The following is a 230,686-nucleotide window of genomic DNA, read 5'->3' on the forward strand; positions in this document are numbered from 1 at the left end:
TTTCGAGGTGTCCCAACTCTTCTGTTGCGATGTCCATCAGCATATCATATTTGTCAGGGTGAGGATTATGGCAACTGAAAGCTTGTACGAAATATTGCAAAGCCGATTTCAATTCTCCGTTTGCGCCGCCGAAAGCCTCAAGGAGGACACGTGCGAAACGTGGATCCGGAGCGGAAACGCGTGCGTTGTATTGCAAATCTTTTACATGATAAAACATAACTCGAAAGTTTTAATTATACATTTAATGAGGCACATTCAATTACTTTTTTGCATTATCGGCAAAATTGTGCACTTTGTTTTTCACATCATCGGCTTTTTCTGCGATGTTAAAAGTTTCCTTGGCGACCTTGTCGGCCACTTTTGTTCCGGCTTCCGCAACCTTGTCTTTTGCGGAATCAATCATGTCTTCTGCTTTACCACCCATCCGATGAAGGACATGGCATGCTTTTTCTTTTAACATTTTGCCTTTAGAAGAACAGCTAAAACGGTAAGCTACTACACCGATGATTGAGCCTAAACCCAGGCCCAGCCAAAATTTTGAACAACTTGTTTCCATAAATTCAATAGTTTTAAAAGATGAATAAATAATTGATTATATATCTGTTTTATGTGGACTTTTGAATAATGAAACGATCCACAATAACAAGATAGCTCCAGCAACAGAGGTGATCAAACTGCCCAAGATGCCCGCCGTAGCAATGCCTAACAGGCCGAAGACCCAACCTCCTAACAGGCCGCCAGCTATGCCGACCAGTAAATTGATGAGGATACCGAACCCTCCTCCACGCATGACCTTACCAGCAATAAAACCGGCTAAGATTCCGATAATAATATACCATATAAAATACATATGACTAAGTTTTATGCATTAATATAAAAGAATAATCATGTGAAATATAGGTGTTGGTACCATACCCGATTCACATTAAATAAACAGCCATAAAAAGATTTTTGTTTGTTGTAAAGAGAGAATATTAACATCTATTTTTGTAGGAATATACTAAGTGTGTCTAAATGTTATATTTGCATATGATTAAGGTTTTATTTTTATGTAAACTATTTTTATATACGTGTTGTTTACTTTAAAAATAAGATTCTGTAAACAACTATTTTAAATAACTATGAATTGGGAAGAAACTCTGAAAAATGAATTGATGAATTCTGTCCAAATGGATTACGAACATCTTTACCGTATTTGTTACGATGCATATAAAGAGGGATGCGGATATGAAAAGTCGTTGGCTGTTGAAGCATACAGGCTTAGATGTTCCTATTTGTTCGGAAACAGATGTATGATGGCCTCTGACACGATCCCCCGACATATAAAAGTTTGTGATGGAAATTGCAGTTATCTGCATAAATATGAATTCGAATTGTATAAGTTGGAAGATTGATTTAGATCAACAGATAAAAGATTGTTTTATGCTAGTAAATACGAAGCGGATATGGTTGGTTTTGCAATTTGGTTTATAGGCTTGGTCTTGGCTTTGAAACCCGCATTTAGAATTTGGAATCTTGATGCCCCTAAAAAAAGGAAGTTGATCGTTGGTGTATTGATTATCCTCACCAGTTGGATAGGATTACTTTTTTATGATTTCTACGGGAGGAGAAGATTTCCGGTGTGGTTAAACCAATAATTAGAGAGAGGCTGTCCCTGCGTCGAATGCAGGGACAAGGCTGTTTTCTTTTACAAAATTTAGCATATCCGTCCGAAACCGAATACATCTTTTCGCTCATCTTCTTTTCCTTGTAAGAGGTTGCTTATAATCTGTGCTCCGATCATGCTGAACGTGATTCCGTTGCCCCCGTACCCAAGATCAAAGAATATGCGTTCCGTTCCTGGCCATGTTCCGATGAAGGGGAGTCCGTCTTTTGTCGTACTGAAGGTTCCGCACCAGGTCATTTCTGCCTTGAAAGGGACGGAGGGCAGTAAGGTATGGAATTTCTTTTCAAGTTTTTCCGTCTTTTCCCGGAGCAGTTCATCCCTTGCTTCAGGGTTATTGAAATCTTCGTCTTCTCCTCCGATGATGATTCGGTTACCACTGGTCCTAACATAGATATAAGGTTCTGCCGTTTCCCAGATGAGACTGTGTTCGGGCCATAGATCCTTATTGTCAATAGGGTGGGATATAAGTGCGTAAGTCGAGGTCAGTTTCATTACTTTCTCAGGTAAGAACTGCCCGGCTTCGAATCCAGCGGCGACAATTACATATTTACATCGGATGGTCCGGTCATCCTTTGTTTTGAGCCGGCAACCTTGAGGCGTTTCTTCACAAGATGTGATTTTTGTATGGGTGAATATTTGTAAATGATCTTTTTTTATATGATACCGGAAGAGTAGGGTTGCCGCCTTGTAGGCATCGAGCTGTGCGGACTGACGATTTAGTAACGCTCCGGCGTATGTTCTCATTTTGTATCGCTTATGAAGCTCTCCCTTGTTTAACAATTCTACTGGAAGCTCATAGCGTTTGCGTATTTCATATTCACGTTCGATGAGTTTTACTCCTTTTTCGTCGCTGGCATAGAAAATACTCGGTAACCGCTCAAAGTCTGCATCGATATCCGTCTCTTTCAAAACGGCTTCGATGTCTGAGATGGATTGCAGGCAAGACCGGTAGGCAGTTACTGCATTTTTTTCACCAATTTGTTCAGCCATTCGGCAAAGCGGAACGTCAATTTCATATTGCAAGAGTGCCGTGCTGGCCGCGGAACTGCCCGTGGCGATACTCCGTTTATCCACAACGCAACATTCCAGTCCCGTCCGGCACAATTCGTGAGCCATAAGGGCGCCGGTTATACCGGAACCGATGATTACTATATCTGTTTCCAGATCCTTTTTCAGCGGATTGTAGTAATCGAACAGTGGATTTTTGATTATCCAGTATGGTAATCCTGAATGTAAGTCCATAGCTATATTTTCTTTATTTTTGAATCTTTTCTATTTCATGTTTGACTTTCTCTGCTTCCTTCCGGGTCTCTTTTTTTGTGTCGTCCCAAGTCTTGTCTAATTTGTCAGCTTCATCTTCCACTCTTTCAATGGCATTGTCCAATGCTTTGTTGAGATCGACTTTCTTTTGGCTTTTGTTACCGCATGAGAAAGAAACGACTCCCATTGTGCAAACCAAAATCAATAAAAATGTATGTCTTATCTTATTTTTTGATTTGCGTGCGAGAAGATACAAAACGATTCCGGCCAATGTGACGACACCTTGCAATAATTTACTTTTTCCCATGTTGCTTCCTAAATTAAGGAAGGAGCTTTTTGCTTTTTTACTTTTTGTTTCCATACGATTTTGAATTTAATGAGTAAATGAACCCGTAACGGGCTACTGTTTTTATAAGAAATAGAAGTTCGATACTTTTTTGTTGGTGTACTTAAGATTTTTGAAGAATATTTTGGAGAACTATTTCAGACTTTGGTAAAAAGATAAAAAAAAAGAATAATCATCTTCTTTCTATCTCGTTGCCGATTGTTTATATATTTTGTATGTGTCTTATGGAATGAGGTCGTTTTACGAGTTTGTCAAAATGCCACTACTAACCCGTCGGAATGAACAGACATTTGGATATTCTTGTTATAATCTAAATAAAATGATCTTGGTATGAGAAAGATATCGATATTTATATTTTGTTTGTTTATTTATTCCCATTTATCAATAGGACAAGAGGAACAGCAATATGCAGGGACGGCTATGCCGTATCCTTCTCTGGAAAATTCATCTTATTTAGTTCAGGATGGCATGGTTCCTTTTTATATTAACCATCTCGGAAGACACGGTGCACGATTTCCGACTTCAGGGAAAGCGTTGGATAAAGTGATAACAAGGCTGTCATTAGCAGGAAAACATAAAATGTTGACAAAAGAAGGTTGGGATCTACTTTTATTTATGCAAGAGGTATCTGAGCAGTTTAAGGGCAAATGGGGTGAATTATCATCTTTGGGCAAAAAAGAACAAGAGGGTATTGCTTGGCGTATGTCAAAAAATTATCCTTGTTTATTTGCTGATTCGGCAGAGGTGGAGGCGATAGCCACTTATGTGCCTCGTTGTATAAATAGTATGGACGCGTTTCTCTCTTGTTTGCTGAGAGAAAATCCGTCATTGAAGATAAAGCGAAACAAGGGAAGAGAATATGATGATATTCTTCGTTTTTTCGATCTGAATGAATCTTATGTCAATTATAAGAAGAAAGGGGATTGGATTGCTGTTTATGAGAAATTTTCTCAAATCAAGATACCCACTTCCACTGTTATGAAACGACTTTTCCTCAGAAGCGGAACGGAGAAAGAAGATAGGGATTTTGTGATGGATTTATTTTCAATTATTGCGATATTACCTGATACTGGACTTTCTCTGAATGAGATCTGTTCTTTTACTTCGAATGAATGGAGCCGCTATTGGCAGACTCAAAACTTGCGACAGTACATGAGCAAGAGTTCCGCTCCGATTGGTCGAATGTTGCCGGTAGCGATTGCGTGGCCTTTGCTTTCTGAATTTATCCGTACTGCTGATGAGGTGATAAATGCAAAGTCGGATAACCATGCAAATTTTCGTTTTGCTCATGCAGAAACAATCATACCTTTTGTGGCGTTGATGGGTATACGAAATGCTGACGTACGTGTTGCAGATCCTGATTCTGTATCTGTGTATTGGAAGGATTACGAGATTGCTCCGATGGCGGCTAATATACAGTGGATTTTTTGTCATGATGAAAAGGGAGAAATATGGGTGAAATTTCTGCTAAACGAGAAAGAGGTGTCCCTTCCATTGACAACACCTCGCTATCCTTATTATTTATGGAGTGAAGTCGAAATTTTTTTTAATCAGCGAATCCGGATGGCTAAAGAAGAGCTTTTATCGGGCTCTTAGAGTAAATCTATGATTTTGGGTGTATTCTCTATGTCTGATATCATTCGAGAAAAATTAAAAATTGTTTTTTTTGTTCTTTAGGGCTTGTATTTCGGATGATTTTGTATTTTTGCACGCCAAAGGGTGATATGTAATTATGCAAGTGTTTGGGAGGTATATACAATTATATCTAATATTATTTTTCATATTCTTAACAGGGGCTCTTCAGGCAGTTCCCAAGTATTATTTTAAACAAATTTCATTAGAGGAAGGCTTATCACAATCTTCAGTAAAATGTGTATTGGTAGATGATAGAGGCGTTTTATGGATTGGGACTCGGTTTGGTTTGAACCGTTTCGACAGGGAAAAAATCACGGTTTTCCAAGAAGATAAAGATAATCCGTATTCTCTTCCTTATAATGATGTCGTTTTCTTGGAAGAAGATGCGGCTCGGAATATTTGGGTAGGGACTAGTCGTGGACTGGCAATTTTCGACCGTAATACCCGTAAATTTGCTTGTCTGGAGTTGGACGGAGAACCGGTAGTAGCGACTTGCTGTCTCCTTATGTCGGAAGGAGTCTATTTTTTTGGTATGAAAGGTGTGTATTATTATTCTTATGAGGAAAAGAAAATTGGCAAGTGCGAGTTGAAGAATACCATGCCTATCTCTGTGCCCAACCGTGCTTATTGGTATGATGAAAAAGAAGGAAAGATTATTCTATCTTTTCGCGGAAACGGCATTTGGTGGTATTACCCGAAGACGGGGACTATGGAGCGAGTGTCGTTTACTCAGGAAAAGAATATACCTGCCCTGTTTCTGGATTCACATGGAAGGACTTGGGTGTCAGTCTATAATAAAGGTGTTTATTGCTACGACCGCGAAGGACGGTTGGTCGAGCATCTGGAAACACCGGAGCGCTTGACGCACAATGTCGTGCAGGATATGCGGGAAAAAGATGGTGAACTTTGGTTGGCGACCGACGGAGGAGGCATTAATATTTATAACTATGCCACCAAATCCGTGAAAGGGATCGTGCACCTTCCGGGCGATCGTCATTCTCTTCCGGTGAACTCTTTTGCCAGCCTGTATATCGACGATGAAGGGAATATCTGGGCCGGTAGTATTTTAGGTGGTTTGATTGGTATTAAGCCTGTCTACATGACTACTTATCGGGATGCTCCCCCTGGAGCTACTTACGGTTTGAGTTTCCAATCAGTTGCGTCTATGTATGAAGATCGTGACGGTAAAATATGGATGGGTACAGATGGTGGCGGAATGAATTTGTTTGATCCGGAAAAAGAGACATTTCAAGAGTATCGACAGACAGAAGGGATGAAGATTGTCTCCATTATGCCTTATAATGATTCGGAGTTGTTGTTGTCTTTGTTTGGAGTCGGACTTTGTCGTTTTAACAAGAATACAGGTGAATGCAGGGAGTTCCCTTTGAATTGGGGAGACGTCCGGAACGATCTTTTTCTGTGTGGAAATGCGATTCGCCTGTATCGTGTGGATGATGATCGTTTTTGTCTTTTGACCGATAATTATTTGTTTGTGTATGACCATCGGAAATGTCAATTTGAACCTTTGCATGAAAACATGTTGCCGAATTTTCAGGCTCCTCGTTTCGTCGTGGGCGACTCGTGCTATATCGGTACATCTGCCGGACTTTACGTTCTGGATTTTCCGAGCGAAGAGTTACGTCCGGTTTTTTTGCCCGGTGAGGAGATCGGCACGATAACGTCAATAAAGCAAGGTAAGGACAAACGTTTCTGGCTGGGCACGACTTCCGGTTTATATGCCTATGATCGTACTCTGCAAAAAATGGATACGATTGATACAAAGCGTTTTGTCGGAGTTATGTCTCTTGCTTTCGATAACAGTGAGCAATTGTGGATTAGTACGCATGAAGGATTGTATGCATATGTCCCTCAAGAGAAGCGTATCGTCGTTTTCGGAGAGTCTGATGGAGTTTTTACACACGAATTTTTGCCACAGCCTGCTTTGAAATCTGTCTTCGGTGATATTTATATGGCTGGAGTAGAGGGAGTGGTGCGAATACGGCAGGATCAGAAATTTCAAGAAGAAGAGGATTTTTCTGTCAGCCTGATCAATTTGGCTCTAGATGGCTCTTTTATCCATCTGGATGGTCTATTTGGCGAGCAGGCCGTTTCCGTTCCTTGGGATTATTCTTCTTTGGGATTGAGTGTCATTGTTAAAGAGAAGGATTTGATGCGGAAAAAATTGTTTCGTTTTTACATCAAAGGAGACCGTGAGGATTTGCTGGAGACGTCCAGTCATGCCTTTAATTTTCCGGCTCTTTCTCCCGGTAACTACGAATTATGGGTTTCATATAGCAAACGAAATGGTGATTGGAGTGCACCTTTGAAATTGCTGACAGTTGATGTAATCCCTCCTTTATGGCAACGTGCCTGGTTTTGGATAGTTTTGTTTTTGATGGTGATGACGATGGCCTCATGGATAATCCGATCGATTATGAAGCGTAAAGAGCAGGAACTCGCTTGGGAAATGAAAGAGCATGAACGTAAATTTTATGAAGAGAAGGTTCGTTTTATGGTCAATATCAGTCATGAACTTCGTACGCCGTTGACTTTGATATACGCTCCGCTCAAACGTTTGTTGAAATCCGGAAAAGTGATGGATAATGATGTTTCCAGGCAATTGGATGGTTTGTTGTTGCAGACTTGTCGGATACGTGAAATTGTTGATATGGTGTTAGATGCACAAAAATCAGATACGAATGGCGATGTTATGGATGTCCGTTTTTATAATGTTGCTGATTGGATACGAACGGTAACGCATGATTTTGCACAAGAATTTGAGGCTCGTAATATTCGGTTGGAATACAAGTTGGATACTTCGGTGGAGAAGATTCCTTTCGATGCCGCCAAATGCCGTGTCGTGTTGTCCAATTTGTTGATAAATGCGATGAAGTTCAGTGAGACGGATACTTCGCTGGTCATTAGTACGGAACGTATGGAAACGAGCCTGCGCATTTCTCTTGCTGACCAAGGGATTGGGCTGGCTCATGTGGATATGGATCGTCTTTTCTCTCGTTTTTACCAGGGTGACCATAACCGTAAAGGAAGCGGGATCGGTTTGGCTTACGCTCGTAAACTGGTGGAACTGCATGGAGGAAGCATCGGTGCTTACAGTAATGAAGACAGAGGTGCGACTTTTTATTTTGATTTGCCGTTAGTGCAGGCGTCTGTATCTGAAGAACCGGACAGTGTCGTTTGTTCGGAAATGGAGGATGCTGATGTTAAGGATGCGAATCTCCAGGCTTTGCAAGCCGGTTTCTCGTTTGCGAAATACACTGCGTTGGTGGTCGAAGATGAACCGGAGCTGCGTGACTATTTGTTTAATATCTTGCAGGCGGAGTTCAAGGATGTCTATGCGGCCGGTGACGGTGAGGAGGCATGGGAGTTTTTGGGGCAATCTCAGCCGAATATCATAGTCAGTGATGTCATGATGCCCCGGATGGACGGTTACGAGTTATGCCGTCGGGTTAAAAATGATTTGAAAGTCAGTCATATTCCAGTTATATTGTTGACAGCCAAAGCTGATCCTGCCAGTTCAGTCGAGGGGTATAAGTCGGGTGCTGACATCTATTTGGCAAAGCCATTTGATGTGGATTCTTTGATGGTAATTTTGCGGAATGTGTTGAGACAGCGTGACCAGCTTCGGGCACGTTATCGGGAATCCGGTTGCTTGTTCTCACCCAAAGAGGATGCGACCAGTAATGCGGATGAACAATTCATGCAGAAATTGAATCTGTTGATTCATGAAAATCTGGCTAATCCGGATCTGAACGTTGCCTTTATCGCTTCCGGAATGGCGATGAGCCGTACGACACTTTATAGCAAATTCAGCCATTTGTCGGATATTTCCATCGGCGATTATGTGATCAAGTTCCGTATGGTTGAAGCTGCTCGTTTGCTTTCATCCCATAAGGATATGAGCATTCAGGATGTGGCGGATCGTACCGGTTTTTCCAGCGCCCGTTATTTTAGTACTGCCTTTAAACAAAACTATGGGATGACTCCGACTGAATATCGTCGTAAAAATTAGGTGGCTGTCGTGAGATAATAAAAGTTGTGTTGAAAGTTTCTGTCGCTTATGATTTTTAGCAAATTTTGATATGATCGTCTTAAATTACCCTTGAAAAGATAAAAAAAATAGATTTATCTCAGTATTTTTCCCGAGTTGTTCGTTTAGCATTAGTAAAAGGAAAAAAATGGATTTTGATTATAGACTTTTAGCGAAATACTTGATCGATACACTTTCTCCAGAAGAGATGGTAAAAGTGCAAGAGTGGCGTGCTTTGTCAATTGATAATGAAGATGTTTTTTCAAAATTGGTGGAGCTTCGCATTTCGGGGAAGTTTACTCAATATAATACGTCTGAGCATATTGAAAAGGCATTGGAAAAGTTGAATGCCAAAATCAATAGTAGAAGACGTTTTCAAATATTTCGCTCCGTGATGAGATATGCTGCCGTAATTTTGCTTTTGGTTTCTTTTTCTTATGTGGGATGGGATTATCTGAGACCTGATAATTATGTGACGATTACGGTGAAACAAGGGGAGGATGTGAAAAAAATCATGCTTGCGGATGGATCGGCCGTTTGGCTAAAGGCGGGTTCTTCATTGAAGATTCCTGAGGCTTTTGCCGAAAATAGCCGTAAACTCTCCTTGCAAGGAGAAGCATTCTTTGACGTTGCAAAGAATGCTTCTCCTTGCAAGGAGAAGCATTCTTTGACGTTGCAAAGAATGCTCAATCTCCATTATATGTTTCAACGAATTATGTGAATATTAAGGTTCTCGGAACCGCTTTCAATGTAAAAACAGACGAGAAACACCAAAACGTAGAAACCGTTTTAGCAAGAGGTAAAGTTGCTTTATTCGATAAGCAATGGAAAGCTGTTTTGGATATGTCACCGGGAGAAAAGGTGACGTATAACAATCATAAAAACGAATATACCACAGAAGTCGTGGATGTGAATATATGTACGGCGTGGCGCCTGAATCAGTTTGTCTTCGAAAATGTCACGCTTAGGGAAATAGTCAATCAACTCTCCGTAAAATTTAATGTAAACATAAATCTGGAATCATCGAAGCTTGCCCAGCGCAAGTTCCGATGTGTGATCAATGAGGATGAAAGTTTGCCTGACATCCTGAAACACCTGAAGTTTTTAGCTCCTATCCAATACTGGATAGAGGGGAGAGAAATCTTTATATATGAATAATAAAAAATGAATGCCTATGGAGTAAAGAGAAAAAAGAGAGAGGAAATGTATTTACAAAGAATACAAAAAGAGAAGTTCTAACTGAAATTAATACTAATTTATAAATCACATATTATGAAGAGCAAAGCATATATTGCGACATTAGTTTTATTACTTGGTGTTGTTCCACCATCATTGGCTGTAAGCTCCCCCCAAACTTATGTAAATTTGGAACTGTCATTAAATAAAACGACAGTTGGTGTTTTAGTCGAACATATCAGTAAACAGACCGGATATGAATTTTCTTATGATGAATCTTTATTGAATAAGGAAATTAGGAATATATCGGTTAACATGAAAAACGAATCTATAAGTAATGTTTTAAACAGGGTTTTTAATAATACTGACATTAGTTATAAGATTATAGACAATCGTATCTTTTTGAAAGATAATTCAACATTAAAAGGTGTAAAAGTTGTGAATAATGTTTTAGCAGTCTCACAACAGAATAAAAAAGTATCAGGAACAATAATTGATGAATCTGGTATTCCTGTAATCGGTGCTAATATTGTAGTGAAAGGTACTACTAATGGAACGGTTACCGATGCGGATGGTAAATTTACACTTGACAATATTCAGGAAGGTGCAATATTAGTCGTTTCTTACATTGGTTATTTGGATCAGGAAATCCCGGTTTCTGGAAAGAGTGTATTGAATATCAATTTGAAAGAAGATACACAAAAACTGGATGAAGTTGTAGTTGTAGGATATGGCGTGCAGAAAAAAGCAAATCTGACAGGTTCTGTTTCCACTGTAAAATATAGCCAGGAACTTGAAAATAGGCCTATTACTGATCCTTCTCAGGCTTTATCCGGAAAAGTTACCGGTGTTTGGGTTAGCCAGAATTCAGGTGCTCCCGGTTCTGATGGTGCGACAATCAGAGTTCGTGGATATGGTACGTTGAATAACACAGACCCGCTGGTTCTTATCGACGGAGTGGAAGGACGAATGGCTGAACTGGCTCCTAATGATATCGCTTCCATTACAGTCCTGAAAGATGCAGCATCTGCCGCTATTTATGGTTCGCGTGCAGCGAATGGTGTTGTCTTGATTGAGACAAAGAAAGGTTCGGGTGATAAGGTCTCTGTTAATTATACCGGCTATTTCGGTATGCAACAATTAGGACGGAGATATAATATCATTACGGATAGTCCTGAGTATATGGAGCTTTGGAACTCTGCTTTTACAAATAGTGGTAGCAATCCTTTGTTTCCGGATGATGTAATTCAGGCTTTCCGGAATGGAAATGATCCTTATAAATATCCGAGTACGAATTATTTTGATGAAGTATTTCATAACTCGTTTACTACTCAGCATAATTTATCTGCAACGATAGGTGGGAAAAAATCAAATAGCTATATATCATTGGGCTATTTGAAGAATAACGGTATAGTGAAGAATACGGATTCGGAACGTTATAGCTTAACCGTAAATACGGAGGCGAAGGTGAGTAACTGGTTGCGTTTAGGTGCAAGAGCACGTTTAATGCGAAAAGTGACCAATCAACCTTATGATGGGATTGGACGTGTTATCTATATGATGGCGAATGGACATCCGTTTTCTACGCCTTATCTCCAGGATGGAAAAACATTTGGCGGAACTCAAGCTTTATACCTTTCAGGTGATAAAGCCGGACAGCCGATTGTAGATACCCGTAACCCTTTCCCAGATTTATATAATGGACAGAATCAATCTATCAATGATTTTATGAAAGGAAATGTATATGCAACGATTGATTTTATGGAAGGCTTAAGTCTGACTGCACAATATAGCGGTCAATACAACAATAATAATCAGGATAAATATAACCAGCTTCATTATTGTTATACCGACTTGGATGGCTCTAATAAAAGTAAACCGTTGGATTTTCCTTCTACATTGAATGTTTACCGTAAAGTATCGGATGAGTTCTATTCTACATTTTTTGCCAATATTAATTTTAATAGAACTTTTGGCGAGATACATGATGTTTCGGCTTTACTTGGGTACCAGCAGGAAGCACTAACCAAGCGAGTGACCGAAGCATCCAAAACGGATCCTTCTAAGGGGGATTTGCATCAGGTAAGTTCCGGTACAAAGAATCCGACTGCAATAGGTAATAAATACCAATGGCGTATGCTTTCTTATTTTGGACGTATAAATTATGCCTTAATGGGAAAATATCTTGCAGAAGTCAATTTGAGAGCAGATGCTTCCTCCCGTTTTGCAAAAGGAAATCGTTGGGGATATTTCCCTTCTTTTTCTGCCGGATGGCGTTTGGGGGAAGAAGAGTTTATTAAAAAGCTGGAGGTTTTTGATAATTTGAAAATTCGTGCTTCATGGGGAAAATTGGGAAACCAGAATATCGGTGATGCCAGTAATAGTGACTATTTCCCATATTTGACAGTGTTGACACAAGATTATGCAAATAGCTATAATTTCAACAATACACTGGCTCCTGGAGCAGCTGTTACTGGATTAGTTGATCCAATGATCACTTGGGAAACAACAACTACTACAGATATCGGTCTTGACTTAGGCTTTTTGAAAAACAGATTGAATATAGAAGCTGATTATTTTGTAAGGAAAACATCTGATATTATTGTACAACTTCCTATTCCGACTGTATTGGGTGGCTTGACTGCTCCTTTTGAAAATGTGGGAGAAATGAAAAATAAGGGTTTGGAGATAAATGTTAACTGGCAGGATCGTATCGCTGCTTCGGATTTCAACTATAGCATTGGTGCTAATTTAACATATGTAGATAATGAAGTTACCAAATTCAGAGGAGGAAAGTCTCCTGATCAACTTTATCTGATCCGTGAAGGATATTCTTATAAAACATTGTACGGTTTCATTCAGGAAGGTGTTTACCAGACGAATGAAGAAGCACAGAAACATATGTATGACAATGGATATGTGCCGACCGCTGGTGATTTGAAATATAAGGATGTAAATGGTGACGGTAAATTAGATTACAAGGATAAGCAGGAAATTGGTAATACGATACCTAAATTTACGTATGGTCTTAATGGAAGTCTGTCTTGGAAGAACTTTGATTTGAATTTCCAGTTCGCAGGCGTAGCAGGTGTTCATGGTTATTTCAAAAACGCATGGACGGAACCACTTGGCATTTCAGGAGGTACGATTACGGAAAGATGGCGTAATGCTTGGACGAAAGATAATCCATCAAATGAACTGCCACTTATAAAAGTGAATGATACATGGAACCGTCAGGAATCTTCTTTTTGGACTTGTAATATGTCATGGTTTAAATTGAAAAATGTTCAGTTGGGCTATACTTTACCTACGGTTTTGGCGAATAAGATGTTTTTGCAAAAATGTTATGTATATGTAAATGCAACAGACGTATTCACGATTGTAAGTGATAAATATGAAGGATTTGATCCGGAGAGAGACACATTTGCTGACGGATATGGACATTATCCGATACCTCGTGTTTTTTCGATAGGCTTAAATCTCTCTTTTTAATGTTGAACGATTCTAATATATAGAAATATGAAAAAAATAGTAACAATAATATTATCTGTCGCAACATTAGGCTTTAGCAGTTGTGAGAGTTATTTGGATATCCTTCCGGATGATAAGATTACAAGTGAAACATTCTGGACAACTCCTGAAGATGCGACTTTAGCTTTGAATGGTGTTTATAATGTCTTGAGGAATGATTATGTATATGGATACGGCGGAGGTGAAGATGCCTGTACCCCTAATGCTTATCAGTGGGCTCATTGGGAAGGACAACATATGCAAGTAGGTGACGGTTCTATTTTCTCCGGTTCCGGTGCAATTGTTTCCGAACGTTGGAAATACTGTTATCGTGGAATTTATCGTGCAAACTATTTTCTTGAAAATATCAATAAGGTAGAAGGATTAGATGAAGCTGAAAAAGAAGTCATGCTGGGTGAGATCTATTTCTTGCGAGGTGTTTTTTATAATTTGTTAGTCAGGTCGTACGGTGGAGTTCCACTTGTTACGCAAACGCTTACTTCAGAAGAAGGACGTAATGTATTACGGGCTTCTATTGAGGAAATTTGGGCTCAGGTACATGCTGATTTTGACGAAGCGATCAAACGGCTTCCGAAAGATGCCGCTGTAAATGGACATGCCACATTAGGGGCAGCATTGGGTATGAAGATGAAATCATATTTGTATACCTCTCAGTGGGATAAAGTTTTGGAGTATTGTGATAAAATTGATGCTCTTGGAAAATACAAATTATTCCCCTCTTATTATGGACTATTTCAGTATGAAAATGAAGGAAATGATGAGACATTGTTTGCTCTTTGCTTTATGGATGGCGCTTTCTCTCAGGGTAATTCATTTGATCGGCATTGGCAACCCCAGAATTTAAAATATGGAATGGATGGTTCTAATTCTGTTGCTCCGACTCAATTGTTAGTTGATGAATACGAAACGTTAGATGGTTCACCTGTGGATTCGGCTGATCCTTATAAAAACCGGGATCCTCGTTTGGATTTTACGATTTTGCGTCCGGGGGCCTATTTCCAAGGTCAATTATATCCAGTTGAAATAAAGAATCATACAGGGCAAAAAGTTGGTTTTGGTATACGTAAATACACGATTGAAACAATGCAAGTGGTTGCAAACCAGTCTCCTCTTGATTTTATGATCCTCCGTTATGGAGATGTCTTGTTATGTAAAGCAGAGGCTTTGATTGAAACTAATACGGATATAGACGGCGCCATTGATTTGATTAACCGTATTCGTTCAGAACGGGATGATGTGAAAATGCCTTTGATCAAAAAAGGAATAGGGCAGGTGGAAGCTCGTAAGGCTTTGCGCCATGAACGTCGTATAGAGTTGGCTCTGGAAGGACAATTTTGGGATGATATAAAACGTTGGAATGCTGGTCCTGAGTTTTATCCGTGTGATGTAATTGGTGGTATGGGAGAGTTGATACAGGTTAAGTTTCCGAATGGATATGATCTAAATAAAAATAACTTGTTGCCTATTCCTGATAGTGAAATATCATTGAATCCGAAATTAGAACAGAATCCAGGATATTGATCATGTCGGATTTGAATCTCGAACAAAATAATAATTGGGGAGGTACTTTTAACCCTACAATGGAATAAATTATTACTTTTGTTAGATTAAAATAAAGAGGGAGACCAAAAAGACTTACAACCCTTTGGTTGTCCCTCTTTTTTATTCTCATTGTTTATTAACTTAATCTATATCAGGAGATGAAAACTAAATTTTCTTTATTGATTTTTGCTTTGTTATTTATTTGCTCAGGAATAATGGCTCAGGATAAGATAACGATTGGCGTTATCCAGTATGACATGAGTAATATAGATAAAAGCTTTAAAGATCTTCATGATCAGGGATTCGGCTCTTGTGAGCTTAATTATCAGAAAAAAGCGTTTACAAAAGATTTTGCGGAAAAAGTAAAGGCTGCATCAAAGAAACATGATATCAAGGTGACGACGGTGGTCGGTGTTCCGGGAAGTAAGAGCCAGTGGAATTTCCGCCAGGGACCGGCAACGATCGGTCTGGTTCCGGAAGAAGAACGCGCAGAAAAAATTAAAGAATATCATGAAATGATTGATTTCTGCCAAATGGCGGAAGTTCCCGCTATGCACTCCCATTTCGGTTTTATTCCGGAAGATCCCTCTTCCGAACAGTACAAGGGTTTTATTAAAGTTATGCAGGATTTGGCGAATTATGCCAAGCAACGTGGCGTAATGATCTATTTCGAAACCGGACAGGAAACCCCGACGACTTTGATCCGTGCCATTAAAGATATAGCAACCGGCAATGTGTTTATCAATTGCGATCTGGCTAATCTATTAATGTACGGGAAAGCCAATTCTCTGGATGCCGTGAAGCAATTCGGGAGCCTGATCAAAGAATTTCATGCCAAGGATGGTAAATATCCGGATCCGAACAACCCGTATGAATTAGGAGCTGAAGTGCCTATCCCGACCGGAGAGGTGAATTTCCCGGCTGTCATAGCCGAATTGAAGAAGCAAGGATTTCAAGGAGCATTGACTATTGAGTGCGAATTGAACGGTGCAAGACATGATTATGTTATAAAAACACGTCAATATCTGCAAGAATTATTAGAAAAATAGTATATTTGTCAGATATTGCTTATATTTTAAAATAATTAGTTGCTAATCTATATAAATTATTATTTTTACTATGAGAACAAGCAGAAGAGGTTTTCTGAAAACCCTTGGAGGGGTTGCGCTCTTTTCGATTGTGCCGCGTCACGTATTGGGAAACGGGTATATCGCTCCGAGTGATCAATTGACTAAAGGTATTATTGGTACCGGAGGTATGGGAAGAGGTCATGTTAACTATGCCGGTACACGTTTGGTTGCCGTTTGTGACGTCGATAAAAATCACCTTGAACTGGGAAAGAAACTGGTGAAGGAAAAAATAGCCGCTTATCATGATTTCCGCGATTTGATTCTGGACCCGAATGTCGATATCGTACATATTGCCACTCCGCCTCACTGGCACGGTATCATGTCGGTCGAAGCTGCCAAAGCCGGAAAAGACATCTGGTGCGAAAAACCGATGACACGTACGATCGGAGAAGGAAAGCGTGTGATGGAGGCTGTTCAGCAATACGGACGTATGTTCCGCCTGAATACTTGGTTCCGTTTTACAGACCAGTTCTACGGACTGGGTACTCCTGTCAAACCGTTGAAGAAGCTCGTGCAAAGCGGATTATTAGGATGGCCGTTGAAAGTGACGATCAGTGCACATACCGGTTTTAACTGGAAGTTTTTCTGGGTAGGAAAAGAATATCTCGAACCACAATCGGTTCCGGCAGAGCTGGACTACAATATGTGGCTCGGCCCGGCTCCTTATAAGCCTTATAACCCGCATCGCGTACACCAGACTTTCCGTGGATATTGGGATTATGACGGCGGTGGGCTCGGAGATATGGGACAGCACTACATCGATCCCGTACAATATATATTAGGCAAAGACGATACCAGCCCCGTTAAAGTGGAGGTAGATGCCCCGCAACAGCATCCGGACGCTGTCGGAACTTGGCGTTCCATCACTTATACCTATGATGATGGTTGCCAGATTGTCCTTTGGGGTGGTGATTTCGGCGATCCGAATACGCCGTATATTGCCGGGCCGAAAGGTAATGTATATAAGAATTTTGTATGCGATATTCCTGATTGGGAGAAGAAGCTTGCCGACTTCCCCGAACCCGAACCACAGGTTACAGACTTTATTGAATGTGTGAAAACACGTCAGCCGTTTGCCTTGAACGAACGGAATGGTTTCCGTTCGGCGACTATTGTCAATATGGGAGCAACCGCTCTGCGTTTGAACCGGACACTGAATTTCGATCCTGTAAAACTTGAATTTATTGACGACGAGGCTGCAAATCGTTTGCTGGACCAGCCGATGAGAGCACCCTGGAATATTTAATTCATTCAAAATTTGAAACATAATGAGAAAAGCATATATATCAATAGCTGCCTTACTGTTATGCGGAAGCATGCTGATGGCGCAGACTCCGGCCAACCGTACGGCCAAAACGACCGCTGCCGATGTGTTGGCTCAGATGCCTGCGGCGAAACAAGCGGCATACAATAAACTGATTGGTGATTTGAGTTCTACCGGCGAAGAAGGGGTTCTGATGCTGGTAAACATGATAAATGCACCCGGCAAAGGCAGTAACTCGAATGTAGACTATGCCTTGAGCGGCCTGACGCATTACGTTATGGCGAAAGGAGAGGAAAATGCCCGGTTAGTGACGGCAAATGCTTACCTGAAAGCACTCGAAATGGTGAACGAGCGCGAAACAAAAGCTTTTATTATCCGCCAACTTCAGATCTTGGGAAAAGACGAATGTATAGATACACTGGCTTCTTATCTGAATGACGAGTCATTGAGCGGTCCCGCTGCCCGTGCTCTGGCTGCTAACGGTAGCGAAAAGGCAGGACAGGCATTGGTCGCAGCCTTGAAGAGCCGCTCCGGTTCCCCGAAAACACAGAAAGATGTGATCCGTGCGATTGCCGATGCCAAGGTGAAAGAGGCCGAAACGATTTTGTTGGCATTGGAGGGAGCATCCGATCCGAATATGCAGAAAGAGATTCTGTTTGCGTTGAGTTGTGTAGGAGGTCCTAACTCATTGCCGGTTTTGGCAAAAGCTGCCGAGAATGCCGGTTATACAATGGAAGTGACCAGCGCCAACGAAGCCTATATCGCTTTGCTGAAACGATTGGTAGAGACTGACCGGAATGCGGTTATGAAAGCTGCTAAGAAATTGCAGAAAGAAGCGGCCAAAGCCGGACAGGAACAGACACGTGAAGCTGCTTTGCAGATACTTTTATCAGCCGAGGAACCTGCTAAAGTTTCCAAGATGGTCATCGCTGCAATGAAGGATCCGAGCAAGAATTACCGGAACGCAGCTTTGAATTACGCATCTTGCTATGCAGATAAGGAGTTGTATATCGAACTTATGAAAATGGTTCCTAAGGCAAAGCCGGAACTGAAAATAGATATTCTGAACTGGATCGGACGTGAGGCCAAGAAGCCTTCCAAGCATGACGTTATCCGGAATCTGGAAATACGTTTCGATCTTCCTGCCAAGCAAATCCTGTTGGAACAGCTCAATGATGCAGACTTTGACGTGAAGCAGGCTGCTACCTGGACATTGGTAAAGATAGGCGATAAGTCTTATATCCCTTCGTTGGCCGAATTGCTGAAGAACGAAGACAAGCAAGTTGTCTTGTTGGGACAGGATGCTTTGACCGCTTTCCCCGGAGATATCGACGGAGCAGTGGCGAAAGCCGTCTCTTCCGCTACCAATGCAGGTAAAATAGCTGGACTCGAATTGCTGGCTATGCGTAAAGCTACTGCCAATATCAATACCGTATTGGATCAGATACAAACAGGTTCTCCTGAAGTGAAAGCTGCGGCTTATGTAGCCTTGAAAGATGTGGTAGGAGAACGCGATATAACCAATATGTGCGGTATGTTGGAAACAGCCGATGCATTGGCTGTTCCTCCTATGCAACGGGCTGTTATTTCCGCTTTGTCTTCTCTTCCGGCTGTCGATCAGGTCGAAACAGTGACACGCCGTATGTTGCAGGCAGGTAATAAGGACTATTTGTATTATCTGGTCTTGTCTTCTACCGCCCAACCGGAAGCACTGGCAACAATTGTGAAAGGCTTCCGTTCCAATACGGGTATTAAACGGGATGCTGCATTCGAGGCTTTGTTGAACTGGAAGGGTATTGAAGTAGCGGACGAATTATATACGATCTGTAAGGAAAATCCATCCTCCAATTATTTTGGTCCGGCTCTCACTACTTATGTGAAATTGGTTTCCAATCCTGCATTTACGGGAGAAAACCGTTTGTTAAGCCTGCGTAAGGCAATGGAAATTGCTAAAACGGATGCACAAAAGATCGCAATCCTCCAACAGATTGAAAATACCGGAACATACCTGGGCATGTTGTATGCCGGTGAATTCTTGGATCAGAAGCCCGTACAACAGGCTGCCGCCAATGCGGTTATGAATATTGCTTTGGGAAATAAGGAATATACAGGTGCAAATGTCCGTGCTCTGCTGAACAAGGTGATGGATGTGCTTGATAATCCGGATGCCGGCTATCAAAAGGAAGCGATCAAGAAACATCTGGCCGAAATGCCGCAGGGTGAAGGATTCGTTTCATTGTTCAACGGCAAGGACCTGACCGGCTGGAAAGGCTTGGTGCAGAATCCGATTGCCCGGGCAAAAATGAAACCGGCGCAGTTAGCCAAAGAGCAGGCGAAGGCTGATGAAGTCATGCGTAAAGGTTGGAGCGTCGAAGACGGTATGCTGGTGTTCAATGGTAAGGGTGATAACCTGTGTACGGAAAAACAATATGGCGACTTTGAGATGTACGTGGACTGGATGCTCGATCCGGCCGGCCCTGAAGCGGATGCCGGTATTTATCTGCGTGGCACGCCCCAGGTGCAGATTTGGGATACTTCGCGTGTAAACGTAGGGGCACAGGTCGGTTCCGGTGGATTGTACAACAACCAGGTGAACCAGAGCAAGCCGTCTAAAGTCGCTGATAATAAACTGGGCGAATGGAACAGCTTCTATATCAAAATGGTCGGTGACCGTGTGACTGTATTGTTGAACGGAGAAAAGGTCGTAGACGATGTGATCATGGAAAACTATTGGGATCGTAAACTTCCGGTTTCCCCGATCGAACAAATCGAACTCCAGGCTCATGGAAGCAAGGTGTATTATCGCAATATTTACGTGAAAGAACTGGAACGTAAGGAACCGTTCAAACTTTCGGCCGAAGAAGAGAAAGAAGGCTTTAAGGTTTTGTTCGACGGCACGAACATGCACGAATGGACGGGCAATACGGTGGACTATACGATGGAAGACGGCTGCATCTCCATGATTCCGAGCAAAAGCTACGGCGGTAACTTATATACGAAAAACGAATATGGTAATTTCGTGTACCGTTTCGAGTTCCAATTGACTCCGGGTGCCAATAACGGTGTCGGTATCCGTACTCCGATGGAAGGGGATGCTGCTTATGCCGGCATGGAAATCCAGATTCTGGATTGCGAACATCCGATTTACAAGGATATCACTCCTTTGCAGCATCATGGTTCCGTTTATGGAATTATCCCGGCTAAGGCAGATCACCATAGTGCGTTCAAACCTGCTGGCGAATGGAATTATGAAGAAATTGTAGCCGATGGAGATAATATCAAGGTGACGGTCAATGGTGTGGTTATCATGGAAGGTAATATTCGCGAAGCGACAAAGAACGGGACTGCCGACCACAAAGAACATCCGGGACTTTTCAATAAGAAAGGACATATCGGTTTCTTAGGTCATGGCTCTCCGGTCAAATTCCGCAATATTCGCATTAAAGAGTTGAAATAACACTTTTATATGTGTTTGTTAAGTTGCAGTATGAGCGTGCATTAGCTCGTACTGCAACTTTTTTTTCTACATTTTGGATCCCCAAAAACCTTGAATATTAAGATAAATAAAATTTGTTGATCTGATTTATTATAGCGACTTTTGTGTGATAGTAACAAATGGGTAATAGCAAAAGAGTTTTTCATGGAAACAGACCAGTATCAGACATTATTAGATTGTGCCCAGGTTGGATGGTGGGAGACAGATTTCGAAGCGGGATGTTATATCTGTTCGGACTTCCTGATCAGCCTGTTGGAATTGAAAGGACCAAAAGTGCCCATAAGCGATTTTCTTACTTTGATTCGCGAAGATTACCGGAGCCGGATTGCCAATGAATTCTCCTTTTTTAAAGAAATAGGTATTTACGAACAAATTTTTCCGATAAAGACATGTTATGGATATAGATTTGTCCGTACCAAGATATACAAACGGGATATGGATGCCGAAGGCAAAATAAAGGCTTTCGGTATTTTGCAATTGATCCCTTTTAGTGAAGAAGACGCAGATAAGCCAGTTGAAAACAGTCAGGTGGACGGGCTTTTGCGGCATTTAGGAAGTCTTTCACGAGCCTTGCATTCCTTTATTCAGACAAATGATCTGCACCGGTCGATCCATCTGGCACTTACTGAAATCCTGTTTTCGATCTATACAAAAGGACGTGCGTATATCATGGAGTACGGGGATGGGGATACTTTGAGTTGTACCCATGAAGTTTGTAGCAAAGGCGTTTCTCCTGTCCGTGATACTTTGCAGAACATACCTCTTTCTACATTGCCCTGGTCTACCAAGAAAATACAAAAGCTTTATCCGGTTCTGGTCAATAACCTGGATGAGTTGCCTTTGGAGGCGGAAGAGGAAAAACGTTATCTGGAAATGAGAGGCGTCCGTTCCCTGATCCTGATCCCTTTGATAATTAAAGGTGCATCCTGGGGCTATTTGGGTATCGATATTGTGGACAACAACCGTATGTGGAGTCTGGAAGATTATCAATGGCTCTCTTCAATTACCAATATTATCAGTATCATAACGAAGATGGCTCGTACAAATGAGGCTCTGGATCATAGTGAAAAGTTGCTTCGGAATATCTATACGAATATCCCGGTAGGTATTGAACTGTATGATAAGAATGGCTATCTGGTGGATATGAATAATATGGATGTTGAAATATTTGGCCTCTCCTCGAAGGAATCCGTGTTAGGCATCAATATTTATGAAAATCCGATAATTCCCGAAGAAGTCAGAGAGAAGTTGAGAAACCGAGAACCTGTCTCTTTCCGGTTGAGTTATTCGTTTAATAAAATCAAGGATGAAGATTATTATTCGACAGCCAAAAGCGGATCTATTGATATTTTTACAAAGGTTAGCATGCTTTACGATGCGAATGGGAATCTGATCAATTATATGTTTATCAACCTTGATAATACCGACAAGACAGTTGCTTATAACCGTATCGAAGAGTTTGAGCATTTTTTCAGGTTGGTCAGTCGTTTCGCCAAAGTGGGATATGCCAAGTTCGATTTGTTAAGTTGTGAAGGCTATGCAATTGATCAATGGTATCAGAATTTGGGAGAAATAGAGGGAACGCCTTTACCGCAAGTGGTTGGTATTTACAATAATATTCATCCGGAAGACCGGGAAGTGATGTTCGACTTCTTTGAGCGGGTAAAACAAGGTAAAGCCTCCAGCATCCGGCAGGAATTGAGGATCAAGGATGGAGATGGATGGCGATGGACTCGTGTGAATGTAATGCGGAATACGCAATCGACCGATCCGGACAGACTCGAAATGATCTGTGTGAATTATGATATAACCGAACTGAAGGAAACACAGAAGCAACGTGAAAAGGCCGAAGAACTCGACCGTTTGAAATCTGCATTTCTTGCTAATATGAGCCATGAAATCCGGACACCGCTAAATGCAATCGTCGGTTTCTCGACTTTGCTGGTCGATACGGACGATCCGGAAGAGAAGATGCAGTTTGTCGAGATTATCCAGAAAAATAATGAGTTGTTGTTGCAATTGATTTCCGATGTGCTGGATCTTGCTAAAATAGAATCCGGTATTATGGAATTGAAACTTGTCGATCTTGATCTGCGCGAGTTATGTAAGGAACTGGTTGTTTCAATGCGAATCAAAGTACCGGCCGAAGTCGCGCTTTGTATGGCTCCTGATCTGCCTTCTTATATTATGCGTTGTGATAAAGTGCGGTTGACACAGGTCATATCCAACTTTATCAATAACGCGATCAAGCATACCAGTAAGGGAACGATTGTTCTTGATTACGAAGTGCACCGAAATGAAGTCGAATTTTCAGTGACAGATACCGGAGACGGGATGTCGCCGGAAGTGGAGCAACATGTGTTCGACCGTTTCTATAAAGGGAATAGTTTCAAGCAGGGGACAGGCCTGGGACTCTCGATCTGCAAGAGCATAATTGAACAGGTTGGCGGAAAAATCGGAGTAAAGTCCGAAGAAGGGAAGGGATCCCGTTTCTGGTTTACTTTACCCCGTTAAATTTATACCTTATTCTTTTTCTCCGTAAGACAAATCGCCGGCATCACCTAAACCGGGGACGATGTAAGAATGGTCGTCCAGTTCGTCGTCGACAGCCGCTACCCATACGGTAGTGATATCGTCCGGCATTTTACGTTGGATATATTCGATTGCCTGTTTGCTCGCAATGATGGAAGCAACATGGATGTGTGCCGGATGACCTTTGGTGCGCAATGCTTCGTAGGCCAGTTCCATAGAACTGCCGGTAGCCAGCATGGGGTCTGTTATAATCAATGTTTTATCCGTTAATCGGGGAGAAGCGATATATTCGATATGGATATCGAAGTTCAGGCGGTCCTTATATTTTCTGTAAGCAGATACGAACGCATTTTCAGCATTGTCCAGATAGCTGAGAAAGCCCTGGTGGTAGGGGAGTCCGGCACGCAGGATCGTACTGATGACGATCTGGTCGTCGGGAGTATTCATCGGTGCTATCCCTAAGGGAGATTGAATGTCTTTTGTACTGTAGGTAAAATCCTTGCTGATCTCGTAAGCCATTATTTCACCGATCCGTTCGATGTTACGGCGGAAGCGCATACTGTCTTTTTGTATATTGACGTCGCGCAATTCTGCTACAAACCGGTTTAACACTGAGTTTGATTCTCCAAGATTAACTATCTTCATGATTAAATTGTCATTTTCTGGCGTCGAAATTACTCATAATTTGTACAGGTCGCAAAAAAGAAGGCAACCTTTTTTAGATTGCCTCCCTTTGTCAGGTTAAAAAGTATTACTTCTTTTCTCCGGGTTTGTTAATTGCATCGAGCAAATATTTACCCGGTTTAAATTTTACAGTTGTTCTGGCCGGGATCATAACCGGTGTTCCAGTCTTTGGGTTACGGGCTAAACGCTCAGTTTGCGGACGCGGTATCAATGTACCGAAACCGATTAATACGATCTCCTCATTGTGAGACATAGCTTCTGTTACGATGTCAACATAAGCATCCAACATTTTCTTCGCTTTTTGTTTCTGTAATCCCGATCTCTGGGCCAGGGCCTCAATCAATTCTGCTTTGTTCATGAATGTTTCTATTTAATTAATGATATTCAAGACAAATGTACGCATTTCATTGATATGTTGTATATCTTTTTGCATATAAAGAAATCAGCGTTCATTTCTTATTTAACAACGCGTATATGCATTTGTTACGATTTGCGAAACAAAAAATGTTAAATAGCCTCTGGTCACGTTACTTTGAAAGGCTTTTTTATATACCTGCTGATTGATTTGATATTTATCGTTACTTTTGTCCTGCAAAATAAAACTTACGTAAAATGAGAATAGAAGAGAATTATTCGCTGGAGAAACATAATACTTTTCACCTTCCGGTGAAGACCCGTTGGTTTATGGAATATATGAATGAAGAAGAGTTGGGACGGATCTTCCGGGATGAATATTTTCAGGAATGTTTGTCGTTGCATATCGGAAGCGGCAGTAACCTGCTGTTCATAAATGATTTTAACGGGATTATCCTGCATTCGCAGATTAAAGGTATTTCTGTTGTGGAAGAGACGGACGATTCCGTCCTGCTTCGTATCGGGGCTGCCGAGAAATGGGACGACGTGGTCGCTTATGCCGTGTCCAACGGTTGGGGCGGAATAGAAAACCTGTCCGATATTCCGGGCGAAGCCGGAGCTGCCGCTATCCAGAATATCGGAGCGTACGGTGCGGAAATCAAGGATGTGATCGAGACGGTGGAGACGTATAACCAGCTTTCGTTCGAGAAACGTACGTTTACAAATGAAGAATGCCTCTATGGTTACCGGAATAGCTTCTTCAAAGATGAGCATAACGATCCGCATATTGTTACTTATATAAATATACGTTTGAGCAAAAAGCCTCGGTTTTCCGTAAATTATGGTAATCTGAAGGATGAACTTGCCAAATATCCAGGGTTGACGTTGCAAGCCGTGCGGGATGCCGTGATCTCGATCCGTCGCCAGAAATTGCCTGATCCCGACGAATTGGGAAATGCCGGCAGTTTCTTTATAAATCCGGTGATTCCGGCCGTCCATTACGAGAAGCTGAAAAAGCAATATCCGGATATGCCGTCCTATCCGGCAGGAGAGGGAAAGGTGAAGGTGCCGGCCGGCTGGTTGATCGAACAATGTGGTTTTAAAGGTAAATCGCATGGCTCGGTCGGAGTATATGAAAAGCAGGCATTGGTATTGGTTAATTTAGGAGAAGCCAGAGGACATGAGATCGCATTAGTTGCCGAAAGTATTCGTACGGCTGTTCATGACCGGTTCGGCATCGAGATTATGCCCGAGGTAAAATATGTAGGATAGATGGAAATTACGTTTTTAGGAACGGGGACTTCTACCGGAGTTCCCGAAATAGGTTGTCAGTGTGAAGTATGTACCAGTCCGGACAAGCGGGATTGGCGTCTGCGTACGTCCGTATTGGTGGAGACGGATGGTAAACGGATTTTGCTGGATTGCGGACCAGATTTCCGTTGGCAGGTAATCCGCAACAAGACTTATCACCTGGATGCTGTCCTGATCTCGCACGAACATTATGATCATGTCGGCGGACTGGATGACCTTCGCCCCTTTTGCCGGGAAAAGGGGGTGGACGTGTATGCGGAGGACAATGTGGCAGAAGCTATCGAGACGCGCATTCCGTATGTATTTCGCGCCCATAAATATCCCGGAGTTCCGAATCTGGAACTTCACCGGATCGAAAACGAGCCTTTTGTGGTTGCCGGAATCCCGGTTACGCCGGTCCGGGTGATGCATGGCAAACTGCCGATCTTAGGCTACCGTATCGGAAATATGGCTTACCTGACAGATGTGAAATATCTCCCGGAAGAAGAGTATGCCAAGCTGGAAGGCCTGGATGTACTGATCCTGACCGCCCTTCGCCGGGGTTCTCACCCTACGCACGAATCGCTGGAGGAGGCTCTTGCGAATGTCGGGCGGATAAAACCGAAGGAGACGTACCTGATCCACATGAGCCACCGTATCGGATTGCACGCGGAGGTAGAGAAGGAGTTGCCGCCTCATGTCCATCTGGCTTACGACGGGTTGCACGTCTCCTGTTCCTGAGAGGGATGAAAGACACATCTCTTCAATAAAAGTTTTTGAAAAATAATCCTTCATTCCTTCATCTGAGGCATTACTATCTTGTAAGTAAGAACTTTAAAGGTAAAGTATTTATGATTGTTATTGTTTGATAGTTGTGAAACGCTTGTTCGTTAAATGTCGGACAAGCGTTTTACAGTTGTCAAACAAGCGTTCGACAGCTGGCAGGAGAAAAAGAAGCAGGTAGCTTTATGCTAAGAGCTTGGCTATTTGATTTTAATAGTTGCTGATAGATGAATGAATCACATCATTTCCTTCATCTGTAATAACGTGAATACGACATATTTAAGTGTACAGATGAAGGAATGAAGGATTATTTTTCAAAAACTTTTGTTGAGGGAAGAGATCTCTCCTGCAATTAATTCATACCCTTTGTCGTTCGGATGGAGGCCGTCACCGATAAACAGGCTTTCGTTTATTTTGCCGTCCTGCTGTAATAGGGCGGTTCCCGGATTCGCAAATTCATAGCCTTCCGTTTCCACCATCTCCTTAATATCGAAGTTGATGTTCCTTACCCATTGCTCCTGATTACGGCGGGGGAGGATGCCGATCACTTTGACAGATGCTTTCGGTTGGCGCTGATGGATGGCAGAAAGGAGGAAGCGGAGGCCTTCGACGATCTCTTTGTCACTGTTCAGGCCGCAGTTGTTCGTGCCGATCATCAATACGACTTTTCCGGCCTCATAACCATCCAGTTCACCGTGGTATACACGCCAAAGCACATTTTCGATACGGTCCCATCCGCAGCCTAAGTTCTGGAAACCGGCAGGACGCATGACCTTTTCCCAGGTCTCCCGTCCGTTTTTGTTGCGGTGTTCCGGTTCGCCGCCCCAATAATGGGTGATCGAGTTTCCTAAAATGACCGCTTTTGGCGGATGGTTGGCAATATGTTCCAAAAAGGCGCGGTGGCGGGCACGCCATTCATACATGCCGGGTTCGCGGCGTTGCGTGACTGGGCGTGTGGTAGCAATTGTGCCGGCCGGGATGTGCAGGATTTCGCGTACTTTCTTTTCTACGGCAACTGCTTGGTGTTGCATCCCGAAGTCGGACGGATGGACGTAATCGACCCAACTGTCCGAAGGCATATCCAGTTCTTCGTAGGATAAGTAATATACATCTTTGACCCCTTCGGATTGAAGCTGCTCGTATGCTTTGCGGGAGGCACGGTTCGTTTTGGCGAATAGTTTGTATTGCAGGGTATCGGTCTGCTGGTTGCTATATCCGTCATGCTCGACCAAGAGGATAGGGGCGGAGCGTTTTTCCCGTAATTGCTTGACGGCGGCAATGGCGAGTTCGGTGACGTGGGCTTCGTCTTCATGGATCAGGTTCGGCATACAGTCCAGTATATACAGCCGTGCATCCGTCTCGCCGATGAATTGCAGCACCTCTTTCGCCAGTTTGCCGTTGCCTGAGAAGCCGAGGTTTATGAGCGGATAGTCCAGCGAACGTTGGAGGATCGTTCCCCACGCCATTGCCGGACGGGACGCACAGGCTCCTTGTGCTATCGAAGTTCCGTACAGGACAATCGGCTTTTCTGGGGAAACCGGGATAAATTCCAGTTCCGCATCTTCGGGCGTACCGATCTCCAGCCATTCCACTCCGTTATACAAAGGCAGATAAAGCCGGTATTCGAAGCCTTGTTTGTGATAGCGGTCTTTACCTATATTATTATATGTATAGGTGATCGTATCCTTGAAAGAATAATTGCCGAAACAAAAACGCCATTCCCCGTCGCTGTTAATGCTGTAGAGGTCGACTCCCGACACTCCGGTCGAAGGCATGTGCGGCATATTCAGGCCGCCGGTAACGGCATAGCGGACTTTGATCCGAGGAGCATCACTGTAGAAATAAATGGCGAGTCCGGCCGAATGCCTTGACAGGTTCCATACCGGTTCGCTCACCACGCCTTTAGCCCGTCCGGGCAAGCGCGTGTAAGAATCCCCGATCTCTTTTGTGAATCCCTGATTCTGGATAACCGGAAAACCGGCCTTCATCGGGTTGTGCCATTTCCATTGGGCAGCGGCCGGAAGGAAAAACAGGCAGCAAAACAATAAACAAATAAGCTTTTTCATGGTTGTTATCTCCTTAATAACCGTATTATGATACAATATCAACAAAGATAAGACAATTTTGCAAAAGTATTTCCTGATTATTCCTGTATATTTGCCGCCGGTTAATTAAATTTGAAAGCCATGAAAATAAAAGCTCTTATTGCGCTCTTCCTGATGGGGAGTATGTCGCTGATGGCACAGAAAAGCTATCAGTTGCAATCGCCGGACAAAAAACTACAAGCTATTGTTACGGTTGGTGATGATATTCGTTTTTCATTTACACACGACGGGACAGAAGTCCTGGCCGCCTCTCCGATCTCCATGACGCTGCAGAATGGAGTCGTTTTAGGTGCCCATCCTAAAGTATCGAAAGTGCTGAAAGCGGCAGTCGATAAGGTGATCCCTTCTCCTTTCTATAAAAAGACGGAAGTGCAGGATGTCTATAATGAAATGACATTGTCGTTCCGGGGTAACTACGGTCTTGTTTTCCGTATGTATAATGACGGTTTGGCCTATCGTTTCACGACGAAGATGAAGGATGATATTATTGTGGTGGGTGAAGAAGCCGACTATAATTTCTCTTCCGACCATACGGCTTTTGCGCCTTATGTGAACAGCAAGAAGACTACTTTCGAAGAACAATTCATGAACTCCTTCGAGCAGCCTTATGTACACGAACCGATCACGAAGCTGAACAGCGAACGCCTGATGATCCTGCCGTTCTTAGTAGAACTGGACGGTGGCAAGAAACTCTGTATCACCGAGGCCGACCTGGAAGATTATCCCGGTATGTTCCTGAATAACTCGACTGACAAACCGGCACTGAAACCGGTGTTCGCTCCTTATCCGAAAGTGAAAAAGCAAGGCGGACACAATAATCTGCAGATGTTGGTGGAAGAACGTGAAGATTATATCGCCAGGACAAGCGGCACGCGTGCTTTCCCGTGGCGTGTGTTTGTCGTTTCTGAGGACGATAAGCAGTTGGCCGATTGCGATATGGTTTATCGGTTGGCTTCTCCCTGCCGCTTGCAGGATGTTTCCTGGGTGAAACCGGGCAAGGTTGCATGGGACTGGTGGAACGATTGGAATATTTACGATGTGGATTTCCGCGCCGGTATCAACAATGAAACCTATAAATATTATATCGACTTTGCCGCTGAACATGGCATTGAATATGTAATCCTGGATGAAGGCTGGTCTGTCAACATGGCTGCCGACCTGATGCAGGTTATTCCGGAGATCAATATCCCGGAACTGGTGAACTATGGTAAATCCAAGAATGTAGGCATTATTCTTTGGGCCGGTTATCACGCATTTGACCGTGATCTGGAAAAAGTGGTGAAACATTATTCCGATATGGGCGTGAAGGGATTCAAGGTTGACTTTATGGATCGCGACGACCAGGAGATCATCGACTTCCTCTACAGAGGTGCCGAAACTTGTGCCAAATATAAGATGATGGTGGATTATCACGGTATCTGTAAACCGACTGGTTTGCAACGTACATATCCGAACGTGATCAACTACGAAGGCGTTCATGGCTTGGAGAATATGAAATGGGCTGCCAATACATACGATATGCCGCTTTACGACGTGACGATTCCTTTTGTCCGTATGGTTGCCGGTCCGATGGACTATACACAAGGTGCCATGCGCAATGCGATCCGTAAGAATTATGCTCCTGTCTATACCGAACCGATGAGCCAGGGAACGCGTTGCCACCAGTTGGCTACTTATGTGATCTTTGAATCTCCGCTGAATATGTTGTGCGACAATCCTTCCAACTACAACCGGGAACCCGAATGTACGGAATTTATCGCCGATATCCCGACTGTATGGGAAAAGACGGTTGCGCTGGATGGTAAAGTCGGTGAATATGTCGCTCTTGCCCGCCTTCATGGTGATAACTGGTATGTCGGTGCTCTGACAAACTGGGATGCACGCGAGATAGAACTCGACTTGTCTTTCTTAGGTGACGGCAATTATAAGCTGGAATTGTTCAAAGACGGTATCAATGCCGATCGTGCCGCCTGCGATTATAAAAAGGAAATTATACCGGTTCCCGCCGATCGCAAGATAAAGGTAAAGATGGCTCCCGGCGGTGGTTGGGTTGCTAAGATTTATAAATAAAACGTATTTCCCGTGTAATTATAGAATACACGGTCCCCGAATGTCTGCCGGAACAATGCGTATTTGTCTATACCCGTACAATGACAAATACCGATCTGTTCCGGCAGATTATTTTTCAGGTAATCTGCTATGATGCTGTATTTCTCGTCTTTGGCATTGTGGATATGAAAGCCTCCGGCCAATAGTTTGAGTGCGTATCCGGGAAAACTGTTTTGTACAGTCCTGAGAATATTGGTGATTCCCCGGTGGGAGCACGCGCTTAATACGGAATACACATTTTCCGCTACCAGTGCGATAGCCAGTTCGTCATTGAAAATATCGGGAACAACTCCTTCATGTGTTTGCGTAAAGAACCGTTCGAAGTGAGTATCTTCCGGATTCATAACCGGAAGGTCCGGAAAAAGGAACAGCCCGGGAATGAGTTCCGTCTGTCCGGTGATAAAATGGAAGCGGGATAAGTCCAACAGGTTGGAGTCGATGGCTCCGTTCTCCCGTTTATCTTTAAACTTCCGGTAAAGGGTCTCCTGTTTGCAAATAACCGGAGCTTTCTTGTTGGCAGAAAGGAAATGCCGCAATCCCCCTGTATGATCGCTATGCCCATGCGACAGGATAAGGAAATCCACCTCCGCAATATTGATATTCAAAAGTGCCGCATTACGGATAAACAGATCCGACTGCCCCGTATCGAACAATATTTTATACCCGCCGCTTTCAATAAGCAACGACAACCCATGCTCCGCTTGTAACTCTCGCCCGTAAACCGCATTCTCTACGAGTGTCGTGACCTTGTAATGCATAATATTATCTTTTTAATTCCCAATTACGGAACAAAAATAAAAAATCCTCTTAACAAAAACGTTTACGGAATTATTAACTTTGCTATCTCAATTACCCGAAATCGTAACACCTTCGTTTACTACAAGGGCAGTTTCCTGCAAGGTAAGCGTATTACCTTCTCTACGGTTGCTCTATTTCTTCTTCCAATCCTTCTACCACAGAAGATGTAAGTACTTAAAAAAACAGAAGGATTAGAAATTTCTTTCTAATCCTTTCTTGCTTTTGGAGGTTCCTGGCGGATTCGAACCGCCGTACACGGTTTTGCAGACCGCTGACTAAGCCACTCATCCAAGGAACCGATATGAAATAATAAAAAGTAATTTTCAATTCTCAACTTTGAATTTTCAATTACTAAGAGGTTCCTGGCGGATTCGAACCGCCGTACACGGTTTTGCAGACCGCTGACTAAGCCACTCATCCAAGGAACCAATACATTTTCAAAACAACCATTCCGGTTTTGCGAGTGCAAAGAAAGATAATATATTTGGATTATGCAAATCTTTTTCTCCCTTTTTGTTTTCGGGGAGGTTTGGAGAAGTAAGGAAAAAGAAGTTACTTTGTCATCTGTTAGCATAAACAATAAGATAATGACATATATTGAAACTGAAATTCCCGGTGTGTGGATCATTGAACCGAAAGTATTTAAAGATGCACGCGGTTATTTTATGGAGGCTTGGAAGAAGGCGGAGTTTGAAGAGCATATTGGCAAAGTAGAGTTTGTGCAGGATAATGAGTCTTGCTCCTCGAAAGGCGTGTTGAGAGGATTGCATTACCAGTTGGCGCCTTATTCGCAGTCTAAGTTGGTGCGTGTTATAAAAGGATGCGTGCTGGATGTAGCCGTCGATCTGCGTAAAGGTTCCCCGACATTCGGGAAGTATGTAGCAGTAGAGTTATCGGGAGAGAACAAACGCCAGTTTTTTATCCCGCAGGGATTTGCCCACGGTTTCCACGTATTGAGCGAGGAGGCTGTCTTTACCTATAAGGTCGATAATCCTTATACGCCTACCCATGAGCGCGGGTTACGTTTTGACGATCCTGCGGTCGGTGTGGATTGGAAGATCACAGACCCGGCCATCCTCAATCTGTCGGACAAGGACAAGAATGCCCCCCTGTTGCAGGATGCCGAGATTAACTTCAATATATGATTCGTCCATTATTAATCATTCATTACTAATTATCCATTTATGAAAACTTACTTGGTTACCGGAGCTGCCGGTTTTATCGGTGCGAACTTCATCAAATATATGTTGGCAAAGTATCCCGAAATAAAGATTGTAGTTCTGGACCTGCTGACCTACGCAGGTAATCTCGGAACGATTGCCGAAGATATCGACGGGGAACGTTGCGAGTTTGTAAAAGGCGATATCTGTGACCGTGCATTGACGGACGAGTTGTTTGCCAAATACCGGTTCGACTATGTCGTGAATTTTGCAGCGGAAAGTCATGTAGACCGTAGTATCGAAAATCCACAGCTTTTCCTGGTTACGAATATATTGGGTACGCAAAACCTGCTTGACTCCGCCCGTAAAGCCTGGGTGACAGGCAAAGCCGCAACCGGTTATCCCGAATGGCGCGAAGGTGTCCGCTTCCACCAGGTATCTACCGACGAAGTGTATGGCAGCCTGGGAGCTGAAGGTTATTTCCATGAAACGACTCCGTTGGACCCGCGCAGTCCGTATAGTGCATCCAAAACAAGTGCCGACCTGTTTGTACAGGCTTACTCCGAAACTTATAAGATGCCGGTCAGTATCACCCGCTGTTCCAACAACTACGGTCCGTATCATTTCCCGGAAAAACTGATTCCTCTGATTATTAAAAATATTCTCGAAGGAAAATCGCTCCCGGTTTATGGTGACGGAACGAACGTGCGCGACTGGTTGTACGTGGAAGACCATTGCAAGGCTATCGACCTTGTGATCCATAAGGGACGGGCAGGAGAGGTCTACAACGTAGGCGGCCATAACGAGAAGCAGAATATCGAGATCGTGAAGTTGACAATCAGCACCATCCGCCGATTGATGACGGAGCAACCCGAATACCGCCGGATTCTGAAGAAAAAGGAGACCGGTGCAGACGGGCAGATTTCTATAGACTGGATCGATGACAGCTTGATTACTTTTGTAAAAGATCGTTTGGGCCATGACCAGCGTTATGCCATCGACCCGACAAAGATCACCAACGAACTGGGCTGGACACCCGAAACCTCTTTCGAGGTCGGTATCGTCAAAACGATCCGCTGGTATCTGGACAATCAGAAATGGGTGGAAGATATCACCGGTGGCGACTATATGAAATATTACGAACAGATGTATGGGAACCGTTAAGGTTCCCTTTCTTTTTCTGTTTTAGCCAAAGCTAAGTTTTTCCCTAACTCCGGTGCCGCTTCTTCGAGTTGTTTGCGCACCGCATCGCGGATATCTTTCCGTATATTCTTGCGCGTACTGTCCAGTTCCGCCTGTTTGGCCGGCTTGAATATATCCTTGTATTTACACTTCGTGATCTTATACTTAAAATCATCCAGGTTGCCGGTAATGTCGATTCCTAATTTGAAAGGAACGGGCGATTTGAGTACCGATAGATGGTAATTGAATGTCATATCCAGATTATGCGTCCCACCGACAGCCACTTTGTAGCGGTCCATCTCCACTAAGAATGGGAAGACTTCGATCTTATTGTCTTTGATGGCAAGGTCCACTGAAATGCTGTCTATCACATTCCGTTTTTTATTCTTGAACATCAGTGTTTTGGATATTTCGGTAAATGTTTCACCATCCAGCAGTACCATATTATCCCCGTGTAAATAGCAGGACGAGTTAATGGAGGGCATAATGAGAGACATGGTCGAATCTATCTTGCAAGTCGCCGTGACCTGGCAGTCCAAAACACCTTCGAACGAACGGAGCATCGGGACTAATGTGTCGATAGAAGGGAAGAGGGCGATCAGTTTCTCCACCTTCACATCTTCCATCTCGAGGTCTAAACCGGCAGTCGCTTCCTGTTCGTTTTTGGCACGGTAGACCATTGTCAGATTCCCATTTCCCATATTGGATTGTATGTTGAGTTTGCTCAGGTTGATACTTTGGTCGCGCAGGACAATCTCGCCGGCTACGTTCTCTAATTCCAGATCCTTGAAATCGATACGTTTCGCATTCGTATGGAGAGCCATATCGAGAAAGGCGGGAAGAACGAATAATTGGCTGGTCGTGTCGATCTTGGTTTCCGAAATGCTATCTTGCAGTGATTTGGTATCGAGTTGTGCGATATTCTCATCGCTGATCGTTAGCTGTTCCGAGCTTTCCGCATATTGCATACCGTTATTGATCGCCTGAATCAACTCGTTGCAATCGATATAGTCCGAACTCAGATTGAAATCCCCTTTCAACTTTCCTCCACGGAGCATTGCCCTCCGGATTTGGCTGATCTCGCCGTTGAGGGTGAAATTGCTTTTTCCGAGATGCAGGCGGGCGTCTGTCAGTGTAATGTCGTTTGTATTGAACTTCATCGTCGTCTGGTCCATCCATATAGGAAGCGGGAACATACGGCTGAAGCCCCGCATCTTTTTGAAAGATATGCTGCCCCTTGCTTCCCACTTGCGGAGGAATTGGCCTTCGGTTTCGGTGCTGTCGCTGGCGGCGTTTTTTTCGGTCGCATTCTTTCTTCTTTCGGCCAGCCGTGCGCGTTGTTCGTCGGTCAGCGTACGGCGTTGCCGGTTTGCCATCTGCTGGCGCCGTGCGTCCCGGTAGGGGAGGGCTTCGATCGTAAACGAACTTTCCGTCAGGGTGGCTCCTGTCCGCAGAGGTATGCTGATGTATCTCAACGTATCGATCGAAATCACGGCTGCGGCTGTCGGGACCTGTTTGTCGGATGCAGACGGTTTGATACCGCCTTTCAGTTCGGAACGTCCGGCCACGATCCAGACCGAATCGGCCGTGCGGGTTCGCAAATGGCCGAAAGCCAGTCGTCCTGTCATCGGTATGACAGCAGTCGTGTCGATGACAGGCGAGGTCTGTGCGAGCATCTCCAACTTGCTTATATTCGTGCTGATTTCATCTTTATATTTGATGTTCAGGCTGTCTATTCCCATCGTCATCCGCATTAGGTTCTGCGATTCGAGGTAGGCGCTTTTCTGATGTGTCGTGTCGATGGCCAGGTGGGCGCCGGAAATGAAAAGATCTATGCCGAGCGGCTGGCTGAATGCTTTCAGTTTGTCGATGCTTAGTTTTCCGGAGCTGTGTGTTTTGCCGAAACGGCTCTCGACAAGGTCATTCACGGTAAAGGTTGCCGACAGGTCGGCATCCATCACCCCTTCCACCAGCAAAGTGTCCGGATTAAGAAATTCCTCTCCCAACCGGGTGAAGTCCACCTGCCCTTTTATCCCGGCCTGGATCGCCGGATTCTTAAACAGGTTGGTCACTTTGGCCTGCATATCCAGCGAGGTGTTAAGGCCTTTCATCGTGAGCTGTTCGAGCGAAACGAAAGAAGAATCGGGGAAAGGTCCGTTCAGATGGATATCCAGGTCCATTTCCAATGTGTCGATGCCTTGTTTGACATCCTTGATATGATAGGAGCCGTTTTCTATCTTGCAACACAGGTTTACGTTCGGTATGATACTGTCCCCTAAGAAGCCGTGAATGCTTCCCTCCATAATGATCGCCCCTTCCGCCAGCGTTTTATCACGATTCTGGAAATAAGCGTCTGGGATGAATTTCAGCAGATCGTTCATATCCGATATTTTCAATCCCATATCCATATCGGTCCGGGTACGCTGGTCTTCCGGGAAGTGGCGTATGGCCCCGTCGGCGGTAAAAGGCAGATTGTTCACCATCAGTTCCGCATCTTTCAGGGTGATCGAGTTATAGTGTTCGGCGAGCACCAACCGGCTTTTGAGACGGAGAGAGAGGTCGTTCTTTAATGTATAAGCCGGATTGCTGAACAGAATGGAAGAACAGCCTGTTTCAAAATCAAGCGTATTCGTACCTCCTGCCAATGAACCGTCGAGGCGAACGAAGAAGCCGTTGATTTCGGTAAAAAGGTTCGTCTGGCGGTCGTCATACGTGAAACGTCCTCCGTGAATGCGAACCTTTTGCAGGTCGATAGGAGGCAACGGTTTTGTGGCCGTATCTGTTTCCGTCGAATCCGTTTCGTTCTTGTAAATATCCCAGTTCGCACGTCCGTTTTTGTTGACGAATCCGTAGAAGCGTGGGTTTTCGATGGAAAAATCCTTGATGGTGATCTTGCCGCCGAATAGGTAATCGAGCGGTTGCAAAGACACGGTTGCCCGGCTGAAAGCAAGCAGTGAATCGGAAGGGATCGCGAGTTCTTCGTCATGGGTGGTCGAATCTTCGGCAGCGTGTGAGATCAGGTGCCCGTTTGTCAGTTTTACGCCTAAATAGGGATAGGTTTCGAAATAAGTCAGTTCCACCCGTTCGCAATCCAAATGCGCATCGATAAATTTATTTGTCTGTTCGATGACCAGCGGTGTCAGTTTCTCCGGTGGCAATACTCCCCAGTTCAGAATACTGAACCCGATAGCCGGAAGTATGAATATCAGGGTTACTGCTGCCAGGACGGTGATCGTCAGTATTTTCTTTTTTCTTTTCATGTTTATCCTATGTATGCTTCTATGAAGATTTATCTTTTACAAAAGTATAAAAAAAGCCGTGGATGCCGGAGGTGACCTGTTACCTTTTTTGAATAATCCGTAATAGAACTTATTTTGTTTTGTCGTTTGAAAAGTTATTCGTTGTTTTGCGAACAACAAACAAGGTGAGATATTTGAAATGAAAGAAAAACAATATACGGCAGAACAGGAGCAGATGTCCCGTTTCGCTAAAGCGATGGGCCATCCGGCTCGGATGGCTATTCTTACTTTTTTAGCGAAGCAAGACAGTTGTTTCTTTGGGGATATTCATGAAGAACTACCCATCGCAAAAGCGACTGTGTCCCAGCATCTGAAAGAATTGAAAGATGCTGGTTTAATTCAGGGAGAGATTGAGACACCAAAAGTACGGTATTGTATCAATCGCGAAAATTGGGCGCGTGCTCGCAATCTATTTACGGCCTTTTGGGATAATTGTAAATGTGCGGATACATCGTGCTGTGGATAACAGCACTTTTTTTTGAATTTAATGTTCGTAATTCTACGAATATAAATATGGGATATTGAACAATAATACAAATAGAATTGAAATGAGCGAAAATCAAAATTTAAAAGAGTTGGTCAAACAACGGTATAATGAGCTTGCGTTAAATGCAGAAGCATTAAAAGGTTGTTGTTGTGGTGTAAACCCCAAGGGTTCCTCCAAGCGGGTTTTTACCATTATGAGTGAAGATTATAAAAATCTGGAAGGATATGAACCGGATGCGGATTTGGGTGTCGGGTGTGGTTTACCTACTCAATATGCTAAAATCAAAGAGGGGGATACGGTTGTTGATTTAGGATCCGGAGCGGGAAATGATTGTTTTATTGCCCGTGCGGAAGTTGGTGAAAATGGTAGCGTCATCGGTATTGATTTTTCTCCCCGGATGATAGCGAGAGCACGTGCTAATGCACGTAAGCGAGGATATGCGAATATCCGGTTCATCGAAGGAGATATTGAAAGTATGCCTCTGGAAAATGACGTTGCAGATGTAGTAGTCAGTAACTGTGTATTAAATTTACTTCCTAAAAAAGATATTATTTTTAAAGAGATCTATCGTGTATTGAAACAGGGTGGACATTTTTGCATATCCGATGTTGTCCTTGAAGGTGTTTTTCCAAAAGAGTTTACTGATAATGCAGCCATGTATGCCGGATGTATTGCCAGTGCTATCCAGAAAGAAGATTACCTTTCAGAAATAAAAAAGGCAGGTTTTAATAACATATGTATTGAAAGAACCAAGACAGTTGTTATTCCGGATGAAGTTTTACACGAACACTTGGATGAAAATACCATCCGAAAATATAAATCGGGAAATGTAGGAATTTATTCGATAACAGTAACGGGGCGAAAACTATAAATTGGAACTGCAAGGTGTTGCCCGGTGAGTACCCTTATTGTCAAAAATAACCTGAAATTGCAAAATCCGGCTTTTAATAAACGGCTTTTGGAGTCTTGTTTTAGGATTAAAAAGCGGTTTGGGAAAGGTCGTTTATGTGAAGTGCGCAGTTTTTTCCAATGAAGACGGTCGTCATCGCCATGACGACCGTTTTCGTATAGGAGGAGGTCGGCACCTCGTTTCCACGACGACCGTCCTCATGGCAATGAAGACGGTCGTCGTGGAAACGGGATGCCGGAATCTCTGAAAATACCCACAAATTCTTTTCCATATTCCCTTACTCTCCCCTTTTGCTTTCCTGAATATTCGATTCTCCGGGAGTTTAGCTTTACCGGAATGGCAGGAATACCGGTAAAAGGATTGACAAACGGCAGGCTTTTTTCATAATCCAGGCAGACTGTTTATGTATGTGTCACGAGAAACGCTGTTTAGGTATATAAAAGTCAATCTGAAACCGTATGGTTTTTCACTTAAAATAGAAAAAATGGGGGATATTGTAAAATTCATTACTATGAAATAATAATCAGCTTTATTTGGATTTGTGACCAAACAATACGGAAATGCAGTTTAGGGCAAGTATCATTTTATTATCTTTATTGTAGTAAAACTATACACTTTGTAATGTTAAAAAATATTACCCTTAAGTGTAATTCCAAAAACATGGTATGGTAATCCGATTTTGATGGGGTAGTAGTGACATTTTGATAATTTTAAATTCGTATTCCTTTTTCATGTCGGTAACAATTTTGTATCTTTGTAATTGTCGTGAAACATTCTTAAACTATACAGTAGTAATATGGAAGATATAATAAAACGGCTGATTGGCGAGGTTTGCACAATTGGATTTCATGGAAAAGAGAGGAAGTGGATTACGGAAGATATATAATGAAACGGCAAAACTTCCGGGGTTTACTGAAGCTAAGGGCCAAGATTCCGTTTGCAAGCTACTTCCTTTTATACTGAGTTGCTGAATGATAATTATAGGAATCAAACGAATGACCCTGTAAATGACCTTGTAAATGACCCTGTAAAATCATTTACTTTACTGCAAAAGGATTTGATCTCATTGTTAAAAGAAACCCCGGCTATAACTCGGCCTGAATTATGTGAACGTTTAAACGTAAGTTTGGAAACAATCAGAAGGGCTATAGCTCAATTAAAAGAGCTAAACATTATAGAACGAATAGGTTCAGACAAGGCAGGATACTGGAAAGTAAAATCGGGAATGGACAAATAAATAAAAAAAAGATGATGAAACTGAAATTCAAGGTACAACAATATCAAACGGATGCTGTCAAAAATGTAGTGAAGGTATTATTGAAAAACATTCATCAGGTTCAGACTGAAAATAATATTCGTTTATCGAATGATGTGGTAGATAAGCTTGGGCATTGTCAGCTTGTAGCTTGTGCAGAAAAGCTTTTCGAGCAGTTGAGTACTTACGAAGTTAAGTATGGCAAGATTGACAGTTATGATACGTTAATGAGTTTGGTAAAGTAAAAAGTAATATATGTATGGATTTCCGTCTGAAAGTATTTCATAGCGTAGCCACGAATCTAAGCTTTACGAAAGCTTCAAAAGAGTTGTTTATCAGCCAGCCGGCTATCAGTAAACATATTCACGAATTGGAGGTGCAATATAAAACACCGCTGTTCGACCGGGTGGGGAGCCGCATCGGGTTGACCCATGCGGGCGAGTTGTTGCTGTCGCATACGAAACAGCTGTTGGCTGCATACCGTCAAATGGATTTCGAGATGAACCTGTTGACGGACAATTTTGCCGGAGAGTTGCGGTTGGGGGCAAGTACGACGATCTCACAATATGTGTTGCCTCCTGTCCTTGCCTCTTTTATCAAGAAGTTTCCGGAGATAAAGGTCTCTTTGCTGAATGGGAACAGCCGCGATATCGAACAGGCGTTGCGGGAAGGAAAGATCACCCTCGGACTGGTCGAAGGAACGGCGCACCAGAGTACGCTTCATTATACGCCTTTTATGAAAGACGAACTGGTCGTCGTGGCGCATACGGGCAGTTTGCTGGCCGCGTATGACGAGATTACGATCGAACAACTCTGTACGTTGCCTCTTGTCCTGCGCGAAAACGGTTCGGGTACGCTCGATGTGGTGGAAGCTGCCCTGGCGGAACATCAGGTTAAACTTTCGCAACTGAATGTTGTGCTGCAAATGGGGAGTACGGAAAGCATAAAGCTGTTTTTGGAGAACTCCGAGGCGTTGGGAATTGTTTCTATCCGTGCCGTTACCCGTGAATTGATGTCCGGCAGGCTGAAGGTGATCGAAGTGGATGGGTTTCACGCCGAACGGATGTTTACCTTTGCCGAACCGCAGGGACAGAACGGGGGAGTGGAAGAGAGCTTCATCCGATATGCTTGCCAGAACTGGCGATAACCTGATGTTATACCCTATAAAAACATATTAGGAAAGGATAGAGGAAAAAAGCCTTACTTTTGCCACGGTTTTAAAAAGTGATGGATTTTAAACTTAATTGAATATGTTTAGCGAAAAAAGGAGTAACGTACTTCATGGCATTCTGTTGATCGCCCTTTTCTCTTGTTCTGCTTTTTACATTGCGGAGTTTCCCTTTGTTAAAAATCTTTCTTTCAGCCCGCTGATCGTCGGTATCTTGCTGGGTATGGTGTATGCGAATAGCTTGCGCAACCATCTGCCCGAGACATGGGTGCCCGGTATTTTGTTTTGTACGAAACAGGTGTTGCGTGCGGGTATCGTGTTGTATGGTTTCAGGCTGACATTCCAGAGCGTGGTTGAGATCGGGCTTCCGGCCATCCTGATCGATGTGATCATTGTGACGGCTACCATATTCATAGGTTTGTTTGTAGGACGTTTGCTGAAAATGGATAAAGACCTCGCTTTGCTGACGTCGACCGGTAGCGCGATCTGTGGGGCGGCTGCCGTATTGGGAGCCGAGCCGGTCGTGAAAAGCGAGCCGCATAAGACAGCGGTGGCCGTTTCGACGGTCGTTATTTTCGGGACTTTGTCGATGTTTATCTATCCGGCGATGTACCGCGCGGGCATATTGGATCTGACACCTGAGCAGATGGGGCTTTATACAGGATCGACTTTGCATGAGGTGGCGCATGTAGTGGGAGCCGGTAATGCTATGGGGAAAGAAATCTCGGATACGGCTATTATCGTGAAAATGATTCGTGTCATGATGCTGGCTCCCGTATTGGTTATTATGAGTTTTGCTTTGGCGCGTACAGCCGTGAAAGCCGTATCCGATGGTGTTAAAGGTACGGCTGCCGCTACCACAAAACGGGGCAAGATCACGATCCCCTGGTTCGCTTTCGGCTTCTTGGCTGTGATCGGTTTTAACTCCTTTGATTTGCTGCCTCATGCGGTTGTGGATGGAATCAATCAGATAGATACGTTTATGTTGACGATGGCAATGACGGCTTTGGGTACGGAAACCAGTATCGAGAAGTTTAAAAAAGCCGGAGCGAAGCCTTTTATATTGGCGGCGGTATTGTATATCTGGTTATTAGGCGGGGGCTATTTGTTGGCGAAGTATTTGGTTTAACATAAATTGCTTGATACAGTGGTGAAGGAGTGTCTTATAAATTATTACCTTTGTGCCCAAAACAAGAAAGATAGAGAAAAGTGGCTTCAAAGATAACAAAAGGTATTATAATTTCGTTCTGGGTACTGTTTGCCATAGCAGTAGGTGCTGTAGTTTTATTGTTTTCAGCAATAGCCAAAGGCTCGATAGGCTATATGCCGCCGGTTGAACAGCTTGAAAATCCGATTGACAAATATGCTTCACAGGTGATATCAGCAGATGGAAAGACACTTGCCACCTACGCCCATAGCCAGGATAATCGTATTTTTGTCAACTATAACGACCTCTCGCCGGATTTGGTGAAGGCATTGATTGCAACCGAGGATGTCCGTTTTGCGGAGCATAGCGGTATCGATGCGCAAGGTTTGTTCCGGGCGGTTGTGAAACGTGGAATCCTGATGCAGAAAAGTGGTGGCGGCGGTAGTACCATTACGCAGCAGCTGGCTAAACAGCTTTTTTCACCGAATGCGGACAATGTGATGGAGCGTCTGTTCCAGAAGCCGATCGAATGGGTGATTGCCGTTCAGTTGGAACGCTTCTATACGAAGGAAGAGATCATCAATATGTATCTGAACAAGTTCGACTTCCTTTATAATGCTGTAGGTATTCAATCGGCTGCCCGCGTTTATTTCGGGAAAACGCCCAAGACATTGAAGATCGAGGAAGCGGCAACATTGGTCGGGATGTGTAAGAATCCTTCTTATTTTAATCCTGTGCGTCATAATGAACGGACACGCGGACGCCGGAACACGGTTTTGGAGCAGATGCAGAAAGCCGGCTATATTACGCCCGCCGAATGCGATTCTCTGAAAAAGTTGCCTCTTACCGTGCATTTCAACCGTATGGACCATAAAGACGGTCTGGCCCCTTATTTCCGTGAGTTCCTGCGCCTGACATTGACGGCGAAGAAGCCGGAACGCAAAAATTACCGGGGATGGCAGATGCAACAGTTTAAAGAAGATTCGCTTGCCTGGGAAACAAACCCGATGTACGGCTGGTGTAATAAGAATAAGAAGCCTGACGGTGAGTTTTATAACTTGTACACGGACGGGTTGAAAATTTATACAACGATCGATTCCCGTATGCAGAAATATGCCGAAGATGCTGTCCGTGAACATATCGGGGAGTATTTGCAGCCTGCTTTCTTCAAAGAGAAGAAGGGAAAGAGCTATGCACCGTTCTCACGTGATTTGCGCCAGGGTGAAGTAGATACGATTTTCATGCGTGCGATGCATCAGACAGACCGTTATCGTGCGATGAAAAAAGGGGGAGCAAGTGAAAAAGAGATCAAGGCGGCTTTTAACGAGCCTGTCGAAATGCGTGTATTCAGTTGGAACGGAGCGATCGATACGATCATGTCGCCGATGGATTCGATCCGTTATCATAAGAGTTTCCTGCGTACCGGATTTATGTCGATGGACCCGCGTACCGGCCATGTAAAGGCTTATGTGGGAGGTATCGATTATAATGATTTTCAGTATGACATGGTCAATGGCGGACGTCGCCAGATCGGTTCTACTATCAAGCCGTTCCTTTATTCGTTGGCAATGATCGAGGGTATCAGCCCTTGCGACGAGATGTTGCATGTGCAACAACGGTTGACCGACGAGAATGGCCGGCTTTGGGAACCTCGCAATGCGAATAAGAAGCTTGTTGGCGAGATGGTTTCCGTCCAGTGGGGGTTGCAGAATTCGGACAACTGGGTGACTGCCTGGTTGATGAGCCAGTTGTCTCCGTATACCTTCGTCCGCCTGTTGCATTCGTTTGGTTTGAAGAACGAGATGGATCCGGTGATTTCGATTTGCCTGGGTACTCCGGATGTGTCGGTGGGCGAAATGGTAAGCGGTTATACGACTTTTGCCAATAAGGGGATCCGTGTCGAACCGTTGTATGTGACCCGCATAGAAGATATGTCCGGAAATACGATTGCCAACTTCAACCCGCAGATGAGTGAGGTGCTGACGGAAGATGCTTCCTATAAAATGCTCCATATGCTGAAAAATGTAATAGACGGCGGTACCGGTAGCCGTGTCCGCTTCCGCTATGGCATCAAAGCGCCGATGGGTGGAAAGACCGGAACGACACAGAATAACTCCGATGGCTGGTTTATGGGCTTTACGCCGAGTTTGGTATCCGGTGTCTGGGTTGGAGGTGAAGACCGCTCCATTCACTTCGACCGGATGTCGGAAGGGCAAGGCGCCAGCATGGCTTTGCCGATTTATGGGCTTTATATGCAGAAAGTCTATGCCGACAAAACATTAGGCTATTCGCAGGAAGAAGATTTCGAGATCCCCGAACAATATCAAAATCCGTGTAAGATGACCACCGAAGAGGAACGGAAGCAAACACCGACAGACGTGGGTGGCATCGATAAGATGTTTGAATAAAAGACAGATTTGTTTTTGAGTGCAACTAAAGTGCATAGTTATGAAATTCATCTTTCATAACTATGCATTTCTTTTTTCATCCCCATGCGTTTCTTTTTCATGACGGTGGAACCATAATTGGAATTTATTTGTTAGATTTGTAAGTGTTAACTTTTAATGACGCGGGATATGAAACGGGAATCTATTATTTCTCAATTGTATGACAAAGACAAGATCTTTGATTTTGTCGTGATTGGCGGCGGTGCTACCGGTCTGGGTGTAGCACTCGATGCTGCGACCCGCGGGTACAGTGTGGCTTTGTTTGAACGCTCGGACTTTACGAAGGGAACTTCCAGCCGGAGTACGAAACTGGTGCATGGTGGTGTCCGCTATCTGGCACAAGGCGATATCGCTTTGGTTCGTGAAGCGCTTCGTGAACGGGGGTTGCTCCGGCATAATGCGCCACATTTGGTGAAAGACCAACTTTTCCTAATCCCTTGCTACCGTTGGTGGGAGGGGCCTTTTTACACAATCGGATTGGTTCTTTATGACCTGATGGCGCGTGGCCTCAGTTTGGGAAGGTCTGTCTGTATCGGTCCTAAACGGGCGATCCGGACAATACCGATGCTTCGCCGGGAAGGAATGACGGCAGGTGTGCTTTACCATGACGGACAGTTTGACGATTCGCGCCTGGCCATTAACCTCGTCCGTACGGCGGTCGATGCCGGTGCATGTGTCTTGAATTATATGAATGTAATCTCTTTACTGAAAGAAGAAGGCAAGATATCCGGCGTGCAGGTTCGTGACGAAGAAACGGGTGCGGTCTGTTCCATACAGGCCCGTTCCGTGATTAACGCGACAGGTGTTTTTGCCGATGATATCCTGCAAATGGACAAGCCGGGTAATCGTCCGACCGTGCGTCCCAGCCAGGGAGTGCATTTGATTCTGGATGCTTCTTTCCTGAAAAGCGATTGTGCGGTGATGATCCCGAAGACATCCGATGGTCGCGTACTCTTTGCCGTCCCCTGGCATAATAAAGTGGTGGTCGGTACGACCGATACATTGATGGAAAGTGCCGACACAGAACCGGTTGCTCTCGAACGGGAAATACGATTTATACTCGATACCGCCGGAAAGTATCTGACACGGGCTCCCGAGCGGAGCGATGTCCTCTCTGTATTTGCGGGCCTCCGTCCGCTTGCCGCTCCCCGCAATGAAGGTAAGAAAACAAAGGAGATATCCCGGAGCCACAAACTGATTCGGGAGAAATCCGGTTTGATAACGATTATCGGAGGGAAATGGACAACATACAGGAAGATGGCACAGGACACATTGGACTATGCGATCCGTTATATGCATATCCCGACACGGGAGTGCGTGACGGAGCATTACCCTGTTCATGGTTCCCGTCCGAATCCTGATTTTTCCGATCCGTTGTATGTCTACGGAACGGATGCGGATGAGATACGGGCTTTGACGGTTTCTTTACCGGAGATGTCCGAAAGGCTGCATCCCCAATATGCTTTTACTAAAGGAGAGGTTACCTGGATCGTCCGGAACGAAATGGCACGGACGCTGGAGGATGTTTTGGCGCGCCGGTTGCGTATACTTTTTATGGATGCGCGTGCTGCCGTGCAAATGGCTCCGGCCGTAGTCGCTATCCTGGCAAAGGAACGGGGAAAGGATGGAGCGTGGCAGGCTGCCCAGCTAAATGACTTCAACCGGGTAGCTTCTAATTATATGTTGAATTGATAACCTAATGAAACGAAAGATATGAATTTCAGAAATAAATATGTGCTGGCTATCGACCAGGGTACGACATCTTCGAGAGCCATCCTTTTCAGCCATCAGGGGAATATCATTACACTGGCGCAGAAAACATTCCAGCAGTATTTTCCTAAACCCGGCTGGGTGGAACATGATCCGAACGAGATTTGGTATACACAGTCGTCTGCCATCAAGGAAGCTATGGCTAAAGCGGATGTGACGGATGCGCATATCGCCTGTATCGGTATTGCCAACCAGCGCGAAACGACGATTATATGGGACCGGGAAACCGGCTTTCCGGTCTATAACGCCATTGTCTGGCAGGACAGACGGACGGCAAACTATTGCGAAGAACTGAAAGCAAAAGGATATGCCTCTCTGATCCAACAAAAAACAGGGTTGGTGATCGATGCATATTTTTCAGCCACGAAGATCCGTTGGATTCTGGATCATGTGAAGGGTGTCCGGGACCGCGCCGAACGGGGAGAACTTTGTTTCGGCACGGTTGATTCCTGGCTGGTCTGGAAACTGACTCGCGGGACGGAATTTATTACGGATATTACAAATGCTTCCCGTACGATGCTGTTCAATATCCATACGCAGGAATGGGATAAGGAACTGCTCGATCTTTTTCAGATCCCAGCATCCATGATGCCGGAAGTGAAAAGCAGTAGCGAGGTGTATTGCGAAACCTCTTCTCCCATATTTAAGACCGGCATCCCTGTTTCGGGAATGGCGGGTGACCAGCAAGCCGCCCTGTTCGGACAACTGTGTACGGATATCGGCATGATCAAAACGACCTACGGGACGGGTTGCTTCATGATCCTGAATACCGGGAGCAAACCCGTTTTGTCTCAAAATAACCTGTTGACGACGATTGCCTGGAAGTTGGACGGGAAAGTAACGTATGCGCTGGAAGGCAGTGTCTTTGTCGGTGGAGCGGTCGTTCAATGGTTGCGTGATGAGTTAGGGCTGATAAAGAGTGCAGCTATCACGGAACAGTTGGCCAATTCCGTGCCGGATAATGGCGGTGTCTATTTTGTCCCGGCATTGACCGGGTTGGGAGCCCCCTACTGGGACCAGTATGCCCGTGGCGCCATTATTGGGATCACACGCGGAACGAGTGCCGCCCATTTGACCCGTGCCGCCCTGGAAGGCATTTGTTACCAGGTCTATGATGTCTTGATGGCAATGGAAAACGATATACATGCCAAGCCGAAGGAAATCCGTGTGGATGGCGGGGCGATTGCCAATAATTTCCTGATGCAGTTCCAGGCGGATATCTGCCGTTGTCCGGTAGTCCGTCCGCGTGTCCTCGAAACAACGGCTTTGGGTGCCGCCTATTTGGCGGGGCTGGCGATCGGTTACTGGAAAGATGTGGACGAACTGAAAGACCAGTGGTCCTTGGATAATATCTTTAGTGCCGAAATGCATGAAGAGACGGCCGAGGCCTTGCTAACCGAATGGCATAAAGCGGTCGGAAGAAGTTTGAACTGGGCGGCGGAATAATCAACAATCATAAATCTAATATCATGACTCCATTTGTAGCGGAATTTTTAGGAACCATGCTTCTGATCCTGATGGGAGGAGGCGTTGTGGCAAATGTATGCCTGAGTAAGACAAAAGGGCATGGTGCCGGCTGGATGGCTATTACGACAGCCTGGGCTTTGGGCGTGTTTATCGGAGTGGTGGTGGCCGGACCGTATAGCGGGGCGCATCTGAATCCGGCTGTTTCTATCGGGTTGGCCATCGGGGGTACTTTTCCTTGGTGCGACGTCTGTCAATATATCATTGCTCAAATGTTAGGAGCTGCTTTAGGAGCGCTTTTAGTGTGGCTTGTTTATAAAGACCATTTTGAGGCGACGGATGATCCGGACACGATGTTGGGCGTGTTTTGTACCAGCCCGGCAATAAAGAGTCCGGTTATTAATTTCCTGACGGAGGCGATCGGTACGTTTGCTTTGATGTTTGTCGTGTTCTATATCACCGGAGGCGAGCTTTCTTTGAAAGACAGCAACAGCACGTTACCGATCGGGTTGGGCTCCGTAGGGGCATTGCCGGTGGCGTTTACGGTCTGGGTGATCGGGTTGTCGCTGGGTGGTCCGACAGGCTATGCGATTAATCCGGCGCGTGACCTGGCTCCCCGTTGCATACACGCGCTTTTGCCGATAAAAGGAAAAGGCGGGAGCCAGTGGGGATATGCCTGGATTCCGGTCTTAGGGCCGATAGCCGGGGCAGCCGTAGCCGCTATGTTGTATTATATTCTATAATTATATACCATGAATTTACGAAATAAAGTCTCTGTTCTTCTATTCTCTTTTGTAACGATTCCATTGTTTGCACAAACACCGCAACAGGAATTGGAACGGCTTCAACAAAATTATATCCGCTCTTTTATATCGAATGACGACCGGACGGCCTCGTTGGTGGAACTCTTGTCCGGCATACAGCCCGAGACGGAGATTTCCGACCAGGTCGTTGTGGAACTTCACCAGCGTTATCCTTTCAACGTGGAAAAGATAACGGGATATATGGAGACGATTCGGGAAGACGGTTCCTGGCCGGATATTAACTATAACGACCGGAAACGTTCGGGCTGGTCTGACAAGGAACATGCCGACCGTGTGTTGGAACTTGCCAAATTGTACAGGGCCGAAGAGGGTGATTGCCATTGGGGACCGAAGCTCGAATCCGTCATTCACCAGGCGTTGGGCTACTGGTTCAGGGAGAAACCGGTCTGTAAGAACTGGTGGTATAACCAAATCGGTATTCCCAAGACATTGGGCCCTGCTTTCCTCCTGATGAAAGAACAATTGAACCCAGAGGAAAAGGAGGCGGCCATCGAAGTGATGGAAAATGCCAAGTTCGGCATGACGGGGCAAAATAAGGTCTGGCTTGCCGGGAATGTGTTGATACGCGGACTGTTGCAGGACGACTTCGGATTGGTAAAAGCCGCTCGTGACACCATTGTCTCCGAGATTACGACCGGGATGCAGGAGGGGATCAAAAGCGACTGGAGTTTTCACCAGCACGGCCCTCAGCAGCAATTCGGCAACTACGGATTGGCTTTCCTGACGGAGATGAGTTCCTATTCCGGTCTGTTTGCGGGAACCGTTTTTGCACTGAACAAAGAGCAACAGAGCATTTTGAACTCTTTCCTTCTGAACGGCTACCGCTGGATTGTCTGGAAAGGATATATGGATGTCAATGCACTCGACCGGCAATTGTTTCATAGCGGACAGATCCATAAGGCGTTCAGTCTGGCTTTTGCCACGAATGCTCTGATGATGGGCAGCTCTGAAGAAGATATCCGGCAGATGAATGAATTCCTGCAAGATAACTATGCACCCGGAAGAAAAGGAAGCGCTTTCATCGGGCATAAACATTTCTGGGACTCCGACCAGACTGTCCATCGCTCTTCCTCCTGGATGGCCTCGGTCAAGATGGCTTCCGACCGGGTGATCGGCACGGAACTGGTGAACGAAGATAACCTGAAAGGTTTTTATATGGGCGACGGCGCTCTTTACACCTACTGTCGTGGTGACGAGTATCTGAATATTTTCCCCTTCTGGGACTGGCGGAAGATTCCGGGCATTACCGCTTATGAGAGCGAAGCGCCCGTACCCGCCCCGAAGCATTACGGGGCGCATGTGCGGAATAAGACTTCCTTTGTCGGAGGTGTGACGGATGGCAAGACCGGGATGACGGCAATGGTCCTGGACCGGGATGGCCTTCAAGCGCATAAGTCCTGGGTTTTTACCCGTGATTATGTCCTTTGCCTGGGGGCCGGGATTCATTCGGACAGCACGTTGGCGGTTACGACTTCCATCGACCAGCGGGTGAAACAGGGCGATTTGCTCCGTTATGCCGGCGGTAACTGGTTGCCGGTACAGGGAAACTATGTTTCTTCTCCGGAAAAACTACGTTTCTTTCATGACAACACAGGGTATATCCTGTTGCAACCCTCCGTATGTGTGGCTATTTCGGAAAAGCGCTCAGGGCGCTGGTGTGATTTTATGGGATCGTATGCTCCGAAAACGGTGGAAGGCGAGATTGTCGGCCTCTATCTCGATCATGGGAAAGAGGATAACGCCGGTTACCAATATCTGGTTTTGCCTGCTTCTACCGCCGAAAAAACAGCTGCTTTCACGACGCAGGAGATCCAAGTGATCCGTAATGACAAACCGGTCCAGGCCGTTGCCGTCGGCGACTGTTTTTATGTGACGGCTTATGAGCCGCAGGTGCTGGACCTGCAAAAAGATTTACAGGTCGACATACAGACTCCGGGCATTTATATGTTCCGTCCGCATAATGGCAATTGGTTGATTGAAGCTGCCGATCCGACCCATAAACAGCATTTCCTGTCGCTTAAAATGAACGGGCAGGATGTAAAGATCGTCTTTCCTCCCTGTCATGAACCGGGAAAAAGCATTTCCGTCCAACCGTTTATCAGTGCCCCTTTTGCCAACGGTATCAAAGTGGATGGTAAACGTGACGATTGGAAAACCGCTCCGGCTGTAACAGGCCTGATCGCCCCCTGGGACGGGGCGGAGAAAGACAAGATCGCTTTTTACGCCTGCCATGATCAAAAGAACCTCTATTTTCTGTATGAGGTGTCCGATACTACTTTGGTCTATAATGACGAAAAGACGGAGGCCTCTGTCGGTAATGGCGACCGGATCGAATTTTTTATGAGCAAGGACCCGGAGATGAAGACGTATTATTGTGCAGAGATCGATCCGCAGGGAAAAGTGATGGATTATGAAGCGCATAACTACCGTAAGTTTGATTTTAACTGGAACTTCAAGGATCTGAAGCTCGCAACCTCTGTCGGCAAAGATTCCTACCGCGTGGAAGGTTCCATCTCGTTGAAGTCCTTAAAAGAATTAGGTTTGATCTCTCCGGAAGGCAAAATCCGTATGGGTGTTTACCGGGCCGATTATTTCGATGATGCCGGTGACCGTGTGATCTGGTCGTCCTGGATCGTCCCTGATGCTGCCGAACCGGACTTCCATATCCCGTCTTCTTTGGGAATATTGAAACTGGAGAATTTCGTACCTTTGTCACAACTAAAATAAAAGAGATATGAATAGAACACTGATAAAAAACGCCACTGTCATCAACGAAGGCCGTATCTTCAACGGTTCGGTGCTGATCGAGGATGATAAGATAGCCGCGGTATATGAAGGGACAATTCCTGCTTCTGCCGGTGATGCAACCGTGATCGAAGCCACAGGGAAGTATCTGCTTCCGGGCGCTATCGACGACCAGGTGCATTTTCGTGAACCGGGCTTGACGCATAAGGGCGATATCGCCAGCGAAAGCCGTGCCGCCGTAGCCGGCGGAGTGACCACTTTTATGGATATGCCGAATACAAAACCCCAGACAACGACTATTTCCGACCTGGAGTGGAAACTGCAGCGGGGAGCCGAAACATCGGTTGCCAACTATTCCTTCTTTTTCGGTGGAACGAACGACAATATGGATGAAATCCGTAAATTGGACCGTAGCCGTGTGCCGGGGTTGAAGCTCTTCCTCGGTTCTTCTACCGGTAATATGCTGGTCGATAAGAAGGAAAGCCTGGAACGTATTTTCGGCGAGGCTGGTATGCTTATCGCCATCCATGCTGAAAAGGAGGAAGTCATCAAACGAAACATCGCCCATTATACGGGCCTGTACGGTGAAGATCTGGACATCTCCTTCCATAGCAAAATCCGTAGTGAGGAAGCCTGTTATGCCTCTTCGTCCGAAGCAGCCGAACTGGCTACACGCCTTGACTCCCGCCTGCACATCCTGCATCTTTCGACGGCAAAAGAGCTTTCTTTGTTAAGCAACAAGATCCCGCTCAGTGAAAAGAAGATCACGGGTGAAGTATGCGTGCATCATCTCTGGTTCCACGATGGCGACTATGAACAGTTTGGAAACCGTATCAAATGGAACCCGTCTATCAAGACGCTGGCAGACCGTACGGCGCTACGCGAAGCCGTTAACAACAATACGATCGATATCGTGGCAACCGACCATGCTCCGCATCTCCTTTCCGAGAAGGAGGGTAGCTGCCTGAAAGCCGCTTCCGGAGGCCCGCTGATCCAGCACTCGCTCATCGTCATGTTGGAGTTGGCGATGGAAGGCCGTTTCACCTACGAGAAGGTGGTGGAAAAGATGGCGCACATGCCGTCAGAGCTTTTCCGTGTGGATCGCCGCGGATACATCCGGCCGGGCTATTATGCCGACCTTGTCCTGGTCGACCCGAAAGAAACCTGGACGGTGGCAAAAGACAATATACTGTATAAATGCGGATGGTCCCCCTTCGAAGGCTACACATTCCATCATGCCGTCTGGAAAACATTCGTCAACGGGCAGTTGGCCTACGACAATGGCCGGGTGAATGATGAGGTTCGCGGGATGGAAGTCAGGTATAGTTGAAAGTTGAAAATTGAAAGTTGAAAGTTAATTTTACGCCCTCATAACTTTCACCTTTCACCTTTCACCTTTCACCTGATATCAATAAGTTTGTGCGTTTGTAAGCTGAGGCGCCATTGGGGGTGGTGGAGGATATACTCTACCACCTCTTTTGTATTCCGGCAGGAGCAGGGTTGGAGGAAATGCCAGGTTGCTTTCAAACCGGCGTATTCCGTCAGGTCCTGCCCTGTATAGACCACTTTGACTTCATCTATATGTGCCAGCCTCAAAGGAACTCCTTTCGGGGAACAGGTCACCCAGTCGATACCTTCCGGCAGCGGGTTTGTTCCGTTAGTTTCGATACAGATATATTTCCCTGCCCCGTGTAGCAGATCGATAAAAGCCCGGTCGATCCAGAGCGAAGGTTCGCCCCCTGTCAGGATCACGACATTTGAAGGAAAAGCCGAAATAGCCCGTAAAATCTCTTCATCCGACATCAAGATTCCTTCCTCATGCCGGGTATCGCAAAAGCTGCATTTCAGGTTGCATCCGGAGAAGCGGACGAAGACGGCCGGCGTTCCCGTATGGAAGCCTTCGCCTTGAAGGCTGTAGAATATCTCGTTAATCTTTCTCATAGATCGCCGTGTTTCCTTCTGATTCCTGAACTTCTACTTTATAGCAGGTGGGGAGCTGGTCGCATATCCACCGGGCGATATTCTCGGCCGTCGGGTTAAAAGGGAGCACCTCGTTGAGGTTCCGGTGATCGAGCTGGTCTTTCACAACCTGTTTGATATGGCTGAAGTCGATCACCATACCATCTGCGTTTAATACTTTGGAGCGGCAATACACAGTGATAATCCAGTTGTGACCATGCAGATATTCACATTTGCTCGGATAGGAGAGCGACAGACTATGAGCTGCCGAAATCTCCATACGTTTGATAACGGTATACATACGATAAAACTGTTTTAGAATGTTATGTCTGCACCTAATGTCACCTCGGTACGGGGTGCAAATTTACTGAAAAAATCGGCTCCCGAAACAGAACTTAATGTGTTGAAATATTAAAAATATCTGTAGCTGTTTGTATGTATTTAAAACAACAAGCAAGGTGTGATCTATCGTAAAAACGAGCCTTTTTGTTGCAAAATAAAAATATTGTGCATTAATTTGCTTCATAATCAAAGGTGTGAGGCGGTTTTGATGTCTCTGAACCGATATTCCGGCATCAGTCCTATATTGTTAAAAAATAGAAGAAGCTGCAAATAAGTTTCGATAATCTTAAAAATGTGTTTTATAATATCTTTTTTTATTTGTTCAGTAATTTAAAATGCCTCATCTTTGCATGCAGATAACCTAAACAATCTTTTTGCCTTAAAGACTAATACCTATTAAAACCTATAAAGAGGACCTTTGAGAAAAGGTCCTCTTTATGATTTTTAGGAGGTTACTCTTCAGTCTCTTCTATTTTTGATGATATTTTCCCGATCGCTTCGTTGAGTTTTTCTTCCGGAGGGATAACGTTGAAGTTGCCCCAGAACTTTTCGTCGTAAGTAAATCGGGTTTCCGCAAAGACCGTTCGTGTCGATAGCGCTTCGCTACGGGTAAAACGGCTCACCTGGTTCGTATCTATTTTACAGGTAACCATTTCGAACCAGGTATGCAGCGGGAAAGTTCCGAACAATTGTTTCCTTTTCTTTATTTTGAAAAAGAGGTCGCCCCGGACATGGTTGATGTAATACTGGCCGTTGTAAGGTTTGTAGGTCACGGTATAAATCACTTTCTGGGGAGTGATCTTCAGGTTGCGGCTTTTTTTCTCCACCAGCATTCCCGTAGCCTGTTTAATATATTTCGGGTTGATTTCGAAGCGGGCGCGGAGCAAAGCGTTGTTTTCCGTATCGATATACAGTTCCCCCCGGTAAAGGGCGGAGTGGATGGTCTCTTTTTGTTCGAAATAGATCACATGGACTAACCGGTCGTCGATAACGGCGATGTCGGTGGAAGCGTATATATAAGGTTCTATCTTTTCATCCGTCAGGAGAAAGTCAGGCAATTCCTTTATCAAGTCTAAGCTCAGGCTGGCGCTGATTCCTGACTTCATCCGGGCGATGATCGTGTCTTTCTCCTGCTGGCTGATGATCCGGCGCATCTTGAGCAGTTTGACCTGATCCGGTACCGGATTGTGTTTGTAGGCGGATTTGTAAACTTTGAACACCGCCTCTGTCAGCCCTACGAATTTGTTTTTCCGTTCGATCCCTTCCCGGTAGAAAGTAGTCAGGTAGGCAGGCGATTGCGGGTAGTTCTTCCGGATATTTTCCTTCATGTCGCGAAGCAGGCGGAGCGGGTTGACAATGCGCACTACGACTTCCTGGATCGGGATCACTTTGGCGTCGAGCGCAATCACCGTGTTTTGTTCCGCAAGGAGGGAGGCCTCTATTTTGCAGGGTTCGTAGCCTAAGTGGGAGAAGTAGAGCGTGGACTGGCGGAGCGAATCGGGAAGCGTCAGCCGGAACTCCCCGTTTGCATTGGTGATGCTGCCGATAGAAGTATTAAGGACGCCTATGGTACCCGCTTCGATCGGTTCATTCGTCTGCTTATCCTGCAAGACCCCTTTGACAATGAAATTGCTGTTTCCCTCTTTCGAGGGGATGGTATCGGGTATTGCAGCCTGTCTGGCGGGTTGTGGTCCGGAGATCAGGATATGATCGCCTATGACCCGCAAGTTCAACTCTTTGTTTCCTACAATCTGATAGATTGCTTGCCGGATGGTATAGTCGCCTTTCGGGATACGTACCATCTTTTCATTATCGATCAGCTTGCTGTCGTAGATAAAAAGAAAGCCGGTTTGTTCCGATACTTTGTCAAGCAGGCGGTAAACGGTATTCTTTTCTTTGGATAAATGAATCATGCGAGCCAGTACGTCATCGCCTTCCTCTGCGCGTAGCAGACCTGTCGGAAGCAAAAGCATCCAAAGGCACAGGAATAGGAGGCGGTAGGTAGAGGACATCGTGATGTAATTGAAAATGGAAATTATTGTTTGGACAAGAGGATCGTATTGTCTTGCCGTGTCTTTTTCAGGTCGAGGGCAAGGCAGATCAGTTCAGCCATCGCTTCGGGCGTATCGTTGGAGAAGGTGACGGTAAGCGTCCGGTTCCATAGCTCCGGTGTCGTTTCCAACCGGATATCCGGATTTTGCAAATTGATCACCCGCAGGATATCGCCTAACTTTTCGTCCTTGAACCGGATTCGATCGGTATAGCGGTCGAACAGGGCCGGGTCGGGCGTCGCGCTCAATTGCAGTTTCCGGGAGAGGAGCGTAACGGTTTCCCCCGCTTTTACGTGGATGTCTTGTCCGTTTTTCTTCAACGTCACTTTTACTTCTCCCCGTTGTACGGACAGTTCAAAAGGAGAGCTACCGGTACTTTTTACATTGAAAGCCGTCCCTAACACTTCGATACGCGTATCTTCGGTTTCAATCACGAACGGACGCGCGCGGTTACCGGCTATATCGAACAAGGCATTGCCCTGTAAGCTCACTTCCCGCCGGTCGGAAGAAAAATGTTCGGGAAATTTCAGGGAGGTATTTCCTGCCAGGTAGACCACGGAACCATCCTCGAGGGTGGTTACTAATGTTGTTGCCGTCTCACTGTTCTGCCGGGTGAGCAGATTCCGGTCCGCATCCTGTCCGGTCCTGTTCAGGTAGACGACAGACACAAGCAGGCAGAGAAGGGCGACGGCAGCAGCGGTCATGCCTCCTTTCCATGCAAGGCTTCTGAATGTCGAAGCCTGCCTGCCCGAAAGCAAGCCTTCTTCATCCAGACGTTGATACAGCGTATTCCACGCCCGGTCTGTTTTTCTTTTATTTCTTTCTGTTTCAATCATATTTTATATAAATCTCTAATTCGTCTCGTAATGTTCGGAGTGCTTTCGTCATTTCGGCCTCGACTGTTTTGACCGACAGGGAGAGGATGGAAGCGATCTCCGCATATTTCTTTCCTTCAAAGCGATGCATCCGGAATATGCGGAGACGGCGTTCGGGGAGCTTTTTGAGGGTCCGGTTTATCAGGGCTTCCAGTTCTTTGTATTCGATCTGGTTCTGCGGATCGTCCCGTGTGTCGTCTTTGTCGGGGCGGGAGAGGACGGCTTCCCGGTAGCGGTTGCGTACGTCCTGATGTTCCCAGTATTGGAGGGATTGGTTACGTACGGCCCCATATAAATAGCTTTTTATCGTATGGAACAACTGTAACCGTTCCCTCTCTTTCCAAAAAACATAGAATAATTCCTGTACGATCTCTTCCGCAATATCCATTCTTCCGGTTATGCTGGCTGCATACATACAAAGAGGCATATAATACAGGCGGAAAACTTGTTCAAAAGCCTTGACGTCTCCATCTTTGATCTTTGTAAGTATAAGCAGGTCTTTCATGTTTAATAATTATTCAATGTGCCAATATGCCAATTGGGAAATGTTGCTAATTTATACATTAATCTGTTCATTGGCAAATTGGCACATTATTTATGTTGCTTCTTCAGTTTGCTGACAGCGTGCTCCAATGATTCCGTCGGTTCGATGATGTTGTAGGAACCCCAGAAATCTTCGTCGGCAAAGTTGGAAACCTTGTCCGATAAGGACTGGTTTTGCTTAAATGCCATCTTGTAGGGGATAGTGTTTGCACTGCTTTCCTTACCGTCTGTTACGACCATTTCCGAAAGAATGGTGTAATTGGTAGAGAACAACTTGCGTTTCCAGTCGCATTTGAAGCGGACACCGTTGCGGATGTAACTCAGATAAGTCAGCCCGTCACGATCCTTGTAGTTGACTAAGAACGACACTTCGACCGGTTTGAATCGCAATCCGAACGGTTTTTTCCGTAGGATCGCCTGCGTGGCTTTGTTGCGGTCGTTCATGTCGAGGAAGAACTCGGCGCGGGTGAAAGAGAGCCGTTCCTTGTCGATATACAGTTTTCCGTAATAAAGCGCATACGGCAGTATGGCTTGCGGTTCGAAATTGATAACATATTGCGGCCGGTCGTTGATCGTTGTCGATTCTTCCATCCGGAATTTATAGTAAGGCAGGCTTTCCAAGTCGAGCAGGACATCCGGGTTCTTTACCACATCCACATAGACAGACAGGTTCGGACCTCCCAGCAATTTAACGGCCAACGTGTCGCTCGCTTTCTGGCTGAGCAGCTTGCGCCCTTTGAATATCTGTACGCGATCGCGGTCTACCCCCTCATTGTAAGGAGTTTTATAAATATCGATCACCGCTTCCGAGATGTTGATATACCGACGTCCTTTCTGGGCCGTTTCGCGGTAGAACCCGGTCAGGAGGCTATGCTTCGAATTGTAGTTGGCCGGGATTTTTTTTATCGCTTCTTCCACCAAGTAACGCGGATCGCGGGCGTGGATAATGACTTCCTCGAGCATATTCGTGTAAGGGGTCAGCCATACGGTCTGTTCTTCCACATCCTTGCCGTTGAGTTCTATTTTGCTGTTGAAATATCCGAGGTGTGAAATCTCCACTTCCTTGGCATGGATGGAATCCTTTACCTTGAATGAAAACTCACCGTCGGCGTTCGTGACCGTGCCGGTCGTACTTCCCGGAATAGAAATATTGACATATTCCAGGCTCTTTTTGCTCTTTTTATCTTTTACCACACCACTGACCGTGATGTAGCTCCCTTCGTCTGCCGAATCCGTTTGTGCCTGCAAAGGAGTGAATCCCGCCAGCAACAGTGTAATGAGCAAATATCCCCATAGTTGTTTATGCATCGCTTTCATATCTCATATAGTTTAATAAGTTAATACTCTTGTTTGTACTATTAAGATGCTTCAGCCGGGAAATACCCTATGCTTTCGCCCCGGATTTTTTTATTATAATGGACATAGTTTGAAAAATTGACTATTTTTGCGCAGGTTATACGAAGAAGAGACGATGACAGAGCAGGAGATAAGAAAATATTTGAGGCAGATCGAAGAAGAGAGTTCCCAGACTGCTCTGCGTAGTTTTTATAATCTTTGCTTCGACCGCTTCTTCCGTATTGCTTACTACTACCTGCATACGGAAGAATGGGCGCAGGAGGTCGTTCTCGATGTGTTCCTGAAAGTATGGGAACGCCGCGAGTCCTTGCATCATATCGCCAACCTGGAAGATTATTTCTTTATCACGATAAAAAATGCCTCCCTCAACTATCTCGAAAAAGAACAAAGGCGGAAAGACGTGGCTGCAGACGCTTTTGACGGTACGGCCGTTTCCGGTGAATCGCCCGAAGACATTCTGGTGAGCGAGGAACTTTTCGCCCACTATGTCAAAGCTCTCGACCGCCTGCCGGAGCGATGCCGGGAAATATTTATCCGTGTACGTGAGGAAAAACAGTCCTATGCCGAGGTTGCGAAAGACTTGGGTATAAGCGTCAATACGGTCGATGTGCAGTTGCAGAAAGCGACCGGGCGGATGCGGGATATGTTGGCGCGTTATATAAGCGGAACCGAAAATTGAATATCTTTGTATACGATTGAAAAGGTAATGACATGAAAGATCTGGATAAATTCATCGCGCAACAGCGTCTTCTCTATCCGGTGTCGGACGAATCGATGCGGCTGCTGACGGAAGGGATGGAGGAAGTGTTTGCTCCGAAAGGCAGTTTTCCGGTGTATGAAGGAGATCGCGATCCGTATGTCTGGTTCGTTAAAGAAGGATTGGCCCGTTCGTTCGTAGAGCGGGATATGCGCGATGTCACCTTGTGGTTCGTGTCGTCCGGCGAAATCGTGAACATGTCTTACCGTGAGATCGCCGCCTATAATCTGGAAATGGTGGAAGATACCGTCTTGCTGCGCATTCCGGCACGGCGGCTCGAAGAGCTTTGTGAGCAGACGCTCGACCTGGCAAACTGGATGCGCAAGTTGTTGGATTATTACCTACGCGAGTATGAGAATTACTTTATCAATGACAGTTGGAGCGACGCACGTGAGCAATACGAGACCTTGTTGCGTACGCGTCCGGACCTTTTCCAACGGGTCCCCTTAAAGCATATCGCTTCATTCCTGCAAATAACCCCGCAGTCGCTCAGCCGGATACGCGCCTCTGTGAAATAGGATTCCGATTTACCTTATAAATTACCATATCATGAACAAACTTAAATTAATTACCGTGATGCTTGCCGTAGCCGCATTTGTGCAAACCGGCGATGCCTGCACGGTCGTCATTGCCGGTAAGAAAGCGACGGCTGACGGAAGTGTGTTGAACTCCCATACCGATTGCGGCTCCGATTGCCGTATACAGGTTGTCCCCGGACAGAAATATCCTAAGGGAACGATGGCGCCCGTCTATTATGGCATCCTGACACGCAACCGCCCGGAGAAGGGAGAGGGAGAGATACTGGGCTATATTCCGCAGGCGGAGGAAACCTATACCTATTTTCATTCCGCCTATTCCCATATTAACGAATACCAGCTTTGCATCGGGGAAAGCACCATGAGCCAGCGTCCCGAACTGCAGGTCGACAAGGGGCAAGGCAAACAGATCATGACTGTGGAACAAGCCGCCGTTTTTGCCCTTCAGCGTTGTAAAACGGCAGAGGAGGCGCTGACATTGATCACCTCCCTGATGGAAAAATACGGCTTCCTGCCCTCTTGCGGGCCTGAATCGGAATGCCTGACGCTCGCCGATCCGGATAAAGTCTGGGTTCTCGAACTTTTCAGCGTAGGAAAAGACTGGACCCCCGAAAGTGGCAAGCCCGGCGTTATCTGGGCGGCACAGCGGTTGCCGGACGACCAGGTGGCTATCATTCCGAACTGGAGTATTATAAAGGAAATCGATCTTGGCAAACCGGATCAGTTCAGGGCTTCGTCCAACTATATGCAGGAAGCAATCGACCGGGGTTGGTACGATCCTTCCGGCAAACATCCGTTTGTATGGCAGGAAGTATATGCCCCGACACCGCGCGAGTGGTCGACGAACCGTTTCTGGCTGTTCAATGAGACGTTTGCTCCCGGGACGACCGGCATTCCCCGCCATACGACCGATCCGTTCAAGAACCTCGACCAATATACGCAGTATGTCGAACCGCTCGCCGCCTATCCGTTCTCGATCGTCCCGGCAAAAAAGCTGACGGTACAGGATATCATGGCTTTCCAGCGTTCCACATTCGAAGGGACGATCTATGATAAAGAAAATGATGCCGCCTGGTATTATGTCGGTCCTGACGGGAAGGCGGTGAAGAGCAAGCTGGCAACCCCGTTTCCTACCCGCGAAATGCAGAAACAGATGAAGACAACCCGTCGCCGTGCGGTAGCCCGTATGGATGGCGAATATGGAATGGTGGCCCAGTTGCGTGGATGGCTTCCGCGTGAGATAGGGGGCGTCTATTGGGTGTTTGTCGATAATGCTTATACATCTCCTTACTTCCCGGTTTTTACCGGCACGACCGCTATTCCGGAAGTCTATCGTACCTACGATCCGAATACCTACAGCGACCAGTCCGCCCGTTGGGCTGTCGACTTTGTCGATAATATGCTTTATCTGAACTGGCAGGACGGAAAGAAAGATTTGCTGGCTGCCCGTGCCCCGATGGAAGAGTCGTTCTTCGCACGCAATGCTGCGATCGAACAGGAATATATGGCTTTGCAGAAGAAGAATCCCAAAAAGGCGGCCGCTTTATTGAACAGCTATGCACAGGAATGTGCCGACAGGATCATGCAGACATACCGGGAGCTCCGGAACCTGCTGCTGGTGAAATATACGAATAACAAATAACTCCTCCGGGTACATCTATCCGGACCGAAGTTCTTGTAGTTATTGTAATCTATGTTCCCAACCAAATAAACGGAAAGATTTTAAAACAAATTAAGAATATTGCAAAAATCTAAGCCGTTTGGTCGAAAGTTTGGTTCCTGACCAATGCACAGATTCGATGTATCAGTTTGTTTCTAATATTGTTTATAACTAAATTATGATGCTTCCCCTCTTCTCTTTTGCGCCTGTAATATTCTCTTAATATTGGATCATGTATGGCAGCGGTTCGTGCCGCTTGGGTGAGTAGCGTGTTTAGTTTTTTATTGGCAAATCCACTTGTCTTGGCATTGCTTTTGACACTGGAGCCGGAGGTTCGTTGGAACGGTACCACTCCCGCATAGCAGGCCAGCTTGCGCGGATCGTCAAAACAGGTGAAGTTTTCGGTATAAACGATCAAAGCAAGGGCGTTGACAAAAGCCACGCCTTTGATGGATGTAATACGCTCATAATTGTTTTTGATCTCCTCTTCACTGTTGATCAGATCCATTATTTCCTTTTCCACATCTTTTATTTCACGGTTCAAGTTATCCACTTGTGTCAGGCTATGTTGATATATGTAATCTGTTGCGTGATTCCCTTTTAGGACCGAATGGAGTTCTTTGGCATGTACCAATGCTTCATTTTTCATTTTCACCAATAAATCACGGAATGTGAAAAATGAGTGCAGCGCCCGGATGGTTTCCGTATTGGGGGTATAGACCTTGGCCATATCCTCGAAACGGCAAGCGTATTGTGCGATCAGCAATGAATCCAATTTATCGTTTTTCCCGCGTTGCATGCCGCTGCTGTGTTTGATCCTGTAAGGATGTTCCAGCCACAGTGTATAACCCTCGTGCGCGAGAGTGTTACTCAAACAAACGCTGTAAAGTCCCGTGTTCTCACCGCAAAAGAGCATCTGATCTTTGCCTGTCTGCGGATAGCTATCACAAAGCCATGCCAACAGACTCTCATGTCCGGCAACATCATTACTGAACTCACGGTGGACACCTGAAGATATGTTTTCTTTCTCTATCACACTTACATCTACTTTTTTCTTGGAGAAATCAATCCCGATAAATAATTTATTCATACCTTTATATTGTTTTTGGATTAACCGAAAGCAGGAATGGGCTACTACTCTAAATGATATCCTATTATATATCAATAATCTATTTAGTCTTTGCCTGCTTGACTAACGGAAGTCTGTTACAATAACTAGTCTTTAAAGACTATCGTTTTCCATTAGTGTACTTCCGTTAGTCGGTTAATTTAGTTTCTTCATACAACAAAGATATAAATTAACCTCAGCTTCTTGCTTTACGCAAACTTAGAGTACGGTTTTCCAAAATACCCGTTGGTCTAAATCGAAACAGTAGTGCATAAAATTTGGTTTTCTACCCCATCTATTTCAAATTACTATTGCGGGTAATATTTTTTAAGAAACCCGCAATAGTATAAAATGCTGGATGATAGACAAATATAAATATCGCTCTTTTAGGGGAGGTTGTTGTATGATTTAACATTTCAAAAAGCCCGATTCGCCTTTTGGCAGGAGCGGGCTATCCTGTTCCCGCGCTTGACGCGGGATCGCAAAGAAACAGGCCTTATCCTCATGAATTATCGGGTGAACCCATTCCTTTCTGTATCCTGTGCAGCGTTTCTTTCTCCCAAAGCATCTTATCTATAAATAGGGATTATCGGACAATGGAGCTGTCCGGATGGTTAAAGTATATATAAATGCTTGGAAGCTATTTGGAAACAGCTATATTTGTGGATAAAATGGATAGTCTTTATTGAAGGGGCAAAAAGTGTAATTAAACCAACCCCTGTGTGTTTAGTCTAAAAGAGTAGAAATATTATAAAGTAGAGGAGAAACGAATATGAAACCCATGAAATTAACATCTTTGATGGTGATGCTTCTGGTAGGCTTCAGTGCCGCAGCCCAGGAGGAATTCTTTGATGATGTGTATTTCTCTTCCAGCAAAAAAGATAAAAAAGAAAAAACAGAAGAGAAGGTTATACAGCCTAAAGAGAATGCAGAACGTACGACAATGGCGTCTTCTTACAGTACCAGCAAAAGAAAAAGCGCTGTGTCTGATGAAGAACGTGATATTGACGAGTATAACCGCCGCTATACGTCGGTCGATGTGGAAGAACCGTATGATGAAGATTCAGACGGTGAAGTCCTGGCAGAATATAACGACGATATGGATAATGAAAAAGCGGTTGCTTCCGATTCTAAAAAAGAACGCCGTTCGGATACGGAATATACCGAGCGTATCATCCGTTACCATTCGCCGAGTAAAATTACCATTGCCGGAGCAGATCAGGTCGACTTGTATCTGAGCGATGGATATTATGGCTATGGTTACGATACGGATTATTCCGATGGCAACACTAATGTAAGTGTCAATGTGAACATCGGCAATGGTTGGGGTGGTTACTATGATCCGTGGTACAGCGGCTGGTATGGCGGCTGGTACGGCGGTTGGTATGATCCTTGGATCTACAGCCCGGCCCGCTATTGGGGCTACGGCCCGTCCTTCGGCTTCGGCTGGGGTTGGGGTGGCTTCTACGCCGGCTACTGGGGCCCGTCCTGGGGCTGGGGACCCGGTTATTGGGGCGGTGGCTACTGGGGCGGCTCTTGGGGGCATCATCACCATCATTATGTTTCACCGTATAGACATAATTACGTAGGATCGCGAACTTCCGTGGGGCGTCGTTCGTATGCAAGTGCAAACGGAAATAGAGTTTCACGTGCTTCGGCCGGTAGTCGGACTTCTGTGAGCCGTGGAAGTGCAACCTCTTTGCGAAATAGTAGCAGTACGGGACGTGTTCGTTCGTCGGAAGGAATTCGGAGTCGTACAAGTTCCGGTGTAAATGGTCGTACAAATACGGGGGTAAGAAGTCGTACAAGTTTAGGAACTTCCGCACGCACATCTTCTACAACACGTTCGTCGGCTGTGACAGGAGGACGTACACGGATTTCTCGTGAAAGTGCCGTTGGTTCGGATGTTTCCCGTTCTTCGAATCGCCAATATACGGCACCGGCAAGAAGTAGTAGTTCTTCCCGTTCTTATAATAATTATAGTGGAAGTTCTCAACGCAGTAGTAGCTCTTTTTCTCCTTCAAGAAGTAGTAGCGGCAGCCGGAGTTCATTTGGAACATCTTCATTAGGAGGCTCCCGTTCATCAGGAGGTAGTGGCGGCGGAGGAAGCCGTTCCAGTGGTGGTGGACGCAGCAGATAGAAATAATTTTTGAGAGAGTCATATAATTAAGGACACGCGAGTCGTGTCCTTGCTTTATTAAGATATTAGAAATAAGAGAGACAATGAAGAAGGTGATTTGTTTATGTGCATCAGCATTACTTTTGGGTAGTGGCTCTATATTCGCACAAGGTGAAATGGATGCTTATAAGTTCTCACAATATGATTTGAACGGAACGGCTCGTTATTTGTCTATGGGTGGAGCTTTTGGGGCATTGGGTGGTGATATCTCGGCTATGAGAACCAATCCTGCTGGTTTGGCCATATATAGAAGTTCCGAAATCGTAACGACGGTTAGTTTATCTTCTATCCAAACAAAAACGGATTGGTTGGGGGTCGGAATGGATGATAAGAAAACCCGATTTAATTTTGATAATATAGCTTATGTAGGTTATTTCCCAACTGGAAATGATGAAGGTGTGATCGGATGGAACGTCGGTTTTTCTTATAACCGTGTGAAAAATTTTAATCGTCAATACAGAATGGGCCGGGGAGCCGGAGGTTATTCTATTTCTGATTATTTGGCTGGTTATGCAAATCTGGGAATTGATCCTACAACCGAAAAAGGACTGACCGGTAATGATCTTTGGTCGACAGATTCATATAATCCGTATCTATCTCAAGATTGGTTGCCTACTTTGGCTTATAATGGAGGTTTGATTGATACAGATAATAAGAGCCAACCGGGAACTTTCCATTCTACTTTTGGTTATTGGGATGAAAACGAATGGCAACCTTTAGAGGTGCAATCTGCTGATATGTTCGTCTCTGAGAAGGGTGCTATAGATAAATATGATTTTTCGTTTGCTACGAATATTTCAAACCGTTTCTTTATCGGTGCTACTGTATCTGTGACAGATATCGATTATAGCGCAACTTCTCTTTATGATGAGGATTTTGGATATTTCAATGCGGAAGCAGAAAAAGATAAATTCAGAGATCAGCTTTATTGGAATAATTATTCTTCATTAAATGGAACAGGCTATTCATTTAATTTAGGTCTGATCGCTCGACCGACCGACTTTTTACGTTTGGGAGTTGCCTATAATTCTCCTACCTGGTATAAGATGACGAATTACTACAGTGCAGAGGCTCGCGCTTATGTATATGATTATTATACAGGAGGTATACAGAATCCGATAGATCCGAGCAATCCGGATATGTCTCGGAATGCTGAAACACCAACGGATTTTTATACTGAATATCGTCTTCGTACACCAGATAAATGGATATTCAGTGCTGCTGCCATTTTAGGACAAAACGCTCTTATTAGTGTTGATTACGAATTGACGAATTATAAATCGATGCGTTTGCAGGATCGGGACGGATATGATCAGGAAGGAGATAATAATGTTATTAAAGAGGACTTTCGTTCCAGTGGCATGTTGAAAGTCGGAGCAGAATATAAGGTTACTCCTCAATTTGCAATTCGTGTGGGAGGCGCTTGGCAAAATAGCCCAGTTCAGGAACACATGAAATATAGTGAAACAGGAACTATTGTGGAAGTACGCCCTGCGGGAACACGTACTGCTTATACGGTAGACCATCATGTAAACTATTATACAGTTGGCCTGGGATATCGCTTTACTCCTAATTTTTATGTGGATTTAGCTTGTGTATATCGGATGCAGAAAGAAGAAGTTTATCCATTCCCGCATCTTATTGATGGCGATGGAAATGTTCTGGTTGAATCCGTTCCCGCAACATTAAAAACAAACACAACGAAGGTGGCTCTCACGTTAGGCTACAAATTCTAAAAATCATAGTTTGTTCTTAAAAGCCCCCTGTTCGTACATAAAACGTACGGTCAGGGGGCTTTTTTGTTCAAAAATAAAGGAAATGTTTGCCTGTTTAAAATACTTTTCGTTCTTTTGTCTTTGTAAATATAAATAATATTATTGTCTAACAATTTTAAACATCGTTGCCTATAGCATAAACATTACTCAAGAAAAAACTAAAAATATAGAAGTAATGAAGACTTTAAGAATGATGACTGACGAAGAGTTGGTCGTTCTTTATGCAGAAGGTAATAATGCTGCTTTCGATGTATTATTGAATCGTTATAAAAGTAGCATACACTCCTACATTTACTTTATAGTTCGTAACAAAGATCTCACAGAGGATATCTTTCAGGAGACTTTTGTCAAGGTGATTATGACTATTAAACAAGGCCGTTATACCGAAAACGGTAAGTTTAAAGCATGGATTACCCGCATTGCCCATAACCTGATTATCGATAACTTCCGTCAGGAACGTAGTGAAAATACGGTTTCCAACGATGAGGTGGAAGTGGATCTTTTCAATAATATCAAACTTTGCGACGGTACGATCGAGGATAATATCGTACGCCGTCAGGTATTGTCTGATGTGAAAAAACTGGTGAAACATCTTCCGGACAGCCAGCGCGAAGTATTGGAAATGCGTTATTATCAAGATCTCAGCTTTAAAGAAATTGCCGATATTACCGGTGTGAGCATCAATACGGCTCTGGGACGTATGCGCTACGCGATCCTGAATATGCGCCGCATGGCCGAAGAAAACAGTATCGAGCTGTCGATGGCTTGATAATAAAAATTGAAGATTGAAAATTTATTTTCTTGTCATACAATAAGGAGATAGCCTGCCCGTTTTATTATCAAACAAGAAAAAAAACGAGTTGCCTATGAAGAGACTTTCTACTCAATGTATGAATGAAATAGAAAATAAAACAAACAGAAACCGGAAAGAAAGGAAAACAACGCCGCGTCGGCAAACACTTGATTTCCTTACTCAATTTGCGAGGGTTTATCATTCAGAACCCGCTTTACGCACGGAACTCTGTAGTTTAGTAATGAACTGACATCGTCTTGCAGAAAAGCAAAAAGAGTATGAAACATAAAATAGCTCCTTCTCTGTTAGCTGCTGATTTTCTGAACCTGCAGCGGGAAGTGGAAATGATAAACGAGAGTGATGCCGATTGGTTGCATCTGGACATAATGGACGGTGTGTTCGTCCCTAATATATCGTTTGGTTTTCCGGTTCTGGAAGCGTTGAAACCGATCTGCAGGAAACCGATGGATGTACATCTGATGATCGTGGAGCCGCAAAAGTTCATTCCGGAAGTGGCGGCTACGGGCGCTTATATGATGAATGTGCATTATGAGGCTTGTACGCATCTGCACCGTACGGTGGCAGCGATCAAAGAGGCGGGGATGAAAGCGGCTGTTACATTGAATCCGCATACGCCGATTTCTCTGTTGGAAGATATTTTGCAGGACTTGGATATGGTATTGCTCATGTCGGTAAATCCGGGTTATGGAGGGCAAAAGTTTATTGAACATTCGATAGATAAAACAGCTCGTCTGAAAGATATGATTCTGGCAAAAGGGTTGAATACCTTGATCGAAGTCGATGGAGGTGTCAATATGCAGACGGCGAAACCTTTGCTTGAGGTGGGTGCGGACGTGCTGGTCGCCGGTAGTTTTGTCTTCCGTTCCCCTGATCCGTTGAAGACGATCCGGGAACTGAAAGAATTATAATGTCGACTCGTAGGGGCGGGGGTCTACTCCGCCTAATCACAAATCGTACCTTTATTGGATGCGATGGGCAGAGCAGAGCCCTGCCCCTACGGAATGACGTCCTTTTTTCAATACCGATCAAGCCTTAAACCAACCATTTCAAAACCTTACATTATGATAAAAGAATTACAGATCCGTCCCTTTGCCCGTCCGTTGCTTGTCTGGATTGCGGGGATTATGCTACAGACCGTTTTTTCGTGTTGTACTTATTCCTGGGTATTACTATTGCTCCCTGTTATTATCCTTACCATAGCCGGTTTTGCCTTGAGAGGGCAGGAGCATTTTTGTTATGAAACCCGTTGGCTGTGGGGAGCGGTTTTTTTCTCCCTATTGCTTTCCTTTTCGATACAAAAGACTGCTTATTCGCAGTTTGAATCGTCACCGGAACATCCGGTTTCCCGTCTTTCCTGTTGGGCACGGGAAGAACAGCAGCGATTATTGGAACCGATTGCAAAACTGAATCTGACCGATGAGGAAAAATCCGTATTGGCCACTATTACCGTCGGTTACAGGCAAGCTATGAACCGGGAGGTGAGAGACCGTTTTTCGGCTACAGGAGTGGCTCATATTCTGGCCGTAAGTGGCTTTCATGTGGCAATCGTCTGTGGCTTTTTATCTTTTCTTCTGTCATTCCTCCCCCGGAACGGGCTTGGCAAGTGGCTTCGATATCTGTTGACGATTGTATTGTTGTGGACTTTCGTTGCGGTGACAGGGTTTGCCGCTTCGGCTGTCCGGGCTGGTTTGATGTTGACTTTGTTTCTGACCGGGCTTTTATTGGGAAAGTTGACGGAACGTTATAACATCCTGGCGGCTTCGGCTTTCTGCATGTTGGTTTATGAACCGCTTTATCTGTTCGACATCGGTTTTCAATTAAGTTATTTGGCTGTGTTTTCCATTTTGTATTTTCAGCCCCGGATGCAACGTTTGATAGAAATCCGTAATCCGTTCCTGCTGACTCCGTGGAGATGGATCACCGTAACAGTGTCGGTTCAGATAGGTACGACGTTTCTTTGCCTCTATTATTTCGGGCGGTTTTCAACAGTCTTTTTGTTGACGAACCTGCCGCTAACCCTGTTGGCGACGCTGTTGGTCCCGGTATGCCTGGTCTGGATGTTGCTGCCGGCAGGATTTCCGGGCGCTGAGTGGTTGCAGGTTGTTGTGGAATGGCTTGCGCGTCGTATGCTCTGGATCGTAGACTCTTTTAGCCGGGTGCCGGGAGCGGTTTTTTCTTTCCGGTTCGATTTTCTTACGATGCTGGTGGCGTATGGTATGCTTCTGTTTACCTTATTGTATGGTCGTACCGGTCGTTCGCGCTATCTGTTTGTCGCTTTGTCTTTGTTGTTAATTATACTTCTTGTCCGGCTGATTGGGAATTTAAAGCTGTGCGGAATCTAAAAAAAGTAGTACCTTTGTCACTGAAAATAAGAGAATATATGATTACGAAAATCATTCACGAAGAGAAAATTCAGAAAGCCAAGAAGTACGTCGAGAAAGGCGAAAGTTTTGTAATAGTGACACATGTTACCCCGGATGGGGATGCTATAGGTTCCGCTTTGGGACTGTACCATTTTTTGACAGCCTATGGAAAAGATAATGTGGCAGTAGTGGTCCCCAACGATTTTCCTAAATTCTATAAATGGATGCCGGGTAACAAGGAAATTGTCATTCACGAGAAATATCCTGATTTTGCCGAACAGTTGATCCGGGATGCGGATGTTATCTTCTGCCTGGATTTCAATGAGCCTAAGCGTATAGAGAAACTGGCTCCGGCTGTTGTGGCGGCAGAAGGGCGTAGGGTTATGATCGACCATCATCTGAATCCGGCCGATTTTTGCCGGGTTACGATGTCGTATCCGGAAATGTCGTCTACGAGCGAGATGGTTTTCCGCTTTATCTGCCGTATGGGGATGTTCGACCTGATCAATAAAGATTGCGCCGCTTGCATCTATACGGGTATGATGACAGATACCGGTTCGTTTACCTACAATTCGAATAAGCCGGAGATATATACGATCATAAGCGAACTGATCAAAAAAGGCATCGATAAAGATTTGATCTACCGGAAGGTGAACCAGGTTTATTCGGAAAGCCGTCTGCGCATGATGGGATATGTCCTGTATGAAAAGATGAAGATTTATCCGGAACAGCATGCTGCACTGATCACGCTTTCGCTCGAAGAAATGAATCGTTTCCGTTATGTGACTGGCGACACGGAAGGGTTTGTCAATCTGCCGTTGAGTATCGAGAATGTGACTTTCAGTGTCTTTATCCGTGAAGATAAGGATTATGTGAAGATCTCGCTCCGCTCCGTCGGAGACTTCCCCTGCAACCGGTTTGCAAGCCAGTATTTCAATGGCGGCGGACATAAAAATGCTTCGGGTGGAGAATTTTATGGCTCATTAGCCGAGGCTGTTGCTGTGTTTGAGAAGGGTTTAAAGGAATTTAATCCTAATAAAACAGAAGATTTAAATAAACATGCCTGAGATATGGCAGAGATTATATACATTTGCCATTCATTTACAATTAATACGTAACAGATGAAGAGAGGTTTTTATATCCTGTTGATTATGTGCACTGCCATAATGGTGGTGTCGTGTGACAAGACAAAGTCATACACCGATATGTTGAAGGCCCAGAGAAGAGCGATCGAGCGTTTGCAGGTTGATAGTGGATTTGTCTTTTTAGATGAATTTCCTAAGGACAGTATTTTTAAGGAAAATGAATTTGTAGAGTTGGATAATGGTGTTTATCTGAATATCGTCAATAAAGGAAACAGTGAGCGTGCGGTGTTGGGTCAAACGGCGATCCGTTCCCGTTTTATCGCTCTGATGTTTATGGGAAATAGTAGTATACCGACCGGTACTACCGTCGACCTGCTCGGTCCTAATTCAAACGGTACGCATCCGGTAGAGTTCAGATATGGTTATTATACTTCTTTGAATCCTGATTACTCTTACACATGGGATATGTTTATTTGTGAAGGTTTAGGTGCCGGACTTCCTTACGTGGGAGACAGCTCGGTTGTCAAACTGATCGTTCCGTTCAAACTGATGAGTAGTGATTTCCAAAGCTCGGGAACACCTGTGTTTTTTGAGAAAGTGAAGTATACTTTTATAAAATAAATCTAACTAAATGACACTGATTAAATCTATTTCTGGTATCCGTGGTACAATAGGCGGGAACCCGGAGGACGGGCTCAATCCGTTGGCTATTGTTAAGTTTGTGGCTGCTTATGCTACATTCATTAAGAAAAACACGAAGGTGACAACAAACAAGATCGTGGTAGGTCGTGATGCACGTATCTCCGGTCCGATGGTTAAACAAGTCGTTCTCGGTACGCTTACCGGAATGGGCTTTGATGTGGTAGACATCGATCTGGCTACTACTCCGACCACCGAGTTGGCTGTTGCCTGGGAAGAAGCTTGTGGTGGTATCATTTTGACTGCCAGCCATAATCCGAAACAATGGAATGCTCTGAAGTTGCTGAATGAACGGGGTGAATTCCTGAACGCTGCCGAAGGTGCCGAGGTGCTTAAGATAGCTGCTGAAGAAAGTTTCGTATTTGCCGATGTCGACAATTTAGGTAAAGTGTACGTAAACAATACGTACAACCAAAAGCATATCGAAAGTGTGTTGAAACTGGATTTGGTTGATGTCGAAGCGATCAAGGCTGCTAATTTCCGTGTCGCTATCGACTGTGTGAACTCGGTAGGCGGTGTCGTTATTCCCGAATTGCTTTCCGCTTTGGGTGTAAAGGAAATTTTCAAGCTGCATTGTGCTCCTCACGGTAACTTTGCCCACAATCCGGAACCGATCCCTGAGAACCTGACGGAAATCTCCGACCTGATGAAACATGCCAAAGCCGATGTCGGTTTTGTTGTGGACCCGGACGTAGACCGTTTGGCTATTATCTGCGAAGACGGGGAGATGTTTGGTGAAGAATATACATTGGTGGCTGTCAGCGACTACATTTTGAGCCATACACCGGGTAATACGGTTAGTAATCTGAGTTCGAGCCGTGCCCTGCGTGATGTTACCCGTGCTCATGGTTGCGAATATAATGCAGCAGCGGTAGGTGAAGTGAATGTAGTTACGAAGATGAAAGCTACTAACGCTATCATCGGTGGTGAAGGCAATGGCGGTGTGATCTATCCGGCCAGCCATTACGGTCGTGATGCTTTGGTAGGTATTGCCCTGTTCCTGACTCATCTGGCAAAGAAACAGATGAAGACAAGCGAACTGCGTGCTTCTTATCCTCCGTACTTCATCTCCAAGAAGAAAGTGGAATTGACTCCGGATATCGATGTGGATGCTATTCTGGCAAAAGTAAAAGAGAAATTCGCCCAGTACGATATCACCGATATCGACGGTGTGAAGATCGACTTCCCTGAAAAATGGGTCCATCTGCGTAAGAGTAATACGGAACCGATTATCCGTATTTATTCCGAAGCCCACACGATGCAGGAAGCTGAAGAAATTGGCGACGAGCTGATCCAGATCATTCGTGATATGTGCAAATAATCTTTCATCGAGATAAAAAAGAAAAGAGGCTATGCTTATTGCATAACCTCTTTTTTGGTTTCAAGACCTAAGTTCCCCCCATTAATGATGGAACAACCGTACGCCTGTGAATGCCATTGCGATGCCGTATTTGTCACACGTGTCGATTACATGGTCGTCACGGACGGAGCCGCCTGCCTGTGCTATATAGTCTACGCCGCTCTTATGTGCCCGTTCGATATTGTCGCCGAAGGGGAAGAAGGCGTCAGAGCCCAATGAAACGCCTTTCAGCGTGTCTAACCAGGCACGTTTTTCTTCGCGTGTCAGGACTTCCGGTTTTTCAGTGAAGAACTGCTGCCAGATACCGTCGGCCAAAACGTCTTCGTGGTCGTCGCTGATGTACACGTCGATCGTGTTGTCGCGGTCTGCACGGCGGATCTTCTCGATCCAGGGCAGGTTCATTACTTTCGGATGCTGGCGCAGATACCAGATATCCGCTTTATTGCCTGCCAGGCGGGTGCAATGGATACGGCTTTGCTGTCCGGCGCCGATACCGATAGCCTGTCCGTTCTTGACGTAGCAGACTGAGTTACTCTGCGTATATTTCAGCGTGATAAGGGCGATGATCAGGTCGCGCTTCGCTTCGTCCGGGAAGTTTTTGTTCTGGGTCGGGATATTGGTCAGCAGGCTTTCGTCTAACTTGATCTCGTTACGTCCTTGCTCGAATGTGATGCCGAAAACATCTTTGTGCTCGATGGGGGCAGGGCGGTAGGCCGGATCGATCTTGATGACATTGTAAGTGCCTTTCCGTTTATTCTTCAGTATTTCAAGTGCCTCCGGCGTATAGTCGGGAGCAATGACACCGTCGGAAACTTCGCGGTTGATGAGGCGTGCAGTCGCTTCGTCACAAATGTCGCTGAGTGCGATGAAGTCGCCGTAAGACGACATACGGTCGGCACCGCGGGCGCGGGCATAGGCGGTTGCAAGCGGAGTCAGCGGAAGGTCGTCCACAAAATAGATCTTCTTCAGCGTCTCGCTCATCTCGACTCCCACTGCGGCTCCTGCCGGGCTTACATGCTTGAAGGAAGCGGCGGCAGGCAGTCCGGTTGCTTCTTTCAGTTCTTTTACTAATTGCCAACTGTTGAAGGCATCCAGGAAGTTGATATATCCGGGACGTCCGTTCAAGACTTCTATGGGCAATTCCCCTTGCTGCATGAAAATGCGCGACGGCTTCTGGTTGGGGTTGCAGCCGTACTTGAGTTCTAATTCTTTTGCCATTGCTTTATGCTTTAGTGTTTTTGCAGTTTACATGAATAACCGTTTATATTCCCCTTCGAAGTTGGGAGTGAAAACGCCTTTTCCTATGTTTTCGAGGATTTCGGCCGGAGACCAGAAACGCCCGCCGTCCAGTTCGGAAGGGTCGGGGATAACCGGACCGTCGTAGGTGGTTCGGTAGGTGTTGACCAACTCTTTCTCGATAGCCGATTCGAATATATAGCGGGTGATGAATTGCGGGACGAAACCGGTTATCCCTAATTCTTCCCGCACTTCCCGGCGGAGGGCTTCTTCGACTGTCTCGCCATAGTCGATATGGCCACCTACAGACGTATCCCATTTACCGGGTTGGATATCTTTGTTCATCGAACGTTTTTGCAGATAGAGATCGCCCGCCTCATTGAAAATATGCAGGTGCACTACCGGATGTAGTATCTTCGATCCGCTATGGCACTCTTTACGGGTTGCCTTCCCTATTGTCTCTCCCTCCTCATTAACCAAAGGAAACCATTCTTCTTTCATGGATCAATAATTAATTAATAAACAAATATAGGTAAACTTTTAAGATTCATCTTAAATTTGTAATCTATTTAATTATTACTTTTGTCAGATACATAATAAAGAGGAAATGACTATGACGAAATCAACGATGGCTATGGAAGCTGAAAAAGCGGAATTGGCGAGAATCATATTGGCTCTCGATGATATGGAATTAGTAAAGAAAGTGAAAGCTTCCATCAAACGTATTACCACTTCAAAAGAAGATACTTTCTTTACCAATCCGGCGAATCTTGCCCATTTCCAGAAATCTGTGAAGCAGAGGGAGAATGGAGAAGTTGTGGAATTGACACCTGAACTTCAGAAAGAATTACTTGGTTTATGAAATATAAACTAATCATTACCGAGGAAGCAAAAATCGATATTGCCTCCTTTTTACGCTCCGGCGATAAAGCGGGGCCAAGAAGGTGGGCGCTTTATTAGATGAACTGCGTGAACATCCTTATACGGTACAGGTAAACCGGAAGTTCTGCGGGGAAACTGGTCCGGTTATTGGTCTCGTCGCATCAATAAAAAAGACCGATTGATTTATGCGGTCGAGGATGACAAAGTGATTGTAACCGTGGTACAAGCAAAAGACCATTATAATGACAGATGAAGATGCCCTTACTGTTTGCCGATAACCTTTATCAATTCCTCATCCGATAAACCTTCGCCATAAGTGGCATAGTCCATACGGAAAGTGCAGCCGTTTTTATATTCGGAGCAGCCGTAAGCCGTTTTACCACGCAGGATGCTGCCTTTCTTACAGATCGGGCATACCGGCTTTGCGGGAGCGGTTGTTTCTTCCGGCTGACCGGCCGCCTTTTCCTTTTTGGCACGCGGCTTGCGCGGCTTCTTTTCTTTCGTTTCTTTTTCGGCTTGGGGCTTTTCAGGATCGGCCTTCTCGATCGTGATGGTGCGTCCGGTCTGGTCGGAGAGGACGTTGATCACTACCTGGTGGACCATCTGCTTAAGCTCTTCGAGGAAAGTACGGGCTTCGTAAGTGCCCCGTTCGATCTGGCGGAGTTTCTTTTCCCAAAGACCGGTCAGTTCGGCGCTTTTCAACAGTTCTTCCTGTATCGTGCCGATCAATTCCGCACCGGTAGCCGTAGGAAACAGGTTCTTGCGTTCCTTGCGGATGTAATTGCGTTTGAACAAAGTCTCGATAATGGCGGCGCGGGTGGAAGGACGGCCAATACCGTTTTCTTTCAGGGCATCTCGCAACTCGTCATTGTCCACGAGCTTACCGGCCGTTTCCATAGCGCGTAGCAACGTTGCTTCCGTATAAGGCTTGGGCGGCTGTGTCCATTTCTCACCTAATGTAGGTTTGTGGGGGCCGCTTTCCCCTTTGACGAAATCCGGCAATACACCTTCTTCGTCGGACGGTTCGGCATCCGGATCCTTCTGCTCGGCACCGAAGACGACGCGCCATCCCGGTTTCAGTATCTGCTTGCCCGTTACTTTAAAATCCACTTTGCCGACCTTCCCCAGGACCGTGGTCGTCGAGATCTCGCAGTCCGGATAGAAAGCTGCGATGAAACGGCGGGCAACCAGGTCGTACACCTTCCGTTCGTTGTCCGTCAGGTTACGTGCCGGTACGCCGGTCGGGATGATGGCATGGTGGTCTGTCACCTTCGAGTTGTCGAATACGCGTTTGTCTTTTCGTATCTTGGCTTTCAATAGCGAAGCCGTCAGGTCGGCATAATCGACTAAGCCGCTAAGTGTATTAGGCACTTTCGGATAAATATCTTCGCTCAGGAAAGTGGTATCGACACGCGGATAGGTTGTCACTTTCTTTTCGTATAGCGACTGGATCAGCTTCAATGTCTCGTCTGCCGTAAAGGCGAATTTCTTATTGCATTCCACCTGCAACGAAGTCAGGTCGAAGAGGCGGGGAGCATATTCTTTGCCTTTCTTTTCGGATATATCGGTGACGGTGAAGTCCTCTTGCCGGACTATTTCTAGAAAGGCTTCCCCTTCTTCCTTCTTCGTGAATTTGCCTTTGGCGGCCGAGAAAGTCGTATTCCGGTAGATTGTTTTCAGCTCCCAATAGGGTTCCGGCTTGAAGTTGTCTATTTCATTCTGCCGGTTGACGATCAGTGCCAGGGTAGGCGTTTGTACGCGCCCGATGGAGAGCACTTGCCGGTTTTGTCCGTAACGGAGCGTGTAGAGGCGCGTCGCGTTCATCCCTAACAGCCAGTCACCGATGGCACGGGAAAGGCCGGCTTCATACAACTTGGTGAAATCGGACTGTTCCTTCAGGTGCTGGAAACCTTCGCGGATCGCCTCTTCCGTCAATGAAGATATCCACAGGCGGTAGACCGGACATTTGCAGCCTGCTTTCTGCATCACCCAACGCTGGATCAGTTCTCCTTCCTGACCGGCATCCCCGCAGTTGATGACCATTTCGGCGTTCTGCATCAACTCTTCGATTGTTTTGAATTGCTGCTCGTATGTCGGGTTGCTGATCAGCTTGATGCCGAAGCGGGGCGGGATCATCGGGAGGGAAGCTAAGCTCCATCGTTTCCAGTTGTCCGAATAATCGTTGGGTTCTTTAAGAGTGCACAGATGTCCGAAAGTCCAGGTTACCTGATACCCGTTTCCTTCAATATATCCGTTCATCTTCTTGGTCGCCCCGAGAACTTCTGCAATTTCGCGCGCTACACTGGGCTTTTCAGCTATACATACCTTCATCTGTAAAACACTCTTTTTTGAAATAAGCATACAAAAATACGTTTTCCCGGTGACTTTCCGAAATCAAACGTGTGATTTTGGCTTATCTTCCTTATCTTTGGCCCCGTGTCCGGCCTGCCGGACTGGTATAACCTGCAATATAAATATCATGAATAAATTAATTTTATTGTCAACCTTAGGCAGTTTGCCCTTTGCCATGCAAGCGGCCGATTATACGAATTTTATCATTATCAATCTGGATGATGTCGGTTATGGCGACTTCTCTTTCAACGGAGCATACGGCTATACGACACCCAATATCGACCAGATGGCGGCCGAGGGCGTACGCTTCACCCACTTTCTCGCCGGGCATCCGATCAGCGGCGCTTCGCGTGCCGGATTGCTGACCGGATGCTATCCGAACCGCATAGGCTTTGCCGGAGCTCCCGGGCCGGATTCCGACTACGGCATCCATCCGGAGGAGATGACGATGGGAGAGTTGCTGAAACAGAAAGACTACAGCACTGCGATATTCGGAAAGTGGCATTTGGGCAGCCAGAAGCAATTCCTTCCTCTGCAAAACGGTTTCGACGAATATTACGGTTTGCCCTATTCCAACGATATGTGGCCTTACCACCCGCAGCAGGGCGAAGTGTTCAATTTCCCCGATCTGCCGACCTACGACGGGAATGAGGTGGCCGGCTACAATACGGACCAGTCCCGTTTCACGACCGACTATACGGCGCGTTCCGTCAACTTCATCAAAAAGAATAGCAACAAACCGTTTTTCCTTTATCTGGCCCATTCCATGCCGCATGTGCCGCTGGCTGTTTCCGACAAGTTCAAAGGGAAAAGCGAGCAGGGTTTGTATGGAGACGTCTTGATGGAAATAGACTGGAGCGTGGGAGAGGTGCTGAAAACGTTGCGCGAATTGGGATTGGAAGAAAATACATTGGTGGTATTGACCTCCGATAACGGCCCGTGGGCAAATTATGGGAACCATGCCGGTTCTGCCGGCGGTTTGCGCGAAGCGAAAGCAACCACGTTCGATGGCGGTAACCGTATCCCCTGTGTGATGTACTGGAAAGGAAAGACACAGCCGGGCACGACTTGCAACAAGTTAGCTTCCAACATCGACCTGTTCCCGACTTTGGCAGAGATAAGCGGGGCTCCGTTGCCGCAGCGCAAGATCGACGGCGTGAGTCTTCTGCCTTTGATCCGGGGGGATAAAGATGCCAACCCGCGCGAGTCGTTTGTCTACTATTACAATAAGAATGACCTGGAAGCCGTAACGGATGGAAAGTTCAAACTGGTGTTCCCGCATAAATATGTGACCTACGGCGCTTTTGTCCCCGGCAACGACGGACAGCCCGGACAGTTGACCAACCTGCAACTTTATAAAGCGGAGATGTACGACTTGCGCCGTGATCCGGGAGAACGCTACGATGTTATCTCCCAATATCCGGAGGAAGCGGCGAAGTTGATGAAGATCGCCGACCGGATGCGTGAAGAACTTGGCGATAACCTTACCCGTATGAAAGGAAAAGAACGCCGGGAACCTGGGATGGTTTCCCGCTGATAGTGAGGCGGATCATACTATGAACTGATCCGCGGCATACCATCTATTAACCGGCTCACACCCGTGAGCCGTATGAATCACACTTGTGAGCCGTACGTTTCACGGCTGTGAGCCGATCGAATCACATCCGTGATCCGGTTAATGTGCCGGATGGTTTGTCTTAGTTCTTCGGGACTTATTCAATATTCTTCCTGATCTTTGTCAGGTATTCTTTCATTCCTTCCGAATCTTTGTTTTTAATGATTCCCTGTAAGATGTCCAATTCTTCCTGGATGCGTGCGATCTGGTGAGGCGTGCGCGGGTTGAAAAGGATCTCCGTCAGCAGGTAATCGTCTTCGGAAAGCAGGCCGCGGGCGATCTTCATGTGACGTTTGAAGGTCGTACCCGGAGCATCCTGGTGCTTCATCGTGGCGGCGAATACCATTGTGGATGCGAACGGGATACCGAGCGAGTAGGCCACGACCTTATCATGTTCCTCGAAAGTATATTCACAGATATGCAGGCGCAGGCTGGAATAGATATCTTTAAAGAATATTTTCCCCAAATGATCTCCTTCGGAAATAATGATCGTATTTTCTTTTTCCAGTTGTCCGAGGTTGGCGAACGTCGGGCCGAACATCGGGTGGGTGGAAACATACGGGAAACCGCATGTCTCGTAAAATTCTTTCAGATATGTTTTGACTGATGCGATATCCGAGATGATGCAGTATGGTTGCAGGTAAGGCATGACGCTTTTAAACGCTTCAATCGTATAACTCAATGTCACACAGTTGATGACCAGTTCCGGCTTGAACTCGGCTACCTCTTCTGGCTTCTGCAGGCGAAGGGCGTTATAGATGAAACGCATCCGCTTCGGATCGCTTTCCAGCACAGCCACTTCATGTTCAAAACTAAGCAAATCGGTGAAGAAAGATCCCATCTTCCCTGCACCCAATATCAGTATTTTCATTTTCTTATTGTTCGTTCATTATGATCATCTGCTGGCGGACAGACTCTTCATGGATTTCTTTCAGCATTTCTTTTACAAAGTCCGTGTTCAGTTCCATCTGTTCGCCCATATTGGAACGCTTTTCCAGGATTTCGCTGTAGCGCGGTGATTGCAGGATCGGCATATTGTGCTCTTTCTTATACACACCGATTTCGCGGGAGATGCGCATACGTTTGGCCAGCAGTTCCAGCAACTGCTCGTCGATACCGTCGATCTGGCGGCGGAGTTCGGACAGGTTTTCGGTTGTCTGGTTAGAATCGCGGATCACCAATAAGTTCAGTACGTAATCCAATACATCCGGTGTAATCTGCTGGGAAGCATCACTCCAGGCACAATCCGGGTTGCAGTGCGATTCGATGATCAAACCGTCGAAGCTCAGGTCCATTGCCTGCTGGCAGAGCGGAGCGACCAGTTCGCGTTTGCCTCCGATATGGCTCGGATCGCAGAAGATCGGCAGGTTCGGCATACGGCGGCGCAGTTCGATAGGGATATGCCAGAGCGGGAGGTTACGGTACATCTTTTTATCGTATGAGCTGAAACCGCGGTGGATAGCACCGAGGCGACGAATGCCGGCTCCGTAGAGACGTTGGAAAGCGCCGATCCACAATTCCAAATCCGGATTAACCGGGTTCTTGATCAGAACAGGGACATCCACACCTTTCAGTGCATCTGCAATTTCCTGTACGGCGAACGGGTTGACCGTTGTACGGGCGCCGATCCACAATATGTCGATCCCTGCTTTCAATGCTTCGAACACATGGTCTTTCGTTGCCACTTCGGTAGCCACATACATGCCTGTTTCCTTTTTTACCCGCTTCAACCATTGCAGGCCTTCCACACCGATTCCTTCGAATCCACCCGGTTTGGTACGAGGTTTCCAGATTCCTGCGCGGAACAGCTTGATGCCTTTGTCGGCAATCCCTTTGGCTGTTTCCATAACTTGTTCTTCTGTCTCTGCGCTACACGGACCGGCGATTACGACAGGGCGCTGCGGGTCTATACCGGGTAACATGATTGATTCTAATTCCATTTCCATGACTGTATGATGATTTATGATTTATGATTTATGATTTGATGGCGATACATAAATCTTTTTTATTCTCTTTAATGCTTCTTCCAATGTCTCTTTTTTACAACAGAGCGAGATACGGATGTAACGTTCGCCCTGGCTGCCGAAGATGAATCCCGGTGTCAGGAAGACGTTGGCATCATACAGGACTCTGTCGGCTATCGCTTCGCTGCCTTTTGCCTCGGCGGGGATTTTTCCCCAGAGGAACATGCCTACCTGCTTTTCGTCATACTCGCATCCCAACGTGTGCATGATCTGTCCGGCGAGATCGCGGCGGCTGCGATAGACGCGGTTCATATTGTCGTACCATTCCTTCGGGGCGCTCAGGGCTTCGACAGCTGCGTGTTGCATCGGCTTGAACTGTCCGGAGTCGATATTGCTTTTCACTTTCAGAACCCACTGTACGAACTGGGCGTTGGAGGCGAGCATCGCCATACGCCAACCCGGCATATTGTGTGCCTTGCTCATGGAGTTCATTTCGATGCAGATGTCTTTGGCTCCCGGTACGGACAGGATGCTCAACGGATGCTCGTTCAGGATGAAGCTGTAAGGATTGTCGTTGCAGATGATAATCCCGTGCTTCTTTCCGAAAGCAACCAGCTTTTCGTATAGTTCCATGCTGGCGTTTGCCCCTGTCGGCATATTCGGGTAGTTGGTCCACATCAGCTTGACGTTCGAGAGGTCCATCTTTTCCAGCTCTTCGAAGTCCGGCTGCCAGCCCAGTTCCTCTTTCAGCTCATAAGAGATCAGATTGGCTTCAACTAATTTGCTTACCGAACTGTAGGTCGGATAACCCGGATTGGGAACCAGCACGCCGTCGCCCGGATTCAGGAATGCCAGCGAGATGTGCAGGATTCCCTCTTTGGAACCGATCAGCGGCTGGATTTCCGTTTTCGGATCGAGGTCTACGTCATACCATTTCTTATACCAACCGGCAAAGCCTTTACGCAGTTCGGGAATGCCTACATACGGCTGATAACCGTGTTCGTTCGGCTGACGGGCATGTTCGCACAAGGTCTCGATAGTCCGTTCCGAAGGAGGGAGGTCGGGACTGCCTACGCCGAGGTTGATCACGTTTTTGCCTGCGGCATTCATTTCGGCTACTTCTTTCAGTTTCCTGGAAAAGTAGTATTCCTGTACGCTACCTACACGGTTAGCGGGTGTAATCGTTTTACACACTTTGTTTTCCTTCTGCATATTCGCCAAGTATTTTTAAGTCTTTTGTCAACGGTCTGATAGCATCCAATGCCTGTTTGTAGCGCAGGTAATCCGTAAATGTCAGATTGATATAGAACAGATATTCCCATTCGCGGCCAATGATCGGCAAGGATTGTATTTTGGAAAGATTCATGTCGTAGAAAGAGAGGACGGAGAGAACTTTGGAGAGGCTGCCGGCTGTGTGGGGGAGGGCGAAAACGACTGACGCTTTGTTTTTGTCTTCACCTTTGAGCATCTCGTCTGCCGTCCAGCGGTCGGCTATTGCCAGGAAGCGGGTGAAGTTGCGTTTGTTTGTCTCGATCCCTTCGGCAAGGACTTCCATGTTGTAGATCTGGGCGGCCAGTTTCCCGCAGATGGCGGCATGTCCTTTCAGTTGGTTTTCCGAAATCCACCGGGCGCTCATGGCGGTGTCTTCCTTCTCGACTACTTTCGCATTGGGCAGCGTATCGAGGAAATCGGTACATTGCATCAAGGCGATCGGGTGGGAGTTGACCTCTTTGACATCGTGGATGTCGGTTCCCGGAAGTGCAACCAGCGAGTGGGAGATACGCAGTTTGTATTCACCGATAATCTGTAAACCGCTTTCACGGATCAGCTCGTGGTTCTGCAGCAAGCTGCCTGCAATCGTGTTCTCGATCGCCATCATTCCCAGAATGGAAGGATCTTTCTTGATGGTCGCAATGACATCTCTGAATGTGTTGCAACCGATAATTTCAATTTCTTCACCTTCGAAATAATTACGGGCGGCTATATCGTGGTACGAACCGGCTATTCCCTGGATTGCTACTTTCTTTTTCATCTTCTCTTTATCTATTAATTTTCAATTTTCAATTGTCAGTAACAAAAAAAAGTCCCACCGAACCGGCAGGACTTCATATTTTGTTATTGATATATACATTCATTCATCAACGCTCTACATACAAACTCCTGCCTTCACTCTGCTAAAGTAAAAGTAATAAAAGTAATATGTAAAGCTAAATCGATTCATTTTGTCTCTTTGTTTTTAAATACGCAGCAAAAGTAACGCTTTTTTGGAAACTACAAGCATAAAGTAATAATTTTTTTTGCGAGCTTGAAAATATTTAGGGTAAATCCTATATGGGTACGTTACTTCAATCGGTATATGATCTGCTCCTTCATAATTATATTACCTCTATTTATTGCATTACAAATAGGAAAGTTTTATCTTCGTGGCGTTGTTAACAAACCAATGTAGGAAATGAAGAAGTGTTTTTTTCTCTTGTTGACCTTATTGTGTATTAGCTATTCTACCATGGCGGCGCCGGGTTTCCGTATAAAAGGAAAAATAGTCGATGCCAATAATAACCAACCGATTGATTTTGCCGATGTACTCCTTTTTCGTGAAGGAGACGTTAATCCTGTGTTTCATGCTTTGCCCGATCCCGACGGTACGTTTCGTATTGCCGGTGTGAAGGACGGTAAGTATAACCTTTTGGTGCGCCTGGTCGGTTATGATCTGTATAACCGTCCCGGTATTGTGCTGGATGCTGCTTCAAAGGCAATGGACTTGGGAACGATCGCCATGAAGCCGTTGGAAGTGGGGCTGGCTGAAGTAGAAGTGGTGGCACAGAAAAAACAAGTGATTTATAAATTGGATAAGAAGGTGATCGAAGCCTCCTCGAACCTGCTTGCCGGAGGCGGCTCGGCTGTCGATATCCTCGAGAACACGCCATCTATACGCGTGGATGCGGAAGGGGAGGTAAGTTTCCGCGGCAGCACCGGTTTCACGGTCTATGTGGACGGCAAACCGAGTGTGTTCAGCGGTACGCAGGCTTTGGAGCAGATCCCGGCCGGACATATCGCGAATATCGAAATTATCACGACCCCATCGGCCCGTCACGATACGGGAGGCGATGTGGGAATCATCAATATTGTAACGAAGAAACACGCCCAACATGGTTTTAGCGGCATGGTGAACCTGACGGGAAGCACGGTCCTGTCTCGCGGCGTGGATTTCCTGTTGTCGCAACAGAACAAGGCGTCGCGCTGGTATCTGGGCGGTGTGTGGAGCGACCGCCTGCGCAAGAGTGACTTCGATCAGGAGAAGACGACTATAATTTCGGACACGGCAACGACCTCCCATTCCAACGGACCGCGTAAGAGCAACAACTTAAACTACTCGATGAAGGCGGGCTGGATGTACACATTGCCTCATACCACCTTGAATGCCGACTTCGAAGGAGGGTATGGCGGACGTACGCGCAACGGCGACCTGGATTATAAGGAAAGGCGTCTGGCTGGCGTGATTACCTTCGGCGAAGGCGATTATTACAGCCGTGACGATTACGACCTGCATGAAACCTATTTCCAGGGAACGATCGGCTTCGATCATAAATTCGACGATGAGGGACATCAATTGACGGGAAGTTTCTACCTGAAATACGGAGGCAATGCGATGGAATATTTCCAGAGCGACCTCTTCAATAAGAACAACGAGCGGGAAAAGGGACACCGCGCCTGGGAAGATGAGCATCGCTGGACGGTACGGGGCAACCTGGACTATGTTTATCCTTACAGCAAGACGGGACGGATCGAAGGCGGCTACCAATATTTCTCTTACCTGGAAGATGGCGACTACACGATGCACTTTTGGGATCCGGTGAAGAAGGAATTTTACAACCGGGACGATATCTATAACACATTCTATTTTCAGCATGGCATCAATTCAGTCTATGCAATTGTAGCGGATAGCTATAAGTCGTTCGATTTCCAGGCGGGTGTGCGTGGCGAGCATACCCATCGTGTCCTGCGGAGCTCTATCCCGGGCAAGGACCGTACCTACAATAAGTTCGAGTTCTTCCCTTCCCTCCACCTGGGTTATACGTTCCCGAAGGAACATAAGTTGCTTGTTTCCTACTCGCGCCGTATCACCCGTCCGGAACTTTTCTTCATGGAGCCGTATATTACCTACCGCGATTTTTATTCGGCCGAGATCGGTAATCCGGATATCCGATCGGAGTATATCAACTCTTTCGAACTGAATTATAAGAAGAATATCGGTGAGCATACGGTTTCTGCCACGGTATTCCACCGGAGCCGGAAAGATAAGATCGAACGCCTGCGCGTACCCTACGAAGCCGGTGTGACACTGGACTCGATGGCGAATGTCGGGCACGATTACTCGACTGGTATCGAACTGAGCGGACAGGTGCAGCTAACCCGTTGGTGGAACGTGAACCTGAACGGAAGTCTGTACCATTATAAGGTTAAGAACCAGTATAAGACTGGTGGCGAGAATGAGAAGAGTACGAACTACGATATCATGTGGAACAACTCTTTCGATGTCTTCAAATATACTCGCATCCAGGTAGACGGCAACTTCGTCGGCCCGTCTGTCACGACCCAGGGGCGTACGGATGCTTTCTGGTATGTGAACCTCGCCGTTCGCCAGCAGTTGATGAACCGTAAACTGGCGGCAACGCTTTCATTTCGGGATGTCTTCAATTCAGCCCGTTATGTAAGCAAGATCACTACTTCAAACCTGCAATCCATCACGCGGATCCGCCCCAGCTATCCGCTGATTACGCTCACGCTCAGCTATACGTTCAATAACTTCAAAGCCAAGAGCTCCCAGAAGAGGGAGGATCATGACTTGTTTGAAGGAACGAACCATTGAGGACTTGAAAATTGAGAATTAAAAATTGAAAATTAGGAAGAGGAAAATTTTTAATTTTTAATTCTCAATTTTCAATTTATTCATTACGTTTGTAGAATATTTAACGGAATATGGAAGAGCGGGAACTGATATTATTATTGAAACAGAGCAGCAAAGATGCATTTACGGCTCTGTATAAGCAATACTGGAAACAGGTCTATAATTTCAGCCGCCTTTATCTGACCAATCCCGATGCTGCCGAGGAAGTGGTGCAGGAAGTCTTTATCAAGATATGGGAAACACGTGAATTCCTCCGTGAAGACGACTATTTCAAAGGCTTGTTGTTTATTATCACCCGGAATCTGATCTTCAATAGGCATCGTAAAAACGTGAATGAGGATTTCTACAAAGTGACGGTCCTTGCCGCATTGGAAGAACCGTATGATGTGGAAGAAGAGATAGACGCCCACAACCTCCAGGAATACATAGACCGTCTGATCGACGAATTGCCTCCTCGCCGCCGCGAGATTTTTAACCTGAGCCGTAAAGAACAAAAGAGCTACAAAGAAATAGCCCTCCTGTTGAACATCTCTGAAAAAACAGTCGAGAATCAAATCAGCGAAGCCCTCAAGTATCTGAAGAAGAATATCACATTGCTTCTTCTCTTTATTTAATGCATCTTGTTTTCCTATCTTATTGTCATTTATCTAAAAAAGTGATTGGTTCAAATCGAAACTACTACCGCATCTAATTCGATTTTCTACCCCATCTAATTCAAATTACCCGCAAGGGTAATATTTTTTAACAAACTGGTATCTTTTGTATTTTGCTAAAAATCAAATTATTATTGGAAATCTTCATTTATGAGGGGATATTGTCATATTTTTTAGGAAATTTGTAAGGTTAAGTACTAAAATAATCTGTTTTTTCAGGATCGGATAGGGGGTAGGAGCCACTTGTGTGTATTTATATATGTAAAGCGATTAAAATGGAATACGAAGACAAAAAATATATATTAAAGAAACTGATGCAGGATGCGCTGACCGAAGAGGAGCGCATAGCCTTGCAATCATCCCGCCGGGTGACAAAAGAGATGGAGCGGCAGTGGGACGATGCTCCGGATGCAGTGGGAAACGACCGGCCGGACGAACCGTCCATTTGGCGGAATATTTGCAGGGGGGCTTGGCAGTATGGAGAAGGCAAAAAGGTTGTGTTTTATAAGGTATATAGTATGGTTGCCTCCATCCTGCTGGTATTGGGTGTGGCCGGAACCGCTTACTTCGCATTACAGGACCGGGCGAATGTTCCGATGTATGTCGTAAGTTCCGGCATCCAAAATATGGAATCCGTCTCTTTGCCGGACGGAACGAAAGTGCAGATGGGGCCGGGCAGCCGCCTGACCTATCCTGCCACTTTCTCCGGCAAGACGCGTGAAATAACGTTGGACGGGCAAGCTTTTTTCGATGTGGCGAAGAATCGCGAAAAACCTTTTATCGTCCACACGGAGGATATGAGCGTGGAGGCGTTGGGGACGGCATTCGAACTGTTCAGCTACGATATGGAGAATAAGATAGAAGCGATTCTTCTGAATGGAAAGATAAAGGTGAGTGTGGCGAATAAGGAAACAAACAAAATGGCAGAGTACCTCGTCTCTCCTGATGAAAAAATCTTGATGGACCGGCAAACCGGTAAGATCGTCAAACAGATTGTGGATGCCGACAAATATACCGCCTGGCGCAAACAAAAAATGTTGAGTTTCGAAAACGAAAAACTTTCCATGATCATCCCGCGTCTCGAACAATGGTACGGCAGAAAGGTAATGTGCCAGAAGGACCTGGCGGATAAATACCGGTTTACTTTTAAGGTGAGGGATGAGTCGCTGGAAAAGATACTGATGTTGATTCAACTATCTTCTCCCTTAAAATATAAAGAGGTGGAAGACGGCAATTACAGCTTGACCCGTTAGTTGTAATCTTGAAATAATCTTTTCATAAATTATTTGTAATAGGAATAGGGGGAAAGGATTATTCGTGTGTATTTATATATAAAGAGATTAATTTTGAAATAATAGTATAATATTAAAATAGTAATTATTAAAATTCAAAGAATGCCTATGAGGAAGGAGATTTGTTAACCTAAAAAAATTGGAAGATGTCGGCAAACACCTTCCAATTCGAGATTTCGACGATATGTTCATCCCTAAATGTTCAAACCACGGAGGAACATACTAATATTCATCAAAAACATTACAAAGTTATGAAAAAAAGTAATGAACGGGCACTTTGTGTCCCATTATTAAAAAAAACTAAGCGTATCATGAAACTCACGACCTTATTTTCTTTAGGAGTCGCTTGCTGTATCTCTGCTTCAACTTACGCGCAGGGATATAAATTATCCATGAATAAGCAGAATAGCAGTATCATTGAGATTTTAAAGGACATTGAGAAGAATAGTGAATTTACATTTTTTTTCAATGACAACAGAGTGAATGTGAATAAGAAGGCAAGCATCAATGTAAAAGATGCGACTTTGGATGAAGCGCTAACTCAAGTACTGCAAAATACCGGTTACAATTATCAGATTATAGATCGGCAGGTATTGATAAAGATAGCTCCGTCCTCTGTTTCTTCTGTGCCGGGTGTACAACAGAATCAGAAAGCGATCACTGGCGTTATCAAAGACGTGAATGGCGAGCCGATTATCGGGGCGAACGTCGTTGAAAAAGGTACGACGAACGGTACTGTAACCGATATCGAAGGGAGGTTCTCCCTTAATGTTGCACCAGGTGCAACATTGGTTGTCTCTTATATTGGATATACCACGAGCGAGATTATTATTGGCAGTAAGACAGATCTGGCAATCAGCCTGAAAGAAGATTCAGAAATGCTGGACGAAGTAGTTGTTGTCGGATATGGTACCATGAAGAAAAAAGATTTAACTGGTGCTGTTGCTGCTATTAAAGGCGATGACTTGGCAGCCCGTAAAACGACTCAGTTGTCCACTGCCTTGCAAGGCGCTGCTTCTGGTGTTTTGGTAACTCGCGATAACAGTGCTCCCGGAGCAACAGCTTCCATTAAGATTCGTGGTGTGACGACTATCGGTGAATCCAGTCCGCTGGTGATTGTGGATGGTGTGCCGGGTGATATCAATCAGGTAAATCCGGAAGATGTCGAAAGCATGTCTGTCTTGAAAGATGCTGCATCTGCCTCTATCTATGGTTCCCGTGCTGCTGCAGGTGTTATTGTGATTACAACAAAACGCGCTAAAGAGAACGATCTTTCTCTGAACTATAATTTTGAATATGGTTGGGAGATGCCAACCGAATTACCCGAGTATGTAGGTGCGCAGCGTTATTTGGAAATGATAAATGAAACCCGTTACAATGATAATAATGCAGGAGGTTGGTATCAGGCATATTCTGAAGATCAGGTAAATAATTGGCAGAAATATCATGAAACGAATCCGGATGCTTATCCTATGGTTGACTGGCAAGATGCGATTTTGAAAAGTTCTGCTCCCCGTCAAACACATTCGATCAATATAGCCGGAGGTAGCAAAGCTGTTAAAACAAAGGCTTCATTCCGATATGACAAGACTGACGGTCTCTATGAGAACAGAGGTTATGAACGCTATATGATCCGTATCAATAATGACTTTAAGATAAATAAGTGGATTGAGGCTCATTTGGATGTAAACTATAAGCGTTCAAAATCAGAAGAACCGCATACGAATCCGATGGAGTTGAATTATCGTGCTACTGCTCCTGTTTATGCTATCCGTTGGAGTAATGGTTTGTGGGGGGATGTGAAAGATGGTGAGAACCCTTTGGCCATGATAATGGATGGTGGTTTGAAAACAAGCTGGTATAATCGTTTAGGTGGTAAAGCCGCTATCGATATATCTCCGATTGAAGGTCTGAAAATATCAGGAGTAATTGCTCCTACATATAATTTTGACAAAGTCAAGAGTTTCGTAAAACAGGTACCTTATACGTATGCAAACGATCCGACCACAGTGAAGGGTTATATGGCTAAATACAGAACAACGAAACTGACTGAAAACAGGAATGACAGTTATGATGTGACAACTCAGTTCTTTGCAAACTATAATAAATCATTCGGTCAGCATGATCTTTCTGCTATGATCGGTTATGAAGATTATTATGCTTTTTGGGAAAATTTAAATGCTTCCCGTGACCAGTATGAATTGACAAATTTCCCGTATTTGGACATCGGTCCTGAGTCTTTAAGAGATAATGGTGGAAATGCGGAAGAATATGCATATCGCTCATTCTTCGGTCGTATTGCTTATAGTTATGCTAATCGTTATTTATTGCAGGTGAACTTCCGTCGTGACGGCTCTTCTCGTTTTGCCCCGGATAGCCGGTGGGCTAACTTCCCTTCATTCTCTGCAGGTTGGGTTGTTAGTGAAGAAAAGTTTATGAAGAACTTAAACTGGAATTGGCTGTCGTTTTTGAAGCTGAGAGGTTCTTGGGGTACGTTGGGTAATGAACGAATCACGATGAAAAAGGATAATAAAGATGTTCAAAACTACTATCCGTATCAATCTGCTTTGAATTTCGGTTCCGGATTATTCTATAATGGAAATACAGTCAGTTCTTTATTGACAGCAGCTCAGCAATATTATGCAGTTCGTAATATTTCTTGGGAAACAACGGAAACGTGGGATATTGGTTTAGATGCTAATTTCCTGGATGGACGCTTACATTTTTCTGGAGACTTCTATAAAAAGAAAACAAAAGACATGTTGCTTGCTTTGGAAATTCCGAAATTTATCGGGTATGATAATCCGAGTGTAAATACCGGTAACATGCATACAACAGGTTATGATCTGGAAATCGGATGGCGTGACCAGGTTGGAGATTTCGGATATTCTGTCTCTGCTAATTTGTCCGACTTTGTTTCAAAGATGGGAAATCTTGGCGGAACAGAGTTTTTGGGAGATAAGGTGAAAATGGAAGGTAGCCAATTTGATGAATGGTATGGCTATATTAGTGACGGACTGTTTCTGACACAGGACGATGTGGAGAACTCTCCGAAATTGAATAATAATGTAACAGTTGGTGATGTTAAATATAAAGATATATCTGGTCCGGACGGTGTACCTGATGGAAAGATTTCTTCAGAGTATGATCGTGTACAGTTAGGCGGTTCATTACCTCGTTATATGTTCGGTGTTAATTTCTCTGCTTCTTATAAAGGCTTTGATCTTGCCATGATGTTCCAGGGAGTTGGTAGCCAGAATGCCCGTATCGGAAGGAATATGGTTGAAGGATTGAAGAACAACTGGTGTGGTTTTCCCGGTATTCTGGAAGGTAATTACTGGAGTGTAAACAATAGTGATGGTGAAAATGCGAATGCGCTGTATCCCCGGTTGACTCGTAATAATGTAGATTCCAACATGGCAATGTCTGACTATTGGATGTTTAACGGGAGATATCTGAGAATGAAAAACCTGACATTGGGTTATACGCTTCCTTCTGTATTGACTAAGAAAATAAGTATGGAATCTGTCAGATTCTATGTTTCCGGTAATGATTTGTTCTGTATAAGTAAATTTCCCCATGGTTGGGATCCGGAAGTTAGTTCTACAGGCTACCCTATTACTATGTCGGTATTGTTAGGTGTATCGGTTAACTTTTAAATAATGAAAGAACATGAAACGAAATAATATAATAGTTTGCTTGCTCAGTGGAGTAACATTGTTTACTGCTTGCCATGATTTGGATCTGAATCCGTTGTCTTATGGTTCGACAGAAACCTGGTATTCGAATGAAACTGAAATAGAAATGGCCGTTAATGAATTGTATAGAGATACATTCTGGCCGTTGGATGAAGAGGGAAATACAGACTGGTCTGATGATAATATTTATCGTGAGAATTTGACTCCTTTTCAAAGTTCTACTTTGAATGGTCAGACTGATAAAGTTACGGACTTATGGTCAAAGCAATATAAGGTTGTTTCACGTGCCAATGGTATCATTTTGAAGGCGAACCGTGCTATAGAAGCCGGTGCTGCAGAATCAAAAATTAATGGTTATGTTGCTGAAGCGCATTTTCACAGAGCATGTGCTTATGCTAAATTATCTTCAAAATTTGGTGACGTTCCTTTGGTGGAAGATGATATTGACATCGATAAAGGTATGTCCATGGGACGTACGGATGTAGCAACTGTGAAACAGTTCGTCTATGACGAATTTGATGCAGCGGCAAATGCTTTGCCCACTACATATTCCGGCGTCCAGAGAGCAACGAAAGGAGCGGCTTTGGCAATGAAGGCCCGTTATGCACTTTATATGGGTGATTACGACGTTGTGGTTTCTGCAACTAAAGCCGTTATGGATTTAGGAATCTATTCTTTACATAAAAACTATGGCGATTTGTTCTTAACGGGTACAAAGAATGCGGAAGAATCGATTTTCTTGATTCCACGATCAATTGAATTTAACGTAGTTGTGGATGTACACGGTTGGTTGCCGAGAAATCATGGCGGATATGCTGTTCCGAATCCAACTTGGGATCTGTTTGCTTCATACACATGTACGGACGGTTTACCTATTGACGAATCTCCTTTATTCGATTCACATGATCCGTTTAAAAATCGTGATCCGCGTTTAAGTATGACTATTGTTCCGTTTGGTGAAAACTTTATGGGAATCGAATTTAATCCGCATCCGGAAGCTTTGGAGGTTATGAACTATAAAACAGGGCAGATGATCAAGAACAATGATTCCCGTGCCGTTGCCCAATACGCTTCTTATAATGGATTGGTTTGGAAGAAAGGCATGGATGAAACATGTTTGGAAAATGCCAATAAGATTGATCCGGATAAAATTATTATGCGTTACGCAGACGTTCTGTTAATGTATGCAGAAGCGAAAATCGAATTGAATCAGATCGATCAGTCTGTTTTGGATGCAATGAACGAAGTTCGTGCAAGGGCTTATGGAGTCGATAAATCGGCAGTGGATCAGTATCCGGCATTTACATCTGCAGATCAGAAAACCTTAAGAAGCCAATTGCGTATGGAAAGACGTATGGAGTTTGCCAAAGAGGGGCTTCGCTATATGGATTTGATACGTTGGAGATTGATGGATAAGGTGATGAGTAAGAAGGTTTATATGATGCTTTATCCCGCTTCATTGCTGATAGAAAAGGTTGTGAGCCAAGGTGATTGGTTCTGGCCTTTTGCTCCTGAAATCGATGAAAACGGTTTGGCCGATTTCTCTAAGCTGGAAACTGCGGGTAAAGTCGCTGTTATAGCGCAGAAGAAATGGGATGATCGGCAATATCTGTGGCCGATACCTACCACTGAAATTCTGATTAATCCGAATATGAAGCAAAATCCTGATTATTAATTAATCACTAATTAAAAAGATAAAGGCATTTTATTATTCATAAAAGGAAAATAAAATGCCTTTTCTTTCTATAAATAATAAACAAGATTAGACGATGAGCAATAGAAGAGATTTTGTTAAAAAAGCAGGTATGATGGCTATGGCGGCAGCTATGCCAGATATGGTCGGTTCTGCACCATTGGCTTCCCGCGAGAAGAGTCTGACATTGAAACGTTCTAAAATAATGGTGGACGATCAGTGGGATGTAATCATAGTGGGAGGCGGTCCGGCCGGATGTACGGCTGCTATTGCTGCGGCTCGCGAGGGAGCAAAGACTTTATTGATAGAAGCAATGGGGCAATTGGGAGGAATGGGAACGGCAGGAATGGTTCCTGCATGGTGCCCGTTTTCCGATGGTGAAAAGATCATATACAGGGGATTGGCAGAACAGATTTTTAGAGAATCAAAGAAGGGTGTACCTCATGAACCTGAGAATAAACTGGATTGGGTGAGTATCAATCCTGAATATCTGATGTCTATTTATGATCGGAAGGTAACGGATGCCGGAGCCAAAGTGCTGTTCTTTTCCCGTTTAGCGGCGGTCGAAATGTCATCGGATGATACGATCGATGCCATCATAGTATCGAATAAGGCAGGTTTGGTGGCTTTTAAAGGTAAAGTTTACATAGATGCGACAGGAGATGGTGACCTGGCTGCCTGGGCAGGAGCATCTTTCAAGCGCGGATATGACGAAAAAGGATCTGTACAGATGTCCAGTTTATGCTTTTCTTTTGCTAACATCGATTCGTATGATTATATAAACGGTCCTACCTTGTATGTTTGGAAAGATGAAAAGACGCCGCTCTATAAAGCGGTCCGGTCGGGAAAATATCCATTGGTAGATACCCATTTCTGTAATAATCTGGCAGGTCCGGATGTTATTCAGTGCAATGCTGGACACATGACTGTCGACACGACAGATCCGTGGGCAATCTCTGATGCCATGATATTAGGCCGGCAGAAAGCTGTTCAGTATTTGGAAGCCATGAAAGATGTCCGTCCGTCTACCTTTTCCAATGCTTTTGTAGTGAAAACGGCTTCACTGCTCGGAGTTAGAGACAGTCGCCGGATAGAGGGCGATTATATTTTTACGGTTGAAGATTGGAGACAGAGAAAATCATTTGAAGATGAGATCGGACGGAATTGTTATTATATAGATGTCCATAGTGGCAAACACAAGCCTGAACATTACAAGAAAGGTGAATCTCATGGTATTCCGTATCGTTGCCTAACTCCAAAGGGAATAAAGAATCTTTTGACAGCCGGTCGTTGTATATCGACAGATGAACAGGCTTTTGGTAGTACCCGTGTGATGCCATGTTGTTTAGTGACGGGGGAAGCGGCAGGAATGGCTGCCAAGCATGCAATTGAGCAGACTAAAAATGATGTTCATAAGATAGATACTTCTTTCCTAAGGAAAAGGCTAAAAGAGGAAGGACAACTGATTTTATAGCATAGGATTGTTTTTTCATAACATTATAAATGTCGGTTTTATGAAGCAATGGTGGATTATTATATTACTTATCATATCTTTCCCTCTGAAAGCGGATAATATATTTATTGAAGCGGAAAGTTTTGATAATAGAGGGGGATGGGTATTGGATAACCAGTCTATGGGACAAATGGGATCTCCTTATTTGTTGGCACATGGATTAGGGGTACCGGTTGAAAATGCTTCGACAATGATCCGGGTTCAAAATGAGGGAAAATACCGTATTTGGGTTAGGACCAGGGATTGGGTGAAGCAATGGAATCAGGCAGGCTCTCCAGGACGTTTCGAGTTGTTACTGAATGGAAAAGCGTTGGAAGTGACGTTCGGAACGGAGAAAGCGGAGTGGCATTGGCAAGATGGTGGAATAATTAGGTTGAAAACTGGTGAGAACCGGATTGTACTACGGGATTTGACAGGTTTCGATGGTCGGTGCGATGCTATTTTCTTTACCTCAGCATTAGAGATGCTTCCTCCTGGTGGAAAAGAAGAATTGGCTGCTTTTCGACGGAAAATGTTGGGGCTACCTGTAAATCCGGAAGATGCAGGAGAGTATGATTTGGTTGTTGTCGGTGGAGGTGTTGCAGGATGTTGTGCTGCTGTCAGTGCAGCTCGTCTTGGATGTAAAGTCGCTTTAATTCAGAATCGTCCGGTTCTGGGGGGAAATAATAGTTCGGAAGTTCGTGTTGGGCTTTCCGGATTGATCGCTCAGCAACCTTATCCGAATTTGGGAAATCTTGTGGATGAACTCGGTCCCGTCGGACATTGGAATAATTGGGAAGCCAAACGGGATTCGTCGTCAGTCAGGAGCCAACAGATTATGAAAATCTTACGGCAATATCCTGAAAAGAAAATCCATAATGCAGGGCCGGCTTCTAATTATGAGGATGACAAGAAACTTGCGTTGTTGAAGAACCAGGAAAATTTGAACTTATTTCTAAATATACAGGTCGTTGATGTTAAAAAAGATGGAAATAAGATTGTTTCAGTTATCGGGAAAAATATAATATCGGGAAAAGAATATATATTTAAAGCCCGATTATTTTCTGATTGTACCGGAGATGGAGAGGTCGGATTTCTTGCCGGAGCGGATTATCGTATGGGAAGGGAAAGTAAAGAAGAGACTGGTGAGCCAAGAGCCCCTTTAACAGCCGACCAACTGGTAATGGGGACTTCTGTACAATGGTATGCTGATGACACACGTGATGTTTCTGTTTTTCCGGATTGTCCCTGGGCCATACGGTTTGATGAGACGACTTGTATTCCAATAACACGTGGAGACTGGGATTGGGAAGCCGGTTTGAATAATAATCAGATAACCGAAATAGAATATATTCGGGATCATGCTCTTCGTGCTGTTTTCGGTAATTGGGATTTCTTGAAGAACAAAAGTAAAAAGAAAGAACAGTTTGCCAGGAAGAAATTGGCTTGGGTCGCTTATATAGGAGGAAAACGTGAATCTCGTCGTTTGATGGGAGATCTTGTTTTACGTGAGCAGGATATATTGGATGATATTCAGTATGAAGATGCGGCGTTCACTACGACTTGGGGAGTTGATCTTCATTATCCCAAACCGATACCGGGAATGAAAGAGGAACCGTTTCTTTCTTATTGCGATGTGCAGGATATAAAGCCGTATGCAGTCCCATACCGTTGCCTGTATTCACGGAATATCGGGAATTTATTTATGGCAGGTCGGGATATAAGTGTGACTCATGTCGCATTGGGAACTGTGCGGGTGATGAGAACCGGAGGTATGATGGGGGAAGTGGTAGGAATGGCTGCTTCTTTATGTAAGAAATATCGTACGGATCCCAGAGGTGTGTATGAAAAATATTTATCGGATTTGAAAACTTTGATGAAGCAAGGTATTGGCAAATCGGGTTTTCCGGAAGCAGGAAGTGTTGACTAATGTAAATATATTTATCATGAAAACGTTTATAACATTATTACTATTATTGAGTTTAGGATCGGTAAAAGCGGCAGACCTCTTCGTCGAAGCCGAAAGTTTTAGTAACAAAGGAGGTTGGAAGGTTGATCAGCAGTTTATGGATTTGATGGGGTCTCCTTACCTTTTGGCGCACGGGATGGGTGTACCCGTCGATGATGCATCTACGGAAGTAACGTTTCCGGAAAAAGGAGAATATTATGTATATGTCCGTACGTATAACTGGACTTCTCCTTGGAAAAAAGGGGAGGGACCTGGAAAATTCAGCTTGTCTGTCGGAGGAAAGAAGATGACTTCTCCATTGGGAGCGGAGGGTTCTGCCTGGATGTGGCAGATAGCTGGAAAAGTGTCTGTCAAGAATCTGAAAACTGTAATCAAGCTGCATGATTTGACGGGATTTGACGGTCGTTGTGATGCGATCTACTTTACCACGGAAGCAGGAAAGATGCCGCCATCGGATATCAAGGAATTGGAAGCTTTTCGCCGTAAAGCATTGGGGCTTCCGGATGAAGCTCCGGTTGAGGGAAAGTATGATTTGGTTGTAGTTGGAGCCGGTATAGCAGGGATGAGTGCCGCAGTATCGGCCGGCCGTCTGGGTTGTAAGGTGGCTTTGATCAATGACCGTCCTGTGGTAGGTGGAAATAACAGTTCGGAGATACGTGTTCATTTAGGAGGTCGTATCGAAGAAGGAACTTATAAGGAACTTGGCGGTCTGCAGAAAGAATTTGGTCCGGAAAAGGGAGGAAATGCCCAACCGGCAGAATATTATGAAGATCAGAAGAAAATGGATTGGTTGGCAGGTGAGAAAAATGTATCCCTTTTCCTGAACTATCGCGCGATAGGAGTGACAAAGGAAGGCGATAAGATCACATCGGTTGTTGTCAAACATATCGAGAGCGGTAAAGAATTAAAATTCGAGGCACCTCTGTTTTCTGATTGTACGGGAGACGGGACGATCGGTTACCTGGCGGGGGCTGATTACCGTATGGGGCGTGAAGGTCGTGACGAGTATGGTGAGAGCATCGCTCCGGAGAAAGCAGATAAGTTGACAATGGGCTCTTCCGTACAGTGGTACTCTGTGGATAACAAGAAATCGAGTCCTTTCCCGGAGTTCAGTTATGGAGTGGAGTTCAACGACAAGAATTGTGAGAAGGTGATGATGGGAGAGTGGACCTGGGAAACCGGAATGAACTTCGACCAGATCAAGGACTTCGAACGTATCCGTGATTATGGAATGCTGGTTGTCTATTCAAACTGGAGTTATCTGAAAAACCGTATGAAGGAGAATGACCAGTATAAGAACCGAAAATTAGGTTGGGTCGCTTATGTCGCTGGCAAGCGTGAATCGCGTCGCTTGATGGGTGATTATATCTTGAAAGAGGATGATATCACCAAAAACGTAGCTCATGAAGATGCCTCTTTCGCCACGACATGGAGTATCGATTTGCATTGGCAGGACCCCAAAAACAGTGAGCATTTTCCCGGCAACGAGTTTAAGGCCGTGACGAAGCATATCCTGATCCATCCGTATGCCGTGCCGTATCGTTGTTTGTATTCGCGTAACGTGGACAATTTGTTTATGGCCGGGCGCAACATCAGTGTCACCCATGTTGCACTGGGAACTGTCCGTGTGATGCGCACGACAGGTATGATGGGAGAAGTGGTTGGTATGGCTGCCTCCTTGTGTAAGAAATATGGTGTGACACCTCGAGGCGTTTACCGTTCTCATCTGGATGATCTGAAGACGTTGATGGAGGAAGGTGTGAACAAGAAAGGATTGCCGAACAACCAGCGTTATAATGAAGGCGGTATGTTGAAAGACAAACCGGTTGTCCAATAATCAGAAAAGTATTCCATCGCTATGTATTTTCAGATGCATGGCGATGGATTTTTTATACATGCCCATAAAATTTTGCAAGCCTAAAAATCATGAAACATAGATTTCTTTATTTATATCTGTTATTCTTTTCTTTGTTGTGCAGAGACGCACGACCGTGCGTCTCTACTGCTATCGGACAGGAGAAAAAACAGGAACGGTTTACCCTGATGGGATTAGGAGATTCCATTACGGAAGGGGCGGATTTCTTCACTTGCTATTTGTATCCGCTTTGGGAGAAATTGTTTACAGCCGGGTATCAATTTGATTTTATCGGTCCCCGTGAGAGCAAATGCCGGATCGGGACGCTTAATCATTGTGGTTTCAGTGGCAAGAATGTGGAATTTTTGGAGTCAAAGATCGACAGTCTCTATCGTATTTATCCGGCAGATATTGTTTTGCTTCATGCCGGTCACAACCATTTTGTTGAAGAAAAACCGGTTCCCGGAATGATTGCTTCCTATAAGTCGATTATTCACAAAATACAGGAGATCAACCCGAATGTACGTATTTTGATCGCCCAGGTAATTCCCAGCGGTAAACTGCCCAAGTATTCGTACATCTCGGAATTGAATGAGAAGATTGCGGAAATGGTTGCCGGATTAGACTCTGGACATGTTTTTCTTGTAAATCAGGCTCAGGATTTTGATTGGCAGAAATATACGGTACATGATAAAGTACATCCGAATAAAGCCGGAGCGGAAAAGATGGCGTCTATCTGGTTCGAAGCCTTGAAGAAAGTCTTGGCTTCGCCGGAAACGGCGTTCTCTCCTGAAATAGTCCCGTATAAGACATTGGTAAAAGGAGATTCTCTGACTCTCCATATCTTTAAGCCCCGGAATGTGAAGACAGGGGAGAAAAGGCCGGCCATCGTGTATTTTTTCGGAGGAGGCTGGAAGTTAGGTACCCCGATTCAGTTTTATCGTGAATGTGCTTATTACGCCTCTAAGGGAATGGTTGCCGTATCGGTTGATTACCGGATAGAATATCTGCACCACTCGACACCGTTCGAGAGTTTCGATGATGCTAAAGATGCGATGCGTTGGTTGCGCCACCATAGTTCGGCGTATCAGATCGATCCGGATAAAATTGCCGTGGCGGGCGGTTCTGCCGGAGGTCATTTGGCTGCTGCACTCGGGACTGTCGGGAGCGACGAGCCGGCTTCGGCAGATTACAAGCCGAACCTTTCCATTTTATATTATCCGGTTGTAGATATGGTTTCTCGCGGTTATGGTTTTCCAGAAATAACAAAGGATTTTGAAGAAATCTCACCGATCCATCACATAACGGCAGGTACTCCTTCCAGTCTTATACTGCTTGGAACAAAAGACCCTATCGTACCGGTCAAAGTAGTTGAGTCGTATAGGGACAATCTTTTGCAAAAGGAGGTAGATTGCGAACTTCATCTTTTTGAAGGAGCTGGACATCCGATCTTTTTATACAGGAAGCCTCTCACGGAAAATTACTATAGGGTCCGGGAACTGACGGATGCTTTTTTGAAAAAGAATGGTTTTTTGCTATTGAAACAGGAATAATAGAACCGGAAGATAATCTTTCAGTTCTTTTTTCAAGATATCGAGCGCTTTATTCCGGTAGCGCTCGACTGTACGGACGGAAACACCCATTATTTCCGCTATTTCGTCCATACTTTTTTGTTCCATCCGGCTCATCTCGAAAGCCATTCTATATTCCGGCGGCAGTTTGGTTAAGGTTTGTTCTAATAGTGTTTCAAGTTCGTTTAACATAAACAGATCTTCTTCTCCATTGGAATAAACCGGAGGATTATCAATAATCTTATTCTGGTAATCCTGTATGTAGCCTTGCTTTCTCAGATAGTTCAGGCTTAAATTTTTTACGCAGGTAACCAGATAATTTCGGGCGGAAATATTAGTTGCTATAGACTTTCTCTTTTCCCAAATATTGAAAAAAACATCCTGCACAATATCTTCCCGTATAGCACGATCTTCGATATAACGTTTGGCAAACAGACAAAGAGCTGCATAGTAGTGTTCAAACAAAGAACGATATGCAACTTCGTCATCGTTTACGGATATACTCCATAAGAGATGATCTACATCGGGAATATTGGTGCTTTTCATTTTAGTAAGAAGTATTCTATTTCTTCCTGTGTAGACAAAAGTAGCGAAATATAAGAAATGTAAAAATATTTTTTCAATAAAAAGACAAAAAGTGTGTCGGGTTTGTCTGATTCGTGTGTCTATTAGTAAAAGAAGATAGAAAATGAAAGAACATACAGATAATATAGAAAACGCAATTCGTGTAGCTAAGGCTATCGAAAATGATATTCGTGAATATAAATCTTTCGATGTACAAGCGGCATATCAGAAAAACAGGAAAAGGCTGGATGTTGAACGGAGAAAACATTCTTTTACTTTCTATATATTGCGGATTGCAGCCATTTTGTTGTTGCCCTTGACTGTCTCGACAGGAGTTTTGTCTTATTTATACATCCGGCAGTCGAATCAAATCGAAACAGTTTCTTATTTGGAAGCTTCGTCTGCTCCGGGCATTGTTACACAAGTTTTGTTGCCTGACAGTTCAAGGGTTTGGTTGAATGCAGGAAGTACACTCCGCTATCCTGCCCGTTTTACGGAAAAGGAAAGAAATGTCCGGCTGAGCGGTGAAGGGTATTTTGAAGTACAGTCTGATAAGGAACATCCTTTTTATGTCTCATTAGATAATGGAATAAAGGTCAAAGCACATGGAACTAAATTTAACATAAATGCTTATGAAGAAGATAAGATTATGGAAACGACTTTGGAGAACGGGCTGGTAGATATTTTGGCAGGTTCCAACACCATACCGTTAAAACCGAACGAACAAGTTTGTTATGAAAAGGACAATAAGCGTTTCACCGTCAGTTCCGTCAATATAGATGAAAAAACAGCATGGAGGGATGGTAAACTGATTTTCCGTAATGCCACGCTTGAAGAGGTTCTTAAAAAATTATCCAGAAAGTATAACATCGATATCAATTTGCACAGGGAAAGCCAGAAAGACTATAAGTTCAGAGCTACTTTTTCTTCGGAAAATATCATACAAATATTAGATTACCTGCGAATGGCAGCTCCTATAACTTGGTCTTTTGCAGATACGAAACAACAGCAAGACTATACTTATCCGCGCCAACGGATAGATGTTTGGCTGAAATAGTAATGAACATGTCGAATTTAAAAAGAAAGGAGAAATAATTATGATATAAATCTTAGATCGATATTAAATAAAAAGCAAGGCAAGTATAAGCGCCAACTCATACCTGCCTTAAAAAAATAACTAATCAAGTACGACGCCAATCGTACTCAAGTTTTAAATCCAAATACAAAGTTATGAATTTTTCAAGATCAGTAAGGGAAAATACCCCATATTATTTACTTAAATTGATGCATATTATGAGAATAAGCTTATTTTTACTATTCATCGTGATTGCTCAGCTGCGTGCAGAAAGTTTGTATTCGCAAAATACAGCCATTAATTTATCGCTCCGAAACGTAACAGTCGAGCAAGTGTTGGATCAGATCGAGAGGGATACGGATTTTTCATTTTTGTTTACAGACAAATCTGTCGATACGGATAGAAAAGTTAATATGAATATTCGTTCGAAAAGTATTAGCGAGACATTAAATGTATTATTCAATGGGACGGATGTAAACTACCGTATTGTAGACCGGCAAGTTATTTTATCAAATAAGAAATCTCATTCTGACAGTGTAAATCAGTCTAAACAGTTGACCGGTATAATAAAAGACGCCAATGGTGAAACTGTGATTGGTGCTAATATTGTGGAAAAAGGTACGACTAATGGTACGATATCTGATGTCGATGGAAAGTTTTCGCTCAATGTAGCACCGGGTGCTACATTGGTAATAACCTATATAGGTTATATATCGCAGGAAATAAAGGTTGATGGCCGAAATTCTTTTTCTATTGTTCTGAAAGAGGATTCGGAAATGCTCGATGAAGTCGTTGTTGTCGGTTATGGAACCATGAAGAAAAAAGATTTGACAGGAGCGGTTGCCGCAGTTAAAGGCGATGCTTTGGCTTCCCGTAAGACAACCCAATTATCAACGGCTTTGCAAGGTGCTGTTGCCGGAGTGACGGTGACGCGTGACAATAGCGCTCCGGGTGCGGCTGCAGGTAGCATCAAAGTACGTGGTGTCACGACTATCGGTGACACAAGTCCATTGGTTATTATAGATGGTGTACCGGGAAGTATCAATGATGTGAACCCGAATGATGTGGAAAGCATGTCTGTATTGAAGGATGCCGCTTCTTCTTCCATTTATGGTTCGCGTGCTGCTGCCGGTGTTATCCTCATTACGACGAAGCGTGCAAAGGATAAGGACCTTTCGATCAATTATAATTTTGAATATGGTTTGGAAATTCCGACTAAACAACCGAAATATGTAGGCGTTAAGCGTTTTTTGGAAACGACCAACGAGTTGCGTTACAATGATAATAAATCGGGAGGATGGAACCAGGCCTATTCAGAGGATGATGTCAACAATTGGGAAAAATATAATCAGACGGATCCTGATAAATATCCGATGACGGATTGGGTTGGAATGATTTTAAAGGGATCGGCCCCCCGGCAGACACATACGATTAGTGTGGCTGGTGGTTCAAAAGCTGTTAAGTCGAATGCTTCGTTCGTATACGACAAGGTAGACGGGTTGTATGCAGATCGTTACTATGAACGGTTTATGATACGTGCAAACAATGATTTTACGGTGAATAAGTATTTGGGAGCAACTTTAGATTTCAACTATAAGCGGACGAAAAATCATCAGCCCTATTATTCCCCGTTTTCGAATATGCGTTTGGCTCCGATGATCTATCCGGCTGTTTGGGCAAACGGAGAATATGCCAGTGGTAAAAACGGTAATAACCCTTATGCTCTTACGAATTCCGGTGGTACTAAAGACGAATGGTATAATAAGGTCGGTGGCCGTGCAGCAATAAACATTACACCTCTTGAGGGATTGAAGATTTCCGGAGTAATAGCTCCCAACTATACTTTTACAAAAAATAAGGACTTTCGCGAAGCTGTCTCTTATTCATTGGAAGATGACCCGAATACAATAGGTGGCTATATGGAAGGTTATAATACGACAAAATTATCTGAAAAAAGAAACGATAGTTATGACGTAACGATCCAGGGAATTGCAAATTATATGAAGACATTCGGCAAACACGATTTAAATGTGATGGCCGGTTATGAAACGTATCGTTATTTTGGTGAAAATCTGGGAGCTTCCCGTGATCAATATGAACTTAATAATTTCCCTTATTTGGATATCGGTCCTTTGGATCTCCGGGATAATAGCGGAAGTGCCGTGCAGTTGGCTTATCAATCCTGGTTTGGTCGTGTCGCTTATAATTATGATAATCGATATCTGTTACAGGCGAATGTGCGTTATGATGGATCTTCCCGTTTCCATACGGATTATCGTTGGGGTGTTTTTCCTTCTTTTTCTGCCGGTTGGGTGATGAGTGAAGAGGCATTTATGAAAAATGCGGATATAGACTGGTTGTCTTTCTTGAAATTGAGAGCCTCTTATGGTACCTTGGGTAATGAGAGAATCACGGATAAAGACGGTTATGCGTTGTATTATCCCTATCAGGCATTTATCAATTTTAGTGATGTATTGTTTTATCAGAATGGTACGATAGTACCCGAATTATCAGCTGCACAGTGGGCATATGCAGTAGAAAATATCTCTTGGGAGACGACAAGTTCTGTCGATGTCGGGTTGGACGCTACATTCTTTAATAATCGTTTGCGTTTTACTGCCGATTATTATAACAAGCAGACTAAGGACATGTTGTTGGCTTTGGAGATTCCAGATTATGTAGGATTTGACAATCCTCAGCGGAATACGGGTAAAATGTATACTAATGGATATGACCTTGAACTTGCCTGGAATGATCAGATCGGTGATTTGACGTATGGCATTTCTGCCAATTTCTCTGATTTTGTTTCTAAAATGGGAGACTTAGGAGGTACTGAATTTTTAGGAGATCAAGTTAAAATGGAAGGCAGTGAATTTAATGAATGGTATGGTTATTTGAGTGATGGCTTGATATTGACGGAAGAAGATCTGAATGGTCCTAAATTAAATAATAACGTACAACTTGGAGATGTGAAATACAAAGATATTTCCGGACCGGATGGTGTTCCGGATGGTAAGATTTCACCGGAATATGACCGTGTACTGTTGGGTGGCTCTCTTCCGAGATTCCAATATGGAGGGGCATTGAATTTAAGTTATAAAGGGTTTGATTTTTCTTTGGCATTTCAAGGTGTTGGACGGCGCAATGCACGTTTGTCTTCAGCAATGGTACAGCCGTTGCAGTCTAATTGGGGAAACACACCTGCTATCATTGACGGTAATTATTGGAGCGAAAAGAATACGGAAGCTCAGAATGCACAAGCGTTTTATCCCCGTTTGACGTATGCTAATGCAAGCAACAATTATGCAATGTCAGATTACTGGATGTTTAAAGGCCGTTATTTCCGTTTGAAGAATCTCACATTCGGATATACATTACCGGCTGCATGGACTGAAAAAGTAACGATCAAACAGGCGCGTATTTATATTGCAGCCAATGATCTGTTCTGCATCAGTAGATATCCGAGTGGTTGGGACCCGGAAATGGGAAGTTCTTCTTATCCGATCACAACATCTTTGTTGTTTGGTTTGTCTGTTAAATTTTAAAAGAGTGAAAAGATGAAACGTACATTAATTATATTATTAGGATGCTGTTTAGGATTGAGTTCATGTTATGAATTGGATTTAAATCCACTGTCACAGGCATCCAGTGAGAACTGGTACTCCAGTGAAACGGAAATAGAAATGTCTGTCAAAGACTTTTACCGGGATGATTTCTGGCCTTTGGATAATGAAGATAAGACTGATAATTTTATTTACAGAGAGACTCCGTCTGAAATCATAAAAGGAACCTTTAACGGACAAAGTAGTGATGTGACGACTTTGTGGGCTAATCAGTACAAATCCATAGCTCGGGCAAATACGATTCTGGCTAATATGGATAAGGCTGCAAGTATGGGCATATCAGAGGTTAAATTGAAGCAGTACGAAGGAGAAGCTTTGTTTCAACGAGCCTCTTGTTATGCTCGGTTGGTCACTTATTTCGGAGATGTCGTTTATGTAACAGAGGTGGTTGATATAGAAGAAGCTTTTACGCTTGGACGAACTCCGAAGTCAGAAATTGTACCGAAGATATATGAGGATTATGATAAAGCAATAGAAAACTTGCCCGAACAATATTCCGGTCTGTCTTCACAACGTGCTACAAAAGGGGCGGCTTTAGCCTTGAAAGCTCGTTTTGCTTTGTATATGGGAGATTGGGAAATTGTCGCTGATGCAACTAAAAAATGTATGGATTTAGGTATTTATAAATTGCATAAGGATTATGCAGACCTTTTCCTAAGTACGACAAAAAATTCAGAAGAATCGATTTTTCTCTTGCCCCGCTCCATTGAATATAAAGTTACGTTAGGAAACTGGACGGTTATGAATGAAATATCAAGAAATTCTGGTGGTTGGGGTGCATTTGCTCCTTCTTGGGATTTACTTGCTGCGTATACCTGTACCGATGGCTTGCCGATTGATGAATCACCTTTGTTTGATCCTCATGATCCGTTCAAAAATCGTGATCCTCGCTGTATGGCAACCATAGTGGAGTTTGGTACCCGGCATCTTGGCTTTGAATATAATCCGCATCCGGATGCTGTACAAGTAATGAATTATAACACAGGAAAGATGCAAAAAAACAATGATGCTCGTGTCAATGCCCAATTTGCTTCCTTCAACGGCTTGTTGTGGAAAAAGGGGATTGATGAAACGTGGTTGGAAAATGGAAAGGATGTGGATCCTGATAAAATTATTATCCGGTATGCAGATGTCCTGTTGATGTATGCCGAAGCAAAAATAGAATTAGGGCAGATCGATCAGTCTGTTTTGGATGCAATAAATCAAGTTCGTGCAAGAGCCTATGGCGCAGATTATACCAATACAGGAGCTTATCCGGCAGTAACAACTACCGATCCACAAAAATTGCGTACGATCTTGCGTACGGAACGGCGGGTTGAGTTTGCCAAAGAAGGATTACGTTATATGGACTTGATCAGATGGAAATTGGCAAGCAAAGCGTTGACTCGTCCGAATTATGGAATGTTGTATCCGGTTGATCTGTTAAGAGAAAAAGTGGTAGATAAAGAGCTATGGTTCTGGCCGGGTATTCCGCAAATAGATGAAGACGGTATTCCTGATTTTTCAGTTATGGAAAAGGCCGGCTTGATAGCCCCGATGTCGCAGCGTATGTGGAACGACCGGCAGTATTTATGGCCGATTCCGACCAAAGAAGTTTTGATTAACGAAAATCTGAAACAAAATCCAGGATATTAATAGTTTGTATATAATTATTAAGGCTCCTTTTGATCTTTGTTTAAACGAGTAGGAGGGAGCCTTTATTCTAACGTTATATTAGTAGAAAAAAATGAAAGTGAAAATAAAAAGTTCTGTAGCTGTGGCGGCTGCATTATCCGTGATGAGTTGTACTGCTCAAAAAGATGTGAAAAAGACACCGGATTCCATATCCGGTATTTATCCTCGTTTGGCTTATTATAATAATGAAGGCGAATGCGGGACGGGAGCAGTTGTGCCTTGGGCGGATCGTTTATGGGTGATTACTTATGGGCCTCATTTGCCGAATGGCTCTTCTGATAAATTATATGAAGTGACATCTGATTATCAACAGATCGTACGTAAGGAAAGTATCGGTGGAACACCGGCAAACCGTATGATTCATAAAGAAAGCAATCAGCTTTTTATAGGCCCGTATGCAATAGACATGACAGGGAAAGTACGTGTGATGCCTTATACAACGATGCCAGGACGGCATACTGGCAATGCACGCCATTTGACAGATCCTGCGAATAAAATTTATTACGGGACAATGGAAGAGGGCTTTTACGAAGTGGATGTGAACACACTTGAAGTAAAAGAGTTGTATCAGGATGGAAATAATAAAAAACAGAAAAAAAATGATACGGATGCCGGACCAATCAATGCGTTGTTGCCCGGTGTGCATGGTAAAGGCTTGTATTCTGGGCAGGGCGTGATGCTTTTTACGAATAATGGTGAAGGGACACAGGAAGCTTTGAAGAAATTTGATGTAGAAGCTGGTGTTCTAGCCGAATGGAATGGTAAAGAGTGGAAGGTGGTTCGCCGGAATCAGTTTGTCGAGGTGACAGGTCCGGGTGGAATTTATGGGAATGCCAATCCGGGAACAGATCCGTTGTGGGCGACCGGATGGGACCATAAGTCAGTCTTACTGGGTGTCCGTGATGCCCAAAAAGGATGGACTTTCTACCGGTTGCCCAAAGCCAGTCACAGTTATGACGGAGCACATGGGTGGAATACGGAATGGCCACGCATTCGGAATGTCGGGACAGAGTCTCAGCCTGATTATCTGATGACGATGCATGGAATGTTCTGGCATTTCCCAGGAATGTTTACGGCTGATAATTCAGCGGGTATTCGTCCGCGCTCTGCTTATTTGAAGGTGATTGGTGATTTTACACGTTGGAATGATCAGTTGGTTTTCGGTTGTGATGATTCGGCTCAAAAAGAATTCTTGAACAAGCGAAAAGCAAAAGGAAGTATAGAGGGACCTGGTCAATCGAACTCGAACCTGTGGTTTACCTCTTTGACAAGACCGGATGAATTGGGACCGGCAACGGCTGAAGGTGCTGTTTGGGCAAAGGAAAGCGTGAAGGCAGGTGAAGTCTCAGAACCGTTCCTTTTTAGTGGTTGGACACATCGTTTCGGTTGGGTCAAGAATGAAGGAAAACAACCGGTGATCTTTACTTTTGAAATAGATGAAGCTGGCAAGAATGAATGGAAGACCTTGAAGAGTGTAACAGTAAATGCAGGGAAGTCGGTCTCTATTCCTTTTAGTTCTACTGAAAAAGGAGAATGGATTCGTGTAAAAACGGATAAAAATACATTGGCAACGGTTAGTTTCAATTATACATCTTCGGATCCCCGTTCAACTTCTTCAGATCCGATCTATAAGGGGTTGACTACAGTTGATAAGACAACAACGACCGGAGGTTTATTGTACGGATTGGGTGAAAATCGTCGTGCTTTAGGCTTGTTGGCAAATGTATCGGTGAATGGAAAGATTTCGGAAACCGGTTATTATGAAATGGGGGATAAATTGGAACTGGTTCGTAAAGATGATGCTAAGACAGCCGATTTGATCCGTAGTAAATTTGCGATTCCACAACAAGTAATATCGATAGAAGAAAGTTCTGTTCTGGTGGTAGATGATTTAGGCCGTCGTTGGCGATTGCCTTTAGGGAACAAAACGTATAAAAAACTGACGGAACAGGGGATGCTCCGTATTTGCCGTGAGGTGGCAACCGAACGCGACTTGTTCTCTTGCATGGGGACTTTCTACGAGCTTCCGGCTGAAAATGCGGATGGATATGCAAAGATTCGTCCTGTATCGACACACAATTATCGCATTAATGATTATGCATCTTATCGTGGTATGCTTGTCTTAACGGGTGTGACTCCCGAAGATGGAAAAGAAAATCCGCATGTTGTCATTTCCGATGATGGAAAAGCTGCTGTTTGGGTGGGTGTCATAGATGATTTGTGGACGTTGGGTAAACCGGTCGGCCAGGGTGGTCCATGGAAAAATACGGATGTAAAAGCTAATGTCGCATCTGATCCTTATCTGATTGCTTTTTACGATAAAAAGGAACTTTGTTTATCACACCGGTCTGATAAAAACGTAGTGATAACTGTTGAGGTTGACCCGACGGGAAATGGGGATTGGATGGAGTATGCCTCTTATACGGTTAAGCCGGGAGAAAAGCTAGTACAGCAACTTCCCGAATCATTCCAAGCAAGATGGGTTCGTTTCATATCGGATACAGACACGGAGGCAACAACTTGGTTAGAGTATAAATAAAGGAGAAAAAATGAAGAAAACATTGATATTATTGATTACTTTTTGTTTTTCTTGTTTTGTTTATGCTCAGGAACAAACATGGAGAACAATGCCTTATTTCTTGAAAGGGTATGAAGTACAGTATGAAAAATCTCCCAAAGAAGCTGCTTTAGCGTGGTTTAAAGATGCTCGATTCGGCCTTTTTATTCATTGGGGACCTGCTTCCCAATACGGAAGAGGTGAATGGGTCATGTATAATGAACAAATACCGGTTAAGGAATATGAGCAAAAGGCACGAGAATTTAAAGGTGAAAAATTTAATGCGCAGGATTATGTCGATTTAGCTTTAAAAGCAAAGATGAAGTATATTACTTTCGTGGCGAAGCATCATGATGGTTACACATTGTGGGATACTAAAGCGACGGATTATAATAGCGTGGATTATCCTGCTCAGCGTGACTTTGTAAAAGAACTGACCGTTGCTTGCCGGGAAGCAGGATTAGGGCTGTTTATCTATTATTCTGTGGGTATAGATTGGCATCATCCCTATTTTCTGCCTAATACGATGTATGATCCGGCTCGTCCCCATTATAAAGAGATGCCAGAGTCTTATAAATATCGTAATGTAGAGGATTTTAAACATTATCTGAATTTTGCAAAAACACAGATAATGGAATTGTGTACTCAATATGGGCCAATCGCCGGTGTGTGGTTTGATACGGTGGGAGGAATATATCAATATTCTGAACTTTTTAATATTCAGGAAATATATGATATAATTCATCAGATTCAGCCTCATGCATTAGTGGTGTTTAAAACAGGTGCAAATGGTAATGAGGACTTTATAACCGGAGAGAGAGAAATGGGATCATTGGCTCCTGTTTTTAAAAGTGTCGGATTACCTAAAAAGGTACAAGATGCCGCCGATTTTTCTTGGGAGAGTAATAAAGAAAAGCCGGCAGAGTTAAACATTCCGATCCAGACTTTAGGATGGGCATACCATAACTCCCCGCGACAACGGCAGAAATCGGCTGAAGAGGTTATGGAGCTATTGAGGTATTGTGCAAATATGAATGCTAATTTATTGTTGAATATTGGTCCTCGTCCGGATGGAACTATTCTGGAAGAGAATATTCAGACATTGGAAAAGGTAGGTAGGCAATTAGAGATGGATGGTTTTCCAAAATTGAATACGAAATCATATATGGATTATCGTATGAAAGCGAAACAAAAGGTTCAGATAGAAAAAGAAAATCAGACTGCTAATTGATTCACTTGAATAGATATCAAAAAAAGTTTATAGGAATAAAAAATTCTATAAACTTTTTTTGATATCTTTCCATTTGATATAGTTATAGATTATTATCTTTGGTCAGTGGATAAATGTATCCGTCGATGATGTTTACAGTTCATTTGCCGTATACAGGTTCCTGCCTGCATTGTCAAAATTAGATGTAGCTGGATTTGAAGCCCGAAAAGTGGTGAAGCCTGGAAATATTCCGACAATGTGCTATTTGTTAAAAATATGCGATAATTAGATTTTAGAGATGTTAATGGTTAACTAATCTTTTGTTGTGATCTCCGGTTAGGGGTTATTTGTTAATGAAACCTTCGTTGTAATGCTCCGACAAGGCGTTCAGCAAACAAAACAGACCCGTGGAAAGCCGGTACGGCATTTTCTTTGATTTATATAAGAATGACTGTGCTCTTATTTGGATAATTTGTATCTTTAAGCATTATTTAAATAAGAGTATCATGGAAAACACAACGAAAAGCTTCTTTTTACATGAGGCGTTACAAGCAGATATGATGACGGAGGTCGATTTTGATAAGACGACTCATTTTATATTCCATACTTGTGGCATAGATAAATCATGTTTCAGCAGTAAAAGTAATTCATACTACCCGGCTTCCAATCTTTTGTTGAAAGAGACGGTTCTTCTTTATAAAAATAGGGATTTGCAATGGGTAGAAGTTTTAGCTCGCTTTGAGGAAAAACAGGCGAAATGCTTGATTGAAGACGGGCAGAATCCGGAAAATGCTTTTTTAAAGGCATTCAAAATTTGTAGATGGATGAGCGAAGAGTCCGATTATCTGCAAGTGACTTATATGGATCAGGCAGAAGAAAAAAGGAATGAATTGTTTTTATGGATGGATGATTTATTGTGTCAACAGGAAATGAGCCGGATTGCCAGTCAAGGGAAAACAGAGGCTTTTCTTGAGAGCATGTTAAACAGGCTTCGGGTGAGTGGCCATCTTTGGCATGAAGAAGATATTTGCAGGAAGGTATTATGCCTTTTGAGTTTTGACCCCGAGCTTTTCGATCGCCGTTTATCTTTGGTCATAGATACGGTTTGTGCGTTGACTAAATATGAGTTGATAAAAGAATGTGAAAAAGCAGACTTGCAGGAATTGCTGATGGAGAGGTGCGCTGTTTATGAAAAACAGGTTGAAGAGTTATGGTTTGCAAATGACTGGCATAAAATCCATCCGATACTGGTCAAAGCGATTCAAATGGATACATTGGCATATCTTTTGCTTCTCGATTCGGAAGATTCGGAAAGCGATATTCCGGTAATTTCTGCTCGTATCTGTCGTTATCTATCCCGTATACCATCTCCCTACAGCTCTCTGTTGAAGAATAAATCCTATACGTTGCTTACAGGAGAGATCACCTTGGAGGAACGGATCGATTGGGAATATTTGTCTGATTTCGATGAGAATAAGTTCTTGGAGCGGATTGTCCTTTACTGCCATAACGATGAAATGTGTGTAGATACGGAACCGGAAAATAGATGGAAACAATATAGTAATACGACAAATACGCTGACGCTCGATAATGAAGGTTTTACACTAAGTCCGCTTTTTCCCTCCGTCCATTCCTGGCGTGGCCGGAAAGACAAGGCTTCTATTTTGAATAACCGCTTGTTTGTGGCATCTTTTAGCAAACTTCCTTGTGCTTTTGATTCCTGTAAAAGCATTAAAGATTTTCGTTTGTACTGGAAACAGTTGGAAGAGGATTTTCCGATGTCGGTTTCGACGGATCGCATACCGGTTGCCGTAAAAGAGGTCTCTTTTGTGGAAGAGGAAGAGAGTGTTGTCCCTGCACGGAAAGCCTCTTGCTTAGAGCCTGAAATGCGGGTAACGGTTCGTGTGCTGTATGTAGACAGGGATACCCAATGTCTGCAAACAGAGATTATAGATGAAGAATTTCGTGGAAAGAAAGCATGTCTGCCTTTTTCTTATATCAATTCTTGTTATTATATGATTCCGGGATTTGCGGATTTGTATACGGTAAATGAAATATTCCGTGCTAAAGTCAAACAAACGGATTATGGAGAGATAAAATTGTCGTTGTTGCAGGATTACAATGAGTTTATTTACCCGGAATGTGTCCGTCAGAAGTTTTTGCTTGCTCGTGTCATCGATGTTTCGGACGGGATGGTCCGGTGGTTGTTGTCTACGGGGGCGACTGCTTCAATCAAACAGTCTGTCCATAATAAATATGCCATTGGCGATTATTATAAAATCGGGTATGCCGGGCTGGATCCCGGAAAATTAAAAAATCAGATAAAGATCCAATCACGTGTGAGTGCTGTAGACGAAGACACTTTCAACCGGGAAATTCTCGATAATTACCATGACTTTTTTTCATTTTTGACAAAAGAAGTACAGAGAAGGTATGATGTCGAAGCCCAGAAGGCCAATAATAATCCTTTTGTTATTGCTCTGAAGAATCTTTCTTTTAACGATGTTGCCACTGAAGTAGCCAATGAGGCAAAAGAACCGGAAGAGAAAACCGACCCAATATCGGTCATGGAGGTGAAAGAGGCTGATGATTTCTCTATTAACTCCAAACTGGTACGGGAACTTATTTATTGTATAGACTCATTGGTCTGGGAAGTCGAAGATGTTAGCGAACAATTCAATGCTTATAATATGTTGTGGCTGCTCTGCCGGTTTGCCGGAGATCAGTCTTTGGCGGAGTATTATCGATTGTGTGCCGATTATATATATAATGTAGACAACCTTGCGACGTGTCCTTTCCAGTGTCGTTTTTCCAGGGAAAATATTGTGAAGTTTGATGAACTTTTCTTACGGATGAACAAGCTGGGAATCCAGAAATATGGGCATACTTTCGTCTTCTGCCAGTCCGTTATCGGCATATTGGATGCTTTGTTGCTTTCGGATCCCTTGTCTGTGTTGCGTTCCTATATGGAAGATCCGAATCCTATCGTGTCGGAGTTGGCACGTTATTTCAGTATTACGATTTTCCTGAAAGAGAGCGATGTCGTCTTGCAGGAATTGGCTTATCGGAGTATAAACCATCTGTTGGGCTTTAATGATCATGAAAAGAGAAAAAAATCTTATGTTCCTGTTTGTTTCGGCCACGAAGGTGTGGAAAAGGAATTTAAGACATCTGCTTTTATACATGCCGATAAAAATGCGATGGAGGAGCAATCGGTTGTTTTGGCCCGTGTCATAGCCTCGTTCATGAATACGGATGGTGGAACCCTTTATATCGGCGTGGATGACGGCGGTTACTTGGTCGGATTGACCCAGGAACTGAAGTATTGCCATTATGATAGCGATGTGTATCTACGTACGGTCAACCGGCAAGTGATCCGGTTGTTGGGGGAGAAAGATGATTGGAACCGCTATCAGGAATATGTCCGTTGTCGTTTGTATGAATATGAAGACGGTCGACAAGTGTTGGCTTTCAGGGTTCCTCCTATTAATGAGGTCGTAAAGGTCAAAGGGGCTGTCTATACGCGTTCGGCAAGTTCGAACATGTTGAAACCAGTGCAGAACGTCAGCGATTTTATCCGGAATCGACGGGAGATGAAACTTGATTCGACTCCTTTGAAGCCTGAATTTCCGACTTTTTTCAGCCAAGAGCGTAACGAATATATATTTCCGAAGGCACAGGTTGTGGAACCTGGTGTTCAGCAGAAGCCGGAAACGGATATGCCCGGATTGGAAACTGTCCCGGAAACGCTTGCTTTGGCCGAGCTGGTTCCCGATAAAAAGCCGAGTCAGAGCGGTAAGTTCCACTGGAACATCCAAACTTCTGTAATGAGATGTAATCCTTTGCAAAAGAAGGCGGAACAAGGCTATACGCCTAAGCATGTCTTTTATTCGTTGTTTGCCGATGGAAAGATAGCCTGCTCTTTAAGCCCGAAGATCGGTGTTTGGGGGAGGGAAAAAGGGAAAGTGCTGTTCTCTTGTAATCCGGATGATAAGGAAGAAATATTGGTATCGGTCTGGTTGACCGGTGAGGTCGGAATTTCCAATTTGAAGAAAATGTCGCAGTATAATACCCCGTTGTCATTTGTTGATACGCTCGATCCTTTGTTTTTTATTGCTCCGGCACGTAGAAACGATTATTTGTTGTTGATCTCCGAGAAGGACGGCGAGAAGCGTTATCGTGTGATACTTGTGGATGAATTAGGCAAGTCGATGGGTGTGCAACCCAAAAATACGCTTATACTGGAACCGGATAAAGGAACGTTTATCTTTGCGGAAATCCTTACATCCGAACATATCGGATTACTTAACGAAGAGAAAACACGGTTGGATGATTTTGACCAATATAATGGAGGTCGGTATTGGGAACACTCCCAACATCGGCCGAATGTCGGTGTCATCTGCAAGTTGTGTAATCTCCCGTTTTGAAAACGGGCGGAGAGGTATAGGAGGCTAAAGCTTCCTGTACTGCAACCCCAGAAACACTCCTCCCGGCAGCAATATGATCCCGGCTGAAACCAGCAGAGCAACCTGGAGCGAATACATGTCATTCAGCCAACCGATAAAGGGGGCGATAGCGGCGAACATCAGGCGGATTATGAAATTACGGATGGAGAGTACTGTCGCCCTCATGTCGGAAAAAGTCATTTGATTGATATATCCTTTTAGGATAGGAGTGGCAAACCCCCGGAAGATGTAAAAGACAAGCAGGATGGCAAGCCCGGCGTATGTCAGGTTGAAAGCGAGCGCGACATATCCGCCGACGATTACCACAAGGATCAGGATTCCCATCTTGCGCGGTCCGAAGTAACTGTCTACGCGGTCAGACCAGAGAGCAGCGAAACCGACCGTCAGGTTCAGTACCGTCCAGATGATGCCATACCAAGATACGGGAGTTTCCAAGTACATTAAAACCGGCTGTACGAACCAGGCCATCGTGAGGGTTGCCGCCCCGATGATCCCCGAAAACATGATGTTGTAGCAAAGCTTTTTGTTCGTCACCAGCGAATATTTGATGATCCGGACAATTTCGTCCACCGGATTCTGTATTTTGTTGGAACGGTTGACCTCCTTAAGCGCGAATGCCGCCGGAATGCCTGTAAATGCAATCACAGCTTGCGCATAAAAAGGAAGACGAAGGGAATAAGCCGCCAATAAACCGCCAAAGATACCCGCCAGCGCTTCGGCGAAATTGCCGATCATCGTGATCCGCCCCTCATATCGTAAGTATAAATTTTCTTTTTTGTATTGGGAGGTCGTGTCGTATAATAAAGCGGAATCCGCTCCGTTCACCAGCGTTTGTCCTGTGCCTAACAAGATTTCAGCGAAAAGGAAAGCCGTGAATGTCGAGGTGAACGAATAGCACAGATATCCGAAGAAGAAAAGGATACACCCCAATATCAGACATTTGCGCCGTCCCCAAACATCTGCCAGATAACCCGAAGGAATCTCCAAAGCAACGGCAGCAACCGAATAGACACTCTTCAGGATAAACACGTCCTGCAATCCTAACCCGTGTTTTTCGTAAAAAAGCACGATGATAGGCATAACCAGCGTGAACCATTTGGACAGTTTGATCAGATAAAGAGCAAGTATATTCCGTTTCATGCCTGCAAAAGTACAAAATAAATGAAATGGCTTTTCCCATCCGTATACTCTTATTGTAAAATACGGCTTATTTAACAATTGTCGGATTTGATGATGAAAAAGTTCGGGTATCTCTTTTTTGAAGGCAAAACGGACCATTTTTCATATTTCTGCCGGTTTTCCGCGATGATGACCGTCTTTATCGCCATGAAGATTGACTTCGTCGCCATGAAGACGGTCGTCATTACCCATGGTCCCGGCAGCTCACGGCAACGAAGACGGTCGTCATTGGAATTTTCTGCGCACCTCACGGAAACAAGACGGCAAAAAGGTTTTGTCGTAAACGAAACACGCCTTGACATTGTCCGGAAATATTCGATTCTCCGAGACTTGAGCTTTATCATATTTTCCTGTTTTTCCCGATTAGGCTGACAAAACAGAGTTGATAACCGGATAAGCTGCCGGTCTCATATCTGCTGTTGTCAAATAAAAATCATTTGGCCTGACAAAGTGTAAAATAAAAATGAACAGAATTTTCAGATGAAATAGAAAAAGGGAGAAAAAGGGGTTATTGTCATTTTTTTATTAATGAAGCTAATCGGATAGATTCATTTTATATCAGATATGGACTATCTTTTTAGCAGGTAATGGTCGCAGCCAGGAGAGCTTTCCGGATAGTGTTTTCACTGTCTAATATTTATACACCACTGTCAAATAATTGGACATTCCGGTCATAGATTCTAATGTATATGTCGCTGATTATTATGTAATTATGTTATTTGGCATACTTTTTGAATAAATTCTATTATAATTAAGTATAGTCAAATCAAAAAAACTACAGATATGAAAAACTTGGAGATCGCTGTCCGCTCGCTTTTTAGAAAAGGAAGACACAATGGAATTAAGATTTTATCTTTGGGAGTCGGACTTGCTATGGGGTTGGTGCTGATTGCCAAGGTATGTTTTCAATTGTCTTATGATGACTTTTATCCGGATGGAGACCGTATTTATCAGATACGGGAAAATATGACATTGGGTGAAAAGAAGTTGGAAGATGGAGACCATGTCAGTGGAGGTATAGCGCCGGGAATGAAAGCAGAGGTTCCGGGAGTTGTTGCTGCTACTCGCGGTCAGCAATTGGGGGGATGTGTATTTTTTACGTCGGACAAGAATCGGTATGAAGGCGACTTTATTATGGCGGACGAATGCTTTTTTGATGTTTTGCCGCGTAAGGTGTTGGTTGGAAATGTCAAAGAAATACTTTCGAGACCTTCATACGCGCTTGTCTCCGAAAGTATGGCTGAGAAGATTGGTCAGGGAAAGGATGTTGTCGGGATGACATTCGAAATTATTAATTACCCAGGGAAGAAAATCAATATCGGAGGTGTATTTGAAGATGTTCCTGAAAATTCACACCTGAGATATGATGTGATGCTTTCGCTTTGCTCCAATAAAGAAGTAAGGGGCTGGAGCAATGAAGAGGGGTGGTTTGGTGCTGATAGCTATAAGGCTTATGTTAAAGTGCAACCCGGATTGGAGCAAGCCAACCTTGAAGCTGAAATGGCAAAAATGCTGGACAGGCATGTCCCTTCTGAAAAATTGGAGGAAATGGGTCTTGAATATAGTTTGACGCTGAAACCCTTAAAAGAAGTTTATGCTACTTCTTCTGCGGTAAAAGGAATGGCTGTGATGCTGTTGTTGATCGCGTTTGCCATACTGTTTGCCGCTTTGATGAATTATATACTGTTGGTGATTTCATCGTTGGTGACACGTTCGAAAGATGTTGCTGTTCATAAATGCTACGGCGCGTCCACTTGGAATATTTCGGATATGATATTCTCTGAAGCGTTTTTGAATCTTATGGTATCCCTGATTGTTTCCGCCCTTTTGATCCTTTCTTTTCGCGGGATGGTCGAAGAACTGTTAGGGGCGTCATTGGGAGGATTATTTACGGTTCAAACCGTTTTACTTTTGGCGGGTGTTTGTGTCTTGGTATTTTTGTTTGCAGGCTTGCTCCCTTCCCAGCTTTTTTCGCGAATACCGGTTGCTGCCGCTTTCCGTTCTTACAGGGAATCGCGACGGATTTGGAAAAAAGTGTTATTGTTCATCCAGTTTATTGCAGTCGGCTTTTTGGTAACCTTGTTACTGATTATCGGTTTGCAGTATCATCGGATGGTAACGGATGATCCGGGTTATTCGTATGACCGGGTTCTCTATTCAAGCATTCCGGGCGTGAACAGTACTGCAATACAGACGGTGATGGATGAATTGGCTAAATTGCCGGAAGTGAAGTCCGTCGCAGCTTCTGACAGGTTACCGATCGAGTCTGGTAACGGCAATATGATTTTTCGTCAAGGAGGGGATGATGCCATCTTGCATATTTCGGATATGGGATATGTAAATGCCGATTATATTCCTTTAATGGACATTAAAGTTATTGAAGGAAAAGCTTTCGACCGCTCGTATTCGGATTCGTCACGTGTGGCTATGGTTAGCCGGACAACGGCGGAAAAACTCGCGCTCATATTGGATTGGAAAGAGGGGGTTGTCGGGAAAAAGATATACCTGAGCGGACATGGGATGCCGAACGATTTCGAGATTCTTGGGGTGTATGATGATGTTCGTGTCGGTGCTATCAGTTCGGAAATTATGTCTCCGACAGTCCTGTTTTATTCAAGTCAACCGGGGCGCATGGTTTCTGTCAAATTGCATAAAGAACTGACAGTCGAAAATATGAAACTTGTCGAGCAGACCATAAAAAATCTTTTTCCCGATAAAGACATAACCATAGCGTCCTATGATGTAAGCATAAAGAATTTGTATTCCGATTCCCGTCTGTTCCGTAATTCCATCATGTTGGGAGGTATTGTAACATTCCTGATCACCCTGATCGGATTGATCGGTTATATTTCGGATGAGACGAATCGCCGCAGCAAAGAGATAGCGATCCGGAAGATAAACGGGGCGACAGTCGGTAATATATTGGTGATTATCTCGAAAGATGTGCTCTATATGGCTGTTCCGGCTGTGATATTCGGGGTGATCGGTTCGTATATAATGGGAGAAAACTGGTTGCAGCAGTTCTCCGAAAAGATACCGTTGAGCGTGTTTATCTTTGTTGGCAGTGCATTGGCGATCTGGCTGTTGGTGTTGGCAACGGTCGTACTGCGCACTTGGGAGATTGCCAATGATAATCCGGTGAAAAGCCTGAAATCCGAATAAATCCTAAGTGTCTAATTATTGTACACCACTGTCAAATAATTGGACACTTTCAAAAAATGATCGTGGTTTTATTTGTCTGTATTTTAGCTCGTTATTCCTTTTGGCACGCTTTTTGGTTTTTTAATAGGCAGAATATAATAAATACAAGATATGAAAAACTTGAACATCGCATTACGTTCTCTTTTTAAGAAAGGCAGAAGTAACGGGATAAAGATATTATCCCTGGGAGTCGGACTGGCAATGGGGCTTGTCCTTATATCAAAAGTTTGTTTTGAACGTTCGTTTGATACATTTTATCCGGACAGCGACCGTATTTACCGCTTACATGAGAATATCATCCGGAATAATGAGTATAAGTCTTATGGACAGGTGAGTGGAGGAGTGGCTACAGGTATGCAGGTCGAGATACCGGAAGTAGAAAAAGCAACCCGTCTGACCTATATTGGCGGAGATAAGGAATTGTTCAAAACGGAAGATGGGAGCCGCTATTCCGCCCGCTATGTGATGATGGCCGACACGAATGTGTTCGACCTGTTGCCGCGTCCTATCCTGATCGGTAACCCGAAACAGGTGTTGGCACGTCCGGGTTATGTGATGGTTTCCAGCCGTATCGCCAATCTGCTGGGAGGAGTTGAAAATGCTATGGACCGGAAATTTGAATTCGAATCCAGCCCGGGACAGACTTATACGATCGGTGGCGTGTTTGAAGACGTACCGGAAAATTCCCACCTGCGTTTCGAGATTCTGGTCTCGCTCGAAGGGATGAATAAATGGAGCCGTGAAAACTGGTTGGGTAATGACCGCTATCTGGGATATGTGAAACTCTATCCGGGTGTAGATCCCGAAAGCCTGACCACGGCGATACGGGAGATGCAGGGGCGCCATTGCGATCTTGAGGAACTGCAGAAATCGGGTGTCGATCTGACTTACAGCCTCGTCCCCTTAATGGATATGCACAGTAACGACAAAGAAGTGAAGAGCATGAATTCCCTGTTGATATTCTTAGCTTTCGTACTGATTTTTACGGCTGCGATGAATTATGTGCTGATCGTGATTTCCACGCTGATCAACCGGACCAAGGAGGTGGCTGTCCATAAATGTTACGGAGCTTCCGATAAGAACCTGTTCGGCATGATTATGTCGGAGACCTGTTTGCACATGCTGATCTCGCTGCTGCTTGCCGCTTTCCTGATTATTTTGTTCCGTACGAAAACGGAAGAGCTGTTGGGCGCCACATTGGGGGCTTTGTTCTCGGCACAGACTGTTATGATTTTAGTTGCAGTTTGTATCGTGATCTTCTTCATTACGGGTTTGATACCGACCTATATGTTCCTGCGCATTCCGGTAGCCGCCGCATTCCGTAACTTTAAAGAGTCACGCAGGTACTGGAAACTTTGTTTGTTGTTCATACAGTTTTTGGCGACTGCCTATCTGGTGGCATTGTTGTCGGTGATCAATAAGCAATATGACTATATGGTGAATGTCGATCCCGGATATGCCTACGAAAAGTTGGCTTATAGCCCGACACAGGGAGTGGAAGAATCCGTTCGGAATACGGCAATCGAGGAATTGCGCAAGATACCCGAAGTAGATAAGGTTTCGGCTTGTTATGATTTACCGATTTGGGGAATGTCGGGTAATAATGTTTCGCTTCCCGGAGATGATCGCGAGCTGTTTAATATAGCCGACATGTACTGGGTGAAAGATGATTTTTTCTCTTTGATGGAGATTCCGATTATTGAAGGAGAAGTGTTCCGTTCGGACGGATCGGCTTCGAATAAAGTGATGGTCAGCCGCTCTTTCGTGAAGAAAATGGAACAGTTGGTTGGCTGGACAGGCAGTGCGATCGGTAAGAACGTTATTATTACGGAACATTCCAATAATGGCGAACCGTTTACGATCTGCGGCATATATGAAGATATTTGCCTCGGAAGTACCGGTAATCCGGATGTCCGTCCGACCGCCCTGTTCTATGATAAATATGCCCCGACGATCCTGATCAAGTTCCACGAGATGTCGCCGGAGAATATGAAGAAAGCTCAAAAGGTATTGGAAGAGGTGATACCTGACCGGAACATAACAGTGACGGCTTATTATATGGATATGATAGACCTGTATAAGGATTCCCGTACGTTTCGCGATTCGGTTATGATCGGGGGTATCGTGACGTTGATCATCGCTTTGATCGGCTTGTTGGGATATACCAGCGACGAAACGAACCGCCGCGGACGCGAAATCGCTATCCGTAAGGTGAACGGAGCGACAGCTTGGAGTATCTTGAAGATGATTTCCAAAGACATCTCCTATATTGCGATTCCGGCCATTGTGATCGGTATGACGGTCGCTTATTATTCCGGTACGGGATGGTTGGAGAAATTTTCGGAAAAGGCGCCTATCGGATTTTTGATATTCCTGGCCGGAGCAATGATAGTCTATATTTTGATCGTTGCTTGTGTCCTGTACCGCGCATGGGCAGTGTCGAATTCTAACCCTGTCGATAGCCTAAAGTCGGAATAACACAAAGGGAAGATGTTATGATTGCCGGGTTAGGGTGTCTTTTATATAGATAATATATTCAGTTATGAAACAACTATTTTATACCATCAGCTATCTGAAAAATGCGTGGGGAAATAATCTGATCAAGGTTTTCACCCTTACGTTAGGACTGGCGATCGGTTTGATCCTGTTTGCTCGTATTTCGTTCGATTTGAGTTATGATAAGTTCCTGCCGGATGCGGAGAATATTTACCAGGTGCAAATGATCTATACGACCGGAGTAGGGACCGAGACGTCCCATTCGACCGAGCAATGCTATTCCTTCCAGCCGATAGCCCCGACCATGCCGCTCGAAATACCGGGCGTAGTGGCTGGGACCAGTACCACGGGAAATGGAGAGCGGGTAATCTTTGAAGGTGAAAACCGCTATACGGTCAAGGCGATCCTTGCCGATACGATGTTCTTCAAAACCCTTCCGTTTAAAATCCTTTCCGGTGATGACATGGGGTTGAAGACAGGGGGGAATGTATTCCTTTCCGAGTCTCTTTCACGCCGTATCTTTAAGGGGGAAGACCCGATAGGAAAAGTGCTGTTCAACGATAAAAAACAAAAATCTGCCTTGACGGTGGTCGGGACGTTCGAGGATGTACCTGAAAATTCGCATCTCGATTTCGATATCATTTATTCGATTGCCAATAACAGCCGTAATAGCTGGAATGGGGGAGACGGCTATGTCGGGTATGTCCGCCTGCAAGCGAATGCCGACCTGAAAGAGATCAACGAAAAGGCGCTTCCAGCCATGTTAGAACGTCACATGGATCGCGAGTCTATGAAGAAGGACGGGTATATGTTCGATTGTTATCTGAAACCTGTCACGACGCTGCATACGGATAATAAGGAAACGAAACTGACGTTGCTCGTACTTTCTATTTTGGCCACTTTGATCTTAGTGTCCGTTTCGTTGAATTATGTGATGATGTCCATTTCTTCCCTGGCCATCCGTGCCCGTACAATGGCGATATATAAAAGTAACGGAGCCAGTTCCGGCAATATCTTCATGATGAATTTGTCCGAAACGGTAATACTGATCCTGATTTCGCTGGTTTGTACGGTTTTGTTGATATTGGCCGGAGAGGATTGGATTACGGAGCTGACGGGAGTGACGCTCGGCTCGCTTTTTGCCGGACGACAGTTGTTCGTTTCACTGGGACTGGTTCTGCTGGTTGTGTTGCTTTCGGGGGGTGTGCCAGCCCGTATTTTCTCTGCTATCCCTGTGACGCAGGCGTTCCGTTTCTATAACTATAGCAAACGTGGCTGGAAGCAGGGTTTGCTGGGTGTCCAGATAGCGTGTGCCGCTTTCATGTTGATGTTCTTGGGGGTTATCCTGATGCAGTATAACCGGATTTTGGATAAGGACATGGGCTACCAGCCAGACAATTTAGCGTTTTGCCAACTCGACAGCATCCCGAATGCCCGGCAGGAAATGGTAAGGACAGAGTTGATGCGTTCTCCGGAGGTCGAGAATATAACGTTTTCCGGACAGTTGGTTTGCAACTTTTTCAGCGGCACGCATTTTATCGATCCGGAGACGCAGGAGACGCTGACGACTTTGCGTTTTGAGTTCGCCGACTCTTGCTATGTCAATACGTTAGGCTTGAATATCGTGCAAGGCGGGAATATCCCGACGCGTCTTGGAGGAGATCTGTTTCCGGCCTTAGTCAATAAACGTTTCTTGGAAGTCCTGCGCTGGGAAGGTAATCCGGTCGGCAGGATTTATAAATGCAAAGGACTGTTTGATGTCGTGATCTCGGGTGTACTCGACGATTTTATCGTCGGCTCAATCTTTACCCCTCAGACACCGGTCGTGATCGTCGGGCTTGGTGGCTGGAACAGTTTTTATATGAGCATACGGCTTCAGCAGATGTCGCCCGAATCTTTCACAAGGCTTGAAAACCGTCTGCGCGAGTTGCTGCCGGATCAGGATATCGTGTTGACTACTTATCGTGACAAACTTCATGAATCGTATCGCGACACCGAGCGTTTCCGTAATTCGGTGGTTGTGGCGGCTGTTTTCATGTTGTTGATTACGCTGATGGGGCTTGTCGGCTATGTATCGGACGAGATACGCAGGCGCAGCAAGGAGATCGCGATCCGCAAGGTGAACGGGGCGACGGCGACCGATGTGCTGAAGTTGTTGTTGCGTAATATTATCATCATCGGTCTGCCGGCTGTCATGATCGGTTTGGCCGGCACGTATCTGGCAGGGGATAAGTGGTTGGAGAATTTCCCTGAAAAGATTTCGCTTAACGTCTTCATCTTTGTCCTGGGCGGTTTGGCGTTGCTGGCTGTGATCGGCTTCTGCGTCGTGCTTCGTTCCTGGTATGTGGCGAACGAGAATCCGGTGAAAAGTATAAAATCGGAATAATCCGGGATATCGTTTTCCCGGCAGGTAAATCAAAATACCCGGTAAGTAAATCGAAATACCTGCCGGGTATTTTTTTAATAAATCATGTTACGTTTGTTTGTGTGGCGTGTCTTTTTAATAGAATGGAACAAGAACAGTTTAAAATAGAAGTCGTACCGCTCAGGGGGAAGTTGTCGGGATGTGCCCGCCGCTTGCTGAATGACCCGCAGGATGTGGAGGATGTCGTACAGGAGGTTTTCCTGAAGATGTGGTATATCCGTGAAGAGCTGGACCGCTATGAGAGCGTGGAGGCGCTTGCCGTGCAGATCACAAAGCATCTTTGCCTGAACCGCCTCCGGGCGTTCCGGTACAGGCAGGAGAAATTGTCCGACTCGGCCGTTATCACTGCAGACGATAATCCGTATGTTGCTTTGGAGCAGAAGGACAGTGTCAGCCAGGTCATGCACATCATGGAATTGCTGCCCGGATTGCAGCAAACGATCCTCCGGATGAAGCATGTCGACGGCTTCGAGGTGAAGGAGATCGCCGAGCTGACAGGCAGCAGCCCGGAAGCCGTCCGGGTAAACCTCTCGCGAGCCCGTAAAAAAGTCAAGGAACTATTCTTAAAAATGTAGCAGGATGAAATCAGACGAATATATCTATATAGAAAATCTGTTGGAGCGTTTCTTCGAAGGGGAGACATCCAATGCCGAGGAGCAGGAGCTTTACGCTTTCTTTGCCCGCCCGGACTTGCCGGAGCATCTGAGGGGGTATAAACCGGTGTTCGGTTATTTTGAGACCGGGATCGCCCGTGAGGTGGAAACGAAGAAGGAGGTTACTATGCCGGTCCGCAAAGTCCCTTTCTTCAAAAGGTGGTTATGGATAGGGGCTGCCGTGGCCGCTTCGTTGTTGTTGTTCTTGTTCTTGAACAAAGAGGATGGCGGCAAGGAAAATGAATTCAACCCGTATGCCGGCAGCTACATCATACGAAACGGGGTGAAGACGGAGATACCCGAAGAAGTGGCGCGGGAGTTGGATAAGGTGATCCGGGAAACCGAAAAGAAACAGTACGAAAAAGAACGGCTTGCCCTGCGCTCTTTGCGGCAGTACGAGAAAACGATGCATAATATCCGAACGAAAGAAAACGAAGTCGAACGGTTCGAATTGGATATTGAGATGATGGAGAGGAGGTATAAGGAGAGATGATTCATAAATCATTTAATAATATAAGGTATGAAAACAAGAAATCTTATTTTGACAGTTACCCTGCTGATGGCGGGGAGCTGGGCGAGCAATTTGATGGCGCAGACGAATTTGAATGCATTGATGAAAAAATGCGAGTCGATGGAAAAGGTAAATGTCGATGTGATCTACGACAAGGACCGGAAAACGAAGAAACCGGTAAAAGAGGTGATTACGGTCACATTTTCGAGAAAGGATAATCCGAAATTACTGGATGAGTTTCTCGATGCCTTTAGGAAGGACAAAGAAGCCGCCTATAAAGTAATGGAGTCGAAAATCGACGGTAAAGTTATGCCGTCTTTCTACCGTTTTGCAGTCGGGACTTCGGATCTCTCTTTTTCATTGGAAGATCTGAACAAAAAGTTTAAAGGAAACGAGTACATGCTTCGGAACGGAGAAATACGAGTCACGAAGATCGAACGTTTCGACTTCAAAGAGGAGAGCGAATGGGGATAAATCTCTCCCCGGTTTCTTCCGGTAAGTGTCTAATATCTTTACACCACTGTCCAAAAATTAGACACTCCCGGAAAATACTGAAATCATTATGATGCTGTAAATAAATAATTTATGTACTTTGGCACGCTGTTTGCCTGTAATTAGGCAAGAAGAAGTAATAACAATAAAAATAGATACAGTCATGATTAAAATTGAAGGATTAAGTAAGTTTTTCCGTACCGAAGAAGTGGAAACGATCGCATTGAACGGCGTGTCGATGGAAGTTAAGGATGGTGAGTTTGTCGCAATCATGGGCCCTTCCGGTTGTGGAAAGTCCACCTTGCTGAATATCTTAGGTTTGTTAGACAATCCGACATCGGGCGACTATTACCTGGCAGACAAGGAAGTCGGCCACCTGAAAGAAAAAGAACGTACGCAGGTACGTAAAGGAAATATCGGTTTCGTGTTCCAGAGCTTCAACCTGATCGACGAACTGAATGTATTTGAAAACGTGGAGTTGCCGCTTACCTATCTGAAGGTGAAGGCAAGCGAGCGCAAGCAGATGGTCAACGACATTCTGAAACGCATGAACATCAGCCACCGCGCCAGCCACTTCCCGCAGCAGCTCTCCGGAGGCCAGCAACAGCGTGTTGCCATCGCCCGTGCCGTCGTTTCGAACCCGAAGATCATCCTCGCCGATGAGCCGACCGGTAACTTAGACTCCAAGAACGGCGCCGAAGTGATGCAACTTCTGACCGAATTGAACAAAGAAGGAACCACTATTGTTATGGTAACTCACTCCAAACACGACGCGAGCTTTGCCCACCGTGTGATTAACCTGTTCGACGGTAGCATCGTATCGTCTGTAAGCGAATTCATTTAATTTTTTTGTAAGTAACACATAGACACATTCAAATTGTTTTTTGCAGATATATCCGGCTTGTGAAAGTCGGATATATCGCTTAATTAAGAGTAACATTATGAGCAATCTATTAGATATAAAATCTTTTCTGAAATTCCTGAGCCGGAACAAGGGGTACACGGCGATAGACGTCTTCGGGCTGTCTGTTTCACTGATGTTCGTGATCCTGATTGCGGTATATGTGGAACGGGAATTGAATATCGACAAGCAGCAGGCGAATTACGATCGGATCGTCACCGTTGGCAATGAATCCTTTTTGGAATCGGCCGTCCCGGTTTCCTATTGGTTGGAAGAACGTTATCCGGAGATCGAAAAAGTCTGCCCGGTCATTCTGGATCAGGGAAAGGGTAAACAGATTTTTTATGGCGATAAGAAGTTGACAGCCGATCTTGCCTATGTGGATTCAACGTTTTTCGACCTTTTTTCGTTCAAGGTGCTTGATGGTGACCGTGACCGGCTTTTGGAAGATCCATACAGCGCGGTTGTTTCGGAAAGCTTTGCCCGGAAGGTATTCGGTAATGATAATCCGATCGGGAAGAGTTTGCGCATCAGCGACTCGACTAATGTCATGATAATCGGTGTCATGGAAGACATCAACCGTTCGGTGATTCCGAATACGGACCTGTTGGTGCGTATCGAGAGGGTGACGGAATTCAACCAGTCATTGTCGAAGACGAATCCGGGTAATGCCGGTTCGTGTGTCTCGTTTCTGTTGCTGAAGCCGGGAATGGACTTGCAGGGACGGGCGGATGAGATACTGAGCTTTTTCAAAGAGCGGTATTGGCTTTACAAGATGGATTTCATGAAGGAGGTGCGCATTGTTCCCCTTTCGGAGATCTATTTCGGAAATACGGAGACGCATAATTTGAACCAAGGCGACAAGCGCTTTTCATTGGTCCTGATGTCCGTCGGTATTCTGATCCTGATTTTTGCGATCATCAACTATATCAACCTGACGGTGGCACAGGCCGGCCAGCGGGCGAAAGAGATGGCGACACGCCGCCTTTTAGGTTCTTCGCGTGTGGAACTGTTCTTGCGGTTGATGCTGGAGGCTACTTTCCTGACAGTCGTTTCGTTTGTTATCGGACTGATGTTCGCCAAGGCGGCGCTGCCGTATGCCAATGATTTGTTGCAGGTGCGCTTGACGTTCGATGTGCTGGCGACACCGCTTTGGATAGGGGCGATCGTTGCGTTTATCGTGCTGACGGGAGCCTTGTCGGGACTCCTTCCGGCCTTGATGATTTCGTCGGCCAAGCCGATCGACGTGGTGCGCGGGACATTCCGCCGGCAGACGAAGATGGTGTTCAGCAAGGTCTTTATCACGTTTCAGAATGTGATTACGATCGCCATGATCGCTGCCTCACTGACGATGTATCTCCAGATCGACCATCTGATCCATGCTCCGTTGGGCTATAATACGACGAACATCATCGAATCGGATAACGTTTTCCGTTCGAAGAGCGAGATGGAGCGGGCGGAAGATATGTTGCGCCAGCTGCCGATGGTCAAGGTCGTCGGTCACAGCAACGGGACGCCTTCGAGCGGGACGAATAATATGAGCGGAACCTATGAAGGCAAATCGCTCAGCTTCCAGCAAGTGCAGGTCGACAGTGCGGCTTTCCACATCTTCGGTTTCGAAATCAAGTCGGACAACCGGATGGCTAACGCCGATGGAGGCTGGTATTTGAACGAGCTGGCTTTTAAACAGATGGAATTGCCGGAAGATGCCCCTTCTTTCAGAATGGAAGAAAATGCGACCCCGATCTTAGGGGTGATCCGTGATTTCCAGTTGAGGGACATCACGCAGGAAAATTCACCGGTGATGTTCCGTTTCCGGAATACGGAATCCGGCTGGTGGCCGTGGGACTATGTGGTCGAGGTACAGGGTGATCCTGTCGAGGCATATGAGTCCGTGCGCAAAGTCTTCGAGGAGGTGTCGGGTATTCCTTTCGAGGGGCAGTTTATTGACCAGGGCATCCAGGAGCATTTCGAGTCGCAGATCCGTCTGGCCAAGATCGTGGTGATCTTCGCCTGCATCGCGATCCTGATCTCGTTGTTGGGTTTGCTGGCGATGTCGACCTATTTCATCCTGCAACGTTCGCAGGAGGTGGCGATCCGCAAGGTGTTCGGTTCGGACAACCGGGGGATCTTAGTCCGCCTGGTCGGTACGTTCCTGATGTATGTCGGGGTAGCGTTCGTGATTGCAACGCCGCTGAGCTGGTATTTCATGGATAAATGGCTCTCGGACTATTCGTATCGGATCGCGCTCACGCCGTTGATCTTTATCGCCGCCGGGTTGTTCTGCCTCCTGATCTCCTTCTTGGCGGTATTTTTCCAAAGCTGGAATGCGGCGAATGCGAATCCGGTGGAGAGCGTGAAGAATAATTGAAAAAGAAAAATGATGAAAACACTTTTGCGTAATTTTTTGAGCGTCCTCAGGCGTTTCCAGATGGCAGTCGGCTTGAATGTCATAGGTTTGTCCGTTGCTTTTACGGCATTTTTGGTCATCATGATGCAGGTTAGTCATGACCATAGTTTCGACCGTTGCCACCCGAAGGCGGGACGGATCTTCTTAGCCGAACTCTGCGACAGCGTGATGGCGAACGGCCGCGTGATCTACCCTGGGGCTTTCTCCGACGTGCTGATCGCCTCCTCTCCCCATATCGAGGCCGGGACGATGATCACCCCGTATGACAAACGGAACTACCTCTCGGTTGGCGAAGGAAGCGACGCAGAAGGTTTTCGCGAGAAGGTGACGACCTGCCACCCTGTTATCGTGGATATGTTCGGGTTCTCTTTTGTCGAGGGGGACAAAGATTGCCTCACCGATCCCGAAAAGGCGATTATTCCGGAAAGCATGGCGCGCCGGATGTTCGGCGACGAACCGGCTGTAGGACGGCAGATTCATTTCAAGGAGGACGTATGGACGAAAGCCGGCCGCGACCTGACAGTGGGTGGCGTCTACCGTGATTTTCCGGATAATACGCAGTTGGGCAATACGATCTACTCCACGATAGATGCCTCTTTCCGGAAACCTACTGAGTGGGGCGGGTCGAACTGGCTCTGCTACCTGCTCCTCGACAGCCCCGAATCCGCCCAGGCGGTGGAGGACAATTTCAATCGGACGTTCGATTTCTCGCAAATCTGGGGATGTGAAAATCTCCATCTCCGGTTACTTCCGCTTGAAGAACTTCATTATATGAATATGCAGGACATATGGGGAAGCAGCCCTATTAGGACGCAAAGCCCCGAAACGGTGCGCCTGCTCTTTCTTATTGCCTGGCTGATCCTGTTGATTGCGGCGGTCAATTATATGAATTTCAGTACCGCGCTCACCCCGATGCGCATCCGGAGCATCAATACGCAGAAGGTGCTGGGGAGCCCGGTCGGTACGCTCCGCCTGTCGTTGTTGGTAGAGGCGGCGGCGATTTGCCTGATGGCATATCTACTGGCGCTCGTCTGGGTCTATTTGTTGGACAGGGGACAATACTTGTCGTTTGTGGAGGCGGATATCCGTTTGCTGCCGAACCTTTCCATTGTGCTGGGGACGGGGGCGATCGCCTTTTTGGTGGGTGTCCTGGCGGGTGTCTATCCGGCTTATTATATCACCTCTTTCCCGCCGGCATTAGTGCTGAAAGGGAGTTTCGGGCTATCGCAGAACGGACGCAGGTTGCGCACGGCGTTGATCGGTTTCCAGTATATCGTCTCCGTCGCTCTGATTGTCGGGGCATGTATCATTCAGTTACAGAACTATTTCATGCGCCATTATGCGCTCGGCTTCGACCAGGATCAGATTTTGATTACCGAGCTCAGCCGGGATTTATGCATCAAGCATAAGGACGCTTTTACCGGTCAGTTGATGAAATATCCTGATATAGAAGGAGTCGCTTTCTCTGCCCAGAAGGTCGGGGGCGAGGATGCGTATTCCACTTACGAGTTTACACATAAGGAAGAAGCTTTTCCCGGTTTCTTTTTAAGTGTCTCCCCTTCGTTTCTGGATGTGATGGGGATCGAGGTGACCGACGGCAACCGTTTTTCGCCGTCGGACGACAAGGATGGTAATTTTCATTTTATATTCAACGAGACGGCCCGCCGGGCAAACGGGCTTGAAGTCGGGGAGATGGTCGACATGGGGTGGGGACCGGGACGAATCACCGGTTTTATAGGCGATGTGGCGCTGACTTCACTCCGGGAGGAGGAACAGAACATCGCCTTCTGCGTCTCGCCCGACAATAAATTCCAGTGGTTGAGCTATGCCTATATTCGTCTCAGGGCGGGGGCGGATGTGACCAAGGCGGTCGATCGTCTTCGCGAGGTGGTGGCGGGGTTGGATGCTTCCTATCCGTTGGAAGTCGAGTTTTACGACTCGCTTTATAACCGGCTTTACCACCGCGAGGAGTTTGTGAAGAAGATGGTGACGGGGGCGAGCTTGCTGGCGATCCTAATCTCGGTCGTCGGTGTCTTCGGCTTGGTGATCTTCGAGACGGAATACCGCCGCCGGGAGATCGGTATCCGCAAAGTCTACGGGGCGACGGTGACGGATATCCTGCTGATGTTTAATCGCAAATATCTTACTATCGTCGTGGTCTGTTTTATCCTTGCCACGCCTGTCGCTTACCTGTCCGCCGCCGGCTGGCTCGAAAACTTTGCCTATCGTACGCCTGTCTACTGGTGGGTGTTCGCCCTGGCTTTCGGCATCATCTTCCTCGTCACCTTCCTGACTGTCTCCTTCCAGAACTGGCGGACGGCGAATGAGAATCCGGTGGATAGCGTGAAGGAATAGTTACTTTTGGCTTGATCCAAAAGTAACGAATCAAATTTTCTTCTTTATTGTAAAGAAGAACGTCATCCCTTTCCCCAGCCCGCTCTTGGCGGAGATCTGCCCCTTGTGGAAGTTTACGCCGTTCTTGACGATGGAAAGTCCCAGGCCGGTTCCGCCCACCTTTCGGCTGCGGCCCTTGTCGACGCGGTAGAAACGTTCGAAAATACGGTTCACGTGTTCTTCCGAGACACCTACACCATTGTCCGAGAAGCTGAAGTAGTAGAACTTCGGGTCCTCCTTGTAGCAATTCACCGTGATACGGATGCCTTCGCCCGCATACGCGATCGCATTGTCGTAGAGGTTGCGGAAGATCGAGTAGAGCAGCGAATAGTTGCCATAGACCGACGGGTCGCCCGGAAGGATCACCTCTGTCGTGATCTTCTTCTCCTCCATCTCCTTCGAGCATTCCTTCTCGATCTCGCCGACTAATTTCCGGATGTTCACTTCCGACAGTTCGAACATTTCAGAAGCCTCGTCCAAGCGGTTCAATACCGAAATGTCGCGCAGCAGCCCCGTGAGCCGCGTGCTCTGCGAGTAGCAACGTTCGAGGAAGAACTGGCGTTTGTCGTCCGGCAATTCCGGGTTGCTGATGATCGTTTCGAGGTAACCTTGGATGCTGCTGACAGGCGTTTTCAGCTCGTGCGCCACGTTCTGTGTCAGCTGTCGTTTCATCCGGCTCTCTTCCTCCTGGCGGGATATGTCGTTGATGGAAATCTCGTAGCTGTTGTCGAGGAACAGGATGCATTCGATCAGGAAAATCTTTCCGTTCTTGTCCACCGTGACCGATTCGCGCAGTACTTTGCGCTTACGGCTCGTGTTCGGGATGTTTTTGGAGAGGAACATATGGATCGGTTCCAGCTCCGGGATGTCGATCACATCCTCCGACTGCCGTATCTGCATGTCTGAGATCAGGTTCGAGAACTGCACGTAGAGGATGTTGGACAATATTTCCCTCCCTTCCGACGTGAACATGGCGAAGCCCTCCTTCGCATACTGGAAATGCTTGATCAGCTTCTCGCGTTCCATCGAAAGTTCGTCCTTGGCCTTCTGCTGGCGGTGGTAAAGCCCGACGATGTTCTTCGAAATATCCCCCAACTCGTCGTTCGGAAAGACATATTCGCTCTCCGGTATGCGGTCTTTCTCCACATTCAGGGCGAAGTCGCGCAGTTTCGAGATCGTCCGCCCGATACTGAACGTGAAACGGGAGAGGACGAAGAAGAATATCAGCGTCATCAACGCCATGAAGTAGATGAAGTCTTTGTCGATCGTCAGCACGCGCTGCGTGTAGGGGTCCCAGGGGAGGGCGGAGCGGTAGATATACCCGCCGATGTTTGTCGCCGTATAGAAATACCGTTTCCCGGTCGAGTTGGACTGGCGGATCGCGAATCCCTCGTTGTAAAGGCGTGCCTTGCGCACCTCGCTACGGTCGTTATGGTTGTTGAACTCCTCGGTGCCGCTGTTGTCGAACAGCACTTTCCCCGCTGGGTCGATGATCGTGACGCGAAGGTCCTTTTGAGGGATGTCGCCGATGAACTGGTGGACCACTTTGTTGATATCTCCGGCCTGCTGCGTGCGGCGGAACAGTTGGTAGTTGTAATTCCCCAACACGTTGTTCAACTTCTCCTGGGCAAATTCCCGCTCCCGTTGGTATTGGAACAGCAAAAAGCAGACCGTGAACCCCAGGAACATGGCGAATATCGACCAGAAGAGCCGTTGGCTGAACGGTATCCGGCTATTTGTCGTTGATTCTATCTTGACCATAATCTTGGCATATAAAAAAACAGGTGATCGGTCATTTATTTTTCAATTTTTAATTTTCAAAGCAATAACCGAACCCGAGGCGCGTCACGATGTTCTTGCCGTACGGCCCGATCTTCTTGCGCAGGCGGGTGATGTTGACGTCGATGGTGCGGTCGAGCACATAAACTTCGTCTTTCCATATTCTGGAAAGGATTTCTTCGCGCGAGAATACGTTCCCTTTGTTTTCCAAGAGGAGTTTCAATATCTCGAATTCCTTTTTGGTGAGCGGGACTTCCTGCCCGTCGACGTAGGCTTTGATACGCTTCAGGTCGAGCGAAAGGGTTTCGTATTTGAGGCATTCGTTTTCCTGCACTTTCTCCTTGTCCGACGTGCGGCGCAGGACGGCCTTCACGCGTGCCACCACCTGGCGGATGGAGAAAGGTTTGGAGATATAATCGTCCGCTCCGAGGTTGAAGCCTGTCAGCATATCGTTTTCGGTGTCTTTGGCAGTCAGGAAGATGATGGGGATATCGGCCGTTTTTTCGTCTTTCCTGAGGATATTAGCCATCTTGAATCCGGATATTTCACCCATCATTACATCCAGCAACAGCAGTTGGTAGGAGGCAATGTCCGTCTTTAGTGCTTCTTCGGCACTGAAAGCCGTGTCGACTTCATACCCTTCTATCTCAAGATTGAACTTGAGGATCTCGCATAAATCCTCTTCATCGTCCACAACCAGAATCTTCGGCATATCCATAATTTTGTTTCTTATTTATTACAAATACAATTTATTTCTGCAAAGGACGCAGTTCGGTATTTCGATGGAATGAAATACATATTACATTCTTATTACAAATACATCAGATCGCCACATCCTGCCAGTGCCCGCCGACCAGTTCGCGGGTGGATTTGAAGCCTGCCTTTTTGAGCAGCTCGAATGCTTCCGCACGTCCGTCGTTTACTAAGTCGGGATAGTGGCAGTCGGAATTGACCATTACCGGAATATCCAGTTCGCAAAGCCTGTGCAGGTAATCCATGTGCGGATAAGTTTCTTGTTTCTTCATGAGGTTTTTCGTGTTGACTTCGACCATCAGGCCTTTTTCGGCGATCAGGTGCAGGCAGTCGTTGAGCGGCTTTTGATACCAGTCCGCCTGCAGGTCGAAGCCTTCGCACTTATGGCCGTTCATGTAGATCTTGTCCATGTGGCCGACGATGTCGATCCCGCCGGCTTCGATCATTTGCAGCGTGGAGCTGAAATAGTGGGTGACCAGCTTGCGGATATCCCCGTCGTAATAGGTGTCGACAGATTTCTGATATTCCCGGAAGGAACCGTCGATGCACACCATATTCCCCTCCGCAAGCGGCCATGCGACCGGCAGGAAGTGGATGGAACCGATGCGGTAATCGAGCGGCAGGTTACGGAAGTAGGGGATGGACGCGTTATAACTCCCGTCTAAGAAATCGATTTCCAGTCCGACATATATCTCCAACCGGTCGCTGTATTTCTTTTTTAGCCGTTCTATCTCCATCAGGTATTCGGGCATATCATCTTTCGACATATTCCAGAATGTCTCGAACGGCAGTGGCGAATGGGAAGAGAAACCGTAAGCACGGAATCCATGTGAAACAGCGAATTTAACGAAATCTTCGGGTGTGCTTCGTCCGTCACAAAATGTACAATGACTATGATAGTTACTGAGTTGCATAAAATTTTACTTGTGATAGGGCAAAGATAATTCTTTTATTCTGACGAATAGCTCATTTAAATAAAAAAGGCGAAGACCGTTTTCAGTCTTCGCCTCTTGTATTTGTTTTAAGAATAAACTTATTTGATTACGTTCAGTTCTTTTCCGACCTTGATAAATGCAGCGATTGCTTTATCCAGATGTTCTTTTTCGTGGCCTGCGGACAACTGTACGCGGATACGGGCCTGGTCTTTCGGTACTACCGGATAATAGAAGCCGGTTACATAGATGCCTTCTTCCTGCATCTTGGCAGCGAAATCCTGTGACAGTTTAGCGTCATACAGCATAACGGCACAGATGGCGGACTGAGTCGGTTTGATGTCGAAACCGGCAGCCAGCATCTTTTCGCGGAAGTAGCTGACGTTGTTCATCAGTTTCGTGTGCAGAGCATCGCTTTCTTTCAGCATCTTGAACATCTCCAGGCTGGCGCCTACGATAGCAGGAGCGACAGAGTTGGAGAACAGATAAGGGCGGGAGCGCTGACGCAGCATATCGATGATCTCTTTCTTTCCGGTCGTGAAGCCACCCATAGCGCCACCAAATGCTTTACCTAACGTACCAGTGAAGATATCGACTCTTCCGTATACATTATATTGTTCAGCCACACCGTGTCCTGTCGGACCAACGACACCGGCAGAGTGGGATTCGTCGACCATTACCAAAGCATCGTATTTTTCTGCCAGTTCGCAGATCTTGTCCATCGGAGCCACATTTCCGTCCATAGAGAACACACCGTCTGTTGCAATGATGCGGTGACGTTGTGCCTGGGCTTCCTGCAGGCAACGTTCCAGGTCGGCCATGTCGGCATTGGCATAACGATAGCGTTTTGCCTTGCAAAGGCGTACACCGTCGATGATGGATGCATGGTTCAATGCGTCGGAGATGATTGCGTCCTCTTCAGTGAACAACGGTTCGAACAAACCGCCGTTGGCATCGAAACAGGCAGCATACAGAATCGTATCTTCTGTTTTGAAGTAGTCGGAGATAGCGGCTTCCAGTTGTTTGTGCAGGTCCTGTGTCCCGCAGATGAAACGGACGGACGACATACCGTAACCGTGCGTGTCCATGGCTTCCTTGGCAGCCTTGATCAGACGTTGGTTGTCAGACAGGCCCAGGTAGTTGTTTGCACAGAAGTTCAAAACGTCGCTTCCTGCGTTTACTTGAATGTCGGCTCTTTGAGGAGTGGTGATGATACGCTCGTTCTTATACAATCCGGCAGCTTTGATGTTTGCCAGTTCCTGAGTAAGGAAATCTTTCAGTTTACCGTACATAACTTTGTTTTTTGTTAGTATTTTTAATTAAGTTGACTATTATATCTCTTTTATCGCAGACAAGTGGCAAAATCTTATTTTTTAAACCAGTTTATTATTGTCTCTGATTTGTCTGCCGATGCGGCAAAGGTCATATTTTTTTTGAATATATAGGCTAAAAAAATACAAGAAATTCATACCGGAATGTTTTTATTCTCTATACCTTTGCCGCAGAAAAAACTTAAAAGAACATCAAACGCAATGAAGAATGTATTAGTAATTGGTTCTACCGGTCAGATTGGATCAGAGTTAACCATGAAGTTGAGAGGTATCTATGGTGGAAACATTGTAGCAGGTTACATCCCCGGACAGGAGCCTAAAGGCGAATTGTTGGAGTCTGGACCTTCTGCGATTGTCGACATTACAAACGAACAGCAGATTGCTGAGACCGTGTCCAAATATAAGGTAGATACGATTTATAACCTGGCAGCATTGCTGTCGGCCGTTGCAGAAGCAAAACCGCAGCTTGCCTGGAAAATCGGTATGGGCGGTTTGTTCAATGTATTGGAAGTCGCACGTGAAATGCATTGTGCAGTATTTACTCCGAGTTCAATCGGCGTATTCGGCAATAACACGCCGAAGGACAAGACTCCGCAGGATACGATCCGTAATCCGCGTACCATGTACGGTGTTACAAAAGTTTCCGGCGAGTTGTTGAGTGACTATTACAACATCCGTTTCGGTGTCGACACGCGTTCCGTACGTTTTCCGGGACTTATCTCCTATGTGACACCTCCGGGTGGTGGTACGACCGACTATGCTGTCGATATCTATTACTCGGCTGCCAAAGGTGAGAAGTTCGTATGTCCGATCAAGCAGGGTACATTCATGGATATGATGTATATGCCGGACGGTCTGCGTGCTGCTATTGAAATTATGGAAGCCGATTCTACAAAGTTCGTTCATCGTAACTCTTTCAACATCGCTTCTATGAGTTTCGATCCTGAAATTATCTACAGCAACATCAAGAAGTACGTTCCTGACTTCCAGATGGAATATGATGTAGATCCGTTGCGTCAGGCTATCGCAGAATCATGGCCAAACTCCTTAGACGATACATGTGCCCGTCAGGAATGGGGCTGGAAACCGGAATATGACTTGGATTCCATGACTAAGGATATGCTGGCAAAATTGAAAGAGCGTTTCAACAAATAAGAATTTTCCGGTCATTAAGTGATCCAAATAAAAAAGGCGGCTGTCCCCAAAAGGACGGTCGCTTTTTTTGTTTGGATCGTTTTTATTCAATGATTGTAAATTACTCCAACGGCAATGTGACAATTGTTTTTGCAGGGAGGAATTGAGTTAAAAGTGTATCAAAAATCATGTTGTAGAACATAAGATAGTTAAATCAGGTTAAGGAAAAGCATTTTTTAGTGGTATTATTATGCTGCATAACATAAACTCTCTATATTTGCACTGTGTTTTTCATGGTATTAGATTTAAGGTTAACAATGAAGATTGGCTGTCTGTGAAGATGGCCTTTTTTATTTTATGTCGGTTATGATTCTTTCCGGTTGATTCTAAAACACGCCTTGTCTTTTTTCAATCCCTTATTGTAATATCTTTTAGAAAGCCATTGGTCCAAATCGAAACTACTACCGCATCTATTTTAGTTTTCTACCCCGTTTAAATCAAATTACATGCAAGGGTAATATTTTTTAACAAACAGCTGTTTCTGCATACTTTTGTAGATCAGGTTTTTATGTGATATATGGCTTTTAAGGGGGATATTGTCGTTTTTTTGGGCTGAGAATAGGTGTGGTTGGTGGTGAAATGGGTTCCAGTTTGCTGTAAATAGTGTTGATTAATTATGTTACGTAGCATGTTTTTGTTAAATAGATTTAAACAAATGAGATTTACAACTAAAAGTGTATGCTACATAACATAAAAGGCCTATATTTGCATTGTGTTTTTCATGGTATTAGATTTAAGGTTAACAATGAAGATTGGCTGTCCGTGATGGATAGCCTTTTTTTGTTTTTATCCGAATAGCCCGTTCTTTTTGGTATTCTTGATTATATTTGTATCTCTTAAAAAGGATTCATTGTAACTAAAATATCATCGTATGGAAATGTACAAAGCAAATGATAACCGGTATGCCGATATGGTTTACAGGCGTTGCGGGCGGAGCGGATTGCTGTTACCGGCCATTTCTCTGGGATTGTGGCATAACTTTGGCAGTGTGGATGTGTTCAGTAACTTTATCCAGATAGCGTATGCCGCTTTCGACAATGGGATTACGCATTTTGATCTTGCCAATAATTACGGCCCTGTTTACGGGTCTGCGGAGGAAAACTTCGGTCGTATCCTGAAGAAAGGCCTGGGGCAGTACCGGGATGAGCTTGTTATTTCCACGAAAGCCGGATATGATATGTGGCCCGGTCCGTATGGCAACTGGGGAAGTCGCAAGTATCTGATGGCAAGCCTGGATCAGAGCCTGAAACGGATGGGTCTGGAATATGTGGATATTTTTTATTCGCATCGTCCGGATCCGCAGACGCCGGTCGAGGAAACGATGGGGGCGTTGGCCGATATCGTTCGGCAGGGAAAAGCCTTGTATGTCGGAATCTCGAACTATAATGCCGGACAGACGGAAAAGGCGCTTGCCGTTTTGAAGGAATATCACGTACCTTGTCTGATCCATCAGGCACGCTACTCGATGTTGGATCGCTGGACCGAGCCTGATCTGTTGCCTCTATTGAAGCAGGAAGGAGTGGGAATGATCGCTTTCTCGCCGTTGGCACAGGGTCTGTTGACGGACAAATACTTGAATGGCATCCCTGAAAATTCACGTGCTGCCAAATCTACGGGCCACCTGCAACGTGAACAGGTGACTGAAGAAAAAATAAATAAAATCCGCCAACTGAATGATCTCGCAAAGCAACGTGGCCAAACGCTTGCAGAAATGGCACTTGCCTGGCTGCTGAAAGACGACCGGGTAACGAGTGTCCTGGTGGGCGCCAGTTCGGTCGCACAGCTGATGGATAACCTGAAGGCGTTGCAAAACACTGCTTTTTCAGAGGAAGAAATACAGGAAATAGAGAGTATATTACAGTAAAATAGTAATTTAAATCATCATTTACCAATTCGAACAATTAATGAAACCATTCTTATATCAGGTCGCATCCCTGTTTTATTCTGAATACGGGGCGGAAGTCAGCCGTCTGGCCTTTGTTTTCCCGAACCGACGTACGGGGCTGTTCTTTCAGAAATATTTGTCGGAAGTATCGGAGAAGCCGCTTTTCTCTCCGACGATCTTGACGATCAACGACCTGTTTGTGCAGTTGAGCGGAAAACAGACGGCAGACCGGATCAGCATGTTGTTTAAGTTGTATGATATCTATCTGAAGCATAGCGGTTCTTCCGAAACATTCGACGAGTTCCTCTATTGGGGGGAAATGCTGCTGAATGACTTCGACGATATCGATAAATACATGGCTGACGCCCGCATGCTCTTTACAAATGTGACAGACCTTCGTGAGATTGAGAATGATTTCAGTTTTCTGAGTCCCGAACAGATTGCGGCTATCCGGACCTTCTGGTCTTCTTTCTATCCGAAAGGAGATACTCCTAACCAGGAACAGTTCCTCGCAGTCTGGCAAATCCTGTACGCTTTATATACCGATTTGAGGGAAGCGCTTGCTGCTGAAGGCAAGGGATATGAAGGCATGATTTTCCGCGAAGTGGTCGAGCAGATGGAGAAAAACGAATGTTGCGACCTTCCCTATGCGAAAGTTGTGTTTGTCGGTCTGAACGCCCTTTCGGTGGCTGAAGAACGTTTCCTGTCCGAGTTGCAGAAACGGAAAATTGCCGATTTTTACTGGGATTATGCTTCTCCGAAAGTGACGGACCCGGACAACAAAGCCTCTTACTTCGTGGAGCGCAATTTACGGCGGTTCCCCTCGCAGTTAGTAGTTGAAAGTGGAGAGTTGAAAGTTGAAAGTATAAATAGTGACGCGAAGCCACTTTCAACTTTCAACTCTCAACTTTCAACTCCCAAGATCGAGGTGATCGGCATCCCATCCGGTATTGGGCAGGCCAAACAGGTGCACAGTATTTTGAGCGAGCTTTGCAAAGAAGATGAGATGAGTGCGGAAGAAGCCTTGCGGACGGCTGTGATCCTGCCGGACGAGCACCTGTTGATTCCGGTCCTGAATGCCATCCCCGAACAGATCCGGCGGATCAATGTGACGATGGGATATCCGTTGGCCGGTACACCGGTTGCATCTTTGATGGAATATATTTTGGCTTTGCAAAAGAATATCCGTTATGTGGACCGGCGGCCGGTGTTCTATTTCCGGGATGTCTTGCCGATCTTGAACCATCGGTATATCTCGGCTACCTCCCCGGAGGTGGTTTCCAGTCTGGTAAAAGATATTTCGGAAAACAACAAGATTTATATCTCGTATGACGATCTGGATAAGACGCCTTTGTTGTCCATCCTCTTCACTCCGGTGACTGCGGTGGAAACTTTTTCCGATTACTTGATCAACGTGTTGCAGGAGTTGAATAAAGCAGTTGAAAGTGGAGAGTTGAAAGTTGAAAATGTAAATAGTGACGCGAAGCCACTTTCAACTATTAACGATATTGAGCAGGAGTTCATCTTCCATTACTTTACCACCGTCAACCGGATGAAAGAAGTTATGCGGGAGGCGAATGTAGAAATGAAAATCGACACCTATTTCCGCTTGCTGAAACGTGTGACGGACACGATTACGATCCCTTTCCACGGCGAGCCCCTTTCCGGTTTGCAGATCATGGGGGTTTTGGAAACCCGTGCGCTCGACTTCGACCGGCTGATTATCCTTTCCATGAATGAAGGGATTTTCCCGTTGAAGAAAGCGGCTAATTCATTTATTCCCTATAACCTCCGCCGAGGGTTCGGTTTGCCGACCTACGAGCATCAGGACAGTGTTTGGGCATATCATTTCTACCGTCTGATCTATCGTGCCAGCCATGTCAGCCTGCTTTACGATACGCGGAGCAACGGGTTGCAGACGGGCGAGGTGAGCCGGTTTGTGCATCAGTTGCATTATCATTATGAGGAACCGATACAGAATAAGGTGGTCGTTTACAACGTATCTTCTTCCAAAACCCCTGCCTTGCAGGTGGCTAAGACGGATGAAGTTATGAACCGCCTGGCGGCTTTCCGTAAGGGCGGGGCGCGGGCGATATCGGCGAGTGCGGTCAATACTTATCTGGATTGTCCGCTGAAATTCTATTTCTCCGTCGTAGAGGGTATACGGGAAGAAGAGGAGGTGAGCGAGACGATCGAAAGCAATGTTTTCGGAAGCATCCTGCATAAGGTGATGGAGGAACTGTATCAGCCTTTCTGCGGAAAGATGGTGACGGCCGATTTGCTGAAAGCGATCCGCAAAGATACGCCTATGTTGACAGGAGCGGTTGCCCGTGCCTTTGCTGAAATTTTCTTTAAGACGGATATCGTCCGCCCGCTCACCGGACAGAACTTCCTGATCGGCGAGATGATCCGCAAATATGTGGAGAAAGTGCTGGAGCGGGACGGCAAACTGACGCCTTTCCGCTATATCGAATCGGAAAAGAAGATGAACCGCCTCTTCCCGCTGGCGGATAAGAGCGAGATCCAGTTGAAAGGATTCATCGACCGTGTTGACGAGGTGCGCGATGCCGTCCGCATCATCGACTACAAGAGTGGGAACGGGACGGCGCAGTTTACCTCTGTCGAAGCTCTTTTCGACAAAGAGGATACGGATCGTTCCAAAGCGGTTATGCAGGTTTTTATGTATGCATGGATGTACGAAGGTGCCTCTTTCGGGAAAACCATTCAGCCGGGTATCTATTATATGCGGACCCTCTTTTCTTCCTCTTTCGACCCTGGAATCTACCGACGTATAGACCGGTTCAAAACAGAGCAGGTTCTGGACTTCGCTAATTACCATACGGATTTTGAAAATGGCTTGCGAAATTGCTTAGATGAAATCTTCGGCACTGAAACCCCATTCGTGCAAACCCCGAACGGCAAAGCTTGTGCATATTGTCCGTTTAAAGATATTTGCGGAAAATAGGGGATGTCGGTGAAACCGCTTCAATAGTTGAAACCGGCCGTCCCGAGCCGGGAGGACCACTTTTGAAATGGAAAGTGCTTCTCCCGATTCGGGACGGCTTTTTTACAATGTTTCCTGTTTCAGTTGTTCGACGAAACGGTCGATCCGCTGTAATTCTTTCGGGATATCGATTCCCTGCGGGCAGTGCGGGTTGCATTGGTTGCAATTAGTACAATGATCTGCCTGGCGGAGCTTCGGGACGCTGTGGTCATACCCGACTAAGTAAGCACGGCGGGCTTCGCGGTAGTTTTCATCCTGTCCACTCTGAGGAACATTCCCCTCGTTCACACATTTATTATAATGAAGCAGAATCCCCGGAATATCGATCCCGTAAGGACAAGGCATACAATACTTGCAGTCGTTGCACGGAATGGTCGGGTATTGCATCATCAGGTCGGCGGTGTCGAACAAGAAACGGTTTTCCTCTTCCGTTAACGGCTGCAACGGGCAGTAGGAGCGGAGGTTATCTTGCAGGTGCTCCATGTAGGTCATGCCACTCAGCACGGTGAGCACGCCGGGAAACGAACCGGCAAACCGGAAAGCCCAGGAGGCGACGCTCCGCCCCGGCTCGCGTTGTTTCAGTCGGGCGACGATATGGTCGTGCACGTTCGAAAGCCGGCCTCCGAGCAGCGGTTCCATGATGACGGCGGGAATCCCCCGTTTCTGCAATTCCCCGTACAGATATTCCGCATCGGTGTTTCGCGGGTTGATCTCTTTGGCGTGTTTCCAGTCCAAGTAATTCAGCTGGATCTGGACGAAATCCCACTGGTATTCGTCGTGCTTCGAAAGCAAATAGTCGAACACCTCTATATCTCCGTGATAGGAAAAACCTAAGTTCCGGATGCGTCCCGCCTTGCGTTCTTCGAGTAGGAAGTCGAGTATGCCGTTCTTGACATACCGGTTTTCGTAGGCTTCCATACCCCCCATGCCGATCCCGTGGAGCAGCATGTAATCGAGGTAATCGACTTGCAGCTCCTTGAGTGAATTGCGGTACATCGTGATGGAGGCCTCGCGGCTCCATGTGTCGGGAGAGAAGTTCGAAAGCTTGGTCGCGATATAATATTTGTCACGCGGATAGCGGCTGAGGGCGATCCCCATAGCATGTTCCGAACGTCCTTTGCAATAGGCTGGCGATGTGTCGAAGTAGTTCACACCGTGTTCGATGGCATAGTCGGTCAGCCGGTTGACCATTTCCTGGTCGATCTCGTCGTCGCTGTCTCTTGCACTGCTTTTGGCAATGGTCGGTAGGCGCATACATCCGTAGCCGAGGATGGAAACCTTGTCTTTTGTAGACGGTGCCGTGCGGTACGTCATCTGATCTGTAGGAATAGGATTGGAGCCGCCTGTCCCGGCAGCCTGATTGTTGTTCGAGCTGCACCCGGAGAGCAATGGGGCGGTCGTGGCCGTACTGATCCCTACAATCTTCAGGAAGTCTCGACGGTTTATCGCTTGATGATTGTCTTTTTTCATATATGATGATTCTTTTATTTTTTGATTAAATATTCCGGTGTCGTTCGTGTCCTTCCACATAAATGGCGCTGAACGGACGGGACGGGCACAGGTTTTCGCAGGCTCCACAGCCGATGCATTTTTCCTCGTTTACGACCGGCAGTTGAGGAGAGTCCGGGTCGTTCGGGTCTTTTGCCACCATTAGGATCGCTTGGGTCGGGCAGTGGCGGGCACAGTTGCCGCAAGTGACGCCATCCCGGTTGACGATGCAATTTTCCTGGATCAGTACGGCATGCCCGATCTGGATAGCCGTTTTGTCCGCTTTCGTGATCGGACGGATCGCTCCGGTCGGGCAAACTTCCGAACATTTGACACATTCGGGACGGCAATATCCCCGTTCGTACGACACCTCTGGCTGCATAAATGTGTGAAGGTCTCCCGAAGGACGGAGTACATGGTTCGTACAGACCGACACACAAAGCTGGCACGCGGTGCAATGCTGGGAGAAGTTGGCTGCGCTCAGTGAGCCAGGAGGTGTGACCGGGGTTGCGCGGTCCGGAATCTTTTTATCTTCGATGACGGCCAATCCGCCGTCGACCTTCTTGTCCGGGAGTTGTACTTTTTCCTGGGCTTTCAGTGCTGCAGAAGTGGCAAGTAATGCCGACACGGTAAAGAAATTTCGGCGACCGGGCTTGTCTGTGGCCGGCTGGCCAGCCTGTATTTCCGTTTTGTTTGTCTTTCTGCGTGTATATCGGATGGCTCCCTGCCGGCATTTGTCGATGCAGTCCATGCAGGCGACGCAACGGCTGTAGTCGATTTCATGTGCCTTTGGATTGATACAGGCCGCTTTGCAATTACGGGCGCACAAGCCGCAGCCGTTGCATTTGGACATGTCGATAACCGGTTTGAAAATAGAAAAACGGGAAATCAATCCCAAAACCGTACCTACCGGGCAGATCGTGTTGCAATAGGTCCGTCCGTTCCGCCAGGCAAGTATGATTAATGTAATAAAGGTCACTGTGGCGATGATGAAAGTAGGGAGGCTCCGCAACCAGACTTCCGTCTCGTAGAAAGCATAGCTGTCCGCCCGTTCCGCCAAGTAGGCCAAGAGGTTGTTCCCCCACCCCCAGAGGGGTGCGAATAAGTTGGAGGCGATGCGCCCGTAGGCGCTGTAAGGTGCTACCAACGCCGCCCATGCTCCCAGCCCGCTGATCATAGCAAGGATGAATATCACCAAAACCCCGTATCTTAGCCAGGATAGGGCGGGGGAATACTGGAAACGATTTTTCTTCCGTTTCCCCGCCAGCCATGAAACGATATCCTGAAATACGCCGAGAGGACAGATCACGGAGCAGTAAACCCGCCCGAAAATCCAGGTCAATGCAATAAGAAACAGCACCACGCCGAGGTTAAGTGCCAGCACCGCCGGTAGAAACTGTATTTTCGCCAGCCACCCGAACCATGTGTGCAGTGTCCCCGTGAAATCGAGGAACAGCAAGGTGATGAGCGTAAAACAGATAAGTGCAGTTGTAAGTCTGATCGTTCGCAACATAATAAACTCTTTTTAGATAGTCTGTTATTTTTATGTTGCAAAAATAATGAAAGGAAATGGTTTACAGCTTACACGGATTACGGATTAATGTACCAATATTACGGTTTTGTCAACTTCTGCAGAAAGTCTGGCTGACAAACCTCAGAACTTCAGGCAAAGCTGTCCGCCAATAGGTCCAGCTATGGCCGCCGTCGCGCACGCGGAATTCGTGCTTGATTCCTTTCTGCCTCATAATTTGGTGCACCTGCATATTTCCGTCCAATAAGCCGTCGTCGTCACCGCAATCAATGTAATAACGGATTTTAGGCAGGTCGTTCTGATCCCAGTCGGAAAGGATCTTTATTACATTGTTCTGTTGCCAATGTTCGTCTTCCGGACCGAACAGGCGGTTGAATAAATCTTTGTGCGATCTGTTTTTTCTTGCTTCCATGACTGTGTCGTCGAAAACGGCGGCACTCAATGGGGCGCATGCGCAGAACATCTCCGGATGATGCAAACTGTACAGGAACGAGCCGTATCCACCCATCGACAACCCGGCAACCGCCCGGCTTTCTTTATTACTGCGAATCCGGTATGTTTTTTCCATATAGGGGATGAGCTCTTCGAAAAACATGTCTTCGTAAGGTGCTTTTCCGTCGTACTGGTTGATATACCAAGTGTCCCATGCGTCCGGCATGACGATGATCATCGGCACGGCTTCCTCGTTTGCGATGGCACGGTCAGCAATCGTTTTCATTTGCCCCATCTGTATCCAGTTGGTTTCATTGTCCGTATAGCCATGCAACAGGTAGAGGACCGGGTAATTCCTTTTCGAGGTGTTGTAGTCGGAAGGCAGATAGATCGAGTAGGAGACTTTCCTGCCTAATTTGTTACTTTCGAAAGATAGCGATTCGAAAACTGTACTTTGTGAATATCCTGCCATATTGAATAGAAAGCACAGGATAAGATAAAGGTAGAATTTGCTTTTCATATACTATTAATATAATAATTAGATTTGTTTGTCAGGACAAAGTAGAAATAAGAGGAGTGGAGGCTGTGTCAAAATTCACTATCTTGCCATCCCGGCTTGATCCGCCATGGCAAAACGGGATTTTGACACACCCGCCTTTTTCCCTTCATTTGTGGATTAATCCGCCGTTGGATAGGGAAATCCGGTCAATCCTTTGTACATGAACTGATAGGTCGGGACTTCGACACCTAATTCCTGGGCGGTTCGTATGACATAGCCGGTCAGTGTTTCCACTTCCGTGCGGTTGCCTTTTTGGAAATCGCTGTGCATGGAGGTGGTGGAGTTGTTCGGCATGATCTTCTGCGCGTCGATGGCGGAGAATACTTGGTCGTCCGGCAGGGGAATGCCTTTGGCTACCGCAACGCTCTTGAGCTCATAACCTAATGTGATGAACAGGTCTATATGGTTGTTTATCACTTCGCTGATCGTCTCATTGAAATAGGAGGTGATGGTGGCAGCTGTAGAGATCATAAAGAATTTTTTCCAAATCTCCAGATCGATATCATCCGGGATTGTGGTGAGGATACGGGCGTTCGCCAATATGTCTTGCAATTCTTTCTGCCGTTTCTTGTCTCCCTGTTTGCTACCGAAGAACATCCGGTCTTTTATGGTGAACTTTTCCACTCTTCCCGGTCTGACCAAGCGGGAGCCGATGTAGACACATCCTTTCCATACCTCGTTGTCAGGCAATAGCTGTTGTATGCGTTCCGCTATGTCCGCTCCGTTCAAGAGGGGAATGATAACCGTATTCGGACCGATCACCGGAGCCAACTGGGCTATATTCTCTTCCAGATCGTAGCTTTTGGTACAACAAAACAGGTAATCGACCGGTCCTATTTCGGCAGGATTGTCGGTAGCGAGGGTGGGCCTTGCTTTGATCGTTAGGAATGTATTTTTAACTTCGATGCCGTTCTCACGGATCTCTTCCAGGTTTTCACCCCGGGAGATGAAATAGATGTCGACCTCTTCGGAGTCTTTGTAGCGGGCGGCTAATAATCCTCCGTAGTAACCGCCTACAGCTCCTATGCCGGAAATTGCTATTTTAGTTTTACTCATATTCTTGTTTTATTATTTTACAAAGATGAAAAATAAAATTGGAATAACTATATCAGTTTGAGTTCTTTTAGAAAGTCGGGGATACATTGTTCAAAATTAACACCAAAACGGTAATCTGTTTTTGCATTATATGTACGGCGTATGCTGTCGGCGGTGAAGTTTACGGCTATCTGCGCCGATTCGTTTAGGCTGAAGTTGTTTAACAGGCCGGATAACAGGGCGCTGGCAAAAATATCGCCTGTTCCGTGATAACTTCCTGGGATTCTTTTGGTAAAAAGGTAGTCTGTCGAATCATTCCTTTTGTCGTAGGTGGCGGCTCCTAATTCTTCTTCTTCAAAAAATACGCCGGTCAATACGATCTTTTCGGGACCGAGCTTGCTTAGTTTTTTTAAGATTTTTTCAATGTAAGCCCGCGTATAAGGGCCGGGATGGTAACTTTCTTCCAATAAGAGAGAGGCCTCGGTCAGATTGGGGACGATGATGTCCGCCTTTTTGCATAAGGATCGCATACCTGCGGCAAACTCAGGTTGGAATATGCGGTATAGCTCACCGTTGTCCGCCATCACCGGGTCTACGAGGATCAGATTGTCTTTCGATCTGAACAGTTCGAAGAACTCTTTGACGAGATCTAGTTGCTCGAACGAGCCTAAAAAGCCGCTGTAGGTCGCATCGAATTGTATGTCGAGCGACTTCCAGTGTTGCATAAAAGCCCGCATATCGCTTGTCAGGTCGCGGTAGGTATATCCGCTGATTCCACCTGTATGGGTAGATAATATAGCGGTCGGCATGGCGCATGCTTCTACTCCGGCAGCGGAAAGGATCGGCAAAGCAACTGTTAAAGAGCATTTTCCGAACCCGGACAAGTCATGTATGGCAGCTACACGTTTTTGATAATCTTTATTTTCCATTTGTATGTTATTTCTTTATTTTTCTATAACAACAAAAAATATTTCCGATTTGTTATTTGAGAAATATAAAGACTATGAGAAATATTGTTATTATTGCATTGTTATTGGCGTGTGTCGGTGTGGCTGGCAATGCCAGGAATATAAAAGAGTTTGATTTAATGAAACAAGAAAATATGAAGATGAAAGACAAGGCTGAAATATATCTGGCAGGCGGTTGCTTCTGGGGTACGGAACATTTCCTGAAGCAGATCAGAGGTGTGGAAAAGACGGAAGTTGGTTATGCCAACAGCCGGGTTCCCAATCCCACGTATAAAGAGGTATGTACAGGGAATACCGGAGCTGTGGAAACAGTGAAGGTCGTTTATGATCCGCAAACAGTCAACCTGGATCTGTTGTTGAACCTGTACTTCCAGACGATAGATCCGACCAGCGTCAACCGCCAGGGCGGCGATAGCGGTTTGCAGTATCGCACGGGCATTTATTATACCGATAAAGATGATGTTCCGGTGGTCGAAGCTGCCATAAAAGAGTTGGCAAAGGAATATACGAAACCGATTGCCATTGAGGTGAAACCTCTTGCCAATTTTTATGCTGCGGAAGATTACCATCAGGATTACCTGGATAAGAACGTAGGTGGTTATTGCCATATTAATCCGAAATTGTTCGAAATGGCCCGCAAAGCAAACGCCCGTCCCGTTTATGTAAAGCCAGATGATGCGACGCTTAAGAAAAAGCTTTCGGATGTACAGTATGCTGTGACACAAAAGAATGCCACGGAGCCTGCATTCCGCAATGAATACTGGAATGAGCACCGGGAAGGAATCTATGTCGATATAACGACCGGTGAACCGCTTTTCATATCTACCGATAAGTTCGATTCCGGCTGTGGCTGGCCCAGTTTTTCCAAGCCGATCGATAAGAAACTGATTGTAGAAAAGTTAGATACTTCGCATGGAATGACCCGGACAGAAGTACGTAGCCAGACGGGAAATGCCCATTTAGGCCATGTCTTTACAGATGGCCCTTCAGATAAGGGTGGCTTACGGTATTGTATAAACAGTGCCTCCTTGCGGTTTATCCCGAAAGAAAAGATGAAAGATGAAGGTTATGGAGAATATTTGTCTCTCCTGAAGAAATAAAATCAGGTTTTAGTATAGTATGAGGCAGTGCCGGGACTTTTTAGTTCCCTTTGGCGCTGCCTCATACTTTTTATTTATTATTCGAAAACATCCAGGTCCATTTATGCCAGATACTTTCCAGCGGGCCTTGTTTGTGGCTTGCCAACCACCATTTGCAGAACCAAACTTGTAGCATGAAGAGGACAAATCCGATAAGCAAACTTATTGTGTAACCGCAGTAAGGAGCTAAATAAAGTCCGAACGGGAAATAGATGATCGCTCCCATGATCGACTGCGTAATATAGTTAGTCAGACTCATCTTACCATAAAAACGCAAAGCGGAAACCGTTTTCCTGAAGCACTCTTTCTGGTAAAGGATCACAAACGAGGCAACAAGTACGAATGTAAATGCAAATTTTTGCCACATATCAAAAGCAGTTCCTACGGTTTGTTTGATCAAGGCATTGTCTCCACCCATGATTTGTTCCTTTAAAGAGTATAACGGGGCGAAACAGATAGCCGCAATAATAAGGGTCTTTACCCAGAAACGCAGGTGTGATTCGGAAGTAACGAACAGTTCTTTTCTACCGATATAAAACCCTAACAGGAATAGTCCTGCCGTTTGAAGAAAACGTCCGGCCCCGATAGCCCAGTACAAACTTGCTTTCTGTCCTAACGTTATATTTCCCCAAATGAAGTTCCAGAAATTTCCTGCCTTGGTATATTCGGCAACTTCACCGTACATGGCACCTACGCCGAGGTTCGGTAGAGTATGGGCAGGGTTGAACAACCCCATTATATAGTGATACCATTCTATCGGCTGAATTAATAATATAATAGCGGTGATCAGAATTGCCTTGTTACTCCATTTTCGTACAAGAAATAGGACAACTCCGACAACTGCAAATAATAGCAGCACGTCTCCGGCAGGGAAAAAAGCCGCATTCAGAGTAGCAAAACCAAGTAGCAGCACCAAACGCCAAAGGAAGCGGTAGCCGAAATCTTTTCCTTTCTTTTCCTGATTGTGAGATTGGATATAGAACGTGAAGCCAAATAGCAGGGCGAAAATTGCATAGGCTTTCCCTGCGAACAGGGAGAATATCACGTTAAACACTCCGTCGTTGAGGATAGATAACCATCCCGGTTGTTCCGTCGGATAAACAGGAAAAATAAAATGTTCCAGATTGTGCACTAAAATAATTGCCATAACGGCGAATCCCCTTAATGCGTCGACCACTTCAATACGTGGAGTTTTGCTCGCTGATAATTCCATATAAGTTGATTGTTAAAATTCAAAGTACGAATGTAAGGAATTGTGTGGAATTTCTTTTCTTTTTATTTATATAAATGAAATAATATACGTGTAATCGTTATGAACCACATCAGATACTTCTTTAATATGGAAGTCTCGGTCATAGCATTGTAAATCTCTAAAATGAGTTTCATGCAGGCAAGCCAAATAGCGACAGGACTTCGCCAATTTCGGACAAACTGTACCCCCTTACCGTTTTTGTTTGTCGGGGGGTATGAGTTAGGTTACGAACTTTGTCTTTTAGGGGCGAGAAGATGTACTTTAAGGCAGACACAAAGGGGATGAAAAAGTCCCACAAATCATTGAATTTGCGGGACTTGTCTGCTTACTGTCCGGTTAGTTCAGCGGAGAAAGAGGGATTCGAACCCCCGGAACCTCTCGGTTCAACGGTTTTCAAGACCGCCGCAATCGACCACTCTGCCATCTCTCCAGTATGTTTTTACAATCATTTTTTTGATTGCGGTGCAAAGGTAGGGATTATTTTTGAATAACCAAGTTTTGGGGTGGATATTTTTCTTTTCACTCTATTCTTTTTCTTTTAACCATTGGGAATAAACGTTTGTGTGTTTTTATTGTTATTTTTGTAAGTGGTAATAATTAAATAGTAATAAGTTTTATATGAGAAGTTTGAAAAGTCTATTGATGGTTGCGGTCGCGCTGATCTTGGTTAGTTGCTCCATGTCCGCTAAACCGGAAAAAAATGAAACGGAAAAGGCATCAGCACAGGGGGAAGTGATTGCTTTGAATAAGGCGGACTTTCTGTCGAAAGTATATAATTACGAAAAGAATCAGACTCAATGGGTATACGAAGGAAATAAACCGGCTATTATTGACTTCTATGCAGACTGGTGCGGTCCCTGCAAGAAAGTATCTCCGATTCTGAAAGAACTGGCTGCGCAGTACAAGGACGATATCGTTATTTATAAGATAAATGTAGATAATGAAAAGGAGTTGGCCTCGGCATTCGGTATACAGAGTATCCCGACATTACTGTTCATTCCTAAGACAGGTAAACCCCAGATCGCTCAGGGAGCCTTATCGAAAGAACAGTTTGTGGAGCAAATAGACAATTTCTTATTGAAAAAATAAAGTCTTTATATATTCCTGTTAGAAATGTTGCAATTTGGAACGCCTGATTCTTTTGTGGGATCGGGCGTTTGTTTTTTTTGCAAAGAACTGCCGGATAGGAGGTAGGGGCAATAAAAAAGAGGACACCTTTGTGGGATGTCCTCTTCTTATTTTGGCAAAGCCCGAATTATTCAGCGCTTTCTGCTGCAGGAGCTTCTTCTGCCGGAGCGGCAGCAGCTGCTTCTTCAGCTTGCTTAGCAGCTTCAGCGGCTGCCAATTCTGCTTTCTTTTTAGCTACGATTTCTGCTTTTGCCTTGTTTGCTTCTTTTTCTGCTTCCAGACGAGCTTTTTCTGCTGCTTTTGCAGCTTCGCTATCTTTGTCCTTTACAGCCTGAACAGAAGCTTGTTTGTTTTTCAACCAAGCCTGAAACTTAGTTTCAGCAGTTGCTTCGTCGAATGCACCCTTCTTGACACCTTCCAATAAGTGTTTTTTCAAGCAAACACCTTCACGGGAAAGGATGTTACGAGTGGTATCTGTGGGCTGTGCGCCTACCTGTAACCAATACAAAGCTCTTTCGAAGTTCAAATCTACTGTAGCAGGATTAGTGTTCGGATTATAAGAACCTATCCTTTCAATAAACTTTCCATCACGTGGAGCCCTGCTGTCTGCAACTACGATCTGATAAAAAGCGTAGCTTTTGCGACCGTGTCTCTGCAATCTAATTTTTGTTGCCATGTTTGAATAATTAATTTAAGCTGTTTGTATTAGCGGGTGCAAAGATAGGAATTTCCAGATACAAAACAAATATATAGAGGAAGAAAATAATTGATTATCTTTGCATGCGTGTGAAATTCTCGATTATCGAATAATAAACGGATACATTATGAAGACAAATGTGTTGAAGAAAGTGGTGTTAATGCTGCTATGTGTTGTTTCGGCAAGTGTGACTGTCTTGGGAAAAGATCTGGTTTCTAACGTGTTGCCGATTGCCGATCCTTATATCCTGTTTTATAACGGTACGTATTATGCCTACGGAACATCCCGTGCGGACGGTTTCGAGGTGTACAGCTCGAATGATTTGAAATCGTGGGAGCGTTCCCTCCGCCTGGCGCTCAACAAAGAGGATTCTTATGGGGATAAATGGTTCTGGGCGCCGGAGGTTTACTATGTGGAGAAGGATAAGAAATTTTATATGTACTATTCGGTCGAAGAGCACGTTTGTGTTGCTACGTCCGATTCTCCTTTAGGCCCGTTCGTGCAGGACGTAAAGAAGCCGATCCGGGAAGAAAAAGGAATCGATACCTCCGTCTTTTTCGATGAAGACGGGAAGGCTTACCTCTATTTTGTCCGTTTTACAAACGGCAATGTGATCTGGTGTGCGGAACTGGAAGAGAATCTGAAAGAAATCAAGGAGGAGACGCTGACGCAGTGTATCGAAGCGGCCGAACCTTGGGAAATGGTGTTCGGGAAGGTCGCTGAAGGTCCTTCCATTGTGAAACGGGATGGACTCTATTATCTGCTCTATTCCGCCAATGACTTCAGGAGCCAGGATTATGCGGTCGGCTATGCCACGTCGGATTCTCCTTTCGGGCCGTGGAAGAAAAGCGGTAAGAACCCGCTTTTGCACAAAGTCGAGGAGCTTGTCGGAACCGGCCACGGCGCGCCGTTCATTGGCAAGGATGGCAAGTTACGGTATGTCTTTCATGCCCATAAGAGCCGGGCGGAAGTGAACCAGAGAAACACGTATATCGTTGATATGTCTGTATCTGGCCAGAATCAGGTTTCGATAGGCGGTGGTTTGATTCGTCCTGTCGTTGTGGAGTAAAAGTGTCATTTCCCCCTTATTGTTATTCTTTCAAAAAAAGCATTGGTTCAAAACGAAACTACTACCGCGTCTAATTCGATTTTGTACCCCATCTAATTCAAATTACCCGCAATGGTAATATTTTTTAACAAACTGCTATTTTTTATATGTTTGTATGAGTCAGATGTTTGTGTGGATTTTTCGTTTTAAGGGGGGATATTGTTGTTTTTTTGCGAATTTAATGTGGAATTTATTTCTGGAAAACAGCCCTGGTGCGGATTATGCACGATTATTATCATTGACATTTATTTCTTACCTTTGCCGCTCGTTTTATAAAAGTAATACATTAATATAATATATGATTTCAGTAGACGGACTAACAGTAGAGTTTGGCGGAAGCGCATTATTTTCGGATATATCTTTTGTTATTAATGAGAAAGACAGGATTGCCCTGATGGGAAAGAACGGGGCGGGTAAATCCACTCTGTTGAAGATATTGGCGGGTGTACGCGAACCGACTCGCGGTAAAGTGTCTGCCCCGAAAGATACCGTCATCGCATACCTTCCGCAGCATTTGATGACGGAAGACGGCCGTACGGTATTTGAAGAGACTGCCCAGGCTTTCGCCCATTTACACGAGATGGAGGCGGAGATTGCTGCAATCAACAAGGAACTGGAAATACGCACCGATTATGAATCGGACAGCTATATGGAACTGATCGAGCGTGTTTCGACCTTGAGCGAGAAGTTCTATTCTATTGAAGAGATTAATTATGACGCCGATATCGAGAAAACTTTGCTGGGGCTTGGTTTCACCCGCGAAGACTTCGGCCGCCAGACGAGCGAGTTCAGCGGCGGTTGGCGTATGCGTATCGAATTGGCGAAACTGTTGTTGAAGAAACCGGATGTGCTTTTGCTGGACGAGCCGACCAACCACCTCGATATCGAGTCCATTCAGTGGTTGGAAGATTTCCTGATCGATAACGGACAGGCGGTTGTTGTGATCAGCCACGACCGCGCATTCGTAGACCATATCACAACCCGTACGATCGAGGTGACGATGGGTCGTATCTATGATTATAAAGTTAATTACAGCCAGTACCTGCAACTGCGGAAGGAACGCCGCGAGCAGCAACAGAAAGCCTACGACGAACAACAGAAATTTATCGCCGAGACAAAGGATTTTATCGAACGTTTCAAAGGTACTTATTCCAAGACCTTACAAGTACAGAGCCGTGTGAAGATGCTTGAAAAGCTGGAGATACTTGAAGTGGACGAAGAAGATACTTCTGCTTTGCGTCTGAAATTTCCGCCTTCGCCCCGTTCCGGTTCTTATCCAGTGACAATCGAGAATGTGTCGAAATCATACGGTGACCATACTGTTTTCCGTAATGCCAATCTGATGATCGAACGGGGTGACAAGATTGCTTTCGTTGGGAAGAACGGAGAGGGTAAATCCACACTGGTAAAATGTATCATGAAAGAAATCGAGCATGACGGTACGCTGACGATCGGGCATAACGTGATGATCGGCTATTTCGCGCAGAACCAGGCTTCTTTGCTGGATGAAAACCTGACGGTATTCCAAACGATAGACGATGTTGCAAAAGGGGATATTCGCAATAAAATCAAAGATCTGCTGGGAGCCTTCATGTTCGGAGGCGAGAACTCGGCGAAAAAAGTAAAAGTGCTTTCTGGTGGTGAACGTACCCGCCTGGCGATGATCAAGTTGTTGCTGGAACCCGTCAATTTACTGATCCTCGACGAGCCGACCAATCATCTGGACATGAAAACGAAAGATATCCTGAAACAAGCCTTGCTGGATTTTGACGGGACGCTGATCGTCGTATCGCATGACCGTGACTTCCTGGATGGCCTTGTGACCAAAGTGTACGAGTTCGGCAACAAGAAAGTGACGGAGCATCTCGAAGGCATTTACGAATTCCTGCAACGCAAGAAGATGGAGAACCTGAACGAACTGGAACGGAAGAATTAATCCGGGTTAAATCCGTATTCCTAACCCGAGCATCAAGTCGTAAGTGGAATAATCCACCCGGGGATAATACCGGTAGTTTGTCCGTCGTGAGAAATAACGGTTTGTCAGGGTGAAGTTCCACTTATCCTTTAATAGATAGGCCAGTTTCATCGAAAAGATGGTCAGGCGTGCGTTCCCGGCATCGCCCTGGATGTTCAGGGTGCTTGGATCTGTTGTCGACCAGTCTAATTCAGGATCGTATCCTTTCCAAGTGAAGATATGGTAGTTTTCCATGTTGAGCAGGAAAGCCAGCCGTTTGTTATAGACGATGCCTGTACTGGCTTTGGTGCTGTAGCCGCTTCCCAGGTTGTAATCCCGTTCGCCAAGCAGCATATAGTCCGACAGGCTGGCTCCCAGAGCAACCCCGTTTGCATACAATTCGGCATAGATATCCGTTTTGTCTCCGGGTGTGGCCTGCTTGTAATAAATCAAACCGGCTCCTGCTGCTGCCGGTGCTGCAATGCGGTAGGGAGGGACGGTCATTTCACTGCCATGACGGAGTTCCGAGTTATAGAAGTCGAAATGCTGGAAAAATCCGGCGGAAAGCGTACGTGGACCTTTCGTCCAAACCGTCTTACCCCATAAGGCTCCGATAGCGTTTACCTGGCTGACGACCGGTTGGGCGGAGAATAGATCCATGCCGAAATTGAAGCGGAACCATTCGTAGGGGGAATAAAAATCATCATTGAAAGGATTCCCATAGTCGATGCGTAAATTGATATTCAGGCTGGTTGTCCCCCGTTTCGATCCTTCCTGCTCTGCCAGGAAGCGAGGCCCCATCGTTACGACAAAGTTGACAGGGACGGAAGTATAGGTTCGTCCTTTCGAAGAACTGTGTCGCCAGGCTTCTCCCGAAAGGATGCGGTTGAAGGCACGAACCGGCGACAGGATGCCTGCCAGCACTTCGCGCCCGACACGTTCGGCTCCCGACGAGCGGTTGTCGATGAACAGGTCGGACAGCCGGTAGGTGATTTCCCCCAGTTCGATTCCCCCGAATGTTGTCGCCAGCATATCGTTGATCGAAGGCGGCTCGTTCTCCATAAAGAACTCCCACATCAGGCTACCGCCGGCCGCAAACGGGGCGGATTGCCAGAAGTTCATCCCGTTGCTTCGGGCCGTGTTGAAATAGAGCGAACCGTGATAGGGATGAGAGAATAGGTTGGTCGTAAACTGGTCGGTATCCCATACCGGGCCTTTTTTGAAATTACTTTTGATCGTATGTCCGTTGATATAGGCCCAGTCTTCCTTCACGATATATCGGTCGAAGCCCCAGACAACCATGTTGAGACCGAAGGTTTCGAGCGCCGCTTTCCAAGGGCGGCGAGGCTGGAATAGAGTCGTGTCACTTATATAATGGCGATGTGTAATTTGAGGTATATATTCTTGCCCCCATATCCACGAAGACGAAAGCAGACAAATAAGTCCGGTTAATATAAATTTCTTCATTTTCTCTTAATTAGATAATCATCAGCACTTTTTTGAGTGCAAACTTATATATAATTAACAGCCGGGTATTCGTTTGGTTTAAATTATTATCAGGTCGTCTTAATAGAAAACAACAACATTGGAAGGATTTATTTATTTTTGCAGAAAAAACACAATGATAGATTTTATAAGCTTTTGCGACTATACCGGGACATTTGCTTTCGCGATTAGTGGTATCCGTCTGGCTTCGGCCAAACAATTTGACTGGTTCGGCGCCTATGTGATCGGTGTGGTTACGGCGGTGGGCGGCGGTACGATCCGTGATATTCTGCTCAATGCCACCCCTTTCTGGATGGAGCAGGCCTCTTATCTTATCATATCGGCACTGGCATTGCTTTTCGTTATCATATTCCGGAAATATGTAATTAGTTTGAACAATACTTTCTTTATTTTCGATGCCATCGGGCTGGGGCTGTTCGGCGTGGTCGGTATCGAGAAGGCGCTTGCGTTCGGTTTTCCGATGTGGGTGGCTATTGTGATGGGGACGATTACGGGGGCTTTCGGCGGTATGATACGCGATATTCTGATTAATGAGGTGCCGCTGATCTTCCGGAAAGATATTTATGCGTTGGCGTGCGTCCTGGGAGGTCTTATTTATTATGCTTGCTTACAGATGGGAATCAGCCCGTCATTGACACAGTTTATTGCTGCAACCGGCATATTCGTTACCCGTATAGTAGCAGTAAAATATCATATAAGCGTCCCCGTATTAAAAGGGGAAGAATAAAATTATTAACTTTGCGATCTATGACAGCAAATATGAACACTCAAAGTGAGAAAGCCTCGATTCTGCTCATCTATACCGGCGGCACGATCGGTATGATCGAAAACCCTGAAACTGGTGTATTGGAATCGTTTAATTTTCAACATTTGAAGGATAATATGCCGGAGCTCAAGAAGTTGGGCTATGCGGTTTCGACCATCCAGTTCGATCCGGTTATGGATTCATCGGAGATGGGGCCGGAGTCATGGATGAAGATCGTGAAGATTATTGCTGACAATTACCAGTTATACGACGGTTTTGTCGTGCTGCATGGTACGGACACGATGTCTTTCACGGCATCCGCTTTGAGTTTTATGCTGGAGAATTTAAGTAAACCGGTCATCTTTACCGGTTCGCAACTGCCGATCGGTATGTTGCGGACCGACGGGAAAGAAAATCTGATCACCGCTATCGAAATCGCCGCAGCGAAGGAAAACGGTGTCCCGGTTGTACCGGAGGTTTGTATCTTTTTCGAAAATGACTTGTTGAGGGGGAACCGTACGAGTAAGATCAATGCGGACAACTTCAATGCTTTCCGTTCATACAATTATCCGCCGCTGGCACATGCCGGTATCTATATAAAGTATGACACCGGACAGGTTTACCATCCTGTTTCGAGAAGGCCCTTGAAACCGCATTACCTCTTGGACCGGAATATAGCGGTGCTGAAGCTTTTCCCGGGGATTTCTCCCCAGGTGGTGGAGAGCATCCTGAATATACCGGGGTTGAAAGGTGTCGTGATGGAAACGTTCGGAAGCGGTAACGCACCGTGTTACGATTGGTTCCTGACGATGCTGAAAGAGGCGGTGAGCCGGGGAATTGTGATTGTGAATGTAACCCAGTGTAGTGCCGGAAGCGTAGAAATGCACCGGTATGAGACAGGGCATAAATTGTTGGAAGCGGGGGTGATAAGCGGATTCGACAGTACGACCGAAAGTGCCGTCACCAAGCTCATGTTTCTTTTCGGCCACGGCCTAACGCCCGAGGAGGTAAAGGACCACATGAACTGTTCGCTGATCGGGGAGATGACGATCCCCGACACGTTTCGCCCGTAATTCCTGTAAAGGACTGAATTGGAAATTAAAATGAAACTATCATTTCTGAGTTTAGCAAGTGGAAGCAGTGGAAACTGCTATTATCTGGGAACACCCGAATTCGGTGTGTTGATTGATGCAGGTATCGGTATTCGTACCATAAAGAAGGTATTGAAAGATAAAGCGATCGATTTCTCCAAAATTATTGCAGTCCTGATCACGCATGATCATGCCGATCATATCAAGACCGTAGGTTGTCTGGGAGAGAAACTTTGCATTCCGGTCTATACGACGGAAGCCGTCCACCGGGGGATAGGCAAGAGCCGTTATGTGGAGGAGACGCTTGTCGGTTCGCGTAAGGTGATCGAGAAGGAAGTGCCTTTTATGATCCGTGATTTCCGTATTACCGCTTTCGAGGTCCCGCATGACAGTACCGACAATGTCGGCTATTATATCGAATATGGCGATCATAAGTTTACGTTGGCAACGGATGTCGGCCATATCACTGAGACGGTGAGCAAATATATGAGCATGGCGAACCACCTGATCATAGAGGCCAATTATGACGAAGAGATGTTGCACTTCGGTACGTACCCCGCTTTCTTGAAGGAGCGCGTTGCCAGCCCGACGGGACATTTGAGCAACCGTGAAGCAGCCGAGTTCCTTGCCACCCATTATGATCCCAAACTGAAAGATATCTGGTTGTGCCACCTGAGCCGCGACAATAACCATCCCGAACTTGCCTATAAAACAGTCGATTTCCGCCTGTTCCAGGAGGGAGTGCGGGTAGGGAAGGATGTCTCTTTGCATGCTTTGAAGCGGACTACACCGTCTGATATTTTTGAATTCGAGTAAATTTTATGGAAAAAACTGCGGGAAAAGTTTGCAAAGAAAAATTAAACTCCTATCTTTGCACCCGCAATCGAGAAACAACGATAGCATGAATGACTTGGTAGCTCAGTTGGTAGAGCAAATGACTCTTAATCATTGGGTCGAGGGTTCGAGCCCCTCCCAGGTCACTCAATAAAAACAAAACCAACAAACATTGACTTGGTAGCTCAGTTGGTAGAGCAAATGACTCTTAATCATTGGGTCGAGGGTTCGAGCCCCTCCCAGGTCACAAACAAGTAACAAATTATAAACAGCATTTTACAGTGAGTCTGTGAGGTGCTGTTTTTGTTTATAGGCTCCTTTCATGGGGTAAACCTGGCGCATCGTAAAATTTTAGTTGTTCAGCAGGATGTAGCCATTCAAATATGTTGCAAAATAAATCCAGATGATATAAGGAATGAATAAGAGTGAGCTGGCTTTTTTTACAGGATAACTCTTAATGGCATACATAGTCACACAGATGTCAAGAATAAGAATATCAATAAATCCTAACAAAGGATTTCGTAAGTAGAAGAATAAAATACTCCATGTGAAATTGAATATTAGCTGAATGCTAAAGAGTTTGATCAGCTCTTTTCTCTTTATTGAGTTGGATAGAAAAATGATTCCGATAGATATTCCCATACAGAGATAGATAATACTCCATGCGATCGGGAACACTACGTTCGGAGGGGTTAATTCCGGTTTGGAAAGAAGTGGATACCACATCTTAATGGCTTCTTCCTGAAAGTAACTTGCGGTCAATCCGATAAAAAAACATATTAATACCGGAATAATTATTGCTGCAATTTTTCTCATAACTTTATCTTGATAATATCATTTAGCTTTGTTGTATAACAAGGTGAAAGCAGTTCTTGTTTTAACTTCCACTTCCTTCGACCGCCCTGTACTGCCAAAGATAGGTTATTTCGGGAATAACCACTATTAAGCCGGTCCACAACCTCCATCAGTTTTTTGTGTTTTTCCCGGTCTACGGCATCGAATATGTTTTGTTGGATTGCGTTGTCAGGTACGATATCCATGAGGATAACTCCGGCTTTTTTGAAATAATATCCTTTCCGGTAGATATTTTGAAGTGCTGCAATTGCGTAGTGCACAATTTCTGGGGTGCTGTTTGTTGGAACCGGTAGTTTGATCACGCAATTCTTGAAATATTGCGGCAAGTCCTCCCTGAAATTGTTGGTATGAATGAAAACCATGAGCGATTGTGCACAAGACTTCTGTTTGCGTAACTTGCCGGCACAGATACTTGCAAAAGAAGAAACAGCCTCTTTCAACCCTTCGATATCCGCGATCGTTTGCCCGAACGCCCGACTGGTGCAGATTTGTTTTTTAGCCGGAGCTATCTGTTCCAGATCGATACAAGGCTCGCCGTTCAGTTCCTTCCAGGTTCGTTCACCAACAACAGTCATTTGCTGCCGGACCCAGTTTTTAGGCATCTGTGAGAAATCATAGGCATTCCGTATGCCGTATTTCTCCAATCTCTTTGCATGACGGTGACCGATCCCCCATACATCGCCTATCTCTGTACGATTCAGGGCTTTGATCCGCTTTTCTTCCGTGTCGATAATGCAAACGCCTTTATAACCTTTGTATTTCTTTGCAAACTTGTTGGCTACTTTAGCCAACGTTTTTGTTGTTGCAATGCCCATACTTACCGGAATACCGGTTCCTTTTGTGACCGACCGGACTATTTCCTCTCCGTATATTTTCGGATCGTATAAGCTGAATCCGGAGAAATCCAAAAAGCATTCGTCAATTGAATAAACCTCGACATTGGGAGAGTAGGAGGAAAGCATACTCATTACCCGGTTGGACATATCGCCATACAGGGTATAGTTGGATGAGAATACTCCGATGTTATATTGTTCAATTTCAGTTCTGATCTGATATGCCGGGATTCCCATCTTTATACCGATCTTTTTGGCTTCGTTGGATCGGGCGATAACACAACCGTCATTATTCGACAAAACGACGACCGGACGGCCATTCCAATACGGATTGAACGCTCTTTCGCATGATGCATAGAAATTATTACAATCTACTAACGCAAACATTATGCTCTCCTGTTGTGCTTTTTAATGGAGTAGGTGACTATTCCCCAGATCATAAAATCATTTTCCGGTGTCACCTTGATTGGCTGGTAAGCTTCGTTTGCCGGGATCAGCCAAATGACATTAGATTCGATCCGGATATATTTGATCGTAAACTCACCGTCAATGTAGCAGACCGCCATATCTCCGGTTCGCGGCTCAAGGGATTTGTCAATAACTAAAATATCCCCGTCGTCTAATCCGGCATCCTTCATGGAATCCCCTGAAACACGTCCGTAGAAAGTACAGGCCGGATGATGGATAAGCTCTTTGTTCAAATCAATGGCTTGGCTGATATAGTCTTGTGCCGGTGAAGGAAAGCCTGCCTTAATTCCCTGGTCTGCATAGGGTAGCGGCATACAGCTTTCTGCGTCTGTCTTATAAATAATTAATGTTTTGTTTCTACTCATATTAATCTCCTTATGACAAAAGTAGAAAATGATTTGGTTAATATCATTGAACTGGTTGTTAATGTTTTAGAGATAGTCCTTAATCCTGAAATAGTGGAAAAGCGTATCTGATGAAATTGAAAGGCTTCTTTTATGGCATAAAATCAGTAACAAAGGTTATGTAATCTGTAATTGGGGTAGTAAAGATGTCTGGATTATCTTTTACTTTTGTAACCGGAATAGTATAAGTGATATACGGATATTTTTTGTATTTTCGATAAGTTTGATATTTGCGGTTATGGATAAGATACTTAATTTGGATAATGTGGACTTGTATAACAGGCTGTACGGTCTCGAAACGCTGAACCCGCTGGTCAGTGTGGTTGACATGAACAAAGCAACCAACAGTGTGGATCTTATCCGGTTCAACTATGGCGTCTATGCGCTGTTTCTGAAGCTTGAAAAGGCTTGCGACATTAGGTACGGACGCCAGACTTACGATTACCAGGAAGGGACTATCGTCTGTTTTGCTCCCGGACAAACGGCCGAAACGACTCCGACAACCGACAAGATACAGGTAAACGCATATGGGATTCTTTTCCATCCGGACCTGCTCCGCGGGACGTCGTTGGGGAAGACTATCAAGAAGTACACGTTTTTTTCTTACGAGGTAAACGAAGCGTTGCATCTTTCGGAAGAGGAGAGGAGCATCGTGATGGATTGCCTGAAGATTATACACATGGAACTGGAACATGGAGTGGACAAGCATAGCAAGACCTTGCTGGTGAACCACATCGAATTGCTTCTTAACTATTGTATGCGTTTCTATGAACGCCAGTTTATCACCCGCAGTAAGGCGAACAGTGATGTGTTGACACGTTTCGAGAGCCTGCTGGATAAGTATTTCGAGGGAGAGACCGCTGAGAATAACGGGCTGCCTACGGTGAAATACTTTGCCGACAAGCTCTGTCTTTCGTCTAACTATTTCGGGGATATGTTTAAGAAAGAAACCGGCAAGACGCCGCAGGAATATATTCAGGCGAAAGTGATCGAACTGGCAAAGGTGCGTATCTCCGTTACGGAAGATACCGTCAGCCAAATCGCCTATTCGTTGGGGTTTCAGTATCCGCAGCATTTCTGCCGGCTGTTTAAGAAGCGGGTGGGGTGTACGCCAAGTAAATACCGGGCGCAAAACAATCTGTGAATGATTTTATAAGAGATGAAAGAGAAGATGTTGGACATTAAGACCGTATGTGAATGCAATCGGTGTTTGGGGTGTGAGACGCTGCATCCGCAGGTGAGTATCATCAATCTGGAGAATCCGAATCTGGAGCAGGATGCCGTCAGGTTCGAGTTCTATGCTATCCTGCTGATAGAAGATTGTGAAAACGGGTGTGACTGTTGCGGGCGCAAATATTATGATTATTCTAATGCAACGATGGTGTTTCTTACTCCCGGCGAAATTTTCGGCATGAGCGAGAATAACACGCTGCCCGATAAAGGGTATCTTCTGGCGTTCCATCCCGATTTGCTGTTCCGCACTTCGCTGAAAAATCATATTAAGAACTATACCTTCTTTTTCTACCGCAAGGAAGAGGCGTTGCATTTATCCCAACGGGAAACGGCGAAAGTGACCTGCTGCCTCGAGAGCATCGAAGACGAGCTTCATCATGCCATAGACACGCATAGCAGTATCATCCTGTCCCGCCATATCGAATTGTTGCTGGATTATTGTACGCGCTATTATGAGCGGCAGTTCATTACCCGCGAAAATAAAAACAAAGCGATTCTGGGGAAAATGGAAAAGATTCTTGACGAGTATATCGCCTCCGGCAAATTGCAGGACGGCAAGTTGCCTACAGATGCTTATTGTGCTGAAAGTTTAAATCTGTCCGTCGCCTATTTCAATGACCTGTTGAAATTTGAAACAGGCAAGACGCTTACCGAATATTTCCAGTTCAAACGCTTATATGTCGCCAAAGATCTTTTGTTGAAAACGGATAGTACGCCTGCCGCCATCGCCCGTCGGTTGGGTTATCCGAATGTGCAGCATTTTAGTTTGATATTTAAAAAGATAACCGGTTTCGCTCCCAATGAATACCGATGTTCGCAGAACTAAAGGCCGTTCTAAGCAGATAAATCTATGAACATCCGGATGTCCCTGATTGCTACACCCGGATGTAAAAGCCGGCTACATGGGGGTGTGTAATATGTAAACATGGGGGTGTAGACGGATATTTCTACTTAGTTTTCGCATTATCCCTACTTGTTTTTCAAGAAAAGGTTCCTTATATCGATGAAAATATTTTTTTGGTGATAGAGGTGTGATAGTAGTGTGATAGATGAAAAAGCCATCTATCACACCTATCACGATATGATTATCAAGGCATATACGTGATGGTGTGATAGAGTGACAGATGTTTTGGAAAAAACTTTTCTTGCGTTTCTCCCAATTCTACTTGCAGGTATTACCAGAAATACCAGTAGAATGCGGCTGTAATACCCAGGATGATAACAGAATGGATCACATCCCAATGGGTCCAGCTTGCACGTGTAGCCGCCCGTTCTTCAGGTGTAGCCGTTCCGAATACTAAGCCTTGTATCTTTTCTGCCTCGGGTGCTTTCGTGCAAAGGCTGACAACGATTGTCAGGATGATGCAGAACAGGAACATCCATCCGCAGAAGAACAGCCAGTTCATATCGTAGAACAGGGCTTTGAACAGGTTGTCGGATGCATCGACCGCATTGCTGTAATAGACTTTGGCTCCGAGGCGGGTTATACCGATGATGATACCTGCCAGCATCCCCCACATACCTCCTTTGGCGGAAGTACGTTTCCAGCATACACCCAGCAGGAAAGCGGCGGCGATACCCGGTGACAGTACGGATTGTACGTCCTGCAGGTAATTATAGAGGACGTCTCCGACGCTACGCATAATCGGAATCCAGAGGATACCCAGAATCACGATTACGACTGTTGCGATCTGTCCGATTACAACCAGTTTCTTTTCCGGCGTTTCGGGTTTGAAACGTTTATAAAAGTCGATCGTAAACAACATGGCCGACGAGTTGAACAGGGATGCCAGCGAACTCATCAGGGCGGCCAGAATACCACATACGACAAGCCCTTTCACACCCGCCGGAAGCAATTTCGCTACCAATGTCGGGAAAGCGGCATCCGGGATAGAGAGCTTGAATACTTCACCATTGACAACGATTCCGTTTTTATTCAATGCAAAAGCAATCATTCCCGGGATCAGGAAGAGGAATACCGGGAGCAGCTTCAGGTATGCTCCGAAGATGGCACCACGGCGGGCTTGTTTCATATCTTTGCCCGAAAGGACACGCTGCACGATATATTGGTCGGTACACCAATACCAAAAACCGATGATCGAAGAACCGATCAGGGCGCCGAGCCACGGATATTGCGGGTCGCGGTTGTCGCGGATCAATTGCGTCATGGTATCGCCATAGTCATTGACCACGACTGCTTTGCAGGCAGTCATCATTTCGTCCCATCCGCCCAATGCTTTAAAGCCGAGCACAAGGATAATCAGCGAACCTAACAACAGGATAGGGGTCTGGAGGACGGATGTATAAAGCACGGATTTCATACCCCCTACAATCGTATAAAGAGCGGTTAATAAAACCAGGCCGATCGCTGCAATCCAAAAGAAGTCGATTCCCCACAGTTCCTTAATACCGAAAACCTGCTGGAATACCAGTCCGCCGGCATAAACCGTCACGGCCACTTTGGTCAATACATAACTGATTAATGAGATAAAGGAAAGAATGGTTCGGGATTGCGGATTATACCGCCTTTCCAGAAATTCAGGCATCGTATACACCATACTGCGTGTGTAGAAAGGAACGAATACCCAGCCGAGGATCAGGATCATCCATCCTTGGATTTCCCAATGGGCCATTGCCATACCGCTGGAAGCTCCTGCTCCGGCCAGCCCGATAAGATGTTCGGAACCGATATTGGAAGCGAAAATAGATGCGCCTATGGCGAGCCAAGTGGCATCGCGGCCGCCGAGGAAATAGTCGGCAGAGTTGTTTTGCTTTTGTTTAGATACCCATATAATAATCCCGATTAGGGCTAAAGCGAATAACCCTATTACAATGAAGTCTAATGTTGCCATAATAGTGTTTTACATGATTTTGGGGATTTTGTCAATCCTACGCGAATGCCGACCGCCTTCGAACGAGGTGTTCAGAAAGGCTTCGACCGTGTGAGTGGCTTCCTCTTGACTGATAAATCTGCCGGGCATTACAAGTATGTTTGCATCGTTGTGCTCGCGTGCGAGACGTGCTATCTCTTCTTGCCAGCACAGGGCGGCTCGTATTCCCTGATGTTTATTGAGTGTCATGGCTATTCCGTTTCCGGACCCGCAGATAGCTATTCCGGGATATACTTCGCCGGCTTCTACAGCTTCGGCAAGCGGATGGGCGTAATCGGGATAATCACAACTTTCTGTCGAATAGGTACCGAAATCTTTATAAGCTAACCCTTTCAAGTCGAGTATTTGTTTTACATATTCTTTCAGTTCGTATCCTGCGTGGTCACTACATAAACCTAATGTTTTCATATTTATCTGTTAGAGGTGAAGAGCCACCTGCCTTTTTGCATCTCGATAAGATGCAGTTCACCATCTCGACGAGATGCAAAAGAGCAGGTTTTCTTCTTAGAGTTTCTTATGCTAATAATTCTTTTACCTGATTGTATACATTTTGTCCCGTGAAGCCGAGTTTTTCGTCCAGCACCTTGTAAGGAGCAGAGAAACCGAATGATTCGAGCCCCCAAACCTTACCGTTGGTACCAACCAACCCTTCCAGGTTGACCGGCAGGCCGGCTGTGAGTCCGAATACCTTGCTTCCTGCCGGAATGACGGATTCCTGATATTCTTTGCTCTGGTTGCGGAATAAACCTTCAGACGGAACAGATACGATGCGAACCTTAATGCCATCGGCACGGAGCAATGCTGCTCCCTCTTCCAATGTGGAAACTTCCGAACCGGAAGCAACCAGTATAACATCGGGGTTCTTGTCGCCTTCTACAATATAGGCACCCTTTTCGGCCTGCAAAGCTTCGTCGTAACGGCTTTCTTTTGCGGGCAGGTCAGTAATGTTCTGACGGGAAAGAATTAATGCGGTCGGAGTGGCTGTGTTTTCCATAGCCATCTTCCAGGCAATTGTCGTTTCGGTCACGTCTGCCGGGCGAAGTACCAACATGGAGTTGTGCCCCTTGTGGTTCTTCAGTTTTTCCATCAGGCGGATCTGTGCTTCCTGTTCAACCGGTTCGTGTGTCGGTCCGTCTTCACCTACGCGGAAGGCGTCGTGAGACCAGATGAACTTAACCGGCTGTTCCATTAGGGCAGCCATGCGGATTGCGGGTTTCATGTAGTCAGAGAATACGAAGAACGTACCGCAAGCTACGATTACACCTCCGTGGAGCGACATACCGATACACAAACAGGCCATCGTCAGTTCGGCTACGCCGGCCTGAAGGAATGCACCGCTGAAATCACCTTTCACGAATGCATGTGTTTTCTTCAGGAAGCCGTCGGTTTTGTCCGAGTTGGAAAGGTCGGCGGATGAAACAACCATGTTTTCCACCTGGGTTGCCAGTACGCCTAAAACGGTTGCCGAGGCGGCGCGGGTCGCCTGGTTCGGTTTCTGTTCGATAGCCTTCCAGTCGATGACGGGTGCTTTGCCGGAGAACCACAGTTCCATCTTGGCTGCCAGTTCCGGATTTGCTTTCGCCCATTCTGCTTTGGCTGCATAGCGTTCTGCAACGATTGCTTCCAATTCTTTGGCACGTTTCGCATATAGTTCTGCAACTTCGGTGAAGATCTGGAACGGATCGTCCGGGTTTCCCCCCAAGTTCCGGATGGTGTCTGCCATAGATACGCCGGCTGCCGAAAGAGGTTGTCCGTGTGTGGACACCTTGTTTTCGTAGTTGCTCTTGTCTGCACCCACAGCACCCTTACCCATGATCGTGTTACCGATGATCAGGGTAGGACGGGATGTTTCGGCTTTCGCTTCGGTCAATGCCCGGCGGATTTCCGTCACATCGTTTCCGTTGATCGTGATGACTTTCCAGCCCCATGCTTCGTATTTCATGGCTACGTTTTCAGCCGTCACTTCGCCTACGGTTGTGGAAAGCTGGATGTTGTTGGCATCGTAGAACATGATCAGGTTGTCCAGTCCCAGCGTACCGGCAATACGTCCGGCTCCCTGGGAAATCTCTTCTTGGATGCCACCGTCGGAAATATATGTATAAATCGTCTGATTCATAACGTCACCCAGACGCGCCTTCAGGAACTTAGCGGCGATAGCGGCACCTACAGCATAGGTGTGGCCTTGTCCCAACGGACCGGATGTGTTTTCTATACCACGCATCACGTTGACTTCGGGATGTCCCGGAGTCACGCTACCCCACTGGCGGAACTCTTTCAGTTCGTCGATCGTGAATTTGCCTGTGAGGGCGAGTACTGAATAAAGCATCGGCGACATGTGCCCCGGGTCCTGGAAGTAGCGGTCTCTGCCTTCCCATGTGGGATTCTTGGGATCATACACGAGGAACTCTGAGAACAGTACGTTCACAAAGTCTGCACCACCCATTGCACCACCGGGGTGACCGGATTTCGCTTTTTCTACCATAGACGCAGCCAGGATACGGATGTTGTCCGCTGCCTTGTTCATTAAATTAATATCGTTCATTGTGATGAATTATTTTTATTTTTTTGCAAAGATAGGCAATCTCTTCGTAATGACCATCCTATCAATGAAACAATTCATTTTCGGTAAAGTTTCCTAACTTCCGATATTTCTCATAAAGAGCAAGATACGCCAGGTGATTTTCGTGATTCGGCTTATATTCTTTAGCAAAACCTTGTCCCATAGCCTGCTGTGCGTCTTCAATTTTGGCATATATATCGGCTGCTACGGCTGCGAACATGGAGGCTCCGAAGGCGCAGGCCTGTTCTGCTTTGGCAACTTTGATCGGCATATCCAACACATCTGCCAGCGTCTGCATGACGAACGGGGATTTCAACGAAATGCCGCCGATTCCGATCACGCTTTCGATCTTGATGCCATTCTCCAGGAAACGGTCGACGATGGCTTTCGATCCGAACGCGGTCGCTTCCACCAAGGCCCGGAAGATAAGCGGGGCGGAGCTTGCCAGGTTGAGGCCGGTAATCGTCCCCTTCACTAACTGGCTGGCATCGGGTGTGCGGCGGCCGTTCATCCAGTCTACAGCCAGGACCGTACTTTCGCTTACCGGAACTTTGGCTGCCTCTTCGGAGAGGATGGGGATGATCTTGTCCGCCGTTTCCTCGATCAGCTTGGCTTTCGTCTCTTCATCAACTAAGGTACTTTTGGCCAAAATGTTTTCGAGCGGCCATGCCAATACGCGTTTGAACCAGGCATAAATATCGCCGAAACCGGATTGTCCGGCTTCCAACCCGATCATGCCGGGGATAACGGAACCGTCCACCTGCCCGCAGATACCGGGAACCAGTTTGTCGCCCATTTCTTCATACGATGAGACCATAATATCGCAGGTCGATGTGCCGATCACACGTACGAATGTGCGGGGAGTGATTTCAGCGCCGACAGCTCCCATGTGGCAGTCGAACGCGCCGACCGAAACTGCTACGCCGGTCGTCAGGCCGAGACGTTCTGCCCATTCCGGTGTTAATGTACCTACTTTCGTATCGCTGGTATAAGTCTTTTCGAACAGATGGCTGCGGAAACCGGCCAGTTTCGGCTCGAGCGAGGTTAGGAATTCCTCGGCAGGCAATCCGCCCCATTTTTCCAGCCACATGGCTTTATGTCCGGCTGCACAACGGCTGCGGTACACCTCTTCCGGTTTGGTCTTCCCGGTGATAAGGGCCGGTAACCAGTCGCAATGCTCGATCCATGCATAAGCATCTTTGCTGACACTGTCGTCTACGCGGAGGACGTGCGCCATCTTGGCCCATACCCACTCGGAAGAATAGATGCCGCCTTCGTATGCGGTGTAGTCGATATCCCAGCTTTTTGCCAATTCGTTGATCTCAGCGGCTTCCCGGATGGCGGTATGGTCTTTCCAGAGGACGAACATTGCATTCGGGTTTTCTGCATATTCGGGCAGCAAGGCGAGGGGAGTACCGTTCTTGTCGGTCAGGACAGGCGTACTTCCGGTCGTATCGAAAGCGATGCCGACTACGTTTTGTGTTGTTCCGGCCGGGCATTGTGCGAGCGCATCTTTCACCGTGGCTTCAAGTCCTTCTATGTAATCCAGCGGATGCTGGCGGTACTGGTTCTTTGCGGGATCGCAGTATTTTCCTTCCATCCAGCGGGGATAATACTTGACGGCCGAAGCCATTTCCCGGCCTGTCGCAGCATCGACGACTACGGCGCGACAGGAGTCGCTACCGTAGTCCAGGCCAATAACATACTTTTCGCTTGCCATAACTTAAGCCTGTAATGCGCGGTTCAACATATAATACAGATCGTTGTACTGCAATTCTTTCTTGAAACTGGAGATGGTCGTATCTTTGTCGATCACCACCAGTTCTATGCCGGCGATGTCGGCATAGTCTTCCATATATTCCACTGTCAGGTCGTAGGAGAAACTTGTGTGATGGGTTCCTCCGGCCAGGATCCAGGCGGCGGCGCCGATCTCCAGGTTCGGTTGCGGAATCCAGAGTGCGCTGGCAACCGGAAGGTTCGGCAGCGGCTTGCTTTTGATGCAATCCACCTTGTTCACGATGAGGCGGAAACGGTTTCCCATGTCGACGATCGTGGCGGCAACGCCTTCACCCGGTTTGCTGGTGAATACGAGGCGGGCCGTTTCACTGTCTATGCCGATGCTTAAACGGTGTACCTCCAGTTTCGGTTTATGTTCGGCGATCAGCGGACAAACTTCCAGCATGTGTGCCTGGAGGATTGCACTTTTTTCGCCGTCGAAATTCAAAGTATAATCTTCGAGGAAGGAACAACCCTTCGGCATTCCCTGGCTCATATACCACATGGTGCGGTACAGGGCCGCTGTTTTCCAGTCGCCTTCGGCACCGAAGCCGTAGCCTTCCGCCATCAGGCGTTGTGATGCCAGGCCCGGAATCTGATCGAAATTGCCGAGGTCGTCGAAATTGGTTGTAAAGGCTTTTGCCCCTTTATCTTTCAGGATGCGGCGGATGGCGATTTCAGCTTTTGCAGAGTTCCATACTTTTTCATAGGCTTCCGTGTTTTTATCTTCCAGTGCGGGTGCATGATCGTATTCGGCGAAATACCGTCCGACAAGTTCCTGAACATCTTTGTCTTCTACCGTGTTGTAGTATTCCATCAAGTCATTTACCGGACAGTAATCGACATGATAACCCAGTTTCAGTTCGGCTTCCACTTTGTCGCCGTCTGTAACGGCCACATTGTTCATCTGGTCGCCAAAGCGGATGATCAGCATATCCTGAGCGTCGGCCCAGGCAGCCGCTACACGCATCCAGACGGCAATCTTTTCCTGTGCTTTCGGATCTTGCCAATGTCCTACTACAACTTTGCGGTTCTTACGCATCCGGCTCACCATGTGGCCGAATTCGCGGTCACCGTGAGCAGACTGGTTCAGGTTCATGAAGTCCATATCCATCGTTTCCCAGGGTATCTCTTTATTGAACTGGGTATGGAAATGAAGCAACGGCTTTTTTAGTTCCTGCAAGCCGTGTATCCACATTTTGGCAGGTGAGAAGGTATGCATCCAAGTAATCACGCCGATACATTTGTCGTCGTTGTTGGCAGCCTTGAATGCAGCCGTTACCTCTTTTGCCGAGTTAACAGTACCTTTGTAGACTACTTTTACAGGCAGGTTTCCGGACTCGTTCAATCCTTTCACCATTTCGTTGGAATGGGCATCCACCTGGATTACCGCGTCACCTCCGTACAGAAGCTGTGCTCCTGTTACGAACCATACTTCAAGATCTTTAAAATTTGTCATGGTCTATTGATTTAATTGTTATGTTATTTATTTTTTATTTTTGTCCGTAATAAGCATTCGGGCCGTGTTTACGCTCGAAATGTTTGGTGATAAGATATTTGTTCATGGTCAATTGGGGATTGATGCCGTACGAGATATACGCCATCTTGGCCACCTGTTCCATTACGACCGCGTTATACACGGCTTCCGCCGCATCCTTGCCCCATGCGAACGGGCCGTGGTTTCTCACCAGGACTCCCGGAATGTGTACCGGATTCAGTTTTTTAAAGCATTCGATGATCACATTGCCGGTCTCTTCCTCATAATCGCCTTCGACTTCCTCCTTCGTCATCGAGCGGGTACAGGGAATGGCATCGCTGAAATAATCGGCATGTGTTGTGCCGATATTCGGAATGTCGCACCCGGCCTGTGCCCACGAGGTCGCGTATGTTGAGTGCGTGTGTACGATTCCCCCGATTTCCGGGAATGCCTTGTATAGAACCAAATGGGTAGGAGTGTCCGACGACGGTTTCAGGTTGCCTTCCATAACATTTCCGTCCAGGTCGAGTACCACCATGTCACTTGCTTTCATCGTTTCGTAAGAAACTCCGGAAGGTTTGATTACGACCAGGCCTTTTTTCCGGTCTATGGCACTTACGTTTCCCCAGGTAAAAATGACCAATCCGTGTTTTACCAGATCCAGATTGGCTTTAAAAACCTTTTCTTTTAACTCTTCAACCATACTTATTACTTGTTTATTTGTGGTTTGTATGTGTTCGGGTGTAAAAGTAACACTTTAGTACGGCGGGTGTACAAAAAAAGCTATGTTCTACAACATAGCTACCTTTGTTTTTGCTTTTATTCCCCCGGCGTGGAATTTCAGTTTCATGACCACGGGATTTTAGTTCAATGCTCATGAAATTATAGTTCCGTCCGGCTGGAACTGAAAAGCATTCGGATATTCCTTTTATAAGGAAAAATAAAATCCCTGTTCCAGTAGGTGATCGTATTTTTCTTTGTTGAACATATAATAGAAAGCTCCTCTTTTGGAACCTTTCTTGTCTTTCTCATTCAATTTCTCCAAGATATCCATCGCATTCAGTTTTTTGCGGAAATTGCGTTTGTCCAGTTGGGTCTGATAGATGGCTTCATAGAGACTTTGCAATTGTGGTAACGTGAATTTTTCCGGAAGGAGGTTGAATCCGACCGGGCGCGTAGCCGCTTTGCGGCGCAGGCGGGCCAATGTGTCGGTGATCATTTGGTTATGGTCGAAAATGAGTTGCGGAACTTCGCTGATCTTGGTCCAGACCGCATTGTGTTCTTCCAGTGTTTCGGCACTGAAATCGTTCATATTGACGAGTGAGTAATATGCTACGGAGATAACCCGTTCCCCGAGGTCGCGGGTAACATCTCCGTAAGCACCAACCTGTTCCATAAAAAGGTTATCGATGCCAGTACAGTCGGTAAGCACGCGTGACGCGGCTTCTACGATACTTTCACCCGCTTTGATAAAACCGCCCATCAAAGACCATTGCCCCATCATGGGTTCAAACTTACGTTTATAGAGTAATACATTGAGCTCTTTTTGATCGAATCCGAGTATGATACAATCTACTGCAACGTAAAATTTGGTTTCGTTCTGATAAAAAGCGGATGTCATGATTTTTATGGAATTATAATTAATTTATTATGCGAGCTTGCGTGCGCCGTCGCTGATTACTACATTATATAACTTAGGCTCGTGACCGAATTTAGCAGTGTAAGATTCGAATGCTTCTTTTACGAATGCATCATATTTTTCTTCTTTCACCAAGTTGATTGTACAACCGCCGAAACCGCCACCCATTACACGTGAACCGGTAACGCCGCATTTCTTGGCTACATCATTCAGGAAATCCAATTCTTCGCAACTGACTTCATATAATTTGCTCATGCCGTGATGTGTCTCGAACATCTTCTTACCTACAGTTTCGTAGTCGTCTTTTTCCAGAGCGTCGCAAACGTCGAGTACGCGCTGCACTTCTTCGATCACATATTCGGCACGCATATAATCTTCAGCACTGATGTCGCCTTTTACTTCGTTCAGCATATCCATTGTCGCATCGCGCAGGAATTCAACTTCCGGATGATTGCGGCGGATTGCGGCGGCGGCATTTTCGCAAGACTGGCGGCGTTTGTTGTAAGCTGAAGAGGCCAGTTCATGTTTAACGACTGAATCCAGTAAAACCAATTTGTAGCCGACCGGGTGGAACGGGAAATATTTATATTCGAGTGAACGGCAATCCAGACGGATCAAGCTACCTTCTTTCCCAAATACGGAAGCAAACTGATCCATGATACCGCAGTTTACACCGCAATAGTTATGTTCGGTAGACTGGCCGATCTTAGCCAATTCAAATTTATCGATATTCAGCGAGAACAGATCGTTTAAAGCAAATGCATAGGTGCTTTCCAATGCAGCGGAAGAGGACATACCGGCACCCAGAGGAACATCGCCGGCAAATACGGTATCAAATCCCTGGATCTGTCCGCCCCGTTTGATGATTTCACGGCAAACACCGAAAATATATCTTGCCCAACTTGCTTTTGGAGCGTCTTCTTCGTTCAGACCAAATTCTGCATAGTCATTCAGGTCAACGGAGAAAGCACGGACTTTACCTGTTCCGTTCGGCTTGATTTCGGCAATCATGCCTTTATCGATTGCGCCCGGAAATACGAAACCGCCGTTATAATCGGTATGTTCGCCAATCAAGTTAATACGGCCCGGAGATGCGTATACGCTACCTTCTGTTGAGAATAACTCTTGAAATTTATTTCTGATTTTTTGTCTCATGATAGATTTGTTTTTAATTAGGTTATTAAACAATTGAAGAAATTATCCGACTACAAATATAGTTAGATAATTTCTTCAATCATATAGTTACACTTATTTTTATTCTACAGGAATGTCCTTGTTTACGTTCTTACAACCAACCAAAGCATAGAACAACAGATAAGCCAAAGCAATCAGAATGACTGCATAGCTGGTCATAAATCCGGACATATCAGCGATTTGACCCTGGATTAAAGGCAAAATACCACCACCGCAAACCAATACCATGAAGATACCGGAAGCAGCTTCCGTATATTTACCCAGACCTTCGACAGCCAGGTTAAAGATTCCACCCCACATGATAGAAGTACAAAGACCACAAAGCGCCATGAACATGATGCTGATAGGAACTTCTGCCACACCGAATGAAATATCGCTCTTGAATACCGGCATACTTACCATTGTCGTAATCGGACAGATAAAGGCAAGGATGATGAACAAGATACCGACGCTCGATGCCACTGTAAGCATAGCTTTACTTGTGAACTTGGCTCCCAGGGAAGCACCAACCAAACGTCCGATCAGCATCAGGAACCAATAAGTACCAACTACCGAACCGGCAATTGTTGAGTCGATTGCCAGACCGCCACTTGCTTCGGGTGTCATCATGAACAGACCTGCGAAGTGAGGAATACCGACTTCGATACCTACATATACGAAGATAGCCAATGCGCCTAATTTGAAGTGGCGGAATGCGAGCGGGCTGTGTTCGTTCTTTACATTATTATTAGCTTTTTCCAAGCTCGGTTCCGGGATATTCATGATGAATAATACCAGGAATGCCACGGCGAAGATAGCCATTGCGATGTACAATGCAGGCAATGCTTTAGCGATCGTACGTTCTTCAACAACGGTTCCCATCAAATAGCCCACCAAAACCGGAACGATTGTAGCGGATACCGAGTTCAACGAACCACCCATCTGGATTAACTGGTTACCTTTCTTACCGCCACCGCCTAATGTATTCAACATCGGGTTTACAACTGTATTCAACATACACATGGAGAAACCGGAAACAAATGCACCGGCAACATAAGTGGCAAATCCCATTTTAGAGGAAAGCACCTGGATACCGACGCCTATGAAACCAACTACAATTGCAATTAATGCAGTCTTTTTGTAGCCGATTTTCTGCAAAAGCATACCAGCCGGAATACCCATGAAAGCGTATGCTATAAAGTTTGCGAAGAAACCTAAAGTAGCTTCAAAATTAGATGCTCCGAATTCATTTTGAACAATTGCCCCGAAAGGTTGAGGCAGACCCGTAACGAAAGAAATCATAGCGAATAATGCGAACATCATCGCTATAGGTAATACATAACTTTTTTGTTTAGTTGACTCCATTTCTTTTTAGATATTTAGATTATTAATTATTTAGGTCGATAGAATAGGTTTATTCTACTGTGAATTTGTAGATTGTTTTGCTCTGGAAAACTTCGTCCGGACGCAGAACAGTGGAAGGATATTCCGGTTTGTTCGGGCTGTCGGGATAATGTTGTGTTTCCAGACAGAGAGCGGCACGTGCCGGATAGCGTTGTCCGTTCTTTCCGACGAAATTGCCGGTCATCCAGTTACCCGTGTATAATTGCACACCCGGCTGTGTCGTGTAGCATTCCATTACAATGCCGGTTTTAGGAGATACGCAACGGGCGCAGAGCGACAGTTCGTTTTCTTCTTTCTTATTTAGTATATATGTATGGTCATAACCTTTTCCGAAATTCAGCGCTTCAAAATCTTCATCGATGCGTTCGCCTACTTCGTGCGGAGTACGGAAGTCCATCGGAGTTCCTTCCACTTTTTCTTTCGGGCCATAAGGAATGGCTGTTTCGTCTGTCGGCAGGTAATAATCTGCATTGATTGTCAGTTTGTGATCATATACGGAAGGATCACCCTGGCCGGAGAGGTTGAAGTAGGAATGGTTGGTCAGGTTCAGTACGGTCGGTTTGTCCGTTACCGCATGGTACATGATTACGACCTCATTGTCGTCGGAAAGATGGTAGGTCACTGTCGTATCCAATTTTCCTGGGAAACCTTCTTCACCGTCGGCAGCCGTATATTTCAGTTCCACCGTCTGGCCGTCGATCCTGTTCAGGTCCCAGACAACGGAATTGAAGCCTTTCAATCCGCCATGCAGGCTGTTAGGCCCGTTGTTGATAGCCAGTTTGTCATACACAACACCGTCCAATGTGAATTTTCCGCCTGCGATACGGTTTCCATATCGTCCGCAGATAGCCCCGAAATAGGGTTCTTCGGAAACCAGGTATTCGTCTATGGAATTGTGTCCTGTTACTACGTCGGTTAACTTTCCGGACCGATCCGGTACCATAAGCGATACAATCTTTGCACCGTAGTTGGTGATGGTAAGTTCTGCTCCTTTGTTATTTGTAAGGATGCATAGCATCGTCTCCTTGCCGTCTATTTGCTTGCTGAAATTAGCTACAGTTAAGCCAGACAGCGTGCTTTCGTTCTTCATGTAAATATAGTTTCAAAATTGTGTGTAAAATTACTCTCTTCTTTGTATTCATGCACTACTTTAAAGATGTTTTATAGCATAAAACGTTTTTTTGTCTACTAAAATGAACGATTTGTCTCCCTTGGATCAAGATTATTAGTGTATATTTGCAACTAAATAATCTTAGTATTCACAGAAAAACACATATCTATGACAAAAAGTATGAAAAAAGCCATTAGCCTGTGTCTATTTAGCATGGGGGCCGTCAGTTTAATGGCACAAAGCAATGAGTTTAAGGTAGATGTTCGGAAAACAGGTGCACCTATCCAGTCTACTATGTACGGGATCTTTTTTGAGGATATCAATTTCGGTGCAGATGGCGGTCTGTATGCCGAACTTATCAAGAACCGTTCTTTCGAGTTTGAAAATCCTTTCGTGGGTTGGACGCCTTTTGGCAGTGTCAGTGTGCAGACTAAAAATCCCTGTTTCGACCGTAATCCCCATTATGTCCGTCTTTCCTATGAAAAGGAGTTGACTGGAACCGGCCTTGACAATGAAGGTTTCAAGGGAATCGGCATCCGGGAAGGGGAGAAGTACGACTTTTCTTTGTATGCCCGTACCCAGTCCGGTGCACCGGTCAAGTTGCGTATAAACCTGGTGAACAGCCAGAACGACCTGTACGAGGAAAAAGAGATCGAGGTGAGTGGCAAGGAATGGAAGAAATACACGGTAGTCCTGACCCCGGGGGCGACGGAGGCCCGTTCCCGCCTGCGTATCACGATGGCCACGAAAGGAACCGTCGATCTCGAACATATCTCCCTGTTCCCGCAGAAGACGTTTAACAACCGTCCGAACGGTATGCGTGCCGACCTGGCGCAGGCATTGAAAGACCTGAAACCGGGTGTCTTCCGTTTTCCCGGCGGTTGCATTGTGGAGGGAACGAATAAGGCCACACGCTACCAGTGGAAAAACACGATCGGGCCGGTCGAGAACCGTCCGATCAATATAAACCGTTGGAACTATACGTTCTCTTATAAAAAATTCCCGGATTATTATCAGTCTTACGGCCTGGGCTTTTTCGAATATTTCCAGTTGAGCGAAGATATCGGTGCGGAACCGCTTCCCGTACTGAACTGCGGCCTTTCGTGCCAATATGAGAACCAGGACCCGAACGAGAATTGCCCCGTGGACAAGTTGCAACCTTATATAGACGACGCCCTCGACCTGATCGAGTTTGCCAACGGTCCGGCAACCAGCAAATGGGGAAAGATACGTGCCGATATGGGACATCCGGCTCCTTTCAACCTGAAACTCATTGCCATCGGCAATGAACAGTGGGGACCACTTTACCCCGAACGTCTCGAACCGTTTGTCAAAGCGATCCGTGCCAAATATCCGGAGGTAAAGATTATCGGTAGTTCCGGCCCACAGTCGGAAGGAGAGGATTTCGATTACCTCTGGCCGGAAATGAAAAGATTGAAAGTGGATTTGGTGGATGAGCACTTCTACCGTTCCCCCGAATGGTTCCTGAATGGCGCCAAACGCTATGATTCGTACGATCGCCAGGGACCGAAGGTGTTTGCCGGCGAATACGCCTGCCATCCAGCCAACCGTGAGAACAGTTTCCTGACCGCCTTGTGCGAAGCCGCCTTTATGACTGGTTTCGAGCGGAATGCGGATGTGGTGCACCTGTGCACGTATGCCCCGCTTTTCTCCCATGTGGATGCTTGGCAGTGGCGTCCGGATCTGATCTGGTTCGACAATCTTTCGTTGGTAAAGACCCCGAACTATTATGTGCAGCAGCTTTACGGTCATAATGCCGGTACGAACGTCGTTCCGCTGACCATGCAGGACGAACCGGTTACCGGGCAACAGGATTTGTATGCTACCGCGGCGGTCGATAAGCAAACGAACGAACTGATCATCAAGGTTGCCAACACCGGAATCCGTAACAAACGGATCAAATTGAACTTGAACGGCCTTCCTGACGGTAAGCATAAAGGAACACTTACACTGCTCCATTCTTCCGACTTGGAAGCTAAAAACACCTTGTGCGATCCTTCGGCGGTAGTTCCGGTCGTTTTCGATATCGAGATGGAAGCCCCGCAAGCAGAAGTAACCTTGAAACCGCTTAGTTTCTCAGTTTATCGTATCAAGTTATGAGATATTATTTGATAACACTGGCCTTGTCACTGACCGTTTCCGTGCTACCGGCACAGGAGCTTTCGGTGACAGGCCCGGACCAGCACCTGAAAGTCCGGGTTTCGTTGAAAGACGGAAAACCGGTCTACCGGGTTAGCTATAAAGACAAAACAATGTTGGAGGATTCCCCTCTGGGACTTGTTTCGAACGTCGGAGATTTTAGTCAGGGCTTGACGTATGTGGAGCATAAGGAAGGCCGGATAGACAAGAACTATTTACAGAACCGCATCAAACAGTCGAATATCCGCTATCAGGCAAACGAACTGACCTGTACGTTCGCCAATCCGGATAAGCAGAAAATAGATGTCGTTTTCCGTGTCAGCAATAACGATATTGCTTTTCGTTATGTGATGCCGCGTTACGGGGAAACCGGCAGTTGTGTGGTGGGGAAAGAAACCACCGGGTTCGATTTCCCTTCTTATACGACTACCTTTCTGACTCCTCAAAGCGATGCTATGATCGGTTGGAAACGGACGAAACCGAGCTACGAGGAGGAATACAAGGCGGATGCGGCCATGCACGAACGCTCGCAATACGGTCATGGTTATACCTTCCCCTGCCTGTTCCGTGTCGGCGAAGATGGCTGGGTGCTTGTCAGCGAGACGGGTGTCGACAGCCATTACTGTGGTTCGCACTTGAGCGATGCCACGGCAGGCGGCCTGTACACCGTCGCTTACCCTATGCCGGAAGAAAACAATGGTAACGGGACGGTTGCTCCCGGCCTGGCCCTTCCAGGCTGTACCCCGTGGCGTACGTTAACCGTTGGCGAAACATTGAAACCGATTGTCGAAACGACCGTTCCCTGGGATGTGGTGGAACCTCTCTACGAGACGGAGCACGACTACCGTTTCGGGCGGGGTACGTGGAGCTGGATTCTCTGGCAGGACGGAAGCATCAATTATGACGATCAGGTGAAATATGTCGATCTGGCCGCTGCTATGGGATATGAATATGTCCTGATCGATAACTGGTGGGATACGAACATCGGGCGTGCCCGTATGAAATCGCTTGTCGAGTATGCGCATAGCAAGCAGGTGGATGTATTCCTGTGGTACAGTTCCAGCGGTTACTGGAACGATATCGAACAGGGACCGGTCAACTGCATGGATAACCCTATCGTCCGTAAACGGGAGATGAAATGGCTCCGCAGCTTGGGCGTGAAAGGTATCAAAGTCGATTTCTTCGGTGGAGACAAGCAGGAGACGATGCGTCTGTACGAAGCGATCCTGAGCGATGCGGACGACAACGGCTTGATGGTAATCTTCCACGGCTGCACCCTTCCCCGTGGCTGGGAGCGTATGTATCCGAATTATGTCGGGAGCGAAGCCGTCCTGGCATCCGAGAATTTGATCTTCAACCAGCATTTTGACGATAACGAAGCTTTTAATGCCTGCCTGCATCCATTTATCCGCAATGCGGTCGGCTGCATGGAGTTTGGCGGTGTCTTGCTGAACAAGCGGCATAACCGGACAAACGACGGCGGTACGGTCCGCAAAACAACCGACATTTTCCAGTTGGCAACGGCCGTCCTGTTCCAGAACCCGATCCAGAACTTTGCCCTTACCCCGAATAACCTGACGGATGTCCCCGCTTTCGAAATCGATTTTCTCAAGCAGGTTCCGACCACTTGGGACGAAACTCGTTTCATCGACGGTTACCCCGGCAAATATTGCGTCCTGGCACGCCGGCACGGGGATAAATGGTATATCGCAGGTGTCAATGCTGGCAAAGAACCTTTGAAACTTAAAGTCTCCCTCCCGATGGTCGCCGGAAAGAAAGTAACTGTCTACGACGATGATAAAAAACGTAATCCCCGTGTGTTGGAAACCGTAGTAAAAGCTCATGGGGAAATGCAGTTGGTTATCCAACCGGAAGGAGGCGTTATTGTTGCAACCCGCTGATATAGTTTGTCGGACTCATGCCTTTTACTTTCTGGAACTGCCGGTTGAAGTTGCTTAAGGACTGGAATCCGCATTTGAATGCTATTTCCGATATGGTGTGATCTGTCGCGAATAATAATTTGCATACATTGTCTATACGTACTTTATTGATAAATTCGAATAAAGTCATGCCGCAGGATATTTTGAATGCCCTGCATAATGCGGAAGAAGTAATTCCAGATGCTTTAGCAACTTCATCGACAGAGAGGGGTCTGGCATATTGGCTGTAGATGTAGCGCACCGCCTTGCCTACCGGCGATGAAGGTGGTGCGCACAGGTTTTTTCCCATGCTGGCCACCGGATAATCAGGAGTTTTCCGGTGTGGGTAATTTTAGGAAAATCAGTATGCTGCTTACTTTTGTTGACCTATGGCTAAATATGAATAGAACTGAAAAAGTGAGAGTTATTGTCTGTTTTTTCAGTTTAATATACCTCTTTTGCCACCTTGTAAACGCTATCCGATGCCATCATCGTATAGAAATGCAGACTCGGAACACCACGTGCGATCAGGTCTTTGCATTGCTGGATGCACCATTCGACGCCAACGGCTTTAGCTTCATCGTCCGTCTTGCATTTGCGAAGTTCCGCTGCGAACGGTTCGGGAATATCAGAGCGGAATATCTTAGGCAGCACGGTGAGTTGGTTCCTGAATACGATCGGCTTGATACCCGGAATGATCGGGACCGTAATACCTTCCGCCCGGCATCGGTCTACGAATGAGTAATATTTCTCGTTGTCGAAAAACATCTGTGTCACCAGATAGTCCGCCCCGTTCTTTACTTTCTCTTTCAGATAAAAAATATCCGATTCCATATTGGGGGCTTCTTCATGCTTTTCCGGATAGCAAGCCATTCCGTAGGAGAATGGGGTTTCATTGGCTTCGAAAACTGATCCGTCGACGGCGATCCCTTTGTTGAAGTCGTTCACTTGCTGCTGGAGGTCGGTTGCATGTTCGTGGTACATGTCCGTTTTTTGTCCGGCTTCCAGTGTTTTTACATCTCCACGGAGCAACAACAGGTCATAAACACCTAAAAAGTTCAGGTCGATCAGTGCATATTCCGTTTCATCCTTTGTAAATCCCTTGCATATAATATGAGGAACAGCCGTTATGCCATATTTATTCTGGATGGCCGAAGCGATGGCGACCGATCCGGGACGTTTGCGGATGTTGACTTTCTGGAAACTGCCATCCGGCAAAGTCTTATAGATATATTCGCTGTGATGGGATGTTATATTAATGTATTTAGGATCAAACTCGATCAGTTTGTCTATGACATTATATACCTTCTGTATGCTGTTTCCTTTCAACGGAGGAAGTATTTCAAATGAGAAAGCAGTGCTCTTGCTGCTGTTGATCAGATCGATTACTTTCATATTATTTTCTTTATTTGGGCGGACAAATGTACATAAAAAACAGTTATGTTTGTCACTTTGCCTTGTTTATTCGAATATTTCCCTAAATTCCGTGTTGCTCAACTTGCCGATCCGGTTTTCTCTGCTGGCGACGATCATGTCTGCCGATACCCTCACTTCCCTTGTAGAAATGTTTTCTGAAATAGTTAAGTAAGCAAAACGATTGTTTTTCTGTTATCTTGATTTGTTTTGGATGATTTTTATGACGCGCGTTTCTTCGGCTTTTCTTGTTCGAGGCAGGAAATGATGCAGCTTAAGGTAACCTTGTCGAAATCATTTAGATGATTTTAAAAATTAATTGGATGGTTTGGTTAAAACATTCAGATGATAAGGGCGAACCATACAGATGAAAATAGAATTTCATTTAGATGATTTTTGGGAACTTGCTGGAATAGGATGAAAAACGACCGGTAAGATCGTGTAAGCGAGATCAAAAAGGTGCTTTTAGGAGCTGGAAGCATTGGGCAAGCTCTTCTTTTTGAATTGATATTTCGAGTATTTTTTTCTGCTTTTAGCGTCTTTATTATCGGTAAATTTTATTTTTTGTGTTTGTGAAGTTTTTGGAGTAACGAGAAAGAGATCAAAATGTCAGTCTTAAACTCTTTCTCTTTGTCGTATTTACAATTGTCAAGGCAATCGTCTGTATGTAAGCGAATCTCGGCATGGAAAATATGACAAATCGACAAAATGTCCAATATGCTGATTGTTCATGTTGTTTGAATTATCCACGTGTCGATATTCCGTGTCTCGTTGTTGAAATTGACCCCTATCCTGAACAGCGTCCTTGTGTCGGTAGCGAAAGGCAAAGCGTATTGCTTGTCCTCGATCTGTTGCAGTGCCTCTTCCGCCGTACCGTTCAGTTTGAACTCCATAATATAGATGTAGCGGTCGGTCTGCAGCACCAGGTCGATGCGTCCGCGCGAAGTATGGTATTCTGTTTTTACATAGAACCCAACCAGTTTGAAGACGATGAACAAGACGTTCTGGTAGTGTACTTCCAGATTGCGAATCAATTCGTAGGGAGTGTCGGCAAAGAAACTTTGCAGGCGGATGAAGAAAGCCTCCGCATCACCAGATTCAATCTCCTTTACGAAATGGATGATTTGGAAAGGTGAATCTGTTTCCTTGATGGAGGTATAATAGGGTAGCAAATAATTGATAAACCCTTCTTCTACCTCCAGGTTGGGAAAACCTAATGTATAAGTCTTGAAGCGGGAATCATACTCTTTAATCGTCAGATAGCCGCTTTGGTAAATGACCGGAATGGGATTGCGCGAGACGATGTCGATGCTGTTCAGCACATCCGCATTTGTTTGTGTATGCGCCATATCATATAGATTGTAATCCGTCCTTTTGAGCAGTTCGACTAAATAGGAGGGTGTGCCTGTTTCGAACCAATAGTCGCTGAGCTTTTTCTTGGCAAATGTGTTCAACAGGCTGAACGGATTATACATACCGATTGAATTTTCAACGAAATGATAGCCATCATACCGTTTTTTCAATTCAAGGCACATCTCCTCATAGCTGACCTTTTGCCGGGACGCCAACCCTTGTAGTTCTTTTTCGAGATAAGTATGGATCTCTTCCTCCGTAATGCCACATATCTCGACATACCGGTCGTCCATCGAAATGTCCATCAGGTTGTTCAGATCGCTGAACACGCTCACCTTCCCGAACTTCGTCACGCCTGTCAGCAGTGCGAATTTGATACAACCGTCCATCGTCTTCAGAACGCCGTAGAAAGGCTTCAGCATATTTCTCAGTTCCGTTTGCATCGCTTCGTCGTGCAGGTTCTGTAGCAAAGGTTTGTCATACTCGTCTACCAGGATGACCACGCGCTGCCCTGTCTTTTCGCAGGCCCGCTGGATGATGCCTGCAAAACGCAAGGCGAGGCTCCGTTCGGCCGGATCTGCCCCATACAGGTTTTCCCAGGCGACTAAATTGCGGTTCAATATATCCTCCAAGTCCTTTTGTGAGCTATATTGCGAGATGTTCAGGTCCAGATGCAAGATCGGGTATTTCACCCAATCTTTTTCCAACCGTTCCATCGCCAACCCCTCGAACAGTTCTTTTTTACCTTGAAAATAAGCTTCCAGGGTTGATAGTAGCAATGATTTGCCGAAGCGTCGCGGACGGCTCAGGAAATAATAGCTTCCCGTCTTTGCCATTTGGTGGATCAACGCGGTCTTGTCTATGTAAAGATATCCCTCTTTGCGTATCTTTTCGAAATTCTGTATGCCTATAGGATAAAGTGTTTCCATAATGCCTTTTTGTTGCTTCTTCACAAAGATACGATATAATCTGCAATTTGCATCTATCGTTCCTGTTATTTTTGCCGTTTTTGAAGGGGTAAATGAATGTTAAAATAGACAATATCTCCCTTTAAAATGCGATTTTGGGTTAATATCTTGATCGATAGTGAGGTGTAGGAATCTTATGTCTGTTAAAAAATATTACCCTTGCGTGTAATTTGAATTAAATGGGGTATAAAATCGAAATAGATGCAGTAGTAATTTCGATTTGGACCAATGGGGTTTGAGGCATATAATACAATAAGGTGGAAACGGCACAATATGTCCGGCCGGATGTTTTTGCATTTGTTGTGGAATGATTACTTTTGCGGAGTGTCAAAAAGGAAGTGAAGGTGAAGAAGTCTCCTATTATCATAAGTACGGTGAATGAGTTGGTCAGAGTCTACCCGGAACGGATTGTATATATATGTTCTGACGGGAATTACTCGACGATGGTGTTGCACGACGAGACCGAGCAGGTGTTTTCGTTCAACTTGTCTCATTTCCAGCAAATCATCGAAAGGCAGATGAAAGAGGAGGCCGCTTTGTTTATTCGGATCGGGAAAAGCTTGATCATCAATCGGGAATACATATATAAGATCCATATAGGCAAACAGTTGCTGGTATTGGCGGATATGAAAATAGAACATGCCTTTATGCTTTCTGCATCGAAAGAGGCGTTGAGGCAATTGAAACAATTGTTGGAAAACGAAATAGAATCGTGATGAAACGGAATGAAGAAGATGAAATACAGGTATTAGGGACTTCTCCTCGTAAGTGTAGAAGCAGTAAAAAGCTTTGGATCGGGGGATTGGTTTTGTGTGCGGTGTTTTTGGCAGGGTATTCGGTCTGGTTTCTTACTGGCGTGGAGACAGAGTGTGCCGTAGAAGAAGCAACGCCGGAGATGGAGCGATCGGTGGTTTCCCTCGTTGATTCATTGTCGCGCGAAACTCCATCGGTGGCTCTTTTTGTCGATTCGATCAATGATGTGAAGATGCAGATTTATGCCTTGAACGGCTTGTCGGCCGGACTTTCTTTCGATATGCCGGACCAGGGCGACACGGCGGTCTTTCTGGTTGTGCAGGCGGCAGATATTCGTCGGGACAATGGCGGAATTGTGGGTGATTTTGTCCTTCGTGGCGAGCAGTTGGCGCGTGGGAAGCGGAAGAGCGGTTATTGTGCCGTTTTAGGCGGGCAGGTCGTGTTGGGACTTGAAACGGGCGATGAAATGTTAGACCGTTGTGTGCGGCAGAAGGGAGATTTCTTCCGGCAATATCCGTTGGTCATGAACGGTGAGATACAGGAAAACCAATTGAAAGGGAAGGCGCTTCGCAGGGCTTTGGCGCGCCAAGCCGGCAGGCTCTATTTTGTAGCGTCGTGCAACCGGGAGTCAATATATGACTTTGCGGAGGCATTGGCCGACTTGGGGTTCTCGGAGGCTCTTTATCTGGTCGGCGGGAGTTCTTATGGCTGGTGGCGCGAGGAGGGCAAGAAGGTGCATGAATTGGGCCGGCAGGAAACCGAGGCTTTGAGCCTTAACTTGAACTATCTCGTGTTCCGCCGTCCGGAATCCCATTAAAACAAGCCATTTTACACAGCCAAAGTTATATTTTATACAAAAGAAAACAGGGTTTTCCTTGGGGTAAAAGAACGTTTGTAGTTTTGTGCGTATAAATCAATAGAGTAAAAGGTATATGTACAAAACGCAACGAAAAATCTTATTGTCATACCTGCTAATTCCTTTCTTGCTGGCAGGATGCGACACAAAGCAGGGAGAAGAAACAAAACGTGTCCAGGCGGCTGCTCATACGGAGTGTAATGCGGTGTATTATTGGAAAACGACTTATAACCTGTCGGATGGCGAGAAGGTATTCTTACAGAAACACCGTGTCGGGAGGATGTATATCCGCTTCTTTGATGTCGTGATGGATGTCAATCCGATGACATCGGGATTGGATGCCGTCCCGAATGCCACAATCCGTTTCCAGGAACAGCCCGATTCTACGCTTGAAATAGTCCCGACGGTTTATATCACGCTCGAAGCCTTGAAATTGATGAAAGATGCTGAGGATGAATATGCATCCAAAATAGTAAATCGTGTTTTTGCCATGATAAATGCCAATCATGTTAAAAATGTCAAGGAGGTCCAGCTGGATTGCGACTGGACGAAAAGCACGGAAGAGAGTTATTTCTGTTTGTGCCGGGAGGTCAGAGAAAAGTTTCACCACTGGTCTGTCGACGTGAGTGCGACTATCCGCTTGCATCAATTGTGGCAGAATGAACCTCCTGTCGATCGGGGAGTGCTGATGCTTTATAATACCGGGAATATACGGAGCAGCAAGGTGGAGAATTCGATCTTGTCTCGTGAGGATGTCCGGCCTTATCTTCGGGGGGTATTGTATGGGTTGCATTTGGACTTTGCATACCCTACGTTTGGTTGGGGTGTCTGGTTTCGGGAAAATGAGTTTCAGGCGATCCTTGATTGGAAAAAACTCTCCGATTATTCACAGTCCCGTTTGTTTCGGCAAAAGGGCGGTTCCGACTATGTCGTGGTTGAAGATTTTTACGATTATGTGATTTCTGCTTCGTTTAAAAAAAATGATCGGATCCGTATCGAAAAACCATCCTTCCGTGAAATTATGTATGTCAAAAATCTGGTGAATCGGGAATGGGGTAAAACACCTCATAGTTGCATTCTTTACCATTTGGATTCGTTAAACCTTTCTGATTATTCTACGAATGAAATCGAAGCTATTTTTTGTACTGATTAGTGTTGTGCCTTTTTTCTTGTCGCAGTCCGTTATGGCGTGTTATTCGCCCTATTACCCTCCATCTTGCTATTTGACTTATCGGGTGGATGATGCAACTGAAATAGCTGAGACAGAGCAAAACTGCCTTTTGTGGCAACAACTGACCGATGCGAGTATTCCGGTTGAAGATATCCGCAAGGTTATTTATGAATGGAAATATGAGAAAGTGGAATATATGGTTGATATATTCGGGAAGGCCGACTATTATTGTTCGGGTGAAAACAAATTCTCGGATTGGATCTTCTTTCATAACGATCGGGAAATCGTCGAGTGTATTTTTATTGCCAAACAATGCGAACGTCTCAGGAATATATGTCATAAAGATCCTTGGTATTACTCGTGGGAGGAGGATGAAGTCAAGACCTCTTTGTCTCGTCTGGCGGAGCGGGCGCAGGCGTATGCCGGTCACCGGCTGAAGGACCGCTACACGTTGCAGGCTGTCCGGGCTTTGTTTTCGATTGGCTGTTATGATGATTGCATCCGGTTGTGGAACAGTCGGCAGGATTCCTTGCCCGACGGATTGATTAAGAATATGACATTGCCTTATATCGCCGGTTGTTATTACCGGATGGGCGATGAGGAGAAAGCGGTTTCCTTGTATGCGGCTTGTGGCGATGTCAACTCCCTGTACCATTGTTTGGATTATCGTGTGCAGGGTCTGGATGAAGTGGAGCGGATGCGGTTGGTCCGTTCTTATAACCCTCGTTATACGGACTTTTTCCCGACCGTCAGTGAGGTGATCGGCAAGGTGGAAAAGGAGGAAAGCTTCTGGTTGAGCGATGTAAATGCTGGAGGAAGGGCCGAAAGGAACGGTATTTATATAGATTCGCTTTGGGTACCGCTTGCCGGATTATATGATCTTTCTTTGGAACTGGCGAACGACAGGCATACGGCCAATCGGGGTGGCTGGTATTATACGGCAGCTTATTTGGCAGACAAACTAAGGAGGCCGGAAGAAGCTTTGCGGTATATCCGGCAGGCAGGTTTGCAAAGGAATAGCGAGGATATGCAGGAATCCGTTCAAGTGCTGGACATCTATCTGTCTGCCAAATATGCACCGGATATGCGAAGCTATGAAACGCGTTTGAAACAGGATTTGAAGAAAATGGAAGTGCTGGTTGAGAAGCATTTGACACCGGATGTGGTAGAGGAGGCGGAGTATTTTGGATATTACAGCTTGATTGGCGGGTATAGTTTGTATTATTGGAACGATATGTTGCGCAAGTGGCTTCTCTCTGTCGTCGCTCCCCGTTATCTGGAAGAGGGGGATCCGGTGCGTGCCATTCAGATGACCAATGTGGCGGACCACTTGTTGTATCAGAAGATCCGGGAGAAAAAAATGTCGGATTGCCAGATCGATCTGTTGCGCAAAAGCAGCCGGTTGGACAATCCGTATGATTATAAGAATCATCTTTTTGATTTGTTGGATACGGTTGATGTCCGCCATGTGGTTGCTTATGCAGACCGTTTGCGACACGCTCAATCGGAGTTTGACCATTATTTGAATAGTCATGGATATTCGGAGTTGGCTTATTTTTATGACATCATCGGGACGAAATACCTGTTCCAGTCCGATTATGCAAAGGCGGTGGCCTATTTGGAGAAAGTGCCGTTGTCTTTTCAATATACCCTGAATACATTCAAAGGGAATTACATGAGACGGGATCCGTTTCAGCCGGAAACTTGCGTGGCAGACCGGTCGGATTATAAATTGAACTTCGCACGGGAAATGGAACTGCTTTACAAGCAAATCCGATGTCCGGCTGATAACAACCGAAGTGCACAGGCACGGATCCGTTATGCGATAGGCCTGCGTAATTCTTTTGAATCGTGCTGGGCCTTGACCCAGTATTCTAAATCGTGTTGTGATGACGAGCGCATCGCCCAAAAGAAAAAGAGTGTGAATGAGGAATGCGACAAACGGATCAGGGAGGCGTTGGCGATGTTTACCGATCCGGAATCGGTCGCGCGTGCTTATTGGTTGCTGGGATATTATAAAAAGGTAGTAAGCGATTATCCGAATACGGGAATAGCCGAATTTGCCCGTACACATTGCGACAACTTGCAGGATTATTTTCCTGTGAGGATTAAATGAGTAACGGTTGCCGTTTTTCATTTTTTATTAATACCTTTGCCTGTCAGTAATCTAATTTGAAATAAGATATGGAAAATATTAATTGGTCTGATCTGTCATTCGGTTATATGAAGACAGACTATAATGTACGGTGTTATTATCGGGATGGTAAATGGGGCGAACTGGAAGTAAGTTCTTCCGAGATCATCAATATTCATATGGCTGCCACATGTTTGCATTATGGACAGGAGTCGTTTGAAGGATTGAAGGCGTTCAAGGGGAAAGACGGTAAGATACGTGTGTTCCGTATGGATGAGAACGGTAAACGTATGCAATCTTCCAGTCGTGGTATCAAAATGGCCGAGTTGCCCGTTGAGAAGTTCGAGGAAGCTATCCGTAAGGTCGTAAAACTGAACGAACGTTTTGTTCCGCCTTATGAAAGCGGGGCTGCTCTATATATCCGTCCGCTGATGATCGGCCTGGGTGCCCAGGTAGGAGTGAAGCCTGCTCCCGAATATATGTTCATGGTGTTTGTGACGCCGGTCGGACCGTACTTCAAAGGTGGTTTTAAACCTTCCAAGGTATGTATCATGCGCGATTACGACCGTGCTGCTCCTCAGGGAACCGGTACGATAAAAGTCGGCGGTAACTATGCCGCCAGCCTCGTTGCGGGCGAAAAGGCTCATGAGTTGGGCTACGCCGCTGTTTTGTATCTGGATCCGAAAGAAAAGAAATATTTGGACGAATGCGGTCCGGCCAATTTCTTCGGAATCCGCGGTAACAGCTATATCACTCCGCAGTCTCACTCTATTTTACCTTCTATCACAAACAAGAGTTTGCAACAGTTGGCTGCCGATATGGGCCTGACTGTGGAACGCCGTCCGGTTCCGGTTGAAGAAATCGCTACGTTCGACGAAGCTGCCGAATGCGGGACAGCCGCAGTTATCGCTCCGATCTCACAGATCGACGACCTGGACATCAATAAGTCCTATGTGATTGCAAAAGACGGCAAACCGGGTCCTGTTTGTGAAAAACTATACAATAAACTGCGTGCTATCCAGTATGGTGATGAACCCGACACCTACGGATGGATAACGGTAATCGAGTAATTCGAATCTTTTAAAGTTGGCAATTGTAAAGGCGAATTGAAACATTTGATATGACAACTGCCAACTTTAAATTATCAACTATAAATAAAATTGCTATCTCGGTGTTGCAAAATATAGAATATTTTCTAACTTTGCCACCGATATAGCAATAAATATAGGTGGAAGCATTCTTTAAAACACATAAATACCTGGTAGAACACTTGTATTCGCCGGTTCGCAGAGGACTGATGGATGAGATCGACTGGAATGACCGGCTGATCGGCATTAAGGGTTCTCGCGGAGTGGGAAAGACGACTTTTCTGCTGGATTATGCCCGCGAGCATTTTGGTGCGGATAATAAGGAGTGTCTTTACATTAATCTGAATCATTTTTATTTCACGGAACGTACGTTGGTCGATTTTGCTTCTGAGTTCAGGGCAAAAGGGGGAAAAGTGTTGCTGATCGATCAAGTGTTCAAATATTCGGGATGGTCAAAGGAACTCCGCTATTGTTACGATAACTTCACCGACTTGAAGATCATTTTCTCCGGTTCGTCCGTTATGCGGTTGAAAGAAGAAAATCCCGATTTGTCGGGTAAGGTGGTTTCGTATAATCTGCGAGGTTTTTCATTCCGGGAGTTTTTTAATCTGATGTCCGGGAACAGTTTTCCGGCTTATACATTTGAAGAAATATTGGTGGGCCATCAGGAGATTGCGAAAGGCATCTGCTCGGTGGGGAAACCGATGGCATACTTTCAGGACTATCTGCATCATGGTTTCTATCCGTTCTTCCTTGAGAAACGCAATTTCTCGGAGAACCTGTTGAAAACCATGAATATGATGTTGGAAGTAGACGTGTTATACATAAAACAAATCGAACAAAGCTATCTGCCAAAACTGCGCAAGCTGCTTTACCTGTTGGCGACGAGTGCTCCTTGTACGCCCAATGTAAGCCAGTTGAGCAAAGATATAGAGACTTCGCGGGCTACCGTGATGAACTATATCAAATACCTGGCCGATGCCCGTTTGATGAACATGCTTTATCCGGTGGGAGAGTCGTTCCCCAAGAAACCGTCTAAAGTGTATATGTACAATTCCAATCTGATGTATCCCATCCGGCCGATGGAAGTGAATATGCAGTCTGTCCGCGAATCGTTCTTTTATAACCAGCTTTTGAAGGACAATAGATTGAATGAGGGCGGGAAGAACGCGCATTTCTTGGTCAATGGGATGTATAACTTCAGGATTGAAGAAAACATGAAAGTGAAGAACAATCCTGATTTGTATTACGCAATCGATAAGGTCGAAGTAGGAGAGGACAACATGATCCCGCTTTGGCTTTTTGGTTTTTTATATTGAAATCTTTTTAAATACTAATAGTAAGAGTCTATGACAAAACAGAAGAAATTTTTAACCTGTGATGGTAACCAGGCTGCTGCACATATCTCCTATATGTTCAGTGAAGTTGCTGCGATTTACCCCATCACTCCGTCATCTACAATGGCAGAATATGTAGATGAATGGGCTGCTGCCGGACGTAAGAATATTTTCGGCGAAACTGTAATGGTGCAGGAAATGCAATCTGAAGGTGGTGCTGCCGGTGCAGTTCACGGTTCGTTGCAGGCTGGTGCACTGACTACGACTTACACGGCTTCTCAGGGTCTGTTGCTGATGATCCCGAACATGTACAAGATCGCAGGTGAATTGCTGCCTTGCGTATTCCATGTATCTGCTCGTACATTGGCATCTCATGCACTGTGTATCTTCGGTGACCATCAGGATGTAATGTCTGCCCGTCAGACAGGTTTCGCCATGTTGGCCGAAGGTTCCGTACAGGAAGTGATGGATTTGGCAGGTGTTGCACACTTGGCTACAATCAAATCCCGCGTTCCGTTTATGAACTTCTTCGACGGCTTCCGTACATCTCACGAAATCCAGAAGATCGAAGCATTGGAAAATGACGACCTGGCTCCGCTGATCGACCAGAAGGCTTTGGCTGAATTCCGCGCACGTGCCTTGAACCCGAAAACTCCGGTTGCACGCGGTATGGCTGAAAACCCTGACCACTTCTTCCAGCACAGAGAATCAAGCAACTCTTACTATGATGCAGTTCCTGCTATCGTAGAAGAATATATGAACGAAATCTCCAAGATCACAGGGCGTAAATACGGTTTGTTCGATTACTACGGAGCTGAAGATGCAGAACGCGTAATCATTGCGATGGGTTCTGTTACGGAAGCTGCACGCGAAGCTATCGACTACCTGACAGCTAAGGGTGAAAAAGTAGGTTTGGTTTCCGTTCACCTGTATCGTCCGTTCTCGGCTAAACACTTCCTGGCAGCTGTTCCTAAGACTGCTAAGCGTATTGCTGTTTTGGACCGTACAAAAGAACCGGGTGCAGTAGGCGAACCTCTGTATCTGGATGTAAAAGATTGTTTCTATGGCCAGGAAGATGCTCCGGTTATCGTAGGCGGCCGTTATGGTTTGGGTTCTAAGGATACGACTCCTGCCCAGATCCTTTCCGTATATGAAAACCTGGCATTGCCGATGCCGAAGAACCAGTTCACGATCGGTATCGTAGATGACGTAACATTCACATCCCTGCCCCAGAAAGAAGAGATCGCATTGGGTGGCGAAGGTATGTTCGAAGCTAAGTTCTACGGTTTGGGTGCAGACGGTACTGTCGGTGCCAACAAGAACTCTGTTAAGATCATCGGTGACAATACAAATAAATATTGCCAGGCTTATTTCTCTTACGACTCTAAGAAATCCGGCGGTTTCACTTGTTCTCACCTGCGTTTCGGTGATCATCCGATCCGTTCTACTTATTTGGTAAACACACCGAATTTCGTAGCTTGCCACGTTCAGGCTTACCTGCGTATGTACGATGTGACTCGCGGTTTGCGTGAGAACGGTACATTCTTGCTGAACACTGTATGGAATGGCGAAGAGCTGGCAAAACATTTGCCTAACCGCGTAAAACGTTATTTCGCTCAGAAAAATATTACAGTTTATTATATCAACGCTACACAGATCGCTTTGGAAATTGGTTTGGGTAACCGTACCAATACAATCTTGCAGTCTGCATTCTTCCGTATCACAGGCGTAATTCCTGTTGATCTGGCTATCGAACAGATGAAGAAATTCATCGTGAAGTCTTATGGCAAGAAGGGTGAAGATGTTGTAAACAAGAACTATGCAGCTGTTGACCGTGGTGGCGAATACAACCAGTTGACTGTTGATCCTGCATGGGCTAACCTGCCGGATGATGAAGAGGTTGTAAACAACGATCCTGCATTCATCAACGAAGTGGTTCGTCCTATCAATGCACAGGATGGCGACCTGTTGAAGGTTTCTGCTTTCAAGGGTATCGAAGACGGTACATGGCATCAGGGCACTGCAAAATATGAAAAACGTGGTGTTGCTGCATTTGTTCCGGTTTGGAATGAAGCAAACTGTATCCAGTGTAACCAGTGTGCTTATGTTTGTCCTCACGCTTCCATTCGTCCGTTCGTTCTGAATGACGAAGAACAGAAGGGTGCAAACTTCCCGATGTTGGATGTGAAAGCTCCGGCTACAATGAAGGGTATGAAGTTCCGTATGCAGGTTGATGTTCTCGACTGTCTGGGTTGCGGTAACTGTGCCGATATCTGTCCGGGATTCAAGGGCAACAAGGCGTTGTCTATGGCTCCGCTGGAAGGCCAGTTGGCTGAAGCTGACAACTGGACGTACTGTGTGGCTAACGTAAGCTCTAAGCAGAGCCTGGTAGACATCAAGTCTAATGTGAAGAATTCTCAGTTCGCAACTCCGTTGTTCGAATTCTCCGGCGCTTGCTCCGGTTGTGGTGAAACTCCGTACGTAAAACTGATTTCCCAGTTGTTCGGTGATCGTGAAATGGTCGCTAACGCTACGGGATGTTCTTCCATCTATTCAGGTTCCGTTCCTTCTACTCCGTATACGACGAACGAAAAGGGCGAAGGTCCTGCATGGGCTAACTCTCTGTTCGAAGACTTCTGTGAATTCGGTCTGGGTATGGAACTGGCAAACGAAAAGATGCGTGCACGTATCCAGGCGGCTATGGAAGCTGCTGTCGCTTATGAAGGCACTCCGGCTGAATACAAAGAAGCATTCACTGCATGGATCGAAAATCAGAATGATGCCGATAAGACAAAAGAACTGGCTGCACAGATCATTCCGATGGTTGAAGCTGCCAAGGATAAATGTCCGAATTGCGCTACTATCGCCGAATTGTCTCACTTCCTGGTAAAACGTTCACAGTGGATCATCGGTGGTGACGGTGCTTCTTACGATATCGGTTACGGTGGTCTGGATCATGTAATTGCTTCTGGCAAGAACGTAAACATTCTGGTTCTGGATACTGAAGTTTATTCTAACACAGGTGGCCAGTCTTCTAAGGCTACTCCGGTCGGTGCAATCGCCAAGTTTGCCGCAGCCGGTAAGAGAGTCCGCAAGAAAGACTTGGGTATGATGGCTACAACTTACGGTTATGTTTATGTTGCTCAGATCGCTATGGGTGCTGATCAGGCTCAGACCTTGAAGGCTATCCGCGAAGCTGAAGCTTATGACGGTCCTTCTTTGATTATCGCTTATGCTCCTTGTATCAACCACGGTTTGAAGAAGGGTATGGGCAAATCTCAGGCTGAAGAAAAAGAAGCTGTTGCATGTGGTTACTGGCACTTGTGGCGCTACAATCCTGCTTTGGAAGCTGAAGGCAAGAACCCGTTCACATTGGATTCCAAAGAACCGGATTGGAGTAAGTTCCAGGACTTCCTGAAAGGTGAAGTTCGTTTCGCATCTGTTGCAAAACAGTATCCGGCTGAAGCTGCTGAGTTGTTTGCTGCTGCAGAAGAAAACGCTAAGTGGCGTCTGCGTAGCTACAAACGTATGGCTGCTGAAAACTGGGGTGTAGAAGAATAACAGGCTGTATATTCAGGTGTTGAATATAGTCTTTGAATAAAAAACGGAATTTTCGAAAGAGAATTCCGTTTTTTTTGTGGCATTTGAAATAATAAACCATACATTTGTTGTTAAAAATTAAAAAGATAGATCTAACAGTTCTAATAGTATAAATTAAAAAGTTATTATCATGAAAAAGTATTTGGCAGAAATGGTCGGAACGATGGTTCTGGTATTAATGGGTTGCGGAAGCGCGATTTTTAATGGTGGTTGCGGCACTCCCGCCCAAGTGTTGATGGTAGCGGTAGCATTCGGGTTGTCGGTGGTAGCGATGGCTTACACGATCGGAGGTATTTCCGGTTGCCATATCAATCCTGCTATTACGTTGGGATGTATGCTTTCGGGACGGATGAAGAGCAAAGAAGGGCTGATGTATATGTTGTTTCAGGTGATGGGCGCCCTGATCGGATCTACGGTTTTATGTGTATTGACTTCCAATATAGAAATGGATTATGCGACGACAACAGGAGCAAACGCATGTGCTCCGGGTGTAGGTATTGCTGGAGGGTTGATAGCCGAGATTGTCTTTACCTTTGTGTTCGTATTAGTTGTTTTAGGTACTACGGACGCGAAGAAAGGCGCTGGCAATTTCGCCGGTTTGGCAATCGGCCTGTCTCTTGTTCTGGTACATATCGTTTGTATTCCAATTACCGGGACATCCGTGAATCCGGCTCGTAGCATCGCACCGGCTTTGTTTGCTGGCGGAGAGGCCCTGTCTCAATTGTGGCTGTTTATCGTAGCTCCGTTTATCGGTGCAGCTTTGTCCGCCGGCGTATGGAAGATGGTCGGCTCGGAAGAATAAGCTTAGGCATTCGGAAATAGAAAGGGGAGCGTGTCAAGAGTTAATTCTTGGACACGTTCCCCTTTTTATTAGTAGACTGATCTATCAGTTTAGCGTACTATAACCTTGGCCGCTTTTTCTCCTTCCACCCGCACGAAGTAGATGCCGCCAGGCAGTCCTTCGATCCGGTTTTCTCCGGCAGCGAGTTGCGCGTGGCGGACGATATGTCCTCCGGCATTCACGATTGCGGCCTTGCGGGCGTTGTCGAGGCGGATGTGGAGCACGCTTTCGCGGACGTATACCTGTATGCCGCTTTCGATCTCGGCATTGGCTGTCGGGGTGTCGGGGGTGATGCCTTCGATGGTGATCTCGGTATCTTCATAGATATGTCTGACTATATATTTCCCATCGTTTGTGCGCGGGATGACCGTTTTGCCGTTTGCTTTCACGACTGGAACAGATTGTGTGTAGCCTTCGGCGAGGGTGATCGTGAAACTGAAGTTGTAGCCCTCTTCGATGGTGTAGTCGCCTGCTTTCGGGTTGGTGGTCATGCCTTCGACGGCAGGGAGGGTGACGGTATAGTAGTAGGTGACAGGCGGTGCCCGTTGGCTATATTTTCGAGGATGTAAAGGTACTCCATGTCGTATATGGTTTATAGAATATTTTTTAAGGATTCTTGTGCGGCACGATCGAGGTATTCTGTCGGCGACATGCCGAATTCGGACCGGAAGGTGCGGTAGAAGGTCGTATAGGTCGAGAAGCCGTATTCGGCCCGGAGGATTTCGAACGAGGGTGAGGAACCGGGTGATTCTTGCAGCCTTTTTCCGATTTCTTGCACGTGGATGCGGTTGAGGTATCCATTGACCGCCGTGTCGGCACATTGGCGGATAGCCGAATGCAGATAGGTGGTGTTCGTGCTTAGCAGTTTTGCCAGTTTTTCACGATCCAGTTTTTCATCTGCAAGCAATTCGTGGTGCGTGTGCAACAGCTCTTCGATACGTGCAAATAGAGTCTGAATTTTTTTTTCTTTCATCATAATTTTTTTCATCTGATTAATTCATCGCAGACAAAGGTATATGGGATATAAAGAAACAAGGTTGCACCTGCGGAAATCGTAGTTGCAACCTTGAAAAAACGGGACGCTTAGCGTATGATCATCGAGTAGCCGGATGGCTTCACGCATGTATCTTTCGGCCTCCGGCTCGTTTTGGGTGAGATGGTAGATATAAGCGATGCAGTAGGAACTGGTGCCGAGACCTTCCCTGTGGCCGGCCTTCTGTGCCTCTTTGTAGATACGGCGGGCTTTCCTGAGGGCGCTTTCCGTACGGTTCTGGAGCACTAAGGCTTCGACTTCGGTCTCTAGCACAGTGTAGTATCTGTCCCATTGGCCTTGTCCCCGGAAAAAAGCGGCTTGTATGGGTATTTCGGCATATAGCTTGTCAAACTCTTCGTAGTTGAAAAAGCAATTGAGCTTTTGCATGCGGGCATAACTTTCTTCACGAAGGTCTTTTTGGCGGATTGCTTCAGCCAGATAGGTTTCCAACACTTCCAGTTCTTTCTGCATATCATCGCCCAACGCTGCTTCTTCATAGCGGGCAGCCAATTCCTGCAATAGCTTTTTATCTGTCGCTTCTGCCGGAAGGCTGCATTGGGGAATCTGTAGGAACAAGAAGAGAAAAAGGATCGAAATGAAAGTTCTTGATAGTTTCATGAATAGAGTTGTATTTGAATGCAAATGTATGAAATGAGCATGGAAGTGACATTTCATATTTGGAATTCAGGTTGAAATATAACATAAATTTAAAATCTGTTTATATGCAGATCGAACAAAATGAAATATTTTAGTGTTTACTAATATGCCTAATAAAGATAAAAATATGAATGTAACATATGAAGATGTCCGCAGTTCCGAAGAGATACGGACTTATATCAAACAAGCGGACGAGTCGTTGAAAGCAATCGGCTACACGGAGCATAGCTTTGCCCATTGTACGAAGGTCGCGAAAGTCGCAGGGGATTTATTGGAGAAGTTAGAATATGATGCGCATGAGGTGGAACTGGCCCGGATTGCCGGTTTTATGCACGATATAGGCAATGTGGTGAACCGCATCGACCATGCCCAGAGCGGAGCCATGATGGCTTTCCGGATTTTAGATAAGATGGGAATGCCGCCGGAAGATGTGGCAACAGTTATTACGGCTATCGGCAATCATGACGAGCAGACGGCTGCTGCCGTGAATGCTGTTGCCGCCGCTCTGATCATTGCCGATAAGACGGATGTGCGACGCAGCCGTGTCCGCAACCGCTCCACGATCAATTTCGATATCCACGACCGGGTCAATTATGCAGCCGAGAAATCGGATGTTATATTGGAGCCGGATTCGAAAACGATCACTCTGGATTTGAAGATCAACACCGAAATCTGTGCTGTGATGGACTATTTCGAGATTTTTACCGGACGAATGCTACTTTGCAGGAAAGCGGCGGAATTTCTTGGTCTGCAATTCAAGCTGGATATTAATGATGTCTATTTATTATAATATCATTTGTTTCATATCTTGGAAAAAGTTTATCTTTATTGCGTTTTAACGGAATAAAGGTCCAACTAATCTAATGAATATGAAACTTTTTTTATGCCTTCTTTTTAGCTTGTCTTTCCTCCTCTTCCCTGTTTATGCACAGGAATCGTATGAAACTTATAGTGGTGATACGTTCAAAGAGGGGGATGTGCTTACCCTCGGAGATTTCTATCTGAGTTCGACAAAGTATAGCCATTTGAAATATGCGTATACGGATACTTATGGTAAAGTCCGGTATGAAGCGTTCAGCGGAAAGGATTTGCCTTTTTCCAAGGCGACAATCCGTGAGATTATCCGGCCGGAAGATAAGAATATGTTCCTGAACAACGCTGTCGTGTTTGCTCTGGAAAGTGAGAAAGCTTCCGATAAGAAACTGTTTGTGGAGATTGACCGTGCGATCGAACAAGGCGAGATTGTCGTGAATATGCCTGAACCTGTTATAAAATGCGAGGAAATGACGCTTGAGCAAATGTTTATTTGTTGTGTTCGTGTCAATAAGTTGCCGATAGATGATAAGGTGCTTTTGAATTATATCAGTGCCGTCGATAAAGAATTGGGGCAGGAATGCCGTCGTGATCAGTTTAAATTCCGCAAACTGAAAGAAGAATATCAGGCTCGTCTGGAAAAAGGAATGGCCGATTTTGATTTTACGAAAACCTATTTCATAAAAGTGAACAATAATCATAAAGGTTATAATTTTGACCGTAAGGGCTATCCGTTGTCCTATCCGACACGTTCGGGCAGTTCTCCCAAGCAATGTATTCCTTTCAACGGTTTCAATTTTATGCCGGTTAATCCGGATCAGGCGTTCTTCATCCCTGTGAGCATGGATGATGCGGAAAAATATGAAAAGCGGAGCAGAGGAACCGGTCAGAACGGCTATGTCAGTCCGTTGGTATATACGGTTGTCTATGTGCAGCCTTTAGATAAATATATGGAGCTGTCAAAAGAGAAATACAGTGTTCTCAATGTGGAGAACTTATACCGCTCGACACTGATCGGTGTTAAGATAAAAGGTTTGGATGTCTATGATAATAAAAGTTTCCGGTATAATTTGGTCGGATCGGTTCTGTTTGAATGATCCGACGCGGGTTGTATCGGAAAAAACGTACCTAAAATACCGGAATCGAATAGACCAATCCTAACGAAACGCGGTGTGTGTCGGGATCGATCGCTCCCATATCCAGGGCAGCTTTTTCGAGCTTCACGCCGCGATAGGTATAAAGGAGGAAGATAAAGAGGTCGCTGTTCTTGATCGGGAAAAACTCGAGGCTGCTCTGTGCATTCCAGGAGCGGCGGTACATGCCTTTGGCGAACGGTCCGTTCGCTTTATATACTCGTCCGGTTTCATAAGCACCTTTCACATAGACATTCCAGCGCGGGTGAATCCGGTAGTCGACATCGGCGATGACCGATAGATACTCGGTATTGCAAGCTGTTTGGGCCGTCTCCGGGAGGCGGCTGATGACGCCGTGTTGGTCCAGTCCCTGCCGGGTGTACATGATATCCAGATAAGTCAGCAAAGGCCCTTTCTCAATCGTGTTGCCGCAGGTGAAATAATAGGAATAACGCTTCTGCGTCTGTTGTCCCATAGAAGCAGCATAGCGGAGTTGCAGAACACGGTCGAAATAGTAACTGTTCCAGTTCACCGTGTACATGAAAGGTACTTTAGCCTCCCGTATGTTCTCCGGCAATCCGGTCGGATAGATCTCGTCGTCCTGCCCGCTGCGGTTGTTCACGATCTGGAAACAAAGTTCGTGGTCGGGATTGACTTGCCAGTTGCCTGATATACCCGCCTGATAGCAGGTCAGCAAGTTGTTGAATTCGCTGAATTCGCGGACTTTTATTGAATTGACAAAATATTCGTATCCCCCGAAATTGACAAATTGCTTACCGATCGTAAAGCCAAATTTATCATGTACTTTCAAGTTGACATAGGCCAATTCGAGCGAAGACGAAAGATTATCCAACGAATAAGGGTCCGAGTATTTGTTGAACGACTGCCGGTAGTGGTAGGAGAGGTTTTTCCATACATCCCCTTTTATTTCCAGTCGGACACGATTCAGTTTGAAGTTCATGCCGTCGAAATCGGAGCCGGTGAAATTCGCGTTTGCCGAAGTAAAAAGCTGGAAATTCATTTCTGCGCTTTCGATAACTTTTTTCCCTCCTGTGAGTCGTTCGACCAGAGTCGGTTCCTGCCCGGGAACGGTTTCTTTTTCAACGTCCTGCGCAAAGACGGATGAGACGGATAATAATAGTATTGTCAATAAGTAGAGATGTGTCTTCATATTTCTAAATAAAATGTTTCAGCGTTCAAATATAGTAATTTTATATGACCTTTGGAAATCCGTAATTATTCTTACCTTTGTTGAGGTTTAAATAGGTAATAAGTTTAGGTTATGATTAAAGCAGTATTTTTTGATATTGATGGGACATTGGTCAGCTTTAAAACACATGTAGTCCCTAAATCAACCCTTCATGCGATCGAATTATTGAGGAAGAAGGGAATTAAAGTATTTATAGCAACCGGCCGGCACCGCAGCTCGATTAATAATTTAGGCGATCTCGAGTTTGACGGTTATGTGACGTTAAATGGCGGTTATGTGTTTGCCGGAAAGGACGATGTGATTTATAAGCACAGCATTCCCGATAAAGATATTGAAGCCTTGGTTCGCTATCAGGAAAAGGAAGGTGAGTTTCCCTGTGCATTCGTACAAGAAAACGAGATCTTTATGAACTATACGGATAAAGCGGTAAACGATGTGTTCCACCTGCTGAACTTTCCCGCTCCTCCCATCCGCCCGATCGAGGATATAATAGGAAAGACGGTCTACCAGTTGATCGCTTTTTTTACGGCGGACCAGGAGAAGCGCATCATGAAAGTCTTGTCCCATTGCGAATCGACGCGCTGGAACCCTCTGTTTACGGATGTCGTACCGCTTGGAAGCAGCAAACGGGTAGGCATCGACAAGATGCTGGAGTATTTTCATATCGGATTGGATGAATGTATGGCTTTTGGCGACGGCGGTAATGATATCCAGATGCTCAGCCACGTCGGGAACGGAGTCGCAATGGGTAATGCGGCGAAGGAAGTCATGGATGCAGCTGGCTATGTGACGACCTCTGTCGATGAGAACGGTATATACAATGCGTTGAAACATTTCAACATTATTTGATTTTGAACTGTTAGATATATAAAAAGAATAGTCATGATAGACGAATTATTGAAATTTAATCGTGAATTTGTAAAGAATAAAGGTTACGAGCGGTTTATCACCAATAAGTATCCTGACAAGAAAATCGCGATTGTGTCTTGTATGGACACGCGCCTTACGGAGTTGCTGCCGGCTGCTTTGGGCATAAAGAACGGTGATGTCAAGATCATCAAGAATGCGGGTGCTATTATTTCCCATCCTTTCGGTAGTGTGATCAGGAGTTTGTTGGTTGCCATTTATGAGTTAGGTGTGAATGAAGTCATGATCATCGGCCATACCGATTGCGGAGCCAAGCATATGAACAGCGAACAAATGATCGAGGTGATGAAAAAGCGTGGCATTCCTTCAGAACATATCGATATGATGCGCTACTGCGGCATCGACTTCAAATCGTGGTTGCGCGGGTTCGACACTCCGGAAGGTTCCGTTCGCGAAACAGTGGCTCAGGTACAAAACCATCCGCTGATCCCGAAAGATATTACGGTTCGGGGTTTTGTAATCGACTCGACTACAGGCGAATTGGCGACTGTTGTTTAGTAGGACCAATGCTGAATATATTTAATCAAAACCTAAATATTTTTAAACAGGCAAGGATTTTATATGTTTTACAGCATGAATACGCATAAAATGCGTATCTTTGCATTGTAAACAAAAAGAAAAAGAGAATTTAGGTTTAGTTTTTATTAATCGTTCTCCAAGCGTGGGGAACATAAATGAGTAAAATTATGATGATGAGAGAAAACGAAAAAAGTATGCGTACTTTAGCGATGTTGCGTTATCAGGCTGATCGTTATCAGTCAGTAGGAAACGGTTCAATGTGCCAGCGTTTAAATGCTGAGATCCGCAGATTGATGAACCAAATGAGCGAAAGCTCTAAAAATTGAGTATTAAACAGTAAATAGATTTTTTAGATGCAGTCTCTTCACCGTAGTCTTAAGAAAGACTGGTGAGAGATAGATTGGGGAGGCATTCGACGCTTAAGAGATAGCGGAGTTTGGCCTTTTTTTGTTTTTATGGGGTTAGCTCTACACTTGCCCGGTTCAGTTTTATCTTTCTGTTTTTTATCTTTATCTTTGCCCTATATAGAAAACTATAATCTGTAAAACACAATATTGAAATGAAAAAAGCGGGATTATTCTTAGTCTCTATTGCACTGAGTACTACGTTATGGGCCGAATCGCCCGAGAAGAAGGGACTGGATGTCATAAACAAGGCGAATGCGGAGGCTTATATCGGTTTCCTGGCAAGCGACGCTCTCGAAGGGCGTGAAGCCGGTTTCCGGGGCGGGCGTATTGCCGGCGAATATATTGTTTCGAATCTGAAAACGATGGGGATCGAGCCTTTGTTCGAATCTTATTACCAACCTTTCGAGGCTTATAATAAAGAACGCCAGAAGAAGGGCCGTTTTCAGGTTCACCCGGATTCGATCACGAAGTTGAAACAAGGTGTCCACCAAAAGCTGTCGATGAACAATATCCTGGGGAAGATCGAGGGGAAGAACCCGGACGAATATGTGATTATCGGCGCTCATTACGATCATCTTGGCTTTGATCCGATGCTGGACGGCGACCAGATCTATAACGGAGCCGACGACAATGCTTCAGGTGTCTCGGCTGTCCTGCAAGTCGCTAAGGCGTTTTTGGCAACGGGCGTCCAGCCCGAACGAACTGTTATTTTCGCTTTCTGGGATGGTGAGGAAAAAGGCTTGTTGGGCTCCAAATATTTTGTGCAGACATTCCCGGAGATGGACAAGGTGAAAGGATATCTGAATTATGACATGATAGGCCGTAACAATGACGAGTCCAAACCGACGCATGTTGTTTATTTTTATACGGAAGCACATCCTGTTTTCGGCGACTGGCTAAAGAACGATATTAAGAAATACGGTCTGAATCTGGCTCCTGACTATCGCCCGTGGGATAAGCCGGTAGGAGGGAGCGATAACGCTTCGTTCGCTCTCCTGGATATCCCGGTTATCTGGTATCATACGGACGGTCATCCCGACTACCACATGCCTGGCGACCATGTGGAAAAAATCAACTGGAATAAGATTGTCGACATTACAAAAGCCTCTTTCCTGAATATGTGGAATTTGGCGAATGAGAAAGACTATTGATGTGATTGTTTTGTCATGATTTTTATCACAAAACATATATGTTTGAAAAGGGATGCTTTCCGGTAGTGAAAAGAGCCGTTATTCGTTTGGATAAAGGTGGTAGTCTTTTACGAAAAAGGTATGCACCTTTTCGCCTATAGGCTGGTACCTTTTCTTCAATAGCCTATAGGGTATATTTTATAGCTCCCGTCCCATAAAAACATACCTGTAAGGAGTCTTGTTCGAGTTGCATTCACCCTTCACATCCCTTGTAACTTGCTACATAACTGTTGGTTGCAGTGAACCCTGTGGATGTGAGCTGCTTTTCCGGAAATCGGATTGCCTAACTTTGGGGGTAAGCGTCTCCGCGATCCCCTCCTGCATATTAGTTATTCAATCGGAAGGATTCTATTTATCCGGTAGTAGATTTCTAAAGACTGAATCAGCTTGCATTCACAGGGTGCACAGCAAATTGTTGTATTTAAATTGTTTATGGGGGTGTGAAGGGACACTTTGAAAAAAAATCAAGAGGAAGGGCGGTTTCCCAAACAAAGAAGGTCCGCCCTTCTGTTGCGAAGAGCGGACCTTTCGGAAATGTTCAGTATAAAAATACTCTTATAATTCCCAACCTGGATTTTGTGTCAGATTCGGGTTCAAACCAATTTCGTCTGTCGGGATGGAGAACAGATAGTTTTTAGGTTCGATGAAGTTGGGAACAGGGTTTGTCATACGTTTGGTGTAAACATCGAGTGCACCGTCCACAAAACCTAATTCTTTAAGAAGCTTGTCATATTCTTCTTGTGAGTACGCTGTTGGATCATCAGTGCTTTTTGCGATATCAGGCATAAAACCTAATTTCTTTTTATTTAGGCGCAAACCGCAAGCCCAACGCATCAAGTCACTATAACGCAGACCTTCCGCCATTAATTCCACACGGCGTTCACGACGGATTTCACGGATCAGGTTGGCATTCGCACCTTTGATAGTCGGGTATTCTTCCACTAACTTCGGATCTTGTTCAGGATTGGCGGTTAAGTGATGAGTGAAACCGACACGGTCACGCAGGGCATTGATTGTTTTGTCCAATTCCGGATCCAAGCCTAATTCGGCACCGGCTTCAGCGCGTATCAAGAGGATTTCGCCGTAACGGAATATGGGGGCATCCATTGTTCCCATGTTATGTGTAGTCGTAAATTCTTCAGGATTGAAGAATTTGGCTACGGCATAACCGGTAGACGACTGGTAAAGTCCGCTCAACAGGCTGCTTATGCCTGGGCGTTTGCCATTGAGTTGATAAGAGTGTTCGCCAGCTTCAGGTGAAGCTACAGTCTGCAACAGGCGCGGATCACGGTTGTTGAGTTCGGCAACCAGTGTCGTGTGTGTCGTATGTCCTTCGCATCCGCAAAGTGAGATAGGTTTTCCTGTTTTTGCACAAAGATAATCTTCAACAGCATCGCGGCTGAAACCGATAGGCGATTCACCGACACCGATCATACGGGATACGTTGTTTGCTCCACCGACTGCCGGATCATATTCTCTGGAAAGAATAATTTCAGGATTGCCGTTATAGTCTGCCTGGATGAATAACTCGTGGTATGCCTGGCTGGGGCTGGAACCCTGGAAAAGCGAATAGCCGTATTCCGGTTTCATCAGTTCACCGGCTGCATCGTAAGCCGCTTGCAGGAATTCCGTGTCTCCTTCGATGTTGTGATAGCGACGGAAAGTCCCTTCAAACAGGCATAAGCGTGCTTTCAATGCCAGAGCAGCATCTTTGCTGATACGGCTGACGCCGGTTGTTGCTTTCGTAGGCAGCCATGCAATTGCCTGATTGATATCTTTCAATACATTTGCCATAACAACTGTCCGCGAATCGCGTGCTTTGTAAATGTCTTCGTCTCCTGGAATCAATACATGGTCATACCAGGGCACGTCGCCGAAACGACGTACTTTGTTGAAATAATCCATGCTTTTGAAAAAGAGGATTTCACCTGCATAACGTTGTTTTACGCTTTCCGCTACGGGTGAAAGTTCGTAGTATTCGAGGAATGAGTTACAAGCACGTACTATTTCCCATTTCCAGTTGTCTTTGTCTTTCGTGGAAATACTATGTTGGCTGAATGCCACTTCATTCGGACTCCACGGAAGGATATTGTCGGATTGGAAGTCACCTTCCATCATGCCGAAACTATATCCGTTGAATGCTCCGTGCCCGCTTAGCATATCGGGATAAAGAGTATTGCAATAAGATTGCAGCGTTTCTTCATTGGCGTTTGCGAAAGTTTCTTCCGTACTGACGAATTCGATAGGTTCTTTATCCAGTACGTCACAACTTTGTGCTGCGAAGAACAGCAAGCCGCAGAATGATATGATTGACTTTTTCATGTTCTTTTTTCTCTTTTAAAATGTTACATTAATACCAAATGAATAAGAACGGGTAAACGGATAAACACGTCCTCCGCTATCAGTAGCTAAGCTTCCGACTGTTACTTCATTACCGTTGCTGTCTTTAGTCGAAGATTGGCGGCTTCCCACTACGTCCGGATCCAGATATTTGTACAAACCGGTTGCCTCCCAAAGGTTCTGCCCGCTGACATATACTTTCAGTTGTTGGATTCCGATGCGGCTGGTCAGTGATTTCGGGATCGTATAGCTCAGCGTTACGTCTTTCAGACGAATGTAAGCTCCATTCTGGATATATTTGGTTTGAACCTGTTTACTTCTGTTGTTGAACAAAGGAACAGGGTAGTAAGCATCCGTGTTGGATTCGGACCATGAGTTGTCGACATGGTAGTCATTCAGACAGGAAGACCACAAACCATCGTATCCCCAGAAGATCGGGCTATCCAACCAAATGTCACGCTTCATCGTTCCCTGGAAGAACAAACGCAGGTCGAAACCTTTCCATGAACCGCCGAGATTGATGTTGAAGTTGTAACGCGGTGTGTTGTTACCAATCACTTTACGGTCGCCTGAGTCTCCTACGCGGTTGTTTCCCTGGTTGATTTTATTATCTCCGTTCAAATCTGCATATTTGATATCACCGGGAATCCAGGTTGAGCTGATAAATGATTGTTTATTGGCCATTTCAGCAGCTTCTTCTGAATTTTGGATGAAACCTTCTGTTACATACCCCCAGATTTCACCGATCTTCATTCCTTCGTAATAAGTTTCATTCAAACTCTTCGTCGGATTATCGTAGCGAGTTATCTCAGATGTATTGTCGGACAATCCAACGCCGATGGAATAGTTCAGCGGGCTTCCGGCAACGTCCTTGATTTCATCGTTCCAGGTCAGCGACAGTTCCATACCTTTGGTACGCATGTCGGCGATATTTTCTTTACCTCCTGATGTGCCTAATACGGCTGGATATGTACGGCTGACTACCATGTCTTTTGTATCGCGGATATAGTAGTCGAATGATCCTGTCAGGCGTCCGTTCAACATGGTCCAGTCTAAACCGACGTTTGTCGTGTAAACCTTTTCCCAGGTGATATTAGTACTTGCCAACGTCGGTGCAGTCAAACCTCCGGCCATTTGTCCGTTGATCAGGTAGCTCAATGTCTTACTGTTCAGATAACTGAGGTATTGGAAATTACCGTCGGTTACCTGGTTACCCAAACCTCCGTAAGACGCTCTCAGTTTTAAATTGTCAAAGATGTTGCGTGCAGCTTCGAAGAATGGTTCTTCGGAGATACGCCAACCGGCGGATACTGAAGGAAAGAATCCCCACTGGTCCCCACTTGCATATTTGGACGAACCGTCATAACGTCCGTTTACTTCGATCAGATAACGCTGCATGTAATCATAGTTCAAACGGAAGAATGCACCCTGTACAGCCCAGATCGTTCCAGTATAGACAGGCATTTGATGCGTGTTGGCAAGGTCGATAATCGGTTTGTCGTTGTTGAACAGGTTCTGTGTCGTTACTGACAGGTTATTTGTCTTTTTGCTTTCCTGGTTGTAACCGATCATTATGCCGAAATTGTGTGCATCGTTGAATGATTTTTTATAATCAGCATATATGTTCAATGCCTGATAAGTCGTACTGTAACGTGCTTCTTTTAATGAATTAGTATTACCCGCAACCGCACTTTGACTTCCGTCCGGATTGGTCTGGTAAATAGTCTTAACGTTTTCAGTATGATTTTCGTAGTATTTGTTACCAGTATAATCTCCCTTGATAGACAAACCTGCAAGAGGAGTAAGGTTGAAAGCAGCCGTATACCAGAAATCGTCTGAATTCATCTTGTTTCGTCCGGCAAGCGCCATACGCCCCGGCATGTTATAGTTGAATCCGGAACCTCCTATACCTGCATAATCTCCGTTTGCCGTATACATCGGAATCCACGGGAATGAACGGTAGACTTCATAGTGTGGGGATGATCCCATATATGAATAAGTATTAGGAGTGTCGGAAGTGTTACGGTTGTATTTCGTTCGGAATGTCATTTCAAACCATTTTGTGATTTGGGTTGAATAGTTGAACGTCATGTTGATGCGGTTATATTTGTCTGTCCCGTGACGGAAAAGCCCGTCCTGGCCTTTATAACCGAGAGAACCGTAATAGGTGCTTTTTTCAGATCCGCCGCTTATGCTTGCATTATGCTGCTGCATGAAAGCCGGTTTGTACATCTCTTCAAACCAATCCGTATTACCGGCATACCCCCATTCGCCCATAGCGGTAATTTGTCCGTTTGTCTCCAGAAAAGAAGATGGACCTGTACCCGCAATGTAGCTGTTTACTGCGTTAATAAGTTCCTGGCTGAATTTCTTTGCATTTGAGTTGTCTGCTGCCGTGTTCATAGTGGCAAGCCACTTATCGGAAGAAATGCCTTCCGGCAGCCGGGATGCTGTTGACCAGGACAAGTTGTTGTTGTAGTTGACCTGTACCTTCTGCTCCTTCTTCCCTTTCTTTGTTGTGATTAAAACAACACCGAATGCAGCACGTGCACCGTAGATAGAAGCGGATGCGGCATCCTTTAATACGGATACGCTTTCAATATCCTGCGGGTTCAGCAGAGAGAGGTCTGCTGTCTCGACACCATCGACCAACAATAAAGCGGAACCACCGTTCATAGACGTTGCACCACGAATGTTAAACGTCGTGCTTGCTGTCGGGTCTCCACTGGCAAAGTCAATGTTCAAGTTCGGCACGACACCTTGCAAACCTTGCGCGATATTACCGATCGGACGGTCTTCCAATATATCACCGTCTGCAATCCCTACGGCGCCTGTCAGGTTAACCTTCTTTTGTACACCATAACCAACGACCACGACTTCTTCCAGTTTCTGGGTGTCTTCTGCCAATTTGATTTGAAGAGTAGTTTGTCCGGTGTATTTGATCTCCTGGGTGGTGAAACCAATGAAGGAGATCTGGATAATATCTCCGTTCTTTACACCTTCCAATGTGAAATTACCATCCATGTCGGTAATGTTTCCATTGGTTGTTCCTTTCACGACGACTGATGCTCCGGCGACAGGGCCCAGATCATCTTCCACAGTACCTGTAACTTTTCCGCTTTGCTGGGAAATGTTCATGCTTTGCTTGGCGGGCATTGTTTCTGCAAAAATACTTGCAGGGAGACAAGTTGCACCTGCCAGCAAGATTAAGCTGATAGGTTTGAAATTTTTCAACATAATTTGTGTCTTATATTTAATTGAAAGAATGCTCTTTTAATTAAAATGATGGCGCTTGTTATCGCTTTTCTACATCATGTATACAAAATGTTAGAGTTTTTTAGTTTTTGCGTATAGTGTTTATCTGTGTTTGTAATTAGTTCTAAAAGAACTCAGGTATATTTTGCCTTGATATGATTTTAGTCTTCCTGAGTAAAATGCTGATTAACAAGAATCTGTAAAGATGGAAGTCCTTTTATGTAATAATTACTTAAAAGGCATAAGTCTCTTTGGTGCACTTTTTTTGACAAGTCAGCAGTACTTCGACCTCGTTTTTTTATTTACCTATTTTATAGAGCTATATATTTTCAATTATCATATTGTGTTGACAAACAGAACAATAGTAAAGATTACTCCAAAGGACAGAGTGTTAAAAAAGAGACTTCTACGTATTTTTTTAAGAAAAATAACAGGGTGACGGAAAATTTTCATATCTTTGACACCGATATGAAATGTGCGGAGTTCTTTTAGAACTAATATCATTTAAACACTAAAACGAAGATGTGTAGAACTTGCTTATTTCATTAAATAATAAGTTATTATGGAAATTAGAGTAATTCTTTCAATTAAATAAAACACAAATTATGTTTAAAAGAATCAGACCTATCAGCTTAATTTTATTGGCTGGAGCGTTTTCTTTCCCTAAAAGCGCTTTAGCCGAACCGACCATAGTCGGAGAAAGCACGAACATTTCCCAACAAAGTGGTAAATGTTCAGGTATTGTAGAAGATGATTTCGGACCCGTTGCCGGAGCATCTGTGATTGTAAAAGGAACCACCAATGGTATCATGACGGACATGGATGGTAATTTTACTTTGGAAGGTGTAAAGAAAGGGGATATTATCGTGATTTCTTTTATTGGTTACACGACTCAGGAAATCCCATATACCGGGCAGGCATCTCTCCAGATCAAATTAGTAGAAGACACCCAAAAATTGGATGAAGTCGTTGTCGTTGGTTTCGGTACTCAGAAAAAGGTGAATTTAACAGGTTCTGTCGGAACGGTTAATTCGGAGGCGTTGGAGTCTCGTCCTGTAATGAATGCCACACAAGCCCTGCAGGGTATGGTACCGGGTTTGCAGATTTCTTCGTCCAGTGGTAGTTTGGAGAAAACGGCAGATATACAAGTACGTGGTACTGCTACTATCGGTGAAGGTTCCAAAGGTAGTCCGCTGGTTTTGATCGACGGCATGGAAGGTGATATCAACTCTATCAACCCACAGGATATTGAAAATATTTCCGTTTTGAAGGATGCAGCCGCTTCTTCTATTTACGGTTCCCGTGCTCCTTTCGGTGTGATCCTTATTACCACAAAAAGCGGTAGAACAGGAAAACCGGTAGTAAACTACAACAATAGTTTCCGTTGGAACGATCCGGTGAAGACTCCAAATCAGATGGATTCATATACGTTCGCTACTTTCTATAATGACGCAGCGATCAATGCCGGACAGACTCCGCATTTCACTACCGACCATTTGCAGCGAATTAAAGATTATCAGAACGGAACATTGAAAGATCCTATTATTGCGAATGGTCAATATTGGGCAGACGGTTATGCTGCCGGTAATGCGAATACGGATTGGTATGATGCTCTGTATCGGGATTGGGCTTTCTCACAAGAGCATAACCTGAGTGTTAATGGCGGTACGGAAAAGATTAGCTATTATCTGTCAATGAACTATCTGGATCAGAATGGTTTGATGGAGTTCAACCAAGATCAGTATAACCGCTATACTACGACTGCTAAAATTAATGTGACTTTGACAGACTGGGCAAAGTTCAATTACAGCAACCGTTTCACTCGTGAAGATTACGGACGTCCTGCCGATTTGACTGACGACTTGTATTACAACTTGGCCCGTCAGGGATGGCCTACATTGCCACTATATGACAGTAATGGGTATTTATATTCTTCTCCTTCTCCGGCATTAGGCCTGCGCGATGGAGGTCGTGATAAAACACAAACTGATAATTTATATCAACAGGCTTCATTAATTCTTGAACCGATTAAGAACTGGGTTACACATGTTGACTTTAACTATCGTATCAAATCAGCCAATCGTCATTGGGACAAGCAGTTGACTTATAACCATGACATTGATGGTAATCCGTATGTTTATAATCAAAGTTCGAATGTGCATGAAGATTACCTGAAAGAAAATTATATGAATATCAATGCTTATACAGAGTATTCACATAGTTTGGAATCAGGTCATAACTTCAAGGCGATGGTTGGTTTCCAGGCTGAGCGCTTGAGCCAGACTAAATTTGGTTTGCAGCGGAATGGCATTATCGTACCGGGATTACCGGAAGTCGATATCACTACTGGCTTGGACTATCAGGGCAATCCGGTGACTCCTTCGACAAACGGTTCACGTGCACGTTGGAGCACAGCCGGTTTCTTCGGCCGTTTGAACTATGACTATGAGGGTAGATATCTGGCAGAAGTGAACCTGCGCTATGATGGAACTTCCCGTTTCCGTGAAGATCAGCGCTGGAACTGGTTCCCTTCCTTCTCTGTGGGTTGGAATGTAGCTCGAGAAGAATTTTGGGGCGATTTGGCTGAATATGTCGGAACATTCAAATTCCGTGGATCGTATGGTGAACTGGGTAACCAGAATACAACTGAATGGTATCCGACTTACCAGTCTTTGTCTGTAAAGGCGAGTGACGGTAAATGGTTGCAGGGAGGTATTCTTCCGAATGCTGCTTATGTGCCGGCACTAATCAGTTCTACCTTAGGTTGGGAACGTGTTCGCAACTGGAATATCGGTTTGGACTTCGGTGCTCTGAATAACCGTTTGACCGGATCGTTCGATTATTACCAGCGTAAGACATTGGATATGATCGGCCCGGCTCCTGAGTTGCCTGCTATCCTGGGACTGGATGTTCCGAAGACGAACAATACCGACTTGAAAACCTATGGTTTCGATTTGAATATCAGTTGGCAAGACCGTTTAAAAAATGGATTGGGCTATGGCGTGACATTTATCCTTTCCGATGCACAAACTGAAATTACCCGTTATCCGAACCCGACCGGTACATTGGATAAATATAATGCCGGCCGTAAGATGGGTGAAATCTGGGGATATGAAACAATTGGCATTGCAAAATCACAGAGTGAAATGGATGAACACCTGGCTTCATTGCCTAACGGCGGACAGAATGCACTGGGTACGAACTGGGCAGCCGGTGATATCATGTATGCCGATCTGAATGGTGACGGTAAGATCGATAACGGTGGAAACAAGTTGGATGACCATGGCGATATGAAAGTGATTGGTAATGAAACTCCCCGTTTCCAGTTCGGTCTGGATCTGAATGCAGATTGGAAAGGTTTTGATTTCCGTGCTTTCTTCCAAGGTGTGATGAAACGCGACTATTGGCAGGGTAGCTCTTATTTCTGGGGAGTTGGTAACAGTGGTATCTGGCATTCAACTGGTTTTGTAGAACATGCAGACTATTTCCGTGCCGAAGCTTCTAATGATTTATCTGCTAACCTGAATGCTTATTATCCGCGTCCTATCTTTGATTCTGATAAGAATAACAAGAAACAAACCCGTTATTTGCAGAATGCTGCTTACATCCGTTTGAAGAACGTTCAGTTAGGATATACATTGCCTTCTACATTGACTAATAAGATCTATGTCAATAAACTACGTGTATTCGTTTCAGGTGAAAACTTGTGGACAGGTACATCTCTGGCCAATATGTTCGACCCGGAAACCGTTAGCGGCGGTAAAGACAATAATGGTAATGCTTATCCATTGTCAAAGACAATATCATTTGGTATTAGTGTAACTTTATAATAACAGGAAACAATGAAACAAATCAATATATTTAAACATGTTGCAGGAGTGGCCCTGCTGGGACTGTTGTGTTCCTGCAATGACTTTTTGGATGAAACTCCCAAGTCGACTATCTCTCCGGAAAATTATTTGACTGAAGAATCTCAGTTGGCATCTTATGCAAACGGGCTATATGCCGATATTTTGCCTTCGCACGGTAACTGGAGCTATGGAACGTTCGGTACGGATCAGCATACGGATAACCAGGCTTATATTAATTATGACAATAAATATATTCCGGGACAGTGGAAGACAATACAGTCACAGAAGGCGGACGATGACCCATATCGTTTCAAATTCATCTACAGCTGTAACTATTTCCTTGAAAATGTGATGCCGCGCTATACAGCCAAGCAGATCAGCGGTTCGGATGCGAATATCCGCCATTATATCGGAGAAATGTATTTTCTGCGTGCTTATGAGTATTTCAAACGCTATCAAATGTTCGGCGACTTCCCTATCGTGCGGAATACGTTGCCCGACCAGATGGATCCGCTGGTAGAAGCCAGCAAACGTTCGCCGCGTAACGAAGTGGCCCGTTTCATCATTTCCGACCTGGATTCGGCTATCGTGTTGATGGAATCTAATCCAGATAAGGCAAAGACACGTATTAACAAGGAGTCTGCTTTACTTTTGAAGTCTCGTGTTGCCTTGTTTGAAGGTACCTGGTTGAAATATTTCAAAAATACGGCATTCGTTCCGAACGGTCCGGGGTGGCCGGGAAAAGAAAAAGATTACAATGCTAATTACCAGTACCCGACTGGCGATATCGACAGCGAAATCAACTATTTCCTCACACTGGCAATGGAGGCTTCTCAGGAAGTGGCTGATGCAACAGTCTTGGTTGAAAACACCGGATTGGTACAGCAAGCTGCTACGGAACCTGCTAACCCATATATGGATATGTTCTCGGCCGTGGATATGTCATCCTATAGCGAAGTACTGTTGTGGCGTCCGTATAGCAAAGGGCTCGGACAGGTACATTGTGTGGTTGTAGGAGCACAGTTCGGTGATTACGGTGTCGGGGTGACTCGCGGTATGGTCGACGGCTTCCTGATGGCAAACGGTCTGCCGATCTATGCAGCCGGTAGTGGCTATAAGGGTGACGAGACGATTGCGGATGTCCGCAAGGAACGTGATTCCCGCTTGACGATCTTCCTGAAAGAACCGGGACAGAAAAACATCTTGATCGAGGCTGTCGAAGGCGACCATGCCGTTCCGGTAGAACCTGTTCCCAATATCCTGACGGGTGATGCTGCCAAAGGTTATGCAACCGGTTATGCCTTGCGTAAAGGCGGTAGCTTCGACCAAGCACAATGTGTGAACGGTGAAAACTATACTGGTTCCATCACTTTCCGTGCATCGGAAGCTTTGCTGAACTATATGGAGGCATGCTATGAAAAAAATGGAAACCTGGATGCAAAAGCACAGAGCTATTGGAGAGCTTTGCGCGAACGTGCCCATGTCGATCCGGATTACAATAAGACAATCGCTGCCACCGTTATGAGCGAAGAAGCTAAGAATGACTGGGGTGCTTATTCCGCCGGTCAGTTGATCGATCCGACTTTGTATAACATCCGTCGTGAACGTCGTTGCGAATTGATGGCCGAAGCGTTGCGTTATATGGATTTGTGCCGTTGGAGATCAATGGATCAGATGATCACAACCCCGTATCATATCGAAGGTATAAAGATCTGGGGCGAAATGCAGAATTGGTATAAAGATGAAACAACCGGTGAAAGCCTGCTGGTCTACGGTATGGAAAATCCGAAAGCAAATGTTTCGGCTCCGAATCTCAGCAAATACTATCGTCCGTATGAAAAGTTGTCTAACTCGATTGCAAAAGATGGTTACAAATGGGCAATGGCTCATTACCTGAAGCCGATTAACATCCAGCATCTGGACATCACTTCCGGTAGCGGAGATGTTTCATCTTCTCCGATTTATCAGAATCCGTATTGGCCGACTGCTGCCAACCAGGGTGCTCTGCAATAAACATTTCTTAATAGTTATAAGTCTTTAAGGGCCGCCGGCTGTCTCTGTGGAGGAGACGGTTGGCGGCTTTTTAATTTTTTGTACCCAAATCAAAAAAAAACTTTTTGTTTTTTTCTTTTCTGACTTTCTATCCGTCTGCTCTAATCCTTGTGAAACAATTTATGGGTATGCTTCCGGTATATTTTTCCTGTATGACCTTCTATTTGTCGGAAAAGTTAAATACAAAACAACTTCTCTTTTTTTGTGTTACATATATCAAAAAAGACGTTGGTTTCTGCCAAGACATGTATCATAAATTAAACAAAAAACATTAGTTATGTTGAAAAGAATTAAGCCTGTCAGCATGGTTTTGCTTGCGAGTACGTTGTGTTTCTCCGGAAATATATACGCGGCTTCAGGTGCAGGTAATCCGACCACTGACATTTCCCAACAAAATGCAAAAGTAACGGGAGTCGTCGAAGATGCTTTAGGACCGGTTGCCGGCGCGTCTGTTGTCATAAAAGGAACCACCAACGGGACAATGACCGATATGGATGGTAACTTCACTTTGGATGGGGTGAAAAAGGGAGATATTATCCAAATATCTTTTCTTGGTTACGCCACACAAGATATTCCTTATACCGGACAAGCATCAGTGTCCGTACATCTTGAAGAGGACACGCAGAAATTGGATGAAGTAGTCGTGACTGCTTTGGGTATGAAGCGCGATAAAAAGGCGCTGGGATATGCCATGCAGGAGTTGAAGGGAGACGACTTGTTGTCTTCCCGCGAACCGAATCTTGCCAATTCGTTGTCCGGTAAAGTCTCCGGTTTGCAGATTGTCCGTTCCAGTAACGGGGTGGGAGGATCTTCGAAGATCGTGCTCCGCGGTAACAGTTCGTTGTCCGGAAGCAACCAACCGCTGATCGTGGTGGACGGTACGCCGATGGATAACTTTACGGGTGGTGTGGACGATGTCTGGGGTAACTCCGGTACGGATATGGGTAACGGGCTTTCCGATATCAATCCCGAAGACATCGAATCGATGACGGTGCTGAAGGGTGCTTCGGCTGCCGCTCTCTACGGTTCGAGAGCCGGTAACGGCGTGATCCTGATCACAACCAAATCAGGACGGAAAAACGAAGGTCTGGGTATCACGGTTAACGCCGGTATCACGACCGAATCCATTTTCCTCAAGCCGGATATGCAGAACAGTTTCGGACAAGGTTCGGTCGGTGTTTACGACAACCAGTCCCGCTTGAGTTGGGGACCGAAAGCGGAAGGACAGACGGTGACGGACTGGCTCGGACATCAGGTGCCCTTGAGGACATATGACAATATCGACGCCTTCTTTCGTACTGGAACTTCTTTTAACGAAGGCGTCAGTTTCCAGCAGAATATCAACGGTACTTCCGTCTTTACCTCCATCAACCGTTCGGACGATGCCGGTATTACACCGGAGTCAAGGCTGAACAAGACAAATATCACATTGCGTGCCACTACATTCCTCGATAAGGCGGAGAAATGGAAAGTGGATGCCAAGGTGAATTACATCAATATGAATGCCCACAACCGCCCGATCCAGGGTGTGAATCCGTCGAATGCGTTCAACACGATCTATAACCTGCCGCGTTCGCTGAATGTGGCACAGTTCAAGCAGAGTGTGGACGAAGAGGGCAATATGATCTGGTGGGACGCTTCCAAGAACCCGCAGGAAAACCCGTATTGGGTGACCAAATACCGCCAGAACAACGATACCCGTAACCGTCTTTTGGGAAATGTATCGTTGAAATATTCACCCACAAACTGGTTCGATATCGAACTGCGCGGCGGTACCGACTATTATACGACAACCAAGAACGAGAAAGTATATGCCGGCGGCAACACCTCTCCCCGAGGCTTGTATAACGAAGGTTCAGAAACGTTCTACGAAAACAACTATAGTTTCCTGGCTACCGCACGCAAAGATAATTTGCTGGATCGCCTGGGCGGTTTCGTTACCTTCGGCGGTAACCTGATGATGCAGCAAAGAACCAAGATGAACGCTTCGGCGGGCGAATTGTTGGTTCCGAACCTGTTCTCCCTGAACAACGGCGTTAACAAGCCGACCGTGACTTCTGAGTTGATCCGCCGGAAAATGAACTCCCTCTATGGATCGTTACAACTGAACTGGGACGGTTACTTGTTCCTGGACGTGACAGCCCGTAACGACTGGTCGTCTACAATGTCCAAGGCCAACCGCTCCTATTTCTATCCTTCGGTCAGTCTCTCCGGTGTAATCTCGGATATGTTGCCCAAGATCGGAGGTAGTATGCCGGAATGGTTCACATTTGCAAAGGTAAGGGCTTCTTATGCGGAAGTAGGTAATGACCTCGACCCGTATCAATTATATAATAATTATACGGTGGGAAAGGATGAGAATGGAAATACGACGGCTACCCCCGGTCAAACCTTGTTTGATCCGAGCGTACGAAGCGAGTTGATCAAATCATGGGAAGCCGGTTTCGACGTGCGTTTCCTTCAGAACCGCTTAGGTTTGGATTTCGCCTGGTATAAGACGAATGCTACCCGCCAGTTGCTGAACCTGCCGCTGGACCCGTTTGCCGGATATAGTTCACGCAAGGTGAACGCCGGTAATATCCAGAACGAAGGTCTGGAAATCTCGCTGAACGGCGCTATCTTCCAGAGCCATGACCCGCAGGGTTTCAACTGGAATGCGACAGCCCAGTTCTCACTGAACCGCAACAAGATCATCGACCTTTATCCGGGCGTCACGCTTTATGACATCAAGACACTGGATGCGATCCAGATCGTGGCCGCGCAAGGTAGTTATTATGGTGATATTTACGGACAAACCTTCCTGCGTGTGACTGACAAGGACAGCCCGCATTATGGAAAGGTGATCGTCGGCGAAGACGGCTTACCGCTAATCTCGACCGAGAAGAGCAAGGTGGGTAACCAAAGCCCGGATTGGATGCTCGGTTTGACAAACAACTTTTCATATAAAGGATTTAACTTGAGTTTCCTCATCGACTTCCGTATCGGTGGCGACATCTATTCGGCAACGGCGTCCAACCTGTTTGTCCGGGGTAATGCAGCCGGAACAGTGGTGAACGGTGAACGTCAGGATTTTGTCGTGCCTAACACGGTTGTACAGAAAGACGGGGGATATGTGGACAACAATGTTCCGGTTACTCATCAGAACTATTGGGAACGGATCGGATCGACCGGTAATTACGGCTTGCCGGAAGTCTTCACATACGATGCGACTAATATTCGTCTGCGTAACATCACTCTGGGATATACGTTCAATAAAAACATGCTGAAAAAGACGCCGTTCCAGCGTCTGAACCTGTCGGCTACCTGCAATAATGTGTGGATGATCCATTACAACCTGCCGGGGATCGATCCCGAATCCGTTTCGGCAACCAACACGAATGCGACCGGTTTTGAAAACGGGGCCGCTCCGACAAGCCGTTCGTTCACATTTAACGTGACGGTAGGGTTCTAAAAATATTTTTGCCGTCCGGCCGCTGAAAACAAGAAAAAATGAATTTGGAACTTTCCGGTCGTCGGGCAGCAGATTTTTTTGATAATTTGTAATCATTTTGTAAACAATAGAAAATATGAACGCAAAAAATAGAATATTAGTAGGCATGTTCTCCGTGGCAGCTTTGTTTTCTTCCTGTAGCGATTTTCAGGAGATAAATGAAGATCCGAATCAGGTGGATGAAAGTAAGGTGAAGCCTGAATGGTTCCTGAACGCCTCGATCATTGGCGACCAGATGAATCCGGAGATCGCCGAACGTATGTTTATCCTGACCTGGAACCGGGCGTCCCGTTTCAACCGGGGAAGCGGTTTCACGATCGGTACGGATAATAATGACTATATTACGCGCTACCTGAGTAACGACTACGCCGTGAAATGGCTGAACCAGGCAACAAAAGCCGTTCAGCTGGGCGAGAAGAAGGTGGCCGATGGCGAAGCCGAGCTCTATCCTTATTATAAGAATGTGATCCAGATGGCACGTATCTGGCGGGCTTACCTGAACTCTGAGGTCTCTGACGGTTTTGGCCCGATTCCGGCGTTGGATGCTTTTTCTGGCGTTCCGGGCGAGTATGATAGTGTAGAAGCTATCTATACCTTTATCCTGAAAGAGTTGAAGGAAGCGGAGGCCGCTCTCGATCCGTCGATCGATATGTCTCCGATGTCGGCCGAAGACGCTTTCTATGCTGGAAATGTAAGTATGTGGAAGAAATATGCCAATTCCCTGCGTATGCGTCTGGCGATGCGTATCGTGAATGCCAACCCGCAACTGGCCGAGAGCGAGTTTGAAGATGCCGCCTCCAAAGGGTATATATCTTCTCTCTCCGAACTTGCCGGCGTACAGGAAAAGGACGGATGGAGCGACTTGACCAGCGTCATGTCCCGTACTTGGAATGCGCAGGCGATGTCTGTTACATTCAAGAATCTGGTGGTTGGCCTGGGAAACAGCGAATTTCCGCTGCCCGATTCGTTGAAGACGCATTTGAAGGATCCGCATACTTATATGGGTTTGTATCTGGATAAGCATTTTCCGTTGACGACGAACGATCCGTGTGCCGGATTCTATTTCGACGGTATTCCGCAGTATGTCGATCCGCGTGCACCGAAACTGTTCAGTGTAGTAGGGTGGAACGACGGGGTTGTCTATTCCGATTATATCGGGGCAGCCAGTGACGTGAAACCGGTTTCCCTCTTCGATCCGAACGATAATACAAAGCCGATGTTGACAATCGATCCTAAATACACCTGGGGCACATGGGTGGCCGGCGAATGGGACGTGAAAGGTAGCTTGGCTACCGAATTGACCGGAAAGAACTATAACTATCCTTCCATATCCAAGCAATACCGCATGAGTACCCAAAAACGTGTCTATTTCGGACCGTGGGAAAGCTATTTCCTGCTGGCTGAAGCCGGCGTGCGCGGTTGGAATGTTCCGGGATCTGCCAAGTCGAACTACGAGAACGGGGTGACTTCCAGCTTCGAGTATCATGGCTTGCTGAGTGAAGTAGGGGCTTATTTGGCCTCTACCGAGTATAACAGGATCGGGACATCCGTCAATTTCGACCATACGACCGAGGCAAAGCCCTATACCGTGAACTATGTCGATCCGTATACGAAGGAAAACAAGACGATGACTTATACATATCCGAAGAACTCCATTTATCGTGGCGGCGCTTATAACAACGATGCCATGACGAAGATCTTTACGCAGAAATATATTGCCCAGGTGCCCTGGTTGCCGGAAGAAGCCTGGAGTGATCATCGCCGCATCGGATTGCCTTTCTTCGAGAACCAAGCTGTCGAAAAAGACTACAACCCGCTAAACCAGGTTCCGCTGACGGTTGCCACCTCGAAAGAATGCCGTCTGGAATTTTATCCGAAGCGTTACCGCTACCCGGCCAATATCCAGACGAACAACCTCGAAGGCTATAACAAAGCCCTCGAACTGCTGGGCGGCCCGGATGTGGTAGGAACTGCCTTGTGGTGGAACCTGAAGTAATAGCACAGACACACTCCATATTGTATTAATGTTAGCAGCGTCGTACGTTTCCGAATGTACGGCGTTGTTTTTTTGTTGCTATTGCTCGCTCTTACCGGAAATAGTAATAATTGAGCATTTTATCGTAAAGATAGAACTTGTTTTGTGCATGATTATGACAGACCTTTGCGAAGTCACCATGAAGCAAACAACTATATTATATACGTAAAAAATGACAACAAAACGAACAAAGAGCTCTTTCCGGGCGATGAGTACCAAAAGGCAGCTCGAATCGGTTTTTCTTTTTGTGACAGGACGCTGCAATGCCAAATGCGCCATGTGTTTCTATGCAGGGGAAATGGATAAAAAGGAGAAGGATTTGACCTTTGACGAAATCAGGAAAGTTTCTGAAACGGCCGGCGAGTTCAATCGCCTATGGATTTCTGGTGGTGAGCCGACCTTGCGGGAAGACCTGCCGGAGATAATCGAAATGTTTTATCGGAATAACCACGTGAAAGATGTCAACATCCCGACCAACGGATTGAGGCCGGACTTGATTGTCGAATGGATAGCCCGTTTGCGCAAAAGCTGTCCCGAAACCAACTTTAACGTCAGCCTTTCCCTCGACGGTTTTGGTAAAACACACGATATCCAGCGCGGTGTTCCGGGTAATTTCTATAAAGGGCTGGAAACCCTTAAGAAAATAGACGAACATTTCCGCGACGACGGGAAAGTGCTGAAAAATGTCGCGACCGTCATCACTAAATATAATATCGATGAAATACAAGACTTCATGTTTTGGGTATTCGCCCGTTTCCACACTTCCACCCATACCATCGAAGCCGCCCGCGGCATGACACGCGATGACGGAGTGAAGATACTGACGGAATCGACATTGCGGAAAATACAAGATGACGTGGCGCCGATCTATTGCGGTTACGCCGATCGCATGGTACAGGAAACCACCGGTCTCAGAAAACCGATCACCCGCTTCTTCTATCTGGGGTTCATCCGGACGTTATATAATGTGCGTGCCGGCAATATTGACGAACCGACTCCGTGGGGAATGGATTGCACGGCCGGCGAGACCACCCTTGTGATCGATTATGACGGCCGTTTCCGTGCTTGTGAACTCCGGGAACCGCTCGGAAATGTCAAAGAGTATGGTTGTGACATCGCTAAAGTGATGCAGGGCGATGCAATGAAGCAGGAGATAAATGCCATCGGACACGGGGCGAAGGCCAATTGCTGGTGTACGCATGGCTGCTGGATCACTTCGTCCGTCGTTTTCAATCCGGGAAAGATGCTGAGAATGGTCTATAAAGGCTATCGTGAAATGAAAAAGCTGAATCGTCCGGTTGTCTTCAATGAAGAAATACTTAGGAGCATGGAAGATAAATATGGTCTTGACCGCGAGAAATTATACACTCTTCATATAGGTTGAAACCTTTCAAAAAAGGTTGGCAGAAAAGTCCTTAATCGAACATCTGCCAACCTTTTTCATATAGTCGGGACAATAATCGCTTATTGCATTCCTTCCGTAGTCATTTCTTTATTGATCTTCTTAACCAATCCCTGGAGTACGGCACCCGGACCCAGTTCGATGAAGTGATCGGCTCCGTCGGCAATCATGTTCTGGACGCTCTGTGTCCAGCGAACCGGAGCGGTCAGTTGGGCGATCAGGTTAGCCTTGATTGTTTCAGGGCAGGTTTCGCCTTTCGTGCTTACATTTTGGTAAACAGGGCAAGCCGGTTTGTGGATTGGGGTTGCTTCGATAGCAGCAGCCAGTTCTGCGCGGGCCGGTTCCATCAGCGGAGAGTGGAAAGCGCCACCCACTTTCAGTTTCAGTGCACGTTTTGCACCGGCAGCCAGCATTTTTTCACATGCGGCATCGATACCTGGTACGGAACCGGAGATGACAAGCTGCCCCGGACAGTTGTAGTTTGCACAAACGACAACTTCGCCTTCGATGCTTGCGCAAATCTCTTCTACTTTTTCGTCCGGCAATGCCAGAACGGCAGCCATAGTCGAGGGAGTGGCTTCGCAGGCTTTCTGCATCGCCATAGCGCGTTTGGATACCAGGACAAGTCCGTCTTCGAAAGACAATGCTCCGGCTGCAACAAGTGCAGAGAACTCTCCTAAGGAGTGTCCGGCTGTCATATCCGGTTTGAACTGGTCACCTAATGTTTTAGCAAGAATGACTGAGTGTAAGAAAATGGCAGGCTGTGTTACTTTTGTCTGACGCAGATCTTCGTCTGTTCCGGAGAACATCAGATCGGTAATACGGAAACCGAGGATTTCGTTAGCCTTCTCAAACATCTCTTTTGCAAGGGGATTGTTTTCGTAAAGGTCTTTTCCCATTCCGACAAACTGTGCACCCTGACCGGGAAATACATACGCTTTCATTTTTTCTAATCTTTTTCTAATTTCAGTTTTTTAAGATGGCGCAAAGGTAATAAATTTAGAATAACTGGGGTACTATTCATTACAAATTGTATCTTTGCCCCATCGATAACAGAAATATTAACGACTAATTTATACAATATCATGGATCAATTATTATTTCTTGGAAACTTAGGTACAGGCGAAATTGTTATTATCGCCATTGTTGTGTTGTTACTTTTCGGTGGCAAAAAAATACCTGAACTGATGAAAGGTATCGGTAAAGGTGTGAAGAACTTTAAAGACGGTGTAAAAGGATTAGAAGACGACATTAAGCTGGACGATACTGATAAGAAGTAAAAGATGGCAGAATTAGAACAAGAAGAAATGTCCTTCTGGGACCACCTGGAGGCACTTCGTTGGACTCTGTTCCGTTCTTTTTTAGCGCTCTTTGTTTTTGCTATAGGCAGTTTTGCCTTTATGCGGGGGGAAAATGGTATATTCCACCGTGTGATAGAGGCTCCTTGTTCATCTGATTTTATCTTTTACAGATGGCTTTGCGAGTTGAACCAGTGGTTGGCGAATATCAGTCCGTGGTTTGATGTTTTACCGGATTTCTGCAATGATAATTTTCACGTGCAGATATTTAATATCAAACTGGCATCTCAGTTCTTTACTCACATGACTACCTCTTTTTGGCTGGCACTTGTGCTTACTTTTCCCTATCTGATGTGGGAAATCTGGAAGTTTATCAGTCCTGCTTTATATGAGAATGAGAAAAAGAATGTCAGATGGGTATTCCTGTTGGGAACAATTATGTTCTTTGTCGGATGTGCAGTCGGATATTTTATGGTATTCCCGATGACACTGCGTTTTTTGGCAACATACGAATTAAGTGCTAATATCATAGAACAGGTATCTCTGGATTCGTACATGGATAATTTCCTGATGCTGATCTTTGTGATGGGGATTGTCTTTGAAATGCCTTTGGTGTCGTGGCTCATGTCGCAGATCGGTTTGTTGAAGCGTTCGTTCTTCCACAAGTATAGACGACATGCTGTCGTGGGGCTGTTGGTTGCAGCAGCATTCATTACTCCGAGTAGTGACCCGTTCACATTAAGTATCGTATTCTTCCCGTTGTATGGGCTGTTCGAATTGAGTGCCCTTTTTGTGAAGAAAGATCCTCCCGAAGAAGAAGATCTTGACGATGAAGATGAAGAGAATACGGAAATTGCACCGGCTTAAAACTACAGACATTGTAAAATAGTTATAGAAGAGACGCATATTTAATAGGTGCGTCTCTTTTTTTGTATATTTGTCAAGACTAAAACAACAGTAAACATGAGGCACATTTCCTTATTGGCGGTCTCCTTGCTGGCTCTGGCAGCCTGCACGCCGGAAAAACAACAGGAGGCGGATGATTATACACAATATGTAAATCCTTTTATCGGGACGGATTTTACCGGCAACACCTATCCGGGAGCGCAAGTACCTTTCGGAATGGTTCAGTTGAGTCCCGACAACGGGCTTCCCGGTTGGGACCGTATTTCAGGCTATTTCTATCCCGACACGACTATTGCCGGTTTCAGCCATACACATCTGTCCGGGACGGGTGCGGGGGATTTGTACGATATCTCTTTCATGCCGGTAACGCGTCCGTATAAGGAAGCGCCTGCTCCTTTGGGCATCTATTCGACATTCTCGCATAATGACGAGGCGGCTTCGGCTGGCTATTACCGTGTACTACTGAAAGATTATAATATTAATGTCGAGTTGACCGCGACCGAACGTTGCGGCATTCAGCGTTATACGTTCCCCAAGGCGGAGGCATCCGTATTCCTGAACCTCAAAAAAGCGATGAACTGGGACTTCACTCTGGATTCGCGAATCGAAGTGGTCGATTCGATGACGATCCGCGGATATCGTTTCTCACAGGGCTGGTCACCTTTACAGCATGTCTATTTTGAAACCCGTTTTTCGAAACCTTTCGTGGCTTATCATCTGGACACGACTTCCATCGCTACGAAGGATCGCGGCTGGATCGGTACGGCCTATGTTGCCCGTTTTGATTTTAATACGGAGAAGGATGAAGAAATTCTGGTGACAACAGGAATATCCGGAGTCAGCATGGAAGGGGCAGGCAAGAACTTGCGTGCAGAGGCTCCGAAAGATGATTTCGATTACTATCAAGCACTGGCTGCTAAGGAATGGAATAAGCAGCTTTCCAAGATAGAGGTGAAGAGCCGGGATACCGATGATCTGGTGAAATTCTACACAGCACTCTACCATTCCATGATCGCCCCGACTATCTATAGTGATGTGGACGGTTCGTATTACGGCCCGGATCAGCAGATCCATAAAGCGGACGGATGGACGAACTATTCTACCTTCTCGTTGTGGGACACCTACCGCGCTTCCCATCCGTTATTCACCTATACTGAACCGGAACGTGCAAACGATATGATCAAAGGGTTCTTGAAATTCTATGAACAGAATGGAGCTTTGCCGCTGTGGAACCTGTATGGCTGGGAAACCAATATGATGATCGGCTATCATGCCGTTCCCGTAATTGTGGATGCTTATCTGAAAGGAATCGGTAACTTCGATCCCGAGAAGGCGCTCGAGGCTTGTATCGCTACGGCCAACCGGGATGACTACCGGGGGATCGGCGATTACAAGAAGTTGGGATATGTCCCGGCTTACAGTGATCCGGAAAAATGGGAAAACTGGTCGCTATCCAAGACATTGGAATATGCTTATGATGATTACTGCATCGCGACAATGGCGGAGAAGATGGGGAAGAAAGAGATTGCCGACGAGTTCTATAAACGTGCGCAAAACTACCGGAATGTTTATAATCCGGCCACATCTTTTATGCAGCCGCGTGACGAGAAGGGCAATTTTGCCACAAACTTCAGCCCCGACGACTATACCGAAGATATCTGCGAAAGCAATGGCTGGCAGTATTTCTGGTCCGTTCCCCAGGATCTGGACGGTCTGATCGGCCTGGTCGGAAGTAAGGAGCGTTTTGCTGAAAAACTGGACAGCATGTTCACGTATGTGCCGAAGTCGACCGAAGACCTGCCGATCTTCAGCACCGGCATGATCGGACAATATGCTCATGGCAACGAGCCGAGCCATCATGTGATTTACTTATATAATAAGGTCGGACAACCCTGGAAGACACAGAAATATGTGGCGGAAGTGTTGCATGATCTGTATCAGAATGCTCCGGACGGTATCTGCGGGAATGAAGATTGCGGACAGATGTCGGCCTGGTTCGTATTCAGTTCGATGGGCTTTTATCCGGTCGATCCGATCAGCAGTAAGTACGAGATCGGAAGTCCGATGTTCCCGGAGGTGAAGATGCATCTGTCAAATGGCAAGACCTTCACGGTTTTGGCGCCGGCAGTAAGCCGTGAGAATATCTACATCCAGTCTGTGAAGCTGAACGGCCAACCGTATGACAAGAGCTATATTACCCATGAACAGATTATGAATGGCGACACATTGGAATTTGAAATGGGGAACCAGCCGGGACCGGTCTGGTATGAATAACGTATGTAATTACCATGAAAAAGAAACTGTTTTTATTATGCCTTGTATGCTCCTGTACCGTCTTTTTTGCTTTGGCACAGGAGCGTGAATATGTGATTGTCGTACATGGAGGAGCCGGGAATATGGGCGACCTCCAGGACGACCCGGAAAAGTCGGTCAGTTATTATGCCGCTCTGGATTCCGCTCTGATGATCGGCGACCGTATTCTGTCTGCCGGTGGCGAAGGTCCGCAGGCAGTCATGGCTGTGATTAACTATTTTGAAAGCAATCCTTTGTTCAATGCGGGGAAAGGAGCAACCTGCACGGCTGATGGGACCTTCGAACTCGATGCATCCATCATGGAAGGCAAAGACCTGTCCGCCGGAGCCGTAGCCGGTGTGAAAAATGTTAAACATCCGATTAATGCAGCCTATGCCGTAAAGACAAAGACCGGCCATGTGATGTTGAGTGGTGCCGGGGCAGATGCTTTTGCCAAAGAGCAAGGCTTGGAACTGGTCGATAATATGTATTTTGCGACTCCAAAGACTTTAAGCTGGATCGAAAAGCTGAAACAGGAAAGCAAAAAGAACGGAACAGTCGGTTGTGTAGTGTTGGATAAGAAAGGCAACCTTACGGCCGGAACCAGTACAGGCGGTATGTTTAAAAAGAAATGGGGACGTATCGGCGATTCGCCGGTGATCGGAGCCGGGACCTATGCGGATAATAATAGTTGTGCCGTTTCCTGTACCGGTCATGGGGAATACTTTATTCGCCATGCCGTCGCCTTTAATGTCTGTGCCCGTTATAAATATCTGCAGGAGCCGGTAGAGAAGGCTGCCGGTTATATCATTAATACCGAACTGAATACAAATGAAGGTAATGGCGGTCTGATTGCAGTCGACAAGCAAGGAAATATCGCTATGCCTTTCAACAGCACAGGTATGTTCCGCGGATATCTCTATAAACAAAAAGGTTCCGACCGGATTGAAAAGAAAGTCGGGATAGGGGATAAACTGGTTTCTTTTGAAGGAAAATAGAGGGGCTATCCTGTTTCGTATTTATCAGGAAATGGGATCGGCCACATATCATGTTTTTCAGAGTCATCTATCACTCTATCACACCTTGCCTATTAAGTTCTGATTATCATGTTTTTATGGTGTGATAGATGCTGTTTTTATCTATCACACTTCTATCACACATCTATCACCAATATTCTAAAAAGATGTAATCTTTTTTTTTGTGGGTTAAGTGTCTTATTTTCAATAATGTAGTATGCTGTTTGGCTGTACATCCGGATGTCGGGATCATAAACATCCGGATGTACAGAGCGGCTACATCCGGGTGTAGAAGATCGTAAGATGGGGATGTTTGCAAGCATTTCTGCCTGCTTTTGAGTAAAAAGTATAGGACTAATTGATTTTATAGAAGTATCTTACGATATTTAGTGCGAGTTTGTCGGGAAGGATTGCTTTAAATTTGGCAAACAGAACCTGTCCCGCCGGTCCGACAACCGTTCGGAATGCCGGTTTTTTTGTTTTGACTAATTTGCAGATGGCAAGCCCCAGTTTTTCCGGATTACTTCCTCCGTTTTCGGCTTCTTCAATGATCTTCATGCTTTTAGCGAAAGTTTGCCCATAATCCTCATGGTGGAGAGTGGCTGCCGATATGTTACGGTTGGCGGTGAAATTGGTTTTGAAATCGCCCGGTTCTACCAGGCAAACCTGAATACCGAACGGATGCACCTCGATGGCCAATGCTTCGCTATATCCTTCGACTGCAAATTTGGAAGCCGAATAGAAACCTTGAAAAGGAACGGCTATGATGCCGCCTATGGAACTGATGTTGATGATTTTCCCTTTCCCGGCCTTGCGCATATGGGGAAGCACTTCGCTGCAAACACGGGTTACTCCTATAAAATTGGTGTTCATCTGCCAGGTGATTTCCTCGTCAGTTGCCAGTTCTACCGCGCCGCTGATCCCGACTCCGGCATTGTTGACAACTACATCGATACGTCCCTGCTCGGACAGAATCCGGTTGATAGCATCACGTATGGAAACAGTGTCGGTCACGTC

167 protein-coding genes, 5 tRNA genes and 1 pseudogene (2 of these 173 running past the window's edge) are annotated in these 230,686 nt (G+C 45.5%); 106 read left to right on the top strand and 67 right to left on the bottom strand.

Going from position 1 to position 230,686, the window contains the following annotated elements:
• The 3 genes in view from ACPYIV_RS03220 to ACPYIV_RS03230 are tightly spaced (at most 42 nt apart) and all read right to left on the bottom strand, a layout consistent with a single transcriptional unit that may run on beyond the window.
• Positions 1-217, bottom strand: the 5' end (the start) of a protein-coding gene (locus ACPYIV_RS03220) for a manganese catalase family protein (RefSeq protein ID WP_300762816.1). The gene continues 737 nt to the left of window position 1, outside the view; 217 of the gene's 954 nt are visible here — the first part of the coding sequence; the start codon lies at positions 215-217; its stop codon lies beyond the left edge, outside the window.
• Between the two features lie 42 nt (positions 218-259).
• Positions 260-556 carry a YtxH domain-containing protein gene (locus ACPYIV_RS03225; protein WP_008147462.1) on the bottom strand — a complete coding sequence of 99 codons (297 nt, stop codon included), beginning with the start codon at positions 554-556 and terminating at the stop codon, positions 260-262.
• A gap of 36 nt (positions 557-592) precedes the next feature.
• The gene (locus ACPYIV_RS03230) at positions 593-850 is read right to left on the bottom strand and encodes a GlsB/YeaQ/YmgE family stress response membrane protein (RefSeq protein ID WP_008147463.1); all 258 of its coding nucleotides are present in this window, start codon (positions 848-850) and stop codon (positions 593-595) included.
• Between the two features lie 271 nt (positions 851-1,121).
• Between ACPYIV_RS03230 and ACPYIV_RS03235 the strand changes: the two genes are divergently transcribed.
• Together ACPYIV_RS03235 and ACPYIV_RS03240 are read left to right on the top strand one after the other, a co-directional pair.
• On the top strand, positions 1,122-1,394 hold the full coding sequence (locus ACPYIV_RS03235; protein WP_217803647.1) for a hypothetical protein: 273 nt from the start codon (positions 1,122-1,124) through the stop codon (positions 1,392-1,394).
• 51 nt (positions 1,395-1,445) lie between these two features.
• Positions 1,446-1,637 (top strand): hypothetical protein, encoded by a 192-nt coding sequence (locus ACPYIV_RS03240; RefSeq protein ID WP_021862609.1) that lies wholly within the window; start codon positions 1,446-1,448, stop codon positions 1,635-1,637.
• A gap of 59 nt (positions 1,638-1,696) precedes the next feature.
• Here ACPYIV_RS03240 and ACPYIV_RS03245 read toward each other — a convergent pair whose 3' ends face one another.
• Entirely contained in the window at positions 1,697-2,908 is a 1,212-nt protein-coding gene (locus tag ACPYIV_RS03245; protein WP_425885499.1) for an NAD(P)/FAD-dependent oxidoreductase, read from the bottom strand.
• Positions 2,909-2,921: 13 nt separating this feature from the next.
• Complete coding sequence (locus ACPYIV_RS03250; protein WP_293740416.1) at positions 2,922-3,287, bottom strand: hypothetical protein; 366 nt, start codon at positions 3,285-3,287, stop codon at positions 2,922-2,924.
• A gap of 315 nt (positions 3,288-3,602) precedes the next feature.
• Here ACPYIV_RS03250 and ACPYIV_RS03255 point away from each other — a divergent pair, with 315 nt between their 5' ends.
• The 10 genes from ACPYIV_RS03255 to ACPYIV_RS03300 all read left to right on the top strand — a co-directional run bounded on the left by ACPYIV_RS03255 (position 3,603) and on the right by ACPYIV_RS03300 (position 23,608).
• Positions 3,603-4,868: a histidine-type phosphatase gene (locus ACPYIV_RS03255; protein ID WP_425885501.1), complete on the top strand. Its 1,266-nt coding sequence runs from the start codon at positions 3,603-3,605 to the stop codon at positions 4,866-4,868.
• Positions 4,869-5,004: 136 nt separating this feature from the next.
• A complete protein-coding gene (locus ACPYIV_RS03260; RefSeq protein ID WP_425885504.1) occupies positions 5,005-8,937 on the top strand; it encodes a hybrid sensor histidine kinase/response regulator transcription factor in 3,933 nt (1,310 codons plus the stop codon).
• 166 nt (positions 8,938-9,103) lie between these two features.
• Complete coding sequence (locus ACPYIV_RS03265; protein WP_425885506.1) at positions 9,104-9,676, top strand: FecR domain-containing protein; 573 nt, start codon at positions 9,104-9,106, stop codon at positions 9,674-9,676.
• The gene (locus tag ACPYIV_RS03270; protein ID WP_425885508.1) at positions 9,604-10,113 is read left to right on the top strand and encodes a FecR family protein; all 510 of its coding nucleotides are present in this window, start codon (positions 9,604-9,606) and stop codon (positions 10,111-10,113) included. The genes ACPYIV_RS03265 and ACPYIV_RS03270 overlap by 73 nt, the downstream gene beginning before the upstream one ends.
• 114 nt (positions 10,114-10,227) lie before the next feature.
• Positions 10,228-13,623, top strand: a complete 3,396-nt coding sequence (locus ACPYIV_RS03275) for a TonB-dependent receptor (protein ID WP_293740420.1) — start codon at positions 10,228-10,230, stop codon at positions 13,621-13,623.
• Positions 13,624-13,650: 27 nt separating this feature from the next.
• On the top strand, positions 13,651-15,183 hold the full coding sequence (locus ACPYIV_RS03280; RefSeq protein WP_425885510.1) for a RagB/SusD family nutrient uptake outer membrane protein: 1,533 nt from the start codon (positions 13,651-13,653) through the stop codon (positions 15,181-15,183).
• A 179-nt stretch (positions 15,184-15,362) separates the two neighbouring features.
• A complete protein-coding gene (locus ACPYIV_RS03285) occupies positions 15,363-16,253 on the top strand; it encodes a sugar phosphate isomerase/epimerase family protein (protein WP_293740422.1) in 891 nt (296 codons plus the stop codon).
• A 70-nt stretch (positions 16,254-16,323) separates the two neighbouring features.
• Positions 16,324-17,580: a Gfo/Idh/MocA family oxidoreductase gene (locus tag ACPYIV_RS03290; protein ID WP_293732615.1), complete on the top strand. Its 1,257-nt coding sequence runs from the start codon at positions 16,324-16,326 to the stop codon at positions 17,578-17,580.
• 22 nt (positions 17,581-17,602) lie between these two features.
• A complete protein-coding gene (locus tag ACPYIV_RS03295; protein WP_425885513.1) occupies positions 17,603-21,055 on the top strand; it encodes a DUF1080 domain-containing protein in 3,453 nt (1,150 codons plus the stop codon).
• Between the two features lie 183 nt (positions 21,056-21,238).
• Positions 21,239-23,608: an ATP-binding protein gene (locus ACPYIV_RS03300; protein WP_425885515.1), complete on the top strand. Its 2,370-nt coding sequence runs from the start codon at positions 21,239-21,241 to the stop codon at positions 23,606-23,608.
• 9 nt (positions 23,609-23,617) lie between these two features.
• Here the strand turns inward: ACPYIV_RS03300 and upp are convergent, their stop codons facing one another.
• Positions 23,618-24,271, bottom strand: a complete 654-nt coding sequence (gene upp, locus ACPYIV_RS03305; protein ID WP_293732609.1) for a uracil phosphoribosyltransferase — start codon at positions 24,269-24,271, stop codon at positions 23,618-23,620.
• A gap of 106 nt (positions 24,272-24,377) precedes the next feature.
• Positions 24,378-24,668 (bottom strand): HU family DNA-binding protein, encoded by a 291-nt coding sequence (locus ACPYIV_RS03310; RefSeq protein ID WP_186930332.1) that lies wholly within the window; start codon positions 24,666-24,668, stop codon positions 24,378-24,380.
• A 254-nt stretch (positions 24,669-24,922) separates the two neighbouring features.
• On the opposite strand from ACPYIV_RS03310, the gene murB reads away from it, so the two are divergent.
• Both murB and ACPYIV_RS03320 read left to right on the top strand, forming a co-directional pair.
• Positions 24,923-25,936 (top strand): UDP-N-acetylmuramate dehydrogenase, encoded by a 1,014-nt coding sequence (gene murB, locus ACPYIV_RS03315; RefSeq protein ID WP_425885518.1) that lies wholly within the window; start codon positions 24,923-24,925, stop codon positions 25,934-25,936.
• Positions 25,937-26,695 carry an MBL fold metallo-hydrolase gene (locus ACPYIV_RS03320; protein WP_293732607.1) on the top strand — a complete coding sequence of 253 codons (759 nt, stop codon included), beginning with the start codon at positions 25,937-25,939 and terminating at the stop codon, positions 26,693-26,695.
• 356 nt (positions 26,696-27,051) lie between these two features.
• Here ACPYIV_RS03320 and ACPYIV_RS03325 read toward each other — a convergent pair whose 3' ends face one another.
• Positions 27,052-28,803, bottom strand: coding sequence for an SGNH/GDSL hydrolase family protein (locus tag ACPYIV_RS03325; protein WP_425885521.1), 1,752 nt, complete (start codon positions 28,801-28,803; stop codon positions 27,052-27,054).
• A 120-nt stretch (positions 28,804-28,923) separates the two neighbouring features.
• On the opposite strand from ACPYIV_RS03325, the gene ACPYIV_RS03330 reads away from it, so the two are divergent.
• Positions 28,924-30,912 carry a glycoside hydrolase family 97 protein gene (locus ACPYIV_RS03330; RefSeq protein ID WP_301827697.1) on the top strand — a complete coding sequence of 663 codons (1,989 nt, stop codon included), beginning with the start codon at positions 28,924-28,926 and terminating at the stop codon, positions 30,910-30,912.
• On the opposite strand, the gene ACPYIV_RS03335 is transcribed toward ACPYIV_RS03330, so the two are convergent.
• The 4 genes and pseudogenes from ACPYIV_RS03335 to ACPYIV_RS03350 form a co-directional block, all read right to left on the bottom strand.
• A complete protein-coding gene (locus ACPYIV_RS03335) occupies positions 30,903-31,709 on the bottom strand; it encodes an MBL fold metallo-hydrolase (protein WP_425885523.1) in 807 nt (268 codons plus the stop codon). The two genes, ACPYIV_RS03330 and ACPYIV_RS03335, sit on opposite strands and share 10 nt — an antisense overlap.
• 93 nt (positions 31,710-31,802) lie before the next feature.
• Positions 31,803-31,880, bottom strand: a pseudogene (locus ACPYIV_RS03340) (Fic family protein); the annotation flags it as partial.
• Between the two features lie 92 nt (positions 31,881-31,972).
• Positions 31,973-32,047: transfer RNA gene (locus ACPYIV_RS03345), tRNA-Cys, on the bottom strand.
• A 58-nt stretch (positions 32,048-32,105) separates the two neighbouring features.
• Positions 32,106-32,177 (bottom strand) — tRNA-Cys (locus ACPYIV_RS03350).
• Positions 32,178-32,336: 159 nt separating this feature from the next.
• Between ACPYIV_RS03350 and rfbC the strand changes: the two genes are divergently transcribed.
• Positions 32,337-32,894, top strand: a complete 558-nt coding sequence (gene rfbC, locus ACPYIV_RS03355) for a dTDP-4-dehydrorhamnose 3,5-epimerase (protein ID WP_293740779.1) — start codon at positions 32,337-32,339, stop codon at positions 32,892-32,894.
• A 39-nt stretch (positions 32,895-32,933) separates the two neighbouring features.
• Entirely contained in the window at positions 32,934-34,073 is a 1,140-nt protein-coding gene (gene rfbB / locus ACPYIV_RS03360) for a dTDP-glucose 4,6-dehydratase (RefSeq protein WP_425885527.1), read from the top strand.
• Here rfbB and ACPYIV_RS03365 read toward each other — a convergent pair.
• Complete coding sequence (locus ACPYIV_RS03365; RefSeq protein WP_425885529.1) at positions 34,070-37,351, bottom strand: AsmA-like C-terminal region-containing protein; 3,282 nt, start codon at positions 37,349-37,351, stop codon at positions 34,070-34,072. The two genes, rfbB and ACPYIV_RS03365, sit on opposite strands and share 4 nt — an antisense overlap.
• 178 nt (positions 37,352-37,529) lie before the next feature.
• Here ACPYIV_RS03365 and ACPYIV_RS03370 point away from each other — a divergent pair, with 178 nt between their 5' ends.
• A complete protein-coding gene (locus ACPYIV_RS03370; RefSeq protein ID WP_293732583.1) occupies positions 37,530-37,856 on the top strand; it encodes an ArsR/SmtB family transcription factor in 327 nt (108 codons plus the stop codon).
• Positions 37,857-37,938: 82 nt separating this feature from the next.
• Positions 37,939-38,748 (top strand): arsenite methyltransferase, encoded by an 810-nt coding sequence (gene arsM / locus ACPYIV_RS03375; protein ID WP_293740777.1) that lies wholly within the window; start codon positions 37,939-37,941, stop codon positions 38,746-38,748.
• Positions 38,749-38,854: 106 nt separating this feature from the next.
• On the opposite strand, the gene ACPYIV_RS03380 is transcribed toward arsM, so the two are convergent.
• A complete protein-coding gene (locus tag ACPYIV_RS03380) occupies positions 38,855-39,058 on the bottom strand; it encodes a hypothetical protein (RefSeq protein WP_425885531.1) in 204 nt (67 codons plus the stop codon).
• A 795-nt stretch (positions 39,059-39,853) separates the two neighbouring features.
• On the opposite strand from ACPYIV_RS03380, the gene ACPYIV_RS03385 reads away from it, so the two are divergent.
• From ACPYIV_RS03385 to ACPYIV_RS03430, 10 genes are all read left to right on the top strand, one after another.
• On the top strand, positions 39,854-40,024 hold the full coding sequence (locus ACPYIV_RS03385; protein WP_425886490.1) for an HTH domain-containing protein: 171 nt from the start codon (positions 39,854-39,856) through the stop codon (positions 40,022-40,024).
• Between the two features lie 11 nt (positions 40,025-40,035).
• The gene (locus tag ACPYIV_RS03390; RefSeq protein ID WP_301704768.1) at positions 40,036-40,287 is read left to right on the top strand and encodes a hypothetical protein; all 252 of its coding nucleotides are present in this window, start codon (positions 40,036-40,038) and stop codon (positions 40,285-40,287) included.
• Between the two features lie 14 nt (positions 40,288-40,301).
• Positions 40,302-41,189 (top strand): LysR family transcriptional regulator, encoded by an 888-nt coding sequence (locus tag ACPYIV_RS03395; protein WP_293740774.1) that lies wholly within the window; start codon positions 40,302-40,304, stop codon positions 41,187-41,189.
• Between the two features lie 103 nt (positions 41,190-41,292).
• Positions 41,293-42,339, top strand: a complete 1,047-nt coding sequence (locus ACPYIV_RS03400) for a YeiH family protein (protein WP_425885534.1) — start codon at positions 41,293-41,295, stop codon at positions 42,337-42,339.
• Between the two features lie 80 nt (positions 42,340-42,419).
• Positions 42,420-44,765 (top strand): transglycosylase domain-containing protein, encoded by a 2,346-nt coding sequence (locus ACPYIV_RS03405; protein WP_293732576.1) that lies wholly within the window; start codon positions 42,420-42,422, stop codon positions 44,763-44,765.
• Positions 44,766-44,933: 168 nt separating this feature from the next.
• Positions 44,934-46,496, top strand: a complete 1,563-nt coding sequence (locus tag ACPYIV_RS03410; protein WP_293732575.1) for a glycerol-3-phosphate dehydrogenase/oxidase — start codon at positions 44,934-44,936, stop codon at positions 46,494-46,496.
• Between the two features lie 21 nt (positions 46,497-46,517).
• Positions 46,518-48,020, top strand: coding sequence for a glycerol kinase GlpK (gene glpK / locus ACPYIV_RS03415; RefSeq protein WP_293732574.1), 1,503 nt, complete (start codon positions 46,518-46,520; stop codon positions 48,018-48,020).
• Positions 48,021-48,043: 23 nt separating this feature from the next.
• Entirely contained in the window at positions 48,044-48,781 is a 738-nt protein-coding gene (locus ACPYIV_RS03420; protein WP_293732573.1) for an MIP/aquaporin family protein, read from the top strand.
• A gap of 9 nt (positions 48,782-48,790) precedes the next feature.
• Positions 48,791-51,589 (top strand): polysaccharide lyase family 8 super-sandwich domain-containing protein, encoded by a 2,799-nt coding sequence (locus ACPYIV_RS03425; RefSeq protein ID WP_425885537.1) that lies wholly within the window; start codon positions 48,791-48,793, stop codon positions 51,587-51,589.
• Positions 51,590-51,596: 7 nt separating this feature from the next.
• Positions 51,597-52,937 (top strand): dihydroorotase, encoded by a 1,341-nt coding sequence (locus tag ACPYIV_RS03430; RefSeq protein WP_425885539.1) that lies wholly within the window; start codon positions 51,597-51,599, stop codon positions 52,935-52,937.
• A gap of 68 nt (positions 52,938-53,005) precedes the next feature.
• Here the strand turns inward: ACPYIV_RS03430 and ACPYIV_RS03435 are convergent, their stop codons facing one another.
• From ACPYIV_RS03435 to ACPYIV_RS03460, 6 genes are all read right to left on the bottom strand, one after another.
• Positions 53,006-53,548 (bottom strand): 7-carboxy-7-deazaguanine synthase QueE, encoded by a 543-nt coding sequence (locus tag ACPYIV_RS03435; protein WP_301705326.1) that lies wholly within the window; start codon positions 53,546-53,548, stop codon positions 53,006-53,008.
• The gene (gene queD, locus ACPYIV_RS03440; protein WP_293732569.1) at positions 53,535-53,867 is read right to left on the bottom strand and encodes a 6-carboxytetrahydropterin synthase QueD; all 333 of its coding nucleotides are present in this window, start codon (positions 53,865-53,867) and stop codon (positions 53,535-53,537) included. The genes ACPYIV_RS03435 and queD overlap by 14 nt, the downstream gene beginning before the upstream one ends.
• A 493-nt stretch (positions 53,868-54,360) precedes the next feature.
• A complete protein-coding gene (locus ACPYIV_RS03445; protein WP_370648541.1) occupies positions 54,361-55,920 on the bottom strand; it encodes an STN and carboxypeptidase regulatory-like domain-containing protein in 1,560 nt (519 codons plus the stop codon).
• A gap of 23 nt (positions 55,921-55,943) precedes the next feature.
• Complete coding sequence (locus ACPYIV_RS03450) at positions 55,944-56,795, bottom strand: FecR family protein (RefSeq protein ID WP_293732568.1); 852 nt, start codon at positions 56,793-56,795, stop codon at positions 55,944-55,946.
• Positions 56,788-57,339 carry an RNA polymerase sigma-70 factor gene (locus ACPYIV_RS03455; RefSeq protein ID WP_425885543.1) on the bottom strand — a complete coding sequence of 184 codons (552 nt, stop codon included), beginning with the start codon at positions 57,337-57,339 and terminating at the stop codon, positions 56,788-56,790. Before ACPYIV_RS03455 ends, ACPYIV_RS03450 begins: the two co-directional genes overlap by 8 nt.
• An 86-nt stretch (positions 57,340-57,425) precedes the next feature.
• The gene (locus ACPYIV_RS03460; protein WP_293732566.1) at positions 57,426-58,694 is read right to left on the bottom strand and encodes a carboxypeptidase-like regulatory domain-containing protein; all 1,269 of its coding nucleotides are present in this window, start codon (positions 58,692-58,694) and stop codon (positions 57,426-57,428) included.
• A 154-nt stretch (positions 58,695-58,848) separates the two neighbouring features.
• Between ACPYIV_RS03460 and ACPYIV_RS03465 the strand changes: the two genes are divergently transcribed.
• From ACPYIV_RS03465 to ACPYIV_RS03475, 3 genes are read left to right on the top strand one after another with little or no spacing between them, the layout of a single operon-like run.
• Positions 58,849-59,412: an RNA polymerase sigma-70 factor gene (locus tag ACPYIV_RS03465; protein WP_293732612.1), complete on the top strand. Its 564-nt coding sequence runs from the start codon at positions 58,849-58,851 to the stop codon at positions 59,410-59,412.
• Between the two features lie 32 nt (positions 59,413-59,444).
• On the top strand, positions 59,445-60,008 hold the full coding sequence (locus tag ACPYIV_RS03470) for a Crp/Fnr family transcriptional regulator (RefSeq protein WP_425885546.1): 564 nt from the start codon (positions 59,445-59,447) through the stop codon (positions 60,006-60,008).
• A 31-nt stretch (positions 60,009-60,039) separates the two neighbouring features.
• Complete coding sequence (locus tag ACPYIV_RS03475; RefSeq protein WP_425885548.1) at positions 60,040-61,668, top strand: dipeptidase; 1,629 nt, start codon at positions 60,040-60,042, stop codon at positions 61,666-61,668.
• 109 nt (positions 61,669-61,777) lie between these two features.
• Here ACPYIV_RS03475 and ACPYIV_RS03480 read toward each other — a convergent pair whose 3' ends face one another.
• On the bottom strand, positions 61,778-62,776 hold the full coding sequence (locus tag ACPYIV_RS03480; RefSeq protein ID WP_290092606.1) for an IS110 family transposase: 999 nt from the start codon (positions 62,774-62,776) through the stop codon (positions 61,778-61,780).
• 799 nt (positions 62,777-63,575) lie between these two features.
• On the opposite strand from ACPYIV_RS03480, the gene ACPYIV_RS03485 reads away from it, so the two are divergent.
• From ACPYIV_RS03485 to glmM, 8 genes are all read left to right on the top strand, one after another.
• On the top strand, positions 63,576-64,934 hold the full coding sequence (locus ACPYIV_RS03485) for a hypothetical protein (RefSeq protein ID WP_425885550.1): 1,359 nt from the start codon (positions 63,576-63,578) through the stop codon (positions 64,932-64,934).
• An 83-nt stretch (positions 64,935-65,017) separates the two neighbouring features.
• Positions 65,018-66,709 (top strand): OmpP1/FadL family transporter, encoded by a 1,692-nt coding sequence (locus tag ACPYIV_RS03490; protein WP_425885552.1) that lies wholly within the window; start codon positions 65,018-65,020, stop codon positions 66,707-66,709.
• A 214-nt stretch (positions 66,710-66,923) separates the two neighbouring features.
• Positions 66,924-67,517, top strand: coding sequence for an RNA polymerase sigma factor (locus ACPYIV_RS03495; protein WP_293732340.1), 594 nt, complete (start codon positions 66,924-66,926; stop codon positions 67,515-67,517).
• 302 nt (positions 67,518-67,819) lie between these two features.
• Entirely contained in the window at positions 67,820-68,470 is a 651-nt protein-coding gene (rpe, locus tag ACPYIV_RS03500) for a ribulose-phosphate 3-epimerase (protein ID WP_293732341.1), read from the top strand.
• Positions 68,471-68,623: 153 nt separating this feature from the next.
• Entirely contained in the window at positions 68,624-69,904 is a 1,281-nt protein-coding gene (locus tag ACPYIV_RS03505; protein ID WP_425885555.1) for a ComEC/Rec2 family competence protein, read from the top strand.
• A gap of 38 nt (positions 69,905-69,942) precedes the next feature.
• On the top strand, positions 69,943-70,992 hold the full coding sequence (locus ACPYIV_RS03510; protein WP_301705311.1) for a DHH family phosphoesterase: 1,050 nt from the start codon (positions 69,943-69,945) through the stop codon (positions 70,990-70,992).
• A 54-nt stretch (positions 70,993-71,046) separates the two neighbouring features.
• Positions 71,047-71,631, top strand: a complete 585-nt coding sequence (locus ACPYIV_RS03515; protein ID WP_301705310.1) for a DUF4827 family protein — start codon at positions 71,047-71,049, stop codon at positions 71,629-71,631.
• Positions 71,632-71,641: 10 nt separating this feature from the next.
• The gene (gene glmM / locus ACPYIV_RS03520; RefSeq protein ID WP_293732345.1) at positions 71,642-73,030 is read left to right on the top strand and encodes a phosphoglucosamine mutase; all 1,389 of its coding nucleotides are present in this window, start codon (positions 71,642-71,644) and stop codon (positions 73,028-73,030) included.
• Between the two features lie 81 nt (positions 73,031-73,111).
• On the opposite strand, the gene ACPYIV_RS03525 is transcribed toward glmM, so the two are convergent.
• Both ACPYIV_RS03525 and ACPYIV_RS03530 read right to left on the bottom strand, forming a co-directional pair.
• Entirely contained in the window at positions 73,112-74,287 is a 1,176-nt protein-coding gene (locus tag ACPYIV_RS03525) for a phosphoribosylaminoimidazolecarboxamide formyltransferase (protein ID WP_425885558.1), read from the bottom strand.
• 27 nt (positions 74,288-74,314) lie between these two features.
• Positions 74,315-74,806, bottom strand: a complete 492-nt coding sequence (locus ACPYIV_RS03530) for an NUDIX hydrolase (RefSeq protein ID WP_425885560.1) — start codon at positions 74,804-74,806, stop codon at positions 74,315-74,317.
• A gap of 112 nt (positions 74,807-74,918) precedes the next feature.
• Between ACPYIV_RS03530 and ACPYIV_RS03535 the strand changes: the two genes are divergently transcribed.
• Both ACPYIV_RS03535 and ACPYIV_RS03540 read left to right on the top strand, forming a co-directional pair.
• Entirely contained in the window at positions 74,919-75,167 is a 249-nt protein-coding gene (locus ACPYIV_RS03535; RefSeq protein ID WP_301706145.1) for a hypothetical protein, read from the top strand.
• 144 nt (positions 75,168-75,311) lie between these two features.
• Positions 75,312-75,440 carry a type II toxin-antitoxin system YoeB family toxin gene (locus tag ACPYIV_RS03540; protein ID WP_301706149.1) on the top strand — a complete coding sequence of 43 codons (129 nt, stop codon included), beginning with the start codon at positions 75,312-75,314 and terminating at the stop codon, positions 75,438-75,440.
• An 8-nt stretch (positions 75,441-75,448) separates the two neighbouring features.
• On the opposite strand, the gene ACPYIV_RS03545 is transcribed toward ACPYIV_RS03540, so the two are convergent.
• Positions 75,449-77,518: a DNA topoisomerase 3 gene (locus ACPYIV_RS03545; RefSeq protein ID WP_299364082.1), complete on the bottom strand. Its 2,070-nt coding sequence runs from the start codon at positions 77,516-77,518 to the stop codon at positions 75,449-75,451.
• 145 nt (positions 77,519-77,663) lie between these two features.
• Here ACPYIV_RS03545 and ACPYIV_RS03550 point away from each other — a divergent pair, with 145 nt between their 5' ends.
• A complete protein-coding gene (locus ACPYIV_RS03550) occupies positions 77,664-79,076 on the top strand; it encodes a sulfatase family protein (RefSeq protein ID WP_425886491.1) in 1,413 nt (470 codons plus the stop codon).
• A gap of 175 nt (positions 79,077-79,251) precedes the next feature.
• On the opposite strand, the gene ACPYIV_RS03555 is transcribed toward ACPYIV_RS03550, so the two are convergent.
• The 4 genes from ACPYIV_RS03555 to ACPYIV_RS03570 are packed head-to-tail and all read right to left on the bottom strand — an operon-like array spanning position 79,252 to position 83,150.
• Positions 79,252-80,025, bottom strand: a complete 774-nt coding sequence (locus tag ACPYIV_RS03555) for a prephenate dehydrogenase (RefSeq protein ID WP_293732351.1) — start codon at positions 80,023-80,025, stop codon at positions 79,252-79,254.
• Between the two features lie 4 nt (positions 80,026-80,029).
• Entirely contained in the window at positions 80,030-81,100 is a 1,071-nt protein-coding gene (locus ACPYIV_RS03560) for a bifunctional 3-deoxy-7-phosphoheptulonate synthase/chorismate mutase type II (protein WP_293732352.1), read from the bottom strand.
• A gap of 21 nt (positions 81,101-81,121) precedes the next feature.
• Positions 81,122-82,330 carry a pyridoxal phosphate-dependent aminotransferase gene (locus tag ACPYIV_RS03565; RefSeq protein ID WP_293739956.1) on the bottom strand — a complete coding sequence of 403 codons (1,209 nt, stop codon included), beginning with the start codon at positions 82,328-82,330 and terminating at the stop codon, positions 81,122-81,124.
• Complete coding sequence (locus ACPYIV_RS03570) at positions 82,305-83,150, bottom strand: prephenate dehydratase (protein ID WP_293732354.1); 846 nt, start codon at positions 83,148-83,150, stop codon at positions 82,305-82,307. Before ACPYIV_RS03570 ends, ACPYIV_RS03565 begins: the two co-directional genes overlap by 26 nt.
• A gap of 420 nt (positions 83,151-83,570) precedes the next feature.
• On the opposite strand from ACPYIV_RS03570, the gene ACPYIV_RS03575 reads away from it, so the two are divergent.
• The 9 genes from ACPYIV_RS03575 (at position 83,571) to ACPYIV_RS03615 (ending at position 100,232) form a co-directional block, all read left to right on the top strand.
• On the top strand, positions 83,571-85,988 hold the full coding sequence (locus ACPYIV_RS03575; RefSeq protein WP_425885564.1) for a TonB-dependent receptor domain-containing protein: 2,418 nt from the start codon (positions 83,571-83,573) through the stop codon (positions 85,986-85,988).
• A gap of 110 nt (positions 85,989-86,098) precedes the next feature.
• Positions 86,099-86,641: an RNA polymerase sigma-70 factor gene (locus ACPYIV_RS03580; protein ID WP_425885566.1), complete on the top strand. Its 543-nt coding sequence runs from the start codon at positions 86,099-86,101 to the stop codon at positions 86,639-86,641.
• 314 nt (positions 86,642-86,955) lie between these two features.
• A complete protein-coding gene (locus ACPYIV_RS03585) occupies positions 86,956-87,933 on the top strand; it encodes a FecR family protein (protein WP_425885568.1) in 978 nt (325 codons plus the stop codon).
• A 290-nt stretch (positions 87,934-88,223) separates the two neighbouring features.
• Positions 88,224-91,631 (top strand): TonB-dependent receptor, encoded by a 3,408-nt coding sequence (locus ACPYIV_RS03590; RefSeq protein WP_425885570.1) that lies wholly within the window; start codon positions 88,224-88,226, stop codon positions 91,629-91,631.
• A gap of 13 nt (positions 91,632-91,644) precedes the next feature.
• On the top strand, positions 91,645-93,345 hold the full coding sequence (locus tag ACPYIV_RS03595; protein WP_425885572.1) for a RagB/SusD family nutrient uptake outer membrane protein: 1,701 nt from the start codon (positions 91,645-91,647) through the stop codon (positions 93,343-93,345).
• Between the two features lie 94 nt (positions 93,346-93,439).
• Positions 93,440-94,837 (top strand): FAD-dependent oxidoreductase, encoded by a 1,398-nt coding sequence (locus ACPYIV_RS03600; protein ID WP_425885575.1) that lies wholly within the window; start codon positions 93,440-93,442, stop codon positions 94,835-94,837.
• Between the two features lie 40 nt (positions 94,838-94,877).
• Complete coding sequence (locus tag ACPYIV_RS03605) at positions 94,878-96,785, top strand: FAD-dependent oxidoreductase (protein ID WP_425885577.1); 1,908 nt, start codon at positions 94,878-94,880, stop codon at positions 96,783-96,785.
• Positions 96,786-96,801: 16 nt separating this feature from the next.
• Complete coding sequence (locus ACPYIV_RS03610) at positions 96,802-98,661, top strand: FAD-dependent oxidoreductase (protein ID WP_425885579.1); 1,860 nt, start codon at positions 96,802-96,804, stop codon at positions 98,659-98,661.
• An 89-nt stretch (positions 98,662-98,750) separates the two neighbouring features.
• Complete coding sequence (locus ACPYIV_RS03615; RefSeq protein ID WP_425885581.1) at positions 98,751-100,232, top strand: alpha/beta hydrolase fold domain-containing protein; 1,482 nt, start codon at positions 98,751-98,753, stop codon at positions 100,230-100,232.
• On the opposite strand, the gene ACPYIV_RS03620 is transcribed toward ACPYIV_RS03615, so the two are convergent.
• Positions 100,215-100,796 carry an RNA polymerase sigma-70 factor gene (locus ACPYIV_RS03620; RefSeq protein ID WP_293739970.1) on the bottom strand — a complete coding sequence of 194 codons (582 nt, stop codon included), beginning with the start codon at positions 100,794-100,796 and terminating at the stop codon, positions 100,215-100,217. The two genes, ACPYIV_RS03615 and ACPYIV_RS03620, sit on opposite strands and share 18 nt — an antisense overlap.
• A 142-nt stretch (positions 100,797-100,938) precedes the next feature.
• Here ACPYIV_RS03620 and ACPYIV_RS03625 point away from each other — a divergent pair, with 142 nt between their 5' ends.
• The 6 genes from ACPYIV_RS03625 (at position 100,939) to ACPYIV_RS03650 (ending at position 115,380) form a co-directional block, all read left to right on the top strand.
• On the top strand, positions 100,939-101,871 hold the full coding sequence (locus ACPYIV_RS03625) for a FecR family protein (protein WP_293739971.1): 933 nt from the start codon (positions 100,939-100,941) through the stop codon (positions 101,869-101,871).
• 236 nt (positions 101,872-102,107) lie between these two features.
• Complete coding sequence (locus tag ACPYIV_RS03630; RefSeq protein ID WP_425885584.1) at positions 102,108-105,434, top strand: TonB-dependent receptor; 3,327 nt, start codon at positions 102,108-102,110, stop codon at positions 105,432-105,434.
• Positions 105,435-105,446: 12 nt separating this feature from the next.
• Complete coding sequence (locus tag ACPYIV_RS03635) at positions 105,447-107,147, top strand: RagB/SusD family nutrient uptake outer membrane protein (protein ID WP_425885586.1); 1,701 nt, start codon at positions 105,447-105,449, stop codon at positions 107,145-107,147.
• Between the two features lie 91 nt (positions 107,148-107,238).
• Positions 107,239-109,725 (top strand): hypothetical protein, encoded by a 2,487-nt coding sequence (locus ACPYIV_RS03640; RefSeq protein ID WP_425885588.1) that lies wholly within the window; start codon positions 107,239-107,241, stop codon positions 109,723-109,725.
• Between the two features lie 10 nt (positions 109,726-109,735).
• Positions 109,736-110,974, top strand: coding sequence for an alpha-L-fucosidase (locus tag ACPYIV_RS03645; RefSeq protein WP_425885590.1), 1,239 nt, complete (start codon positions 109,736-109,738; stop codon positions 110,972-110,974).
• A gap of 485 nt (positions 110,975-111,459) precedes the next feature.
• Positions 111,460-115,380, top strand: a complete 3,921-nt coding sequence (locus ACPYIV_RS03650) for a helix-turn-helix domain-containing protein (protein WP_425885592.1) — start codon at positions 111,460-111,462, stop codon at positions 115,378-115,380.
• Between the two features lie 24 nt (positions 115,381-115,404).
• Here the strand turns inward: ACPYIV_RS03650 and ACPYIV_RS03655 are convergent, their stop codons facing one another.
• The gene (locus ACPYIV_RS03655) at positions 115,405-116,559 is read right to left on the bottom strand and encodes an MFS transporter (RefSeq protein WP_301704708.1); all 1,155 of its coding nucleotides are present in this window, start codon (positions 116,557-116,559) and stop codon (positions 115,405-115,407) included.
• Between the two features lie 822 nt (positions 116,560-117,381).
• Between ACPYIV_RS03655 and ACPYIV_RS03660 the strand changes: the two genes are divergently transcribed.
• The 9 genes from ACPYIV_RS03660 (at position 117,382) to ACPYIV_RS03700 (ending at position 132,042) form a co-directional block, all read left to right on the top strand.
• Positions 117,382-119,760 (top strand): FtsX-like permease family protein, encoded by a 2,379-nt coding sequence (locus ACPYIV_RS03660; protein ID WP_425885594.1) that lies wholly within the window; start codon positions 117,382-117,384, stop codon positions 119,758-119,760.
• A gap of 150 nt (positions 119,761-119,910) precedes the next feature.
• Positions 119,911-122,277, top strand: coding sequence for an ABC transporter permease (locus tag ACPYIV_RS03665; protein WP_425885596.1), 2,367 nt, complete (start codon positions 119,911-119,913; stop codon positions 122,275-122,277).
• Positions 122,278-122,341: 64 nt separating this feature from the next.
• The gene (locus ACPYIV_RS03670; RefSeq protein ID WP_425885598.1) at positions 122,342-124,681 is read left to right on the top strand and encodes an ABC transporter permease; all 2,340 of its coding nucleotides are present in this window, start codon (positions 122,342-122,344) and stop codon (positions 124,679-124,681) included.
• Between the two features lie 122 nt (positions 124,682-124,803).
• The gene (locus ACPYIV_RS03675) at positions 124,804-125,295 is read left to right on the top strand and encodes an RNA polymerase sigma factor (RefSeq protein ID WP_300762370.1); all 492 of its coding nucleotides are present in this window, start codon (positions 124,804-124,806) and stop codon (positions 125,293-125,295) included.
• 4 nt (positions 125,296-125,299) lie between these two features.
• The gene (locus ACPYIV_RS03680) at positions 125,300-125,866 is read left to right on the top strand and encodes a hypothetical protein (RefSeq protein WP_293732369.1); all 567 of its coding nucleotides are present in this window, start codon (positions 125,300-125,302) and stop codon (positions 125,864-125,866) included.
• A 27-nt stretch (positions 125,867-125,893) separates the two neighbouring features.
• Positions 125,894-126,358 (top strand): DUF5024 domain-containing protein, encoded by a 465-nt coding sequence (locus tag ACPYIV_RS03685; protein ID WP_293732370.1) that lies wholly within the window; start codon positions 125,894-125,896, stop codon positions 126,356-126,358.
• Positions 126,359-126,539: 181 nt separating this feature from the next.
• Complete coding sequence (locus tag ACPYIV_RS03690) at positions 126,540-127,220, top strand: ABC transporter ATP-binding protein (RefSeq protein WP_293672642.1); 681 nt, start codon at positions 126,540-126,542, stop codon at positions 127,218-127,220.
• A 97-nt stretch (positions 127,221-127,317) separates the two neighbouring features.
• Positions 127,318-129,648, top strand: coding sequence for an ABC transporter permease (locus tag ACPYIV_RS03695; protein ID WP_425885602.1), 2,331 nt, complete (start codon positions 127,318-127,320; stop codon positions 129,646-129,648).
• A gap of 12 nt (positions 129,649-129,660) precedes the next feature.
• Entirely contained in the window at positions 129,661-132,042 is a 2,382-nt protein-coding gene (locus ACPYIV_RS03700) for an ABC transporter permease (RefSeq protein WP_425886492.1), read from the top strand.
• A 30-nt stretch (positions 132,043-132,072) separates the two neighbouring features.
• Here ACPYIV_RS03700 and ACPYIV_RS03705 read toward each other — a convergent pair whose 3' ends face one another.
• The 4 genes from ACPYIV_RS03705 to kbl form a co-directional block, all read right to left on the bottom strand.
• Positions 132,073-133,842 (bottom strand): sensor histidine kinase, encoded by a 1,770-nt coding sequence (locus ACPYIV_RS03705; RefSeq protein ID WP_293732373.1) that lies wholly within the window; start codon positions 133,840-133,842, stop codon positions 132,073-132,075.
• Positions 133,843-133,891: 49 nt separating this feature from the next.
• Positions 133,892-134,578, bottom strand: coding sequence for a response regulator transcription factor (locus tag ACPYIV_RS03710; RefSeq protein ID WP_293740875.1), 687 nt, complete (start codon positions 134,576-134,578; stop codon positions 133,892-133,894).
• Positions 134,579-134,681: 103 nt separating this feature from the next.
• Complete coding sequence (locus ACPYIV_RS03715) at positions 134,682-135,527, bottom strand: histidinol-phosphatase (protein WP_293732375.1); 846 nt, start codon at positions 135,525-135,527, stop codon at positions 134,682-134,684.
• A gap of 119 nt (positions 135,528-135,646) precedes the next feature.
• The gene (gene kbl, locus ACPYIV_RS03720) at positions 135,647-136,837 is read right to left on the bottom strand and encodes a glycine C-acetyltransferase (RefSeq protein ID WP_293732376.1); all 1,191 of its coding nucleotides are present in this window, start codon (positions 136,835-136,837) and stop codon (positions 135,647-135,649) included.
• A 240-nt stretch (positions 136,838-137,077) separates the two neighbouring features.
• Here kbl and ACPYIV_RS03725 point away from each other — a divergent pair, with 240 nt between their 5' ends.
• From ACPYIV_RS03725 to ACPYIV_RS03735, 3 genes are all read left to right on the top strand, one after another.
• Positions 137,078-138,031 (top strand): NAD-dependent epimerase/dehydratase family protein, encoded by a 954-nt coding sequence (locus ACPYIV_RS03725; protein ID WP_293732377.1) that lies wholly within the window; start codon positions 137,078-137,080, stop codon positions 138,029-138,031.
• Between the two features lie 910 nt (positions 138,032-138,941).
• The gene (gene mgrA, locus ACPYIV_RS03730; protein WP_300762362.1) at positions 138,942-139,934 is read left to right on the top strand and encodes an L-glyceraldehyde 3-phosphate reductase; all 993 of its coding nucleotides are present in this window, start codon (positions 138,942-138,944) and stop codon (positions 139,932-139,934) included.
• A 40-nt stretch (positions 139,935-139,974) separates the two neighbouring features.
• Positions 139,975-142,920 carry a PD-(D/E)XK nuclease family protein gene (locus ACPYIV_RS03735; RefSeq protein WP_425885606.1) on the top strand — a complete coding sequence of 982 codons (2,946 nt, stop codon included), beginning with the start codon at positions 139,975-139,977 and terminating at the stop codon, positions 142,918-142,920.
• A 102-nt stretch (positions 142,921-143,022) separates the two neighbouring features.
• Here the strand turns inward: ACPYIV_RS03735 and ACPYIV_RS03740 are convergent, their stop codons facing one another.
• The 5 genes from ACPYIV_RS03740 to ACPYIV_RS03760 form a co-directional block, all read right to left on the bottom strand.
• Complete coding sequence (locus ACPYIV_RS03740; RefSeq protein ID WP_425885608.1) at positions 143,023-144,429, bottom strand: aldo/keto reductase; 1,407 nt, start codon at positions 144,427-144,429, stop codon at positions 143,023-143,025.
• A 25-nt stretch (positions 144,430-144,454) separates the two neighbouring features.
• Positions 144,455-145,960, bottom strand: coding sequence for a 4Fe-4S binding protein (locus ACPYIV_RS03745; protein WP_425885610.1), 1,506 nt, complete (start codon positions 145,958-145,960; stop codon positions 144,455-144,457).
• 109 nt (positions 145,961-146,069) lie between these two features.
• Positions 146,070-146,930 carry an alpha/beta hydrolase gene (locus ACPYIV_RS03750; RefSeq protein WP_425885612.1) on the bottom strand — a complete coding sequence of 287 codons (861 nt, stop codon included), beginning with the start codon at positions 146,928-146,930 and terminating at the stop codon, positions 146,070-146,072.
• A 156-nt stretch (positions 146,931-147,086) separates the two neighbouring features.
• Positions 147,087-148,025 (bottom strand): ketopantoate reductase family protein, encoded by a 939-nt coding sequence (locus ACPYIV_RS03755; RefSeq protein ID WP_293740871.1) that lies wholly within the window; start codon positions 148,023-148,025, stop codon positions 147,087-147,089.
• Between the two features lie 47 nt (positions 148,026-148,072).
• Positions 148,073-148,933 carry a pyridoxamine kinase gene (locus tag ACPYIV_RS03760; protein ID WP_293732384.1) on the bottom strand — a complete coding sequence of 287 codons (861 nt, stop codon included), beginning with the start codon at positions 148,931-148,933 and terminating at the stop codon, positions 148,073-148,075.
• Positions 148,934-149,091: 158 nt separating this feature from the next.
• On the opposite strand from ACPYIV_RS03760, the gene msrB reads away from it, so the two are divergent.
• Positions 149,092-150,072, top strand: coding sequence for a peptide-methionine (R)-S-oxide reductase MsrB (gene msrB / locus ACPYIV_RS03765; protein WP_425885615.1), 981 nt, complete (start codon positions 149,092-149,094; stop codon positions 150,070-150,072).
• A gap of 70 nt (positions 150,073-150,142) precedes the next feature.
• Here the strand turns inward: msrB and ACPYIV_RS03770 are convergent, their stop codons facing one another.
• Positions 150,143-151,324: a DUF418 domain-containing protein gene (locus ACPYIV_RS03770; RefSeq protein WP_293732386.1), complete on the bottom strand. Its 1,182-nt coding sequence runs from the start codon at positions 151,322-151,324 to the stop codon at positions 150,143-150,145.
• A 384-nt stretch (positions 151,325-151,708) separates the two neighbouring features.
• Positions 151,709-151,793: transfer RNA gene (locus tag ACPYIV_RS03775), tRNA-Ser, on the bottom strand.
• Positions 151,794-151,981: 188 nt separating this feature from the next.
• Between ACPYIV_RS03775 and trxA the strand changes: the two genes are divergently transcribed.
• Complete coding sequence (trxA, locus tag ACPYIV_RS03780; RefSeq protein WP_293741045.1) at positions 151,982-152,452, top strand: thioredoxin; 471 nt, start codon at positions 151,982-151,984, stop codon at positions 152,450-152,452.
• A 166-nt stretch (positions 152,453-152,618) separates the two neighbouring features.
• Here trxA and ACPYIV_RS03785 read toward each other — a convergent pair whose 3' ends face one another.
• On the bottom strand, positions 152,619-153,167 hold the full coding sequence (locus tag ACPYIV_RS03785) for a 30S ribosomal protein S16 (protein WP_148480183.1): 549 nt from the start codon (positions 153,165-153,167) through the stop codon (positions 152,619-152,621).
• Between the two features lie 148 nt (positions 153,168-153,315).
• Here ACPYIV_RS03785 and ACPYIV_RS03790 point away from each other — a divergent pair, with 148 nt between their 5' ends.
• Both ACPYIV_RS03790 and ACPYIV_RS03795 read left to right on the top strand, forming a co-directional pair.
• On the top strand, positions 153,316-154,257 hold the full coding sequence (locus tag ACPYIV_RS03790) for a glycoside hydrolase family 43 protein (RefSeq protein WP_293734742.1): 942 nt from the start codon (positions 153,316-153,318) through the stop codon (positions 154,255-154,257).
• Positions 154,258-154,594: 337 nt separating this feature from the next.
• Complete coding sequence (locus ACPYIV_RS03795) at positions 154,595-156,232, top strand: ABC-F family ATP-binding cassette domain-containing protein (RefSeq protein WP_293734743.1); 1,638 nt, start codon at positions 154,595-154,597, stop codon at positions 156,230-156,232.
• Positions 156,233-156,238: 6 nt separating this feature from the next.
• Here ACPYIV_RS03795 and ACPYIV_RS03800 read toward each other — a convergent pair whose 3' ends face one another.
• Complete coding sequence (locus ACPYIV_RS03800) at positions 156,239-157,717, bottom strand: DUF3943 domain-containing protein (protein ID WP_293741046.1); 1,479 nt, start codon at positions 157,715-157,717, stop codon at positions 156,239-156,241.
• A gap of 154 nt (positions 157,718-157,871) precedes the next feature.
• On the opposite strand from ACPYIV_RS03800, the gene ACPYIV_RS03805 reads away from it, so the two are divergent.
• The 5 genes from ACPYIV_RS03805 to ACPYIV_RS03825 all read left to right on the top strand — a co-directional run bounded on the left by ACPYIV_RS03805 (position 157,872) and on the right by ACPYIV_RS03825 (position 160,673).
• Entirely contained in the window at positions 157,872-158,483 is a 612-nt protein-coding gene (locus tag ACPYIV_RS03805) for a trimeric intracellular cation channel family protein (protein ID WP_293734745.1), read from the top strand.
• Between the two features lie 20 nt (positions 158,484-158,503).
• Positions 158,504-159,574, top strand: coding sequence for an asparaginase (locus tag ACPYIV_RS03810; RefSeq protein WP_425885622.1), 1,071 nt, complete (start codon positions 158,504-158,506; stop codon positions 159,572-159,574).
• A 30-nt stretch (positions 159,575-159,604) separates the two neighbouring features.
• Entirely contained in the window at positions 159,605-160,408 is an 804-nt protein-coding gene (locus ACPYIV_RS03815; protein WP_293734747.1) for an MBL fold metallo-hydrolase, read from the top strand.
• Positions 160,409-160,499: 91 nt separating this feature from the next.
• Positions 160,500-160,572 (top strand) — tRNA-Lys (locus ACPYIV_RS03820).
• A 28-nt stretch (positions 160,573-160,600) separates the two neighbouring features.
• Positions 160,601-160,673 (top strand) — tRNA-Lys (locus tag ACPYIV_RS03825).
• Between the two features lie 104 nt (positions 160,674-160,777).
• On the opposite strand, the gene ACPYIV_RS03830 is transcribed toward ACPYIV_RS03825, so the two are convergent.
• The 3 genes from ACPYIV_RS03830 to ACPYIV_RS03840 are packed head-to-tail and all read right to left on the bottom strand — an operon-like array spanning position 160,778 to position 162,947.
• Positions 160,778-161,242, bottom strand: a complete 465-nt coding sequence (locus ACPYIV_RS03830) for a TspO/MBR family protein (protein ID WP_425885625.1) — start codon at positions 161,240-161,242, stop codon at positions 160,778-160,780.
• On the bottom strand, positions 161,239-162,501 hold the full coding sequence (locus tag ACPYIV_RS03835) for a Y-family DNA polymerase (protein WP_293732982.1): 1,263 nt from the start codon (positions 162,499-162,501) through the stop codon (positions 161,239-161,241). Before ACPYIV_RS03835 ends, ACPYIV_RS03830 begins: the two co-directional genes overlap by 4 nt.
• Complete coding sequence (locus tag ACPYIV_RS03840; protein ID WP_293732983.1) at positions 162,501-162,947, bottom strand: LexA family protein; 447 nt, start codon at positions 162,945-162,947, stop codon at positions 162,501-162,503. The genes ACPYIV_RS03835 and ACPYIV_RS03840 overlap by 1 nt, the downstream gene beginning before the upstream one ends.
• A 277-nt stretch (positions 162,948-163,224) precedes the next feature.
• Between ACPYIV_RS03840 and ACPYIV_RS03845 the strand changes: the two genes are divergently transcribed.
• The gene (locus ACPYIV_RS03845; protein WP_293732984.1) at positions 163,225-164,130 is read left to right on the top strand and encodes a helix-turn-helix domain-containing protein; all 906 of its coding nucleotides are present in this window, start codon (positions 163,225-163,227) and stop codon (positions 164,128-164,130) included.
• A 27-nt stretch (positions 164,131-164,157) separates the two neighbouring features.
• Positions 164,158-165,045 carry a helix-turn-helix domain-containing protein gene (locus tag ACPYIV_RS03850; protein ID WP_425886493.1) on the top strand — a complete coding sequence of 296 codons (888 nt, stop codon included), beginning with the start codon at positions 164,158-164,160 and terminating at the stop codon, positions 165,043-165,045.
• Positions 165,046-165,394: 349 nt separating this feature from the next.
• Here ACPYIV_RS03850 and ACPYIV_RS03855 read toward each other — a convergent pair whose 3' ends face one another.
• The 10 genes from ACPYIV_RS03855 to ACPYIV_RS03900 all read right to left on the bottom strand — a co-directional run bounded on the left by ACPYIV_RS03855 (position 165,395) and on the right by ACPYIV_RS03900 (position 178,229).
• The gene (locus ACPYIV_RS03855; protein WP_293732985.1) at positions 165,395-167,071 is read right to left on the bottom strand and encodes a sodium:solute symporter; all 1,677 of its coding nucleotides are present in this window, start codon (positions 167,069-167,071) and stop codon (positions 165,395-165,397) included.
• 9 nt (positions 167,072-167,080) lie between these two features.
• The gene (rpiB, locus tag ACPYIV_RS03860) at positions 167,081-167,518 is read right to left on the bottom strand and encodes a ribose 5-phosphate isomerase B (RefSeq protein ID WP_293732986.1); all 438 of its coding nucleotides are present in this window, start codon (positions 167,516-167,518) and stop codon (positions 167,081-167,083) included.
• Between the two features lie 106 nt (positions 167,519-167,624).
• The gene (locus ACPYIV_RS03865) at positions 167,625-169,652 is read right to left on the bottom strand and encodes a transketolase family protein (protein WP_293732987.1); all 2,028 of its coding nucleotides are present in this window, start codon (positions 169,650-169,652) and stop codon (positions 167,625-167,627) included.
• 61 nt (positions 169,653-169,713) lie between these two features.
• Entirely contained in the window at positions 169,714-171,390 is a 1,677-nt protein-coding gene (locus ACPYIV_RS03870; RefSeq protein WP_425885629.1) for a ribulokinase, read from the bottom strand.
• Positions 171,391-171,393: 3 nt separating this feature from the next.
• Positions 171,394-172,905, bottom strand: coding sequence for an L-arabinose isomerase (gene araA, locus ACPYIV_RS03875; RefSeq protein WP_293732989.1), 1,512 nt, complete (start codon positions 172,903-172,905; stop codon positions 171,394-171,396).
• A 34-nt stretch (positions 172,906-172,939) separates the two neighbouring features.
• Positions 172,940-173,626: an L-ribulose-5-phosphate 4-epimerase gene (gene araD / locus ACPYIV_RS03880; protein WP_425885632.1), complete on the bottom strand. Its 687-nt coding sequence runs from the start codon at positions 173,624-173,626 to the stop codon at positions 172,940-172,942.
• Positions 173,627-173,851: 225 nt separating this feature from the next.
• Positions 173,852-174,544 carry an NUDIX hydrolase gene (locus ACPYIV_RS03885; protein ID WP_293732991.1) on the bottom strand — a complete coding sequence of 231 codons (693 nt, stop codon included), beginning with the start codon at positions 174,542-174,544 and terminating at the stop codon, positions 173,852-173,854.
• 27 nt (positions 174,545-174,571) lie between these two features.
• Positions 174,572-175,717, bottom strand: coding sequence for a galactokinase (gene galK / locus ACPYIV_RS03890; protein WP_370648518.1), 1,146 nt, complete (start codon positions 175,715-175,717; stop codon positions 174,572-174,574).
• A 99-nt stretch (positions 175,718-175,816) separates the two neighbouring features.
• The gene (locus tag ACPYIV_RS03895; protein ID WP_293732992.1) at positions 175,817-177,100 is read right to left on the bottom strand and encodes an MFS transporter; all 1,284 of its coding nucleotides are present in this window, start codon (positions 177,098-177,100) and stop codon (positions 175,817-175,819) included.
• Positions 177,101-177,149: 49 nt separating this feature from the next.
• Positions 177,150-178,229, bottom strand: a complete 1,080-nt coding sequence (locus ACPYIV_RS03900; RefSeq protein ID WP_425885635.1) for an aldose epimerase family protein — start codon at positions 178,227-178,229, stop codon at positions 177,150-177,152.
• A 189-nt stretch (positions 178,230-178,418) separates the two neighbouring features.
• Here ACPYIV_RS03900 and ACPYIV_RS03905 point away from each other — a divergent pair, with 189 nt between their 5' ends.
• Positions 178,419-180,371, top strand: a complete 1,953-nt coding sequence (locus ACPYIV_RS03905; protein WP_425885637.1) for an alpha-L-arabinofuranosidase C-terminal domain-containing protein — start codon at positions 178,419-178,421, stop codon at positions 180,369-180,371.
• Positions 180,368-182,311, top strand: a complete 1,944-nt coding sequence (locus ACPYIV_RS03910; RefSeq protein ID WP_425885639.1) for a glycoside hydrolase family 97 catalytic domain-containing protein — start codon at positions 180,368-180,370, stop codon at positions 182,309-182,311. Before ACPYIV_RS03905 ends, ACPYIV_RS03910 begins: the two co-directional genes overlap by 4 nt.
• Here ACPYIV_RS03910 and ACPYIV_RS03915 read toward each other — a convergent pair.
• The 3 genes from ACPYIV_RS03915 to ACPYIV_RS03925 form a co-directional block, all read right to left on the bottom strand.
• Entirely contained in the window at positions 182,292-182,639 is a 348-nt protein-coding gene (locus ACPYIV_RS03915; protein WP_425885641.1) for a helix-turn-helix domain-containing protein, read from the bottom strand. The two genes, ACPYIV_RS03910 and ACPYIV_RS03915, sit on opposite strands and share 20 nt — an antisense overlap.
• 134 nt (positions 182,640-182,773) lie before the next feature.
• On the bottom strand, positions 182,774-183,724 hold the full coding sequence (gene metF, locus ACPYIV_RS03920) for a methylenetetrahydrofolate reductase [NAD(P)H] (protein WP_293740715.1): 951 nt from the start codon (positions 183,722-183,724) through the stop codon (positions 182,774-182,776).
• A gap of 746 nt (positions 183,725-184,470) precedes the next feature.
• Positions 184,471-186,024, bottom strand: coding sequence for an ATP-binding protein (locus tag ACPYIV_RS03925; RefSeq protein ID WP_301704576.1), 1,554 nt, complete (start codon positions 186,022-186,024; stop codon positions 184,471-184,473).
• Positions 186,025-186,407: 383 nt separating this feature from the next.
• Here ACPYIV_RS03925 and ACPYIV_RS03930 point away from each other — a divergent pair, with 383 nt between their 5' ends.
• The 8 genes from ACPYIV_RS03930 to ACPYIV_RS03965 all read left to right on the top strand — a co-directional run bounded on the left by ACPYIV_RS03930 (position 186,408) and on the right by ACPYIV_RS03965 (position 197,804).
• Positions 186,408-186,779, top strand: coding sequence for a LytTR family DNA-binding domain-containing protein (locus ACPYIV_RS03930; protein ID WP_293732999.1), 372 nt, complete (start codon positions 186,408-186,410; stop codon positions 186,777-186,779).
• Complete coding sequence (locus ACPYIV_RS03935; RefSeq protein WP_425886494.1) at positions 186,779-187,633, top strand: phosphodiester glycosidase family protein; 855 nt, start codon at positions 186,779-186,781, stop codon at positions 187,631-187,633. The genes ACPYIV_RS03930 and ACPYIV_RS03935 overlap by 1 nt, the downstream gene beginning before the upstream one ends.
• A gap of 115 nt (positions 187,634-187,748) precedes the next feature.
• Complete coding sequence (locus ACPYIV_RS03940; protein WP_425885644.1) at positions 187,749-188,825, top strand: hypothetical protein; 1,077 nt, start codon at positions 187,749-187,751, stop codon at positions 188,823-188,825.
• Positions 188,826-188,856: 31 nt separating this feature from the next.
• On the top strand, positions 188,857-190,959 hold the full coding sequence (locus tag ACPYIV_RS03945; RefSeq protein WP_425885646.1) for a hypothetical protein: 2,103 nt from the start codon (positions 188,857-188,859) through the stop codon (positions 190,957-190,959).
• Between the two features lie 68 nt (positions 190,960-191,027).
• Complete coding sequence (locus ACPYIV_RS03950; RefSeq protein ID WP_293740719.1) at positions 191,028-192,047, top strand: branched-chain amino acid aminotransferase; 1,020 nt, start codon at positions 191,028-191,030, stop codon at positions 192,045-192,047.
• Positions 192,048-192,205: 158 nt separating this feature from the next.
• The gene (locus ACPYIV_RS03955; RefSeq protein ID WP_293740720.1) at positions 192,206-193,384 is read left to right on the top strand and encodes an ATP-binding protein; all 1,179 of its coding nucleotides are present in this window, start codon (positions 192,206-192,208) and stop codon (positions 193,382-193,384) included.
• Positions 193,385-193,414: 30 nt separating this feature from the next.
• Entirely contained in the window at positions 193,415-196,963 is a 3,549-nt protein-coding gene (gene nifJ, locus ACPYIV_RS03960) for a pyruvate:ferredoxin (flavodoxin) oxidoreductase (RefSeq protein WP_425885649.1), read from the top strand.
• Positions 196,964-197,132: 169 nt separating this feature from the next.
• Positions 197,133-197,804 (top strand): MIP family channel protein, encoded by a 672-nt coding sequence (locus ACPYIV_RS03965; protein ID WP_293733006.1) that lies wholly within the window; start codon positions 197,133-197,135, stop codon positions 197,802-197,804.
• Positions 197,805-197,893: 89 nt separating this feature from the next.
• Here ACPYIV_RS03965 and ACPYIV_RS03970 read toward each other — a convergent pair whose 3' ends face one another.
• From ACPYIV_RS03970 to ACPYIV_RS03980, 3 genes are all read right to left on the bottom strand, one after another.
• Complete coding sequence (locus ACPYIV_RS03970; RefSeq protein WP_425885652.1) at positions 197,894-198,334, bottom strand: DUF6383 domain-containing protein; 441 nt, start codon at positions 198,332-198,334, stop codon at positions 197,894-197,896.
• A gap of 101 nt (positions 198,335-198,435) precedes the next feature.
• On the bottom strand, positions 198,436-198,831 hold the full coding sequence (locus tag ACPYIV_RS03975) for a helix-turn-helix domain-containing protein (protein ID WP_425885654.1): 396 nt from the start codon (positions 198,829-198,831) through the stop codon (positions 198,436-198,438).
• A gap of 9 nt (positions 198,832-198,840) precedes the next feature.
• Positions 198,841-199,494: a hypothetical protein gene (locus tag ACPYIV_RS03980; RefSeq protein ID WP_425885656.1), complete on the bottom strand. Its 654-nt coding sequence runs from the start codon at positions 199,492-199,494 to the stop codon at positions 198,841-198,843.
• A gap of 166 nt (positions 199,495-199,660) precedes the next feature.
• On the opposite strand from ACPYIV_RS03980, the gene ACPYIV_RS03985 reads away from it, so the two are divergent.
• Together ACPYIV_RS03985 and ACPYIV_RS03990 are read left to right on the top strand one after the other, a co-directional pair.
• Entirely contained in the window at positions 199,661-200,323 is a 663-nt protein-coding gene (locus ACPYIV_RS03985) for an HD domain-containing protein (RefSeq protein ID WP_293733010.1), read from the top strand.
• Positions 200,324-200,402: 79 nt separating this feature from the next.
• The gene (locus ACPYIV_RS03990; protein ID WP_425885659.1) at positions 200,403-201,443 is read left to right on the top strand and encodes a DUF4852 domain-containing protein; all 1,041 of its coding nucleotides are present in this window, start codon (positions 200,403-200,405) and stop codon (positions 201,441-201,443) included.
• Between the two features lie 31 nt (positions 201,444-201,474).
• Here the strand turns inward: ACPYIV_RS03990 and ACPYIV_RS03995 are convergent, their stop codons facing one another.
• Entirely contained in the window at positions 201,475-202,650 is a 1,176-nt protein-coding gene (locus tag ACPYIV_RS03995; RefSeq protein ID WP_293733012.1) for a porin, read from the bottom strand.
• A 111-nt stretch (positions 202,651-202,761) separates the two neighbouring features.
• Here ACPYIV_RS03995 and ACPYIV_RS04000 point away from each other — a divergent pair, with 111 nt between their 5' ends.
• The 4 genes from ACPYIV_RS04000 to ACPYIV_RS04015 all read left to right on the top strand — a co-directional run bounded on the left by ACPYIV_RS04000 (position 202,762) and on the right by ACPYIV_RS04015 (position 205,693).
• A complete protein-coding gene (locus ACPYIV_RS04000; RefSeq protein ID WP_293733013.1) occupies positions 202,762-203,538 on the top strand; it encodes a Cof-type HAD-IIB family hydrolase in 777 nt (258 codons plus the stop codon).
• 33 nt (positions 203,539-203,571) lie between these two features.
• Positions 203,572-204,114 (top strand): beta-class carbonic anhydrase, encoded by a 543-nt coding sequence (locus ACPYIV_RS04005; protein ID WP_293733014.1) that lies wholly within the window; start codon positions 203,572-203,574, stop codon positions 204,112-204,114.
• 188 nt (positions 204,115-204,302) lie between these two features.
• Complete coding sequence (locus ACPYIV_RS04010) at positions 204,303-204,461, top strand: hypothetical protein (RefSeq protein WP_293733015.1); 159 nt, start codon at positions 204,303-204,305, stop codon at positions 204,459-204,461.
• A gap of 233 nt (positions 204,462-204,694) precedes the next feature.
• Positions 204,695-205,693, top strand: coding sequence for a M28 family metallopeptidase (locus tag ACPYIV_RS04015; RefSeq protein WP_301704591.1), 999 nt, complete (start codon positions 204,695-204,697; stop codon positions 205,691-205,693).
• Between the two features lie 594 nt (positions 205,694-206,287).
• Here the strand turns inward: ACPYIV_RS04015 and ACPYIV_RS04020 are convergent.
• Entirely contained in the window at positions 206,288-208,054 is a 1,767-nt protein-coding gene (locus ACPYIV_RS04020) for a RagB/SusD family nutrient uptake outer membrane protein (RefSeq protein ID WP_301706487.1), read from the bottom strand.
• Positions 208,055-208,069: 15 nt separating this feature from the next.
• A complete protein-coding gene (locus ACPYIV_RS04025; protein WP_425885663.1) occupies positions 208,070-211,309 on the bottom strand; it encodes a SusC/RagA family TonB-linked outer membrane protein in 3,240 nt (1,079 codons plus the stop codon).
• 623 nt (positions 211,310-211,932) lie between these two features.
• On the opposite strand from ACPYIV_RS04025, the gene ACPYIV_RS04030 reads away from it, so the two are divergent.
• From ACPYIV_RS04030 to ACPYIV_RS04050, 5 genes are all read left to right on the top strand, one after another.
• Entirely contained in the window at positions 211,933-215,157 is a 3,225-nt protein-coding gene (locus ACPYIV_RS04030; protein ID WP_293733449.1) for a SusC/RagA family TonB-linked outer membrane protein, read from the top strand.
• Positions 215,158-215,169: 12 nt separating this feature from the next.
• Complete coding sequence (locus tag ACPYIV_RS04035; protein WP_293733448.1) at positions 215,170-217,191, top strand: RagB/SusD family nutrient uptake outer membrane protein; 2,022 nt, start codon at positions 215,170-215,172, stop codon at positions 217,189-217,191.
• 316 nt (positions 217,192-217,507) lie between these two features.
• The gene (locus tag ACPYIV_RS04040; protein ID WP_425885666.1) at positions 217,508-220,681 is read left to right on the top strand and encodes a SusC/RagA family TonB-linked outer membrane protein; all 3,174 of its coding nucleotides are present in this window, start codon (positions 217,508-217,510) and stop codon (positions 220,679-220,681) included.
• A 115-nt stretch (positions 220,682-220,796) separates the two neighbouring features.
• The gene (locus ACPYIV_RS04045; protein WP_425885668.1) at positions 220,797-222,716 is read left to right on the top strand and encodes a SusD/RagB family nutrient-binding outer membrane lipoprotein; all 1,920 of its coding nucleotides are present in this window, start codon (positions 220,797-220,799) and stop codon (positions 222,714-222,716) included.
• Between the two features lie 211 nt (positions 222,717-222,927).
• On the top strand, positions 222,928-224,139 hold the full coding sequence (locus ACPYIV_RS04050) for a radical SAM/SPASM domain-containing protein (RefSeq protein WP_425885670.1): 1,212 nt from the start codon (positions 222,928-222,930) through the stop codon (positions 224,137-224,139).
• 80 nt (positions 224,140-224,219) lie between these two features.
• Here the strand turns inward: ACPYIV_RS04050 and fabD are convergent, their stop codons facing one another.
• Positions 224,220-225,101: an ACP S-malonyltransferase gene (fabD, locus tag ACPYIV_RS04055; protein WP_293733444.1), complete on the bottom strand. Its 882-nt coding sequence runs from the start codon at positions 225,099-225,101 to the stop codon at positions 224,220-224,222.
• A 141-nt stretch (positions 225,102-225,242) separates the two neighbouring features.
• On the opposite strand from fabD, the gene ACPYIV_RS04060 reads away from it, so the two are divergent.
• The 4 genes from ACPYIV_RS04060 (at position 225,243) to ACPYIV_RS04075 (ending at position 229,651) form a co-directional block, all read left to right on the top strand.
• Positions 225,243-225,437: a Sec-independent protein translocase subunit TatA/TatB gene (locus ACPYIV_RS04060; RefSeq protein WP_075964325.1), complete on the top strand. Its 195-nt coding sequence runs from the start codon at positions 225,243-225,245 to the stop codon at positions 225,435-225,437.
• A 3-nt stretch (positions 225,438-225,440) separates the two neighbouring features.
• A complete protein-coding gene (gene tatC, locus ACPYIV_RS04065) occupies positions 225,441-226,322 on the top strand; it encodes a twin-arginine translocase subunit TatC (protein WP_293733443.1) in 882 nt (293 codons plus the stop codon).
• A 96-nt stretch (positions 226,323-226,418) separates the two neighbouring features.
• The gene (locus tag ACPYIV_RS04070; RefSeq protein WP_293740455.1) at positions 226,419-228,635 is read left to right on the top strand and encodes a GH92 family glycosyl hydrolase; all 2,217 of its coding nucleotides are present in this window, start codon (positions 226,419-226,421) and stop codon (positions 228,633-228,635) included.
• 14 nt (positions 228,636-228,649) lie between these two features.
• On the top strand, positions 228,650-229,651 hold the full coding sequence (locus ACPYIV_RS04075) for an isoaspartyl peptidase/L-asparaginase family protein (RefSeq protein ID WP_299360905.1): 1,002 nt from the start codon (positions 228,650-228,652) through the stop codon (positions 229,649-229,651).
• Positions 229,652-230,023: 372 nt separating this feature from the next.
• Here the strand turns inward: ACPYIV_RS04075 and kdsR are convergent, their stop codons facing one another.
• A protein-coding gene (gene kdsR, locus ACPYIV_RS04080) for a 3-ketodihydrosphingosine reductase (protein ID WP_301704727.1) crosses the window boundary here: on the bottom strand, positions 230,024-230,686 show its 3' portion. 153 nt of this gene lie beyond the right edge of the window; only the last 663 of its 816 coding nucleotides appear in the window; the start codon falls outside the window, past its right edge; it ends in the stop codon at positions 230,024-230,026.

The organism is Parabacteroides vesiculifaciens (genome assembly GCF_049860805.1).
Lineage (GTDB): Bacteria > Bacteroidota > Bacteroidia > Bacteroidales > Tannerellaceae > Parabacteroides.

Coding starts and splice junctions, on each gene's coding strand:
- ACPYIV_RS03240 (WP_021862609.1), top strand. CDS start 1,446: ATGGTTGGTTTTGCAATTTGGTTTATAGGCTTGGTCTTGGCTTTGAAA.
- ACPYIV_RS03690 (WP_293672642.1), top strand. CDS start 126,540: ATGATTAAAATTGAAGGATTAAGTAAGTTTTTCCGTACCGAAGAAGTG.
- ACPYIV_RS03785 (WP_148480183.1), bottom strand. CDS start 153,167: ATGGCAACAAAAATTAGATTGCAGAGACACGGTCGCAAAAGCTACGCT.
- galK (WP_370648518.1), bottom strand. CDS start 175,717: ATGAGACAAAAAATCAGAAATAAATTTCAAGAGTTATTCTCAACAGAA.
- ACPYIV_RS03620 (WP_293739970.1), bottom strand. CDS start 100,796: ATGAAAAGCACCAATATTCCCGATGTAGATCATCTCTTATGGAGTATA.
- ACPYIV_RS03700 (WP_425886492.1), top strand. CDS start 129,661: ATGAAAACACTTTTGCGTAATTTTTTGAGCGTCCTCAGGCGTTTCCAG.
- ACPYIV_RS03845 (WP_293732984.1), top strand. CDS start 163,225: ATGGATAAGATACTTAATTTGGATAATGTGGACTTGTATAACAGGCTG.
- ACPYIV_RS04045 (WP_425885668.1), top strand. CDS start 220,797: ATGAACGCAAAAAATAGAATATTAGTAGGCATGTTCTCCGTGGCAGCT.
- ACPYIV_RS04020 (WP_301706487.1), bottom strand. CDS start 208,054: ATGAAAAAGTCAATCATATCATTCTGCGGCTTGCTGTTCTTCGCAGCA.
- ACPYIV_RS03530 (WP_425885560.1), bottom strand. CDS start 74,806: ATGAAAGAAGAATGGTTTCCTTTGGTTAATGAGGAGGGAGAGACAATA.
- ACPYIV_RS03800 (WP_293741046.1), bottom strand. CDS start 157,717: ATGAAGAAATTTATATTAACCGGACTTATTTGTCTGCTTTCGTCTTCG.
- ACPYIV_RS03815 (WP_293734747.1), top strand. CDS start 159,605: ATGAAACTATCATTTCTGAGTTTAGCAAGTGGAAGCAGTGGAAACTGC.
- ACPYIV_RS03285 (WP_293740422.1), top strand. CDS start 15,363: ATGAAAACTAAATTTTCTTTATTGATTTTTGCTTTGTTATTTATTTGC.
- ACPYIV_RS03695 (WP_425885602.1), top strand. CDS start 127,318: ATGAGCAATCTATTAGATATAAAATCTTTTCTGAAATTCCTGAGCCGG.
- ACPYIV_RS03400 (WP_425885534.1), top strand. CDS start 41,293: ATGTTTAGCGAAAAAAGGAGTAACGTACTTCATGGCATTCTGTTGATC.
- ACPYIV_RS03600 (WP_425885575.1), top strand. CDS start 93,440: ATGAGCAATAGAAGAGATTTTGTTAAAAAAGCAGGTATGATGGCTATG.
- ACPYIV_RS03630 (WP_425885584.1), top strand. CDS start 102,108: ATGAGAATAAGCTTATTTTTACTATTCATCGTGATTGCTCAGCTGCGT.
- ACPYIV_RS03515 (WP_301705310.1), top strand. CDS start 71,047: ATGAAGAGAGGTTTTTATATCCTGTTGATTATGTGCACTGCCATAATG.
- ACPYIV_RS03865 (WP_293732987.1), bottom strand. CDS start 169,652: ATGAACGATATTAATTTAATGAACAAGGCAGCGGACAACATCCGTATC.
- ACPYIV_RS03835 (WP_293732982.1), bottom strand. CDS start 162,501: ATGTTTGCGTTAGTAGATTGTAATAATTTCTATGCATCATGCGAAAGA.
- ACPYIV_RS03595 (WP_425885572.1), top strand. CDS start 91,645: ATGAAACGAAATAATATAATAGTTTGCTTGCTCAGTGGAGTAACATTG.
- ACPYIV_RS03435 (WP_301705326.1), bottom strand. CDS start 53,548: ATGAGAAAGATTAACGAGATATTCTACAGCCTTCAAGGCGAAGGCTTC.
- ACPYIV_RS03260 (WP_425885504.1), top strand. CDS start 5,005: ATGCAAGTGTTTGGGAGGTATATACAATTATATCTAATATTATTTTTC.
- ACPYIV_RS03545 (WP_299364082.1), bottom strand. CDS start 77,518: ATGAAGGTATGTATAGCTGAAAAGCCCAGTGTAGCGCGCGAAATTGCA.
- ACPYIV_RS03560 (WP_293732352.1), bottom strand. CDS start 81,100: ATGGAAATGGAATTAGAATCAATCATGTTACCCGGTATAGACCCGCAG.
- ACPYIV_RS04005 (WP_293733014.1), top strand. CDS start 203,572: ATGATAGACGAATTATTGAAATTTAATCGTGAATTTGTAAAGAATAAA.
- ACPYIV_RS03885 (WP_293732991.1), bottom strand. CDS start 174,544: ATGACATCCGCTTTTTATCAGAACGAAACCAAATTTTACGTTGCAGTA.
- ACPYIV_RS03705 (WP_293732373.1), bottom strand. CDS start 133,842: ATGGTCAAGATAGAATCAACGACAAATAGCCGGATACCGTTCAGCCAA.
- ACPYIV_RS03505 (WP_425885555.1), top strand. CDS start 68,624: ATGATAAAAGAATTACAGATCCGTCCCTTTGCCCGTCCGTTGCTTGTC.
- rfbB (WP_425885527.1), top strand. CDS start 32,934: ATGAAAACTTACTTGGTTACCGGAGCTGCCGGTTTTATCGGTGCGAAC.
- ACPYIV_RS03410 (WP_293732575.1), top strand. CDS start 44,934: ATGAAACGGGAATCTATTATTTCTCAATTGTATGACAAAGACAAGATC.
- fabD (WP_293733444.1), bottom strand. CDS start 225,101: ATGAAAGCGTATGTATTTCCCGGTCAGGGTGCACAGTTTGTCGGAATG.
- ACPYIV_RS03370 (WP_293732583.1), top strand. CDS start 37,530: ATGAAAGAAAAACAATATACGGCAGAACAGGAGCAGATGTCCCGTTTC.
- msrB (WP_425885615.1), top strand. CDS start 149,092: ATGAAACAAGAAAATATGAAGATGAAAGACAAGGCTGAAATATATCTG.
- ACPYIV_RS03325 (WP_425885521.1), bottom strand. CDS start 28,803: ATGAAAAAGCTTATTTGTTTATTGTTTTGCTGCCTGTTTTTCCTTCCG.
- ACPYIV_RS03300 (WP_425885515.1), top strand. CDS start 21,239: ATGGAAACAGACCAGTATCAGACATTATTAGATTGTGCCCAGGTTGGA.
- ACPYIV_RS04015 (WP_301704591.1), top strand. CDS start 204,695: ATGAAAAAAGCGGGATTATTCTTAGTCTCTATTGCACTGAGTACTACG.
- murB (WP_425885518.1), top strand. CDS start 24,923: ATGAGAATAGAAGAGAATTATTCGCTGGAGAAACATAATACTTTTCAC.
- ACPYIV_RS03395 (WP_293740774.1), top strand. CDS start 40,302: ATGGATTTCCGTCTGAAAGTATTTCATAGCGTAGCCACGAATCTAAGC.
- ACPYIV_RS03770 (WP_293732386.1), bottom strand. CDS start 151,324: ATGGAATTATCAGCGAGCAAAACTCCACGTATTGAAGTGGTCGACGCA.
- ACPYIV_RS03290 (WP_293732615.1), top strand. CDS start 16,324: ATGAGAACAAGCAGAAGAGGTTTTCTGAAAACCCTTGGAGGGGTTGCG.
- ACPYIV_RS03655 (WP_301704708.1), bottom strand. CDS start 116,559: ATGAAACGGAATATACTTGCTCTTTATCTGATCAAACTGTCCAAATGG.
- ACPYIV_RS04035 (WP_293733448.1), top strand. CDS start 215,170: ATGAAACAAATCAATATATTTAAACATGTTGCAGGAGTGGCCCTGCTG.
- ACPYIV_RS03320 (WP_293732607.1), top strand. CDS start 25,937: ATGGAAATTACGTTTTTAGGAACGGGGACTTCTACCGGAGTTCCCGAA.
- queD (WP_293732569.1), bottom strand. CDS start 53,867: ATGTATACCGTTATCAAACGTATGGAGATTTCGGCAGCTCATAGTCTG.
- ACPYIV_RS03590 (WP_425885570.1), top strand. CDS start 88,224: ATGAAAAAAAGTAATGAACGGGCACTTTGTGTCCCATTATTAAAAAAA.
- ACPYIV_RS03525 (WP_425885558.1), bottom strand. CDS start 74,287: ATGGCAAAAGAATTAGAACTCAAGTACGGCTGCAACCCCAACCAGAAG.
- ACPYIV_RS03750 (WP_425885612.1), bottom strand. CDS start 146,930: ATGAAAAGCAAATTCTACCTTTATCTTATCCTGTGCTTTCTATTCAAT.
- ACPYIV_RS03430 (WP_425885539.1), top strand. CDS start 51,597: ATGAATAGAACACTGATAAAAAACGCCACTGTCATCAACGAAGGCCGT.
- ACPYIV_RS03970 (WP_425885652.1), bottom strand. CDS start 198,334: ATGACCACCAACCCGAAAGCAGGCGACTACACCATCGAAGAGGGCTAC.
- ACPYIV_RS03640 (WP_425885588.1), top strand. CDS start 107,239: ATGAAAGTGAAAATAAAAAGTTCTGTAGCTGTGGCGGCTGCATTATCC.
- ACPYIV_RS03460 (WP_293732566.1), bottom strand. CDS start 58,694: ATGAAAGCGATGCATAAACAACTATGGGGATATTTGCTCATTACACTG.
- ACPYIV_RS03665 (WP_425885596.1), top strand. CDS start 119,911: ATGAAAAACTTGAACATCGCATTACGTTCTCTTTTTAAGAAAGGCAGA.
- ACPYIV_RS03330 (WP_301827697.1), top strand. CDS start 28,924: ATGAAAATAAAAGCTCTTATTGCGCTCTTCCTGATGGGGAGTATGTCG.
- ACPYIV_RS03645 (WP_425885590.1), top strand. CDS start 109,736: ATGAAGAAAACATTGATATTATTGATTACTTTTTGTTTTTCTTGTTTT.
- ACPYIV_RS03725 (WP_293732377.1), top strand. CDS start 137,078: ATGAAGAATGTATTAGTAATTGGTTCTACCGGTCAGATTGGATCAGAG.
- ACPYIV_RS03225 (WP_008147462.1), bottom strand. CDS start 556: ATGGAAACAAGTTGTTCAAAATTTTGGCTGGGCCTGGGTTTAGGCTCA.
- ACPYIV_RS04060 (WP_075964325.1), top strand. CDS start 225,243: ATGGATCAATTATTATTTCTTGGAAACTTAGGTACAGGCGAAATTGTT.
- ACPYIV_RS03660 (WP_425885594.1), top strand. CDS start 117,382: ATGAAAAACTTGGAGATCGCTGTCCGCTCGCTTTTTAGAAAAGGAAGA.
- ACPYIV_RS03870 (WP_425885629.1), bottom strand. CDS start 171,390: ATGGCAAGCGAAAAGTATGTTATTGGCCTGGACTACGGTAGCGACTCC.
- ACPYIV_RS03910 (WP_425885639.1), top strand. CDS start 180,368: ATGAGATATTATTTGATAACACTGGCCTTGTCACTGACCGTTTCCGTG.
- ACPYIV_RS03510 (WP_301705311.1), top strand. CDS start 69,943: ATGATTACGAAAATCATTCACGAAGAGAAAATTCAGAAAGCCAAGAAG.
- ACPYIV_RS03940 (WP_425885644.1), top strand. CDS start 187,749: ATGTACAAAACGCAACGAAAAATCTTATTGTCATACCTGCTAATTCCT.
- araA (WP_293732989.1), bottom strand. CDS start 172,905: ATGACAAATTTTAAAGATCTTGAAGTATGGTTCGTAACAGGAGCACAG.
- ACPYIV_RS03470 (WP_425885546.1), top strand. CDS start 59,445: ATGAAAGATCTGGATAAATTCATCGCGCAACAGCGTCTTCTCTATCCG.
- ACPYIV_RS03295 (WP_425885513.1), top strand. CDS start 17,603: ATGAGAAAAGCATATATATCAATAGCTGCCTTACTGTTATGCGGAAGC.
- ACPYIV_RS03680 (WP_293732369.1), top strand. CDS start 125,300: ATGAAATCAGACGAATATATCTATATAGAAAATCTGTTGGAGCGTTTC.
- ACPYIV_RS03685 (WP_293732370.1), top strand. CDS start 125,894: ATGAAAACAAGAAATCTTATTTTGACAGTTACCCTGCTGATGGCGGGG.
- ACPYIV_RS03275 (WP_293740420.1), top strand. CDS start 10,228: ATGAAGAGCAAAGCATATATTGCGACATTAGTTTTATTACTTGGTGTT.
- ACPYIV_RS03610 (WP_425885579.1), top strand. CDS start 96,802: ATGAAAACGTTTATAACATTATTACTATTATTGAGTTTAGGATCGGTA.
- ACPYIV_RS03565 (WP_293739956.1), bottom strand. CDS start 82,330: ATGCAGAAGGAAAACAAAGTGTGTAAAACGATTACACCCGCTAACCGT.
- ACPYIV_RS03245 (WP_425885499.1), bottom strand. CDS start 2,908: ATGGACTTACATTCAGGATTACCATACTGGATAATCAAAAATCCACTG.
- ACPYIV_RS03990 (WP_425885659.1), top strand. CDS start 200,403: ATGAAACTTTTTTTATGCCTTCTTTTTAGCTTGTCTTTCCTCCTCTTC.
- ACPYIV_RS03760 (WP_293732384.1), bottom strand. CDS start 148,933: ATGGAAAATAAAGATTATCAAAAACGTGTAGCTGCCATACATGACTTG.
- ACPYIV_RS04030 (WP_293733449.1), top strand. CDS start 211,933: ATGTTTAAAAGAATCAGACCTATCAGCTTAATTTTATTGGCTGGAGCG.
- ACPYIV_RS03995 (WP_293733012.1), bottom strand. CDS start 202,650: ATGAAGACACATCTCTACTTATTGACAATACTATTATTATCCGTCTCA.
- ACPYIV_RS03715 (WP_293732375.1), bottom strand. CDS start 135,527: ATGCAACTCAGTAACTATCATAGTCATTGTACATTTTGTGACGGACGA.
- upp (WP_293732609.1), bottom strand. CDS start 24,271: ATGAAGATAGTTAATCTTGGAGAATCAAACTCAGTGTTAAACCGGTTT.
- mgrA (WP_300762362.1), top strand. CDS start 138,942: ATGGAAATGTACAAAGCAAATGATAACCGGTATGCCGATATGGTTTAC.
- ACPYIV_RS03235 (WP_217803647.1), top strand. CDS start 1,122: ATGAATTGGGAAGAAACTCTGAAAAATGAATTGATGAATTCTGTCCAA.
- ACPYIV_RS03250 (WP_293740416.1), bottom strand. CDS start 3,287: ATGGAAACAAAAAGTAAAAAAGCAAAAAGCTCCTTCCTTAATTTAGGA.
- ACPYIV_RS03975 (WP_425885654.1), bottom strand. CDS start 198,831: ATGAAAAAAATTATGATGAAAGAAAAAAAAATTCAGACTCTATTTGCA.
- ACPYIV_RS03575 (WP_425885564.1), top strand. CDS start 83,571: ATGAAGAAGTGTTTTTTTCTCTTGTTGACCTTATTGTGTATTAGCTAT.
- ACPYIV_RS03635 (WP_425885586.1), top strand. CDS start 105,447: ATGAAACGTACATTAATTATATTATTAGGATGCTGTTTAGGATTGAGT.
- ACPYIV_RS03615 (WP_425885581.1), top strand. CDS start 98,751: ATGAAACATAGATTTCTTTATTTATATCTGTTATTCTTTTCTTTGTTG.
- ACPYIV_RS03745 (WP_425885610.1), bottom strand. CDS start 145,960: ATGTTGCGAACGATCAGACTTACAACTGCACTTATCTGTTTTACGCTC.
- rpiB (WP_293732986.1), bottom strand. CDS start 167,518: ATGAAAACATTAGGTTTATGTAGTGACCACGCAGGATACGAACTGAAA.
- ACPYIV_RS03280 (WP_425885510.1), top strand. CDS start 13,651: ATGAAAAAAATAGTAACAATAATATTATCTGTCGCAACATTAGGCTTT.
- ACPYIV_RS03570 (WP_293732354.1), bottom strand. CDS start 83,150: ATGAAAAAGAAAGTAGCAATCCAGGGAATAGCCGGTTCGTACCACGAT.
- ACPYIV_RS03710 (WP_293740875.1), bottom strand. CDS start 134,578: ATGGATATGCCGAAGATTCTGGTTGTGGACGATGAAGAGGATTTATGC.
- ACPYIV_RS03900 (WP_425885635.1), bottom strand. CDS start 178,229: ATGAAGAACGAAAGCACGCTGTCTGGCTTAACTGTAGCTAATTTCAGC.
- ACPYIV_RS03985 (WP_293733010.1), top strand. CDS start 199,661: ATGAATGTAACATATGAAGATGTCCGCAGTTCCGAAGAGATACGGACT.
- ACPYIV_RS03485 (WP_425885550.1), top strand. CDS start 63,576: ATGAAATTAACATCTTTGATGGTGATGCTTCTGGTAGGCTTCAGTGCC.
- glmM (WP_293732345.1), top strand. CDS start 71,642: ATGACACTGATTAAATCTATTTCTGGTATCCGTGGTACAATAGGCGGG.
- ACPYIV_RS04070 (WP_293740455.1), top strand. CDS start 226,419: ATGAGGCACATTTCCTTATTGGCGGTCTCCTTGCTGGCTCTGGCAGCC.
- ACPYIV_RS03950 (WP_293740719.1), top strand. CDS start 191,028: ATGGAAAATATTAATTGGTCTGATCTGTCATTCGGTTATATGAAGACA.
- ACPYIV_RS03455 (WP_425885543.1), bottom strand. CDS start 57,339: ATGAAAGACCTGCTTATACTTACAAAGATCAAAGATGGAGACGTCAAG.
- ACPYIV_RS03905 (WP_425885637.1), top strand. CDS start 178,419: ATGACAAAAAGTATGAAAAAAGCCATTAGCCTGTGTCTATTTAGCATG.
- ACPYIV_RS04075 (WP_299360905.1), top strand. CDS start 228,650: ATGAAAAAGAAACTGTTTTTATTATGCCTTGTATGCTCCTGTACCGTC.
- ACPYIV_RS03365 (WP_425885529.1), bottom strand. CDS start 37,351: ATGAAAAGAAAAAAGAAAATACTGACGATCACCGTCCTGGCAGCAGTA.
- ACPYIV_RS03980 (WP_425885656.1), bottom strand. CDS start 199,494: ATGAAACTATCAAGAACTTTCATTTCGATCCTTTTTCTCTTCTTGTTC.
- ACPYIV_RS03255 (WP_425885501.1), top strand. CDS start 3,603: ATGAGAAAGATATCGATATTTATATTTTGTTTGTTTATTTATTCCCAT.
- ACPYIV_RS03480 (WP_290092606.1), bottom strand. CDS start 62,776: ATGAATAAATTATTTATCGGGATTGATTTCTCCAAGAAAAAAGTAGAT.
- ACPYIV_RS03445 (WP_370648541.1), bottom strand. CDS start 55,920: ATGTCCTCTACCTACCGCCTCCTATTCCTGTGCCTTTGGATGCTTTTG.
- ACPYIV_RS03925 (WP_301704576.1), bottom strand. CDS start 186,024: ATGGAAACACTTTATCCTATAGGCATACAGAATTTCGAAAAGATACGC.
- ACPYIV_RS03625 (WP_293739971.1), top strand. CDS start 100,939: ATGAAAGAACATACAGATAATATAGAAAACGCAATTCGTGTAGCTAAG.
- ACPYIV_RS03465 (WP_293732612.1), top strand. CDS start 58,849: ATGACAGAGCAGGAGATAAGAAAATATTTGAGGCAGATCGAAGAAGAG.
- ACPYIV_RS03810 (WP_425885622.1), top strand. CDS start 158,504: ATGACAGCAAATATGAACACTCAAAGTGAGAAAGCCTCGATTCTGCTC.
- arsM (WP_293740777.1), top strand. CDS start 37,939: ATGAGCGAAAATCAAAATTTAAAAGAGTTGGTCAAACAACGGTATAAT.
- araD (WP_425885632.1), bottom strand. CDS start 173,626: ATGGTTGAAGAGTTAAAAGAAAAGGTTTTTAAAGCCAATCTGGATCTG.
- ACPYIV_RS03335 (WP_425885523.1), bottom strand. CDS start 31,709: ATGCATTACAAGGTCACGACACTCGTAGAGAATGCGGTTTACGGGCGA.
- ACPYIV_RS03915 (WP_425885641.1), bottom strand. CDS start 182,639: ATGGGAAAAAACCTGTGCGCACCACCTTCATCGCCGGTAGGCAAGGCG.
- rpe (WP_293732341.1), top strand. CDS start 67,820: ATGAAACATAAAATAGCTCCTTCTCTGTTAGCTGCTGATTTTCTGAAC.
- ACPYIV_RS03935 (WP_425886494.1), top strand. CDS start 186,779: ATGAAACGGAATGAAGAAGATGAAATACAGGTATTAGGGACTTCTCCT.
- trxA (WP_293741045.1), top strand. CDS start 151,982: ATGAGAAGTTTGAAAAGTCTATTGATGGTTGCGGTCGCGCTGATCTTG.
- ACPYIV_RS03735 (WP_425885606.1), top strand. CDS start 139,975: ATGAAACCATTCTTATATCAGGTCGCATCCCTGTTTTATTCTGAATAC.
- ACPYIV_RS03945 (WP_425885646.1), top strand. CDS start 188,857: ATGGCGTGTTATTCGCCCTATTACCCTCCATCTTGCTATTTGACTTAT.
- ACPYIV_RS04010 (WP_293733015.1), top strand. CDS start 204,303: ATGATGATGAGAGAAAACGAAAAAAGTATGCGTACTTTAGCGATGTTG.
- ACPYIV_RS03830 (WP_425885625.1), bottom strand. CDS start 161,242: ATGAGAAAAATTGCAGCAATAATTATTCCGGTATTAATATGTTTTTTT.
- ACPYIV_RS03475 (WP_425885548.1), top strand. CDS start 60,040: ATGAACAAACTTAAATTAATTACCGTGATGCTTGCCGTAGCCGCATTT.
- ACPYIV_RS03585 (WP_425885568.1), top strand. CDS start 86,956: ATGGAATACGAAGACAAAAAATATATATTAAAGAAACTGATGCAGGAT.
- ACPYIV_RS03310 (WP_186930332.1), bottom strand. CDS start 24,668: ATGAACAAAGCAGAATTGATTGAGGCCCTGGCCCAGAGATCGGGATTA.
- rfbC (WP_293740779.1), top strand. CDS start 32,337: ATGACATATATTGAAACTGAAATTCCCGGTGTGTGGATCATTGAACCG.
- ACPYIV_RS03840 (WP_293732983.1), bottom strand. CDS start 162,947: ATGAGTAGAAACAAAACATTAATTATTTATAAGACAGACGCAGAAAGC.
- ACPYIV_RS03390 (WP_301704768.1), top strand. CDS start 40,036: ATGATGAAACTGAAATTCAAGGTACAACAATATCAAACGGATGCTGTC.
- ACPYIV_RS03605 (WP_425885577.1), top strand. CDS start 94,878: ATGAAGCAATGGTGGATTATTATATTACTTATCATATCTTTCCCTCTG.
- ACPYIV_RS03535 (WP_301706145.1), top strand. CDS start 74,919: ATGACGAAATCAACGATGGCTATGGAAGCTGAAAAAGCGGAATTGGCG.
- nifJ (WP_425885649.1), top strand. CDS start 193,415: ATGACAAAACAGAAGAAATTTTTAACCTGTGATGGTAACCAGGCTGCT.
- ACPYIV_RS03670 (WP_425885598.1), top strand. CDS start 122,342: ATGAAACAACTATTTTATACCATCAGCTATCTGAAAAATGCGTGGGGA.
- ACPYIV_RS03265 (WP_425885506.1), top strand. CDS start 9,104: ATGGATTTTGATTATAGACTTTTAGCGAAATACTTGATCGATACACTT.
- ACPYIV_RS03965 (WP_293733006.1), top strand. CDS start 197,133: ATGAAAAAGTATTTGGCAGAAATGGTCGGAACGATGGTTCTGGTATTA.
- ACPYIV_RS03675 (WP_300762370.1), top strand. CDS start 124,804: ATGGAACAAGAACAGTTTAAAATAGAAGTCGTACCGCTCAGGGGGAAG.
- ACPYIV_RS04000 (WP_293733013.1), top strand. CDS start 202,762: ATGATTAAAGCAGTATTTTTTGATATTGATGGGACATTGGTCAGCTTT.
- ACPYIV_RS03755 (WP_293740871.1), bottom strand. CDS start 148,025: ATGAGTAAAACTAAAATAGCAATTTCCGGCATAGGAGCTGTAGGCGGT.
- metF (WP_293740715.1), bottom strand. CDS start 183,724: ATGAAAGTAATCGATCTGATCAACAGCAGCAAGAGCACTGCTTTCTCA.
- ACPYIV_RS03650 (WP_425885592.1), top strand. CDS start 111,460: ATGGAAAACACAACGAAAAGCTTCTTTTTACATGAGGCGTTACAAGCA.
- ACPYIV_RS04050 (WP_425885670.1), top strand. CDS start 222,928: ATGACAACAAAACGAACAAAGAGCTCTTTCCGGGCGATGAGTACCAAA.
- ACPYIV_RS03895 (WP_293732992.1), bottom strand. CDS start 177,100: ATGGAGTCAACTAAACAAAAAAGTTATGTATTACCTATAGCGATGATG.
- ACPYIV_RS03420 (WP_293732573.1), top strand. CDS start 48,044: ATGACTCCATTTGTAGCGGAATTTTTAGGAACCATGCTTCTGATCCTG.
- ACPYIV_RS03740 (WP_425885608.1), bottom strand. CDS start 144,429: ATGAAAAAAGACAATCATCAAGCGATAAACCGTCGAGACTTCCTGAAG.
- ACPYIV_RS03805 (WP_293734745.1), top strand. CDS start 157,872: ATGATAGATTTTATAAGCTTTTGCGACTATACCGGGACATTTGCTTTC.
- ACPYIV_RS04025 (WP_425885663.1), bottom strand. CDS start 211,309: ATGTTGAAAAATTTCAAACCTATCAGCTTAATCTTGCTGGCAGGTGCA.
- ACPYIV_RS03450 (WP_293732568.1), bottom strand. CDS start 56,795: ATGATTGAAACAGAAAGAAATAAAAGAAAAACAGACCGGGCGTGGAAT.
- ACPYIV_RS03495 (WP_293732340.1), top strand. CDS start 66,924: ATGAAGACTTTAAGAATGATGACTGACGAAGAGTTGGTCGTTCTTTAT.
- kbl (WP_293732376.1), bottom strand. CDS start 136,837: ATGTACGGTAAACTGAAAGATTTCCTTACTCAGGAACTGGCAAACATC.
- ACPYIV_RS04040 (WP_425885666.1), top strand. CDS start 217,508: ATGTTGAAAAGAATTAAGCCTGTCAGCATGGTTTTGCTTGCGAGTACG.
- ACPYIV_RS03490 (WP_425885552.1), top strand. CDS start 65,018: ATGAAGAAGGTGATTTGTTTATGTGCATCAGCATTACTTTTGGGTAGT.
- ACPYIV_RS03790 (WP_293734742.1), top strand. CDS start 153,316: ATGAAGACAAATGTGTTGAAGAAAGTGGTGTTAATGCTGCTATGTGTT.
- ACPYIV_RS03230 (WP_008147463.1), bottom strand. CDS start 850: ATGTATTTTATATGGTATATTATTATCGGAATCTTAGCCGGTTTTATT.
- glpK (WP_293732574.1), top strand. CDS start 46,518: ATGAATTTCAGAAATAAATATGTGCTGGCTATCGACCAGGGTACGACA.
- ACPYIV_RS03580 (WP_425885566.1), top strand. CDS start 86,099: ATGGAAGAGCGGGAACTGATATTATTATTGAAACAGAGCAGCAAAGAT.
- tatC (WP_293733443.1), top strand. CDS start 225,441: ATGGCAGAATTAGAACAAGAAGAAATGTCCTTCTGGGACCACCTGGAG.
- ACPYIV_RS03855 (WP_293732985.1), bottom strand. CDS start 167,071: ATGGCAACATTAGACTTCATTGTAATAGGGTTATTCGCTTTAGCCCTA.
- ACPYIV_RS03850 (WP_425886493.1), top strand. CDS start 164,158: ATGTTGGACATTAAGACCGTATGTGAATGCAATCGGTGTTTGGGGTGT.
- ACPYIV_RS03795 (WP_293734743.1), top strand. CDS start 154,595: ATGATTTCAGTAGACGGACTAACAGTAGAGTTTGGCGGAAGCGCATTA.
- ACPYIV_RS03555 (WP_293732351.1), bottom strand. CDS start 80,025: ATGAAAATACTGATATTGGGTGCAGGGAAGATGGGATCTTTCTTCACC.
- ACPYIV_RS03380 (WP_425885531.1), bottom strand. CDS start 39,058: ATGGAAAAGAATTTGTGGGTATTTTCAGAGATTCCGGCATCCCGTTTC.
- ACPYIV_RS03425 (WP_425885537.1), top strand. CDS start 48,791: ATGAATTTACGAAATAAAGTCTCTGTTCTTCTATTCTCTTTTGTAACG.